At 45.0% G+C, this 227,097-nt stretch carries 250 protein-coding genes, 7 tRNA genes, 2 rRNA genes and 1 other RNA gene (2 of these 260 running past the window's edge); 76 read left to right on the forward strand and 184 right to left on the reverse strand.

Going from position 1 to position 227,097, the window contains the following annotated elements; translation table 11 throughout:
- The 6 genes from HYY55_01495 to HYY55_01520 form a co-directional block, all read right to left on the reverse strand.
- Positions 1 to 24 carry the 5' portion of an FAD-dependent oxidoreductase gene (locus tag HYY55_01495; protein QQG46500.1) on the reverse strand. 1,152 nt of this gene lie to the left of the window's left edge, so the window shows 24 of its 1,176 coding nt (coding positions 1–24); its start codon is at positions 22 to 24; the stop codon falls past the left edge of the window.
- A 15-nt stretch (positions 25 to 39) separates the two neighbouring features.
- Entirely contained in the window at positions 40 to 195 is a 156-nt protein-coding gene (locus HYY55_01500) for a hypothetical protein (protein QQG46501.1), read from the reverse strand.
- Between the two features lie 91 nt (positions 196 to 286).
- The gene (locus tag HYY55_01505; protein QQG46502.1) at positions 287 to 460 is read right to left on the reverse strand and encodes a hypothetical protein; all 174 of its coding nucleotides are present in this window, start codon (positions 458 to 460) and stop codon (positions 287 to 289) included.
- 209 nt (positions 461 to 669) lie between these two features.
- Complete coding sequence (locus HYY55_01510) at positions 670 to 1,383, reverse strand: methylmalonyl Co-A mutase-associated GTPase MeaB (GenBank protein ID QQG46503.1); 714 nt, start codon at positions 1,381 to 1,383, stop codon at positions 670 to 672.
- Positions 1,373 to 3,403, reverse strand: coding sequence for a cobalamin-dependent protein (locus HYY55_01515; GenBank protein ID QQG46504.1), 2,031 nt, complete (start codon positions 3,401 to 3,403; stop codon positions 1,373 to 1,375). Before HYY55_01515 ends, HYY55_01510 begins: the two co-directional genes overlap by 11 nt.
- Before the next feature lie 59 nt (positions 3,404 to 3,462).
- Positions 3,463 to 4,458, reverse strand: coding sequence for a hypothetical protein (locus tag HYY55_01520; protein ID QQG46505.1), 996 nt, complete (start codon positions 4,456 to 4,458; stop codon positions 3,463 to 3,465).
- Between the two features lie 179 nt (positions 4,459 to 4,637).
- Here HYY55_01520 and HYY55_01525 point away from each other — a divergent pair, with 179 nt between their 5' ends.
- On the forward strand, positions 4,638 to 4,802 hold the full coding sequence (locus HYY55_01525; GenBank protein ID QQG46506.1) for a hypothetical protein: 165 nt from the start codon (positions 4,638 to 4,640) through the stop codon (positions 4,800 to 4,802).
- 573 nt (positions 4,803 to 5,375) lie between these two features.
- On the opposite strand, the gene HYY55_01530 is transcribed toward HYY55_01525, so the two are convergent.
- The gene (locus tag HYY55_01530; GenBank protein ID QQG46507.1) at positions 5,376 to 6,074 is read right to left on the reverse strand and encodes a PIG-L family deacetylase; all 699 of its coding nucleotides are present in this window, start codon (positions 6,072 to 6,074) and stop codon (positions 5,376 to 5,378) included.
- A gap of 127 nt (positions 6,075 to 6,201) precedes the next feature.
- On the reverse strand, positions 6,202 to 6,339 hold the full coding sequence (locus HYY55_01535; protein QQG46508.1) for a hypothetical protein: 138 nt from the start codon (positions 6,337 to 6,339) through the stop codon (positions 6,202 to 6,204).
- A 162-nt stretch (positions 6,340 to 6,501) separates the two neighbouring features.
- Between HYY55_01535 and HYY55_01540 the strand changes: the two genes are divergently transcribed.
- Both HYY55_01540 and HYY55_01545 read left to right on the forward strand, forming a co-directional pair.
- Positions 6,502 to 7,275: a hypothetical protein gene (locus HYY55_01540; GenBank protein ID QQG46509.1), complete on the forward strand. Its 774-nt coding sequence runs from the start codon at positions 6,502 to 6,504 to the stop codon at positions 7,273 to 7,275.
- A 144-nt stretch (positions 7,276 to 7,419) separates the two neighbouring features.
- Complete coding sequence (locus tag HYY55_01545; protein QQG46510.1) at positions 7,420 to 7,740, forward strand: hypothetical protein; 321 nt, start codon at positions 7,420 to 7,422, stop codon at positions 7,738 to 7,740.
- Positions 7,741 to 7,807: 67 nt separating this feature from the next.
- On the opposite strand, the gene HYY55_01550 is transcribed toward HYY55_01545, so the two are convergent.
- On the reverse strand, positions 7,808 to 8,266 hold the full coding sequence (locus tag HYY55_01550) for an 8-oxo-dGTP diphosphatase (GenBank protein ID QQG46511.1): 459 nt from the start codon (positions 8,264 to 8,266) through the stop codon (positions 7,808 to 7,810).
- Between the two features lie 11 nt (positions 8,267 to 8,277).
- Positions 8,278 to 8,769 carry a TrmH family RNA methyltransferase gene (locus HYY55_01555; protein ID QQG46512.1) on the reverse strand — a complete coding sequence of 164 codons (492 nt, stop codon included), beginning with the start codon at positions 8,767 to 8,769 and terminating at the stop codon, positions 8,278 to 8,280.
- A 69-nt stretch (positions 8,770 to 8,838) separates the two neighbouring features.
- Here HYY55_01555 and HYY55_01560 point away from each other — a divergent pair, with 69 nt between their 5' ends.
- Together HYY55_01560 and HYY55_01565 are read left to right on the forward strand one after the other, a co-directional pair.
- Complete coding sequence (locus tag HYY55_01560) at positions 8,839 to 9,459, forward strand: hypothetical protein (GenBank protein QQG46513.1); 621 nt, start codon at positions 8,839 to 8,841, stop codon at positions 9,457 to 9,459.
- 55 nt (positions 9,460 to 9,514) lie between these two features.
- Positions 9,515 to 9,742: a hypothetical protein gene (locus HYY55_01565; protein QQG46514.1), complete on the forward strand. Its 228-nt coding sequence runs from the start codon at positions 9,515 to 9,517 to the stop codon at positions 9,740 to 9,742.
- Positions 9,743 to 9,790: 48 nt separating this feature from the next.
- On the opposite strand, the gene HYY55_01570 is transcribed toward HYY55_01565, so the two are convergent.
- The 24 genes from HYY55_01570 to HYY55_01685 all read right to left on the reverse strand — a co-directional run bounded on the left by HYY55_01570 (position 9,791) and on the right by HYY55_01685 (position 25,639).
- Positions 9,791 to 10,159 carry a DoxX family membrane protein gene (locus HYY55_01570; protein QQG46515.1) on the reverse strand — a complete coding sequence of 123 codons (369 nt, stop codon included), beginning with the start codon at positions 10,157 to 10,159 and terminating at the stop codon, positions 9,791 to 9,793.
- Positions 10,156 to 11,298 carry a tRNA guanosine(34) transglycosylase Tgt gene (gene tgt, locus HYY55_01575; protein ID QQG46516.1) on the reverse strand — a complete coding sequence of 381 codons (1,143 nt, stop codon included), beginning with the start codon at positions 11,296 to 11,298 and terminating at the stop codon, positions 10,156 to 10,158. The genes HYY55_01570 and tgt overlap by 4 nt, the downstream gene beginning before the upstream one ends.
- 161 nt (positions 11,299 to 11,459) lie before the next feature.
- A complete protein-coding gene (locus HYY55_01580; GenBank protein QQG46517.1) occupies positions 11,460 to 11,876 on the reverse strand; it encodes a hypothetical protein in 417 nt (138 codons plus the stop codon).
- A 190-nt stretch (positions 11,877 to 12,066) separates the two neighbouring features.
- Entirely contained in the window at positions 12,067 to 12,561 is a 495-nt protein-coding gene (locus tag HYY55_01585; protein QQG46518.1) for a hypothetical protein, read from the reverse strand.
- Between the two features lie 223 nt (positions 12,562 to 12,784).
- On the reverse strand, positions 12,785 to 13,069 hold the full coding sequence (locus HYY55_01590; GenBank protein ID QQG46519.1) for a DoxX family protein: 285 nt from the start codon (positions 13,067 to 13,069) through the stop codon (positions 12,785 to 12,787).
- Positions 13,066 to 13,296, reverse strand: a complete 231-nt coding sequence (locus HYY55_01595; GenBank protein QQG46520.1) for a hypothetical protein — start codon at positions 13,294 to 13,296, stop codon at positions 13,066 to 13,068. Before HYY55_01595 ends, HYY55_01590 begins: the two co-directional genes overlap by 4 nt.
- Positions 13,281 to 14,042, reverse strand: coding sequence for a glucose 1-dehydrogenase (locus HYY55_01600; GenBank protein ID QQG46521.1), 762 nt, complete (start codon positions 14,040 to 14,042; stop codon positions 13,281 to 13,283). The genes HYY55_01595 and HYY55_01600 overlap by 16 nt, the downstream gene beginning before the upstream one ends.
- A 9-nt stretch (positions 14,043 to 14,051) precedes the next feature.
- On the reverse strand, positions 14,052 to 14,258 hold the full coding sequence (locus HYY55_01605) for a hypothetical protein (protein ID QQG46522.1): 207 nt from the start codon (positions 14,256 to 14,258) through the stop codon (positions 14,052 to 14,054).
- Positions 14,259 to 14,300: 42 nt separating this feature from the next.
- Positions 14,301 to 16,370 (reverse strand): heavy metal translocating P-type ATPase, encoded by a 2,070-nt coding sequence (locus HYY55_01610; GenBank protein QQG46642.1) that lies wholly within the window; start codon positions 16,368 to 16,370, stop codon positions 14,301 to 14,303.
- 257 nt (positions 16,371 to 16,627) lie between these two features.
- Positions 16,628 to 16,888 (reverse strand): thioredoxin family protein, encoded by a 261-nt coding sequence (locus HYY55_01615; GenBank protein QQG46523.1) that lies wholly within the window; start codon positions 16,886 to 16,888, stop codon positions 16,628 to 16,630.
- 22 nt (positions 16,889 to 16,910) lie between these two features.
- Complete coding sequence (locus HYY55_01620; protein ID QQG46524.1) at positions 16,911 to 17,099, reverse strand: hypothetical protein; 189 nt, start codon at positions 17,097 to 17,099, stop codon at positions 16,911 to 16,913.
- Positions 17,096 to 18,070 carry a cytochrome C biogenesis protein gene (locus HYY55_01625; protein ID QQG46525.1) on the reverse strand — a complete coding sequence of 325 codons (975 nt, stop codon included), beginning with the start codon at positions 18,068 to 18,070 and terminating at the stop codon, positions 17,096 to 17,098. Before HYY55_01625 ends, HYY55_01620 begins: the two co-directional genes overlap by 4 nt.
- Positions 18,071 to 18,102: 32 nt before the next feature.
- Entirely contained in the window at positions 18,103 to 18,897 is a 795-nt protein-coding gene (locus HYY55_01630) for a hypothetical protein (GenBank protein ID QQG46526.1), read from the reverse strand.
- A gap of 9 nt (positions 18,898 to 18,906) precedes the next feature.
- Positions 18,907 to 19,272, reverse strand: a complete 366-nt coding sequence (locus HYY55_01635) for a hypothetical protein (protein ID QQG46527.1) — start codon at positions 19,270 to 19,272, stop codon at positions 18,907 to 18,909.
- A gap of 24 nt (positions 19,273 to 19,296) precedes the next feature.
- Entirely contained in the window at positions 19,297 to 19,767 is a 471-nt protein-coding gene (locus tag HYY55_01640; GenBank protein QQG46528.1) for a hypothetical protein, read from the reverse strand.
- A gap of 2 nt (positions 19,768 to 19,769) precedes the next feature.
- A complete protein-coding gene (locus HYY55_01645) occupies positions 19,770 to 20,552 on the reverse strand; it encodes a hypothetical protein (protein ID QQG46529.1) in 783 nt (260 codons plus the stop codon).
- 5 nt (positions 20,553 to 20,557) lie between these two features.
- On the reverse strand, positions 20,558 to 21,046 hold the full coding sequence (locus tag HYY55_01650) for a DUF1573 domain-containing protein (GenBank protein QQG46530.1): 489 nt from the start codon (positions 21,044 to 21,046) through the stop codon (positions 20,558 to 20,560).
- A gap of 88 nt (positions 21,047 to 21,134) precedes the next feature.
- Positions 21,135 to 21,599 carry a hypothetical protein gene (locus HYY55_01655; protein QQG46531.1) on the reverse strand — a complete coding sequence of 155 codons (465 nt, stop codon included), beginning with the start codon at positions 21,597 to 21,599 and terminating at the stop codon, positions 21,135 to 21,137.
- A 31-nt stretch (positions 21,600 to 21,630) separates the two neighbouring features.
- On the reverse strand, positions 21,631 to 21,996 hold the full coding sequence (locus HYY55_01660; protein QQG46532.1) for a hypothetical protein: 366 nt from the start codon (positions 21,994 to 21,996) through the stop codon (positions 21,631 to 21,633).
- Positions 21,997 to 22,232: 236 nt separating this feature from the next.
- Positions 22,233 to 22,760 carry a CRISPR-associated endonuclease Cas2 gene (gene cas2 / locus HYY55_01665; protein QQG46533.1) on the reverse strand — a complete coding sequence of 176 codons (528 nt, stop codon included), beginning with the start codon at positions 22,758 to 22,760 and terminating at the stop codon, positions 22,233 to 22,235.
- 77 nt (positions 22,761 to 22,837) lie between these two features.
- A complete protein-coding gene (locus tag HYY55_01670; protein QQG46534.1) occupies positions 22,838 to 23,980 on the reverse strand; it encodes a replication-associated recombination protein A in 1,143 nt (380 codons plus the stop codon).
- Between the two features lie 51 nt (positions 23,981 to 24,031).
- Positions 24,032 to 24,610, reverse strand: a complete 579-nt coding sequence (locus HYY55_01675) for a hypothetical protein (GenBank protein QQG46535.1) — start codon at positions 24,608 to 24,610, stop codon at positions 24,032 to 24,034.
- Positions 24,611 to 24,664: 54 nt separating this feature from the next.
- On the reverse strand, positions 24,665 to 24,886 hold the full coding sequence (locus tag HYY55_01680) for a DUF167 domain-containing protein (protein QQG46536.1): 222 nt from the start codon (positions 24,884 to 24,886) through the stop codon (positions 24,665 to 24,667).
- A gap of 51 nt (positions 24,887 to 24,937) precedes the next feature.
- Positions 24,938 to 25,639 carry a PD-(D/E)XK nuclease family protein gene (locus tag HYY55_01685; protein QQG46537.1) on the reverse strand — a complete coding sequence of 234 codons (702 nt, stop codon included), beginning with the start codon at positions 25,637 to 25,639 and terminating at the stop codon, positions 24,938 to 24,940.
- A gap of 507 nt (positions 25,640 to 26,146) precedes the next feature.
- On the opposite strand from HYY55_01685, the gene HYY55_01690 reads away from it, so the two are divergent.
- The 15 genes from HYY55_01690 to HYY55_01760 all read left to right on the forward strand — a co-directional run bounded on the left by HYY55_01690 (position 26,147) and on the right by HYY55_01760 (position 39,965).
- On the forward strand, positions 26,147 to 26,464 hold the full coding sequence (locus HYY55_01690) for an HNH endonuclease (protein ID QQG46538.1): 318 nt from the start codon (positions 26,147 to 26,149) through the stop codon (positions 26,462 to 26,464).
- Positions 26,465 to 27,014: 550 nt separating this feature from the next.
- Positions 27,015 to 29,948 (forward strand): DEAD/DEAH box helicase, encoded by a 2,934-nt coding sequence (locus tag HYY55_01695; protein ID QQG46539.1) that lies wholly within the window; start codon positions 27,015 to 27,017, stop codon positions 29,946 to 29,948.
- A gap of 1 nt (position 29,949) precedes the next feature.
- Entirely contained in the window at positions 29,950 to 30,924 is a 975-nt protein-coding gene (locus tag HYY55_01700; protein QQG46540.1) for an N-6 DNA methylase, read from the forward strand.
- Entirely contained in the window at positions 30,921 to 31,748 is an 828-nt protein-coding gene (locus tag HYY55_01705; GenBank protein QQG46541.1) for a hypothetical protein, read from the forward strand. Before HYY55_01700 ends, HYY55_01705 begins: the two co-directional genes overlap by 4 nt.
- Before the next feature lie 5 nt (positions 31,749 to 31,753).
- On the forward strand, positions 31,754 to 33,547 hold the full coding sequence (locus tag HYY55_01710) for an SAM-dependent DNA methyltransferase (protein QQG46542.1): 1,794 nt from the start codon (positions 31,754 to 31,756) through the stop codon (positions 33,545 to 33,547).
- Between the two features lie 4 nt (positions 33,548 to 33,551).
- Positions 33,552 to 33,833 (forward strand): hypothetical protein, encoded by a 282-nt coding sequence (locus tag HYY55_01715; GenBank protein ID QQG46543.1) that lies wholly within the window; start codon positions 33,552 to 33,554, stop codon positions 33,831 to 33,833.
- A gap of 363 nt (positions 33,834 to 34,196) precedes the next feature.
- Positions 34,197 to 34,469, forward strand: a complete 273-nt coding sequence (locus tag HYY55_01720; protein QQG46544.1) for a hypothetical protein — start codon at positions 34,197 to 34,199, stop codon at positions 34,467 to 34,469.
- A gap of 182 nt (positions 34,470 to 34,651) precedes the next feature.
- Positions 34,652 to 35,335 carry a CHAP domain-containing protein gene (locus HYY55_01725; protein QQG46545.1) on the forward strand — a complete coding sequence of 228 codons (684 nt, stop codon included), beginning with the start codon at positions 34,652 to 34,654 and terminating at the stop codon, positions 35,333 to 35,335.
- Positions 35,332 to 35,829 carry a hypothetical protein gene (locus HYY55_01730; GenBank protein QQG46546.1) on the forward strand — a complete coding sequence of 166 codons (498 nt, stop codon included), beginning with the start codon at positions 35,332 to 35,334 and terminating at the stop codon, positions 35,827 to 35,829. Before HYY55_01725 ends, HYY55_01730 begins: the two co-directional genes overlap by 4 nt.
- Positions 35,830 to 35,861: 32 nt before the next feature.
- Positions 35,862 to 36,686, forward strand: a complete 825-nt coding sequence (locus tag HYY55_01735; protein ID QQG46547.1) for a hypothetical protein — start codon at positions 35,862 to 35,864, stop codon at positions 36,684 to 36,686.
- A complete protein-coding gene (locus HYY55_01740) occupies positions 36,683 to 37,024 on the forward strand; it encodes an HTH domain-containing protein (GenBank protein QQG46548.1) in 342 nt (113 codons plus the stop codon). The genes HYY55_01735 and HYY55_01740 overlap by 4 nt, the downstream gene beginning before the upstream one ends.
- A 44-nt stretch (positions 37,025 to 37,068) precedes the next feature.
- On the forward strand, positions 37,069 to 37,356 hold the full coding sequence (locus HYY55_01745) for a winged helix-turn-helix transcriptional regulator (protein ID QQG46549.1): 288 nt from the start codon (positions 37,069 to 37,071) through the stop codon (positions 37,354 to 37,356).
- 59 nt (positions 37,357 to 37,415) lie between these two features.
- Entirely contained in the window at positions 37,416 to 37,925 is a 510-nt protein-coding gene (locus tag HYY55_01750; protein ID QQG46550.1) for a tryptophan-rich sensory protein, read from the forward strand.
- Positions 37,926 to 37,932: 7 nt separating this feature from the next.
- Positions 37,933 to 38,397 carry a hypothetical protein gene (locus HYY55_01755; GenBank protein ID QQG46551.1) on the forward strand — a complete coding sequence of 155 codons (465 nt, stop codon included), beginning with the start codon at positions 37,933 to 37,935 and terminating at the stop codon, positions 38,395 to 38,397.
- Between the two features lie 230 nt (positions 38,398 to 38,627).
- Positions 38,628 to 39,965: a peptidoglycan-binding protein gene (locus tag HYY55_01760; GenBank protein ID QQG46552.1), complete on the forward strand. Its 1,338-nt coding sequence runs from the start codon at positions 38,628 to 38,630 to the stop codon at positions 39,963 to 39,965.
- Here the strand turns inward: HYY55_01760 and HYY55_01765 are convergent.
- The gene (locus HYY55_01765; protein QQG46553.1) at positions 39,940 to 40,197 is read right to left on the reverse strand and encodes a hypothetical protein; all 258 of its coding nucleotides are present in this window, start codon (positions 40,195 to 40,197) and stop codon (positions 39,940 to 39,942) included. The genes HYY55_01760 and HYY55_01765 overlap by 26 nt on opposite strands.
- 47 nt (positions 40,198 to 40,244) lie before the next feature.
- Between HYY55_01765 and HYY55_01770 the strand changes: the two genes are divergently transcribed.
- The 8 genes from HYY55_01770 to typA all read left to right on the forward strand — a co-directional run bounded on the left by HYY55_01770 (position 40,245) and on the right by typA (position 48,048).
- Positions 40,245 to 40,913, forward strand: a complete 669-nt coding sequence (locus HYY55_01770) for a Type 1 glutamine amidotransferase-like domain-containing protein (GenBank protein ID QQG46554.1) — start codon at positions 40,245 to 40,247, stop codon at positions 40,911 to 40,913.
- A 12-nt stretch (positions 40,914 to 40,925) separates the two neighbouring features.
- A complete protein-coding gene (locus HYY55_01775; GenBank protein QQG46555.1) occupies positions 40,926 to 41,387 on the forward strand; it encodes an XRE family transcriptional regulator in 462 nt (153 codons plus the stop codon).
- Between the two features lie 145 nt (positions 41,388 to 41,532).
- Positions 41,533 to 42,315, forward strand: coding sequence for a hypothetical protein (locus tag HYY55_01780; protein QQG46556.1), 783 nt, complete (start codon positions 41,533 to 41,535; stop codon positions 42,313 to 42,315).
- Positions 42,316 to 42,334: 19 nt separating this feature from the next.
- A complete protein-coding gene (locus tag HYY55_01785; protein ID QQG46557.1) occupies positions 42,335 to 42,937 on the forward strand; it encodes a hypothetical protein in 603 nt (200 codons plus the stop codon).
- Positions 42,938 to 42,998: 61 nt separating this feature from the next.
- Positions 42,999 to 45,215 carry a hypothetical protein gene (locus HYY55_01790; protein QQG46558.1) on the forward strand — a complete coding sequence of 739 codons (2,217 nt, stop codon included), beginning with the start codon at positions 42,999 to 43,001 and terminating at the stop codon, positions 45,213 to 45,215.
- Positions 45,216 to 45,245: 30 nt separating this feature from the next.
- A complete protein-coding gene (locus tag HYY55_01795) occupies positions 45,246 to 45,437 on the forward strand; it encodes a hypothetical protein (GenBank protein QQG46559.1) in 192 nt (63 codons plus the stop codon).
- Positions 45,438 to 45,443: 6 nt separating this feature from the next.
- On the forward strand, positions 45,444 to 46,160 hold the full coding sequence (locus tag HYY55_01800; protein QQG46560.1) for a hypothetical protein: 717 nt from the start codon (positions 45,444 to 45,446) through the stop codon (positions 46,158 to 46,160).
- Between the two features lie 97 nt (positions 46,161 to 46,257).
- Positions 46,258 to 48,048, forward strand: a complete 1,791-nt coding sequence (typA, locus tag HYY55_01805; GenBank protein ID QQG46561.1) for a translational GTPase TypA — start codon at positions 46,258 to 46,260, stop codon at positions 48,046 to 48,048.
- Positions 48,049 to 48,113: 65 nt separating this feature from the next.
- Here typA and HYY55_01810 read toward each other — a convergent pair whose 3' ends face one another.
- Positions 48,114 to 48,482, reverse strand: coding sequence for a hypothetical protein (locus HYY55_01810; GenBank protein ID QQG46562.1), 369 nt, complete (start codon positions 48,480 to 48,482; stop codon positions 48,114 to 48,116).
- 110 nt (positions 48,483 to 48,592) lie between these two features.
- Here HYY55_01810 and HYY55_01815 point away from each other — a divergent pair, with 110 nt between their 5' ends.
- The 4 genes from HYY55_01815 to HYY55_01830 all read left to right on the forward strand — a co-directional run bounded on the left by HYY55_01815 (position 48,593) and on the right by HYY55_01830 (position 51,013).
- Positions 48,593 to 48,970, forward strand: coding sequence for a hypothetical protein (locus tag HYY55_01815; GenBank protein ID QQG46563.1), 378 nt, complete (start codon positions 48,593 to 48,595; stop codon positions 48,968 to 48,970).
- Between the two features lie 2 nt (positions 48,971 to 48,972).
- A complete protein-coding gene (locus tag HYY55_01820; protein QQG46564.1) occupies positions 48,973 to 49,875 on the forward strand; it encodes a hypothetical protein in 903 nt (300 codons plus the stop codon).
- 137 nt (positions 49,876 to 50,012) lie between these two features.
- Complete coding sequence (locus HYY55_01825) at positions 50,013 to 50,213, forward strand: cold shock domain-containing protein (protein QQG46565.1); 201 nt, start codon at positions 50,013 to 50,015, stop codon at positions 50,211 to 50,213.
- 68 nt (positions 50,214 to 50,281) lie between these two features.
- Positions 50,282 to 51,013 (forward strand): polyprenol monophosphomannose synthase, encoded by a 732-nt coding sequence (locus HYY55_01830; protein QQG46566.1) that lies wholly within the window; start codon positions 50,282 to 50,284, stop codon positions 51,011 to 51,013.
- 31 nt (positions 51,014 to 51,044) lie between these two features.
- Here the strand turns inward: HYY55_01830 and HYY55_01835 are convergent, their stop codons facing one another.
- A complete protein-coding gene (locus tag HYY55_01835; protein ID QQG46567.1) occupies positions 51,045 to 52,475 on the reverse strand; it encodes a DUF2079 domain-containing protein in 1,431 nt (476 codons plus the stop codon).
- Between the two features lie 29 nt (positions 52,476 to 52,504).
- Here HYY55_01835 and HYY55_01840 point away from each other — a divergent pair, with 29 nt between their 5' ends.
- Entirely contained in the window at positions 52,505 to 54,136 is a 1,632-nt protein-coding gene (locus HYY55_01840; protein ID QQG46568.1) for a glycosyltransferase family 39 protein, read from the forward strand.
- On the opposite strand, the gene HYY55_01845 is transcribed toward HYY55_01840, so the two are convergent.
- A complete protein-coding gene (locus tag HYY55_01845) occupies positions 54,133 to 55,305 on the reverse strand; it encodes a sigma-70 family RNA polymerase sigma factor (protein QQG46569.1) in 1,173 nt (390 codons plus the stop codon). The two genes, HYY55_01840 and HYY55_01845, sit on opposite strands and share 4 nt — an antisense overlap.
- Before the next feature lie 66 nt (positions 55,306 to 55,371).
- A complete protein-coding gene (locus HYY55_01850) occupies positions 55,372 to 57,105 on the reverse strand; it encodes a DNA primase (protein QQG46570.1) in 1,734 nt (577 codons plus the stop codon).
- Between the two features lie 154 nt (positions 57,106 to 57,259).
- Between HYY55_01850 and HYY55_01855 the strand changes: the two genes are divergently transcribed.
- Both HYY55_01855 and HYY55_01860 read left to right on the forward strand, forming a co-directional pair.
- Positions 57,260 to 58,369, forward strand: coding sequence for a hypothetical protein (locus HYY55_01855; protein ID QQG46571.1), 1,110 nt, complete (start codon positions 57,260 to 57,262; stop codon positions 58,367 to 58,369).
- A 5-nt stretch (positions 58,370 to 58,374) separates the two neighbouring features.
- Positions 58,375 to 59,382 (forward strand): hypothetical protein, encoded by a 1,008-nt coding sequence (locus tag HYY55_01860; GenBank protein ID QQG46572.1) that lies wholly within the window; start codon positions 58,375 to 58,377, stop codon positions 59,380 to 59,382.
- 51 nt (positions 59,383 to 59,433) lie between these two features.
- On the opposite strand, the gene HYY55_01865 is transcribed toward HYY55_01860, so the two are convergent.
- From HYY55_01865 to HYY55_01935, 15 genes are all read right to left on the reverse strand, one after another.
- Positions 59,434 to 59,904: a hypothetical protein gene (locus tag HYY55_01865; GenBank protein QQG46573.1), complete on the reverse strand. Its 471-nt coding sequence runs from the start codon at positions 59,902 to 59,904 to the stop codon at positions 59,434 to 59,436.
- Positions 59,905 to 59,906: 2 nt separating this feature from the next.
- A complete protein-coding gene (locus HYY55_01870; GenBank protein ID QQG46574.1) occupies positions 59,907 to 60,383 on the reverse strand; it encodes a hypothetical protein in 477 nt (158 codons plus the stop codon).
- 78 nt (positions 60,384 to 60,461) lie between these two features.
- Positions 60,462 to 61,388, reverse strand: coding sequence for an aspartate carbamoyltransferase (gene pyrB, locus HYY55_01875; protein ID QQG46575.1), 927 nt, complete (start codon positions 61,386 to 61,388; stop codon positions 60,462 to 60,464).
- 123 nt (positions 61,389 to 61,511) lie between these two features.
- A complete protein-coding gene (locus tag HYY55_01880; protein QQG46576.1) occupies positions 61,512 to 61,931 on the reverse strand; it encodes a hypothetical protein in 420 nt (139 codons plus the stop codon).
- A 144-nt stretch (positions 61,932 to 62,075) separates the two neighbouring features.
- The gene (locus HYY55_01885; protein QQG46577.1) at positions 62,076 to 62,600 is read right to left on the reverse strand and encodes a class IV adenylate cyclase; all 525 of its coding nucleotides are present in this window, start codon (positions 62,598 to 62,600) and stop codon (positions 62,076 to 62,078) included.
- A gap of 152 nt (positions 62,601 to 62,752) precedes the next feature.
- A complete protein-coding gene (locus HYY55_01890; GenBank protein QQG46578.1) occupies positions 62,753 to 63,493 on the reverse strand; it encodes a hypothetical protein in 741 nt (246 codons plus the stop codon).
- Positions 63,490 to 64,233, reverse strand: a complete 744-nt coding sequence (locus tag HYY55_01895; protein QQG46579.1) for a hypothetical protein — start codon at positions 64,231 to 64,233, stop codon at positions 63,490 to 63,492. The genes HYY55_01890 and HYY55_01895 overlap by 4 nt, the downstream gene beginning before the upstream one ends.
- A 128-nt stretch (positions 64,234 to 64,361) precedes the next feature.
- Entirely contained in the window at positions 64,362 to 64,613 is a 252-nt protein-coding gene (locus HYY55_01900) for a GIY-YIG nuclease family protein (protein QQG46580.1), read from the reverse strand.
- 81 nt (positions 64,614 to 64,694) lie between these two features.
- Positions 64,695 to 64,782 (reverse strand) — tRNA-Ser (locus HYY55_01905).
- A 10-nt stretch (positions 64,783 to 64,792) separates the two neighbouring features.
- Positions 64,793 to 65,158, reverse strand: a complete 366-nt coding sequence (locus HYY55_01910; protein QQG46581.1) for a hypothetical protein — start codon at positions 65,156 to 65,158, stop codon at positions 64,793 to 64,795.
- Entirely contained in the window at positions 65,155 to 66,057 is a 903-nt protein-coding gene (locus HYY55_01915) for a M48 family metallopeptidase (GenBank protein QQG46582.1), read from the reverse strand. The genes HYY55_01910 and HYY55_01915 overlap by 4 nt, the downstream gene beginning before the upstream one ends.
- Positions 66,058 to 66,188: 131 nt before the next feature.
- A complete protein-coding gene (locus HYY55_01920) occupies positions 66,189 to 66,701 on the reverse strand; it encodes a hypothetical protein (protein ID QQG46583.1) in 513 nt (170 codons plus the stop codon).
- 237 nt (positions 66,702 to 66,938) lie between these two features.
- Positions 66,939 to 67,655 carry a hypothetical protein gene (locus HYY55_01925; GenBank protein QQG46584.1) on the reverse strand — a complete coding sequence of 239 codons (717 nt, stop codon included), beginning with the start codon at positions 67,653 to 67,655 and terminating at the stop codon, positions 66,939 to 66,941.
- 189 nt (positions 67,656 to 67,844) lie between these two features.
- A complete protein-coding gene (locus HYY55_01930; protein QQG46585.1) occupies positions 67,845 to 68,471 on the reverse strand; it encodes a bifunctional (p)ppGpp synthetase/guanosine-3',5'-bis(diphosphate) 3'-pyrophosphohydrolase in 627 nt (208 codons plus the stop codon).
- 31 nt (positions 68,472 to 68,502) lie between these two features.
- Positions 68,503 to 68,901: a hypothetical protein gene (locus HYY55_01935; GenBank protein QQG46586.1), complete on the reverse strand. Its 399-nt coding sequence runs from the start codon at positions 68,899 to 68,901 to the stop codon at positions 68,503 to 68,505.
- A gap of 386 nt (positions 68,902 to 69,287) precedes the next feature.
- Between HYY55_01935 and HYY55_01940 the strand changes: the two genes are divergently transcribed.
- Entirely contained in the window at positions 69,288 to 70,028 is a 741-nt protein-coding gene (locus HYY55_01940; protein ID QQG46587.1) for a hypothetical protein, read from the forward strand.
- Between the two features lie 161 nt (positions 70,029 to 70,189).
- Here the strand turns inward: HYY55_01940 and HYY55_01945 are convergent, their stop codons facing one another.
- The 5 genes from HYY55_01945 to HYY55_01965 all read right to left on the reverse strand — a co-directional run bounded on the left by HYY55_01945 (position 70,190) and on the right by HYY55_01965 (position 76,399).
- The gene (locus tag HYY55_01945; protein QQG46588.1) at positions 70,190 to 70,747 is read right to left on the reverse strand and encodes a LemA family protein; all 558 of its coding nucleotides are present in this window, start codon (positions 70,745 to 70,747) and stop codon (positions 70,190 to 70,192) included.
- 40 nt (positions 70,748 to 70,787) lie between these two features.
- Positions 70,788 to 72,425, reverse strand: coding sequence for a chaperonin GroEL (gene groL / locus HYY55_01950; GenBank protein QQG46589.1), 1,638 nt, complete (start codon positions 72,423 to 72,425; stop codon positions 70,788 to 70,790).
- 116 nt (positions 72,426 to 72,541) lie between these two features.
- On the reverse strand, positions 72,542 to 72,844 hold the full coding sequence (locus tag HYY55_01955) for a co-chaperone GroES (GenBank protein ID QQG46590.1): 303 nt from the start codon (positions 72,842 to 72,844) through the stop codon (positions 72,542 to 72,544).
- Between the two features lie 111 nt (positions 72,845 to 72,955).
- Positions 72,956 to 75,820 (reverse strand): excinuclease ABC subunit UvrA, encoded by a 2,865-nt coding sequence (gene uvrA, locus HYY55_01960; protein ID QQG46643.1) that lies wholly within the window; start codon positions 75,818 to 75,820, stop codon positions 72,956 to 72,958.
- A 96-nt stretch (positions 75,821 to 75,916) separates the two neighbouring features.
- On the reverse strand, positions 75,917 to 76,399 hold the full coding sequence (locus HYY55_01965; GenBank protein QQG46591.1) for a hypothetical protein: 483 nt from the start codon (positions 76,397 to 76,399) through the stop codon (positions 75,917 to 75,919).
- Positions 76,400 to 76,468: 69 nt separating this feature from the next.
- On the opposite strand from HYY55_01965, the gene HYY55_01970 reads away from it, so the two are divergent.
- A complete protein-coding gene (locus HYY55_01970; protein QQG46592.1) occupies positions 76,469 to 77,773 on the forward strand; it encodes a GIY-YIG nuclease family protein in 1,305 nt (434 codons plus the stop codon).
- A 228-nt stretch (positions 77,774 to 78,001) separates the two neighbouring features.
- Here HYY55_01970 and HYY55_01975 read toward each other — a convergent pair whose 3' ends face one another.
- Together HYY55_01975 and HYY55_01980 are read right to left on the reverse strand one after the other, a co-directional pair.
- Positions 78,002 to 78,244 (reverse strand): type II toxin-antitoxin system HicA family toxin, encoded by a 243-nt coding sequence (locus HYY55_01975; protein QQG46593.1) that lies wholly within the window; start codon positions 78,242 to 78,244, stop codon positions 78,002 to 78,004.
- Positions 78,237 to 78,464 (reverse strand): type II toxin-antitoxin system HicB family antitoxin, encoded by a 228-nt coding sequence (locus HYY55_01980; GenBank protein ID QQG46594.1) that lies wholly within the window; start codon positions 78,462 to 78,464, stop codon positions 78,237 to 78,239. The genes HYY55_01975 and HYY55_01980 overlap by 8 nt, the downstream gene beginning before the upstream one ends.
- Before the next feature lie 155 nt (positions 78,465 to 78,619).
- Here HYY55_01980 and secG point away from each other — a divergent pair, with 155 nt between their 5' ends.
- The 6 genes from secG to HYY55_02010 all read left to right on the forward strand — a co-directional run bounded on the left by secG (position 78,620) and on the right by HYY55_02010 (position 83,723).
- Positions 78,620 to 78,841 (forward strand): preprotein translocase subunit SecG, encoded by a 222-nt coding sequence (gene secG, locus HYY55_01985; protein QQG46595.1) that lies wholly within the window; start codon positions 78,620 to 78,622, stop codon positions 78,839 to 78,841.
- A gap of 15 nt (positions 78,842 to 78,856) precedes the next feature.
- Positions 78,857 to 80,614: a hypothetical protein gene (locus HYY55_01990; GenBank protein ID QQG46596.1), complete on the forward strand. Its 1,758-nt coding sequence runs from the start codon at positions 78,857 to 78,859 to the stop codon at positions 80,612 to 80,614.
- A 23-nt stretch (positions 80,615 to 80,637) separates the two neighbouring features.
- Positions 80,638 to 80,721, forward strand: a tRNA-Leu gene (locus HYY55_01995).
- Positions 80,722 to 80,798: 77 nt separating this feature from the next.
- Entirely contained in the window at positions 80,799 to 82,586 is a 1,788-nt protein-coding gene (locus HYY55_02000; protein QQG46597.1) for a ribonuclease J, read from the forward strand.
- Between the two features lie 87 nt (positions 82,587 to 82,673).
- Positions 82,674 to 83,012: a hypothetical protein gene (locus HYY55_02005; GenBank protein ID QQG46598.1), complete on the forward strand. Its 339-nt coding sequence runs from the start codon at positions 82,674 to 82,676 to the stop codon at positions 83,010 to 83,012.
- Between the two features lie 243 nt (positions 83,013 to 83,255).
- Positions 83,256 to 83,723: a hypothetical protein gene (locus HYY55_02010; protein ID QQG46599.1), complete on the forward strand. Its 468-nt coding sequence runs from the start codon at positions 83,256 to 83,258 to the stop codon at positions 83,721 to 83,723.
- Between the two features lie 55 nt (positions 83,724 to 83,778).
- Here HYY55_02010 and rpoC read toward each other — a convergent pair whose 3' ends face one another.
- From rpoC to HYY55_02080, 14 genes are all read right to left on the reverse strand, one after another.
- Positions 83,779 to 87,435, reverse strand: a complete 3,657-nt coding sequence (gene rpoC / locus HYY55_02015; protein QQG46600.1) for a DNA-directed RNA polymerase subunit beta' — start codon at positions 87,433 to 87,435, stop codon at positions 83,779 to 83,781.
- An 18-nt stretch (positions 87,436 to 87,453) separates the two neighbouring features.
- Positions 87,454 to 90,675: a DNA-directed RNA polymerase subunit beta gene (locus HYY55_02020; protein ID QQG46601.1), complete on the reverse strand. Its 3,222-nt coding sequence runs from the start codon at positions 90,673 to 90,675 to the stop codon at positions 87,454 to 87,456.
- Between the two features lie 173 nt (positions 90,676 to 90,848).
- Entirely contained in the window at positions 90,849 to 91,958 is a 1,110-nt protein-coding gene (gene rodA, locus HYY55_02025) for a rod shape-determining protein RodA (GenBank protein QQG46644.1), read from the reverse strand.
- A gap of 70 nt (positions 91,959 to 92,028) precedes the next feature.
- Entirely contained in the window at positions 92,029 to 94,104 is a 2,076-nt protein-coding gene (locus HYY55_02030) for an NAD(+) synthase (protein QQG46602.1), read from the reverse strand.
- 11 nt (positions 94,105 to 94,115) lie between these two features.
- Positions 94,116 to 95,078 (reverse strand): ribose-phosphate pyrophosphokinase, encoded by a 963-nt coding sequence (locus HYY55_02035; GenBank protein QQG46603.1) that lies wholly within the window; start codon positions 95,076 to 95,078, stop codon positions 94,116 to 94,118.
- A 117-nt stretch (positions 95,079 to 95,195) separates the two neighbouring features.
- Positions 95,196 to 96,437 carry a nicotinate phosphoribosyltransferase gene (gene pncB, locus HYY55_02040; protein ID QQG46604.1) on the reverse strand — a complete coding sequence of 414 codons (1,242 nt, stop codon included), beginning with the start codon at positions 96,435 to 96,437 and terminating at the stop codon, positions 95,196 to 95,198.
- Positions 96,438 to 96,452: 15 nt separating this feature from the next.
- Positions 96,453 to 97,826: an NAD(+)/NADH kinase gene (locus HYY55_02045; protein QQG46605.1), complete on the reverse strand. Its 1,374-nt coding sequence runs from the start codon at positions 97,824 to 97,826 to the stop codon at positions 96,453 to 96,455.
- 297 nt (positions 97,827 to 98,123) lie between these two features.
- Entirely contained in the window at positions 98,124 to 99,860 is a 1,737-nt protein-coding gene (locus tag HYY55_02050) for a hypothetical protein (GenBank protein QQG46606.1), read from the reverse strand.
- The gene (locus tag HYY55_02055; GenBank protein ID QQG46607.1) at positions 99,845 to 100,735 is read right to left on the reverse strand and encodes a protein phosphatase 2C domain-containing protein; all 891 of its coding nucleotides are present in this window, start codon (positions 100,733 to 100,735) and stop codon (positions 99,845 to 99,847) included. The genes HYY55_02050 and HYY55_02055 overlap by 16 nt, the downstream gene beginning before the upstream one ends.
- Before the next feature lie 74 nt (positions 100,736 to 100,809).
- Complete coding sequence (locus HYY55_02060; GenBank protein QQG46608.1) at positions 100,810 to 101,559, reverse strand: VWA domain-containing protein; 750 nt, start codon at positions 101,557 to 101,559, stop codon at positions 100,810 to 100,812.
- Positions 101,560 to 101,580: 21 nt separating this feature from the next.
- Entirely contained in the window at positions 101,581 to 102,399 is an 819-nt protein-coding gene (locus HYY55_02065; protein ID QQG46609.1) for an isochorismatase family protein, read from the reverse strand.
- Positions 102,400 to 102,620: 221 nt separating this feature from the next.
- Entirely contained in the window at positions 102,621 to 103,292 is a 672-nt protein-coding gene (locus HYY55_02070; GenBank protein QQG46610.1) for an NUDIX hydrolase, read from the reverse strand.
- A gap of 118 nt (positions 103,293 to 103,410) precedes the next feature.
- Entirely contained in the window at positions 103,411 to 104,178 is a 768-nt protein-coding gene (locus tag HYY55_02075; GenBank protein QQG46611.1) for a hypothetical protein, read from the reverse strand.
- Between the two features lie 85 nt (positions 104,179 to 104,263).
- A complete protein-coding gene (locus HYY55_02080) occupies positions 104,264 to 104,464 on the reverse strand; it encodes a hypothetical protein (protein QQG46612.1) in 201 nt (66 codons plus the stop codon).
- 113 nt (positions 104,465 to 104,577) lie between these two features.
- Here HYY55_02080 and HYY55_02085 point away from each other — a divergent pair, with 113 nt between their 5' ends.
- Entirely contained in the window at positions 104,578 to 104,739 is a 162-nt protein-coding gene (locus tag HYY55_02085) for a hypothetical protein (GenBank protein ID QQG46613.1), read from the forward strand.
- Between the two features lie 438 nt (positions 104,740 to 105,177).
- On the opposite strand, the gene HYY55_02090 is transcribed toward HYY55_02085, so the two are convergent.
- Positions 105,178 to 105,564, reverse strand: a complete 387-nt coding sequence (locus HYY55_02090) for a hypothetical protein (protein ID QQG46614.1) — start codon at positions 105,562 to 105,564, stop codon at positions 105,178 to 105,180.
- A 154-nt stretch (positions 105,565 to 105,718) separates the two neighbouring features.
- Complete coding sequence (locus tag HYY55_02095; GenBank protein ID QQG46615.1) at positions 105,719 to 106,129, reverse strand: hypothetical protein; 411 nt, start codon at positions 106,127 to 106,129, stop codon at positions 105,719 to 105,721.
- A gap of 366 nt (positions 106,130 to 106,495) precedes the next feature.
- Between HYY55_02095 and HYY55_02100 the strand changes: the two genes are divergently transcribed.
- Positions 106,496 to 107,020, forward strand: coding sequence for a hypothetical protein (locus tag HYY55_02100; protein QQG46616.1), 525 nt, complete (start codon positions 106,496 to 106,498; stop codon positions 107,018 to 107,020).
- A gap of 262 nt (positions 107,021 to 107,282) precedes the next feature.
- Here the strand turns inward: HYY55_02100 and rrf are convergent.
- From rrf to HYY55_02220, 24 genes are all read right to left on the reverse strand, one after another.
- Positions 107,283 to 107,388: ribosomal RNA gene (gene rrf / locus HYY55_02105) — 5S ribosomal RNA — on the reverse strand.
- A gap of 59 nt (positions 107,389 to 107,447) precedes the next feature.
- Positions 107,448 to 111,517 (reverse strand): 23S ribosomal RNA (locus HYY55_02110).
- Between the two features lie 451 nt (positions 111,518 to 111,968).
- Positions 111,969 to 112,655 carry a hypothetical protein gene (locus HYY55_02115; protein ID QQG46617.1) on the reverse strand — a complete coding sequence of 229 codons (687 nt, stop codon included), beginning with the start codon at positions 112,653 to 112,655 and terminating at the stop codon, positions 111,969 to 111,971.
- A gap of 522 nt (positions 112,656 to 113,177) precedes the next feature.
- Positions 113,178 to 113,420 carry a PxxKW family cysteine-rich protein gene (locus HYY55_02120; GenBank protein QQG46618.1) on the reverse strand — a complete coding sequence of 81 codons (243 nt, stop codon included), beginning with the start codon at positions 113,418 to 113,420 and terminating at the stop codon, positions 113,178 to 113,180.
- Positions 113,421 to 113,472: 52 nt separating this feature from the next.
- Entirely contained in the window at positions 113,473 to 114,027 is a 555-nt protein-coding gene (locus HYY55_02125) for a hypothetical protein (GenBank protein ID QQG46619.1), read from the reverse strand.
- A gap of 434 nt (positions 114,028 to 114,461) precedes the next feature.
- Positions 114,462 to 114,533: transfer RNA gene (locus HYY55_02130), tRNA-Val, on the reverse strand.
- Positions 114,534 to 114,565: 32 nt separating this feature from the next.
- Positions 114,566 to 115,177, reverse strand: a complete 612-nt coding sequence (locus HYY55_02135) for a hypothetical protein (protein ID QQG46620.1) — start codon at positions 115,175 to 115,177, stop codon at positions 114,566 to 114,568.
- 86 nt (positions 115,178 to 115,263) lie between these two features.
- Positions 115,264 to 115,689 (reverse strand): 50S ribosomal protein L7/L12, encoded by a 426-nt coding sequence (gene rplL, locus HYY55_02140; protein ID QQG46621.1) that lies wholly within the window; start codon positions 115,687 to 115,689, stop codon positions 115,264 to 115,266.
- 1 nt (position 115,690) lies between these two features.
- Positions 115,691 to 116,209 carry a 50S ribosomal protein L10 gene (locus HYY55_02145; GenBank protein ID QQG46622.1) on the reverse strand — a complete coding sequence of 173 codons (519 nt, stop codon included), beginning with the start codon at positions 116,207 to 116,209 and terminating at the stop codon, positions 115,691 to 115,693.
- Between the two features lie 162 nt (positions 116,210 to 116,371).
- Positions 116,372 to 116,674 (reverse strand): YfhL family 4Fe-4S dicluster ferredoxin, encoded by a 303-nt coding sequence (locus tag HYY55_02150; GenBank protein ID QQG46623.1) that lies wholly within the window; start codon positions 116,672 to 116,674, stop codon positions 116,372 to 116,374.
- A gap of 102 nt (positions 116,675 to 116,776) precedes the next feature.
- Positions 116,777 to 117,706, reverse strand: coding sequence for an aminotransferase class IV (locus tag HYY55_02155; protein QQG46624.1), 930 nt, complete (start codon positions 117,704 to 117,706; stop codon positions 116,777 to 116,779).
- 105 nt (positions 117,707 to 117,811) lie between these two features.
- Complete coding sequence (gene nth / locus HYY55_02160) at positions 117,812 to 118,444, reverse strand: endonuclease III (GenBank protein ID QQG46625.1); 633 nt, start codon at positions 118,442 to 118,444, stop codon at positions 117,812 to 117,814.
- A gap of 61 nt (positions 118,445 to 118,505) precedes the next feature.
- Positions 118,506 to 119,795, reverse strand: coding sequence for a hypothetical protein (locus tag HYY55_02165; GenBank protein QQG46626.1), 1,290 nt, complete (start codon positions 119,793 to 119,795; stop codon positions 118,506 to 118,508).
- A gap of 67 nt (positions 119,796 to 119,862) precedes the next feature.
- Positions 119,863 to 123,639: a lamin tail domain-containing protein gene (locus tag HYY55_02170; GenBank protein ID QQG46627.1), complete on the reverse strand. Its 3,777-nt coding sequence runs from the start codon at positions 123,637 to 123,639 to the stop codon at positions 119,863 to 119,865.
- The gene (locus HYY55_02175; GenBank protein ID QQG46628.1) at positions 123,618 to 124,124 is read right to left on the reverse strand and encodes a hypothetical protein; all 507 of its coding nucleotides are present in this window, start codon (positions 124,122 to 124,124) and stop codon (positions 123,618 to 123,620) included. Before HYY55_02175 ends, HYY55_02170 begins: the two co-directional genes overlap by 22 nt.
- A 2-nt stretch (positions 124,125 to 124,126) precedes the next feature.
- Positions 124,127 to 124,837: a transposase gene (locus HYY55_02180; protein ID QQG46629.1), complete on the reverse strand. Its 711-nt coding sequence runs from the start codon at positions 124,835 to 124,837 to the stop codon at positions 124,127 to 124,129.
- A 112-nt stretch (positions 124,838 to 124,949) separates the two neighbouring features.
- Complete coding sequence (locus HYY55_02185) at positions 124,950 to 125,609, reverse strand: tetratricopeptide repeat protein (GenBank protein QQG46630.1); 660 nt, start codon at positions 125,607 to 125,609, stop codon at positions 124,950 to 124,952.
- Between the two features lie 154 nt (positions 125,610 to 125,763).
- Positions 125,764 to 129,444: a peptidoglycan-binding protein gene (locus HYY55_02190; GenBank protein ID QQG46631.1), complete on the reverse strand. Its 3,681-nt coding sequence runs from the start codon at positions 129,442 to 129,444 to the stop codon at positions 125,764 to 125,766.
- A 540-nt stretch (positions 129,445 to 129,984) separates the two neighbouring features.
- Positions 129,985 to 130,698 carry a hypothetical protein gene (locus tag HYY55_02195; GenBank protein ID QQG46632.1) on the reverse strand — a complete coding sequence of 238 codons (714 nt, stop codon included), beginning with the start codon at positions 130,696 to 130,698 and terminating at the stop codon, positions 129,985 to 129,987.
- 139 nt (positions 130,699 to 130,837) lie between these two features.
- Positions 130,838 to 131,743, reverse strand: coding sequence for a prohibitin family protein (locus HYY55_02200; GenBank protein QQG46633.1), 906 nt, complete (start codon positions 131,741 to 131,743; stop codon positions 130,838 to 130,840).
- A gap of 144 nt (positions 131,744 to 131,887) precedes the next feature.
- The gene (msrB, locus tag HYY55_02205) at positions 131,888 to 132,328 is read right to left on the reverse strand and encodes a peptide-methionine (R)-S-oxide reductase MsrB (GenBank protein ID QQG46634.1); all 441 of its coding nucleotides are present in this window, start codon (positions 132,326 to 132,328) and stop codon (positions 131,888 to 131,890) included.
- Positions 132,329 to 132,394: 66 nt separating this feature from the next.
- Complete coding sequence (gene msrA / locus HYY55_02210; protein ID QQG45780.1) at positions 132,395 to 132,952, reverse strand: peptide-methionine (S)-S-oxide reductase MsrA; 558 nt, start codon at positions 132,950 to 132,952, stop codon at positions 132,395 to 132,397.
- An 8-nt stretch (positions 132,953 to 132,960) separates the two neighbouring features.
- Positions 132,961 to 133,449 (reverse strand): hypothetical protein, encoded by a 489-nt coding sequence (locus HYY55_02215; GenBank protein QQG45781.1) that lies wholly within the window; start codon positions 133,447 to 133,449, stop codon positions 132,961 to 132,963.
- Between the two features lie 28 nt (positions 133,450 to 133,477).
- Positions 133,478 to 134,038: a VTT domain-containing protein gene (locus HYY55_02220; GenBank protein QQG45782.1), complete on the reverse strand. Its 561-nt coding sequence runs from the start codon at positions 134,036 to 134,038 to the stop codon at positions 133,478 to 133,480.
- A gap of 361 nt (positions 134,039 to 134,399) precedes the next feature.
- Between HYY55_02220 and HYY55_02225 the strand changes: the two genes are divergently transcribed.
- A tRNA-Gln gene (locus tag HYY55_02225) sits at positions 134,400 to 134,470 on the forward strand.
- A gap of 182 nt (positions 134,471 to 134,652) precedes the next feature.
- Positions 134,653 to 134,871, forward strand: coding sequence for a DUF378 domain-containing protein (locus HYY55_02230; protein QQG45783.1), 219 nt, complete (start codon positions 134,653 to 134,655; stop codon positions 134,869 to 134,871).
- 103 nt (positions 134,872 to 134,974) lie between these two features.
- Here HYY55_02230 and HYY55_02235 read toward each other — a convergent pair whose 3' ends face one another.
- The 7 genes from HYY55_02235 to HYY55_02265 all read right to left on the reverse strand — a co-directional run bounded on the left by HYY55_02235 (position 134,975) and on the right by HYY55_02265 (position 140,388).
- Positions 134,975 to 135,844 carry an ABC transporter permease gene (locus tag HYY55_02235; GenBank protein ID QQG45784.1) on the reverse strand — a complete coding sequence of 290 codons (870 nt, stop codon included), beginning with the start codon at positions 135,842 to 135,844 and terminating at the stop codon, positions 134,975 to 134,977.
- Between the two features lie 74 nt (positions 135,845 to 135,918).
- Positions 135,919 to 136,599 carry a cell division ATP-binding protein FtsE gene (ftsE, locus tag HYY55_02240; GenBank protein QQG45785.1) on the reverse strand — a complete coding sequence of 227 codons (681 nt, stop codon included), beginning with the start codon at positions 136,597 to 136,599 and terminating at the stop codon, positions 135,919 to 135,921.
- 40 nt (positions 136,600 to 136,639) lie between these two features.
- Positions 136,640 to 137,512: a PCRF domain-containing protein gene (locus HYY55_02245; GenBank protein QQG45786.1), complete on the reverse strand. Its 873-nt coding sequence runs from the start codon at positions 137,510 to 137,512 to the stop codon at positions 136,640 to 136,642.
- Positions 137,513 to 137,619: 107 nt separating this feature from the next.
- Positions 137,620 to 138,414, reverse strand: coding sequence for a succinylglutamate desuccinylase/aspartoacylase family protein (locus HYY55_02250; GenBank protein QQG45787.1), 795 nt, complete (start codon positions 138,412 to 138,414; stop codon positions 137,620 to 137,622).
- 73 nt (positions 138,415 to 138,487) lie between these two features.
- A complete protein-coding gene (locus tag HYY55_02255; protein QQG45788.1) occupies positions 138,488 to 139,225 on the reverse strand; it encodes a hypothetical protein in 738 nt (245 codons plus the stop codon).
- 376 nt (positions 139,226 to 139,601) lie between these two features.
- Positions 139,602 to 139,677, reverse strand: a tRNA-Thr gene (locus HYY55_02260).
- A gap of 78 nt (positions 139,678 to 139,755) precedes the next feature.
- The gene (locus HYY55_02265; protein QQG45789.1) at positions 139,756 to 140,388 is read right to left on the reverse strand and encodes a leucine-rich repeat domain-containing protein; all 633 of its coding nucleotides are present in this window, start codon (positions 140,386 to 140,388) and stop codon (positions 139,756 to 139,758) included.
- Between the two features lie 75 nt (positions 140,389 to 140,463).
- Here HYY55_02265 and HYY55_02270 point away from each other — a divergent pair, with 75 nt between their 5' ends.
- Positions 140,464 to 140,892, forward strand: a complete 429-nt coding sequence (locus HYY55_02270) for a hypothetical protein (GenBank protein ID QQG45790.1) — start codon at positions 140,464 to 140,466, stop codon at positions 140,890 to 140,892.
- A 73-nt stretch (positions 140,893 to 140,965) separates the two neighbouring features.
- Here the strand turns inward: HYY55_02270 and HYY55_02275 are convergent, their stop codons facing one another.
- From HYY55_02275 to HYY55_02290, 4 genes are all read right to left on the reverse strand, one after another.
- On the reverse strand, positions 140,966 to 141,814 hold the full coding sequence (locus HYY55_02275) for a hypothetical protein (protein QQG45791.1): 849 nt from the start codon (positions 141,812 to 141,814) through the stop codon (positions 140,966 to 140,968).
- Entirely contained in the window at positions 141,811 to 142,263 is a 453-nt protein-coding gene (locus HYY55_02280) for a hypothetical protein (protein QQG45792.1), read from the reverse strand. The genes HYY55_02275 and HYY55_02280 overlap by 4 nt, the downstream gene beginning before the upstream one ends.
- A 187-nt stretch (positions 142,264 to 142,450) precedes the next feature.
- Entirely contained in the window at positions 142,451 to 142,816 is a 366-nt protein-coding gene (locus HYY55_02285) for a hypothetical protein (GenBank protein QQG45793.1), read from the reverse strand.
- Positions 142,817 to 143,197: 381 nt separating this feature from the next.
- A complete protein-coding gene (locus tag HYY55_02290; protein ID QQG45794.1) occupies positions 143,198 to 143,623 on the reverse strand; it encodes a hypothetical protein in 426 nt (141 codons plus the stop codon).
- Between the two features lie 286 nt (positions 143,624 to 143,909).
- Here HYY55_02290 and HYY55_02295 point away from each other — a divergent pair, with 286 nt between their 5' ends.
- Positions 143,910 to 144,275 carry a hypothetical protein gene (locus HYY55_02295; GenBank protein QQG45795.1) on the forward strand — a complete coding sequence of 122 codons (366 nt, stop codon included), beginning with the start codon at positions 143,910 to 143,912 and terminating at the stop codon, positions 144,273 to 144,275.
- A gap of 430 nt (positions 144,276 to 144,705) precedes the next feature.
- On the forward strand, positions 144,706 to 145,050 hold the full coding sequence (locus HYY55_02300) for a hypothetical protein (protein QQG45796.1): 345 nt from the start codon (positions 144,706 to 144,708) through the stop codon (positions 145,048 to 145,050).
- 222 nt (positions 145,051 to 145,272) lie between these two features.
- Here the strand turns inward: HYY55_02300 and HYY55_02305 are convergent.
- The 5 genes from HYY55_02305 to HYY55_02325 all read right to left on the reverse strand — a co-directional run bounded on the left by HYY55_02305 (position 145,273) and on the right by HYY55_02325 (position 149,114).
- Positions 145,273 to 145,343 (reverse strand) — tRNA-Gly (locus HYY55_02305).
- A gap of 4 nt (positions 145,344 to 145,347) precedes the next feature.
- Entirely contained in the window at positions 145,348 to 145,884 is a 537-nt protein-coding gene (locus HYY55_02310) for a hypothetical protein (protein ID QQG45797.1), read from the reverse strand.
- On the reverse strand, positions 145,881 to 146,306 hold the full coding sequence (locus HYY55_02315) for a hypothetical protein (GenBank protein ID QQG45798.1): 426 nt from the start codon (positions 146,304 to 146,306) through the stop codon (positions 145,881 to 145,883). The genes HYY55_02310 and HYY55_02315 overlap by 4 nt, the downstream gene beginning before the upstream one ends.
- A 147-nt stretch (positions 146,307 to 146,453) precedes the next feature.
- Positions 146,454 to 148,238: an elongation factor 4 gene (gene lepA, locus HYY55_02320; protein ID QQG45799.1), complete on the reverse strand. Its 1,785-nt coding sequence runs from the start codon at positions 148,236 to 148,238 to the stop codon at positions 146,454 to 146,456.
- Between the two features lie 291 nt (positions 148,239 to 148,529).
- Entirely contained in the window at positions 148,530 to 149,114 is a 585-nt protein-coding gene (locus HYY55_02325) for a hypothetical protein (protein ID QQG45800.1), read from the reverse strand.
- Between the two features lie 237 nt (positions 149,115 to 149,351).
- Here HYY55_02325 and cas2 (HYY55_02330) point away from each other — a divergent pair, with 237 nt between their 5' ends.
- Positions 149,352 to 149,879 carry a CRISPR-associated endonuclease Cas2 gene (gene cas2 / locus HYY55_02330; GenBank protein ID QQG45801.1) on the forward strand — a complete coding sequence of 176 codons (528 nt, stop codon included), beginning with the start codon at positions 149,352 to 149,354 and terminating at the stop codon, positions 149,877 to 149,879.
- A gap of 48 nt (positions 149,880 to 149,927) precedes the next feature.
- On the opposite strand, the gene HYY55_02335 is transcribed toward cas2 (HYY55_02330), so the two are convergent.
- Positions 149,928 to 151,613, reverse strand: a complete 1,686-nt coding sequence (locus HYY55_02335; GenBank protein QQG45802.1) for a hypothetical protein — start codon at positions 151,611 to 151,613, stop codon at positions 149,928 to 149,930.
- 8 nt (positions 151,614 to 151,621) lie between these two features.
- Complete coding sequence (locus tag HYY55_02340) at positions 151,622 to 153,994, reverse strand: tetratricopeptide repeat protein (GenBank protein ID QQG45803.1); 2,373 nt, start codon at positions 153,992 to 153,994, stop codon at positions 151,622 to 151,624.
- A gap of 9 nt (positions 153,995 to 154,003) precedes the next feature.
- Between HYY55_02340 and HYY55_02345 the strand changes: the two genes are divergently transcribed.
- Complete coding sequence (locus tag HYY55_02345; GenBank protein QQG46645.1) at positions 154,004 to 154,216, forward strand: MerR family DNA-binding transcriptional regulator; 213 nt, start codon at positions 154,004 to 154,006, stop codon at positions 154,214 to 154,216.
- A 69-nt stretch (positions 154,217 to 154,285) separates the two neighbouring features.
- Here HYY55_02345 and rnpB read toward each other — a convergent pair.
- From rnpB to HYY55_02425, 16 genes are all read right to left on the reverse strand, one after another.
- Positions 154,286 to 154,747: RNase P RNA component class A (gene rnpB, locus HYY55_02350), an RNA gene on the reverse strand.
- Positions 154,748 to 154,945: 198 nt separating this feature from the next.
- Complete coding sequence (locus tag HYY55_02355; protein ID QQG45804.1) at positions 154,946 to 156,250, reverse strand: insulinase family protein; 1,305 nt, start codon at positions 156,248 to 156,250, stop codon at positions 154,946 to 154,948.
- A gap of 72 nt (positions 156,251 to 156,322) precedes the next feature.
- Positions 156,323 to 157,318, reverse strand: a complete 996-nt coding sequence (locus HYY55_02360) for a putative transporter (GenBank protein QQG46646.1) — start codon at positions 157,316 to 157,318, stop codon at positions 156,323 to 156,325.
- A gap of 102 nt (positions 157,319 to 157,420) precedes the next feature.
- Entirely contained in the window at positions 157,421 to 158,251 is an 831-nt protein-coding gene (locus HYY55_02365) for a hypothetical protein (protein ID QQG45805.1), read from the reverse strand.
- 114 nt (positions 158,252 to 158,365) lie between these two features.
- A complete protein-coding gene (locus tag HYY55_02370; protein QQG45806.1) occupies positions 158,366 to 160,699 on the reverse strand; it encodes a ribonucleoside-triphosphate reductase in 2,334 nt (777 codons plus the stop codon).
- Between the two features lie 105 nt (positions 160,700 to 160,804).
- Positions 160,805 to 161,908: a cell division protein FtsZ gene (gene ftsZ / locus HYY55_02375; GenBank protein QQG45807.1), complete on the reverse strand. Its 1,104-nt coding sequence runs from the start codon at positions 161,906 to 161,908 to the stop codon at positions 160,805 to 160,807.
- A gap of 114 nt (positions 161,909 to 162,022) precedes the next feature.
- Positions 162,023 to 163,189, reverse strand: coding sequence for a cell division protein FtsA (ftsA, locus tag HYY55_02380; protein ID QQG45808.1), 1,167 nt, complete (start codon positions 163,187 to 163,189; stop codon positions 162,023 to 162,025).
- Positions 163,168 to 163,560, reverse strand: coding sequence for an rRNA maturation RNase YbeY (gene ybeY, locus HYY55_02385; GenBank protein QQG45809.1), 393 nt, complete (start codon positions 163,558 to 163,560; stop codon positions 163,168 to 163,170). The genes ftsA and ybeY overlap by 22 nt, the downstream gene beginning before the upstream one ends.
- 4 nt (positions 163,561 to 163,564) lie before the next feature.
- Complete coding sequence (locus HYY55_02390; GenBank protein QQG45810.1) at positions 163,565 to 164,014, reverse strand: GatB/YqeY domain-containing protein; 450 nt, start codon at positions 164,012 to 164,014, stop codon at positions 163,565 to 163,567.
- On the reverse strand, positions 164,007 to 164,240 hold the full coding sequence (gene rpsU, locus HYY55_02395) for a 30S ribosomal protein S21 (GenBank protein QQG45811.1): 234 nt from the start codon (positions 164,238 to 164,240) through the stop codon (positions 164,007 to 164,009). The genes HYY55_02390 and rpsU overlap by 8 nt, the downstream gene beginning before the upstream one ends.
- A gap of 49 nt (positions 164,241 to 164,289) precedes the next feature.
- A complete protein-coding gene (locus tag HYY55_02400) occupies positions 164,290 to 164,625 on the reverse strand; it encodes an HIT domain-containing protein (GenBank protein ID QQG45812.1) in 336 nt (111 codons plus the stop codon).
- A 4-nt stretch (positions 164,626 to 164,629) separates the two neighbouring features.
- Positions 164,630 to 166,003, reverse strand: a complete 1,374-nt coding sequence (gene hisS, locus HYY55_02405; protein ID QQG45813.1) for a histidine--tRNA ligase — start codon at positions 166,001 to 166,003, stop codon at positions 164,630 to 164,632.
- Positions 166,004 to 166,036: 33 nt separating this feature from the next.
- Positions 166,037 to 166,501, reverse strand: coding sequence for a signal peptidase I (lepB, locus tag HYY55_02410; GenBank protein ID QQG45814.1), 465 nt, complete (start codon positions 166,499 to 166,501; stop codon positions 166,037 to 166,039).
- 78 nt (positions 166,502 to 166,579) lie between these two features.
- A complete protein-coding gene (locus HYY55_02415) occupies positions 166,580 to 167,071 on the reverse strand; it encodes a hypothetical protein (protein ID QQG45815.1) in 492 nt (163 codons plus the stop codon).
- A gap of 175 nt (positions 167,072 to 167,246) precedes the next feature.
- The gene (locus HYY55_02420; GenBank protein QQG45816.1) at positions 167,247 to 167,912 is read right to left on the reverse strand and encodes a transposase; all 666 of its coding nucleotides are present in this window, start codon (positions 167,910 to 167,912) and stop codon (positions 167,247 to 167,249) included.
- A gap of 120 nt (positions 167,913 to 168,032) precedes the next feature.
- Complete coding sequence (locus HYY55_02425) at positions 168,033 to 170,714, reverse strand: M1 family metallopeptidase (GenBank protein QQG45817.1); 2,682 nt, start codon at positions 170,712 to 170,714, stop codon at positions 168,033 to 168,035.
- 50 nt (positions 170,715 to 170,764) lie between these two features.
- On the opposite strand from HYY55_02425, the gene HYY55_02430 reads away from it, so the two are divergent.
- Positions 170,765 to 171,334: an aminoacyl-tRNA hydrolase gene (locus HYY55_02430; GenBank protein ID QQG45818.1), complete on the forward strand. Its 570-nt coding sequence runs from the start codon at positions 170,765 to 170,767 to the stop codon at positions 171,332 to 171,334.
- 38 nt (positions 171,335 to 171,372) lie between these two features.
- Here HYY55_02430 and HYY55_02435 read toward each other — a convergent pair whose 3' ends face one another.
- The 3 genes from HYY55_02435 to HYY55_02445 form a co-directional block, all read right to left on the reverse strand.
- On the reverse strand, positions 171,373 to 171,567 hold the full coding sequence (locus HYY55_02435) for a hypothetical protein (GenBank protein QQG45819.1): 195 nt from the start codon (positions 171,565 to 171,567) through the stop codon (positions 171,373 to 171,375).
- Between the two features lie 183 nt (positions 171,568 to 171,750).
- Positions 171,751 to 172,242, reverse strand: a complete 492-nt coding sequence (gene cas2 / locus HYY55_02440; GenBank protein ID QQG46647.1) for a CRISPR-associated endonuclease Cas2 — start codon at positions 172,240 to 172,242, stop codon at positions 171,751 to 171,753.
- A gap of 200 nt (positions 172,243 to 172,442) precedes the next feature.
- Complete coding sequence (locus tag HYY55_02445) at positions 172,443 to 172,643, reverse strand: hypothetical protein (GenBank protein QQG45820.1); 201 nt, start codon at positions 172,641 to 172,643, stop codon at positions 172,443 to 172,445.
- 67 nt (positions 172,644 to 172,710) lie between these two features.
- Here HYY55_02445 and HYY55_02450 point away from each other — a divergent pair, with 67 nt between their 5' ends.
- From HYY55_02450 to HYY55_02460, 3 genes are read left to right on the forward strand one after another with little or no spacing between them, the layout of a single operon-like run.
- Positions 172,711 to 174,657, forward strand: coding sequence for a DEAD/DEAH box helicase (locus HYY55_02450; GenBank protein QQG45821.1), 1,947 nt, complete (start codon positions 172,711 to 172,713; stop codon positions 174,655 to 174,657).
- A gap of 28 nt (positions 174,658 to 174,685) precedes the next feature.
- Complete coding sequence (locus tag HYY55_02455) at positions 174,686 to 175,288, forward strand: hypothetical protein (protein QQG45822.1); 603 nt, start codon at positions 174,686 to 174,688, stop codon at positions 175,286 to 175,288.
- 28 nt (positions 175,289 to 175,316) lie between these two features.
- A complete protein-coding gene (locus HYY55_02460) occupies positions 175,317 to 177,197 on the forward strand; it encodes a hypothetical protein (protein QQG45823.1) in 1,881 nt (626 codons plus the stop codon).
- On the opposite strand, the gene HYY55_02465 is transcribed toward HYY55_02460, so the two are convergent.
- Positions 177,194 to 178,267 (reverse strand): S1 RNA-binding domain-containing protein, encoded by a 1,074-nt coding sequence (locus HYY55_02465; GenBank protein QQG46648.1) that lies wholly within the window; start codon positions 178,265 to 178,267, stop codon positions 177,194 to 177,196. The genes HYY55_02460 and HYY55_02465 overlap by 4 nt on opposite strands.
- A gap of 126 nt (positions 178,268 to 178,393) precedes the next feature.
- Here HYY55_02465 and HYY55_02470 point away from each other — a divergent pair, with 126 nt between their 5' ends.
- The 9 genes from HYY55_02470 (at position 178,394) to HYY55_02510 (ending at position 185,227) form a co-directional block, all read left to right on the forward strand.
- Positions 178,394 to 179,029, forward strand: coding sequence for an MBL fold metallo-hydrolase (locus HYY55_02470; protein ID QQG45824.1), 636 nt, complete (start codon positions 178,394 to 178,396; stop codon positions 179,027 to 179,029).
- A 20-nt stretch (positions 179,030 to 179,049) separates the two neighbouring features.
- Positions 179,050 to 179,283 carry a hypothetical protein gene (locus HYY55_02475; protein QQG45825.1) on the forward strand — a complete coding sequence of 78 codons (234 nt, stop codon included), beginning with the start codon at positions 179,050 to 179,052 and terminating at the stop codon, positions 179,281 to 179,283.
- A 9-nt stretch (positions 179,284 to 179,292) separates the two neighbouring features.
- A complete protein-coding gene (gene gyrA, locus HYY55_02480) occupies positions 179,293 to 181,734 on the forward strand; it encodes a DNA gyrase subunit A (protein QQG45826.1) in 2,442 nt (813 codons plus the stop codon).
- Positions 181,725 to 182,252, forward strand: coding sequence for a class I SAM-dependent methyltransferase (locus HYY55_02485; GenBank protein QQG45827.1), 528 nt, complete (start codon positions 181,725 to 181,727; stop codon positions 182,250 to 182,252). The genes gyrA and HYY55_02485 overlap by 10 nt, the downstream gene beginning before the upstream one ends.
- Positions 182,253 to 182,347: 95 nt before the next feature.
- Entirely contained in the window at positions 182,348 to 183,634 is a 1,287-nt protein-coding gene (locus HYY55_02490; GenBank protein ID QQG45828.1) for an extracellular solute-binding protein, read from the forward strand.
- A 7-nt stretch (positions 183,635 to 183,641) separates the two neighbouring features.
- On the forward strand, positions 183,642 to 184,109 hold the full coding sequence (locus HYY55_02495) for a hypothetical protein (GenBank protein ID QQG45829.1): 468 nt from the start codon (positions 183,642 to 183,644) through the stop codon (positions 184,107 to 184,109).
- 35 nt (positions 184,110 to 184,144) lie between these two features.
- Entirely contained in the window at positions 184,145 to 184,513 is a 369-nt protein-coding gene (locus tag HYY55_02500; GenBank protein ID QQG45830.1) for a TrbC/VirB2 family protein, read from the forward strand.
- Between the two features lie 99 nt (positions 184,514 to 184,612).
- A complete protein-coding gene (locus HYY55_02505) occupies positions 184,613 to 184,969 on the forward strand; it encodes a hypothetical protein (GenBank protein ID QQG45831.1) in 357 nt (118 codons plus the stop codon).
- Between the two features lie 9 nt (positions 184,970 to 184,978).
- A complete protein-coding gene (locus HYY55_02510; GenBank protein QQG45832.1) occupies positions 184,979 to 185,227 on the forward strand; it encodes a hypothetical protein in 249 nt (82 codons plus the stop codon).
- Between the two features lie 53 nt (positions 185,228 to 185,280).
- Here the strand turns inward: HYY55_02510 and HYY55_02515 are convergent, their stop codons facing one another.
- The 33 genes from HYY55_02515 to tuf form a co-directional block, all read right to left on the reverse strand.
- Positions 185,281 to 185,724, reverse strand: coding sequence for a ribonuclease HI family protein (locus HYY55_02515; GenBank protein ID QQG45833.1), 444 nt, complete (start codon positions 185,722 to 185,724; stop codon positions 185,281 to 185,283).
- Positions 185,724 to 187,427 (reverse strand): single-stranded-DNA-specific exonuclease RecJ, encoded by a 1,704-nt coding sequence (gene recJ / locus HYY55_02520; GenBank protein ID QQG45834.1) that lies wholly within the window; start codon positions 187,425 to 187,427, stop codon positions 185,724 to 185,726. Before recJ ends, HYY55_02515 begins: the two co-directional genes overlap by 1 nt.
- A 28-nt stretch (positions 187,428 to 187,455) precedes the next feature.
- On the reverse strand, positions 187,456 to 188,532 hold the full coding sequence (locus HYY55_02525) for a phosphoglycerate kinase (GenBank protein QQG45835.1): 1,077 nt from the start codon (positions 188,530 to 188,532) through the stop codon (positions 187,456 to 187,458).
- Complete coding sequence (locus HYY55_02530; GenBank protein ID QQG45836.1) at positions 188,525 to 189,244, reverse strand: triose-phosphate isomerase; 720 nt, start codon at positions 189,242 to 189,244, stop codon at positions 188,525 to 188,527. The genes HYY55_02525 and HYY55_02530 overlap by 8 nt, the downstream gene beginning before the upstream one ends.
- 87 nt (positions 189,245 to 189,331) lie before the next feature.
- Positions 189,332 to 189,811, reverse strand: coding sequence for a small multi-drug export protein (locus HYY55_02535; GenBank protein QQG45837.1), 480 nt, complete (start codon positions 189,809 to 189,811; stop codon positions 189,332 to 189,334).
- A gap of 8 nt (positions 189,812 to 189,819) precedes the next feature.
- Positions 189,820 to 190,902, reverse strand: a complete 1,083-nt coding sequence (locus HYY55_02540; protein ID QQG45838.1) for an HIT domain-containing protein — start codon at positions 190,900 to 190,902, stop codon at positions 189,820 to 189,822.
- Positions 190,899 to 191,636 carry a glycosyltransferase family 2 protein gene (locus HYY55_02545; GenBank protein QQG45839.1) on the reverse strand — a complete coding sequence of 246 codons (738 nt, stop codon included), beginning with the start codon at positions 191,634 to 191,636 and terminating at the stop codon, positions 190,899 to 190,901. Before HYY55_02545 ends, HYY55_02540 begins: the two co-directional genes overlap by 4 nt.
- A gap of 12 nt (positions 191,637 to 191,648) precedes the next feature.
- Complete coding sequence (gene ruvX / locus HYY55_02550) at positions 191,649 to 192,050, reverse strand: Holliday junction resolvase RuvX (protein QQG45840.1); 402 nt, start codon at positions 192,048 to 192,050, stop codon at positions 191,649 to 191,651.
- Between the two features lie 143 nt (positions 192,051 to 192,193).
- Positions 192,194 to 192,763: a hypothetical protein gene (locus HYY55_02555; protein ID QQG45841.1), complete on the reverse strand. Its 570-nt coding sequence runs from the start codon at positions 192,761 to 192,763 to the stop codon at positions 192,194 to 192,196.
- Between the two features lie 163 nt (positions 192,764 to 192,926).
- Positions 192,927 to 193,694, reverse strand: a complete 768-nt coding sequence (gene map, locus HYY55_02560; protein QQG45842.1) for a type I methionyl aminopeptidase — start codon at positions 193,692 to 193,694, stop codon at positions 192,927 to 192,929.
- On the reverse strand, positions 193,691 to 194,302 hold the full coding sequence (locus tag HYY55_02565) for a nucleoside monophosphate kinase (protein ID QQG45843.1): 612 nt from the start codon (positions 194,300 to 194,302) through the stop codon (positions 193,691 to 193,693). Before HYY55_02565 ends, map begins: the two co-directional genes overlap by 4 nt.
- Before the next feature lie 71 nt (positions 194,303 to 194,373).
- Complete coding sequence (gene secY / locus HYY55_02570; protein QQG45844.1) at positions 194,374 to 195,639, reverse strand: preprotein translocase subunit SecY; 1,266 nt, start codon at positions 195,637 to 195,639, stop codon at positions 194,374 to 194,376.
- 3 nt (positions 195,640 to 195,642) lie between these two features.
- Positions 195,643 to 196,083: an uL15 family ribosomal protein gene (locus tag HYY55_02575; GenBank protein ID QQG45845.1), complete on the reverse strand. Its 441-nt coding sequence runs from the start codon at positions 196,081 to 196,083 to the stop codon at positions 195,643 to 195,645.
- Positions 196,084 to 196,087: 4 nt separating this feature from the next.
- A complete protein-coding gene (locus HYY55_02580; GenBank protein QQG46649.1) occupies positions 196,088 to 196,558 on the reverse strand; it encodes a 30S ribosomal protein S5 in 471 nt (156 codons plus the stop codon).
- Positions 196,559 to 196,562: 4 nt separating this feature from the next.
- Positions 196,563 to 196,913: a 50S ribosomal protein L18 gene (locus HYY55_02585; GenBank protein QQG45846.1), complete on the reverse strand. Its 351-nt coding sequence runs from the start codon at positions 196,911 to 196,913 to the stop codon at positions 196,563 to 196,565.
- Positions 196,914 to 196,938: 25 nt separating this feature from the next.
- Positions 196,939 to 197,481, reverse strand: a complete 543-nt coding sequence (gene rplF, locus HYY55_02590) for a 50S ribosomal protein L6 (GenBank protein ID QQG45847.1) — start codon at positions 197,479 to 197,481, stop codon at positions 196,939 to 196,941.
- Positions 197,482 to 197,530: 49 nt separating this feature from the next.
- Positions 197,531 to 197,926 (reverse strand): 30S ribosomal protein S8, encoded by a 396-nt coding sequence (gene rpsH, locus HYY55_02595; protein ID QQG45848.1) that lies wholly within the window; start codon positions 197,924 to 197,926, stop codon positions 197,531 to 197,533.
- Positions 197,920 to 198,105 (reverse strand): type Z 30S ribosomal protein S14, encoded by a 186-nt coding sequence (locus tag HYY55_02600; GenBank protein QQG45849.1) that lies wholly within the window; start codon positions 198,103 to 198,105, stop codon positions 197,920 to 197,922. Before HYY55_02600 ends, rpsH begins: the two co-directional genes overlap by 7 nt.
- Before the next feature lie 46 nt (positions 198,106 to 198,151).
- A complete protein-coding gene (gene rplE / locus HYY55_02605) occupies positions 198,152 to 198,685 on the reverse strand; it encodes a 50S ribosomal protein L5 (GenBank protein ID QQG45850.1) in 534 nt (177 codons plus the stop codon).
- Complete coding sequence (locus HYY55_02610) at positions 198,682 to 198,996, reverse strand: 50S ribosomal protein L24 (GenBank protein QQG45851.1); 315 nt, start codon at positions 198,994 to 198,996, stop codon at positions 198,682 to 198,684. The genes rplE and HYY55_02610 overlap by 4 nt, the downstream gene beginning before the upstream one ends.
- A gap of 25 nt (positions 198,997 to 199,021) precedes the next feature.
- A complete protein-coding gene (gene rplN / locus HYY55_02615) occupies positions 199,022 to 199,387 on the reverse strand; it encodes a 50S ribosomal protein L14 (GenBank protein ID QQG45852.1) in 366 nt (121 codons plus the stop codon).
- Between the two features lies 1 nt (position 199,388).
- Positions 199,389 to 199,628, reverse strand: a complete 240-nt coding sequence (gene rpsQ / locus HYY55_02620; protein QQG45853.1) for a 30S ribosomal protein S17 — start codon at positions 199,626 to 199,628, stop codon at positions 199,389 to 199,391.
- Positions 199,625 to 199,825, reverse strand: a complete 201-nt coding sequence (rpmC, locus tag HYY55_02625; GenBank protein QQG45854.1) for a 50S ribosomal protein L29 — start codon at positions 199,823 to 199,825, stop codon at positions 199,625 to 199,627. Before rpmC ends, rpsQ begins: the two co-directional genes overlap by 4 nt.
- A complete protein-coding gene (gene rplP, locus HYY55_02630; GenBank protein ID QQG45855.1) occupies positions 199,822 to 200,232 on the reverse strand; it encodes a 50S ribosomal protein L16 in 411 nt (136 codons plus the stop codon). Before rplP ends, rpmC begins: the two co-directional genes overlap by 4 nt.
- Positions 200,233 to 200,434: 202 nt before the next feature.
- Positions 200,435 to 201,091, reverse strand: coding sequence for a 30S ribosomal protein S3 (gene rpsC / locus HYY55_02635; protein QQG45856.1), 657 nt, complete (start codon positions 201,089 to 201,091; stop codon positions 200,435 to 200,437).
- Positions 201,092 to 201,118: 27 nt separating this feature from the next.
- Positions 201,119 to 201,451 (reverse strand): 50S ribosomal protein L22, encoded by a 333-nt coding sequence (rplV, locus tag HYY55_02640; protein QQG45857.1) that lies wholly within the window; start codon positions 201,449 to 201,451, stop codon positions 201,119 to 201,121.
- Between the two features lie 2 nt (positions 201,452 to 201,453).
- Entirely contained in the window at positions 201,454 to 201,771 is a 318-nt protein-coding gene (rpsS, locus tag HYY55_02645) for a 30S ribosomal protein S19 (protein QQG45858.1), read from the reverse strand.
- Position 201,772: 1 nt separating this feature from the next.
- Complete coding sequence (gene rplB, locus HYY55_02650) at positions 201,773 to 202,600, reverse strand: 50S ribosomal protein L2 (GenBank protein QQG45859.1); 828 nt, start codon at positions 202,598 to 202,600, stop codon at positions 201,773 to 201,775.
- Entirely contained in the window at positions 202,600 to 203,007 is a 408-nt protein-coding gene (gene rplW, locus HYY55_02655) for a 50S ribosomal protein L23 (protein QQG45860.1), read from the reverse strand. The genes rplB and rplW overlap by 1 nt, the downstream gene beginning before the upstream one ends.
- A 5-nt stretch (positions 203,008 to 203,012) precedes the next feature.
- The gene (rplD, locus tag HYY55_02660) at positions 203,013 to 203,654 is read right to left on the reverse strand and encodes a 50S ribosomal protein L4 (GenBank protein QQG45861.1); all 642 of its coding nucleotides are present in this window, start codon (positions 203,652 to 203,654) and stop codon (positions 203,013 to 203,015) included.
- A 3-nt stretch (positions 203,655 to 203,657) separates the two neighbouring features.
- Positions 203,658 to 204,353: a 50S ribosomal protein L3 gene (gene rplC / locus HYY55_02665; protein QQG45862.1), complete on the reverse strand. Its 696-nt coding sequence runs from the start codon at positions 204,351 to 204,353 to the stop codon at positions 203,658 to 203,660.
- A gap of 79 nt (positions 204,354 to 204,432) precedes the next feature.
- Complete coding sequence (gene rpsJ / locus HYY55_02670; GenBank protein ID QQG46650.1) at positions 204,433 to 204,780, reverse strand: 30S ribosomal protein S10; 348 nt, start codon at positions 204,778 to 204,780, stop codon at positions 204,433 to 204,435.
- Positions 204,781 to 204,802: 22 nt separating this feature from the next.
- Positions 204,803 to 205,996: an elongation factor Tu gene (gene tuf / locus HYY55_02675; protein ID QQG45863.1), complete on the reverse strand. Its 1,194-nt coding sequence runs from the start codon at positions 205,994 to 205,996 to the stop codon at positions 204,803 to 204,805.
- Positions 205,997 to 206,363: 367 nt separating this feature from the next.
- On the opposite strand from tuf, the gene trpS reads away from it, so the two are divergent.
- A complete protein-coding gene (gene trpS / locus HYY55_02680; protein QQG45864.1) occupies positions 206,364 to 207,359 on the forward strand; it encodes a tryptophan--tRNA ligase in 996 nt (331 codons plus the stop codon).
- A 197-nt stretch (positions 207,360 to 207,556) separates the two neighbouring features.
- On the opposite strand, the gene HYY55_02685 is transcribed toward trpS, so the two are convergent.
- Positions 207,557 to 207,994 carry a hypothetical protein gene (locus HYY55_02685; GenBank protein QQG45865.1) on the reverse strand — a complete coding sequence of 146 codons (438 nt, stop codon included), beginning with the start codon at positions 207,992 to 207,994 and terminating at the stop codon, positions 207,557 to 207,559.
- Positions 207,995 to 208,088: 94 nt separating this feature from the next.
- Positions 208,089 to 209,426 carry a phosphomannomutase/phosphoglucomutase gene (locus tag HYY55_02690; GenBank protein QQG45866.1) on the reverse strand — a complete coding sequence of 446 codons (1,338 nt, stop codon included), beginning with the start codon at positions 209,424 to 209,426 and terminating at the stop codon, positions 208,089 to 208,091.
- 22 nt (positions 209,427 to 209,448) lie between these two features.
- Between HYY55_02690 and HYY55_02695 the strand changes: the two genes are divergently transcribed.
- The 4 genes from HYY55_02695 (at position 209,449) to HYY55_02710 (ending at position 211,657) form a co-directional block, all read left to right on the forward strand.
- Complete coding sequence (locus HYY55_02695; GenBank protein ID QQG45867.1) at positions 209,449 to 210,462, forward strand: YchF family ATPase; 1,014 nt, start codon at positions 209,449 to 209,451, stop codon at positions 210,460 to 210,462.
- Positions 210,463 to 210,502: 40 nt separating this feature from the next.
- A complete protein-coding gene (locus tag HYY55_02700) occupies positions 210,503 to 210,913 on the forward strand; it encodes a 30S ribosomal protein S6 (GenBank protein ID QQG45868.1) in 411 nt (136 codons plus the stop codon).
- A gap of 20 nt (positions 210,914 to 210,933) precedes the next feature.
- A complete protein-coding gene (locus tag HYY55_02705; protein ID QQG45869.1) occupies positions 210,934 to 211,368 on the forward strand; it encodes a single-stranded DNA-binding protein in 435 nt (144 codons plus the stop codon).
- 79 nt (positions 211,369 to 211,447) lie between these two features.
- Positions 211,448 to 211,657 carry a 30S ribosomal protein S18 gene (locus HYY55_02710; protein QQG45870.1) on the forward strand — a complete coding sequence of 70 codons (210 nt, stop codon included), beginning with the start codon at positions 211,448 to 211,450 and terminating at the stop codon, positions 211,655 to 211,657.
- A gap of 5 nt (positions 211,658 to 211,662) precedes the next feature.
- Here HYY55_02710 and recA read toward each other — a convergent pair whose 3' ends face one another.
- From recA to HYY55_02730, 4 genes are read right to left on the reverse strand one after another with little or no spacing between them, the layout of a single operon-like run.
- Complete coding sequence (recA, locus tag HYY55_02715; protein ID QQG45871.1) at positions 211,663 to 212,670, reverse strand: recombinase RecA; 1,008 nt, start codon at positions 212,668 to 212,670, stop codon at positions 211,663 to 211,665.
- 21 nt (positions 212,671 to 212,691) lie between these two features.
- Positions 212,692 to 213,036 (reverse strand): hypothetical protein, encoded by a 345-nt coding sequence (locus tag HYY55_02720; protein QQG45872.1) that lies wholly within the window; start codon positions 213,034 to 213,036, stop codon positions 212,692 to 212,694.
- Between the two features lie 5 nt (positions 213,037 to 213,041).
- Positions 213,042 to 215,282 carry a DNA translocase FtsK gene (locus HYY55_02725; protein QQG45873.1) on the reverse strand — a complete coding sequence of 747 codons (2,241 nt, stop codon included), beginning with the start codon at positions 215,280 to 215,282 and terminating at the stop codon, positions 213,042 to 213,044.
- A gap of 57 nt (positions 215,283 to 215,339) precedes the next feature.
- Entirely contained in the window at positions 215,340 to 216,656 is a 1,317-nt protein-coding gene (locus HYY55_02730; GenBank protein QQG45874.1) for a hypothetical protein, read from the reverse strand.
- 259 nt (positions 216,657 to 216,915) lie between these two features.
- Between HYY55_02730 and HYY55_02735 the strand changes: the two genes are divergently transcribed.
- From HYY55_02735 to HYY55_02745, 3 genes are read left to right on the forward strand one after another with little or no spacing between them, the layout of a single operon-like run.
- Positions 216,916 to 217,743 carry a hypothetical protein gene (locus tag HYY55_02735; protein QQG45875.1) on the forward strand — a complete coding sequence of 276 codons (828 nt, stop codon included), beginning with the start codon at positions 216,916 to 216,918 and terminating at the stop codon, positions 217,741 to 217,743.
- On the forward strand, positions 217,736 to 218,392 hold the full coding sequence (locus tag HYY55_02740) for a hypothetical protein (protein QQG45876.1): 657 nt from the start codon (positions 217,736 to 217,738) through the stop codon (positions 218,390 to 218,392). The genes HYY55_02735 and HYY55_02740 overlap by 8 nt, the downstream gene beginning before the upstream one ends.
- Before the next feature lie 10 nt (positions 218,393 to 218,402).
- Complete coding sequence (locus HYY55_02745; protein QQG45877.1) at positions 218,403 to 219,125, forward strand: hypothetical protein; 723 nt, start codon at positions 218,403 to 218,405, stop codon at positions 219,123 to 219,125.
- A 100-nt stretch (positions 219,126 to 219,225) separates the two neighbouring features.
- Here the strand turns inward: HYY55_02745 and HYY55_02750 are convergent, their stop codons facing one another.
- The 6 genes from HYY55_02750 to HYY55_02775 form a co-directional block, all read right to left on the reverse strand.
- Positions 219,226 to 220,062: a trypsin-like peptidase domain-containing protein gene (locus tag HYY55_02750; protein ID QQG45878.1), complete on the reverse strand. Its 837-nt coding sequence runs from the start codon at positions 220,060 to 220,062 to the stop codon at positions 219,226 to 219,228.
- Positions 220,063 to 220,424: 362 nt separating this feature from the next.
- Entirely contained in the window at positions 220,425 to 222,527 is a 2,103-nt protein-coding gene (gene fusA, locus HYY55_02755; protein QQG45879.1) for an elongation factor G, read from the reverse strand.
- Between the two features lie 228 nt (positions 222,528 to 222,755).
- Positions 222,756 to 223,565 (reverse strand): hypothetical protein, encoded by an 810-nt coding sequence (locus tag HYY55_02760; GenBank protein ID QQG45880.1) that lies wholly within the window; start codon positions 223,563 to 223,565, stop codon positions 222,756 to 222,758.
- Positions 223,566 to 223,697: 132 nt separating this feature from the next.
- Positions 223,698 to 224,165 carry a 30S ribosomal protein S7 gene (gene rpsG, locus HYY55_02765; protein ID QQG45881.1) on the reverse strand — a complete coding sequence of 156 codons (468 nt, stop codon included), beginning with the start codon at positions 224,163 to 224,165 and terminating at the stop codon, positions 223,698 to 223,700.
- Positions 224,166 to 224,214: 49 nt separating this feature from the next.
- On the reverse strand, positions 224,215 to 224,628 hold the full coding sequence (rpsL, locus tag HYY55_02770) for a 30S ribosomal protein S12 (GenBank protein QQG45882.1): 414 nt from the start codon (positions 224,626 to 224,628) through the stop codon (positions 224,215 to 224,217).
- A 43-nt stretch (positions 224,629 to 224,671) separates the two neighbouring features.
- Positions 224,672 to 225,379 (reverse strand): site-2 protease family protein, encoded by a 708-nt coding sequence (locus HYY55_02775; protein ID QQG45883.1) that lies wholly within the window; start codon positions 225,377 to 225,379, stop codon positions 224,672 to 224,674.
- 75 nt (positions 225,380 to 225,454) lie between these two features.
- Between HYY55_02775 and HYY55_02780 the strand changes: the two genes are divergently transcribed.
- From HYY55_02780 to HYY55_02790, 3 genes are all read left to right on the forward strand, one after another.
- Positions 225,455 to 225,658 carry a hypothetical protein gene (locus HYY55_02780; GenBank protein ID QQG45884.1) on the forward strand — a complete coding sequence of 68 codons (204 nt, stop codon included), beginning with the start codon at positions 225,455 to 225,457 and terminating at the stop codon, positions 225,656 to 225,658.
- A gap of 55 nt (positions 225,659 to 225,713) precedes the next feature.
- Positions 225,714 to 225,787: transfer RNA gene (locus HYY55_02785), tRNA-Pro, on the forward strand.
- A 128-nt stretch (positions 225,788 to 225,915) separates the two neighbouring features.
- Positions 225,916 to 227,097, forward strand: the 5' portion of a protein-coding gene (locus HYY55_02790) for a Glu/Leu/Phe/Val dehydrogenase (protein ID QQG45885.1). 96 nt of this gene lie beyond the right edge of the window; the window shows 1,182 of its 1,278 coding nt (coding positions 1–1,182); the start codon lies at positions 225,916 to 225,918; its stop codon lies off the right edge, out of view.

The raw sequence follows: 227,097 nt of genomic DNA on the forward strand, positions 1-227,097 counted from the left end.
ATAATCAAAGACGAGTTCGGCCATACGGCGCCATCAATCTTATTTGTATCCCCGGGATAGTTCGGCAAGAAAATCTTTCATTTTTAATTTGCCGTACGGGCCTCCGCGGCGACTTTTGCCGCTTACAAACCCGCCTCTTTGGCGCCGCAAATGGGCTTGTTCTTCGGGGGTATATTCGGGTAATTTTTCGTTCATATCGTTATTATATTAAATTATACAAAAAAGGCAGAAAAAGCAAAATCCCTCCGAGAAACTTCGGGGGGATTTTGTTATTCACTCCTTTGATTTACATCGCCTGTCCTGCCGACTTTCCTCCGGCCATCGCTGACCAAAAAGCAAGAATCGCAATGACGATACCGGTTACCACCATTAATGAACGGTGGGCGGAAGGCGTAAGACCCAAGAAGGGCATCAAAATGACCCAGAGTCCCAAAACGCCGTTAATCCAATTTTGCCACATAATTCAGGTAAAAAATTTAATTTAAAATTAATAAAAGGTTGAAACGACCTTATGTTATTATTTTATCATGGCCGCGGAATATAAAAACGGGGGTTATCCACAACCCCCATTTTGGGTCCGGCCGCCATTTAACACATTTAAAAAGCTTAATTTTATATTAATAAAGTAAAATCCTCTTTGCCGGCCGGCAAAGAGGACAAATAAATCGTCTAAGATGTTCGGAACAAAAAATCACGGTGCTTATAGATACCGTCGCGGACAACGGCTTCAACGCCCTCGCCCGTCAAAGCGTTAGCCCCAAAGACCAACTGCGTCCATCCTTTAATTTCGCGCAGCAATCCGTTAAGCATCGCGGAAAACCTTTTTTCTTCGTCTGCTTTGCCTCTTAAATTCAAAACCATGATGTGAGCGTGTTCGTGTATGCCGGATTTCATAAGGTTGACGATATCGGCCCTGATATCCGGTAAAAAGATGAAAGTATCCGCCGCGTCTTTAATTCCCAAATCCATTTGTCCGGCGCCGGGACTTTCGACTAAAACGATTTCAGCAAAATGAGAAGCGACGTTCACCAAATTCAACAAATGCGGAACGCTTGAATCTTTTGAGCCCCTGGAACTCAGGGAACGAATGAAAACTCCCTCATCCAAATAGTGAGCGCGCATTCTTATTCTGTCGCCAAGAAACGCTCCGCCGCTTTCCGGGTCGCTCGGGTCAATCGCAAGCACCACAACGGATTTATTATCGCTCCTTAATGCTTTTATAATTTGGTTAGTCAAAGTGCTTTTTCCGGCAGCGGCCGCGCCGGTTACGCCGACTACGTGCGCCGGGCCGCGCGATTGAAATTCCGGCGGAAAATTTCTGCCGTCGGCAGCGCAACTTAAAAGACGCGTCAGTCGCTTGGGGTCAGCCACGTTAACGCTCATTTGCTTTCTCCTCTCCTTCCTTTAAAAATTCGGCGATATTTTTATAGAGATCGGGTCCGGCCGTAAAAAAACGCTCAACCCCCGATTTCTTCAATAGGTCCGCTTCGGTTCGGCGAATAATTCCCCCGCCGATAACTTTGGCTCTTTCATGTCCGACAATCCGCAAATTTTGAATAAGGTCTTCAAAAAGTACGACCGGCGAACCTATATGAGTGGATACCGCGACAACATCAACGTTTTCCTGCAAAGCCACCCTTGCCAAATTCAAAGTTGAAAGATGTAGTCCGGGATAAATAACTTCCGCGCCCAGATTTTTTAAAAACGGAGCAATAAGATAGATCGGCCTGTCATGACCATCAAGTCCTCCCTTGGCCAATAAAACCCTCAACGGTTTTTTCAAACGATAAATTCTGACGAGATCGGCTGAATTTTTGTCCGGCTCTGCCGGCACGTAAAGTCCTTTATCCTCATACGCGCCCCAAACCTGTTTCATGGCTGAAACAATTTCACCAAGAGTCGCTCCGCTTGTCGCCGCGCGAATTAAAAACGGCATTATGTTTTCTTCGGTTTCGGCAACACGGCGAATATCGTCCAGGGCGGAGCGCGCTTCTGAAATTTTGCTGAATGCCGATCTTTCGCGCTTAAAAGCCGCGAGACTTTCAAGCTGTCTTTCTTCAAAACCCCGCCTGGTTTCAAGCTCGCGGGCAACGCTTTCCGGCTCATCCAATTCTTCTTGCAGGCAATATTTTGTGACTCCGACAATCTGCATCGCGCCCGAACGCAAACCCCGATCATATTCTCGCGCTGATTCCTGCACAACCCTTTGAGGGTATCCGGCTTTGACCGCCTCAATCATTCCGCCGATTTGCTCTATTCTCTGAATTTCGGCAAGAGCTTCTTCAAAAATTCTTTGAGTACTTTCCTCTATAAAATACGAGCCGCCCAGGGCGTCGACAACGGCGCAAATTCCGGTTTCTTCCTGCAAAATCTGCTGAGTGCGGGCCGCGACTCTGGCTGCTCCTTCGGTCGGCGTGCACATCACCTCGTCATACGAATTAGTGTGCATACTTTGGGCTCCGCCTAAAGCTCCGGCCAGAGCCTGAATGGCAACGCGCACGATGTTATTCAGCGACTCCTCTCGGGTCAAAGTGCAGCCGGCAGTCTGAACATGCATCCGGCACCACTCGGAACGGTAATTTTTAGCGCCAAACCAATGCCGCATAATATGCGCCCATAATTTGCGCGCCGCGCGCAGTTTCGCTATTTCTTCCAGAAAGTCATTATGGATATCAAAAAAGAAAGAAAGCCGGGGCGCGAAATCATCAATTTTCAAACCGCGTTTTACGGCCTCGCGCGCGTAGGCAACGCCGTCGGCCAAAGTAAAAGCCAGTTCCTGAACCGCCGTGGCTCCGGCTTCTCGGATATGGTAACCGCTGATTGATATGGGATTCCATCTCGGCATATATTTGGCCGCGAACTCAATCGTATCCGTAACCAATCTCATGCTCGGTCCTTCAGGAAAAATCCATTCCCGCTGAGCTATAAATTCTTTCAATATGTCGTTTTGGATCGTCCCGCCTAATTTTTCAACGGCGATTCCTCTTTTTTGAGCCATAGCGATATACATAGCCCAGATTATTGCCGCGGGCCCGCTGATAGTCATTGAAACCGTAAGCTGGTCTATGGCAATGCCGTTAAAAAGCTCTTCCATATCGCGGATAGTGTCTACAGCGACGCCATCCCAGCCCACTTCTCCCCGGCAGATCGGGTCATCCGAATCAAATCCCATAAGCGTAGGCAGGTCAAACGGCGTTGAAAGTCCGGTAGTCCCGGCGCCTAAAAGCATTTTCCAGCGGGCATTAGTATCAAAAGCCAAGCCGTGTCCGGCAAATTGCCTGATGGTCCACTTTTTATCTCGGTACATTCCGGGATGAATCCCTCGGGTATATGGAAATTCTCCAGCCGGCGCCGGCTCATGAAGAGCCGCGAAACCTTCAGCCAGTTCGTCCGCTAATCGCACCGTAATTCCTCCCAGTCCTTATCAAAGTTTCCGCGTTTAATATAACAAATAATCGCTTTTTAAGCTATAAGTTTTTTAAACTCCTCCACCATCGGCACTTGTTCGGGGTCCGCGCCGTAGTAAAGCGCCAAATGATAGGCGGTCCACTCCGCCAGAAGTATGGAAGAAAAAATTTTATGCCAGATATTCGCGGGTAAGACGTTTGGGACGGCCGTCCCAATCGTATGACAAACGAATCCCCTCTTTTTCAAAAGTTTTTGGGTTATATCCATTCTTCTCGCGATTCGCGGATCGTCTTCGGGGTCGCGTAAAAATATAAAAGAGAAATTCCGCGAAAGTTCTTTTGCCTCTCCCACCGAGTCAAAACCGGTCATCTCGTTATGATTGAGTTCTGGAAAAACATTGTAAAAAGCAGGAATCTTTCCGGTCTCGTTAAATATGGCTTTCCAGTTGAGCGCGAGCGCGCTATTTTTTTCTGACGCGTAAATCACCGGAATTTTCCCTTCAAGTTTTTTAGCAAGCTCTTTTCCGACATTTTCCGAACCGGAATCAAAATTAACCGCAAGTTTTTTAACCTCCGCGATTTCTTCATCCTCGCCCATCAATTTCAAAAGAGCCAAAACGGAAAATCCGACGGCCATTCGCGGCTGAATCCCCGTATCCGGAATTCTTACAAAGGCGACGCCTTTGCTTCGGGCTTCTTCAAGCAGTTTTCCGCCGATTGAAATCGCGGCCAAATTTAATTTTTTCTCAAACGCCTCGCCAAACGAGTCCAGCGCTTCCTCCGTGTTTCCGGAATAAGAATTGATAATAACAAGCCGTTCGTTCAAGTCGCTTTTTTTGGGCTTATCCTGAGCGTAGTCGAAGGGCAATCCGTAGTTTGAATGGATGACTAAATCCAAATCGGAGCGCGCCGCCTTAATCAAGTCCGCCGCCAAATGCGACCCGCCCATTCCGCAGACAACAAATTTATTTTTAGGCCGGAGGTTTTCCGCATTTTCAATAACCGGCTCAAACCCCAGCTGCTTCGGAAAATCTTTTATAACTTTGTCCATTGGCATATAGAAATTATATCAATACCTCAACGCTTTATCCATCATCCCCTTGGCGCTTTTACCTTTTGCTCTTGCAATTACTAAAAGGGTGTGCTATAATCATATCGTAGTTCGTTAACTGGGTAGAGATGCCCCAAAACCGCCCGAGAGGGCTTCCCAGAGATGGGGAGGAGGACAAAATGAAAGACATCGGAAAAGCTATCGCCACCATTGCAATTTGGGGCGGGACAGCAGGTCTTTCGTATCTTTTCCTTGGATTCGGTATTTTATCGGGACTTGGCGCTTTCTTGATGGTGCTGGGAGCTATTCTGCTCACAGCCGCGCTATGGAAACTGAAGATCTAATCTCTTTCTTGCATAGGCCTAGCTCACATGAGCGGGCCTTTTTCTTACCCCTGTGTCATGTGACATCTCTACACTTTAAATACTGTCACGCACGGATTTTCTTTATTTTAAGCCATTTTTCATCTGTTAATACTTCGAATTGGTCATTTTATAGAAAATGTCATGGGGAACTTATGCTTGATTATTCGCCCTTTCTGCGGTACTCTCAATAAAGAACTTGGTTGGGAGGAAAAACACGGAAATGTTTATACAAACAGCTGGCTGGATAGGAACAACTCTGATTGTTCTTGCTTATTTTCTTGTTTCTCGCCAATATGTAACCGGAAAAAGCAAGATTTATCAACTTATGAATCTGTTCGGCGCTATCGGCGTTGGCATCAATGTCTTTCACCAAGAAGCCTGGCCCGCTCTAGCTCTACAGATTACTTGGGCTATCATAGCCATTATATCGCTCATTCGACCCAAGTAGCTCGGTTCATTGAAATCGGGCTTTTTTCTTTGTTTTATCTCCCGTGACACTTCTTATATTTCTTCCCCTGTTTGATTTGCCGCGCGGATATCCAAATCTTAATCTCAAAAAGTCAGCCGGCGGAATGGCTCGGCATATTTTGTCCCGCTCTTTTTACCGTTTAGGCGCGCCCGTTCTACAACTCCTTTTTCAAGCAGACGCATATCATGAAACTGGCTCTTATGCGCCCGCAGGGCTTTTAATTTCAGTCCGATGGTTTTAGAAATGTCCATAAATTTATTCGGATTTTCAGGATTCCAAAACCAGGCCTCGTTTATTTGATGGGGTTTAAACTTCTTGGCCAATTCCGGAAAATAATATTTTGAACCGGCCGCGGGGTAAATGGCGTCAAAAACGGCTTCAGCCGACGTCCGATGGTCGCGATGCGAGCCGTAAAAACTAATAAAAGATTTATTGGCCGGGTCCGGAGAAACAATTATATCCGGCCCGACCATTCTGATAACTTTGACTATTTTTTTACGCAGGGCTTTGGTATTTTCAACCTCTCCGTCAAGTTCATCCAGAAACAAAACTTTTTTAACTCCGACTATTTTGGCCGCGTTCATCTGTTCTTTGCGGCGCGTATTTTTCATTGCTCCGGCATTCAGGCCGGCTTTGTGCGCCCCTTTTGAGCCGTCAGTTATGACGCAATAAAAAATTTCATTGCCGTTTTTGGCAAGCTCCGCGGCGCTTCCGCTAAAACCAAAATCCGCGTCGTCGGGGTGCGGAGAAAATACCAGAAATTTTCTGACTTTCTTTGCCATAAAAAATAAAAAGTATTTTTACAATTTAACATATTATTCAAAAGATTAAAATGGTTGATATGCCCTTATTTTTTATGTTTTAGGCAGGCGCATATGGCGGTTTTTTAGCTCCGCGGTATTTGATTTTTCAAACCGGCCGTTCTTTGCCCCAGCGGGCAAAGTCGGCCTGCGCTCTCGGCGCAAAATCGGCCTCAATGCCTGCGCGGCATAAAAAAGAGGCCGAACCGTGCTTTTGCGCCTCCGAGAGCTTTGAAAAACCAAACACCGCTTCGCTTTTGTAAAAACCGCCAAATGTGCTTGCCCATTACCTTAAAGTATTGACAAAATATAATAATAGGAGTATAATAGGAGTTAAATAAATAGGCAGTTCTTAAGACAAACCAAGCGCCCACGGGGCGAAAGAGGAGGGAGTAAAATGAGTTTCCGGATGAAGGTGGTGCTGTCTTTGGCCTTGACAATGTTCGGTCTCACTGCCGTAACCCCGGCCTTCGGGGACGTGCTCACCTGCGGCAAGGACGTGATCGTGAACAGCGATTCAACCTACGCGCGGTTTGCGGGTCTTGACCCTGACTGCTACGGCAGGGGCGTGGAGCCAGCCGTGGTCGTCTCGAGTAAGGAACGGCGCGAGGCCGCCGAGGCGAGGATACGCATCTTGGAATCCGAGCTCAAGAAAGCGGTGGAGCCGGCCGTGGTCATCCCGGAGAGCAGCAGGAAACGGCACGAGGCCGCCGAGGCGAGGATACGCATCTTGGAATCCGAGTCCAAGAAGGCAATGGATGAACTCAAAAAGCTGGCAGCCCTACGGGCAAAACCGGCAATCAAACCGCCGGTGGTGAAAACCACCCTGACAGCGAAAAAAGCAACTACCGTCGCCGGCAAAAAGAAGTCCGGCCCCCCCACGCCATCCTGGGTATGGATTATGATTGGCGTGGTGCTCATCGCGATCCTGGCGTCATTACTCGCCAAAGTCGCAGAGAACTTTCCAAGCCGGCTTATCATGAAAGGTGGGCGCCGAGCCGCCGCACCGGCCGGCCCAACCGCGCCGCCCAACCCAGAGGCGCCACCCGCCCCCGAAAACGCAACCCCGCCTGACACTCCCGCGCCTGCCGAAGAGCAGTCCGTCGATGAAAAACCGCCGACGGAACCAGACGAACCCTCAACGCCGTCAACTACGTCGGGCGTCAGCACTTCCAGACGCTAAACCCGCCTGGACGGAAACAAAGGGGCTCCCCCACCAGGGAGCCCCGTTTTTTATTAGATTTCTTTTTTCATATTTACTTTTTACGTAATTCATACTATCCTGGGGACAGAAGAACACGGTTCATTTGCCGGGAGGAAATATCAGATGGTCACATTGCCGGACGGCGTTACGTTTATTTTCGAACGAAACAGTAAATTAAAATATGTTAAAACTACCGAATACACCTCTGATCGCCTGCTGATTTTTTCCCGACTGATTAAAAAAACGACGGGGGAAATTTTAAATTCAATCGCTGATAAATTCAACGATGATATTTCGGAAGAACTTATCAATCGCCATCTTGATGAACTGGACCCGCCGCTGCCAAACCCGGAAGATGTTGAAATCCGGGGTCCGGTTACGGATATTGAAATTCGAGCGCAATTTACAAGGTCACAGGAGCGCCTGATAGAACCATCAGAATAACAAACACCCCGCCCCTCATTTGCGAGGGGATTTTTTATTTTTTAAAAATGTTTCTTCCTCTTCTTTTTTACGCCTCCCTTATTTCGTGGCTGATAATCGTGTCATTATCCTTGAAGAAAAAATCGGCATTGAAGTTTTTGCCGGCCAGAAACAGGGGAAACCAGTGGCGGTCGTCGGGCCACATCTTGTCAAACGGAATTTCATCTTTGGCGTACCATTCGGGCTTCATTTCTTCCCCTTCCGTCGGCTCGCCTTTAAATTTTGTCGCGGAAAAAAGATGCACTTCCAGCGTTTCGGGATTACCCTGAAATTCAAAATTGATTACTCCCCTCTTTTTTAAATCTTCCGGCACAACACTAATTTCCTCTTTTATCTCGCGCATTGCCGCCTGTTCAATGGTTTCTCCTTCAACCGGCTTTCCGCCAAAACCGTTCCAGCGGCCCTCTCCAAAACCGCGTTTTTTTAAACCCAAAAGCACATGAGTATCGTTATGAATAAGGCAGAGGGTTAAAATTTTTTTAGTCATATATGAAAATTTTAGCGTATCAGCTGAAAAATGGCTATACCAAAGGCAACGCTGACATTAAGCGATTCCTTTTTGCCCCTCTGGGGAATTTCCAAAATTTTATCCGATTGTCTCAAAATACTTTCCGGCAGACCTTTTGTTTCTTCGCCCAAAATAAGTGCGTATTTAAACTTTTTAACAGATTTGAACTTAAAGATATTAACCGACTTTTTATGCTGTTCAAGCGCGAGTATTTTATAGCCCTCTTTTTTTAATTTTTTAATCAAGGCGGCCGCGGACTTGTAATGTTCATACGACACGGAGTATTCCGCGCCGAGCGCGACTTTCGCCAGTTTCTGATTTATTCTGCCGTATTTATCGCGGGGCCCGGGCGTAATTCCGCATAAATAAATTTTCTCAACGCCGGCGGCGTCGGCCGTCCTGAAAATTGAGCCGACATTATGCGAACTACGGATGTTATTTAAAATCGCGACCATAAAAAGATAGTGTATCAATTTTAACATAAAAACTTTACAAATTTTCCGCAGATAGTTAATCTTAGGCAGGATTTAGCTTCTTTGACCGGAGGAGAAATGCTTAAAAACGCCCTGTGGCGCGGCTTTATTATTCTCGGGTTTTTACTGGTTGCCTCAATAACCTTAAAACTGATTTCTTCAACCTTTCTAGAGCCGCTATTCGTCAATCCCATAGAACGCGCATTGCTTAATTCGGCATTAGCGGATTTTTTGGACCAATTCTGGCTCAAGATGTTATCGTTTATTTTGGGCATAACGGGTTTTATTGCGGTTGTGACCATAGTGGGCTTGCTATCCATAGGCAATTTTGTTTCTCGTCTCTTCAGCCGCTTTCCACGTCTGGCAAAAATACCACTGTTAAAAAAATTGGCCGATATCTGGTTTATGAAAATTTTTGAATGGAAAACGGGACTCCACGCCCGCTATGTCATTGAAATGGAAGATCGGCTTTTTTATAGCGGCGGCAAGATAATCGGAATTGTGACTAATGAATTTACTAAAGAAGACGGCCGCGTCTTTTGCAATGTTTTCTTGCCAACCGCGATAAGCATCTGGACCGGAAATTTGCTCAAAGACGTCCCTAAAGACGAGTTCCGTATTTTGGATGGAGCGACTTTAAGCGAATGCACTATTTTATTCGGTTCCTTCGGCGCCAATGATCCCCTTCATCGTCATTGACAAAAATCAAGTCGGCTGATATGATATCCTTGGAATAAATGAGGAGGAGAAAAAAATGATGGTGCTGGATGAACAGTTTTTACGTTGCGGAAATGAAGGTTGCGGTGAAATACTTAAACGCTTGCCCAGTCCATATTTTGAGTTAGGAGTTTGCTATTACGGATGTCCGAGATGCAATCTTGTTTTTAAAGCAAAGATTGAAAATAACGCTATTAGCGCGCTTGAAAAAGACGAAAGAACTTACGAAAAATATATGCTGGAACATCCCAAAAATTGGGAATGATAAGTAAAAATCTCATCAAAACCGCTTCTGCAAAAGTCAGAGCGGTTTTTATGTCGAAAAGTAATTTTTTCGGCGAGACCAAAAATCCAACGCAAGAGCTAAAGCGCCTGCCAGAAGTCCTATGTCGCGAACGGTTATGGCGTTAATTCCCGAAACCAATAAAACCAGCGCCAAATGAAGAACGGCTAAAAGCGAGGCCGTGAATGTCCAAAAATTAATCAGCAGGAAAAAACCCACCGCCAAATCAAAAATACCCGCGCCAATCATCGTTTTTTCCGGAGTAGTAAAAAGAAAATTCACGGCCCACGGCTTTATAAACCCGCTCCAGGCCGCGGGATTTTGCAAAATCAAAACGCCTATCCAGACAAAAGTAATGCCCAATCCTATTCGTAAAATATGCGCCGAGGCGGTTTTCATAATTTTCCCTCCTTTATTTTCCGGCGTATGTTCTCCACGAATTTATTAAAACAAAAAAGATTATGCATCGTCAATAAGCGTAAGGGCGTTATCTCCCGCGCGCGCAGCAAGTGTGAAATATAATTTCGCCTGTAATTTTTGCAGACAAAACAGGAGCAATGCTCGTCAATCGGTTTTTTATCTTTCAAAAAGCGGCTTTGGCTGAGATTGACCGGTCCGGAATTCGTAAAGGCAACTCCCGTTCGCGCGTAATGCGTGGGCACGGTGCAATCAAATGTGTCTATGCCGCTTTTAATTATAAGTTCGATGTCTTCAAGTTTGCCTATACCCAATAAATGCCTTGGCTTTTTTTCATCAAGAAGCGGGAGCGTCCACGAAATTATGTCTTTGGTTGTTTTCTTGCTTACGCCCAAATCTCCTCCGATGCCGTATCCGTCAAAACCCAGCGAATTTATAAATTTCGCGCTTTCCTGTCTCAAGTCCTTAAAATCAGAGCCCTGCGTTATGCCGAATAGCGATTGTTTTTTATTTTTTTTTGATTCCAAACATATTTTCGCCCATTTGTGGGTGCGTGCCAGAGATTTTTTAATATAGTCCTTTGACGACAGGGGGGCGGTACATTCGTCAAAAGCAAAAATAATATCGGCGCCGAGGGCCTCCTGTATTTTTATTGATTCTCTCGGACCTAAAAAAAGCGGGCGGCCGTCCACGGGCGAACGGAAATGGACGCCGTCGTCGGTAATTTTTACCGATTTCGGCTGGGAGTGTTCTGAAATCATAATTTCTTTGCCGGATTGTCCGCTTATTTTCTTTCCCACGCCCAAGTCATGTCCAAAACCCAAACTAAAAACCTGAAATCCGCCGGAATCGGTCATGAGCGCGCCGGGCCAATTCATAAATTGATGCAAGCCGCCGGCCGATTCAATTATTTTTTCGCCGGGCTTCAAATGCAGATGAAAAGTGTTGGCAATCAAAAGCCGGCAGCCGGCGGCCGCGGCTTCTTCCGAAGTCAAAGTTTTTACAACCGCCTGCGTCGCCACCGATACAAGGGCCGGTGTCTCAACTTCGCCGCGCTCGGTATGCAAAATCCCCAGCCGCGCCCGGCTCCTTTTTGATTTTTTAAGTATTTCAAAACGCATTTTTATTATTTTAAGACACGCCTACATTTCAACTGGTATTTTAAGATAAATGTTTTAAATAAGGTGATGTTTTAAATAGAATGATGTTTTAAATAGGATATATTCACCTAAGTTTAAACTACGATATATCGTAGTTGAAATAAATGCATCTGTTTTTTAACTTATTCTTTATTCATCATGTCATAAAACCATTTCCATCGGCCGCGTCCTCTCGGCGGAAGACCGGCGCTCAGTAAAATTTCCAAATCGTCAATAAATCCTCTTTTTTTCTTGGCATCAACAATAATTGCCTTTATGTTGTCAAAATCCCCGCCCCTCATCCCCTTCCACAAACGGCCTACGGTAGAAGGACTGACCTTCAGCGTTTTTTCCACTACCGTAAAAGGGTATTTGTTAAAAAGCATCAGGATAACAGCTAAGCGTTTGGCCAGCATTATCCGTTCCGTGGACGACAAAAGGTCACCAAAGAAAAGCCGGCCAAAATTCTTATCTTTTAAGCTGGCCATAACGGCGTAAAAACGATCATTCATTTTTAAAAATGCTTTCTTTTTTAATTTTCTCTTCGAAATATGCGGCATATATTTATTTGTGTTTTGATATTAACATCCATACTGCCAATGCTATTAACGGTTATATTAGCTTATAAAAACCAAGCTTTCAACTACGATATATCGTAGTTGAAAATAGGTTGAAAATGGATTGTGAGCACTAGTAAAAGGCCTTAAATAAAAAAACGCCTCGAGAAAAACTCGAGGCGAAAATCAAAACTCAATTGCCGTCGGATCCTCTGCCATACGGAATTTCCGACCTCTTCTCTTCCCACTTTTCGTCAGACAAAAGATAATCTTTATAGCTTGGTCTGGTCGAGAGACCGGCCCTTTTGGCGATTCCGTGCATTTCCCAAAAACAGTGTTTACGTGCCGCGGCATTTTTCTTACATATATTCAAATTTTCCACAGCACCCCAACTCGGGGCAGGATCATCCGCCACTATCTTAGACCATCTGGCTTCGTTTTCAAATGCCGCATTAAGAAAATCGGCTTCTCGTTTCAAAGCACGGTCAACAGCACCTCGAACAATTTTTCTCCAACCATCCGCGCATCCGCAATGTCTCGGTGTAAACGGATTTATGCCAAAAGTTCTTTGGAAATCAAACAGATTTATTTCATCTTCCCACATCAGCCATCTCGGTTTGCCATGAAATAAACCCAAACAGAACCCGAATGCTACTATGATAAAGGCCAAAACAAGCAGCGCCCCCATCCACCTTTCCTCCTTTTTTCAAGGCGCTCTTCGCCTTGGGAGACGCTCTTCGCCTCCGAGGAGAACCGAACCCCGCCCAACGAAAGCCTATCTTTCGCGGCGGGCCAAAACGCTTTTTCAAATCCTTCGTGAGAATATCAAAAAACAGGCGCTTCGTCAAGCCCTTTATGTTTTAAAAAATAATTTCCATTCTCTCTAAAACCTACGATCGTAAGATTTAAATTTACCCCCACCAGCGGTGAAGTCCGGGGAAATTTTTGCAAATAGGCAGATTCGCGCACCAGTTTTCCAAACCCCAGTAGCGTCCGGCGCGGACTGTCGCGAAATAAACCAGAACCAAAGCGTAAATTATATGGTCATCAATAATATATGAATTCTGGCCGATATAAGGAAAGGTCAAAACCGGAAAGTAGTAAAGAAGCATCAGCAAGGCGCCGAAAATCGAGGAAAACCTGACTCCGATACCCAAAATTAACGACGCGCCAAGCAAAGTCAGCCCCCCATTCATTTATAAAATTGATTGTCGGCAGGATATTCGGCTGTAAAAACCATTGATAAAACGCCGGAAAAGTTTTTGCCGAACCCAAATACCCCGCCGCCGACCAAGCCGGATTTAAAATCTTGGTAATTCCTGCGTAAAACATCACCCAGCCCATTGAAACCCGCAGGATAAATAACGCAAATTTTTGGCCGCCGTTCATATTTAAAAATATTTTTAATTAAGCCGCCAACCATCCGCCGTCGACATATAAAGTTGAGCCAGTTATATAACCGGCCTCATCGGAAGCCAAAAATACCACTGCCGCCGACACTTCTTCGGGCCTGCCCATTCTTTTTAACGGCACCCTTGAAAGCATCGCGTCCATTTCTTCTTTGGAGGTGTTTGCGGCATCAACCATTGGCGTATCAATAACACCAGGAGCAATAGCATTGACATTTATGCCGAGAGGCGCCAGTTCTATTGCCATCGTTTCGGTCATACCGATTATCCCGCCTTTAGAAGCCGTATAATGGGCGCCGTATGAAAAACCTATCCCGACCCCGCCAGAAGCAATTGAAGCAATATTGATTATTCGACCCCATTTATTTTTAGCCATTTCTTTGGCCGCGCGCTGAGCACAAAGAAATTCTCCTTTCAAATTTATTGCCAGTGTCCTATCCCATTCTTTCTCAGTCATTTCAAGCGCGGATTTGGGCAAAAATACGCCGGCATTATTTACCAAAATATCCAATCGGCCGTAAAATTTAATTACTTCGTCAAAAACTTTATTAACCTCATCGGCATTTGATACGTCCATCCTCAAACAAACCGCCTCTCCTCCCCTTGCTTTAATCTCTTCAACCACCGGCAAACATTCTCCGGCATCAATATCGGTTACGATAACTTTCGCGCCCTGTTCGGCCAAAGCCAAAGCATGCGTCCGGCCCATACCGCGCCTGGCGCCCGTAACTAACGCGATTTTATTTTTAAGACCAAACATTAAATCGGATTATTTTTTATCAATATGCTGCCAAAGCCAAACTATTACCAAGACGCCGACAATCAGAAAAATGGTTGAGTAGGCGAACATAAAAAATCCTCCCCACCCGTAACCCATCATGCTCCACGGCATCATATTCCAGCCGGAAACATCCGCGCCGTTGGCCAAAACGGCAAAAGGCGACAAAGCCGCAAGGGCTAAAATTATTTTTTTCATAAAATAAACATATTTCAACTAATAATGCCCGACTTTTTTATTTTATATCTTTTTTCGGCGCATTAAAATAGCGTTTATCGCGACTATCACCGTGGATAGCGACATTAGGATTGCGGCCGCCGCCGGCTGTAACAATACGCCCTTAAACGCCAAAACTCCCGCAGCCAGCGGAATTGCCGCAACATTATAGCCCGCCGCCCAAAAAAGATTTTGAATCATCTTATTATATGTGAGGCGCGAAAGTTTAATTATCTTTACGATATCCCTTGGGTCGTTTCGGACAAGAATTATGCCCGCGGATTCAATGGCCACATTCGTTCCCGCGCCTATGGCTATGCCCAAATCTGCTTGCGTTAAGGCCGGCGCATCGTTAATTCCGTCCCCCACCATCGCAACCTTCATCCCTTTTTCCTGCAAAATTTTTACTTTTTCCGATTTTTCGCCCGGCAAGACCCTCGCGAAATATTCATCTATTCCCAATTCGTTTGCCACCCACTTTGCGACATTATCCGAATCACCGGTAATCATAGCGACCCTAACGCCTTCTTCCTTAAGCGCGCGCAATGCTTCTCTTGATTCCTCACGAATTAAATCGGATAAAGCCAGAGCGCCCAAAATAGAACCGCGGTCAAGCGCGTAAATTATAGTTTTGCCTTTTTTGTTTTCTATCTCTATTTCGCCTCGCAATTTATCAGTTAAAGGAGACTTTACTCCTTCCAAAATCGCTTGTCCGCCGACTAAAATTTCTTTGCCGTCTATTTGGCCGCTAACCCCCTTGCCGGCAATGCGCTTGAAATTTTTTATCTCAAAGAGCGATAGGTGTTTTTCCGCCGCCGCCCTTACAATGGCTTTGGATATAAAATGCTCCGAATGAGCATCAACCGAAGCCGCCAAACGCAAAAGTTCATTTTCATTCTCCGCGCCGACATTCCAAATGTCAGTCAGTCCGTATTCTCCTTTGGTCAATGTTCCGGTTTTATCAAAAAGCACCACATCAATTTTTCGGGCCAGCTCAAGCGCGAGACGCTGTTTAATCAAAAATCCCCGGCGCGCGGCCATAGTCGTTGATATTGAAGCCACAAGAGGAACCGCCAAACCCAAAGCGTGCGGACAAGCAATGACCAAAACCGCAACCAGCCGCTCAACGGCAAAACCAAAACCGGCTTTAGCAACAAGCCAGAAAATAAAGGCCGAGGCACCGAAAGCAATCGCGATAATGGTCAGGAAATAAGCCGCGCGGTCGGAAAGAATCTGCAGTCGGGATTTTGACGCCTGGGCTTCGCGCACCAAACGCATGATTCCGGCCAAAAAAGTATGTTCTCCAACCTTAGTTACTTTAATTTTCAAAGCGCCGTCGCCGTTTATGGTGCCGGCGATGACTTCTGACGATGCGGATTTTTTTACCGGGGCCGATTCTCCGGTAATCATTGATTCGTTGGCTTCCGATTCTCCTTCAACAACAACTCCGTCCGTGGGAATTCTTCCGCCCGGACGCACAAAAACAATATCTCCTTCCTTTATTTCTTCTAGACGGACTTTTTTGGGCTCGCCGTTTTTAATCACCTCGGCTTCGTCGGGTATAAGTTTTGAGAGTTCTTTAAGCGCTCCTTGCGCGCCCGAAACCGCTCTCATTTCTATCCAATGGCCCAAAAGCATAACCGTAATCAGCGAGGAAAGCTCCCAGAAAAGGCCTTCTTCGGGGCGTCCGACCAAAACGACATAAATACTATAAATGTAAGCAGCGCCTATGGCGACGGCTATCAAGGTCATCATTCCCGGCAGACGCGCTTTTAATTCCCTCGCGGCGCTCGCCAAAAAAATCCACCCGCCGTAAAAAAATATGATTGAGCCCAAAACAGCAGGAATATAAGAAGAGCCGTAAAATGCGGGCGCCCGCCACTCAAAAAGCTGATTTAAAATATCGGAATAAATCACAACCGGAATAGAGAGAATCAAACTCACCCAAAATTTTTTCAAAAACGCCTCGGTTGAATGCCCGGCGTGCTTATCATGCTCTTTATGGTCAGTATGCTTTTTATGACTCGTGGTAATTAAATTCATTCCGCATTCATGGCAAATTCCCGGCGATTCTTCCAAAATCTCCGGATGCATGGGGCAGGTGTAAAAACTCCCGCCTTTTTCGGCAGAATCAGAATCATTTTTATGTTCCTGATGACAATAATTATGATGGTTCATACCTTACTCTTTAAAGAAAAAATAAATGACTATCCATACAGTCAAAGTATAAGACTCCAAATAAGCCGGGCATACCGCACAGTCGAATTAGGTTACGCGCCTTTCCAGCCGGACAAAAATTTATTTTTATTTAGTTCCATATGTTTTTGTTAAGTTATTAATTTTTCCGACCTTTATTTTTGTTTTAACTCGTCAAACTTTTTCTTCAACTGTTCTTCGGTCGCGCCACCAAAAGCGAAGAACTCGTCATTTACAAGAATCCCGGGGCTTGAAAGGATATTATACTTTTTAACCATTTCTTGACCTTCGGGCGTGGTCATATCAATTTCTTCAATGGTAAGTTCGGGGTAGTCAGCTCTCATATTTTCCAAAGTTACCTTAACCGCGGCGCAATGCTGACAGCCCGGAGGACGAATAAGAGTTACCTTTAACATAAATTTATAATTTCTAATTATTCTAATTTCTAGTCACGACCTTTTTAATTCTTTTTGAAATCATAATTACCAAAGCAATAATTATAATTGCGATAATTGGCCCCCACCAATCCGCTTCGGCCAGATTCGTTATTTCCTCTTCCCCTTCATGGGCAAATATTTTAACCAAAGGCAGAAGCAACAATATGCTTATTGAAAAAAGTTTCTTCATAAATTTTGATTAGCGGCGTCGGTTTTACGCAAGTGAACCGCGTCCCACAAAATAATCGCGCCAATAATGCCCGCGAATACAACCCACGGGACAATTCCGCCAATTCCCTGCGGAAGATTCAGAGACGATTCAATAATCGCCGATTCCGCTATTTTTGGAAACGCAACCTCCAAAAATCTGTTCCATCCCTGATGGATAATTGAATCCTCAAACCAGGCCATTCCAAAAAATCCATAATTAAATATAAACGCGCCTAACGCCACCAGGGCCCATGCGACCCATCGTTTTACTTTTTCCTGATAAAAACTTAATTTGTTCATTGCGTTAATTCCCAATACCGCAAGCACAACAAGGAATAAAAGCGGCACAATTCTTCCAAGTCCGTGAAGCGCGCCCAACGACGCGCCGACCGTCGGAATACCGAGAGTCGCGACATAACCAAAGAGAATATAGAAAGCGGGATTCGGACATCCCACGCCGGCATTGCCGAGAAAGAATCCCAAAAAGAAACTGCGGATATAATCATTTTTGCCCTGTAAAGATCGCGGGAGAATTGTTTGTTTGAAAGGCAGTTTGAATTTAATCAGATTAAGTTCGGAAACGCCGAATACCAGCGCCGCGATTCCGCCCAAAAGCAACATCCATGTTATAACTTTATACAAAGCGACAAAACCCCCGAGCCAGCCAAGAGCCATTCCGTAAAGAGTAAAAGTAAGGGTTAATCCCAAACCGAAAAGAAAGGCCATAGTAAGTCCTTTGCCGATTTTACGCGAAAGCGCTAACGGCACGATGATAAATACCAGCGGAAAGGTGCATGGCAAAAAAATCATTGAGATGCCGGCAAGAAAAGCAAGAGAATATCCCGGAATAAATTCCGGCGATGTCCATAAGCTAAAGAGTCCCACCAAAATTATTGAAAGCAGAATAAAAGCCGCGGCTGTTAGCCAGATTTTAATTATATTTACACCCATAAATTTATCTTATTGTCCCTACTTATATTATATCAGATGGCGCAACCGCCGGATTGCGGCTGGGAATCTACGGCGCAAGGAGAACCGGCATCCTGATTTAATTCGGGAAACCACATTGCGTTAACCTTTGCGGCAAAATCGTACATTTCTTTTTCACCCACTCCTTGTGAGGCCATCAATTCCAAAAGCCCGAGCATGGCCATACCGTGATTGCAGTCGGGGAAATAGGTTGAATTACTGCAGCAAGGCCGATAAACATTTTTGCTGACGCGTTCAACTAATTCCTGCTGTTCCTCGTTCAAAATCACGAATGGGTGCCTGGCATAATGCTCCATTGCGTGTCCTTTTGCCAGCGTCCACCCTCCGGTTGATGCGAATCGGGAAGCCTTGATCAAGACCTCTTCGGCCGAAGCGGGACTTTTGCCGTCATAAGTCGTCATCGGGCCATAAATTAAAATATCGTTTCTGTTGCCAAGACCCAAAGCCCATAAAAGATTTAGGATAACGCCCGAGTTTTCAGGAGTAATTTTAAGATCGCCGTTATTTTCGCCGTAAAGAAGCTGGCGCGTTTTTTCATCCAAACCGCCGCGACCCGCGTAAAGCGATTCAAATTTTTCGGCGTCAATCACGCCCACGCTTATCATTTTTACACCTAAATCGCCCCATTTAACCGGCAAGACCGTTCCTTCCGAGAACCCTGGCGCAACCGCGGCAAGATTTTTATTTTTTTCAGCAGCCGGTTTTTGAGTATAAATCCATGCGCCTCCAAGAATAAGCGCTGAAACTACTATGGCAACCGGCAAATTAAAACTGTTTTTTATGTCCATAAATTATTTTTATTTTTTATTCTCTAATAAGCACCCGCTTGCCTCTGATAATTTTTCAAGACCCGTCTCACCTTCAAATCTGCGGCCGTCGGAAAGAATCCATGTCGGATAGCCGTTAATTTTTTCAGCTAAGCATTTGTCCGTTTCTTCGGTACACTCCACATAATTCACGAGGCGAAATGAACCGGCGAAGGCCTTTTTCTCGTTTTGGCAATGCGGACACCAGTAGGCGCCGTACATAACGACGCCTCTATCCGTAAGGCATTGCGCGAAATCGTCATATTTTCCCTCAACCGATTCTTTCGGCCAAAAAATAAATACAAATACTGCTGCTAAAATTACGGCTAATAAAATAATCCAAATAATTTTTTTCATACTATAGTTCGACTACGCTCACTATTAACAGCAATTTTTTAACTCGTCTTCCAATTTTTCGGCTTTGGCCGAATGTTTTTTGAGATTCTCGCTTCCGCTATTTTTTCTGACAAAAAAGACGTAAACGAGCATCGTGAAAAAAACAATTTCAATGACAAATGTCGGCCAGCTCAAAGCGCCTATGGCGATGTGCGCCAAATAAAATCCGGCGACGATAACGGCAAACCTGAACCAGAAAGATTTTTCGCCTCGCCAGTTGAATTTTTTTTCCGCCTGATACGCAATGCCCGCAACCGTCCCGCCCATCAGAAGCGTTATTACCGGCAAATATAAATCTACCGGCGCAAAGTCGGCCAAAACCGCGAGCGTCATCAAAATCCACGCCCCCGAAACGCCGGCGCAAAGAGCGCAAACAGAAAAAGGCAAAAATTTATTCGCGACCTTGACGCCCAAAGTTATTGCCACAAATAAAATCAAAGCAATGATTATATCCATAATTAAAGAAGAAATATTAAAGCGCCCAAAACGACCATGGCTATTCCGCCCCAAAGCCGCATATTTTTTCGTTCTTCGGCCTGCCAAGCCCGAACTTTTTTAAGCAATTTCTCCTCGCTCGCGATTAAAAGAATTATCGCGAGCGGCAAAACAAATATCAGATTGTACATCAGAAGATACCCAAAACCTCTCAAATAAGTCGCGCTGTCGTGCAAAAGCCCCAAAACCATGAGATACGGACCGCCGGTGCAGGGAAACTCGCAAAGCCCGACTAAGACCCCCAAGAAAAACGCCGTCGGCATAGAGGCCTTCTCCATAAGTTGCGCCATTTTGTGATGAGCCGCGTGCGGAACTCGAAGTTTTATGGGAAATGTCGGGAAAAATTCATTGATGACGTTAATCGCGCCAAAGGCAATGAGAAGCGACGCTCCAACTTTAGCCATAAAATGCGGGGTGTTGAATAAATGCAGGGCTTGCAAAATCCCAAGGCCGATTAAAACATAAATTACGAACACACCCAGAATGTAGAAACCGCCTATGCGCAAAATCCCCGATCGCATTTGCCCCAGACCAAAAAGAAAAGCGACGGTCAGTAAAAGAATTGAGAAAGCGCAGGGATTGATTGAATCAATCAAAGCCGCGATGCCGACCAAAGGCAGAATCCAGCGGCCGCCATCGGACCAATTCCACAAAATTTCCGTTCCCGCGCCACCAAATCTGAAAAAAATGACCACGGCCGCAAGTAAAACCGCGAAAACAACCAAAAAAACGAATCTGGAATTCATAGTCCTTACGGGGTTACCGTTGCTTTAATCATAAATTCGGCAACCGGACCCGAATCATCCTCAATTATGACTTCCCTTTCAATGTAACCGATACCGGTCGGGCCGTGCGCCGCCGGATCAAATTCAACCAGAATTTCGGCTTCCTCGTTTGGTGCCAATGTTTGACCAGCTCTCGGCACAAACCCATGCCCGGGCATGCCGTAAGGCCCGTATTTCTTTCCACCTTGAATTAAAGTGGCTTCGGTACACATGCAGGAAGTGTAGATTTTTTCCATCTTAAGCGGATCGGTTCCCGAGTTGGTAATCTTGAATTTGTGATTTACCTTGCCTTTTGCCATTGAAATTGAGCCGAAATCATAGAGTTCCTCATCAAGTTTCAGAAATCCGGCCGAGGCCGAAAGCGAGGCACTTTTTTGCGGCTGTATGTATTTTAGTCCCCATAATCCCCCGACAACCAAAATTGCTACAGTTAAAGTTAAAATAATTTTTCGCATATTTTAAGCAATAAAAAATAAAAACCCCTTATAGAGGTTTTGCGCCGCGATATAAATATGCCCGACCGGCAAATTTAAAATCGCGGTTTCAGTTAAAAGACGGGCTGTTTTCGTGTAGCGAAAGCCAGCGTAAATATTTTTCAGGAAAACGAACCGCGGCCGCGAACCAACGGCTCAAAACCGAAAAAGAAAAATCTTTGTTAACGTAAATATCCGCGGCCGAAGCTGTCAGATAAATAGCAACCGTAAACAAAACGGCAAGTACGGCAAAATTAAAAGCCGCGGAAAAAACGGCTAAAGAAAAACTCTTAAAGGCGTTGGAGTAAAAAGAAACTGCCCCGCTTATGCCTGGAGGACAGGCCGAACGGTTGACCGCGGCAGCTAAACATCCGCCGCGCATTTCGGCATTATGACCCATGGCCAAAAACCCAAAAATCGCGATTGCGATGAAACCAAAAAGTATGAAATTAACCAAAAACTTGTTCACTATTGCATTATAGTCCTCGTCCAAATCAAGGTCAACAAACCCCTCAACTTCGTTCAGGGCAAACAAAAAACGCGCTGTCGGGCGCGTTGTTTCAACCTTAATCAGTGCCGAGATTCACAATCATCTTACGTTCAAGGGTTTCACCGGCTATTATTTGAATCCCGCCTGTGTGTCTTAAGTTGTTAAAATTTACGTAGGGCTTGCCGTTGTATTCTACAAAAATACTATACTCCGCCGCTTCAAGCTCTATACTAAATTCTCCGTTTTCATCCGTATCTACCACAACGACTGGCTCTTGAGATCCGAGATACAGATCGCCGGGCGGCCATCCGTCTTTTCCATATTTATAGTCAAGAATTTCTTTGCAAGACGCTTCCCATGCGCCAATACATTCTTTGCAGAAAATTGGCGGGCTGTAAATAAAAATCCTTGTTTTAAATGGCACAACTTTTCCTCTAGGCATTGGTGGCATAAAATCGCCCGTCCGTTTAAAAGCCTGGCCTTTCAGCAGCCCCCTCATTCCTAAAACCTCCTCTCAAAAAACACCCGACCCCATCTTTGCATATTCAGTAAAAAATCGCAACCTAACCAATTTTTAATTGGCTTTTAATCAAATCAAAAACCGGCCAAACAATCACAAGTCACACAATTCAGACGGCCGTCCGAATTATATGACTTACTATATTTGCCATATTTGTGTTACACAACTTCTTCTATAAGAAACAATTTAATATATGGGATAACGCGGTAGGATCGTATAATTTCTTCAGTTTCTTTGTAAACATCGTAGGGGCACACCCACGCACTTTGCTGGAGTTTTTGATAACCCAGATTTATCAACGCCTCTCTCAATAATCCCCTCGTCCGCCTTTGCTTCTCCGGAATATCAAAAATGATCATTACCCATCTCCCGTCTTTTCGTCTTTTCTTTTGCTTTGATTTCCACCTTGCCAAAAGCACCCTTTTGGCGCCTTTGGGCGTAAGAATAATCCCCCTTGTGCCCTCAAGAGCTTTCACCTTTATATATCCTCTTTCTCCTAAATTCTTAATAAACTGACTGAATTTGGTTCTGGCTTTCAATATTTGATACTCGCGTCTCAAGCGATGCTCTTCGGGGTAAACAACTTGATGCATCGTGTGCGGTGCTAAGACATCATATGCTTTATCCATTTTCTCAATAAATAGATAGAGTTTCCATAAAAACGCATCGGTAATTGGTAATTTCACGATGTTTTAATTATACATCAATTTAAAACACAAGGTAATATGATTCAGACGGCCGTCTGAATTATATGACTTGGGTTTTATTTATCTTCAAAATATTTTCTGCCTTTAAGCTTATCGGGCATCAAATCCTCGCTGGTGTATTTCTCATAACCTTTGCCGTAGTTTAAATTCTTCATCAATTTTGTGGACGCGTTTCGGATTTTAAGCGGAATCGGGAGGTTACCGTGATCTTTTGCGTCTTTCATCGCCGACATCAATCCGTCGTAAGCCCTGCGGTCTTTTTTGCACTGCGCCAAATACGCGACTCCATGAGCCAGATTTATCGCGCATTCGGGAAGTCCTATTGTTTCAACCGCGCGAAAGACCTCGTTAGCGACAACAAGCGCTGTCGGCTGGGCTAAACCAATATCTTCGGATGCAAAAATAACCATTCTGCGAGCGATAAATTTCGGGTCTTCGCCCGCGTCCACCATTCGCGCCAAATAATATAAAGCCGCATCCGGCTGGCTCGCGCGCATGCTTTTTATAAACGCGCTGATGGTATTATAATGTTCCTCGCCTTTTTTATCGTATCGTAAATGTTTTGATTGCAACGCGGATTTCAAATTTTCTAAATTAACTTTGCCATACAAATTATCCGTTGTTTCAAGCAAATTAAGAGCTTGGCGGGCGTCGCCGTTGGCCATGGCAATAAGCCAATTTTGCGCGTCTTTTGGCATATTCATTTTAGTTCTGCGTATAATCCGCGTCATTTCGGCATTGTTTAATTCATTCATTACAAAAACACGGCAACGGGATAAAAGCGCGGGGATGACTTCAAAACTGGGATTTTCAGTGGTTGCGCCGATTAAAGTTAAACGCCCCGACTCAACAAAAGGCAATAAAAAATCCTGCTGGGCTTTATTGAAACGATGAATCTCGTCTAAAAATAAAATTTTACTTTTCTCGCCCAACTTGCCCTGATTGGTTCCAAGAATTTCTTTTATGTCTTCTTTTCCGGCCGAAACCGCCGAAAGTTCGTGAAGTTCGGCGTCAAGATTTCTTGCGTAAATCCGCGCGAGTGTTGTTTTGCCCACCCCCGGCGGGCCCCAAAAAATAAATGAAAAAAGGTGTCGTTTGCGAACGGCCTCATAAATCGGCTTTCCCTTGCCAGCCAAATGCCCCTGCCCCACGAATTCCCTTAAATTTTTTGGCCTGATTTTTGCCGCTAGCGGTTCCATAACGACTTAATTCTAATAAAAAAACCGCCTCGCGTGAAGCGGGACGGCTGGCTATTCGTGGTTTTTTGAAAACCATTTGGCAAATTTCGTAGCGGCGTTACTATCTCTTTTTTTGCGCCACAAGGCGCGCTCCCCATCGTTCATTTCGGCAATAGTTTTTGTATAACCCTCCGGAACAAAAATCTGCCACAAACCCGACCACGCCTCTTTCGTCAACTCGCCTTTTGGCTTATTCGAAACAGAGCCCAAAATTGTGTCTTCAAAAAATTTTACATTCTCGCCGTCATCGGTATAAGCAAGACACTCGCGAAATTCGCATTTGCGCGTCCTTTTTTTGACAAGCACCATAATCCCCTCCGGCCCAAGCGTCATAAAAGCGAATCTGACAAACGTCCCCGGAAAGTTCGGCCAAGCGTGGAGATAAAAACCAGAATCCTGCACAATCACGGGCTTTTTTATCAATTTATATGCCGCCAAAACTTTCTGTCTGGCAATTTCTTTTAGGTCCATCAATTGCGGCTCCGGCAATTCTCTATCTATGTGCTCAATTTCAATCCCATACGGCTCAAAAACGGTCTTAAATGAAGCGACTTTACCGGGATTCGTGGTTACCAGACAAATTTTAGACATACGCCTTCTCCGCAAATATAACCAAATCCTAAATTAGGTTATCAGAAAATACACTTATTGCAATATTTCAAAAATTTTGGAGGGGCGGCGGGCTCCTTTTATCATACGAACGCGCGATGCGGGGATTTTTAAATGTTCGGCAAGAGCGCGGATAACCGCGCGGTTGGCCTCGCCCCGTTCGGCTTTTGCTTTTACGCAAATCTCAAAATGATTTTCTGATTTACGCGAAATCCCCTCTTTTTTCGCGCCGGCAAAAACTTTTACTTTAATTAACATAATTATTCATATCTCACCGGAGGCATTTTTAAGAAATTTAAAAACTCAAGTTTATTTTATTCTTATTTTTTTCTCGTTTCGTCCGGCGTAATAATCGCACTTTTTGCACTCCAAATCGTCTCCCGGGTAAGGTTTTTCAAGAAAATCAACCATTTCTTTGAGTTTCTTTTCAAAATTTTTGGCGTCAATTTTCACTTCGTCCACATGACTCGCGAATTTCACTTCTGTTGACGGGTCGTTTTTGTCTTTGACGAAATAGTGCAGCAAAAAGGCGCGGTCTGACGGCTTATATCCGTTTTTCAAAAACATATAGCCATAGGCGGCAAGTTGGTCGCGGTAATATTTCTGCTTGTCTTCAGCCGGCGCGTTGCCGGATGATTTGTAATCGGCCGGAATAAAGCGGCCGTCCGATTCCACAAAAACATCGTCAATTTTTCCGACAAGTTCGTAACCCGAATTTTCATTTACCACTTTAAGCGCGCTGGAATTGGTCCGCCACTCGTTGAGAAGTTCCAGATCGTCAAAAGTCCTTATGCCCATTTTCTCAAGCTCCTTGGATTCCGGCGGAAATTTTTTGTCGGCGCGGTATTTGTCGTATCTGGTCTTTAAAATGCTGTCCATCGCCGTATTTAAAGCCAACGGCAGCATCGGCGGTTTTCTATGATGATTCTCAAGCCAAAAACAGGCCTTGCATTCCGTATAAGAATAAAGCCCGCTCGGGCTCAACTTCCATAATCCATTTTTTGTTTTCATGATTTTGGTTTTTTGTTCTTTTTTAAGTGTTTAAAAATCTCAATTTGACGAAGGCGCCTTTCGGCTTCTTTTTTTGTGTTATATCTTCCAAAAACTCTGCCTGTTTTTTCCGACGTCACCACATACTGTCCCTTGACTTTTTTAATCACGTACCTATAATAACACCGGACGTTGTTAAGCATAAGGGGGATGCCGTGAAAATTCTACGCGCTCTTCTTAAGGCGCTAAATCCTCTCATCTGGCTTATTAATCTGTTTATGTACTTTGCGCATCTTGAGGGTCAGAGATCTTGTAAAGAATATCATCCTTATGATTTTTTCTGGGATCTAAAATATTTTTAAGGCCGAACCGCCCAACCCTCTTGGGCGGTTTCAATTGTTGCAAAGCATTTAATTATTCATATAATGTATAGAGAAGTTCCCTTTAAATTCATTCCGCAGTAGCTCAATGGTAGAGCAGCTCCCTGTGAATAAAATAGTTCGTTTTTTGTGGTATACTTAAATGTGTATGCCAAAAGAAAAACGAACATACGCCGACCGCCGAGAGTATTTAAAAATGGCAGTGACCAAAAGACGACGAAGATTAAAAACACTGCTTGTAGAATATAAAGGCGGGAAATGCACGGTCTGCAGTTATAATAAAACCCCGTGGGCAATGGATCTTCATCATGTTGATGAATCCAAGAAATCATTTGATATGTCCTCACGCGGACTTACCCGCTCATGGGAACGTCTTAAAAAAGAGGCAGATAAGTGTGTGTTGCTTTGTGCAAATTGTCACAGAGAAATACACGCCGGCGTAACGCAGCTTCCTAAAGTAATTTAGGTTGAAAAATCTCGGGATAACGGTGAAGCCCTAAATCTTTTGCATTAGATTGGGTAATACCGTGGGAACCTTTGCTTGTTCGGGGTTTACTCCGAGCGAAGTCGAGGAGCGCCGTAGAGACTAGATACCGAGATCCCGCCATTCATTTGAAATATTATTTAATGGAGGGGGGGAAAGATATAGTCCAACCCTAAAAGTAATTTTAGGACCGTTGTAAGGAGTTGGTTGTAGGTTCGAATCCTACCTGCGGAGCCAATAAACTAGATACGAACTCATTTTTTGAAGATTAGACCTCTATCAGAGGTCGTATCCAGCGCGGTTGACAATCGCTTGACAATTGAATATAGATTGCTTGGGTTTTGTGCCGCAAAACGCCCCGCCCCCGCCTCCGGCATATGCCGGAGGCGGGGGGTTTTAGGTTGAAATCAGGCCAAAAATGTGGGAAAGTAAGGGGGATATGAAGAATCTCATGGAAAAATTGAAAAAGGTGCTTATCAAAGAGATGTTTACACATTCGGTGTTCCGCTTGATGATTTAATCAAGTAGAAATATGTCGGTTTTTCTTAAAAAATATTTGGCTGAAAAAGTAGCTCTTCAAAAAATGGCCGGCTCTTTGAACCGCCTATCTTCTGTCTTGGCAAAATCAACGATTGACCTCAACCCGTATCAAATTCATGCGGCTCTTTACGCATTTAACAGTCCGCTTTCTCGTGGCGCAATTTTGGCCGATGAAGTCGGCTTGGGTAAGACGATTGAAGCCGGCATTATCATATCCCAACTTTGGGCCGAAGGGAAGAGAAAGATATTAATTCTTGCCCCGGCCTCGTTAAGAAAACAGTGGCAAGATGAGTTGCTTTCAAAATTTGGAATTGAATCAGAAGTTTGGGACGGCCCCTCTTTTAGGGCGCAAACAGACATGGGAGAAAAGACACCCCTAACTTACAGTGGCGTTTTTATAATTTCTTACCATTTTGCTTACAGCCACCTTGAATTGATAAGGAAGCAAGGTTGGGCTGTTGTTGTAATAGATGAAGCCCATCGTTTTAGGCGTGTGTTCAAGGGAAGAGATGCCTCAAAAATGGCATACGACATTCGGGAAATAATAAAAGATAAACCAAAGGTTTTGCTGACGGCAACACCCCTGCAAAACAGCCTTGAGGAATTATACGGGATAGCAAGTTTTATAGACGACAAGCTTCTCGGATCATCCTATAGTTTCAAAACGAAGTTCATACAGCCGATAAAGGACCAGTCGGGGTTAGCTAAATTGAGATTGGAGGAATTGAGGGCATTGATACGCGGGGAAGAAGGCGACGACCCGTCGTCAATCTCCGGAGTAATTACACGGACTTTGAGAAAACAAGTTTTGGAGTATGTGCAATTTACCGACAGGACATCAATGACTTTTGACTTTACTCCCACCGAGGAAGAAGTTGAATTGTACGAGAAAGTTTCCGCATACCTCCAGCGTCCTAATGTGGCGGCCATTACCGCGACGCAGAGAAATTTGATGATTCTCGTTTACAGAAAATTATTGGCCAGTTCGTCGTTCGCCATAGCCGACACCCTGAAGAAGTTAAGTGAGAATCTAAAAAACGAATTGAAGTTGCGAAATAAAGAAGCAGTGGCCGAGGAGTTGAATCCGGAGTCAACGGCAGATGAGGGCCTTTTGGAAGAATTTGAAGAATCAGAATTGGAGGGAGTAGAACAAGGTCAGAAGAAAGAAAAGCAACGCGTTGACGATACTTTTAGCGATGACGACATAAAAAAGGAAATAGAGGAGTTGGAAGGATATTATTCATTGGCAGTCAAAATTAAAGAAAACACAAAGGGTAAAGCGTTGATTAACGCCTTGTCGCAACTTTTCAAACAGGCCAGAGAAAAGAAGTGGCCTGAAAAAGCTGTGGTGTTCACAGAGTCAACGCGCACTCAGGACTATCTTTTAAAACTTCTCAAAGAAGCCGGAATTTCTTTTACGGAATTCAACGGGTCAAATAACTCGCCCGAAGCACGAGAGGCATTCAATCGTTGGAAAAAGGAGTTTCCAGAAGCGGCATCTGTTGGTTCAGCATCTGCCAACACGCGCCAAGCTCTTATTCATGACTTCAGAACAAATACACAAGTCTTGCTTACCACAGAAGCGGGGGCGGAAGGATTAAACCTCCAGTTTGCAAATATTGTCATCAATTATGATTTGCCGTGGAATCCTCAAAGAGTGGAACAGAGAATCGGCCGTTGCCACCGCTACGGCCAAAAGCACCAAGTGGTAGTTGCGAATTTTCTTAATACAAAAAATTACGCCGATAAGCGAGTACTGGAATTGTTGAGCGAGAAACTAAATTTATTTAACGGACTTTTTGGAAGTTCCGATGAGATTCTTGGCGCTTTGGAATCCGGTCTTGATTTTGAAAAGAAGATACTTGAAATTTATCAAAACAGCAGAAGCCCTGAAGAATACGACAAAGCGTTTACAGAACTACAGGAAAGCTTGAAAGATGTTATCTCAAAAACAACCTTGCAATATAGAAACTTGTTATTGGAAAGCGCGGATCAAGCTGTTGCCGCATTATTCAAAAAAACGGAAGCGGAAACTAAAAAAGCGATTTCAGATTTTGACAGGGATTTGCTTTTTCTCTGCAAGCTCACGCTGGAAGAAAAGATAAAACCAACCGAGGATGAGGCGATTTTTGTGATAGATGGTTATAAATTTCCGATTGCTTTTCGAGAGCTTCGCGATGATGAAGAAGGTAAAATTTCCCGCGCGCACAAAGACCATCCAGTCATCAGTAAAATTATTGAAGATAATTTGAAACTGCAAACTAAGCCGATACCTTCTTTGATTTTTGAGCTTTCAAAACACGGCGGTAAAATATCCCAGTTGAGCGACGCTAAAGTAAAAGAAGGATTTATATTTCTTTGGAAGTTAAAGATAGCCGGAGTCGAGACGGAAGAAATTTTAGTGCCGCTCGTTTTTCTCGAAAAAACAGAAGGCGAATTCAGCGCATTGGATGTGGCAATTGCCAATGAATTCATTGATGTGGAAAGTGTTGATTCTGAAAAAACACTTGAGAGTTCGCCTATTAAAAAAGAGTTTTTGCTTCAAACTTGGGAAAAATGGAAAAAGCCAGTTGTAGAAAGGTATCAGAAAAGAAATGAGCGTCTTTTTGACAGGGAGACGAACAGGATAAACCGATATTACGACGACTACGCGCTTCGTGTTGAAGATAGGATGAAAAAGTCGGAAAATGAACAAAAGGATGTAAATCGTAGGAGAGATAATTCCTCCGACTTGGAAGAAAGGCGGAAGTTGCTCAAGCGAATTCAAGACATCAATATTGCTTTGGACAAGCTAAGAATCCAGCAGTTGAAGTTGAGACAAGAAGGTGCGAAATTGCGAGAAAAAGAACTGGACAATCTTTGGAAAACTCTGGAGCCGAAAATTTCCGAAGAAATGATTGCGATAACGCATTTCACCATTCAATAATATGTCAACGGAAATTAAACAAAAAAAACAGGACTTGGGAATTTTTTACACCGACCAGAGAATCGTGAGTTTTATATATGATATTCTTTCTGTCTGGAAAGCAAAAGAGGACGAGGATTTAAAGCGTTGGGAGAGTCGAAAACCTCATGCTCACTATCCGTCAGTTATTGATCCGGCTTGCGGCGAGGGAATCTTCTTAAAGAAAGCAGTGGAGTCCGGTTTTACCGGATACAATCCTACACATAAAGTGCCATATATTTTCGGTATTGATATAGATGAATCGGTTGTTGATAAATGGGAATCTGTTGAGCTTCTAAATTTTTTCCACGAAGACAGAAGGGCAATGAAAAATCACTTTTATGGCCAAAACGGATTGCTTAATCTGCCGAATAGAAAATTGCCTTACAAAAAAATGGAAGACGGACTTGTACAATTTGATGCGGTTGTTGGTAATCCGCCGTATGGAGGCATCGGTCTTAAAGAAGAAGAAATGAGGGGCAAATTGGCGGCATCCCTTTTGGAGTACGAGATATGGAAATACGCTTTTGATATACAAATAAGCAAGCAGGGAAATATGTTTGGATCCATGGCCTCTCAAAAGGACATTGTAAATAGATTGAGAAATATGCCCATCGAAATTTTATTTCTAGAGAGATTTATACAACTTGCAAAGCCGGGCGGTTGGATAGCTATCATTATTCCAGACGGCATTTTAACCAATTCAAATTCTCACTATGTACGCGAATTTGTTAGCGAGAAAGCAAGAGTGGAAGCAATTGTTTCTTTGCCGCGAGACGCTTTCAAAAATGTTGGCACAACAGCCAAAACCAGCATTTTATTTTTACAAAAATATAAAGACCAAGGGAAAGAGCGAGATTTAAACTATCCGGTTTTTCTCGCTTCAGTCGAATCTCTTGAAGAAAAATATTTTAAAATTATAAAAGATGCTTACCAAAAGCATTATACAAAAATATGAGCAAGAAAAATTTAGTTCAAATAACAACAGATGAAAAAGGTCGGGAAATCGTAATGGTACGAGTGGATAAAACCCTGAAAGAAATGATGGAAGAAAAACCATCAAGTAGATGGAATGCTGCTTACTGGCATCCAACCTATGTTAAAAATTCAGAAGAAATAGCAGCAAGTAATTTTTCTGTAATTAAAATAGGCGACGCGGAAGAAAGATTGACTTATGGCGCAATCGTTACTGGCGGGAAAAATTATGAGGGGAAGGGAGTATTTTTAGTCAATCAGGGAGATATCCAATTTACCGGATTAGATAATACGAATTTGAAAGAAGTTAAAAAAGCTTCTCCTTGGAATATTGAACGCGCAAAGGTTAAACTTAATTCTTTGATTTTAGCTCGATCTGGAGTTGGAGGAGTTGGTAAAAATCGAATTACTATTATAACCAAGCCAATGAATGCGGTGGTAGATAGTTTTGTTGATGTTTTAGACCTAGACGATAAAAAAATTAATCCTGTTTATGTACTTGTCTTTTGGAAAACTATGTTTGGGAAATTACAAATTGAAAGAATAATAAATGGCGTTGGAACTGTAAATATTAGTTTTGATGAAATTAGAGAAATGAAAATACTTGATATTTCGGAAGGTGTTCAAGGCAATATTGAATCCGAATATAAAAAAATATCTGTCTTTCACGACAAGGCAATGGAAGCAAAGAAAAAGGGCAAGGATGTGGAATACAAAGCTAACATGGAAACCGCCGAGAGAATGCTGAAAGATTTAATCGCTAAAACCGAAGCCGTTATTCGCGGCGAGAAAAAAGATGTAATTTAATTTTTATGCCAGAACAAAGGTCGGAAAATTCTTATATCGTAAACGACATCTTACCGTTTCTGGCAAGCAATTTTGGCTACCCGATTCATGACGCGGAGCGAGTAAAAATAAACGATGTTCCGATTTTTCGGCCAAGCGGCGGCAGAAGTGGGTCCACAATTGATATTGTCTACTATCATAACGGGGAGCCAGTTCTTCTCATTGAAGCAAAAACTAAACATAAAACTCATGAGTCCGCATTGATAGAAGCAAAGAATTATCTAAAAAACTTTCCCATAGACAAACCGGAGTTTGCTCCGTCTGGCTTGCCCCCAAAAATTTTGGCAACAACAGTCGGTAAAAACATTAAATTTTACAAATGGAGCATAGATTATTCAAAACCAATTCCGGATTTTATAACCGAAGAAATTGAGGTTTTATCATTTGAGAAGTTGCTTTCCTACTACGGATTAATTAAAGAATATAAGGCGCGCATTTTAGAGCCCAAAAACTTTGCCACGGATTTTTTTGACGAACTAATTTCTATTTTCAAATTTCATAAAAAAGAGAAAAAAATAACAAAGGATGTTGTCAAAGAAGTTGTTTATCAAATTCACAATTATTTGCTGAATCCAAAAAAATACACCGGCGATTATCCTTACACCGAATTGGACTTACAAGGACAAAAAGCCGTTCGCGATCTGTTTAAGCGATTTGATTTTGTCGCTTCGCTTGGCCCGGAAATAGCCAAAGAATTTCGCAAGTCGATTTTGAGATCTTTTCAAGGCGAAGAATTCAATCAGTACCTTACCGAAAAATGCGTTATAGATTTTGTTTTCGGTCTGATTGGCAAATTGAACAAACACACGAAAGTTTTGGATTTCGAGTGTGGTAGTGGAGGATTTTTGGCGACGGCAGTCAATCAGAACAATTTGGATTTGGAAAATGTGATGGGGATTGATATTGAGGACTTGCCTTATATCATCGCCAAAACTTACTTTGCTCTGTACTTCGGAAAAACCGGTGAGGGGTTGAATCTTGTCCCAATAAAGAAAGATAACGGCTTGTTTTATCACGGCAAGAATTGGGATTTAGTTGTGGGCAATCCCGCCGGAAGCAGTAAATACGAACATGGCGATGAAGATAAAATTTTTGAGAATCTAAATAGTGATTTAAATAACGACGACAAAAAAGATAAAATTTCGGAGTACAATTTGTCAATTCAGCAAGCGATTCAATCCGCTCGCGTTGGCGGCAAGATTTGTTTGATACTGCCTGAAGGAGTGTTTTCAAATTCTCAAGACGAGTTTTTAAGAAAATATATCGCCAAATATTGCAATATATTGGCAATCGTGAGCTTGCCACCGGGGTCGTTCAGAAGAGGAACAACAGTAAGCCAGTTAAGGAGAGGCGCACAATCTGCTTCAATGAAAATGTCTATTGTGTACGCGGAAAAAACCAGAGAGGTCAGGAAAAAAGAAGGATTGGAAGTTGATTTGAGGCATTTGGACTACCCGATATTTTTAGCGCACATTGATAAGGTTGATTCCGGATCAGGCGAAATCAGTGAATGGCTGGAGGAAAGATTAAACGTTGTGTTGGAGCAATGGAAAGAGTGGCAGAATAAAGCTGAATTGAATGATATTGAAAAAATAACCACAAAGCTTGATAAAGAAGAAAAGATAAAAGAAAATCAAAAAACTTTGTTTAGCAAGGTCGAGCTCGACAAGACAAACATAGAAAAAAGTAAAAAGATAAAACCAAAAGAGGGTAAGTCAGAAACAAAGATAAGCAAAAACTTGGAAGATTTATTAAGTTAAAAATATGAAAAAAGATAATAAAACAATAGGTATTACAATTCGTTTTTTCACCAACGATCTGCCGGGTCGTGTAGGAACCAAAAAGGAACACACACCATTTTGGACTTGTGGCAACGTTCATCTCGAGGCGAACAAAACAAAAGGAATAAAACCTCAAGATGAAATGTTCAATTACTTTGAAGATATTCCCCGCGCAATTAAGGTGGTTTTAAGCAAAAGTAAATTGGTAGCCGTTGAAGATGTTGCGTATAGCATGAGAGCAGAGAAAAGAAGAAAAACAAGTTGATCAGCTCGTCTATGGTTCGATAAACTCACCACAGGTAAACTCTACACCCTCACCCCGGAGGAAATTAAGGTTGTGGAAAATTGATTTGCATTTTCAAAAATTTATGTCCTAACTTTAAAACCAAGTTGATTTTTTAAATAAAATATGCTAGACTTAAACTAAAGTAGATAAAAAATTGAGAGATTAATAAATCGGGGGTTCGCTAAACATTTTTTGTGACGCAACCTCATTCATCCCTCCGATTCACGGAAAGATGCTCGTCCGAAAACGGCGGCATCTCAAGAAAAACGGACGGGATAGGTCCGTTTTTTTGTTTGCTGAGTCGAAAAACAGTAATTATTAATTCATTGCTTGTCAAAATATATGATAACTTTAGAGCTTGTTTTCGCAGTTATAACAACCGTCCTTACTCTAGCCAATATTTTTCAGTGGTTTGATCACAGATCAAAAAATAAAGCACTGCAAAGCTTTCTGGAAGCTATTCACGACATCTCTAAAAGGTTAGAGGGGGTAAGTGATGGACCAACAATTAAACAAAAATCTCAAGATATTTGTTCGGTAGTAAACGCCGCAATAGTAACGGTTGGTGGATATAAAAAGCCGTTTTTTAACCGCATTAAAAAGGGTGGGGCTTAAAAATCCTGAAAACCACATGAGTCTTGATCTGCTTAGATAAGCGGAGATGGCGCTTTGCTAATTCAGGGACCCGACACCAAACGGCTAAATCGGTGATTTAGCCGTTTGGTTTGCCCTTGATTTTTCCCAAAATTTTTTGTAGGCTTGGAATATCTTTATGGATATCTTTATCTTCTTAAAAAGTGAAAAAAGATCAAAAAATATATATAAAAGAGAACGATGTTAACTTTCGGAAGCCATCCGGTGAACCAGATGGCGTGGAAAAAATGAAAGCGGGACAGAATCTCGTTTTTGTGGATGGGCCGTGGTTTAGGGCAACAAAAGATGGAAAGATTGGTTGGGTCTATGCTGACTATATATCTGAAACGAATCCGAACCCCGCACAGCAGCCACAGCAATTGATTTCTTTTGTGGAGGGATGGCCAAACTTATACAACAGCCCTGTTACTGTTGCCGTTCGCGAAATTATTAATAATGAGTTTGGGCTTGAAGCGGAGAAAATCCCGTTAAATTGTACCGAATACGTCCAGTATTGCATCAAGACAAAACTGGGCATTGTTATCGAGTGGCCATCTGACCGCCCGCGTCATGGCGGAAAATGGGCAGATATTTTTAGACGAAATAATTTGTACAAGGTTATAAATGAACCAGTTTCAAATTGTGCTGCTTGTTTTACTGATGTCCGCAAGAAAGACGGAACTTTAACAAAGGAAGGTCACGTTGCATTTGTTGAAGAAATATTTCCTGATGGCTCAATAAAAATTTCAGAGGCAAATTGGCCCAACAGCGGTATTTATAGTGAGCGTATTTTAAGCAAAGCGGATTGGCAAAATAAATATAGGTGCCGTTTTATTGATTTTTTATGACAATACCGGGTCAACAAAAAGTACGAAAAATTATTCGTGGGGACGAACAAAATAGGATTACTATTGCGGTGGTATTTTTGGCCACCTATCTAACTATTATTTTTGGGCTGTCTGATAAAATCAGGGTATCTATAAATGATATAAACGGGATGAGCATCTTGAATGACTTGGTTTTTGCAATTTTTATAGTTTTCGGCGTCTTAATTTCATCTCTGTTTTTCTTATATCTAGTTTTCACGGCACTAAGTTTAGATTTTAATAAACAAAAAGAGGTTATTTTTGAGCAAGAGGTGAGTGAGAAAAAATTAGTTAAAGTAAGAGAAAAACTTTTTAATGCTGGAGTGCGATCTGTTTTCATTTCATTTACGTTCCCGGTTTATTATCTCTTCGTTTTGTTTAGGAAAGGTTACGGAGTATGGACCTCCGTATTGCTGTGGGGCTTCAGTCTAGCCTTAATATATATTTTGTTATTTTTAGTTTTTAAAGACGATTAACTGGCCAACAAAAAAATTAGGAAAATAAATTTATGAACGAATTTGAATATATTAAACAGCATCTGCTCAATAGATTAGAAATTGATCGCGGATACTCTCATGGTGGGGCCCAGCGTATTTTAAGAGAACAACTAAATGAATGGGAAAAAAGAAAAAATGGCATTAAAGATTTATATGGCTTGTATAGACAATTTCTTATAAGCGCGCAAAATCGGCAGGGCATGCCTAACATTATAGGGGGAGAAAAAGGGGTTGATGAAATTTTAGAAAAAGTCATTAAGACACGACGACTTGATAAAATTGTGGAAAACTTTAAATCACCGGAAATTCTCTTTGAGAAAATTAAAAAGGTGAGTATAACAAAAAAACATACACTGAAAAGCTCTAAAAATACATGGATTGGTTTTTGTAAATCTGTTATATCCAGCGCGGAGTTTTTAAAGCAGTTTAAAGATTTAAACGATTTTAGAAAGTTTGCGGATTCTTTGTATAAAGTGAGGGGAGCGCGTATGGCTCTGCCTCTTATCATAAGTGCGGAAGTTAGCGGGATTGGGTTGGCATTGGCTTGTGATATTTTAAAAGAAAGCGGATACCCAGATTATGTTAAACCCGATATTTGGATTAAGCGCTTTGCAAAAGCTTTTGAAATTACAAAGTCAAACAGCGACTACAGAATAGCGGAGGATCTCGTGGCTTATAGTAAATCTATTAACGAACTGCCGTATGTGGTTGATAAGGCGTTCTGGTTAACTGGTAGCGGAGATTTTTATCTTAGTGGAGATAAAATCGAAAGAGTTAAAAAAGAAGATATAGAAAGTTTTGTTGAAAAATATAAAAAAGAGAAATTAACCCCATGACCTCAATTTTAATTTCCATAATTATTTTTCTTGCCGTGGCAGTTTTGGTGCTGGCTGTTTTTGCGCGTAAAGAAGCGGAAAAACACGGCACGAATACGAAAGATGAATTTGTCGGTATCTGCGCCTCGGCAATTGAGACGGCTTCGGAAAAAGAATCTCGCAAGCAAAAGGCGCTGGCTATGTTTGAGCGGAAAAAAGAACTCTCCAACGCCGAAATCCGCAAGACGCTCGGCGTATCTAGCCGCACGGCCGTGCGCTATTTAGATGAATTGGAAGCGGAGGGCAAAATAGAGCAAGTCGGCAAAATCGGCCACGCCGTCACCTACCGTCTAAAATAAAACAACATTCCAACATTCTGCAGAATGTTGGAATGTTGTGGCGGATGTGTTATGTTGTAAATATGGTAAAGACTTCAAGACAACTGGAAAGATATTTTAAGGGCGCGGCCAACCATCGGCGAATTGATATCTTGTTTACGGTTGAAAAAAATGACGGGATTACGGTTGAAGAGATTGCGGATGCTCTGGAGGCAAATTTCAAGACCATCTCCCAGCACACACGCTCGCTGGTCCATGCCGGTCTGTTGAATAAACAATACCGCGGCCGTCGGGTAGCGCACTCACTTTCTCCCTATGGCAAATTTTTCCTTAAGTTCATGAAAACATTCTAACATTCTGCAGAATGTTAGAATGTTATGAATGCGCCAGACGAGTGGCGTATTGAAAAAAAATGAAAATCGGTAATATTTTAAAACTCACTATTGCGATTGCGGTGTCGGAATTGGCCGGTGTGATCGGCTCGTTTTTTACTGTTTCTTCAATTCCAAATTGGTATGCCGGGCTGGTGAAGCCGGCGCTCAATCCTCCTGCTTGGGTATTTGGACCCGCGTGGACTATGCTTTACGCGTTGATGGGCATTTCGCTTTTTTTGATCTGGAAGATCAACCCTTCCGAAGCTCGCGTCGGCGAGCGTAGGAGGGCCGTCACATTATTTTTCATCCAGCTTTTCTTAAACGCAATCTGGTCAATTATTTTCTTTGGCCTGCATGGTTCAACATGGCTCACCATAAACAATCTCGGCTGGGCATTGGTTGATATCATTCTTCTCTGGCTCGCGATCGTCTGGACAATGGTTGTATTCTACAAAATTTCTCGCCCGGCGGCATATCTCCTCGTGCCGTATCTTCTCTGGGTAAGTTTCGCGATGTATTTAAACTACGCGATCTGGGCATTAAATTGAAAAAATTATGACCACATACAGACACACTCAAATTGGTTACCTGATGCTCTCTATTACGCTCGTCGTGCTGGTGTTTTTCGCGTGGCTTCAGATCACGGCCAGAGCTGAACCTCCTTCGTATGACTCCGGCACCAATTTTGCCATTACCGCCATAATGGCACTCATTCTGTTTATCCTTGCATCGTTTTCAACGCTTACCGTCTTCATTGACGAACAATTTTTGAAAATCTGTTTTGGCTGGGGCATTTTCCGCAAAAAGTTTCCGTTAACCGATATCGCCACTATCGGGAAAGTAAAAAATCATTGGTATTACGGCTGGGGCATACGGCTATGGTTCTGGCCGTATATGTGGATTTTTAATGTTTCCGGCATTGACGCGATTGAAATTCGAATTAAGAACGGAAAAATCTATCGTATCGGCACGGACGAGCCGGAAAAACTTGAGGCCGCGATCAAGCAAGCAATAAGTTAAGCAAATCGTCCTAAGGGTTCAAGTTTCGTTTTACGGCTCGTCAGTATCGCAATTGGCGCAAAGGGCTCTTACCCTCGGCACAAATCACCGCGGGGACAATTACGGGGCAGTCAGCTCGTTTAAAGTAGATTAATACGTTTAACAAGTTATAAAAATTGGGCGATAATGGGGATGTGAAGCATAAATCCTCGATTCTACCAATAGTGGCGGTATTATTCTTTTTTGAGATAATGCTTGTCAATGCGCAAGCAGATTTTATATTCTCAAAAACACTTCGGAAGGGAAATTCTGGAGCAGATGTCCATAAATTACAGGAAGCCCTTGCCGCAATGCCCGATATTTACCCCGAAAAGCTTGTTACGGGATACTTTGGTGTTCTAACAAGGCAAGCAGTGCGAAGATTTCAGAAAAAATACGGAATTGTTTCTTCGGGCGATGAAAGCACTACGGGATACGGATTGGTCGGGCCCAAAACAAGAAAAAAGCTGAATGAATTTATGGGAGGGCCGCAAGCCGGAATATCACAAGCGACAACGACTCCTTCCGGTTCCGAACTAAAAATAAATTCCGCGTTATGTCCGGATAACATTTGGGATGAAGCAGAACAAAAAGATTTGAACCTGTGCCCGGAAGACAATCCGATAAATAATCCGAAATCCGCAGTCGCGAAAATTGCGCCGCAGGCATCTTCATCTCCGTCTGCGTCGACTACGACACCTCCGCAAATTACACAACCGCTCCCCCCGCCTGTTTCGACGACAACGCCGCCGTTTAAATGGACAAAAGATTCGGGAATTAGAATTTCTGGAGGACAAGTTCCGTATGTTTACAAACTCAAAGATGGCAGATACCGCATGTATTATTGCGGCACGAATGGCAGTATTATGTCGGCTATTTCTTCAGACGGACTTAATTTTCAGACAGAATCAGGAGCGCGCTTGTCGCCAATCTATGGCGATTTTGAGGCCGTCATTTGCGACCCAACGCTTGTAGAACTGTCAGATGGCCGATTTCGTCTTTACTACAAAGGCGCTAATACCGGCGGTGTGCCGGCAATACATAAAGTATTTTCGGCCATTTCGTCTGACGGGTTAAATTTTGAACGGGAGGGATTGGTTATAGACTCGGAGAAAACTGACGACCAGAGTTGGGCAAGCGTACCCGAGGCGATTAAATTATCCGATGGTCGCGTTCGACTTTATTATGTATCAAGGGCTTGCGGCCGCGGCTGTATAGTTTCCGCCATATCAAGTGACGGCCTAAATTTTACAAAAGAGGAAACGAAAATTTACGATTATGTTGATCCGTCGGTAACACAACTTTCAGACGGCAGGTTTTTTCTTGTTACTGCGAATTTTACTTCGCAGGGCGGAACCGAACTTTATAGTTTTATTTCGAGTGACGGTATTCATTTTGACAATGCGAATCCGCAATCGGTAATCGTTGAATCGGTGGCAGATCCGGCAATTGTGAGGGTGGACGACAAAACTTATAGAATTTATTACTGGAAGATACCAGACAGCTCTCCCGTCATCTATAGCATTACCGGAACAATCGCAGGACAGTAGTCAAACTAATTTTCTCTACACTCGGCAGCAACTGATTCATTTGCGCTAAGATAACAGTGGGATATTCGTATTTTTCCGCCCAGTCAAACTCCCACCCCGTTAGATGCGAGCTATCTAACGGGGTGAAAAAGTCATCAAGCGGGGGGAGCAAAAACAAAAGCAGACGGCCATGTGTCGTCTGCTTTTGTTTTTGCTCCCCCCAATCCCCTCCTGCTGAGCCGTCTTTGCTCAAAAAGTTTTGGCGGCTACATCTTTAAATAAACCCAAAAAATTGGTAAAATGATAACAACCGCTATGAAATTACTCCTTACTTCAAACGGGTTTTCAAATCAAGCAATCGCTGACACACTCTTTGAATTGGTCGGCAAGAAGCCGGAAGATACGAGTTTAGTTTTCATCCCCACCGCCTCAAATGTTGAGGCGGAACATAAAGATTGGTTTATTGACGACCTTATCAATATTAAAAAACAAAACTTCAAATCGGTCGCCATAACTGACATTTCGGCTGTGCCGGAAAATATCTGGCGCCCGCAACTGGAAGAAGCGGATGTTTTGTTTTTTGAAGGCGGCAACACTTATCACCTCATGCGCTGGATAAATGAGTCGGGGCTTATAAAACTTTTGCCGGAAATGCTGAAGTCAAAAGTATATGTTGGCTTGAGCGCGGGAAGCATGGTAACCGGCCCCGATCTAGACCTCCGCCTTTTCAAAGCGATTTATGGTGAAGAGGCGGAAAAAGATTCGGTGGCTGGACTTGGTCTTGTAGATTTTTATTTTTTACCGCATCTCAATAACCCTCACTTCTCCGCGCGGATTGAAGCTAATCTCAAAGAAGTGATGAAAGAAATTAAGAGAAAGACCTATGTACTTGACGATTACTCCGCGCTAAAGGTAGTTGACGGAAAAGTGGAACATGTCGGTGGCGGGAAATATCTGGAATTTAATTAAATTGGAATAATTATGAATACCGAAATTCTCGCAATATTTCTAAACGAAGCGAACAAAGCGACTTATGCCAACAAAAACACCCCCAAAGTCGCGCCCACTCGCCTGAAGTCAGAGGACTACCATTTTGAAAAAGATGGCTTGATTTACCACGATACATATTTTGGTGGACGCGACTTTATCGGTGAGGAAATCGTATACGAAAACGAAAAACCAGTATGGGGCGCAAATTATTTCGGCTTTGTCCTTGATAAGAAAGTGAGCGAGAAAGATGTTTACGATTTCCTCCGAAAAGCACTGATGCAAGAATACAACGATATTATTCCGGTTCGAGGACCAGCAAAATTTTCTGATGGTGAGTGGACTTATCAATTTACAGCAAATGGTGGCTTAGAAAACTTTGCTGGTCAAGAAGAAATTTTGCTAAACGCAAAAATTGTGTATCGTTGTTTGATACACGGAGGATTCATCAGATAGCCGCCGGATTTTTTCTTCCCCGCCGCGCTTGCGGGCGGGGCTTCCTCGCCGCCGCAGGCGGCGAAATGCGTTCGAACTATCTTAAGAATACAGAACCAAAACATGAAGTTAGAATTTTTTGCGAGAACGAGATAAAATAGAACCAATGAACGAGAAAGCCATGCCTGCCGGCAGGCAGGGATTCGCGCCGCTTATAATTATTGTCATCGCGACTTTAGTTATCGGCGCCGGAGTCGTCTGGTTTTTAAGATTCCGGAGTGAAGGGGGGTTATCTTCCCGAGCAGCCGTCCCTCAATTTATCCAAGCCGATTTTATTGACTTATCAAAAATATCCGCCATATCAAAATTTCGTTCGGGAAGCGGACATGACTTTTCACGAGGATCGGGAGAAACCTGCCGCAGTATGAAGCATTATTTTAATGTTCAAAGGCCGGAATCAGCGGAAGAATTAATTAACAAAAACAGGGGCATCCCGCCAAAACCTGACGGCAAAACAGATATCCCTATTTACAGTCCGGTTGACGGAAAGATTATCAGCATTGAATCTGACCAATTTGGTGAACAATTTTATATTCGGCCAGATTCTCATCCCAACTTCACCGTTCGGCTATTCCATATTTATCCGCTCTCGGATATTAAAAAAGGCATTAAAGTTAAAGCCGGACAGAAAATTGGCGTCATTGGACAATATCAAAACACCGACATCGCGATTACAAAGGGCTGGACCAATTACTTTTCCTACTTTGAGGTTATGCCCGATGATATTTTTGCGAAATACCAGGCCTTGGGAATTAAAAATCGCGACGAATTAATTATTTCAAAAGCAGACCGCGACGCCAATCCATTACAATGCAACGGGGAATGGTTTACCAAGAATTATGACAGCGATCCAAATTCCGGAAACTTTGTTTATTTAACCAGACATTGATAAAATAGCTTAAGCTATGATGCCTATTTCTAAATCGGGCCTCCTCGTTTCTCTGGCTTCCGGAATTTTTATTGGCGGCGCTTTGTTTGATGTGTTGCCGGAGACAATAAAAAACCTCGGAATATCCACAGCCGTCTTTTGGCTGCTTGTCGGCTATATTGGCTGGTGGATTATTAAGCTCGTTTTACAAAAATTAAAAAAGGCCTCTCTGCCGTATCTCACCGCCGCCGCGTTGTGGCTTCATTCCGTTTTGGAAGGAATGGTTACCGGACTTGCTTTTGGGGTTTCTCAATTATTCGGGTTTGTCATACTTATCGCGATGACTCTGCATATTCTTCCGGAATTTTTTTTGTCTATGATACTTATGAAAGGAGCCGGCTCAACCACAAAATGGTCGCTCGCGACCACCTTTGCCGGGTTTGGATTGCTTTACGCAAGTTTTGGAATAACTTATTGGCTGATACCTGACTTCGGGACGATACTGCCGATTGCTCTCGCGCTGTCGGGCGGGGCTTTCTTGTTTGTTGGATTGGCCAGTTTCTGGAAAAGAAAGTCGCTTGCGAACTTTGTATCGCTTCTTGTTGGTATCGGTGTTATCTTTCTGCAAAGCGTAGCAGATTGAATTTTTCGCTTTGGGGATAACCGAATTTACGTTCTTTCTCGGGAAAATGATAAAATAAAATATGCAAAATAAAAAATGGTTGGCCGCGAGAGCGGCGGTGTTTTATTTGACCTTAGCCCTGATTCTTCCGGCCGGAGCGTGGGCCGCCGAGGAAACGGCCGAAGAAGTGCCCGAAACCGTTCAGGCGGCAATTGAAGAAGCGGCGGAGAAATCTTTAGAAGAGGAGCGGAAACCCGAGGAAGTAAAACTGGATACGGAAATCAAAGCGGAAGATCTGGGGGTAGAAAAGGCTAGGGTTTTGCCGGGCAGTTTTTTCTACGGGTTCAAGAATTTTTTCCGCGGGACGCAGGAGGTCTTGACTCTGAACTCGGTGAAAAAAGCCGAACTTCGGCTGCAACACGCCAATGAAAAAATTATTGAAATCCAGCAGCTCGCGGAGGAACAAGGGGCTGAAAAAGCGTCGGAAATTTCGGCAGGAGTCATCAGGGGAATTAACCGGAACTTTGAAAGAATCGCGAATCAGGGTGATAAATTAAAAAAGGCCAAAGCCAAAGACGGCCAAAGAGTGGAAAAACTCCTTGATAAAATCGCCGACAATTCATTAAAACAGCAGATTGTCCTGCAAAACTTGCAAGGACAGGTTCCGGAAAAGGCCTTTGCCCAAATTGAGGAAGCCAGGCAACGGAATTTAGAAATGTTTGGCCAAGTGATGACCAAAGTGGCCGAAAATCCTCAAGAGCTGGCCCAACGTTTGCCGCGAATCATTGAAAACAGGGAGGGCAGCGATTTTAAGGAGTTAAAGGCCGTGGAGATTTTAAGAGAATTGGAAGACAAGGCGCCGGAAGAGACTAAGGAGGCCTTAAGATTAGCCCAAAACGCGCTCGCCCAGAGATTTGAGCAAAGATTCGCCGCCCTGCCCGAAAAAACCAGAACGGAAAAACTCAATAATTATGTTGAGTTCTTGCCGGGCAACGCCGTCCGACAGTTTGAAACCCTTGAGACAATGAAACAGAATTTCCAGTCGCCGAAAACAATGCAAGAAATGGAAATCGCCAAAGACGGAGCCCTCCGCAAATTTGAAAATCAGTTCTCGCGGTTTGATGGCGATGAGGCCCGCCAGGCGTTTATGCAGCCCTGGAGGGAAGGCAGTCCCGAGGCCTTAAGAACGATGACGGAAATGGAAATGAGAATGGAACCCCCAAAGGATGACCCTAGCGCTCCGCCCGTGCCAGTTTTCCAGAATTTCCAGCAGTTTCACCAGGAAGCCCAAAACAATTTCCGGGAACGTTTTGACGACAATCCAGAGGCCCTGCGACAAAATCCGGTTTTTCAAAGAATGGCGGAAAATCCAGATATTGTTGATTTGAAATTAACGCAGGACTTGAGTCGGGCTTTCCAGCCCGGCCAAGAGGCGCCCGGGCCTATCGAGCCAGAGGGAGCCGCGCCGCCGCCTCAACCAAGAACATTTGATTTTATGAAAGAGGTCCGGAATCAAGCGACGGAAAAATTCATTGAAAACACGGAAAATAATGACCAAACCAACAGATTTATCTTTGGACCTCCTGTTCCCGGCGGTTTGAAAGTTCTGGAAGAAATCAGAGGACGGGCTCCTTTTCAGGCGCAAGCAGGATTAAACCGAGCCATTGAAGCCCAAACCCAAACAGTGGAAAGACACGCGGAGCGCGTTGAAATGATTGAACAAAAAGAAAGGGAGAGAAAGTTCCAAAAGATAGAGGAGATAAACCGTCAGATATTTATGCCGCCATCCGAGTCCCCCGGAGGCGAAGGCCAGGTAACAGGACAGCCACAACCGACAGGACAACCAAGAGAAGAAATTATGAAAATATTCAGGCCAGAAATGCGTCAGGAAATAGAGGGATTCAGAAAGAGAATACCGGAGGGACAGCAGCCAATTTTCAGACCCGAAAAAAGCAGTCAAGAACAAGGGGGTGTCCCCGGCGGACCACCGCCAAGACCAAATGTTCCTTTGACGCCGGAAAGAGCCAAAATGTTTGAAGGAAGACAGCCGACGCCTCAACCAATCGGCGAACCGCAATTCCGGGAACAGCCCGGCAATATGAAGCCAATTTTGCCCGCGCCAACGCCAACGCCAGCTCCGATTCAGGAAAGGGCTTTGCCTCTGCCGGTCGGTCCGGCTCCAGTGCCGGCCCCCGCCCCCACTCCAACGTCTGCTCCAACGCCAACCATAATGCCAGCTCCAACGCCCGCACCAGCTCCAGCGCCCGTTTCAGAACCAGGCCTTAATAATTCTTTCTAAATTTTTAATGAGTGTTAAAATGTAAATACTATGAATATAAAAACTTTTTATTCAACAGTCGGAATTATCTTTGCGCTTATTTTTATTTTACACTCGGCTAGAATTATCTTTGGCTGGAGCGCCGTTATCGGCGGATTAGAAATTCCCATGTGGGTAAGCTGGATTGCCGTTTTTGTGGCAGGATTCCTTATCTATCAAGGAAATAAATTCAGAAAACAATAGACAGAAGTGTCAAAAAGCGTAGTCAGAGTTTATCTTTTGCTTTTTATCGCCGCTATCGCGGTCTGGCTCTATAATTCCAATCTTGATTTTTATTACGGCCGGGGCGGAAACTTTCCTTCCTTTTTGGAGAACTGGCCGGTCTCTTCCCGCCTTTTACTGCTCAATTTAACATCAAACATTTTTTATGCGTTTATCGCGCTGGGACTTCTCATTGAGTTTTTTAATCCAAAAATAGAAATCAAGCGGCAAAGAAACAAGTTTTTGGCGGGGCTTGGCATTTTGCTAGTGGCCAACGCTTTGATGGTTGGCTGGAATAACACCCTTTTTTCCGGGAATCTTTATTATCTAATTGATACGGTAATTTACGGATTGGGATTCGGGCTTATGTTTTTATTTATGTCGCCGCAAAAAACATTGGGCTTGAGCGTCGTTTTGTGGGCCCGCCTTATTGAGGTGGGCGGATTTTTTATCGGTTATTTTTTCATGCCCGCCGTCTTGAGCATGTGGCCGGAGGGCTACACTCTCGGTCATTTTGCGCGCGGACCGGCTTTTATGTTTACCAACTACTTTTTTTGGACGGATTACATTACGGCCGTCGGAAGTTTAATTGGGGTCATAATTTTGTTAAAAAAATTTAATTTTTCAAAATTTTGGATGTCCTCTTTTTTTATCGGCGCGATTATTGTGGGATACAACATCGCCCGCGCGCTCATTAAAGCGTAGAGGTTCAAAATAATCCGCCGTCGGGCGAGAGGTATTTTTTTTCGCCCATAAATATGGAAGTAAGAAACACCCCGCAGTCGCGGGGCAAGTAGCAAATATGGAAATACGCAATATCGCTATTATCGCTCATGTAGACCACGGCAAAACCACTTTGACCGATGCTTTGATGCGTCAGTCCGGGGTTGCCGAAGAAGGGGTCTCAATGGATTCAAACGCCCTTGAACTTGAGCGCGGAATTACGATTTATTCAAAAAACGCGGCGATTTTTTACAAAGATACAAAAATAAATATCGTAGACACTCCCGGGCACGCCGATTTCGGCTCCGAGGTTGAACGGGTTTTACACTCAATTGATTCGGTCCTTTTGGTGGTTGACGCGCAAGAGGGGCCGATGCCCCAGACCCGTTTTGTTCTAAAAAAGTCGCTTGAGCTGGGATTGAAACCGATTGTGGTTATAAATAAAATTGATAAGCCCGCGGCCGACCCGAAACGCACCGAAGAACAAACGCTTGAGCTTTTTTTGGAGCTTGGCGCGAACGACGAACAAGCCGATTTTCCGGTGATTTATGCCATAGGCCGCGAAGGTATAGCCAAATTAAAACTTGAAGACGAATCCAAGGATTTGACTCCCCTGCTTGACGCCATTCTCAAACATATTCCGCCGACATCAAGTTCCACGATTGACCTGCCGCTTAGATTGCAGCCATTTAATCTTGCCTATGATAATTTTTTGGGGCGGCTTGCGGTATCGCGGGTTTACGAGGGCTCGGTAAGCGCGGGCCAAAATGTGTTTGTCAAAAAACCCGAGAGCGAGGCCCGCGCGGGAAAAATAACGCGTATATTCACTTTCCGAGGATTGAAACGGATTGAAACCGAACGCGCTGAAGCCGGAGACATCGTGATGATAGCCGGAATTCCGGATATTGATATCGGCGAAACCGTGGCTTCAAACTCCGATACTCCTCCCCTACCCGCAATCGCGGTGGATGAGCCGACGATTGTTTTGAATTTTTTGATTAATAATTCGCCTTTTGCCGGACGCGAAGGAAAATTCGTAACCTCGCGCCAGCTTCGCGAACGGCTCAAACGAGAACTGGAAGTGAATGTCGGCCTGCGCGTTGATTTTAATTCGTCAGAAAATTTTACGGTGTCCGGCCGGGGCGAACTGCACATCGCGATTCTGCTTGAAAATATGCGCCGAGAGGGCTATGAAGTGCAGGTGTCCCAGCCGCAAGTCATATTCCATCAGGAAGAAAACGGCGAGCGAAGCGAGCCGTTTGAAGAAGTGATTATTGACACTCCATCACAGCATCAGGGCACTATTATTGAACGCCTTGGCAAACGCAGATTCGTGATGAAAGACATAAAAACGCGCGGCAATTCGGTTCGCATAATCTTTGAAGGGCCGACGCGCGGAATTTTGGGGTACCGCAGTCAATTCGTGATTGACACCAAAGGCGAAGGAATTATTTCTTCAAGAGTTATCGGATTCAAACCTTACGCCGGCGAAATTAAAAAGCGCTCTACGGGCTCAATGATCTCTATGGCTGACGGAAAAGCATTGGGATATTCGCTTTGGAACCTGCAAGACCGAGGCGTGCTTTATATCGGCCCGAGCGCCGAAGTTTATGAAGGCATGGTTATCGGCAATACATCCAAAGGCGAAGAGATGAGCGTGAATCCGACCAAAGGAAAACAGCTTACCAACGTGCGCGCGTCGGGATCGGATGAAGCCATCGCGCTTACTCCTCCTTATGAACTTACGATTGAGCGCGGACTTGAAGTGATAGCCGTAGACGAATATCTGGAAATAACACCCAAAAGCGTCCGCCTGCGAAAACAGCATCTCACCAAAATTGACCGCTCCAGAGCGCGAAATAAAATATAGCCAAAAGGATATAGAATAACCGCGACGGGAACAAAAACAAAAAGGGCGAATAGCCCTTTCTTTTTTTATCTGGTTAAAAATTCATTGAGCGCTTTTTCGTTTTCGGCGAAGTCCATATAACGGCGTTCTTTTCCTTCTTCAGAAAAACCTTGCTTAATCGCCAGACGATTGCACAAATCCTGCAATACAGAAAAAATGATTGAACGCAGAACTTTTGAGCCAATCCAGTATTGGCCGTTCATGCGGAGGGCGCCCATTATTTTCAAACTGTCGGGAGAATTCATAGCATTGGAAAAATCAACAAATCCGCGCTCTTCTTGATACAGTTTAAAAAATTTTCTCAACAGCTCTCTATGTTTCTTGCCAAGTTTTCTAAGATTTAATCTTTCGCCTTCTAAGGTTATGTAGTAAAACCCGGCCTGTCCTCTGCTCATTTATCCCCTCCTCAAATTGCTAAAGCCAAAACAACACTATCATTGACAACCATAAAAATCAAATCTCAAGAGGTTTATCAAATTATTATATGATATATAATATGCTTATTATGGAAAATAAGAAAAAAATTGAATGGATTTTGCGTATCGGGGTTGCCGGCGAGTTTGCCGGACACGGTTTATTGGCAATAGGCGGAAAAGCAGACTGGGTAGGCTGGATCGGCCAAATGATAAAGGTCAGCGAGCCGACTGCGACAGCGCTCCTGCTCTGGGCAGGCATTTCGGACCTGATTGTGGCAACAATTATTTTGATAAAACCGATTCGTCCGGTTATTTTGTGGGCGGCTTTCTGGGGTTTTTGGACCGCTCTTGTGCGCCCTTTGGTTGGCGTGGGATGGCTGGATTTCATAGAGCGATTCGCGAACTGGGCCGCACCGTTGGCTTTATATTACTTATACCGCCTGCCGGGCAAAACAAATAATAAATAATATTGTTGAGAAAACTTATACTAACAGCCGCGATTTTGATGCCGTTATTCGCGCTGGCCTCTGCCCTGACCAACGCCGGCTTCCTGCAAGGCGGCATTTGGTATTCCAAAGACCCGTTTTTTGCCGGAGAAACCGTCAGGATTTATGCCGCGCTTTTTAATAGCGGTCCGGATGACATTTCCGGAACCGTTGAATTTTTTGACAATCAAAAATCAATAGGCGTTTCTGATTTTTTTGTGGAACGCGGAGGAAAATTCACCCAAGTATGGAACGATTGGAAAGCTGCCGAAGGCCAACATTCCATAGAAGCGAAAATAATAAAAGCGTCTCTCTTACGGGTGGGAAAGCCGCCCATAGCAGTTGAACTGGCAAAACAAAAAACTCAAAGTAGTTCGCTTTCAATACAAAAAGACACCGACGGCGACCTGATAGGAAACGACAGCGACCCCGATGATGATAATGACGGCATTCCGGACATTGAAGAAATAAAAAACGGCACGGATCCATTGATCTCAAATCCGCGAGCGCAAAAAAAGGAAAACGTCATTCCGGATAACGAAGAACCAGAAAAAAATATCACGGATGAATTGATTTCTTTGCTGCCGCGAGATTCGGAACCGCAAATATCGGCGGCCAGGAACGCGGTAAAGGAGGTATTGGCGCCGACCGTGGAATTTTTGGAAGAAAAAAAGAATGAAGTCAGAAAACGGCTGCAAGCCTTAGCCCAAAATCCGCAAGCCGATTCAAAAGAAAAAATAATAGATTATTCTTACCTCTCCGCGCTGACGGCCGCGTCTTTTATTTTTAAAAACGAAGTCGTCTTATATATCGTGGCGGCCTTTGCGGCCTATCTTGTCTTAAAAATGATATTTCGCAGGATTTTCAGAAGATTCCACAGGCCCTAAAGACCTCCTTGACATTGTATCTGGCCTATGATAAGATGGACTTAATCAAATCAGGGCTGTAAGAGAAACGGGGGTCGGGTTTTGTTCTACAGCAAGCTGTTTTTGAGGAATTATTTAATTTATTCCTTTCACAATAAATGAACGAGGGAACAATTGCTCGACTGACTGACCGAGGCTTCGGGTTCATCGCTCGCGCGGGTGAAGAAAAAGATCTTTTCTTCCACTCAAACGAGCTTCAGAACGTAAAGTTCGATGAGCTCAAAGAGGGGGACAAAGTCACTTTTGAGATTGCTGAAGGTCCTAAAGGCCTTAGCGCTGTAAAAGTTAACCGAGTGTAACTAAAACAAAAATCCGTCTCGCGTCCGCGGGACGGGTTTTTGTTTTGGTGTATAATATAATTGATCATATGGCCTCAATATTTGTCGTAACGCCGACCTATAACGAAAGGGATAATCTGGAAAAGCTCGTCAAAAAAATAATCGGCGCCGGAATCGCGAGCCTCAAAATAATCGTGGTTGATGACAATTCTCCGGACGGCACCGGAGAACTGGCCGAGAAGCTGGCCAAAATTTATCCGCTAAAAGTCCTGCACCGCGCGAACAAATCCGGCCTCGGCACCGCCTATGTCCACGCTTTTAAAAAAATACTAAGCGGCGAATTTAACGATGGGGGCCTGCCCGATTATATCGTGCAAATTGACGCCGATTTATCGCACGACCCCGAGGTAATTATGCGAATGCTTGCCAAAATGCCGGAATGCGACGTGGTTTTGGGATCGCGCTACATCCCGGGCGGAGAAATAAAAAATTGGGGCTTTCTGCGCCGGCTGATCAGCCGCTTCGGCAATATATACGCGCGTTTAATCCTTGCCCTCCCCCATCAAGACCTGACCGGAGGATTTAAATGCTGGAAAAAAGAGGCTCTGGCGGCCATAGACTGGAATTCCCTTTCTTCAATCGGCTACAATTTTCAGATTGAGACCACTTATCGCGCTTACAAAAAGGGATTTAAGATTTGTGAAATCCCGATAATTTTTACCGAGCGCAAAACCGGCGTTTCAAAATTCAATCCCAAAATAATCCTTGAAAGTTTCTGGAAAGTGCTGGTTTTGAGGTTTAAAAATAGAAAAAATAAATAAATTCATACGTACATCTTTTTTGTACGATTTTTTATTTCCTCCCGAATATAATATATCTTTCACGAATAACTTGAATATTGTACTCGCCGGAAAGCGCGTAAGAATCGGCATAAGACTGCAAGGCCTCGGGATTGTAAAAACCGAATAAATCCCCGCCGTCTATGATAACCGCATCCGGACGGAAAGGCTTACCGTCGACCCAAAAAGGTTCGCTGCCAAGCATATAAACACGCTCGCGCTTTGCCAGATGCGGCAAAATATTGGCATGGGCGGAAACTGATATCTCCCCGGGAATATTTTTAACGATTTGCCGCAGAGTCTGGCGGCGTTCATTTGATTTAAAAATTTCTGTCGGAAAATAAAAGGGACTGACGGGAGAACGAAATAAAAATCCGGCAAGTATGACGGCGGCAAACAGCCATTTTACCCAAATTATTTTTTCAGGCCAAATTTTTAATAAGGACTTAAGGCCGTAAACCGAGGATATAAAAATTCCGGCGATGAGCATTGAGTCATATTGATAAAATCCTGAAAATTGGCTGGAAAAATTGGTCAAAAGATTTTCCAGAAGCCCCGGAACTAAAAGTAAAAGGGAAAGCGGGCGGATAAACGGCAAAAATAAAACCGGAAAAAAAATCCAAAATAAATAAGTGAGTTTCGGCGCGGTAAAAGCCGTTTTGAAAAAAAGCGGCGGATGCGTAAATAAATTTCGCGCAATCTCCGAAAAACTTCCGCCAAGCGCGGCATATCGGTCAAGACGCAACAACCCCCCTCCGAAAACCGGCATAATCAATTTAACTGAAATTATAAAATAGCCCAGCGCCGCGGCCGCGACCCACAAACCATTTTTTCTTTCGTCCCTTTGTCGCCAATGTAAAACGGCCAAAAATAAACCGCTAAACGCGACTGCTAAAATGGCGTCTTCCTGGGTGACAGATGCCAAAACCATAAATACCCAAAACCAGAGCCATTTTTTTTCGTTAAAAAAATAAAAAGCCGCAAGCAGCGCCGGAATCAAAAAAGCTATCGGATGAAAATCAAAAAAATTTACCCAGTGAAGCGCGGGATATAAAAGGTACCCGAAGGCGATAATTAAAGCCGAACCCCTGCGCTCCAGAACTTTTTTGGCAAACAGATAGAGCGGCAGCGCGCCAAGGGCAAGCGCCAATGTCTGAATAATCAGCAGGTAATAAGCGCTGGGGAAAACCAAAAAACCCGGAAGCAAAACAAAAATAATCGGACTCATGTGAACCCCCAGATGGTTCGACACTTCTTCAATACTGTTTTGCATTATTCTGCCTTGAGCCGTGTTCCAGAAGGTCTGAAAAAAAATTCCCATATCCCAGGCCTGCGTTTGAAAATCGTAGTGGCGCGCGACGGAAACAGAGCCGACAACCGCGATATAAACGAAAATCGCGGCTAAAACCGCAAAAAACGCCTTTCGCTCGCTTAAAATTTTCATATATAAAGAATATAATATAATAATCCTTTATGAAAACCAGAAATTGGCTAATTTTGATACTTATACTTGCCGCGGTTTTACGTTTTTGGGGGCTCTCCCGAGGCGACACCGTAAACGATGAGGTCTTTTATGGATTTCGGGCCGTCGGCCTTATGGATTTTGACGAGGCAGCCGAACAAACAACGCCTCTTGAATGGCTTGATCCGAACATCCCCTCATGGACCAAACTCTCCTTCCACGACCATCCGCCGCTGGTATTCTGGGTCCAGCATTTCTCCATTTTGCTTTTCGGAGAAAATAATTTTGCTCTGCGCTTTCCGTCAGCCGTACTGGGCATTTTATCGGTTTATCTTTTGTATTTAATCGGCCGGCGGCTTTACTCGGCGCGCGCCGGCTTGGTGGCCGCGGCCTTAATGGCCGTAACGCTCAACTCGGTTTATATTTCGCGGACAGGACTGCAGGAAGCATTCGTGATATTTTTCCTGCTTTTGGCGTCTTATTTTTTTCTGCGCTCGCTTGATGAAGAAAATTATCTAATCTGGCTTGGCGCCGCGCTCGGACTCGGATTTTTGACAAAATATAACGTTTTTGTGCTTGTTCCGATTTTTACAACCTATTTGCTATTTTTCAGGCGCGATTATTTTTTGAATAAAAAATTGTGGCTCGGCGGGGCGCTGGCCGCGATTATTTTCAGCCCGGTGATAATTTACAATATTAAACTTTACCAAACGGTCGGGCATTTTGACTTTCAATTTTCTTATATTTTCGGCCAAAATCCAGAGGTCTGGAAAATCGCTCCGGGCAAAGAAATCGGGGGCCTTACGGACCGACTTAAGAACTTCGTTTTGCGCTTTATCGCAAGCAATTCGTGGCTGTTTCTCGGGATTTTCGCGGCGGCGGCATCTGCGGCACTTGTAGGTGCGATAAAGAAACGAAAAGAGTTTTTAAAAGAAAATTCCTTTCTTCTTCTTGCCTCCGCTTACTTGCTTTTGTTACTAGCCGCAATCGGCCCCTCATACCGCTTTTTAACCATGCTTACGCCGTTTATGGCCCTTGGCACCGGAGTTTTTCTGAATTACATTTATAAAAGCAAAATTTTTCTTCTCGCTCTCGGTGTATTTCTTGCGTTTGAAATTTTTTATTCTTTCAACAACCAAATCACCTACTACCCCATCGGGCCCCAGCTGTGGCTTTCTTCAAAAGTCCGCTATGAAAATTACAACTGGGGTTATAACGCGCTCGGAGATTTTTTTAAAAAAGAACTCAAAGAAAAAATGCCGGCTATAAGATTTGACGCGCGCTATAAATTTATTGAAAAAGCGCAGGATAAATCTTTAGAGCTTGCTCAAAAAAACGGCTTTGAACCGTTCCCGGCTATGATTATAACCTACGGCAATTTTGACCGCGGAGCGAAACTCTGGGTTTTAGACCGGCTGCATATTTATCACGGCTGGCCGGTGATTGATCTGGATACCTATTTTAAGTATTTATCCGAAAACGGCCCTGACTATTACGAGCGAGTTGGTTTTAAGCATTACTATTTCGTGTTGGCTGCTAATATCGTTCCCTCTTACGAATTCCAAAAAATAGTCGGGGATACCAAATCCTTGAGCGTTTTAAATCCTCGGGGTGATGAGACGTTTAGGATCTATAAATTTTAACTGTAACCGTCAAGTTTATGCGCTTTTGAATGCTGGCGGATTCTTTCAAGGGCTTTGGCCTCAATCTGGCGGATGCGTTCGCGAGTAACGCCGAATTCTTTGCCTACTTCCTCCAGAGTGTGGGTTATGGCGTCTTCCAGACCGAAACGCATTTTTAAAATCTTCTGCTCTCTGGGCGTAAGATCAACTATTATATCGCGAAGCTGGTCTTTTAAAAGTTTTCGCGCGGTTTCTTGATCGGGAGAAAGAATAGTATCGTCCATTATAAACTCACCCAGCGTTGAATCCTCTTCGTCCTCGCCCACTGGAGCGTCAATTGAAATCGTATCCTGCGAAATCTTCTGAATATGATGAATTTTTTCAACCTCAAGACCCATTTCATCGGCAATTTCTTCAGCCAGCGGGTCGCGCCCCAAATCCTGCGTTAATCTGCGCACGGCCTGCTGATATTTTGAAATGGTTTCAACCATATGCACCGGAATACGAATGGTGCGCGCCTGGTCTGCCAGCGCCCTGGTAATAGCCTGCCGAATCCACCAGGTGGCGTAAGTCGAAAACTTGAATCCGCGCCTCCAGTCAAATTTTTCCACAGCGCGGAATAAACCGATATTCCCTTCCTGAATCAGATCCAGAAGAGTGAGATTCGGGGAGCGTCCGGCGTAACGCTTGGCGATTGACACCACCAAACGCAGGTTGGCTAAAGCCAGACGATTCTTGGCGTCTTCGTCTCCTTTTTCTATTTTTCTGGCCAGTTCCTTTTCGTCCTCAGCGCTAAGTAACGGTATTTTCCCTATTTCACGAAGATACATCTGCACCGAATCCGTACCCGTAAGCTCCAGCGCCTCGCGCAGCTTAACCTGGCGCGTCTTTTTTTCCTCAACTTCCAGCAGGTCTTTGCCTTCAACCACATCAATACCGGCCTCCTGCAAACGGTTATAAAGATCTTCAAGAAAAAGAATGTTGCGTTCAATATGGTGAAACTTGGACAGTATTTCACCATAGGTTACAAATCCTCGGATTCTTCCGCGCTTAATGAGTTCAGCGACTTTTTCCTCGCTAAACTCCTTTTTAGCCGAGAATCTGCCTGCCGCGGATAACTTGGGCTTTTTTGCAGACTTGGCCCCGGGCCTTTTTTTGGCCCTGGATTTTGATTTGATCTTTTTAGGCATGTAAATATCTATCTTACATTAAATTGCCGGACATTTCAACTTAAAAACTATTTAATTTTAACGGCGCTAAAGGGAGTTAAGTTCGGCTGAAACGGCCTTGAATTCGTTAAATTTTTTCTCAAGTTCTTCTTTACCTCCGGAATCCTCCAGCTCTCTGACCGATTCCCCGAGCTTGATCAGCCGGTTTTTCAAATGTTCTTTTTGAAGTTCTTTGGCTAAATTTTTAAACTGGTCCGACAGATTATCTTCTAGAGAGTAAATCACTTCGGCTTCAAGCGCCAATTTTTTGACGTAGTGATCTTCGGCCGCGCTACCTTGCGCGCTTGATTCAAAAATATGCCGGCGTTCCGGAGAAAACCAATCAGCCCGACAATCACCAAAAACCGTTGACAAATCATTTCTTCGCCATGCGGCCAGACCTATTAGCCTTTCCTCTAAAAGGCTTTTGCGGCTTCGCGTTTGCGGGCGAATTTCATAAGCCGCATCTTTTGAATCAGGCTTTGCTTTTATTCTTTTGAGCTCCTGCCAAACATTTTCTTCGCGCATTTTAAGGGCGCTTGCGACTTCGCCGACCCAATGGGCCTTATCTATTTCGCTCGGCATAGCGGAAATATACGGCAATACGGATCGCCCCGCTTCTTTTTTAAAGGCAAGGACATCTTTATGCTTTGAAGCCAAGGTTTTCAGCAGAAACGCGACAATCGGCTCGGCTTTTTCCAAAACAACCGGCCAGCTTTCGGGGTTTTCTTTTATTAAATCAGCCGGATCTTTTACTTCCGGTATCAAAACTATTTTTACGTCAAATCCGCAGGTCAAAGCCAGGTCAAGGCTTTTTTTCGTGGCCTCAAAGCCGGCGTTATCCATATCAAAAGACATAATTAAGGTATCGCAAAGCCGTTTAATGCTTATTAGATGCTGCATGGTTAAAGCCGTTCCGGAAACAGCCACGGCGTTAACGACGCCGGCTTGATGCGACATAATCAGGTCCATTTGCCCTTCAAGAATTATTGCCGCGTTTTTTTTGCGGATTTCGGATTTCGCCCGATCAAAACCGTAAAGCACTCTGGATTTGTCGTAAAGGGTCGTTTGGGGGGTGTTGATATATTTTGCCGGTTCAATGTCCGCGCCGCCCGGACGCAGATCTTTCTCAAAAATTCTGCCGGAAAAACCCACAATGCGCCCCGCGCCGTCAAAAAGCGGAAACATTACGCGGGCGCGAAATCGATCGTAAAATCTGCCGGTAGCCGGCTGTTGGTCGCCGGCTGCCGCGATAGCTAATCCCGCTTTTTCTATTTCATCTTGTTTAAAACCGGCTTGTTTAAGGTGGGAAATGGTAGCGTCCCAAGAATCGGGAGCGTAGCCCAAACGAAACGATTTGGCGGTTTGCCCCGTCATGCCGCGCTCTTTTAAATACGCGCCGACATCTTTTCTTTCATATAAATTTTTTTCATAAAATGAGGCGGCTGTTTCCAGCAAATCCAGAAGGCGCGTGCGTTCGCTTCTCAATTTGGGGTCCTGGCGTTCAAGCTCCACTCCGGTTTTTTCAGCAAGAATCCGCAGAGCTTCGGGGAATTCAACTCCCTCAATATTCATTACGAATCTGAAAATGTCTCCTCCGGCGTTGCATCCGAAGCAGTGCCACATTTGGCGCGCGGGAGAAACATAGAAAGACGGCGTGCGCTCGGAGTGAAACGGGCAGACGGCCTTAAAGTTGACGCCGGCTTTTTCCAGCTTGATATAGGAACCGACAAGTTCGGCAACATCCATTTTTTCTTTTATTCTCTCTACGGGCGAAGGCATAAAGTTATCTAAAATCTAGCAGATTTTTGACTTTCGGGCAATGTAAAGAGCCGCAAGCTCAAAAAAATCCTCATGAAATCGGCCTTGCCTTGGGCCTAAAAAACTGCTAGTTTTTTGACAGACCCGTTACTTAACAGCAAAGGGACAAACAGTGATGAAACCAAAAATCAGATTTAATGAAAAACGAGCGCTTGATATTTTTCGTATTCTGGCCGACTTGTGGAAAAAACGCGCGGGAATTTTCCAGGGAGTTCTTCTTCCGCAAGAAAAATGGCTCCTGCCGAGCTCCACTGATTCTCGCGATTATGCTAATTGGCTTTTTTTTGCTTCCATGCCGATGCGCGGCGGAATCATGTCCGAATTGCCGTTCAAATTATGGTGGACTCTGCAAAGAAAAACGCCCGAACTTTTTCGTCCGGAAATAATTTCAAAGGATTTCTCGCCGAAAACAATACTTGAGGTCGTGCGCCTGACGCTTTTGGAGATTCTTGAAGAAAACGGGGCGCCTTTGCCGGCAAACGGCGATGATTTTGGGTTCAAACTGGATGAATTATCCCGCTGGTGGCACCAAAACGCAAAAACGCTCAATCAATGTTGGGGAAACAGTGTGTTAAACATTTTTAACGGCGCGCGCGAATTTGAGGGAGCTTTCGCCAAAATATCCCCGAACGGAAAATCGCCGGATGGTTTTCGCGGAGTGCGAAGAAAAATCTTTTCTCTTTTCGTAATCTGGCTCCAGGAAAGAAATCTCATTCCGATTTTTCCCGCGCCCATCCCAGTGGATTTTCACGCCATAAGAGTGCTGTGGGCAACAGAAATTCTGGATTTAAGCGGCATCGCCAAACCATTTGAACCGAAAACGGAAGGGCAAAAAAAGCTCGCAGTCATTGCCGGTTTGCCGACGATAAGAGTTTCTGAAAAATTTACGGACGCGATTGCGATATGGTCGCAAAAATTCCTGCAAAAACACGGAATTTCACACCTCAATATCAATCCCGCGCTCTGGGTTTTAAGCCGCGACTTTTGCAAATGGCAAATCCAAAATAAAATTCGCGGAGGCGGAACACTATTTTTTTCCGCCGAAACGCTGGAAAAAAATCCGGAACTCTGGCCGACCAAACATAACAACCCGTGCAAACTGTGTCCGATTGAGAAGTTTTGCACCGGGGTTGTTCCCAACCACCCATATTCAAGGCAGGGATTGCTTGCGCGAGGAAGACGAGCCAAACATCCTCAACTGGAACTAATCCTGGAAGGGAGGTGAAATAATTGTCCGGATATTCGGCGCCGGACTTAGTAAAAAGAGATGTTGCTTCAATACTTAGATGGGCGGAAGTGACTATAGAAATTACTCCTGCCGGCGTTGAAGAACATGTTAATCCGGATCCCGGCCTTAGAGTTATCGGCGTGATAGGCCAAGGAGCCAGTGGCCACAAAAATCTCTGCGGTCAAAAGTTTGAAAAAGCCGTCCTTATGGAAATCGGCATAAGCCGAGGACGCCCCTACGGCGCGACTGTAACGCCAATTGATTCTTTTGACCCTGAAATGCCCAAAACACTTGCCAGACGACGAGGCGAATATTTTTCCATCACCGAAGAACAATATATTCAAGCAGCGCCATACCTCTGGGAACATATCCAGCGCATTGCCGATGAACGAATCAGTAGATGGAAACGCGGCCCAAAATATCCAATTAAATTGCCGACTCAACGCACTTTTATGCACGCGCTCACCCATAAAATCAGACAATACTTATTTCTCTGGCGTCCCCAACCCAAAGGAGCGCGATTCAGTGTTTCCAAACACGATACATATTTAATTCAAGATATTTTCTTCGCCGAGCTTTCGTGCAATCCGCAATTTAGGCGCGCGGTAACGGGACTTGCTAAATTCATCCATCAAGTTTTCAGCCGCTTGCGCTACGGCGCCAGCGATAAAAACCTGTACGCGCTGGTCGAAAATATCAAAGAGCGCGGAATTCCGACTCGTATTATTTACGAAGCGCGCAGTTTCGCGTTGAATAACCTGCGCATAATTCCGGGTTATGATGCGGAGGAAGCAATTCCTCTCTGGAAAATATTTTTTGAAAAACTCGGCCTGCCCGACTTAGAGATTTGCCCGGAACGGGCTCTTGCCGACGGCGCGCTTCCCGGCGCGCATGAACGCCTCGGTAATGTCCGGCTTCGTGTAAGCACCGGAATAGATGCAAATAAAAATTATGTAGTTTTTGAGGTCTATTCATCCGCCAAACTTAATACGGGTGTCAATAAAACATAACCGCGACCGGCAAAATCCGCCGGCCGCTTTTAATTTATTTTTTAATTTTAATCAGAGCTTTGGCCTCAACGCCTTTTCAAGAGGCGGATAGAGTTCCGGATCAATGGTCCTGTCAAAACAATAGTATCCCGATGGGTGGTCCCACGCGCCCGAAAGATAGCCGAAAGGCGTGATACTGTAATAACCATTTGATTCAGCACTTCCTTCCAAAGAAAAATCGGCGCATAAAGAAAATGTTAGCGCCTCCGAGTCGCTTACCGCGTATTCGTACGGTAAATCTGTTTCCGGGTCCCGGGGCGCGAACCATCCCGAAACATCATCGGTAAGATTATCTAAGGACTCGGGCAGGCGTTCACGCGACTGCCAAAAATTAACTATCTGCGATTGTACATTTTGCAAATCCGAAACGCGGCGGTCGTCAAATCGCCTCATTCTTTCGGTCTTGGGAGAGCCGACGACGAAAAAACCGGCGATAATTGAAACCGCTACAACCAATATCACCGCCCAAACAAACCATTTCATAATCAGGTTTTATGCTTATAAATATCGTAAAAATAGTAGCCGAAAACGACGCCGGCCGTAAAGAATATCGTGAGCGCCTTCCACACGAATCTGGCGGTCAAGTCCCCTCCCAAAAAATTGTAAACAAGGGTGGCCAAATCGCCTATTATAATGACCGCGGCGGCAAAAAGCGTAAAGTAAATGAGCCAGCGGCGGATTCTTAAATTCCTTTTTGCCGGGTCTTTTTTATAATTTTTCTCCAAAAACCACGAGGTTAAAATATAAACCGGAAACACGACGATAAGCGATGAAATCGCCCAGCGAATTGAGCTATGGACCGAGCGCAAATAATAACTGCTTTTCTCCAAAATGTCGGGGAAAATGATATTTATGTATTGGAAAATCAAAGTTACGAAACTGCCGGCGGTTATGTACAAAGCAATAATCGCGAGAAGATGCAGAAAAAAATCTTTAGGCGAGGTCTTAGGTTTATTTTCCATATTTTTATTATATCACGACGGCTAAAAAATATAGCCGCGTTATTAACACCTAAATTCAACAATAAAAATAAAGGGCCCCTATAAGGGGCCGCCGAAAATCATCTTTAAAAGCGCCATACGCGTGTATAATCCGTTTTCAACCTGCCGGAAATAAGCCGCGCGGGAGTCTGTGTCAACTTCTTCGGCAATTTCATCAACCCTTGGCAAAGGATGCATAATAATGGCTTTGGATTTCATTCTTCGTAAAACTTTACCGTCCACAATTCCAAAATTCCGCACTCGTTCGTGTATATCCGGATGTAAATTTTCTTTCTGAATCCTGGTAACCATAAGGACATCAATTTTAGAAAGAATGTTTTCCGAAAAATCTTTCCAATCTGCCTCCAAAAATCTGACACTATTTATTTTAAGTATATTTTTGTATTCCTGCGGAAGAGCCAGCTCCGGAGGCGAAACCAAAAAAACCTCTGCTTTTTCAAAAATCGGAAGAAGATAAACCCAGGAAGGAATTACTCTGCCATAACGAAGGTCGCGCACAAACGCGATTTTAAGGCCGCGAACCTCGCCCATTTCCTTTGTAACAGTATAAATATCAAGAAGAGCCTGTGTCGGATGTTCTATGCCGCCGCCGGCGCTAATGAACGGAACCGGCAAATCGCGAATTGTGTTTTCCGCGGCCTCAATCCCTGGATGGCGCATAACAATGATATCCCCGAAATTTGAAATCACGCGCAAAGTGTCCTTGAAACTTTCGCCCTTTGCCATTGAAGATTTTTCTTCAACAAACTCGTTAACTTTGCCGCCGAGCATCAGCATCGCGGCTCTGAAAGAGCCCAGAGTGCGGGTGGATGGTTGACTGCCGAAAGCAACCATAACCTTGCCTCGCATAATCTGCGGAAGATTATTTCTGTTCTCACTGAATTCTTTTACTTCTTCAAAAATCCTTCCGAGGGTTTCTTTTGAAAATTGGCTTGCGCTTATAATATGCGTTCTTGGCCAATCCATCCGCCAATCCTCCTATTTTGGGCTCTCCTTTCTTTCCGGAGTAATTTTATCAAAAAGCGCCCGTTTGTCAAAGAAAAGAGGTGAGCATGCTCGCCTCTGATTATGTCCCCGGATACCCATAAACTATTCGGCTTTCTTGGTGCTAGGAACGAAATAGGTGCCGACTTGCGCCCGCGATTCCGGCGACTCGCCTGGTTCGATTGGCCTCATAAGTTCCGACAGGTTGACAACTGGCCGAATCTTGCCGAGATAAACCTCACGGTAAATCCTGGCATGGAAAACAGGTTCTTCGCCTTCGGCGCGCTTCACGCTAAGGTTCTTGAGTGGCGTCCCGTAGCCACCATGGGCGACGAAATCGTCCACCGGAAGTGTACGGTAGCCACGCTTGGCATATTCGGCTTCCAGCTTCTCCCACTTGGCAAGCATGCTATCAAAACCGATGCACTCGCCCATGTAGATGTAGCTCACCGCATGACCGAAAATCCGACCAGCTTCAGCGTAGCGCTTCTCGACCCGCTTATCAGTCATGAATCTTTCGAACATTGTTGGCCTCCTTTTTTTGAAGAGCTTTTACTAAAATTCCTATGATGAATCTAGCACAAACCCAGGGAAATTACAATAACGAAAACAGAAACCATTTCGAGTTTCTGTTTCAAAAAGTTAACATGAAAAAATTTCTTTTCGTGCTCATTTTTCTGTTTTTTCGAGTAGCAAATCGCTATAAGAAACTGAAATAAGATCGGATTCGGAAATTTCAAATGATTTTAGATATTCATTACACTGTTGGAGCAGTTTTTCTTTTCCGATATCCCCACTGTCATCAATTGCTTCAATCTCCATAAATGTGCCGAGGTCTTGAACCGTATCAATATGAAATTTCACATTATCAATAAAATAAATTTCCCTTTTCTTGTCTACAACCGTCAATACACCATTAGAATTAACCAATATAGATTTAAGTGAGCTTTCTGGGAATGTTTTGAAAAGGATGATGTCTGATTGTTTGGGACCTTCTTTATTCTCTCGTTCATAATAGATCAAGAAGTTTTCTATCTTTCCCTCACGTAGTTTCAGCCTGCCATGATTAACTTTGAAATAAGTATCGACTTGATGGTCAGTTCCCTTAAAATCAGCATTGTGAGATTTCAAGAATTTTCGAATTTCTTCGTGGTTATTGCACTTTGCTTTTATCTCGATATTTATATGCTTCATATGCATGTGGGTCTATTCGATAATTAGTTTTCTGGCGGCGTGGGTCGGTCTAGAACCAACCGATATGAGATATCTTAAGGCTTTTTCGCGCTCTTTTCCAGTGGGCGTTTTGATGGGGGTCGGTCAAGGGTTGTTTGTTTGAGACGTATTTTCTAAAAAGAGTAGAATTGTTCTGTTTTTTGATTACAAGTCCCATCTTCATTCATATAAGAACTCTTTTCATCATAATAACTAGAAAGCCTTTTGACTATCTCATTAAATCTGTATGATCCTTTTTCGAGCAATGCGTTTCTTAATTGAGATTCTTCTAAGTATGGGAAGGGATGAATTTGAACAAACTCTCCATCGAAGCTCCTTAATAATATCAAATTGTAGCTTGTCTTAATCTCTGGATTACCGCGTACTATGTATCTTATTTTTATTCCTATTGGAAATCCTTCTAGTGTTTTACTTACTTCTAAGCCAAATTGATTTAAAACAATACACTCTAAATAGCCAACAAGATCCCCTTCTATGAGGTTGCCAAATTTTTCATGAAAACCACCTAGAGACAAAAAAAATACTTTTTCAATAATATCTTCTTTCATCGATAGATTGTTCTTGGTAAGAGCAACTAGTGGTGTTGCTGTTGATGACGGAAGAATCCAATCTATTGTTACAGGAGAAAAATCATCGCCGGAATCTATGCTTATTGTTCCGCTATTTTGATCATAAATATATTTGAATAACGGACTTGTTCTTTGTCTTATATCTTCGTTGCGTAAAGACGCGCTGAAAGAAATTCCCAAATAAAAAATAGCGATAGCAATAATGATATTGGTTAAGATGATAACCCATTGCTCCTTCATTTGTTTTTTAAAACTTGACCAAATTGCTATTAAAAAATTTTTCATGGTTTAAATTTTCTTAATGGTGCCCGGCTTCTCGAATGGACGCTTGATCGTACGAGTGACTTAAATTTATCAATAAACTCCTGTTTAAACATAATATGGTTAACCCCGTCCTCTTTTTTCTCCTCTATATAATTTGGAAGGGGCTGGGGCTTATGAATACCGGGTTCGTCTGTGGCAGCTGTAATTCGTAGTCCGGGCAACGGCCTAATTCTCTGAGCAACTGCCGCTCCTACCTCCCGTCCTCCCTTTTTAAATCGCAAATGTATTGTCCATATACTTATAAATGGATTTTCGGTCTTCAGATATTCTCTCAAAAGCGAAATCCACTCCTCGCTTTTTTCGTGGTTTACGAACACCAGCAAGCTAAACTTAACAGGTTTGGTACCATATTGACTCTGCTTCTTTTTCACAACCTCTGTAAATTCATCGAACGATTTGAAATGTGGATATACTCCGGTCAATTCTACGGGCTCCATGCGTAATTTTTCAGGAGTTTCGCCAAATGAAAAAAAATCAAAGTCTGGATAAGCTCTTTCTGCTTGGTCATACTGTGCAAGCCACCAATCTTTCCCGGTATATTTTTTCATCGCCAGTACAAAAAAATAGGCCGCAAATCCTTCCCGGGCTTTCTTTACCTCTTCTTCTGAACTGCTAAAGAATTTTTCTGGGCCGACTTTCTTTAAGATTTTTTCTACTCGTTCAAAAAGAGTATGTGGATGTGCAAAAAATATTCCTTGCATATATTTCTACTTAAAACCTTTACTTGAGCGCCCGGTCTCTCCCGCCTTCACTAAAGCTGCCTCCTTCGCCGAAGTGGCTACGAAGGCCGAGTCGGCGGGCAAGCGAACGGGCGCTCAATCCTATGTAATTACAAAAAATAATTCTTTAGCATTTTATTGATTGTTCTTCGTCCCCAGCCGCTCTTTAAATATTCTTCGCGCGATTTGGCATCTTTCATGTTTACAAACGCTTCGTAGTATATAAGCTCGTAGGGGCGAAATGGTCTCGTGGCCTGACTCTTGCCACTATTATGTTCAGTAAGCCTCTTTTCAATGTCGGTAGTATATCCAATATATAAACTTTGATTTTTCTTGCTCTGTAGAATGTAAACGTAATACATATTTTATGGATGGCGTCGCGTAATAAATCAAAGATTTACACGCGACAGCCACGTAAAAATTTTCGCAGAAAATTTTGTACGTGGCGGAGGCGGTGAGATTCGAACTCACGATGGGTTGCCCCATACCTGCTCTCCAAGCAGGCGCACTAGGCCGCTATGCGACGCCTCCTTTTTACATTTTATCTATTATTTTCTTGCCCTTCGCCCTCTTCGTTTTGAGATCTAATTTTCTCAATTTGTTTTCGGAGATTCTCCTTGTTCATCTCATTCCCGAGATATTCGGCAAACGGACTTCTCTGCGGGTCCTTCGCCGCTTCCTTGGCGTACGCAAAAAATTCGTAGGTCGTAAGCGTGCCTTCTTGAAATCTCCGCCACATTTCCACATCTTTTTGCGTTAATTTCTCGGGATCAAACGCATTATCTATAAAGTTGGCGGTATTCAATTCTCTCGATTCTTCTTTCCTCTGGACCTCGCGTGCGTGTTCTTTCAGCTGCGCCAATTCCTCCTCTGGTGAAAACTGTTCTTCTAATTTTTCAAAACTCATATGTTTATTCCTCTTAATCTGGCAACTCTCTCTTCCGTCGGGGGGTGGGTCATAAATAATTTCGCAACCACATTATGCTTTTTACCATGCGGGTCGGAAATCCACAAATGGGCCGTGGCGTTATTAGCTGAACGCATCGGACGGGAATAGGCCGAAATTTTTTCAAGAGCTTTCGCGAGCCCCTCCGGATAGCGCGTAAGCATGGCGCCCGAAGCGTCTGCCAAAAACTCACGCTTACGGGAAATAGCAAGCTGAATCAGCATAGCTGAAAGCGGCGCCAAAATGGAAAAAATAATTCCTATCAAAATCATCGCCGTGCCTCCTCCGCCGCGCCTGTCCTGATCTCCAAACATGCCCCTAAACCAAAGCGAGCGCATGAAAAAATCAGAAAGAAGAGCCACGAAACCCACAAGAACCACGACAACGGTTGATAAAAGCATATCGCGATTGCCGATATGCGAAAGTTCGTGCGAGATAACTCCTTCCAGCTCCGTGCGGTCAAGCCGTTCCAAAAGCCCCGTAGTTACGGCCACAACGGCATGCTTTGGATCGCGCCCCGTGGCAAAAGCATTGGGGGAAGGGTCGCGCACTAAATAAATTTTGGGGGTCGGAAGACCCGCGGTAATCGCCAGATTTTCAACGACATTGTAGAGTTCGGGCGCCTTGCTTTTTTCAACAGGTTCGGCCCGGCTCATTTTGAGTACCAGTTTGTCGGAATACCAGTAGGCCAGAACATTCATCACGATGCTGAACACTACAGCAACAATCAAAATGACATTACTTCCATATACCTGCGAGAAAATCCATCCGACGCCAATTACAAAAACCAAAAATCCGGCAAACAAAATCCAGGTTTTGCGGATATTTGATTCGCGGTGTTTATATAAATTAACGGCCATACACTGATTTTACAAAATTTGCTGCAAAATAAAAGGGCAGACCTTCATCTGTCCTTCTCGTTTTGTTTTGTTCTTGCTTTGATTTTTTAAGCGGGGTTAATCTGGCAACAGGCTAGCGAGATTTTCCGCCTCTAAACTTTTCTTTTATGATCCGTTGCTTCAGTTAGCTTGAAAAACCACGGAACCACGATACCCTCGTCAATAAAATGCAATATAAATCCGGCAAGCAGTGCGTTGGGCCAAAAACTTACAAATCCCAAAGACGGAAAAAGCAATGTCCACAACATCAACGCCCCGGCGTTCAAAAAGGGAGCTAGGGCCAAATAAAAGTTTTTTGTCAGTTGACGAGAAACATTGTGAGTTAGACCTTTATTCCTAAGTATCCCAACAATATAGCCACCGAGAATCTCCAACAAGAAAACCCCTATAACAACGGCGCTAATCAAGACGATAAGCAGCGCTTGGAGAAAGTTTACAGCAGAATTGATATCGGGAAAAAGAGGGAATATAAACTTTACGACAATAGCATCCAAAAGGACGACGCTGAAAAACGCAGGAAGGTAGTATTTTCTCGAGCCGGGCATGACAAATAGAACTGCCCAAAAAAAAATGACAGCGACCATAAAAACCACAACAAGAATCATAGTTATCCCTCCGATTTATCAATGAAACCCATGTAAAGAATACCAAAAACCGGCGCAAAAGAAAAGAGGGAGTCGAGGAAAGGGTTTTGGTAAACCTAAAATATAACAAACCTTGACGGCCGTTAAGGTTTGTTAAGCAAGAAAAAAGGATCTGCTTCATTTTTCAAATCTTTGTATATTTGTTAAGCAAAAAATGGATAAAAAAAGCCGCGTCTGACGCGGCTCTCGTGCAAAAATTTATCTAAAAATTTCGGCAATGCTTTTTTCGCAAAGTAAACCTCCGAGCTGAAGCTCTTTTTCATATTCGTCTATCGTCGCAACCGCTCTATCTATTTTATCGGAGTTCAGCGGTTCAACCTCAACAAAAACTTCCAGCCTTTCCGGCGGTGAAATGCGCGCGGTTCTGTAAACCACTACTTCCACCAAATTTCCCGCGGGACTTTTCGTAATCCATATGTTTCCGCTTTGCTGAACAGTAAAAATTTTGCACGAATCGGCAAGCGCGGCGATAACCGCCAAAAACGCCCCTATTTTTTCCGGATCTTCGTATTTTACGCTCAAATTCAATTCCCCTCTCACCATATTAGACCCTTTGTTTAATTGAAACTTTACCGTGAGCTGCGGAGAACGGTTAGCGCCGACTCTATAACGAAATATAAACTCGTCGCCGCCTCGTTCCATAATGTAGTACTGATCAACGCCAACAAAAGGAGTAAATCTTTCAACAGTAATTCCGCAATGTTTTAAGCGCTCTCCAAATCGTGTAATAAAATCGGTAATAACCAAATCCGTATTTTCACCGTTGGGAGTAAGCCAATACTTACGTTCAATCTCCATCATTTTCCTCGGTAATTTTGAAAGATCAAAAATCTCATCTGCGCTGCCTTGAGCGCCGATAACTAAATCAAGAAGAGCCGAGGCCTCAGAAAGACCGATTTTGCCTTTTTCAGACACCAGCACTCTCCTCTTTAAGAGAAGCTGAAACCCAGATAAATTTATCACACAAAGTTTGGCAAATCAATGATTTATGCTTTAGATGAAAACCCGCGCAAAAGAAAAGAGACTTTTAACAAATCATAATGTATAACAAAAGCCGACGGCCGTTAGTTGGTGTTTACCTCAAGCGGAATAAAAAAAGTCGCGTTAAGCGCGACTCTCGTGCAAATTAAATTCCGAAGCCAAACGCTCTACTTCATTTTTCAAATCTTTGCAGATGGGATGATTTCCTCCTATAGCTTCAGATGCAAGCGGAAGTAAGTATTCGCGTGTTTCAATGACATATTTTACCTTTCTTTCAACTGGCCATATCCCAAAAGTTCGCAAATTATCCAAGCGGTCGCAGCATTTAATAACCGGGACAACCACATTTGGATGGATTTTTATATCTTCAAAATATTTCGCGGGATCTTTTTTAATTTTTCTGACTGAGCCGTCGTATTCATAAAAGGTTGTCTCTGTTTTTGAAAGAGCGCAAATCGCTTCTTCGACCCCTGCTCCAAATAATTGACGAACAACGACCAACGGAATAAAGCTGTCCTCAAGAGCGTCGTGTAAAAGGGCGATAATTACGGAGTCAGCATCGTAACACCCATGATCCATAGTAAGAAGGGCGACCCGTCTGCAATGCTCAAAATATCTTTCGCCTCCGTCTCTTTTTTGCGTTCTGTGCACTTCCTTTGCCAACCAATACGCATGCGCCACGCGCAAAACATCTTCCGGATCGCCATTAAGCTGACGAACAACTCTTCGAAAAAATTCCGTCCGGCTCATTTGGTTCTCCAAAAGTTAGGAAACTCTAAGGTCATTTTACTTCCAAGAAGCCGCTATCCACAAGGGTTTTGACTTCTTTTTTCTTTAAACATTTTTTACATATGCCGCCAGGGGGGTTCTCTCTATTTTCCGCATTATCTAGAGCTAAAAATCGCTTGAATCTGTTTTCTAGTTCTTCCACTGTTAAGGATGTCCACGCCCAACCAAGTTTTTCTCGCCACCTGTCCGAAGGCCATTTCTCAGAGGGCCGTTTCTTCAACAACCGGCCGCCGAAAACCTTTTCATCTCTGGGAATAATTCTAAAAATCCAACCACTTCCCCAGAATCGATGATAATCGCCTTCTTTTTCGATCTCTACGTTTTGGGTGTGAATTATTTCACCAATTTTACACAAAACACATCTATAGGCAACCTTCTCTTTTATTTTCATGACCCCTCCTTTTACCAGAAATCTGGCATTGGAGAGTCTGGATCCGTATACATCATTTCGATATTTCCGGACCGAAGTTTGAAAAAACGAACTACACTAGCCGCACCGCACCTATAAAATTTATTAAGAATTTTTTGCTCCGCCTCTGTTTCGGCTGTCAATATGATTGTTTCGTTCTCGCTGTCAGCCGGTTTTCCTCGAAACCCAACTTTCATGGTTGTGTCTCCTTTTCAAAGAACTTCGTCTGCGATACGGCCTATCCGTATAGCAATTTAAAAATAACACCATATTAAAGACTGTACTTAAACTTCCGACAAATCCGGCCGAGCTGTTGATTTTTAAGTACATTTTTGCTAAGATAGTGTTGACGAAAATTTTCGTCAGTTATGGCAAAACGCATTTTAGAGGGATTAAACATAGATGAAAAAACCGAGCAGGTGTATCGAGCCTTGCTTTCTTTGGCCGACGCTCGGGCAGGAACAATTGCCAAAAAAACCGGCATAAAACGAACTAGCGTCTATTACACACTTGAAACGCTAAAACAAATGGGGCTGGTAAGCTCGTATAATGAGCGCGGAACCGAACGATTTTATGCCGAGCATCCGAGGAAACTAAAAGATTATTTTGATTCCAGAATCATTTTAGCCGAACGGCTTATTGAAACGCTTGCTAAAGACATTAAGCCGCCCGTTGACACAGGAAATGTCCGCCTCTTTGAAGGAAAAGGAGGGGTGGAGAGCATTATTGACGAAATTCTTGCAACCAAAGACAAAACCGTTCTTTCCGTGGGTTCAGCAGATAAATTTCTGACCGAGTTTGGGCATATGGGGTACGGGGCAAGGAGAAAAAAACTTGGAATATTTTCAAAAGCGCTTCGCTTTGAGACAGATAAAAAACACCACCAATTTGACCCATCAGGACGCCATCAAAGCAAGTTAAGCAATATTCGCTATCTTCCGCCGAATTTTGACTTTCCGGGCATGCTGCATATTTTTGACAATCGTATAGCGGTCATAACTTATGAGCGCGGAGGATTGGGTTTTGTCGTCACAAGCCAAGAACTTTCCCAAATGATGCACTCTTTTTTTGAAAATTTGTGGGCTACTGCAAAAGGGGGGCGGGAATGATAAACAATAAAAAAACGAAATTACCACATTGATGCTATCGCTACAACATGGTTAATTTGATTTTTTACAAAAACCCGCGCAAAGAAAAGAAGCGGGGAAAAGTATAACAAAAGCCGACGGCCGTTAGTTAGTGTTTACTTAAAACCAATTAAAATAAAAAGTTAAAACTTTACGCTCACCGCTTCGCGTTCTTGAGCCGAATCAACTTCAAAAAATTTTTCCTCGCCGAATCCGAAAATTGAAGCTATAAGATTTGAGGGAAAAGAATTAATCTTGGTATTCAGGTCGCGAACGGTCGTGTTGAAAAACCTGCGCGAGGCCTGAATTTTGTTCTCGGTATCGGCTAGCTCGCGCTGAAGGTCCAAAAAGTTGGCATTGGCTTTCAAATCAGGATAATTTTCGGCAACCGCGAAAAGTGTTTTTAAAGTGTTGGAAAGCGCGTTTTCCGCGCCTTCGCGTTCAATCGGAGTGCCTCCTGCCAAAGCAACTCGCGCTCTTGCTTCAGTCACGCCGGTCAAAACTTTTTCTTCATAGCGCATATAGCCCTTTACGGTTTCCACTAAATTGGGAATAAGATTAAATCTGCGTTTCAACTGGACATCAATATCCGAAAGCGCCTCTTGGGCCCGAAAACGCAAAGTGATAAAACGGTTATAAGCGTAAATAACCCACAAAACTATCAGAACAAATATGGCTATAATCCAATATAAAATCGTCATATGGCTTATGATAGCAAATTTATCAAGTCAAAACCAAAATTTACATCTCCATTCCGGAAGGAGGCATATGAGAGGCCTCTTTCTTTTCCGGTTTTTCGGCCACAACGGCTTCGGTGGTCAAAAACATAGCCGAAGCGGACGCGGCATTTTGCAAAGTTGAGCGGGTTACTTTGGTGGGATCCACTATGCCCATTTCAATCATATCCTCATACGCTCCAGTAGCGGCATTATACCCCTTAGCTCCCCTGAACTTGCGCACGGTTTCAACCACGACAGAGCCGGAAACGCCCGCGTTTTCCGCAATATGCCATAGGGGCTGCGTGATGGCTTTTTTAACTATCTGATAGCCGAGACGCTCATCATGGTCAGCGTCGGTTTTTTCCGTTTCGGAAATATTTTTTTCAAGCGCGGCTGACGCCCGAACAAAAGCCACTCCGCCTCCGGGAACAATCCCCTCTTCAATCGCAGCTTTGGTGGCCGAAACCGCGTCTTCAATACGATGCTGTTTTTCTTTTTGTTCCACTTCGGTTGCGGCTCCCACGCGAATCACCGCGACTCCGCCGGAAAGTTTGGCCAGGCGCTCTTCCAATTTTTCGCGGTCAAATTCGGAATCGGTTTCGCTTATGAGTTTGCGGATTTGAGATATTCTTTTTTCAATATCCGCTTTTTTGCCCTTGCCGCCGACGATGGTTGTATTTTCCTTAGCCGAAATAACTTTACGGGCAGAACCAAGCATCGCTAAATCCGTATTTTCAAGTTTCATTCCGGCCTCTTCAGAAATTACTTTAGCTCCGGTAACCAAAGCGATATCCTCCAACATTTCTTTTCTGCGATCTCCGTAGCCCGGGCCTTTAATAGCCAATGAATTAAAAATACCCCGAAGTTTATTTACCACAAGAGTTGCCAGCGCTTCGCCATCAACTTCTTCGGCAATAATAATAAGTTCCTTTTTGCCGGTCTGGGCCAGTTTTTCCAAAAGAGGCAAGATGTCCGAAATCGCCGAAATTTTTCGGTCGGTAATAAGAATTCTGGGGTCTTCATAAACCGCTTCCATCCTTTCGGAATTGGTAATCATATAGGGAGAAATGTATCCCTTATCAAATTGCAGGCCTTCAACAATTTCGTGCGAGATGCCGAAGGTCTGCGAGGCCTCAACCGTGACTACGCCGTCTTTCCCGACTTTATGGATAACATCGGCTATTTTTTCGCCGATGGCTTCGTCTTTTGCCGAAATGGTCGCGACTTGCGCTATCTCTTCTTTTCTGGAAATGGGGATGGATATTTTTTTCAGTTCCGAAACGACATCCGCGACCGCTTTTTCTATACCCGCTCTTAAACCTATGGGATTTGCGCCCGCGGCCACATTTTTAAGACCCTCGGTAATGATGGCTTGGGCAAGAATCGTGGCGGTAGTAGTGCCGTCGCCCGCGACATCGTTAGTTTTAGTGGCGACTTCTTTTATAATCTCGGCTCCGAGATTTTCAACTTTATCTTCCAGCTCAATTTCTTTGGCTATGGTTACGCCGTCATTAGTGATTGTCGGAGAGCCGAATCCCTTATCTAAAACGACATTGCGTCCTTTCGGACCCAAAGTAACCTTAACCGCGTTAGCCAGCGCGTCCACTCCGCGTTTGAGCGCCTCGCGCGCTTTTTCATTAAATAATATTTGTTTTGCCATATTTGCTTAAATTTTAGAGTGATAAAGTAAAAAAGTTTAAAAGTTTAATTTTTCGCAAAGTTTGTGTCGGGGTAGCCATATATTTGCTTAAATTTTAGGCGGAAGCCATATTTACATTATTCAATAATCGCCAAAACGTCTTCTTCTTTGGCAATAAGATATTCGCGCCCATCAACTTTTATTTCATTTGGGCCGTATTTTGAAAATAAAACCCTCTGGCCTTTTTTAAGACCGACCGGAATCAATTTTCCGTCTTCATCTCTTCGGCCGTCGCCAACCGCCACCACCCGACCCTGTTCGGGACGTTCTTTTTCGGCGGTGTCGGGAATGATGATTCCTAATTTGCTTTTGCCTTCAAGTTCTCCTTTGCTCAAGGGCTCCAGAAGAACCCTGTCGCCTAATGGTTTAATTTTGACCATATTTGCTTAAATTTCTAATTTCTAATTTCCATTTTAGCACTCTTGACCAAAGAGTGCTAATTGATTTATATCCCCTATTGTAGGCAAAACAAAACTATTGTCAAGAGAGGTTTAAAGCCATTTGCCGGTATAGGATTTCTTATTCTTTTTCAGGTCTTCGGGAGTCCCTTCGCCGATAATTTCTCCTCCCATTCCGCCTCCCTCCGGCCCCAAATCAATAATCCAATCGGCGTTTTTTAAAACATCGGGGTTATGCTCAATTACTAAAACAGTATTGCCTTTATCAACCAAAGCCGCCAAGACCTTCAAAAGTTTCCGCACATCTTCAAAATGCAAACCCGTGGTTGGTTCGTCCAAAATATAAAGTGTCTTTCCGGTTGATTTTCTGGAAAGTTCCGTCGCCAATTTGACTCTCTGCGCCTCTCCTCCGGAAAGATTGGTGGCCGGCTGACCCAATTTCATATAAGAAAGTCCGACATCGTCTAGTGTTTCCAATTTTGATTTTATTTGCGGAATATTTTTGAAAAAGATCAGAGCTTCTTCAATGCTCATTGCCAGAACCTCGGCTATGTTTTTTTCATTGTAACGGATTGATAGCGCCTCCTGATTGTATCTGGTGCCCTTGCATTCTTCGCACTCCACGTAGATATCCGGCAAAAAATGCATTTCAATTTTTTTAACGCCCTGTCCCTCGCATTCTTCGCATCGGCCGCCTTTCACGTTAAAACTGAACCGCCCCGATTTGTAGCCCCTGGAGCGAGCTTCTCTGGTCTGGGCAAAAATTTCCCGTATAAATGAAAAGACGCCGGTGTAAGTCGCGGGATTAGACCTGGGAGTGCGGCCTATCGGCGACTGGTCAACCGTAATGACTTTATCTATGTTATGGACGCCCTCTATGGTTTTATGTTTGCCCGGAGCCGCGCGCGAACCGTAAAAATGCTGCGACAAAGCTCTGGCTAAAATATCATTGACTAAAGTTGATTTTCCGGAACCCGAGACCCCTGAAACGCAAACCAAAGCGCCTAAAGGAATTTCAACATCAATATTTTTGAGGTTGTGTTCCGAAGCCCCGCGAATTTTGAGTTTTTTTAATTTTGAAAATTGTGAATTGGCAATTGAAAATTTGCGATCAAGTATCTCCACCCTTTTGCGCCCGGCAATATAGTCCCCGGTCAACGTCTTTGCTTTTTTAAGCCGGTCATAAGTTCCTTCAAAAATAACTTCTCCCCCGTGGCTGCCGGCCCCGGGCCCCAAATCAATAATCCAATCGGCGTTTTGCATGGTATGACGGTCGTGCTCAACCACCAAAACCGTGTTGCCCATATCTCGGAGATTTTTAAGCGTGGCAACCAAGCGGCTGTGGTCGCGCGGATGCAGGCCGACCGACGGCTCGTCAAGCACATAAACCACCCCCGAAAGCCCCGAGCCGATTTGAGTGGCAAGCCGCACGCGCTGCGCCTCTCCTCCCGAAAGAGTGACCGAAGACCGGTCAAGCGTTATGTATTCCAGCCCGACATCAATTAAAAAATTAAAGCGTCTTAGTATCTCTTTAAATAACGGCGCGAAAGCATTCTTTTGGCTTTTGGGTAATTCTTTTTGCGATTGCTGTTTGATGAAATCAATTGTTTCGGAAACCGGTAAAGCCGACAATTCGGATAAATTCTTTCCGCCGACTAAAACCGAAAGGGCTTCCGGCTTGAGACGCGCGCCGGAACAAGCCGGGCAAATTTCCAGGCGCATATAGCGCTCGATTTCCGCGCGAGTCCATTCGGAATCGGTTTCTTTCCAACGCCGTTCCAGATTGGGTATAACCCCCTCAAATCCTTTTTCTTCAGCACTTTCTTTTTCTCCGTGCAAAATTAAATCAATAACTTTTTTGGGCAAATTTTTAATCGGCTCGTTTAAAGAAAAATTGTGGCGCGATGCCAAATCTTCAAGCATCCACCAATACCACGATTGGCGTCCGACGCGATGGGAAGCGCGAGACCACGGCTGAATGGCTCCTTCGGCCAAAGTTAAATTTTTATTGGGCAAGACCAAATCGGAATCAACCTCAAGCTTGGTGCCGAGGCCCGTGCAGGCGGGACAGGCGCCGTAAGGACTGTTAAAAGAAAAAAGCCGCGGCTCTATGGGCGGCAGAGAAACCCCGCAATCGGGGCAAGAAAATGTCTCGGAAAATAAAATTTCCTTAAAATTTTTATCGCTTGTTTTGGCGCCGCCGTATTCCTCGGCCGGAGCCACGCCCACAAGGCCCCTTCCCAAATTAAGCGCTATTTCCAAAGAATCGTGCAGACGGCTCCTGTCCAGATCGCCGGCTATTATTAAGCGGTCCACGACAACTTCTATGGAATGTTTCTTTTTCGGGTCAATATCTAAATCCAGCGCTTCTTCGGTCCTCATCACTCCGCCGTCAAAACGGACGCGCAAAAATCCCTTTTTTTGTATTTCGGAAAATATTTTTTTGTGCTCGCCTTTTCTGCCCCTGACCACCGGCGCCAAAATGAGAACGGCTATACCCTTAGGCAAAGACATAATCTTGCGGATGATTTCGTCGGCCGTCTGCTTTTTAACGGCTTTTTGGCAATTGGGGCATCTGGGCTCTCCCAATCGCGCGAAAAGCAAACGAAAATAATCGTAAATTTCGGTTATGGTGCCGACGGTTGAGCGGGGATTTCTGGTTACGGAGCGCTGGTCAATAGCAATGGCGGGACTAAGTCCTTCAATGGCTTCCACATCCGGTTTTTCGCGAAGACCCAAAAATTGGCGGGCATAGCTTGAAAGGGATTCCACGAACCTGCGTTCGGCTTCGGCATAAACGGTATCAAACGCCAGCGACGATTTGCCGGAACCGGAAAGACCGGTGATTACCACCAGTTTGTTTTTAGGTATTTCAAGCGATATATTTTTTAAATTATGGACTTTCGCGCCCTTGATGCGGATAAAGTCAACGAGGCCTTTTTTGTCTTGAGAGCTCATTTTAAAAAATGGACAATTATCCATTATATAGCCGCGTCAAGGATAAGTCAATGTAAAAGCCCCCGCCTCCTCACTGAGGGGGCGGGGACTTTATTTCTACGCCTTAAACCCAAGAACTGGCAGGCCTGATTTAATCATCTTCCAGATATCGCCTGCGCGAGAGAACCCCAGAACGGCTGACGCGCCGAAAATGGTGAAGTGCAGCTGTTCGGGTATCTTTTTCACTTCACCCCACCAAAGAAACTTGAAACCGGTGGCAGTGAAATAATCATGAATCACGAACAGCCAAAAAACATAAAGAAGAACCATCCAAAACTCACCCTTGAACCGGTCAATGTGAGCGCCATCCTCCTTTTTATTGGTCTTATTGATGCTCTTGGCGCCGAGACAAAACACCAAAAACATCAGATAAGCTAGGGTCGCTTCGGTGGTCAGCGCTCTGCCTGCCTGTACCAAACCCAGAGCATCGGCCAACAAAATCTTAATCCAGACAATTGTGGCAAAACCTCCCAGCCACCACAAAAAACAACCCACGTTCAAGCAAAAATGCCTTCGAATCGCGACTTTAAGCTCTTTCATCACATTTCTCCTTAGAGATGTGGGATTCATTGACTTGTCAAAACTTCAATTCAGCTATATAATACCATAATGGTAAATAAAAATCAAGTAGCTAATGCCCCCCTCACTCCCGGAGTATATTTCTTCAAAAATGGCGCGGGAAAAACCATATATATAGGAAAGGCGCAAAATTTAAGAATGCGCCTGATGTCATATTTCAGACACGATGATTTTGACAGCCGAAAACAAGCTATGCTCAAAGAGGCCTCAAAAATTTCCTGGCGCGAATTGAATTCGGATATTGAGGCCTTGATACAGGAGGCCGCGCTCATCAAAAAATATCGCCCGAAATACAATGTTTTAATGCGCGACGATAAACAATATTTTTATGTCGCGTTTTCGCGCGAAAAATTCCCAAAAATTTATATAACCCACCAACCCCACCTTACTCGACATCCGATGTCGGGTAAGGTGGGGCCGTTTACTGACGGATGGGCGATAAAGACCGTTTTGAAAAACTTGCGCCGCGCCTTCCCCTACTGCCAATGCGCGATTATGGGCGGACTAAAACATTCCCGTCCCTGCCAGCAAGCCGCGATCGGCCGCTGCCTCGGGATTTGCTGCCTGAAGGAAAATAAATGGCCCGAATTTTATCCGAACGCGAAGGCGCGCGCTGAAAAATATAAAGAAAATATAAAAATAATCAAAAAAATTCTTTCCGGAAATTATTCATCGGTTATTAAAAAAACGGTTCAGGATATGGAAGTCGCGTCCGCAGAAAAAAGATATGAAACCGCGGCCGAATTAAGAGACGCGATTAAAGCGCTTGAAAATATTTTCTCACACCGGCCGTTTTTATCCCGGGACGAAGAATCGTGGCGGGAAAAAGGTTTGAATTATTTAAAAACAACTCTCGGATTAAAGGGTGCCGAAAGAATTGAATTTTTTGATATTTCAAACCTGCAGGGCAAACTAGCCGTCGGTTCAATGGTTGTTTTTACCGGAGGCATGCCGGATAAAAAAGAATATAAAAAATTTAAAATTAAAACGCGAAGCGAACCGAATGACGTAGCCATGCTCAAAGAGGCGCTGATACGCCGTTTTAAACACGCGGACTGGCCGAAACCGGATTTGATTATAGTTGATGGAGGAAAAGCCCAGCTCAACACCGCTATATCTGCTCTCATCCCAAGTGGTCTAAGTCGGACTTGGACCATTGCGGCTTTGGCCAAGCGCGAAGAGGAACTATATTTGCCGAACGGACGCATTATTAAACTGAAAGACGGCCCGGAACCGCTTCTGCACCTCTTAACCTCTATGCGCGACGAAGCCCACAGATTTGCAATTTCTTATCATCGGAAATTGCGCGCAAAGCAAGCAATAACTCGATTATAAGAAATTTAGAGAGGGGTCGGGAGAGAGCATTCTCTCCCGTGTAGGAAAACAGTCCGTAATTACGAGACGCCAGAAACCGAGGGTTTCTGGGGAGCAAAGCGACGTCACCTACCACAAAAAACTCCGCTCTGCCGCCTTGGCCTAAACTTAGTTTAGGCCACGATGCAAAAAACTTTTATTTTAGGGTCTTTTTCTACTATGTTTTAGGCGGGCATATTTGGCGGTTTTTTATTCAGCATAAAATTCCTTTCTTAAATCGTTTTCGGAAATATATCTTAGCGCCTGATTATAAATTGCTTTTATGGTCCCGCGATCCAATTCTTTGTGGTTTGGAATGGTCATCGTCTGTTTTAAATCGCCAACGCGTCTTTTAAGTTTTATATGACTGCCTCTTTGGTTATCAACAGAAAAACCAAAGCTATTAAAAATTCTGATAACATCTTCGCCAGAAAGAATTTTTAATTTAGGCATTGACTTTGGCGGTCAGTTCAAAATTTGCCAAAACTGATGGTTCCGGGGCTAAATCAAAATCGGCCAGATTTTCGCCTTCTAACTGAAGCTCAACCGCCTCCTGGATGTTTTTAGTTAAGTCATCGAGGGTTTTTCCTTGAGTTACAATCGGCAAATCAATGCCCTGTGCTATATACTGATTGTCGCCCTTATAAATATGAAACTGAATAATTTTTTTCATTGGTTTTATTGTACTAAATTTTAAGAAATTAGTCAAAATCTGTTTTTAACCTCCCTTCGCGACGAGGCGCACCGCTTTGCCATCACCTACCACAAAAAACTCCGCTTAAGCGCGATTACTTGACAATATGGACTCTTTGCCCTATACTTAAATAAATGGCGTTTATTAAAACTCTTTTGCCTTACGCCCAAATAGTTGTGGCTTTGCTCCTAGTTGGCGCTATACTTTTACAACAACGGGGAGTGGGCCTTGGTTCTGCTTTTGGCGGAGAGGGAAACATTTACCGCACAAAACGCGGATTCGAAAAAGTAATTTTCACAAGCACCGTCATTTTGGGAGCCATTTTTCTAATTCTTGCGATTTTGGGTCTATTCTAAATTCCACAAACATTTGTGTCCGTAAAAGAAAAAATAATATCTATTTTTCGCAAAAGCCGCGTTTTAAATCCGCCATCGGCTCCAGAGCTTAAACCGGCGCTTAAGAGCATGGCGACCAAAGAAAAAGTCGCCCTCCTAATCCTGTTTCTGCTGCTTTTTATCGGCATCCTCGGCACATGGGTAAACCTGCAAAAAAGATTCGCCATGGCCATTCCAGTGGAGGGTGGAATGCTGCGCGAAGGCGTAATCGGAACTCCATATCTGGTAAATCCAATACTGGCCTCAACCGATGCTGACCGCGATCTTACGACATTGATATACGCCGGACTTATGAAATCTGACGGCCTGGGCGGACTTGAAAAAGAATTGGCTGACGACTATTTAGTTTCCGAAGACGGCTTATCATATACTTTCACACTGAAAGATAATCTAATCTGGCACGATGAAAAACCTTTAACCTCGGACGATGTGGCTTTTACCGTAAACGCGGCTAAAAACCCGGCGGTAAAAAGCCCGGTAAGGGCTAATTGGGAAGGAGTGGAAATAGAAATTATTGACCCAAAAACCCTGCGTTTTTTGCTCAAAAAACCATACGCGCCGTTTCTTGAAAACACCACTATAGGAATCATACCCAAACACCTATGGAAAAATGCATCGCCCGAACAGCTAAGTCTTTCCGAGTTCAACCGCCAGCCAATAGGCGCGGGCCCCTATGAAATAAATAGCGTCAAACGAAATTCCTCGGGAATAATAACCGCCTACGGCCTAAAATCGTTCAAGGCCTACGCTCTAGGTAAACCATTGATTCCAAAAATAGAAATGCTGTTTTATAATTCCGAGCCAGAAATGCTCGCTTCTTATGAAATCGGCGGCTTAGATTCTTTGGGGTCGCTATCGGCCGTAAACGCGTCAAAAATAAGAGGTTCCGAATCAAGCTTAAAAACCCTGATATTACCCAGAATCTTCGGCATATTTTTTAACCAGAATAAATCCGAAGCGACGCGCGACCAAAAAGTAAGACTGGCTCTGGATATGGCGACCGATAAAGAAAATCTGGTTAAAAACGTATTAAATGGTTTCGGTGTCGCGCTCAGCGGCCCGCTCCCTCCCGGAATTATAGATATAGATGAAGAACGCGAAACATCATTTGACCCTGAGGGCGCCAAAAATATCCTTGATGAAAACGGCTGGAAACTGAACGAGGAAAGTGGCATAAGAGAGAAAAACGCCAAGGGGAAAACAACCATTGAATTGTCAGTAGACATTTCAACCGCCAATACTCCGGAGCTGGTCAAAACAGCCGAACTTGTCAAAAATATGTGGCGGGAAATCGGAGTAAAAATGGAAGTGCGCCTTTTTGAAATCGGAGATTTGAACCAGAGCGTCATCAGGCCGCGCGATTACCAGGGATTGCTTTTCGGGCAAGTGGTCGGCAGAGACCCCGATCCTTTCGCTTTTTGGCATTCATCCCAAAGAAACGACCCGGGCCTGAACATTGCGCTTTATGCCAACAAAACCGTGGATAATATTCTTGAAACGGCCCGAATAACGAACGACGCTGACGGCAGAAAAAATAAGTACGCGGATTTTGAAAAAGAGGTGGCCAAAGACGCGCCGGCAACCTTTCTTTATTCGCCGTATTATCTCTACGTCGTCCCCAAGAATTTAAAAGGTTTTGATACCGGAATGATAACGGTTCCGGCAGAAAGATTCGCCAACGTGAATAAATGGCATCTTTACACCGCTATGGTATGGAAAATATTAGTGAATTAAAATCTTAAATCTCCAAAATTTACGCCCCCGTGGTGGAACTGGCAGACACGCAGCGTTCAGGACGCTGTTCCCGCAAGGGAGTAGAGGTTCAAATCCTCTCGGGGGCACTAAATTCTGGCAGATAAAAATTTCATAAAAACAATTAATAAAATCATAAAAAATTAAAAAATAATAAAAACAACCAATGATAAGAGAAAATAGGGAAAGAAGGCCGGTTTCCGCGAAAAGAGGAGGACACCGAAAAACAAGATCGAATTTTGTTTATCAAAATGGAAACGGCCAGCAAAAAAAATTCATACCGCCGGCCAAACCAGGCGTATTAAGAATAATCGCTCTGGGAGGATTTGCGGAAGTCGGACGCAATATGATGTTTTTTGAATATGGCGGCGATATTTTAATAATAGATATGGGACTTCAGTTTCCGGACGAAAATATGCACGGCGTTGACTACATCATCCCCAACATTTCATATCTGGAAAATAAAAAGGACAGAATAAGAGGCGTAATAATCACGCACGGACATTACGACCATATAGGCGCCGTACCGCAGCTGATGAGCAAACTTGGTAATCCCACGATTTATACCACACGACTAACGGCAGCCATAATCCAAAAACGCCAGGAAGACTACCCTTATTCGCCGAAGCTGGACATTGAATATATTAATGAAAAAACCGAAACAAAACTCGGCGTGTTTACGATTCGTTATTTTCCGGTAACCCACAATATTCCCGAGGGCGTCGGACTTGAAATAGAAACGCCTGTCGGAATAATCGCGCACCCGGGGGAATTTAAATTCTTCTATGACCGAAAATTAGAACCTTTGGGACTTGAACCGTTTAGACAGCTCGGCAAAAAAAATGTCCGGCTTTTGATGCTGGACAGCACCAAATCGGAAGAACCCGGACGTTCAGTGCCCGAATGGCAGGTTGAAGAAAACATAGAAGAATTGCTGAAAAAAGCAGGCGGCCGCGTGATTGTTTCAACTTTTGCCTCGCTCCTGGACCGCCTCACCCAAATAGTCCACATTGCCGATAAGCTCGGACGAAAAGTGGCCGTAACCGGAAGAAGCATGCAGACCAACCTTGCCATAGCCCAAGAACTCGGCCTTATTAAATTAAAAAGAAAAACCATAATCCCGATAAAAGAAATAGACGACCATCCTGACGATAAAATTGTCATCATCACCACCGGCGCTCAAGGAGAAGAAAACGCCGGGTTAACCCGTATGGCCTCCGGCTCTCACCGCGAAGTCAGGATTAAGCCGACCGATACGGTAATATTTTCTTCGTCCATCGTCCCCGGAAACGAAATGTACGTCCAGACGCTTCGCGATAATCTGGCCCGACAAGGAGCCATAGTTTATCATTATAAGATTTTCGGCATTCACTCGGGAGGACACGCCACCAGAATAGAACTAAAAGAAACAATGGAGATTGTTAAACCGCAATGTTTCCTGCCGATACACGGGTTCTTTTATATGAGGGCGGTCAATGCCAAGCTGGCGGAAGAAGCCGGAATTAACCCGAAAAATGTAGTGGTTCCGGACAACGGCCAGATTCTGGAACTGACCAAAGATTCCATTAAACTGCTGGACGAAAAAGTGCCGACTAATTACGTTATGGTGGACGGCCTGGGCGTTGGCGACGTTAAAGAGGTGGTTTTGCGCGACCGCCAGATGCTCGCGGCCGACGGCATATTCGTAATCATTGCCGTAGTTGACGCCCAATCGGGAAAAGTCCGCGGGTCGCCGGATATAATTTCCCGCGGGTTCGTATATCTTCGCGAATCAAAAGATCTTCTGCATCAAACCAGACTGATAACCAAAAAAATAGTTGAAAATGCCGCCCAAAATATGCACCCCATAAATTGGGCCTGGGTAAAAGATAACCTTCGAGACGATGTCGGCAAATTCCTTTTCCAAAAAACTCATCGGCGGCCGATGGTGTTACCCGTGGTGATTGAAGTATAAAAATCTTGACAATTTAATTTGTCTATACCATACTATTACCGGATGAAACGGGGCCGTTGTTATTAACCCATTCGGAGGGACAAAGCCATGGAGTCTATGCTGAATTTTTTCAGCTTCCCCGAAATGTCTGTTTGGCTGCCGCCATTAAAAGCGACGGGTGTAACGATATTGATATTTCTTTTTTTCTACGTTATCTCTAAAATTTTAGACGACGGCAATCTGAACAAGTTGGTAAAAAATGAAATAATCATAGGCAACCTTCATTCTCGTTTGGAAGTTTTATCGGCCTTAACGACCGAAAAAAACGCGCTATTGGAAACGCTAATCAAAAACAGGCCGAAGGCCCTGCCAACCAAAGAGGCATCAAGATTTGCAAGAGTGCAACAAGAGGCACGGGAAGTTATTCTGAGCCTTAGAAAACACTAAAAAAACGGCCCGATGTAATCCGGCCTCAGCGCCCCAAAAGCGCTGAGGCAATTTTTTTATTTTATCATTTCTGCACGATCGTTTTTTTTTGATGAAATAGATTTTTAACCTGCGGGGCTTATAATTTTTGGCTAATCAACACTCTTGACAAATCATGTGTATTTGCTATAATGAGGAAAGTAAAAAATAGGTAAGGAAACGGCTCTTTTAACCAACGCGCCATGAGCGCGGAAAGGAAAAAAAATGAACGGGTTGTGGCGGGTATACAGTACGGTGATCTTTGTTTTTCAAGCGATCGTCGGCGGCGTCACTTTTTACTTGACGGGGGGTTGTTATATCGGGATTGCCCTAGCAGTCACCACGGCCGCCACGTGCATCTTATGGTTCATCACGTACTACCTCAGGTTCTTAATCGCAAGCTTTGCTGTGTCCGTCGCGGCCGCAACGACCCTTGCGGCCGCGTTCGCTTTCTTCCCCCCACCCTCCGGCCCATCAACCGGAATTGCTGTGTTTCTTGCCTCAATTGCCGCGATCAACGCTATATCCGCCGCGTTCTACGCGAAAAGAACATGCACATACAAAGAATGCGGGGAAGTTAAGGAGAGCTTTTTAGCGCGTCTCCTTATCCTTTTGCCCTTGGGCGTGGGAACGTTTTTCGGTTTAGCGATTTACCTTTACGGGAAGTTTCGCCGACAGCATATCGCGGTCTGACGGCCGCGTAAATCCGCAGGGAGTCCGAAAGGACCCCTGCTTTTTTTATGTAATTTTAATTTTTAGTCGCGCTTTTCGCCTCTTCTTCTTCCGATTCCGCAGGAGCATAAATCTCGCCGAAGTCCTTTCTGAAGCCGGTTCCGGCGGGAATGATGCGGCCGATTATGACATTCTCTTTCAAGCCCCTTAATTTATCTTCTTTGCCTTCAAGGGCCGCGGAAATCAGAACACGGGTCGTTTCTTGGAACGAGGCCGCGGCCAAAAAGCTGGACGACGCCAAAGCCGAGCGCGTAATGCCTAAAGGATGCAATTCCGTCTTAGCCGGCTTGGCGCCTTTAGATAATTTTTTATTCATTTCGATGATTTCGGCGTTTTCAACCACTTCACCCACGGAAAAATCAGTATCGCCGGGGTCAACCACCCTTACCCGAGAAAACATTTGTTTAACTATCAATTCAATATGCTTAAAATTGGTGGAACTGCCTTGCGAAGCGTAAATATACGAAATGCCGGAAATAATATAATTCTGCGTCTCCTCTGCCCCGGCCAGATTAAATAACTCATGCAAATCAACCGCGCCATCAGAAAGTCTGGACCCCCGTTTTACCAAAGACGCTTTTGCCACCAGGATAGACCGGCCGAAAGGCACCCTGTATTCTTTTACCTCCTCTTTCTTGGCTTTTTTGGCCTGCTGGTCTATCAAAATCTTTATAATTTTATCCCGCTCGTTTTCCGTAATTTCCAAAACCGTGCCGTCATATTCGGAAAGTATTGCCGGACTTGCCGGAGAACGCATCTCAAACAATTCCTCAACTCTGGGCAGTCCGAGAGTTATGTCTCCGCCGGTGGCCACGCCTCCTGTATGAAAAGTGCGCATAGTCAGCTGCGTTCCCGGCTCTCCAATGGCTTGAGCCGCGACCACTCCGACCGCTTCTCCGAGCCTGACCACTTCATTGGTTCCAAGATCGTAACCGTAGCATTGCTGGCATATGCCGCGAAGAGTTTTACAAGCCAGGGGGCTGCGCAAATAAACTTCGTCAATTTCTGAGCGCTCCATCAAATCGGCATCATCAAAATTCAAAAGACGTCCTTTCTTGAAAAGAGTTTTTCCGTGTTTATCTTTAGCGTCATGCGCCAAAACTCTGCCGAAAACCCGGTTGGCAAATCCGCGGCCGTAATCATCTGAATCCTTGCGACTTACCCTCAAACCGGAAGCGTCCTTGCAATCTTCTTCCCGAACAATCATGTCCTGGGCCACGTCAACCAGACGACGAGTAAGGTGCCCGGCTACCGAGGTCTTCAAAGCCGTATCGGCCGTGCCTTTTCTGGCTCCGTGAGTGGCGATAAAGTATTCCAAAACGCCGAGACCTTCTTTGTAATTGGAAATTATCGGGAGCTCTATAATGCGTCCGGCGGGGTTCCTTACAAGACCCTTCATGCCGGCCATCTGAGAAACCTGCGCCCAGGTTCCTCGGGCCGCCGAAGAAACCATGGTGAAAACCGAACCCAAATTATCCAGTGTTTTAGGCACAAGCTCGTTAACTTGCTGCATAACACCGTTCCAAATCTCAACTACTTTTTTATATCTGTCTTCTTCGGTCAAAAGGCCGTCAGAATATTGTTCCTCGACTTTAGTTTCTTCAAGCCGCGCTCCGTCAATAATGCCCTTTTTCTCTTCAGGAATTTTCAAATCGTCCATTCCCCAAGACACGCCCGAAATCGTGGCATATTTAAAACCAAAGTCTTTTATTTTATCCAGAATCGCGGGTAATGCTTCTCTGCCATAATGGGCTATCAACATGCCGACAATGCGGCCCAAATCCTTTTTACTTACCTCGCTATTTATGAAAGAAAAATCTCCGGGCAAGGCGCTGTTAAAAAGAAGACGTCCTACCGAAGTTTCAAAGAAAAATTCTCCCTCATTTACAACATCCCTATATTTTGGCGTATCAGTAACGCTAACTTTAATTTTGGCTCTTAAATCCACTGCTCCAAATTCATATGAAAGTATGGCCTCATTGGGGCTTGAAAACACCCCGGCTTCGCCTTTAGCTCCGGGCAAAATTCTGGTCAGCCAATAAATTCCCAAAACCATGTCCTGGGTCGGGTTGACTATCGGCTCGCCGCTTCCGGGTTTGGTTAAATTCCGAATAGACCACATCAAGTCTTCGGCTTCTTTTTGAGCTTGGTCAGTTAAAGGAACGTGAACCGCCATTTGGTCGCCGTCAAAATCGGCATTATAAGCCTGACAGACCAGAGGGTGGACCTGAATGGCATTTCCCTCAATCAATACCGGCTGGAACGCCTGAATACCCAGACGGTGCAAAGTCGGCGCGCGGTTCAGTAAAACTAATTTCTTTTTAATAACTTCTTCAAGGGCGGCCCAGACATCGGGCGTCGGCTCGTCTATCATTTTATTGGCTCCCCTGATATTGTGCGCGAATCCCTGAATTATGAGTTTGGAAATCACAAGCGGCCTGAAAAGCTCAAGCGCCATATGTTTCGGCAAACCGCATTGATGCAATTTCAATTCCGGACCGACAACGATAACCGACCGCCCCGAATAATCCACGCGCTTGCCCAAAAGATTCTGACGGAACCTGCCTTGCTTGCCTCTCAAAGCATCAGCCAAAGATTTCAACGCCCTCTTTTGCGCTTGGGCCGTTACTGCCGAGTGTCCGCGCCTAATGCTGTTGTCAAAAAGAGCGTCAACCGCCTCCTGCAGCATTCTTTTTTCATTGCGGACAATAACTTCCGGAGCCGAAAGTTCAAGTAATTTTTTAAGGCGGTTATTCCTGTTTATAACTCGGCGGTATAAATCGTTTACGTCCGAAGTCGCGTGCCTTCCGCCGTCAAGCGGCACCATGGGACGAAGCGCCGGAGGTGTTACGGGAATTACGGTCAAAAACATCCATTCGGGCCGAATGCCCGCGCGTATAAAACCTTTTATCAAAGCCAACCGTTTTAATATCTTTCTTTTTTCCTGCAATTCGCTTTCTTCAAATCTTGCCTCCAGATCGTCCCGCGTTTTTTTCAGGTCCATATCTTTGGCCAAACGATGCAAAGCTTCAGCGCCTATGCCGGCCTCAAAAATATCCCCGTATTTCAGGCTCAAACGATGATACTCAACTTCAGAAATAATCTGCTGGGGCTTCATATTTTCCAATTCGGCCTTTGTTCTTGAATACGCGTCTTTGAGCCTGTTCGTTTCGTCTTTTTTGGAAACGGCTTTAGATTTTTGTTTGTATTCTTTTTCAAGCTCGTTTAATTTCTGGGCTCTGGCTTCCTCATCCACTTTTATGATTATGTAGCTTGCGAAATAAATAACTTTTTCAAGATCGGGCAGAGTTAAATCAAAAAGAAGCCCGATTCTTGAAGGAACCCCGCGCAAAAACCAAATGTGCGCCACCGGTCCGGCCAAACCTATATGCCCCATTCTTTCGCGCCTGACTATGGATCTGGTCACTTCAACTCCGCACTTATCACAAACTATGCCCTTGTAGCGAACCCGCCGGTATTTTCCGCAATAACATTCATAATCTTTTTCCGGCCCGAAAATACGCTCGTCAAAAAGACCGTCCTTCTCGGCGCGTTGAGTCCGGTAATTAATCGTTTCGGGCTTCGTCACTTCGCCCCTGGACCATTCCAGCATGCGCTCGGGTGAAGCCACCTTTAAAATTATAGATTGAAAATCAGTTGCTTTTGTTTCCATTGGTTTTTATTTATTTTTTTAAGCCTCTTCGGAAGAAACCGAGTTTAAAACCTCGCCCTCCCGAACGGCCTTTCGGGTTCTGGCGGCGATTGATTCTTTCAAACCGATTAAATCTATGTCCAAGGCCAAACCTCTCAACTCGTTTAAAAGCACGTGGAAAGACGCCGGCACGTTAGGAGTTTTAAAGGGTTCGCCTCGAACCATCGCGTCATAAGCCGCCGAGCGTCCCAGGACGTCATCGGATTTTATGGTCAGCATCTCCTGCAAAACATGCGCCGCGCCGTAACCCTCCAGGGCCCAGACTTCCATTTCGCCGAAACGCTGTCCGCCTCCCTGCGCCTTGCCGCCCAAAGGCTGTTGAGTGATTAAAGAATACGGGCCGATTGAACGCATATGTATTTTATCCTCAACCATGTGATTGAGTTTAAGCATATAGATTTGGCCGACAGTCACCGGCTGGTCAAAGGATTCGCCGGTTCTCCCGTCAAAAAGTTTAACTTTACCGGATGCCGGAATACCGGCTTTTTTAAGCTCCTCCCTGATTTCTTCCTCCGTGGCTCCGCGAAAAGCCGGGGTAATCGCCTGATAGCCCAATTTTTCAGCAGCCCACCCAAGATGCGTTTCCATAATCTGGCCGACGTTCATGCGTCCCGCAACTCCAAGCGGGTTCAAAATGATGTCCACAGACGTGCCGTCCTCCAAAAGAGGCATATCCTCAACCGGAAGTATTTTTGAAATAACCCCTTTATTTCCGTGGCGTCCGGCAAGTTTATCGCCGACTGAAATTTTTCTGACCTCAGCCACTTCAATCTGAATTTGTTTTATTATGCCTGTTTCAAGCGGATCTCCTTTTTCGCGCGAAAATATTTTCACTCCTACCACCCGACCTTTGCGGCCGTGAGGCATGCGAAGCGATGTGTCTTTAACTTCTCTGGCTTTCTCTCCGAAAATAGCGCGCAAAAGCCTTTCTTCCGGAGTAAGATCGGCCTCTCCTTTTGGCGTAATCTTGCCGACCAAAATGTCTCCGGCCGTAATTTCAGCGCCTATACGCACAATGCCTTCTTCGTCTAAATCTTTTAATTTATCTTCGCCGACATTCGGAATATCGTAGGTTGTTATTTCCGGACCAAGTTTGGTGTCTCTGACCGCCGCGCTGAAATCCATAATATGGACCGACGTAAAAATATCTCTTTGAACCAATTTCTCCGAAATAATCACCGCGTCTTCAAAATTAGCTCCGCCCCATGAAAGAAAAGCGACCAGAACGTTTTGGCCCAAAGCCAATTGTCCCGAATCAGAAGAAGAAACGTCGGATAAGATGTCTCCTTTTTTAACTTTATCGCCGACGTTAACAAGCGGCCTTTGGGTGATGGTTGTAAAATCGTTGGAACGAAGATAATTTATGAGTTTATATGTTTTTTCTTTTTTGCCGGATTTAACCACAATTGTTGAAGCGTCTGATTTTTTGACCGCGCCGTCGTCGGTGGCAATAACCAAACGCCCCGAGTCCCGGGCGGCCACCCCCTCAACGCCGGTGGCAACAAGCGGAAATTGCGGCTGAACGCAAGGCACGGCTTGCCTCTGCATGTTGGAACCCATCATGGCGCGGTTAGCGTCATCATGGTCCAGAAAAGGAATAAGACTGGTTGAAATACTAAAGGCCTGAGTCGGCGAAACATCAAGAAAATCCACGGTCTCGCGCTTTATAATAGTGGGATAACCCTTCACCCTTGCTTCAACATCTTCATCCAAAATAACCCCCTGATCGTCATACCTGACCGAAGATGAGGCAATATTAAATTTAACTTCATCAAAAGCGTTTAAATAAATTATTTCTTTGGTTATCACTCCTTTTTTAACCTTGGCGTAAGGAGTTTCAAGTATGCCTAAACTATTAATACGGGTAAAACTTGAAAGATGCACTACCAGGCCGATGTTCGGACCTTCCGGAGTCTGAATCGGACAAATTCTGCCGTAATGCGACGGGTGAACGTCGCGTACTTCAAAACCAGCGCGTTCTTTAGTCAAACCTCCCGGACCCATGGCCGTAAGCCGGCGCAAATGTTCAAGTTCGGTCAAAATATTTTCCTGACGCATATACTGCGAAAGCTGGGAAGTTGTAAAGAATTCCTTAACAGCGGCCATAAACGGGCGGGCGTTAATCAGCTGTGCCGGAGTCAAAGTATTGATATCCAAAGTGGACATGCGATCCTGGATTGTGCGCTTCATACGCATTATTCCGATTCGTAATTTATTCTGAAGCATCTCTCCGACTCCGCGCAAACGCCTGTTGCCTAAATGATCTATGTCATCGGGAAGAGCGGAAGGGTCATTATTCATCTTTATGATTTGGGACACTACATCCACTATGTCGGCCAAAGACAAAATCCTTGATTCAGCGCGGCTCTTTTCGGATATGCCCAGGCGCGCGCTCATTTTATGCCGGCCTACGGCCGAAAGGTCATAGCGGTCGGAAGAAAACAAACCCTCTAAAAGCCCACGGGCCGTATCAACCGTGGCTAATTCGCCGGGCCTTAATCGTTTGTATATTTCAACATAAGCCTCATCGGTGTCGTGAGTTGAATCTTTTTCAAGGGTGCGCAAAATATATGATTCGCCGCCGTTATCAACCGCGCTGAATTCTTTTTTAATCCCTTCGTCGTCGGCAAGGCCAAGCATGCGCAAAAGCGCGGTAATCGCTATTTTTCTTTTGCGGTCTATTCTGACGTATATGGCGCCGTCCGGTTCGGTGGCGATCTCAAGCCAGGCGCCGCGGGATGGAATGATTTTAGCGCCGAAAAGCTTTCGACCGCCGTGAGCATCGGCAGTGAAATATAAACCGAAAGAACGGGCTAAAAGAGATACGACAACGCGCTCCACTCCGTTGACGACAAAAGTGCCCCTGGGCGTCATCAACGGCATATCGGTTAAAAATATTTCCTGTTCTTTTATCTCTTTAGTGCGTTTATTGGTCAGGCGCGCCCGAAAACGCAGAGGCGCCTCATATGACAAATTATGAGTTTTGGCGTGGTATTCGTCGCATTTTGGCTCATCAAAATAAAAGCCGGTGAAATCCAAACTTAGTTCTTTTCCGGTATAATCTTCTACTGGCGAAAATTCATCAAAAAGTTCTTTGAGACCGTGGTCTAAAAACCATTGGAAGGAATCTAACTGGGGGGAGGCCAGCGGAGGAAAATCAACCAACGGCGGCTTATAGGAAGAAAAATATTTTTTCTCCATAAAAATATGAAAAAATTAAATTAAATAAAATAAAGACAACAACCCCTTCTTATCCCTATTTAAGAGGGTTTTTTATTGTTTTTTGTTTAATTACTAGGGCAATTCAGCACCTAATAGTCTATTATACTCCTCCTAAAATTCATGTCAAGTCCTTTTTGACCTGTGGATAACCATTACCTTTCCCCAGCCGAAAAGGGAGAATTGATTTTTAGAGACATCAGAATGCCGAGTCCCAGAAAAAATACAAGCAGCGACGACCCTCCGTAACTGACAAACGGCAGAGGCAAACCGGTTATCGGCAAAAAACCGATATTCATACCAACATGAATAAGAAATTGAGCGACCAAAAGCGCCCCCAATCCCACGGCATAGAGCCGGCCAAAATTATCGTTTAAAAGAGAGCCCGTTCTTGCCACTCGCCACACCACCAAAGCGAAAAAAATAAATAAAAACGTTACTCCCAAAAACCCCCATTCTTCGGCATAGGCGGCAAAAATAAAATCGGTCTGATGCTCGGGCAAAAATTCCAAACGCGATTGGCTCCCGAAACCTATGCCGCGTCCGTATAAGCCGCCGGAACCTATGGCGATTTTGGCTTGAATAGTGTGATAGCCCGCGCCAAGCGGATCCAGATAAGGATTAAAAAATGAATAAATGCGGGAGCGCTGATAAGGTTCAAGAAAAGAAAACCAAAGCAAAGACGCCAACAAAATCGCGGCCAGAACCAAAATAAAAAAATGCTTTTTTGAAATGCCGGATGCCATTATCATGGCGAACCACAAAGCGCTTATTACTATTGCCGAACCCAGATCGGGCTGTAAAAAAACCAGCGCTGCCGGCAAAAAAGCGTATAATCCCGAAACTATTATGTGCTTAAAATTCGCGATCTCAATATGCCTGCGGGAAAAGTACTTGGCTAAAATCAAAATCAGGATAATTTTAACCAATTCCGAGGGCTCAAAAGAAAAGGCGCCGAACTTAAGCCAGCTGACCGCTCCTTTGGTTTCCTGTCCAAATATCAAAAGGGCCGCAAGCATTAAATTAACGGCGAAATAAATAAGAATCAGGGGCAAAGCGAAACGCAGCCATCTTAAATCCGCGAAGCTTATCCCGAAAAACAAAATCAGTCCCAGTCCTATCCAAATGAGCTGACGCCAAAAAAAATAATCGCCAGCTCCCTGCGGAGAAAAATCAAAGGACTTCATTGAAATCAGCCCCGCGGCCAAAAGCGGCATAATGGATAAAAAAAGAACCCAGTCCAATTTTTTGAAGTTCGCCGGCATCAACACCAACAGTATAACACCGACTAAACGGATATAAAAAATGCCCCGACGCAAAGTCGGGGCCTCGAAATCAACCAGAGATAGTGTCGGGAACTTTATCCAAGTCATCAAGCCACGGTTCGGCCGAAGCATCGGACGGCATCCGCCAATCCCCGCGAGGAGAAATGGCAATTGAACCGACCTTTGGACCGTCAGGCAGGCAAGAACGCTTAAACTGATTTCTGAAAAAACTTGAGAAGAAAACTTTGAGCCACTTCTTTATCTCGCCCACCGAGTATTTCTCTCCAAAAGCGCACAAAGCCATTCGCGCTATTTTAGACGGCCTGAATCCGAAACGTACGAAATAATATCCGGTAAAGTCGTGAAGTTCGTAGGGGCCGATAATGCTTTCGGTTTTCTGCGTAATCTTGCCTTTGTCCGGAGGCAGAAGCTCGGGTGAAATCGGAGTTTCCAAAACATCCAAAATGGATTCCCTGAAGCCGGATTCTTCCGCGAAAATCGTATCGGCCGCCCATCTCAAAAGATATGAAATCAGCGTCTTCGGAACTCCGGCATTTATGCCGTAATGGCTGGCGTGGTCCCCGAACATCGTGCAGTAGCCGATGAAAAGCTCGGAAAGATCGCCGGTGCCAAGCACAAATCCGCCCTCTTTGACCGAAACTGAAAATAAAATGTGTTTGCGCGCCCAGGCCTGAATGTTTTCAAGCGTTGATTTTTTCCTGCGCGTATCCGCGTCACTTCGTCCGTCACGCACCGCGGATCCGACTTCGGAAACGAAACTTTCAGCGTCTTCAATACCGATACTCTTGAAGGACAGCGCGACAAGTTCTTTTATCGGTATTTCACGGAAAGTCGCGCCTGCCGCGTTTATCATTTTGCAGGCGTTCCGGTAAGTCCGGTCAATCGTGCCGAAACCCGGCATGGTCAACGCGATAATATTGCTTCTAGGCAAACCTGACAGATCAATGGCGCGGATCGCGATATTTAAGGCGTGCGTCGAATCCTGCCCGCCCGATACGCCAATCACAATTTTTCTGCGGTCCGGCGGCAAAACTTCAAGACGCTTCATCAAACTTGTTGCCTGAATATTGAATATCTCACGGCAACGCTCGTCTCTTTTTTGCGGATTTCCGGGAACGAACGGATGCGGATCTATTTCGCGTTCAAAATCAATATTCTCCGAATTACCCATGGAATCGCTGAACTCAACAAGACGAAACTCCCTGGCATTATCAAAACCGTTTTGCCTGAAAGAACCCTGGCGCATGCGATCCGAGATAAGAGAATCCAAATCAACATCGGCGATTATATGAGTTGAAATGCCGCTGAACCTTCCTGATTTTCTGAGCAACGCTCCCCTTTCGGCAATGTAACCGTCGCCGTCCCAGCCCAAATCGGTTGTTGACTCGCCAAAACCGGCCGCGGCATAAAGCTGAACCGCGAGATTCCGGGCCGACGAACCGACAACCAAACTTTCACGATATTCGGACTTGCCGACGGTTATGTTGGAAGCCGAAAGATTGGCCAGAACCGTAGCTCCGGCAAGCGCCGCCATGCTTGACGGCGGCACGGGCACCCAGATGTCTTCGCAAATTTCGGTATGCAGAACAAAGTCCGGACGCTTAGCGGATTTAATCAGAATGTCCGAACCGAACGGAACTTTTTGGCCCAGCACGCTTATGATTTTACTTCTGGCTTCGCGGGCCGGAGCAAAATGGCGCAATTCATAAAACTCGCGGTATTCGGGCGGATATGATTTTGGCGTAACTGCCAGAATTTTTCCGCGCAAAAAAGTCACGGCGGCGTTAAAAAGCATTTCGTCAACCGTAAGCGGCAAACCGACCGTAACCATCATTTTCCAATCCCGCGTCAAAATAATAAGTTCTTTAAGCGCCGCAAGCGATGAACGGATAAGAGCGTCCGAAAGAAAAAGGTCTCCGCAGCTGTAACCGGTAATTCCAAGTTCGGGACAGACCGCGTAAGCCGCGCCTCTTTCATATACTTTTTTCAGCTCTTCAAAATGGCCACAAGCGTTCTTTGACGGATTTGCCAAGTACACTCTCGGAATAACCACGGCCACGCGAAGAAATCCGTGGTTTTCGACTGCCAGGAAATCTTTAATTTTCCTTTTTTCCATCTCATCCATGATTTTCTCCATCATGAACCGAGAATCTCTAGAATGGCTTTAGCGAACACGCCCGAAACGTCAGCAACGACAATTCTCCGATCGGATAAGCTGGAGCCGAGATTTTGGCTCATTGGATGCGAATTGGTGGTCAGGATCACCCCCGGAAACGACGTAACAATTTTATGGAAGGCCTCGCCGTCGTTTATGGCCAAATGGCTGATAACGGCGTTAACGTCGGACGCGCCGTGATTCAAATACGCGGCTGCGGCATTTATCAAACTGCCTCCGCTTCTTAGCATGTCGTCATAAATTATCACGCGCTTGCCCTTAACATCACCTATGACTTCCGCGACCCTTGTGGTCTCGCCATAACGATCTTTATCAATCATGGCCATGCCGGCCCCGAATTTTCTGGCGAATGTTTTAACCCATTCTGGACGGCCGAGATCGGCCGAAGCGAAAATTGTTTCTTGGGGGTTGGCGCACCAATTAAGTTTTTCCATCTCGTCTAAAAGAACTTCTTCGGCATACAATTCAAAACGCAGGCAATCGCCTTCAAAATAGTGCACAAAACCGGAAACATGAAGGTCCATCATCAGAAAAACATTACGCTTATCGCCGCCGGTTATAGCCGACAGCTGTTTTGCGACGGTTTTCGCCGTAACAACTTCGCCCGGCTTTACGGCTCTTTCCATCGTCGAGTAGCCCATAAACGGAATCGCGTAAATGACGCGCTTTACGCCGTATTCGGCTAAAGCGCATCCGATCCGATAAACTTCAAGCAAGTTGGCGTCTGTGCTGGTGCTTGCGACAAAAATGACATCACGGCCCATGAGTCCCGAGCGGCTATCGGTGGAAATTCGGTAATATCTCTCGCCCCCTCCGAAAGTTTTCCTTTCTATTTCAGAGAGTTTTGGAATGCCTATTTTTCCGGCAATCAATCTGGCAAAATATTCGGAATCCCGCGTAGAAAAAATCAGGGGCTCTGGCATTGCCGTCCTCCTTACTGGTTGAGTTTACAAAGAACTTCCTTCTTAGAGCCGCCTACCCCTTGTAAGAAGCTCTATGAAAGAGCGGTGGCCGGCCCGAAAGCGGGCCACCGCGAGAAATTAATATTTACACTCTTCAAAGGTCGTGTAGACGTAGCCGAAAATTTTCTTGAATCTTTCAACGTCTTTCGGCCTTCCAATGGCTTTTGCGATGTTGTCGCTCAACTTTACAAGCCCTTGGCCACTGGCTTCAACTGTTTTCACCACCAGAGAAAGGGCTTTAAAACCGAGGTCGTTGGTCAAATTTGTGCCCCAGCCGAAAGTCGTTTTAATCCTGCCATTAAATTCTTTATATAATTCAATAATCGTATCAACATCCAAACCATCGCTAAAAACTATCATCTTTGTTTTCGGATCAACACCCATTTTCTCGTAAAAAGCAATTGCTTTTCTTCCGAACAAAAACGGATCTCCGGAGTCCTGGCGCAAACCTTTCCAACTCCGCGCCTGTTCAGCAGTCATATCTCCAAAAAAGAAATCTGTCCCGTAAGTATCGGTAAGCGCGATGGAAAGGCCGAAACCATATTCGTCCCACCAATCCCATAAAACCTTGCTATGAGAAGCGCGAATCGTTTCATCGCTTTCGCCCATAATGCCGGACATCACCATATACATTTCGTGAGCCGAAGTGCCCATCGGCAAAAGTCCGTGCTTCATGGCCAAATACGTGTTTGATGTGCCAAGCATCTGACGCGGAATTTCTTCAGCCAAAACGCCAACGACGTAATCCTGCCAATCGCGACTAAAACGCCTGCGCGTACCAAAATCGCAAAAAGTTATATTGGGGCACTCGCAAAGTTTACCTATTTTTCCATCCAAACGCTTTCGGCCTTCGGCAAAAACCAAATCCCGCCCGAAACGGCTTTCCATGGAAAGAAGCGACCGATAATAAAGTTCGTTCACTATCGCAAGCGCTATTGTTTCCCAGTAAATAGCGCTTGACCACTTGCCGGAAAATTCCAGCAAAAACTGGCCGTCTCTTACCTCCAAATCGTAATCCGGCAATTCCAGTCCCGACAAAAATTCAAGATAATCTTCTTTAAACATTCGCTCGCCATATTCGTTGGTGCCTCGAAGATAATGGATTTCCGTTTTATTGAATTTCAGTTCGCGCGCGTAATCCAGCTCGCGGCGCAAATCGCTTTCCGGAACGAAATGCGCGATCTGGATAGCTGTTGTTCTGTTCGTCAAAGCGTAACGAACCGGCACATCCGGATAACGACGATAGACCACTTGTCCCATCGTAAATTTGTAAAAATCAGTGTCCAAAAGAGACCGGATTATTGGTTCGCGCTCGAGCATTCCGTTTTCCTCCTTTCATCCGGGGAATTGGCTGGACATGATTTTTTCGGCTCGGTCTGGCGGAGTCGCCAGTTCGGCTGCGGCAATCCGGCTTCGTCGGATTTTCATTTCAATTACCGGGCCCTGGTCCGCGCCGTCAACGAAACCGTTAAGCGGTCTTTTGACCGGATCAAGCGTCCTCCAAGTAACGGTTGAATCAAGCGTAATCTGCGTCGCTTTCCAGTTGGGACGCGCCACATTGGAGCCGACCAAAGTCAAAACGGGCGCGTGAACCGGAACCGCCAAAGCGCCCATCGCTTTGGCGTAAGCAGTGGAGCCGGCGGGAGTGGCCGCCAAAATTCCGTCAGCCACAAGCAAAGGGATGCGCCGGACTCCGTCTATTTCCAATTCAATCCAAGCGGTTTGCCCCGCCCCCCTTTCAACCCAGACATCATTAAACGCCAACGCCCGTTTCGTCATTCCCCCCGCATCCGTAATTTCAACATAAAGCAAAGGCATCTGATCCAAATCAACGCTTAAACTGCCGCTCAAAAGTTCACGAACGGCCGGACTTTCAGGGTCATTCATCAAAAATCCATGAGTGCCTTTGTTAATCCCGAAAAACGGAAGTCTTTCCCGCCAATGGCTTCGGATGGCATGCAGCATAAACCCGTCGCCTCCGATAACCGTAATCAAATTCGGATGGCTTGAATCTCTTAAACCCGAAACCCGAACAAATTCTTCGGCTTTCGGGTTGCGGCCGTCAAAAAGAACTTTCGGACGAACCTCGCTTAAGACCAGCTGGGATCGCCCCGAAATTCGCGCTCCGCGGTAAAGACCGTGACGAAGAATATAATCATTGATTTTACGGTCAACCAATCCTTCAACGGACTCGCGTCTGAAAACTTTTTCCCGGGTTTCTGAAGAGCTTCCGGTAAATGCTTCGTAAAAAACCCTGCTTCTCGGCGGAAGGTCGCGATCAGCCATTTCAATACCTTGTCTGTAAACAACCGCGAAATTAAGCTCGCGCCAAATTTCTTCCCCCCGTTCCCATTCGCGCTGAATAAAAGACCGGCCCTCGTTTCCGCCCTTAATCAAATCGGCGCCGACAATGTGCCAGATTTCTCCGCCGCCGCGAAACATTGCGTCAAGATTATGCGTGCGGGTAAACGTGCCCATTTCCAGATCAAAAAGTTCAACTCTTACGTTGGGTAAACCGCTAAAAGCCATATCAACCATAGTCGCGCGATGCACAGGATCAATATCATTGACGGTCGGCTTATCCGGCCTAGGCCCGCAGGGAATGATAATCACTTCATCAAACTCGCGCGCCACCATCTCAACAATAAGCCGGTGGGCAACGCGCGGAGGGTTAAAGCTCCCGCCGTAGATCGCGATTTTTTTAGTCATGCCGTTCCTCCCTTTCAGGGTGTTATTTTTTTTAAAAGAACGCTTGCCTCAATTCGCCTCTCGGCTCAATTAAGGCAAGAGAATCGCAGCCAAATTTGCTTGTCCCGCCATTGGCGGGGTCAGCTAAAATTCTCTTACTTGTCCCATCTCGCCCCGCCGTCGGCGGGGTAAAGGCGGGAAAAATTCTTTTAAAGAATAACATAAAGTCAAGAAAAGATCAAGTTTTCCCCACCTTTTTGGCTTAAAGCCAAAAAGGTGGGGATTTAAAATTTAATTCAAAGAACAACTTCATAAAAACTACTTCATGCGAGCTGACCAAATTTCACCTTCATATATATAGAGAACTCTGTCCCCGATATTGGTCAAAGCCATTTCCGTTGAAATCTGGCCGTCTTGAACGCGACTTACATTTCCGGTCGCGGGAACAAACACATCCAGCTCGCCATCTCTGACTATCGCCGCGCAAACGCCTTTGGGCAAAATAGCGATGTTAATATCCGGGTCGTCGGTCTGTCCATGCCAAACCCGGTAGCTTGCGTAAGTTTTGTCAAATGACAATTCAATTTTTTGATACTGTCCGTTTTTATCAACCGCTACGATGGATATAAATCTGGGCCCTGCTTTCGCCGATATTGGACATAGGCCGTCTAATTCCCGTACTCGTACTTGAGCGCAAGCGTTATCGCCGAAAGGAGCAATGATGAAACTTGCCCCCATCGCGTTTTGTATTCCCGCGCCGTCAAACCAGGTTATGGAATTTACCGTTGCTCCCCAGGTATTCCCGGCGGACATCACCGGCTTCAAGGCGCCTCTCACGACAAGTTCGCAGAGCCCGTCTTCTATCACGGCAAAAATCCTATTTTCATAACGGAGTATTTCTCGCACATTCAGATGAATTGAAAGTTCGGTTTCCTCAAAGTTAGCGGCGCTAATGAATGAGAATAACGGCTTAAATCCGTCATAATCGGCCTTAAGCCACCCTCTGCCTGCGTCAACTACTTCGCATTTCTTTGATTTTACCAGGCCAATCTCGCGCCTCGTATTAAGATCAATCAAACGACCAGATTCAAGCAGAACAACTCCGCAAGGAAAAACACGGATTGCTTTATCACTTTTATCGGAAAAAATTTTGTCGCAGATGAGCAAACCGCTGCCGGATATAACCGCGTGTTTGACTTGGACAGCTGGCGCCGTCATCAAACTCTTGTCGAAAGGCGAAGGAGGGATCGACCTTTGACCGTTTTGGAAAGTCGCCACATACCAGTCAAGGAGCTTTCCAGGAATCACGGAGAAATCGCGCACCGCGCGATTCAGACGCACGCCCGGAGAAAACACCGAAGCGTTGGCTTTCATCCGCCTCTCCAAATCACCCCGCTCAAAACCGTCAAGCGTACCTTTGTAAGGGTGTATGCCGGTATAAATCTGAAAGCTTACAACCCCCCAGGAAAACCAATCAGTCAGTTTGTTAAAATCCTTTGAATGCCAATCCCTGATGGAGGGCATAATCGCGCGCGCCGGCCATCTAGCAATCTGCCATGAATCAACATCAATAATTCTTGGTTCGGGGCCGCTATTCCGGGCAAGCACAGCTTTCCAATTTAACTCATTCGGGTCCACAAGAATCGCCCCAAAACTATGAGCAAAAGAAATCGTCTCCCTCATTCTGTCCGTTAAAATAGAGGCGTCTTTATCCGTAAAACCCTGACGCGCGCGAAAGTCATTGGTAAATAGACGCATAAAAGGTTCGCCTTCAACAAAATCCATATAGAATCCCGCCACCTTACCCCTTTCGTCAAAAACTAATCCTTTCGGCGCGACGATATATTCATGCTTTATACCGGAAAGAAGTTTTATTTTCTCCGCCATATCATCGCGCGACATCTTTGTTGAATCCAAATACAGCTTCACGGCAGTACCATGCGCTCTGTAAATTGAGCCTTCGCCGCCAGTGGCAACATGATCGCCTGAAGGGTGAATCGTAAGTTCGCCCCGACCATCAAGTTTTACTTTGATGTTTTTCAGGAATCTAGCCATGTTTGCGCCTGCCGGTCGGAATTTTCTGCCCTGATAACGGCGTACGCAATGTCGTCTATCGGCCCCCGGCCTCTTTTTCTGGCATCTTTAATGCCGCGAATCATGCGCCTCTTTGCGAACTCTCCCGCTAAATTTTTAAACGCCAGAAATTCAATAACAGCATTCTTCCAATCCATGCCGTCAATCTGCGCGATACCGTCAGAAAATAAAGCTGTAAGAGCGTTATTTTCCACATCCGAGGCATCCAAAAAAATCGTTATTCCGCGCATGCCCTCGCTCAACGTGAAATTTTTCACGCCGCCGAAAGTGAAATTGCCCTGATCCCAAATATAAATTTCTTCAGTCAATCGGATGGAATTCAGGTCTCCGCGGTGCGCGGCAACAAAACCGCCCAGGCCCCTTTCGGCATACGCGGGATAAAACGGAATATTATCGCTCCATTCAAACTTAGACATAAAGACACGCCCGGCGCGATTTTTAATCGCCAGAACTCCGTCGCCCTGTAAATTTACATAGCCCCCGTTTGCGGCAAGGCAGGCGTGCAAACAAGTGGCAAGCATATCTTTTTCTTCCAGACCAAGCATACTGCGCGCGCCGGATATTACGGCTTTTTGCCACAGATTTACCTTTTCTACCGCCCGCTCATCAAACGGCTCTCTGTCAAAAGTCAAATGCCTTTTAATGGCTTCGGCTGTTGAAAGCGCTATAACTCTGGCTCCAACATCAGTTTGCCCGCCGGTTGAACAGCCGTCAGACACTATGGCAAACGCTGCTTCACCGCAAACTCCGGAAAGAGAATAATCCTGACACGGTTTACCTCCGATAAAATGGGCTTGCCCCATGCTGAAATAATGATCGGTATAAAACCCAGTCATGGGCGTGTCCTCCTTTTAGAAAAACGGGGCGGTCCGAAGGACTTCGGGCCGCCCCTCAGTTTTTGGGGTCAAAATTATATGGTCGGAGAAATATTCTGGCTCGGGCCTCCGGTGCCAAGAGCTTGGCTCTGACTTGATATTGAGCTTGAAACAAACTCCGCAAGCTTAGCGAGTTTACCTTTGGTCGCTTCTCCGGCATTAATGAAGTGAGTCATTCCGGCTTCGTCCTTGAATCTGGCAAGAAGACCGGCATACTCATCCGCGTTAATGCCGACGAGCACGCTGATGATCGATTCCAGAATTTCTCCGGAAACCGCTTTTCTGACTTCTTCCTTAACCATTTTCATAGTGGCGACAGAATCGTTGTCTCCTCCATCGGTGATGATGAACATGATGCCGTTTACTCCGAACTCATCATCTGAAAGTTGTTTACCGTAAACATTCATGGCGCCAAGGGAAGAAAACGCGGCATCATTAAGCGGAGTGCATCCGCCGGGACGAATCTCCGGGTAATCGGCGGGGTTGATCTCGGATAAAAGCTTAAAGCCATGAACCTCGTTTACGCCGTTCGGATATTTCGTAGAGAAATAAACCACGCGAAGTAAAAGATTGTCTGATCGGGGGGATTTCTTGCAGGCCTCTACCGCCGTTTCAAGCATTTTGCGTAAATCATTCTGAAAGCCGTCCACGGACCCGGTTTCATCAACCGCGATGGTCACAAGCGTGTATTCAGTAGCACCCAACCTCTCAATGCGGGCTCCCTTGAAAGAAAATCCGCTTTTGCCGATTTTATGAATGATTGTTTCGTCGTTTGGTCTAGGCATTTTACTCTCCCCTCCGGCCGATCAGGCCAAAAATTTCTTGGAAGTAGTCAAAACCATTCCGCGTTTTTCCATTTCCTTCAGCCATACCTCTGTAATCGCCGGAAAATCGGGCCCATTGCCGACTTTTGGCACAGGGCTTGAACAATCGGTCAGAATATGGAACTTTCTGGCGTATTCTTCACCGAGATTTTCGGCAATCTGAGTCACGGTGGACTTCACGCAGTGAGAAAATGCCTCGCCGGCGATAGCCACGACGTCAACTTCAGCAAGAATGTCCAGAAGCGCAGTGTTAAGTCCGGTTGCGGGATCGGAAGGATCCGGCACTTCGGCCATCAAGGCGCCGTAATGCTCGGTAAACGGATTGGTGCCTTTCACCACATAGTCCACATTTGCGTGGAATCTGCGCGACCAATCGGCCAGAGCAACCGCAAGCTCTTTCTGAACATTGTGTCCGGGAGTTCCGATCTCGCAGTGCTCGGGCCAAACCATCAAAGAATATTTACCTTGATTTTTTTCAAGGGTCTCGGCGTAATCAATCATGCGTTTTCGCAAAGAAGGACTGAAGGGCGTCCAAATACCATTTCTGATATCGTCCGACTTAATAATGGTATAGTGCGCGGGATGTTCACCCCTGGAATTCACCCAGAATCCGGGATGGCCCACATCAATGACACCGTGAGAATCCAGAGTAACGTGAATATCTTCAAGCTTATGGCCGATACGGCGGATCATTTCAGCAAGGCGATTCATATCTGCGTTTGCGCCCGGAACCGGCAAGGAAGAATCGGGGTCATCCATAAAATCTTTCTGCGGATCAATGATTAAGAGATGCACGCGCATGTCTTTACTCCTTTTTTACCCCGCGTCTTTTGCGGGGCTTATTTAGGCGCAAAATTGCGCCATTTTCGAAGAACTTACGCATAAGGCAACGTGCCCTACGCGTCAGCTTCCCCAAGAAGCTGATGCTGTTAATCGTTCAGGGCCGATTAGCGGCATCAAATTCCTGGATTCTCTGCAATGTTATTGTATTTTATACACTAATACATGGCAAAAAAAATTATTTAAAGGATCTCAATCACATGGTAGCGGTTTTTAATAAACTTGTAAAGCGCGGCCGGACGGTGTGCTCCCCTTCTTTTGGCAGATACGGGCTTTACCAAACCGATAGACAACGCCTTTTTGCGGAAATTTCGCTTATCAAGTTTTTTGGCCAGAATAATTTCGTAGACTTTCTGGAGATCGCTTAGTGTGAATTCTCGCGGCAAAAGTCCATAGATTATATTGGTGTAACCTATTTTTGATCTTAGGCGCTCCAAAGCAAAACCGATTATTTTTTTATGGTCGTAAGCGAGTTTAGGAAGGGTTTTAACGCCAAACCATTTTATATCGCCGTACTCTTTGCTTGTTTTGGGCTCGATTCCGATTCTTGGTATCAGCGCGAAATACGCGGTTGAAACTACCCGGCCAAAAGGGTCGCGATTAACCTCTCCAAAAGTGTAAAGCTGTTCTAAATAAACGTTTTTCAGTCCCGCTTTTACGGAAAGCTGGCGTTTGGCCGCCTGATCAAGCGACTCGTCGGCTTTTATTAATCCTCCGGGAGCCGCCCAAAAACCCACATAAGGCCTTTTTTTCATCTCAATTAAAAGAACTTTCAGCTCTTCCGAATCAATGCTGAAAATAATGACATCAACGGCCACTGCTGCGAATTTGTATTTTTGGCTGGATTTATTCATAACCTTGCTCCTTTACTTAGTGTAGTATAAACACATTCTAATCCCGAATCAAAAACCCGTCAAGGGGGTTTAATGTGTTGATAACATTATAAATTATTTATGCTTTTATGTCAAATATCTACGGCCTTTCGGCCGGGTTATAGCGCCTTACGAGTATTTCAATATTTTTGGGCTCCTCGGTGATTGCCGTTTTGGGCCAGGAGAAAAAAACGGCTCTTTCGGCACTACCCCCTATTTCATCAACATTGGTAAGACTCGCGCCGATTGCTTTTCCTACATCATCATATAAAATCGCGGAAATCTGAATATTCTTTATCGCGAAAATATCGTTATTGCGTAAAACCGCGCTTAGTCGGGGCTGCGGCAAAAGCGAGAAATCACGGGAAACCGTAATAATGTTTGTCGGAGAATATTCGGCAAAGCGCCACTTGACCGGGTCAATTTCAACCAAAGCCCTCACCGGAATACGCTCTCCCGTTGCGAATGTGGGGTCTAATATTAAAAATTTTTCGTTCGGATTTATAAAAGTGGAGCCCTCTTTAAGGCCAATGACGATATTTTGTCCATCATAAATTTTCATGCGGTAAGTAAATTTGTCGGAGGCGGCCGAATTGTGGGTATTTTCAATGAGTGTGGCGACTTCGTAAAAACCGCCCGCTAATTTAAAAAGGCGGGTCCATAAAACTACGGGCTGGGTGAGATTTTCAAGACACGGCTTGCAGGGGCCGCCGCAATCCGCTTTTTCTTCTCCTTGATTTTTTTTATTGTCAAAACAAGTCGCTTCGGGTGTTACTTGAAAAGCAATATAAATGATTATTGCCAAAGGAATAATAATCAAAACGCCAAGATAAAAAAGCTGTTTTTTAAACCGCCAAGCTAATGCCATATATATTGAATATAAATGAAAAAGGCGGCCTCGGCAAAATTTGCCAAGACCGCCTATGATTCCCGAGCCTCATTTGCGCGGAGGCCTACGTTCGCACCTTCTGAAAAAACTCCGCCGCGCGACAGACGCGATACCCCGGAAAAATCTCGATTTCAATCATCTGGCGGCCTGGCAGAAGATTTTGGACTCCAAGAACCAGAAACTTTTGTCCGCGGACGATCCCCTCCTCGATGTTGTCGCTGACAACAATGACAAGATCATGCTTTTGAAATTCCGATTTTGTCATTTTTTACATCCTCCTGCTCACGGGTTTAAAGAACTTGCTTTCTCCGAAACCCTGCGCTTCGGAGCTCCACCCAACGCGCCATTACTTCTGACAAGAGCTAAGCTCTTGCCAAAATGATGCGCTCGGTGGAAAGGGAATCCGGATTGGACGGATTCCCGAACTCGCTCTCGGTTTTTTTGTTTTTTTACGTCAGAACATCACGCTCTCCTTTCTTTGTCCGGCTCATGAAGAGCCGCTGGATGGTTCGCGATGGTCCGCGTCAGAACTTTTTTTAGCGCCGTAAGAAAAACGATACGTAAAAGTATACGCAGGCGGCAAAGGAGCTGAACGAGATCCCCGCCAAAACGGCAAAGAGCATTTTGTGCTCAGTGGGAACAAGGTAAATTGCCGACAACACTCCTGCCAAAGACAGAATGGCCAGAAAAACTATCGAGACGGCTAAGGCACAACCCCAAAATCCCATCTTTATATTCCTGATGCCCCCGGGGGATATATCCCTGTAAGATGACATGATTTTCATTTTTGTCATACCTCCTTTTTTTGTGGATTTTACATCTGCTCCAAGAACAGCGAAGCTCCAAGGGCGCTTTAGAAAGGTACTTAATACTACTATCTAATAGTAGCACCTTATAAATAAAAAGTCAAGTTAATCGGGAAGGATTCTTCCTCTGTTTCTAAAATCGGATAATCCGGCCCAGCCGGATTATGCCGCATTATGCCGCGGCCTTGCGCCATCTTTTTTCCATTTCATTCGCCGCAGCCTGTTCGGCAACAGAACGCAGGAAAAAAGATTTAGCCCTTAAACGCATTACGATCGCCTCATCTGATTCTTTTTTTGCTGCTTCCCATATATCAAGACTTCTGCTTTCTATTTCTTCCACATCTTCAGCGTCCACGTCATCTGACAACTCATTTACAATTTGCAACATTACCGTAGCAGATATCGGAACCTCTATGCCCAAAACAAGATTATGAGCCGCCTCGGCTTTTTCCGTAAAAGACAAATCTTCTTTAGACATAATTTCTTTAAATACCGACAATAATTCTTCGTCTTTATTCTCCTCTGCTTCTTCTATATGAGTTAGGGATATTTTTTCCATATTAAAATTAAATTAACGCCGTCAAATTATATAATTCCATAGTAATGCCTCTCGGATAAAACACAACCGCGCCGCGTAAAAATAGCGTAAAATAAGAAAATGAAAAAGCCGCCGCGTTGCCGCGACGGCTCCTCTCCTTTTTGGAGAGTCGTTTCTACTGCGCGCCCTCCACCATCCTGATGACCTCGTAGATGGCATTATTGAGAGCCGCCACTTCATCGTTGATGGCGCCCGCGGCCGCGCTTACGGAAACCCGGCCCCTATGCTTCAGGATGATCCATCCCGAAGCATAGTAGTTAAAGAGCTTATTCTCCATCGGACCCCTTGAAAGAAGAGTTGTCCTTCTTTCAAAAGAGATGTCTCCGGAGGTGACGCCCAGTTTCGCAAGCTTCTTGTAAAAATCGCGGAGGGCCCACGCATCCACATACTCCCCGTACGCCGTGATAGACAATCTCTCAAATATGACAGCTGTCACGGGGAGATTTTTGTCCAAGGCCACGGTCTCTCCGAAGGTCTTGGTCGCGACCGAGGCCAAAAAGGAGAACACCAATCCGATGAGAAACATCACCAAAAACGCCTTCTTCATCTTTCTTCCTCCTGAGTCAAGATTCTGCTTGGGTTCTTGGCCTTCAAAAACCCCTCATTTTCCAACTCTAATTATACTCCTATTTTAGTATTTTGTCAATAGCAGCCAAGCGCAAATTTTACCCTTAAAACTGCCCGTAGAACCGCCCAAGACACTCTGTATCGGCGGCTGCCTATCCCGCACTAAAATTGAATCCTGTGAGCTGGCGATTAGCTGCTTTCCCCCCAAAGGGGTATCACCCCGACACCAGACGTTTCGCGTCGGTGCGGGGCACAGTCGGCACTACGATGTTTCGCCACACCACACTTCTTACGATCGTAAGAAGTGTGGTAGAATGGTTTTATAATGAAAATCCCTGTGACCGACAAATTTTTATGGAAAATATATGACCTTATAGAAACGACCGAAGATGTTGTCGATTTTGTCGGACCAAGAACTATGTCCGAAGCCGTTTACCCTGATACAAGACGACTAAGACTCGAGTACCAAAAAGAAAAAGCCAGAAGAAGCTTTGCGGAATTTATTCGCTATCTTGGAGAAAAAGGATATATAAACATAAAAGCTCTTGAGGCGACAAGGGGATTTATTTTAACCCCAAAAGGAATCACAAAAGCTATTCGCGCAAAAAGAAAATTTCAAAAAAGGCGCAGAAGAAAAGATGGGCTTTGGATTATGGTTGTTTTTGATATTTCGGAAAAAAACAGGTTGGCAAGAGACGGTTTTCGCGTCAACCTGGCAGATTTAGGCTACACACAATTTCAAAAAAGCGTTTGGGTATGTCCTTATGACACATACAAAGAAACAGAAGAAGCAATAAGATTTTATAAAATTACTTCTTGCGTAAAAATGTTTTTGATAAAAGAAATCTAATCTTTCACCACGTTTTCTACGATCGTGAAAAGTGTGGTGAGTTACTAAAAATCTAATCATATTTTTTGTTAGTTTTATAGTAAAAATTAGTTTTATAGTAAAAAGCTGTCCACTGAGGACAGCCTGAAAACAACTAAATCCACGGAAAATATAACTACGGCAGCAGTTTAAGCCTTTCTTCAGTCTATGGTAAGACTGGTCTTTAAATCGCGCGTGTAAATCCCGCCATACGACGGGACAGGCTGGCAGCTTAAGTTCTTCAAGTTGGCGACTGCCTACTCTCCCCTTGCGAGTACCATCGGCACTACGACGTTTTACGACCTTGTTCGGAATGGAAAAGGGTAGTTCCATCGCGTCAAGTCACCAACTTGGAAAACTCAAACTTTAGCCACTTTTTAGGTCAAATAAATCTATAAGTATCAAAACATCGGGACAGAACTTGGCCATTTAGTACTCCTCGGCTGAACGCGTTGCCGCGCTTACACCTAGAGCCTATATACGTGCTAATCTCGCACGGGCCTCAACGATTCCTAATCTTGGAGTCGGCTTCGCGCTTAGATGCTTTCAGCGCTTATCCGTTCCGAACATAGCTACCCAGCGGTGCTCCTGGCGGAACAGCTGGTAGACCAGAGGTTCGTTCGTTCCGGTCCTCTCGTACTAGGAACGACTCTCCTCAAGAATCAACGCCTGCAGTAGATAGGAGACCAACCTGTCTCACGCAATACTCAACTATTACTAATTGTTTGGACTATACCATCACCCCGCAACTGCGGGGGACCGACGTGTTATCCGCCAATTTGGCGAATCTGGCTCAACCGAGCCAAGTCTCTACGGGGTCAGTACACGCTTAATTCTTTTTTTTGAGTAATTTAACTCTCTATATCTATCAACAAGTTTCAGTAGTCGTGAAAAATCGCTATCATTTTTCACGTCTTTTTTAACTCGCAAAATGTCCAGCATTAATTCCAACTGCTCTTTTTTAAGTCTTACATATGGCCTAACGCTGGCAAGAAAATCTTTTATATCATCAACCTTGTTTATGGTATATTCGATTATTCCATCTTTGCGATTCCTTACTATACCGTAATTTATCAGAGAATATACTCGTTCAAAATTTTTACGATCTTTTGCTGACTGAAAAAATACAACGTATGGCGCGATTTGGAATCCGTAACGATAAGTTGGATTCGGTTTCGCGCGCACGTAAACACTTCCATCGCCATCTAAAAATCCGGCGATGTAAGCTTTTTCGGTCGTTGAAAGATGTTTAAGCATATACGACTTCCCTCGGTATTATCCTAGCATACGACAGGTTGTTATTCAATGTGTATAACTAGGACTTCACCGATATGAGTCGGTTTTTCGATCCCGCTCGCGCGGGAAAGCCGCCGTGTGTTCTCAATGTTTTAAGGTTCTCTTTGACGGTTTGAACCCAGCTCGCGTATCTTTTTAATCGGCGAACAGCCGAACCCTTGGCAGCTTCTTCACCGCCAGGATAAGATGAGCCGACATCGAGGTGCCGAACACCGCCGTCGCTGTGGACGCTCGGGCGGTACTAGCCTGTTATCCCCGGAGTAGCTTTTATCCGTTGAGCTTTCGCGGCATCTAATGCCAACGATCGGATCACTACGCTCTGCTTTCGCACCTGCTCGGCATGTCCGCCTCGCAGTCAAGCCGGCTTATGGCGTTGCCCTATCGCTCCGATTTCCATCCGGAGCTAGCCGACCTTAATAGACCCCTCCATTACTCTTTAGGAGGGAAGTGCCCCACTTAAACTGCCCGCCAGATACTGTTCCCCGCGGTTTTTGCCCTCAAGGTTAGAATATAAGCGACTGAAGATGGGTATTTCACTGGCGGCTCCGTGTCATCCGAAAACAACACTTCAAAGCCTCCCCACTATGCTACGCATCAGAAGCTTAAACCCAATATCAAGCTACAGTAAAGCTTCCGGGGTCTTTTCGTCTAACTGCAGGTAGCCGGCATCTTTACCGGCATTGTATTTTCACCGGGCTCCTCTCCGAGACAGTCCCCCAGTCGTTGCGCCTTTCGTGCACGTCTGAACTTACCAGACAAGGAATTACGCTACTTTAACACGATTATAGTTATCGCGGACATTGACGAGGGCTTCGGTCGGTCAGCCAGACTAGTTAACTAGTAAACTAGCAAACTAGCAAGACCGCCAACGTTAACCTTCTCGCATTGGTCAGGCGTCACCCCCTATACATCCTCTTACGAGTTCGCAGGGAGCTGTGTTTTTGGTAAACAGTCGCCAGGGGTACTTTTGTTGCAGCCCCGCTCTTGCCCCGCAATTGCGGGGTGAACGGGGCAACTCTTATTGCTAACTTACGAGTGCTTTTTTGCCGAGTTCCTTGGAGAGGAATCACCCGTTCGCCTTGCTCTACTCGAGCCACCCACCTGTGTCGGTTTACGGTACGGTCCCCGCGCTTATGATTTTAGAAGTTTTTCTAGGAAGGCTCTTAAAGAAAATCCCTCCCGCCGTAGCGGAAAGTTCTTCTGCGGTATGAACTTTGCCTTGCGGCCGCTCTCCGGATTTTCCTGGAGAACAGCTCTTGCCACAGAAACGCAAATCCAATAATGCGCTCTCTTTTATTTCCTCCGTCACTCCGTCAAAAAGCGAGGGGGCGCCGGAATATTAACCGGCTGTCCATCAGCTGCGGCTTTCGCCATTGCCTTAGGACCGGCTAACCCTTGGTTGATCACCATTGCCAAGGAAACCTTGGGTTTTCGGCGGGCCCGGATCTCACGGGCCTTGTGGTTACTTGTGCCAACATTCTCACTTCTCTACACTCCAGTCCGGCTCACGCCATAACCTTCACAGCATAGAGAATGCTCTCCTACCTCGCCAACGCAAAGCATTGGCGACCCAATCTTCGGTACTTTGCTTAGCCCCGATTATCTTCGGCGCGAAATCTCTTAACGAGTGAGCTGTTACGCACTCTTTAAAGGATGGCTGCTTCTAAGCCAACCTCCTCGCTATCTGAGAAACCTCACCACCTTACTTGCACTTAGCAAAGATTTAGGGACCTTAGATGTGGGTTAGGGCTGTTTCCCTTTTGACCAGTGGAGCTTAGCCCCCACGGTCTAACTGCCTCAATACGCTTCTGGTATTCGGAGTTTGGTAGGTGAGACGAGGTTTCCCCCTGTTCGCACCTTCCAGTAGCTCTACCCCCAGAAGTAATTTAAGACGCTAGCCCAAAAGCTATTTCGGAGAGAACCAGCTATTACCGAGTTCGATTAGCTTTTCACTCCTTGCCACAACTCATCCGATGACGTTGAACGATCAACCAGTTCGGGCCTCCCTCCATCTTTCGACGGAGTTCACCCTGGTCATGGCAAGCTCACCCGGCTTCGGGTCTAATTCGTACTACCTGCAAACTAGCTTATAGCTGTTAGCTGTCAGCTGATAGAAGTTGCCCCCTAAAAACTGTAAGCTAAAAGCTAAAAGCTGAAATGCAACGCGCTATTAACACTTGGTTTCCCTTTGATTGCGTCCCGTAGGACTTAGTCAAGCGATACGAATTAACTCGTTGGCTCATTCTTCAATAGGCACACCGTCACCCTCACACCTACTTTGGCATCGTTGCATCGTGTTTTCGTTATTCTTGTCACATATCCACTACAGCCAACGAAACATTCATTCCGCTGACTTACGTTTGTGATGCAACAAAAACACAATGCCAAAGTAGGTGTGGGGGCTCCGATTCCTTGTAAGCATATGGTTTCAGGTACTATTTCACCGCCCTCAACGGGCTGCTTTTCACCTTTCCCTCACGGTACTAGTTCACTATCGGTCTTGAAACGTATTTAGCCTTGGGAGTTAGTTCTCCCGGATTCCCCCGACCCATTCATGCGTCGAGGTACTCAAGTAATCCTTCGACTTCGCTCAGGATATAACACCCTGAGTTTAATCGAAGGGTAACGATTCAGAGAGCATAAGACCGTTTTTGAATACGGGGCTATTACCCACTATGGCCCGGCTTTCCAGCCGATTTTCCTAACGAAGTCTTAATTTTATTAACTCTCCTTGGGATTGCTCCCAAACGAACCGTACTTACAACCCCTAACTAGTTGACTAGTAAACTAGTTCACTAGTTAAGTTTGGGCTGTTCCCTTTTCGCTCGCCGCTACTAGGGGAATTTGCACATCTCGCTTGCGCTCGATGTAATGACTAATTCCTAATTTCTAATTCCTAAAATAATTAGAAATTAGACATTAGATAATTAGAAATTGCATATCGAACGTAAGTGAGATATGTGTTGTTTTCTTTTCCTCCAGGTACTGAAATGTTTTACTTCCCTGGGTGCACTCTCCGATTAAAATCGGAGTAATTTGGTTTTGCCAAATTGGGTTTCCCCATTCGGACATCCCCGGTTCAAAGGTTGCTCGCCACCTCCCCGAGGCTTATCGCAGGCACGCCACGTCCTTCATCGTCGTTTCAAACCAAGGCATCCACCATACGCCCTTATGTTCTGTCCCGGTGTTTTGATATTTATCCCGCCATTCTTTGTACCACTTACAAAGAAAACGGGATTTTTAGACTTATTTTCCCTCACACCTACTTTGGCATCGTTATGTCATGTTTTCGTTATTCTTGTCACGTATCCGCGACAGCCAACGAAACATTCATTCCGCCGACTGATACTTGTGATGCAACAAAAACACAATGCCAAAGTAGGTGTGAGGGTGACCCTTTCATAAATTGTCAAAGTTCTTGCGCACAAACGTAAAACCGCCTCTTGAAGGCGGGTTCTGCAAATACGGCAAAATTTGACGCTACATTCCCCCTCCGCCTTCTTTTTGTGGATATATTAACTGGTTTAACATTTGTATTTCCATTATATACCCCGCAAAAAGCGTGTCAAGTGGTTCACGAACAAAAGAAAATCCCCGCGACCGCGGGGATTTTCTTTCCACTAAACAATATACTCTAGTTGTTGGAAATATCCGAGCGAAGACGCTCTATAAACCTTGCGGCGGCTTCCTTTCCTCCGAGACCGAAAGCCAAACCAACAGCCAAGGCCAAAGCGGCGATAAATCCGGTAAAGAATGTCTGAACAAAAACTCCGGCGATGCCCAATTGATAGAGCGCCGCTAGAATGGCAAAAATCCAGATAGCCCACTTTGCAACTCCGCCCAAAAATCCAGCGGAAGGCAGATGAGCCGCTTTTGCCGAACCGGCGACAAATTTTCTGACCACATCCGCGATAACGGCCGCCACAACCAAAATAATCGCGGCAACTATCACATTCGGCAAATAGACCAAAACAATTTGAGCCAAGAATACATTAACTTCTCTCAAACCCAGAACATCAACGGCGGCAACCAAGAATACCAGTATGAAAAACCACTTCACGAGCACGCCAACGAATTTTCCGGAATCAAGCCTGAACCCAGCTCTGGAAAGCGGGTCTTCAACTCCCAGGCCCTGAAGAGCGCGATCAATTTTCAACGCTCGGAAAATCTGGATAACGACGCCTTCAAGAGCGGCGGCTATCACCCAGCCTATGATGAAAATGACAAGCGCTATAACTAATTGCGGCACAAAAGCCACAACTCCCACCCATAATTGCTGGAATGACGACAAAAGAACATCACCCCAAGTCTGTAACAACATAAAGTTTAATTATTTATATTTAAGGTTAAACCTTAATTTAGCTTATAAAACAGCTTTAAAACCGAAGAATTTCGACCTTTTTCGGTTTTAAAGCGAAAATTCTACTTTGAAACCCTTATTTTTTCGGGTACGCGTATATTATACCATATTTTAAGGCGATTTTCTCCTGTCTTAATAAAGTGTGGATAACTTGTGAACCTCAATTTACACAAGTCTGACTTGTGTCAAATAAAAAACCCGTCGTTCCGCTGGCTAGCGAAACGACGGGGCAATTTTCACTTCCCTTTGTGCTTCTTTTTTTTTATTCCAGCAACTGTCACTCCCCGTTTTGGAGAGGAGGTTGCTTGCTTCGCCTTCCTCTTCAGCGCGCGCCTGTGCCGCGCGCGCTCGCTGCCTTTGCCCCTCTTGATTGGTGGGCAACTGCCAGCGGCATGACGATCTCCTCCTCCGCCGACGAAATGCCCACAGAGGGCACACCTCTTTTTCATGCGGCTTTTCTCCTTTCCGTGACGAACCACGCGCCTACTTCTTTCCAGCAGCGCGCTTTGAGGCCTTAATGGGGTTCACCTTCCGCCCCACTTGCTTTGCAGCAGCCCGCTCTCTTGCCTGTGCCAACAAACCGCTATGCATCGGACAAGAACCCAAAGCCCACAGCGCGCCGGGGTCGGAGTAGCGTTTGCAGAAACCGCCCTCCTGCTCCCCGCAACCTTCGCACTCGGCGACCACCGGCTTCGGTGTCGCCGCGAACACCTGGTTCAGACTCATTGCCCTTCCTCCTTTTAGTTTGATTGTGATTTTTGGACCGCCCGGATAACCTCTATTTCTTTTTTCCCGGCCGGTCGCGCCGACGGTCTTCGGCTTGCTGCTTCCGGATTTTGCGCTTTGCAGCCGGGGACATCTTATCGAAGTCCGACGGCAATGTAAAAGCGCCGTGAGCCCGCATTGCCCCTGCAACTGCCGGATTCACTGGCCGTTGACGCGAAATTATCCGTCCGTCGATAACTCGCAAATCTCTGTCGGTTAACCTGTCGTCAACCTTAGAAAGGACCCTGCCTCCCAACTTTTCGTTGAGACGAAGAATCCCTTTGGTCTTGTTGCCCGATCGGGTACCATTCGCCGCATTCAGCTCCTGAGTGAGCCTCATACGCAGAATGGATGGAAAAGAATCCCATTCTCGAGCAACGAGCTCAACCGCGGCGTGATGCGACATCGAATTGACGATAATCGCGACCACATTTTTTAACTCTTTCCCCGCGTTCCAACCTTCAAAAACTACACCGCACGAATCACTCCCTGAAAAATCCTCCTCCTTTTTTCGCCACAACGAGAGGGGGATGTTTTTGTCAATCAGCCAAAGTGTCAAAAGCTTCATATTTCCTCCCTTCGGTTGGTTTGATGTTGCGGCAGAATCCTTATCCAAAGAAGATCCCGTTGATATGTCAATATTGCAAAATACTCCTACATTATATAGTATAACTATAGAAAAGTCAACCCCCACACCTATCGAGCTTTAAGGCTTTGGGAATTGTCCTTCAAACTTTTTATTATATAAACATAACTCATGAAATTAATTAAAAGCTCGATAGGTCGTGGGGGTCAAGTGCGCGATGCTGGGATCGAACCAGTCGCGACTCGCTCACCTCAAAGGATTCGCTCGCGCTCCCTAGAAACCCTCGGTTTCTAGCGCCCCGCAGTTGCGGGGCTGTTTTCCTACACGCAAGGACGCTTACGCTTCCTCCCGACCCCACCTCAAAGGTTCGATTCCTGCCTCAAAAGAAATAACGGCAAAAGCCGTTATTTCAAAATTGGGCGGTGCAGGAATCGAACCTGCGCTCTCTGCAATGTGAATGCAGCGTTTTACCATTAAACCAACCGCCCAAAAACTAGCCGACACTAAGTGTCGGCTAGTTTTAAACATTCAACTTATCAAGGAGTTTCTCGTGCGGATGGTCAAAAATCTCGCGCAAAAAATGGTCGTACATGCCCATCCGATATTTAAACTCGTCCGCTGAAAAAAGGGCGTATTTGAGTTCTTTGCCGATAACCGATTCAATCGAACTCAAAATACTCTCAAGCTTGGCGCGGCTTATTGAATCCCCTATCACCAAAACATCCAGGCGCGACGAATCATTGTCCAGAAATATCCCCGAGAGCACCACCAATTTTAGTTTTGAGCCGAGCGCCTTAAATTTTTTAAGCAAGACATCTTTGCCTATCGGAGCGGAATTGAGAATCAAGCCGCGAAGCTGATGCAGGAGCGCGAAATCCTGGTCCAAAATCCAGCCCCTTACTTTTTTATGCTTGGGTTTTTTATTTTTGAATTCAATTTCTATTTCTTTCGTTGACGGCTTGATGAAACCGATTTTTCTCAAAAGGCCGATTTCATAATTTGCTTTTCGTATATTAAGTTTAGTTCTCCGGCTTATGTCGCGCGACTCAAGTACCTCTTCGGCGTTCATTAAAAACAAACGCATTATTTTAACTAACGCCTGCGAGGAGAACAGTTCGGCTAAAATATCCATAATTTTACGCGATGCAAATCTACTAATGCATACTAATTATACCAATAGATTCGTATAATTAGAATCAATTCGTATATTGGTATCGATTATTTAAGTTCAACCTTTGCGCCGGCCTCCTCAAATTTCTTTTTGAGCTCTTCGGCTTCTTCTTTCTTTATATTTTCCTTAACCACTTTCGGGGCCGCGTCAACCAAGTCCTTGGCCTCTTTCAGGCCCAAACCAAGCGCTTCGCGCACGACTTTAATCACCTGAATTTTCTGCGCGCCCGCATCTTTTAATTCTACCGTAAATGAGGTTTTTTCAGCGGCTGCGGCTTCGGCTCCCGCGACTGCTCCGGAAGCTGCGGCCGGCGCCATAACGGCGGCTGACACTCCGAATTTATCTTCCAGGACTTTAACCAATTCGGCTAAATCCATAACGCTCATTGTTTCAATACTCGCAACCAAGTTCTTGAATTTTTCCGGCACTTCAACATTTTTATTTTCTTCTCCTAAATTTGGTGCTAATGACATATTATTTTTTATTTGCTAATTGATTAATAATTCCGACCAAATTTCTAATTGGACCGCCAGCACCTCCAACCAAGCCGCGAAGCGGATAACCGATAAGATATACGGTTTGCGCTATAAGCGCTTCCCGTGACGGAAGAGTTGCCAACCGTTCAATAAAATCGGCCAAAACATATTTCCCGCCAAAAATTCCGCCTAAAATCTTTAATCCTTTATGGCTTTTGGAAAAATTCCTGACTATTTTGGCAACCTCGGGCGACTCCTCATAAATAAAGGCAACCGCCGCTTCGCCATCCAAAGCCGGCAGTTCTCCGGCATAGCCAAAAGCTCCCAAAACCCGTTTCAGCAGGGTTTTTTTAGCGACTTTCAAGTCCGCTCCGGCGCCCAGAAATTCTTTTCGCAAACGCGTCATATCGCTTGCCGCCAAATCATGAAAATTAAGAAAAACGGCCATTTTTGATTTCTCGGCTTTTTGATGCAAATCCTTTATTATTTCTTCTTTTTTTGCTCTGGTGATGGCCATCTGACACAAATAAATACGGCTAATAATAAAGCCGCAAAATCGCCTCAATAGGTCTTATGGTATGCCTGCCTATTTTCTACGGCTTATATAATAAGTATAACGCAAAAGAAAACGGCGTCAAGTATTCAAAAGGCCCTCTGCATGAGAGGGCTGAAATTGGGCTTATTGCTTCCGGAATCGGGAAAGTGCCGGAGGAATGGGGTCAGGAGGAATATCTGTGCCGTGCGGAAAGGCTCTCGCGCGGGCCAAAAGAACTTCCTCGGTTTCCTCGTTATTCGGATCGGCCACGCAACAATCAACCGGACAAACCACCGCGCACTGCTCTTCGTCGTGAAAACCCACGCATTCGGTGCAAAGATTCGGGTCAATCACATAAACATCTTCGCCCTCGCTGATGGCCTCATTGGGACATTCCGGCTCGCAGACTCCGCAGTTGATGCATTCGTTGGTAATCATTGTAGCCATTCTTCGTCTCCTAAAAAAAGAGGGTCCTCTTATAAGCATAACAAAATATAACAATATGTATAGACAAAAAAATCCCGTCGCTTTGAGCAACGGGAAAAAATATTAGCTACGTCTTGCGTAATAATCCTCGCGATATTTATTAAACATCTGCTGCAGTTTCAGGGTCAAGGGTCCCACCGGAATTTCAAGGTCGTCTATTTTTTCAATGGGGATAATCCCGGTCGTGGAAGTCATGAGTGCGCCGTCCAACTTATCCATATACTGCTTAAGATAATAAACGGATATTGGCTCTCTTTTGGCCCAAAAGGCCGTTGGAGAGTTTTTTTCCACAATTTCCAGAACCACTTTCAGAGTAATGCCGTCCAAGACCTGGGGCCGGCCCGAATCGCCAGAAAGCGGCGGCGCAATCACCACTCCATTCTTAAACACAAAACAAACATTAGAACCGGTTGTCTCAAGTATTTCCCCGTCCGGACCTAAATACAAAATATCATGATAAGGAACTTTTCCTTCCGAATCCGGCTGTGATACTAAAAATCGTTCTCTCGCGCCGAAAAAATAATCCGGCCTTTTTACTTCAGCCAACTGCCTTTCAAATTTTCGCGTCGCCAGACGCGCGAAACCTTCTTTTCTTTTCAGGCGGAAAACACGGGCATATAGCAGTGGTGAGCCAACCGGATTCCAGCCGTCTAAAGTTTTACCGGCTGTGCAGTGCAGATGTATAATTGATTCTTCAAAGCCGTTTTTTTCAAGCAGTTCGCCGAGCCGCGCTTCCAGATCTACGCTTGCGATAACTTCAATTTTTGAAAGGTCTATAATTGCTTCTTTTGCGGAGCATTGAAGGCGTTGAAAATGGTCTAGCCAGTGAAAAATATTTCGTCCTCTGGCCTCCACAACCTCCAAAACCGCCCAGCCGCGAAGAGAACCAAGATCATTAAAAGGCACGCCCACATATGATCTACGCAAACCTTCGGTATCATGAATAACTCTTCCGATGAGTACGAATCTCCCTGCTGCCGGCCCTTTTTCCATTTTTCCTCCTTAAATGAAGGTGGAAAATCGCTCTAGAGAAAAGTTAATATAGATTTGTGCCGGCGTCAATCCGGCTTGCCCCGTTCTAGCGGGGCTTGCCCCGTTCTAGCGGGGCGCTCCAGGGCAAATGTCTTTCAAAATCGCTCCCGCTTTTTGGCGATTCGCTTTATTTTTCATTGCTCTATTGTATTCAATAATCATATAGGTCAAATTAAACCAATCTTTTTTCGGGAATAATTTCATCAAATCCTGCTCAATTTTTACGGGGTCATAATGGCTTGATAGTCCGCAGTAATTGGCGAATTGGCGCACATGCGTATCAACCGCAATGCCTTCAACAATTCCGTAGGCGTTGCCCAAAACAATGTTTGCGGTCTTTCGCCCAACGCCCGGAAGTTTGACCATCTCGGCCATGCTCTTTGGAAGTTTTCCGCCGTATTTTTCATCAATAATTTTTGTAGCGCCCATTATGCTCTTGGCTTTGGCTCTATAAAATCCGGTTGATTTTATTTCTTGTTCAAACCGCGCGCGATTGGCGCAGGCGAAATCGCGAGCGGTTTTATATTTTTTGAAAAGTTTTTCCGTTACCTCGTTAACTTTTTTATCCGTGCATTGCGCCGAAAGTATTACCGCGACCAAAAGCTGGATATGGTTGCCATAATTAAGCCGGATTTTGGCGCCGGGGTAAAATTTTTTAAGCCGACGCAAAATTTCCGCGGCCTTTTTCTTTTTATTCATATGTATATTTATATTTTAAACAAAAAAGCGACCGGAAAAAATAGGTCGCTATTTTCAAAAATTAAGATAGGATGGCTCGTTCAATGTGACGCGGCGGACGAGCTCTCCACACTTCCCTTTTTGCAATCTCAAGCGCGATGGAGCGCGGATCGCGGACGGTCCGCTTCGCTTCTTCAAGAACAAAACGGGTATTATGCCCGACAACCCGCTTGGCATAATCCAAACCCTCTTCAGGAGTGCCGCCGGCATATTCCACATAGGACGCGCCCGAGGCGCCGGCATTGACAACAAAACCGGGTACGATAATTTTTCCTCTTTCCCAAAGCGCCCGCTCAGCCGATTCCGTAACTCCAAGATTCGCCCCCTGTAAAATTACCCGAGCGCGAATTTTTCCTACATTATCCTCATGAATCTGGCGCGGTTCGCTTGAGGCCAGCGCTAGTATGTCAACATCGGCAAAAAGTTCTTCGCCGGGATTCAAACGACCGGTCGCAAACGAATATCCGCGAAGATCGCTGTTACGCGAAATGAGATCAAGAGTTCCGACTGGTTCAAAACCTCCGGCAATGAAATGGCACTGAATTACTCCTCCGAATCTTGGGTCGGCAATAATAGTTACTGTCGGCCGCTCGCCGACGCGAAACTCCTTAAGCCCCTTCATAAATCCCTGACCGACTGCGCCAAAACCTTGAATAGCCATAGTCGTTTTTGAAGAATGAAATTCAACGCCCGCGTATTCACACATCGCGATCAGCGCTTCAATAGAAGCAACGCCGGTAATTCCCATTTCATCATAAGGAATTCCGCCGAGATCCCGCGGCTTGCCGGTAGATACGCGCCTATCACCTAATTCATCTACCACCTCTCGCGCCGCCCATTCGCCAAGACCCACATCGAGTCCAAAAATGTATTTACCCGGTGTATCGCCTATTTTAATAAGGTCGGCCTCAAAAAGCGCTCGTGCCCATCCGCGAAGCACTGCTTTGGCAATTAGTGTCACCTGCCGAGGATGGCCGGACTCAAAATCAATTCCGCCTTTTATGCCTCCCCATGGGTCATATTCCGGTTTCTCGCCGATCGGCACGCAAAGAACCTGTTTCCAGGTCATGACCCGTCCTTTACCAAGAGTAATTGCGAGGTCGCATCCACGATACATAGCCGTTCCGCCCTTGCCGGTGCCGGTAGGACTGCGCCAAGTGTTATCAACGACAAGCCAGCCGATTTTTTCTTGTTTGGCTGATTTACGAGGATCGAAAACTTCGTGCACGGCTTCCGGTCCAAATTCGTCAGCGGGAAAATCAAGAACCGGTCTTAATTTTCGCACTTTGTAATGCGGGATTTGAAGCACCACTGCCTCCTTTCTTTCATATAAAAAACAACCTCGCTTATCCTAATTGAGCGGCGTAAAAAAGTAAAGATTATAGCGGATTGGGGTCGGTTGAGGGCGAACCGCAGTTGCATCCTGACATATCAATTGAGTAGCCGCTTGAAGCCGCGATATCTTTTTCATTTCCGGAAAAAGTCATGTTTTCCAGTGTCCCGTCGGCGCCGACGACTCTTAATCCCGCGGCGACACCCGTGACTTTCTGGGTGTGGTTACGTATCGTTGTATTTTTAACGGAAAACAAATTGGCGGTCGGCGCGAAACGAATTCCGTTTTGGAAATTATTTTCCGTAACGGCCGTATCAATTTTAGCCGCGTCGGCCGCGATCCAAAGACCGGCCTTATTATCCGTGTTAATACCGGTCGTCTTTCCGCCGGCGTAGCGTAAAGTAAAACCCTTCATATCCAAAATACCGCCGTCTTCAATCACGATTCCATACCAATCGCCCGCCAGCGGAATATTTACAGCATTGTCGGTATTGCCGCCCGCGCTGTCGTCATAAAGCGAAGTAAAAATAAGATCGGACGCGCTTGAATTGTTGGAGAATATTTTCCCGCCGTTTTTGATTGTTAACTTTCCGGCAGCATTATTAAAATCGGCATGACCCTTCACGACAATCTGCGGCTCAAAAGCCAGGGTTGTGCTGGCAAGCACATTAACTTCATTTTTAATCAGATACGCAAGTGAATTGGATTTAAGAGTCGTCGTTCCGACCGCGCTTGAAGTTATGTCGCCCGTAAGAACTACGGCGTTAAACGCGTTTCCGGAGCCGCTATTTGCGCTGAATGAGGCGACTGCGCCCGAACTTTCAACGGCCGAAACAGAATTATTGTTAAAAGTATTTGAAGAAATGATTGCTTGCGGCGCGGATGAAATGTAAATCCCATAACGATTATTTTCAAAAGTATTTCCGTTGATGGTCGGCGAGCCGCCCGCAACTCTTAAGCCCGCCGCTCCCGGACTAAGACCGGAATCGGAATTTGTGCTGTTTCTAAAAATAGAATTATTTGAAACGGAGCTTACCGAATTCTGCTGCAGCCAAAGCCCGTGGCCGTTTGAATATTCAACGGTAACGGCGTCAAAAGTCGCGTTCGTATTATCAACTGCGACCATCGCTTTATAAGTGGAATTTGAAAACCATCTGCCGCCATAGCGAATAATGGCGTTGGCAAATGAGGAATTCTGGCTGGTTGATTGAATTAAAATCTGCTGCCAGCTGCCCGCTACGGGACAGACAGCGGTTGAGGAAGCGTTTGACGGATCGCATATTCCATCACCGTTCATGTCTCCGCCGTAATCATCGTCTTCAAAGGCGGTAAAAACAATGGGACTGGCCGCCGTGCCATCGGCGATAATTTTTCCTGAAATTATAAGCGAGGGTTCGCTCAGCGTAACGAATTTTATCACTACTCCCGGCTCAATTGTTAGAGTTGAGCCCGCCGCGACAGTTATGTCATCACGGCCGATAAGATACGGGGAATTTTGTTTGGTAAGAGTTTTGTCGGAAGAAATTGTTGTCTGAACGCTTACCAAAAAACTGACGCTGTTTTTTGATTTTGGCGTGCCTTTTATTTGCTGACCCGAAGCATCAACGCCGTTTAAAATAAATTCGCCGATAGCGGTAGCCCAATTTACAGCACTTGTACCCGCGGTTTTGGAATCAACGCGCTCCATTGTTTTTTTGGCAGTATTATCGCCCGCGCACCAGTTGGAACAATTCGCGACCTCGTCAACAGTTGAGGTCGCGCCGCTTATAACGCGCTCAAGAAACAGGCGCTCGCCGCCGTTATTCAGCGCCCAACTTGCGCCGTCATTGCCGTATGGCGTCTGATCTGCGGCGACATCGCTTACGGTCAAATCGTCTTTCCGCTCCAAAAGATAATATCCGCCCGCGGAAACCGTGCCGGTTAAAGTTATTGACGGAGTGTTATCCTCGGCTCTTAAAATCCACAAGCCGGCAAAATCAATGTTTTGCGCCGAATTGTTCTTCAATTCAAGCCATTCGTCTTCGGTTGATGACGCCGTGCCCATCCAGGCGATTTCGTTTATGACTACCGGAAGGGAGGCGGTTTCTATGGTTTTTGATATTTCTATTTGATTGCCTGCCGCGTCGGCGGCCTTAACCGTGAAAGTGTATGCCGTGAAATCGTTTAAAAGTTCCGATGTTTCAACGCTTGAAGTCGCGCCGAATGTTTTTGGAAAACCGACGCAAGACGCGCCGTTTGTTTCGCAGTTTAATTCATAACTTGCGAGGTCTTCGGCCGTTGACGACCATTGCAGGGTTGCCGCAGTTGAAGTTGAAAGGCACCCTGACGAAAACGAGCTTGCGCATTCTATTATTGAAAAATTTAAGTCGGGTGAGGTTGTATCGGCTGGCTCTTCCGGCTCCGGTTCCGGTGAAGCCAAGTTGGACGAACCTCCTCCGCCAATGGCGCCCCCTCCCGAAGGAAGCGCGACCAAACCGTATTGGTCACGGATGCCATTATTTTCCGCCGCTTTTTTCTTGCCGCCATTCTCTTCGCCCCCTTCAACCTCTTCGGTTTCAACATCAACCACTTCAATCCCCCCCACCTCAACCCCCTCTTCATTTTCAGCCACTTCTACACCCTCGTTTCTTTCTGCCTCCTCTCTCTTTTCGTCCCTTTCAACCTCTTCGACCCCTTCACCTAAAATCTGCGTAGCAACAACCGCTTTCTGTCCGCTTGGAAGTCGAACTTCCAAATCGTTTTCTAAATCTGCCGACGTTACGCTTGAACCGTAAAATGTGGCGGCAAAACTAAAAATTTTATTTTTTGTATTATCAAAAATTTTCTGCGCCCAAGTTTTATTTTTGTTGTATAAAACTTTTGTTTCTTTTTCTTTCTCAATTTCGTCAAAAAATAGTTTTATGACGCCCGCCCCGTGCAAAACAGCTTGTTTGGAAAGACGAGACCAGTAATCTCCAAGTAGTTCGCTTGTATTATCAACAAAAACTAAATAATTATCTGGGTTTGTTGGATCTTGAAAAACTTTTGCCAGACGAAACTCATCGACTTTTTCATCTAGCCCATACATAAAAAGAATGGTTTCCCCACCAATAATTTCTACCCCAATTCTAATAGGTTTGGGCAAATCGTAATTTTCTATAGAATCTCTACTAAAAAAATTATTATTTGAATATTTGGCTAAATTATTAAAATATTCATCCAGATTTGTAAAAATAATCGGTCTTTGACCTTTTAACTTTGAAACTATGTCTATATTTTGTATATCAAATTGTTTTGTCCAATGTTCATACGGACTTCCCAAATCCAAAACAGGCGGATGCGGGTCATTACGAGTGTGGTCGGGAACGCTCGCATCCTGTATCAAATGCAAAATATGGCCTAGTGTTTTTAATCCTCTCTCTTTATCACCCCAAGCGTATTCATAAATCGCGCGCTCCCAAGAATAATCAGAGTCAGCAGAATACAGCTCTTTTACTTCACCAAGGCCGACTGAAGCAAAACCCGCCTGGTCAAAAGTGGCTTTGGCCCAGTCCTTTGAGCTTAACTGCCCCCAAAGCCCCCTTTCATAAACCGGGTCGTAAAAATGACGCAGCCAGCGAGGCGCAGCGTCTTCATCAATACTGCCCCGCTTTACTAATTCTTTTTCCGCATCAGTAAATGACAATTCCGTAAAGTTCAGATTAAAAAAATTAATGGTTTCCTGGGTTAAAGCCGGGTGCGTTGTTTGGTCGCTATAAGCCAAAACAAAAAACGGCCACAACAAAAGAATTGTGACCGCGGTTGAAAAAATCGTGGCTCTTTTTACATATCTATAATTTTCCATACACTATTCTCATTTTTACTAAAACTTATCGTTTGTGTATAAACACCTGATGGCACACTGAACTCTTTTCCTCCAACATTTACACTACCTCCCCCGCTTTCTATTTCATAATTAAAAATTGCTGAGTTGCTATCCAAACTTTTGATTTTAGATTCTCCAATTAGTTTCACAAAATCCGTAAGACCATTTTTCTCTTTAGTAACTTGAAGCTTCTGTAACCACTCCCCCTGTTTCTCCACCACAAAATATTTGCTCGCCAATTCTATATCGCCGGCTTTCAGGGCATCAATAAATAATTGAAGGGTCTCTTCTGGGGTTTGTCCGCCATAAGTATCGTTGGCATATTGTTTTTCAAGATCCGCGTAGTAACGCAGGGCTTTCTGTTCGGGACTAAAATAATAGTTCAAAAAATAAAGCACTGCCAATACCAAAACAACAATCAAAACAAACCCCCCAATAAACTTCAAAGACGTCTTATTTATCATATTTAATTCCCCTCCAAGTCCAAGTCCGAACTCGGTTCGGATTCCGAACCGAGTTCGGACTTGGGCCGGTTTATCCATTCACTTATAAATTTCCAATAATCCTCAACGCTGTTATCAAAATACTCCATCACCATACTTTTATCAATAAGTGACGCAAATTTTGTTCCTTGTTCAAGGTAATCAGGCAGACTAGACCACTTGTACTCCTTTAAAAACTTTTCCGCCCCCACTTTATCCTCAACATATCCCCTCTCTTTCCACATCGGGTCAAATAATTCTAAAGGATTCAGATGAATATATCGGCTTACATGCGTAAAATGTTTGTCTCCGCCTATATGCACCGCCTTAAATTTGCCGCTAAAGAGCGGCCCCGAGCGTTTATATTTAGTATTAAAGTACAAAGCGTGGCTTACCTGAAGACGGTGCAGAAAAGCGCTTATGCCTCCTTCTTTCAGTTCTTTCACCAAGAGATGAAAATGATTTGGCATAAAACACCAGCTTAATATCTCAACCATTGGTTCCTTGTCGGAATCCGTCAGAGTCGGAACCGAGTTCTGCATTTGACGCGCTGGCTTGCCGGAGGCATCGTTCAAATAGAATAAAATAGTTGCAAATCTACGTCTATCAAAGTCATCTTCAAATATAGTGCGCTTTTCCACGCCTCTGGTAAAAATGTGGTATATTTCCCCCTCTACAAAATCAATATCACGCATTGCCCTAAACTCTAACACACTGTCAGAACTCGGTTCTGACAAAACTGTGGATAAGTTGTGAATATGTCCATCCGAACCGAGTTCGGACTGAACTCGGTTCGGATCGAATAAACTATTGGAGCGAATCTAGAAACAATTGGATGTCGCCGGTGGGGTCGGCGCCGGCGGAAATGCCTTGTTCTAAAACTTCCCTAGCCCTACTTATATCCCCCATTACTTCCCTATAAAATCCGGCCATTTGATAATAAACAAAGCCGTTCTTGGGCTCGGCTTGAATAGCTTTTGAGAAACTTTCCTCCGCCTTCTGATTATTATGAATGTAATAAGCGTAGAGATCGGCCGAATTTAAAAAAGATGTGGCTATGTTGGGACGAATAATGCCCGCAAAACTCCACGCTTCAATCGCTCCTTCATAGTCGCCCGCGGACTTTCTCAAAATACCCAATTGAAGCCAACCCTGCAGATAGTTATAATTACCCTTCAGCATTAAAGAAACCTCCTGTATGTCTAAAATCAGTTGTTGGCGTCTTTCCTTCGAAATACCAACCACAACCTTAATAGGCCTCTCTAAATCAGGGATATTCTTGTCAATTACGGCAGATTCCGAACCGAGTTCGGCAGCTGCAGAACTCGGTTCGGACTCGGGTTCTGGTTCGAATAGCGGCGGAGGCAAGGGTAACGGAACTTTCTGGTCGCGCCAGATGAAATATCCGGCCACTGCGACAATAACAAGTAAAAATAAAGGCAAAAGCGGTTTAAATTTTAAGTTCATAAGGAATATTTTAGCATTTGGAAAATTTTGTGCAACCCCCCCTCCTCAAAATCCGAACTCGGTTCGGCACGAACCGAGTTCGGAATCGGAAATAGAAAAACCCCCCGCAACTGCGGGGGGTTTTTCGTAGCCTTAGCTAATCCACAAGGATTGATTAGTTGGGGCTTGTGAAGTACTCGGTGGTCATATTCGTTCCCGGCAGGCCAGGAAGGGCATAACCGTTCGTCCAGTCAAGATCATAGATGCTCGCGGACGTTGATGTTGAGCGAGGCGACCAGACCAAGTCATTATGCGTACTTTCCTTAGCTGTCGTAGAGGCGGTGAACATATTACCAGCAGTTTCTGACGCTAAATCAGAACCGGTAAACGCAGACGGGTACGCGGCATCGCCGTCAAGCTGGGCGCTAATTGTTTCAACGCCTGTAGCCGATTCAACATTAGCCACGGTCGCTCTGAAATCAAAGTATCTGGTAATGCCTGAAGGAACAACATAAGTGGTTGTGGCATTGCAAGTAACCGTGCCTTTGTCAGGGTAAACTTCAATAACTAATGGGCTGTCATTGGCGCTCGGTGTCTGAGCCGTTTCAGTAATCGCATTTCGTCCATTGACACAGTTTCCGTAGTTCACTAAACCATCGGTTGTGAAAGAGGAATCAACGGTTGATAGACCGCTGTCGGTGTAGGCATACAGGCCGTATGTTGAAGTTGTTGCCGTAACAGAGGATGAACCGATTGTGAAGGTCCACTTGTAGAACGCAACATCTCCGCCGGTTGCGGTAACGCTGAAACGATACAGAGTTTTGCCTGACTGGGTTCCGACTGTCAAAGAGTTGTTCGGAACGGCAAGTTTAACAAATGTCGGGTAGGCCTTGTTAATACGGATGCCGGTAGAAGAAGTGTCGTTGGCGGAAGGCGTAATGTTGCTTCCGGACGCCACACCAACTCCGTAGTTTCCGTTGGTTCCCTCATTGTTGCCGTCATAATCAACTTTCAAGAATTCACCTGAAGCAGTGATTGGCCCGCTATTTGTTAGCGCGGAAATGTCTCCTTTTATGATCAGCACTTTAGAGCTGTCTTTAGGAATAACAAAACCGGTAAGCGCGCTGGATGTCGCGTAGTCAGATGAAGGAAATACCGCTTCACCCACTTGCGTTGAGCCATCCCACAAAGTCACCTTTCGTTCAACAAGGCTGGTCGGAGAGTTTGAGGCTCCGCCGGTAAGCTGAAGCGCTACTTGTTTGAGCTCAATGTTTTCGTCTGAGGCGCTAAAGCGAATCTGTGAAAGAATCACTCCGGTTGAGCCGGCATTTACAAGCTTATATCCCGGGCTTCCGGCATCCAATGCGACAGAAAGGGAACCTCCGGTAGCAATAGTCATTCTTTGTCCATCAGAATCAGTGAAGGTCTCATCCACGGTTTGTCCGCTGGTAAGTCCTGTGGCGCCGGTAAAGGTTTCGCCATTATTAAGACCCCAAGCATAAATGGCGCCGCTTGCGGCAGAACCGGAAACATCACATTTTAAGACGAGCGTTTTTGAAGTTCCTTTGGCAAGAGTAAGTCCTGAACCGTCAAAAGTGAAGCTGGTTGAAGAACCCTCCGTAGTCGGATTCTTAATGTTTGCCGAGTTAACAACCGTAGAGCCGTCGTACATCTTACAATTGGTAAGGTCGGTTACCGCGCCGGTCGAAACCATATCATAGACAACCGGCAAACTGGTGATACGAATGTCTTCACCAGAAGCAGTTACATCAAGAATGTAGTTGGCAAAGACAAATTGCGAAGCTCCCTGAATTACGGTTTGCGCGATTGGAATGCTTGAAACCGAAACCGTCAACGCTCCGGATTTGACTGTCATCAAGCTGAAAGTCAAAGGCGAGGACGGACTCGGAGTAATGGTGTTGCCGGTAACCTGTCCGGTAACAGTGCCCCAAGCCGAAGGAGTGGTGGATGCCTGAAATGTATCATCGTTTTCCAGGTCAGTTCCAATCTTGCCTTTCAAAATGTATGAGTGGACTCCGACTGGGAAAGTAACGGTGTCAGAGAATTGAATTTCACCTGTTGCGGTACCCGCGGCACCTGAAGCATTGCCTTCCGTGGCAACTCCATCAACTGGTCCGGCAATAACCGCTCCATTTTCGTCATACAAGGAAACACTGGTGATGTCGTCCGCGTCTTCTCCGGACGCCTCGTTTTCAAGGTGAACGTTGAAGTGCATTGCCGCAACAGAAATTGGCTCGCCTCTCACATCAACCGTGAAAGCGCCCAACGGCTGGTTTGCCAAGTTAATGGCAACGTTCTGGGCAGGCGCCAAAACAGAGTTGGTGGAAACAGTCATACTTCCCGTTGAAATCGTAACCTGGGCGGCGTCATAGTACGGGTCGTCCGCGTTGTTAAAGTCCGCGCCGTCAGTTGCGGCGGCCGCGGAATCAAGCGGAGGAGTTAATCCGTATCCATAGAGCGCGCCGACAAACGCGACATCAGTTCGTTTCTGAATATCAAAGTCAATATTTCGGTTTGAACCGCCTGAAATATCGCCTTTAATTGATATTTCTTTGAAGAATCCTTTAGGCATCAAAAGCCCCTTCCCGCTGTTTTCAGTAAATACAGTGGTGTAATACTTTCCGTCGGCGCTCACTGTCGGGTCATAAACGCTTCCATTGGCATGAACCTTGACATTTGCCAAGTCATCCTTGGAAGCCGAGCCCGACTGGTACCACCTGATGTATTTAATGTAAACATCTTCGGCAGAACCGGCGGTGAATTTAACTGACGAGAAAGTATAACCCGTTGTCCCAACTTCTTTGGTCTGGGATGAACCCGGGTCTAATGAACCGCGAGCAGGACCAGGAACCGTTCCAATGGTTAATGTTTCGTTAACCGTGTGGCCCGCGCCGGTAATCGGGAATGTGCCGTTAACAGCGGCGTTCGCGGCAACAGCGCTTATCGAAAGATACGCAATCTGTCCGCCGTATCCGCCACCCGATGTTTGAGCGTTTCCGCCGACAACCATCGTTTTGGTTTGACCGGCTTTAACAACAAAGTCCTCGGTCAAAGTTGCCTGATGAACGGAATTCAATGTTTTTACAAGACCAACCTGCGTTCCCTGATCATCCATCAAGATGAGTCCAGCAAACGCGGCGTCCTGTGCAAGACCGGTTCTTTCAATCGTGAGTGAATCCACCGTTACATCTCCGTCAGAAGACGCGGTGAAATTAACAACCGTGAATGGAACGCGCGTGGAGTTAACCGGAAACAAACTTGCTACCGGCTGTGTGCCGGCAGTAACCGTCAATCCGCTTCCAGCCGGAACAACGACCGGAGTGGTTGGGGTTGTTGGAGTTGTCGGCGTAGTCGGAGTTGTTACAACCGTTCCGGCAACCGCGTTATATTTGGCTCGCGAAATTGAACCAAAATATCCGACAGCCGGAGACACTCCGTTAGCTGCCTGCCAAGCGGCAACCGCCGACTGTGTTACAGAACCAAAGTATCCGGTTGCGCCACCCGAAAATGTGAAGTGGCCGGTACCGGTCAGATAGTTCTGCAAGCAAGTTACATCATCGCCTTTAGAACCCACTGTCAGGTCGTTGGCGAAACTGCAAGCTCCGGCAGAAACTGTGCCGCTTGTAGCTTGACCGCGCAATGACAAGTTAACGTTATTGACCGTGGTTTGGTCAGCTCCAAACGACTGCAACAGCGAAATAATTGACTGGATCTGAGCCTCGGTTAAAGCCGCGCTCGCGACCGGAACCAAAGCGGAACCCGCCAATAAAATCGCAGTTGACACAGAAACAATGGCCGAAGCCACTTTTTTGTGTTTTGCAATTAATTTACTCATAAATAAATTTTCATTAATTGATTCTTCTTCATCCCGCGCTAGCGAGATTTCAAAAAATCTTCAGAGAGTAAATACTTAACCTCGACAAAGTTAAGATTCTCTCTTTTTAAATAATCCAAACTGGTAAACTTTCGGTAAATGAGGCCTATCCTTATCAACGTAACCCCGCCAAATGGCGTACGGAATACATTTAATCGACCGGACCAAACCTCAACTTTAAAGCAATTTAATTTTTCTTTCTCAGATCATCAATCATTTCAGTCGCGTTATTAAATTATCAAAGTTCTCTATGCGGTCTCTCAAACGAATACGTCAAATCGAGCCATTGTCTGGCTTTGAAATACGCTCTGCACCTCAAACAACCTTGCATCCATTTCTGATAATCTGCATTAACTCTTATTATAATTCCCCATTTCAAGCCTGGCAAAATAGCCATATGTGGATAACTTTGGAAGGCAAAATTGGGGTTTCTTTAGGCTACTAAAAAGCCCCCTTCAAGTCAATAAGGGGACAAAAAATAAGTATAATATATGTATTGTGTCAACCCGCTAATTTATATCGGCGCCATCTTTTTTCGCCTTCTTTTAGCAAAAGACCTTCGCCGGCCATTCCAACCAAATCCCGCTGTAAAGTTTTCTCGCCTATCCGCCCCCTAAACACGCCTGCCAGCTCCCCTACGCTAACCCAATCTTTCTCTTTTATAAAAGAGATTATTTCCTCTCGTCTTTCACCATTACCCTCCTTCACCTCATTATTCTCATTATTCCCATTATCCTTTTTATTTTCGGTTATTTCAGTTATTTTATGGTTTTCAAGAGTTAAGCTTTGATTATCTTGTTCTTGTTGTCCATTAGATATTTGTCCAATAGATTTATGTCCGATATGCCCAACAGCCGACGGCTCTGGCAAAATATCATATCTTTTCTCAATTAGATGGTCAGATAGACTTTTGTATTCTCTTTTTAACACCTGAAAATTGGCATCTGATATAAAAGACCCTGAAGCCGCAAGCTCAAAAACCCTGACCGATTGATTTATTTTTTCAGTTACCCGGTCAATCTGCCGCACCCTGTCATTGGGAGGAGCGGTTTTTACTTTTAAAAGCGATTCAAAAATTTCCAAACCCTCGCGGCGCAAAAGCCATTTTAAGGGCTCCGAATCCGAAAAAAGATCGGTCACCCGATAAAGCGCCTCGGTCAATTTTTGCGAGCGTTCGTAAATTTGTTCCAGGTGACCATTTTTTTCGCCAGACATTGTTTATAATTCTAAACGCCCCAAAATTTTTTGCAAATCCAAAACGTGCAGAACCGAGTTCTGCGTCAGAACTCGGTTCTGCACGAAGAAAAATAGCGGACTCAATTGAGTCCGCCACTAAAAATGTGTTTTTTGCTTTCTACTTTTTGGGGGTTAAAACCTTCGGGTCAAGAATAAAACTCTGGCCCGGCGGAATCATGATTAAACTGACCTTATCGCTCAAGCGCTGGATCATCTGCCACTGTATCAGCGCCGGAGTCAAAGAGGCAGCCAGCTTGGCATTGGCTTCGGCCTGCTTGGTTGCGCGCTCTAGAGTCGCCTGCCCTTCGCCCTTGGCTTTTTCAATAACCTGTAGAGCTACGAATCTGCTGGCTTTGACCTTTTGTTCTTCCTCAAGAGCTTTTTGCGTGGCAATCTGTTTGGCCTCAATGGACTCCTTGAATGCTTTACGGAAATCAATGTTATCCAGCAGCAAGTCAACCACTTCGATAGAATAGGGCGAGAGTTCTCTTTCAAGGCGTTCGCGGACTGTCTTCCTGATTTTTTCGCGGTTTGGGGCGATGTCCACGCTATTGTATTTTACCGTTTCGTCCTTAAAATTTTGTGCAACACGAGGCCTTACAAGAACATCGAAATAATCCGGACCAACGGTCCTATACAACTGCTGAATGGTCTGAGGCGACACACGAATATTCAATGTGGCATCAACGAAAACATCCTGCGTTTCCCGGCTAAAGGAATCCAGCTTCTTAAGTTGGTGGCTTCTGACGCGAACATTAGCCTTCAACACGCTTTTCCATGGTGCCACAAACTTCGGACCCTCTGAAATCTGTCCCGTGATAGCGCCAAACTCCGAAATCACGCCAACCTCCCCGGCCGGTATCTGATAAAAAGATGAGACAAAGGTAATGATGCCCGCCAGAGCAAAAACGACATAACGCACAAGCCTTGGAAGGATACGCAAGTCTTCTGGGAAAAATTTTTGTGCGAAAGCAAAAGCAACAAAAACCAGTCCCAAAAGAACAATCACCACTATCCAACCCATTCTTTTCTTCCTCCAAAAAAATAAAGGTGCTACCTTCGCCAAAAGCCCCGAGCTTTCGGCAACCAAAACCCAAAAGCATTATACACACCCCGAAAAAGTTGTCAAGTGTGATTACTATTTATTTGCTCTCCAAAACCCCCACACCTACTTTTCAATACTTCGTTTGCGCTTCGCGCTTTGAAAAGTAGGCGTGGGGGCAAATCTTAGACAAATTGAATTTATGCAATGGCGTTTGCCGGTGGTTTCTTTCGGCCCGTCATCAAAAACATGGCCTAAATGCGACTTGCATCTGGCGCAGACGACTTCGACTCGCTCCATCCCTCCGGAATCGTCTTTTTTAAACTCCACCGCGCCGGGAAGCGCTTGGTCAAAACTCGGCCAGCCACCGCCAATGCGGGGCAAGCCGGTTCCGGAATCAAACTTGGCATCGGACGAAAAAAGCGGATTTCCGCACGCCGCGCACTTGAAAGTCCCCTCTCTTTTTTCATGTAAAAGTTTTCCGGAAAACGGCGCCTCCGTCCCCTTTTCGCGCATTACATTATATTGTTCTGGGGTTAGTTTGTTTTTTATTTCATTCTCATCCATATTATTTTTTAAAATCTACTAATTTCTATCATTAACATTCATCAACGGCCGTTGATGAATGTTAACTTAATTTCTGGTTTTAGTTTTTAGTAATTCGGTGAATTTTTCTTTTACTTTTTCTAATTTCGGATTTATCACTGTCTGGCAATATGACGCTGATTTGTTTTTAGCGTAGTAATCTTTGTGGTAATCTTCGGCCGGATAAAATTTATCTAAAGGTTTTATTTCGGTTACAACCGGCGCGCCCTCCGCGGATGACTCGTTAATTTTTTTAATGAATTCTTCGGCTTCTGTTTTTTGAGCATTGATCGTATAAAAAATCGCCGAACGATACTGCGTGCCGACATCCGCCCCCTGCCGGTTTAGCGTCGTTGGGTTGTGAGCCGAGAAAAAAACGATTAAAAGTTTTTCAAATGATATTTGCGCCGAGTCATATTCTATTTTTATTACTTCTGCGTAGCCCGTTTTACCCGAACATACCTCCTCATAAGTCGGATTGGGCCTAAAACCGCCGGCATATCCGGGCTGGACCGATATAACGCCTTTTAACATTTTGAAAATCGCTTCGGTGCACCAAAAGCACCCCCCGCCGAAAACAATTGTCTCTTTTTTGCCTTCCGTCATGTTTTAAGTTATACCAATTTTACCAAAAAAACTATTGTGGCAATAATAACAATTTGTAAACTTATTCCTGTAACGGGCATATCTCTTAACTTTTTGTAAGGAGAATGAATCCACTCGTGGAAGCGCTGCAAATAAATAATGGGACCTTTGCGTATGCGAACGTAGACAAACTGGAGCGCGTCCGGCGTAATTCCGCCCAAGACGCCAGCTAAAACAGCCGCAAACGCATTCGGCGAATAAAATAAAACAAGCGACAAGATTATGCCGAGTGCCGCGTCGCTTCCTATTCTTAAAATATCGCCAAAAAAATCGCGGTCAAATAAAAAACGAGAGCCGATATGGGGGTCTATGGAGCCGGATTTAATCTCATATTCCCAATGCGGAATGGCATCCAGAATAAAATGGGCTATAAAACCGGCAAAAAAACCGGAGATGGGACGCGACGGATTTAAACTGGCCACAGCCGCGCCAGCGATGGCATGAGTGGTTAATACCATAAAAATATATTAAGTCGAACTTGATACATTACAGGATTTCAAACAAATTTATAACCCCGGTTGAATAAAGCGCGTTAAATGCGAAATTTCCAGTCAAAATAACGGGCCAGATTCTTTTGAATTTATAATTCAAAAAACCAAGCGGCATCACAAGAATTTCATTTGGCAGAGGAACAATAGAAGAAAACAAAAAAAGCAAAATCATCGGCGCCCATTTGTGGCGCTCACCCACCCGCTCAAGCGCGACAATCGCCTTTCTCTTGTCGTCAATTATTTCACGTCCCAGACGCCCGACAATATAAGTAAAAGAATCGGCTAGGGTTACGCCGACGGTAATCAAAATTATTGTTATCCAAAAATTAAGACCGGCTCCAATAAACAAGGGCAAAAACGCCACGGCCGGCACGGGAACAGCGAGATTAAATCCGCTTAAAACCGCGACCGCGAAAATCCCGAAATATCCGTAATCGGCGACAAGTTCTCTGACCATGCCGTTTTCACGCGCGATTTGGGCAAGATAAAAAACCGCGATAATTATCAAAATTAGCGCTCCGCCTCTTACAAAAATTTTTGTTGCTATTTTTATCATTATAGTATAACATTAAAAATGGATTCTGTTTTTTGGCCTAAAATAAGGGTTTTTTAAGTACACTTGACAAAATACAGGAATAAGAATATAATAAAGATTGACACTTTGTAGAAAGGAGGGGCCCCAATGCACTGGCCGTAACGAGCACTAATACTGCCACCCTGTCAGTACGCCGCAGGGTTGGCAGGATTTTCCGAGGCGCCCCAGGGACGGCGCCGGAGGCCCGCCCCACATACCGCCAAACCAAGCCGGCCAACGGAGGCGATCATCATGCACCCTCCCTAGTAAGAATAGCCCTCTCCGCCGCAGGAGAGGGCTATTTTAATTGAAAAAGAATAATTTTAATCTATAATTTTATTATTGCGGGATCGTCTAATGGTAGGACACATGCCTCTGGAGCATGGTATCTAGGTTCGAGTCCTAGTCCCGCAGCAGAATTGAACGCAACGAACTCTGAATTTTGAGACGAGGGGTTGAAAAAAATCGCAAATCGCCGAAGAATGATTTTTTAAGAAGGTGTGAATAAGTTTTTGGCGCAATAGCCGCCAAAAAGTTAAAATAAAAGTGAGTAATTGACGCAAAGGTCGAGCAGTAATGTTAATAAAATTTCATAAATGAAAATTTTACATAAAATTGCTTTTTTGCTTTTGGTTGTGGGAGGCCTCAACTGGGCGGCATTGGCGCTTTTTAACTGGGAAATCGGCTCGCTTTTCGGCGGACAAACTGCCGCGGTTTCAAAGTTCATCTATGTGCTTGTCGGCCTTTCAGCGCTTTACGAAATATTCGGACACAATAAAAACTGCAAATCCTGTTCGACTTATCCGACAGCGTAACTCTCGCTTCCGTAAAAATCTAAAACCCCCGATACCATTCGGGGGTTTTAGTTGAAAATGATAGTGGCATTTTTTAAATGCCGAGATTTAACCTCTGGAAACATTAGACTTTCAAATACCGCCTGGTTGCAATCGAGCTTGAAATTACGCCGAGAACCACGCCAATTACCAGAAGAATCAGAAAAATCATAAAAAAGTTTGAAAGATAATATCCGAAAATATTCGGCCCCCCGAAAAATCTTTCCGTAGCCGGACCAAGCCATAAAGTTATCGGATAAAAAATCGCTATGGTAATTACGGCCGAAATTACGCCGTAAAGAACTCCCTCAATCATAAAAGGCGAACGCACGTGGCGGCGGGTCGCGCCGACCAAACGCTTAACCGAAATTTCATCACGCGATGTATAAATCGCGAGACGTATGGTATTGAAGACAACAAGCATCGCGATTAAAGAAAACACGACTGTGGCGCCGAAACCGGTAGCGCGAGCCGCGGCCAAAAATCCGGAAAGCCGCTCAATAACCACCTGATTCTGAAAATAATTTATTTTATCTATCAGCGACGAATAAGCGCTTGAATCCAAAAATCGCGCGATAACTTCATATTGGTCGGGGTCTTTCGCGCGGATATTCAAACTCGCCTGCAATGGATTTTCGCCAAGCTCGTCAAGCGACTGGGTTATCAAGGCGTTAGCGGCATGGCGGGTTCTGAATTTATCAAGCGCCTCTTCTTCCGAAACGTAGGAAACGGATTTTACCTGCGCCAATTGAGATAGCGCCGATTTGGCGTTTAAAATTTCTTCTTCGGTTGAATCCTTTTTGAAATAAACGCCGATATCAACCTGCTCCTCTATGCGCGAAAGGGCCGAGGTCAGAAGAACATTGGAAAAAATAAGCGAGCCTATCATAAAAAGAGCCAGCACCATAACCAAAATGGCCGCGAGCGAAACCCAGCCGTTTCGCCAAAAATTCACCGTCCCCTCCTTTATCACCCTTCTTAGCTGGACTTTCATTTTTATATTTTAACTTTTATTTTTTTAATTTTAAATCAAATGACGTAGCGGCCCTTTTTATCGTCGCGAACCACCCGTCCTTTTTCCAGAGTTATAACCCTCTTCTCAAGCGAATTTACGATATCGTAGTTGTGGGAGGCAAGAATAACCGTTGTCCCCAAATTGTTTATTTTTTTCAAAAGTTCGATGATTTCGCGCGTGTTCATGGGGTCAAGATTTCCGGTGGGCTCATCGGCCAAAACCACATCCGGCCGATTGACAATGGCGCGGGCGATTGCCACGCGCTGTTTTTCTCCTCCTGAAAGTTCATGCGGAAAATGCAGAGACCTGTGTGTCAATCCCACCAATTCCAAAACCTGCGGCACGTCACTAGCAATATCTTCATCGGAAGCATCCGCGGCTTCCATGGCAAAAGCAATATTTTCGTAGGCGGTTTTGGTCGGCAAAAGCCGAAAATCCTGAAAAATGGAGCCGATCCGGCGGCGAATTTGCGGTAATTCGTCCCTGGTTGCTTCATGCACATTTATTGATTCAAAAAAAACTTTTCCCGAAGTCGGTTTGTCCTCGGCCAAAAGCATTTTTAAAAGAGTAGTTTTGCCAGCTCCCGAATGCCCGACAATTGAAACAAACTCTTTCGGCTCAACGGTAAAACTGACATCCTCCAAGGCCGCGGATGTCGGCGAATAAATTTTTGAAACTTTATCGAAATAAATCATGCCAATTTAATATTTTGCAAAATTTATGCGGGGTTAAAAACTACAAATTTAACTCGGCATCAATAAATTCGTCTAATTCTCCCGAGAGCACCGCTTCAACATTGGAGGTCTCAACATTTGTCCGATGGTCTTTTACCATTTTATAGGGATGAAAAACGTACGAACGGATCTGATGTCCCCATTCGGCAGTGCCCTTTCCGGAAACAGGACGCAACTCTTCAATTTTCTCTTTTTCCTGGGAAATTTTCAACTGATAAAGCCGCGACCTCAAAAGTTCCGTTGCCCGTTCGCGATTTTGGACCTGCGAGCGCTCTGTATCCACATGAACGCTGATGCCAGTGGGTTTATGAGTCAGACGCACCGCGGTTTCGCGCTTATTTACATTTTGTCCTCCAGGACCCGAAGAACGGGCAAAGCCGGTTTCAATATCTTCGGGCTTTATTTCAACGTCTTCGGGCAAAACCATTTTCGGCATCACTTCAACTAAAGCGAAAGAGGTGTGGCGCAGTTTTTTGGCCGAAAAAGGCGAAACGCGAACAAGTCTGTGCACGCCCGACTCGCCCTTAAGACTGCCGTAAGCCGATTTGCCTCCAACTTCAAAAGTAATATTCTTATACCCGCCCGATTCATTTTTATGTTCATGAAGAACGGAGAAGCTCCAGCTCTTTTTGCCGACAAAGCGAGCATACATTTCAAAAAGGATTCGCGCCCAATCTTCGGCGTCATCGCCTCCGGCTCCGGAATAAATTGATATTACGGCATCGCCCTTATCGTATTTGTTTCCAGATTTGGATTTTTCCTTAAGCTGATTAAGCTCTTTTAGGATTTTTTGCGCTTTTTCTTTGTTTTGCCAAAAATCCAGCTCAAGCATTTGCTTTTCAAGCCGCTTAATTTCTTTGGAAAATTCGCTCATCTGCCTATTTTAACGTAAAAACCTCTGTTTTTCAATAAAAACGGGGAAATTAATCTTGGAGTATCTTTACGACTTCGCTCGAACTTACTTTATCAAAAATTCGTGAATTAAGGAAGTCGCCCCGCCGCCGCTCGCCTCAAACTGCTTGGCGAAGATTTAGAATATTTTTTGCCCCTAAATCCAAAAATGGTTTTGTAGTTCTTTTCTCCAAAAAGTATCGGATAAAAATTTTCTTCCGCTATAAGCTCATGTTTACCATTCGTGGCAAATACTTCGCCTTTATGTATAATCTTGTAATTTTTGATTTTCTTTAATAATTTGTATCCTTTTGGTTTGGCAACTTCAGAAACAACATCAAAATACTTTGCGACCGTTTTGCTTTTGGGTAGTTTAATATCAACGAGGCCAATGTAACAAAATAATTTTTTAATATCCGTTACGATCTTTTTAAGCGCGATTGAATTATTGTCTTTCCCATATTCAAAAGCGAGGCCAATTTTCGCTTGGGAAATTAAAGCGGTATCTCTTGTTGCGTTCATAATCAGCACGTACTTGGGTCGCATTGCTTCGATGCATTTTCTTGTATTTATATCGAGCTTCGTAACGATAACGGCATCTTTTAATTCGCTTTTTGTGGAATGGATGTCAATTACAATATCCGCTGATTTTACAATTGGCGAAATCTTGTAAGCGAGCTTCTCCTCGTGATTGCCCTCTTTTTTGCCGGGAAACGATCGGTTTAAATCTTGATCAATAAATCTTTTTCGTAATTCAAAAGCTCTCCTATTGGCAACCTGTGCAACAAGAGTGTCTTTATCAATATTCAATTTTTTTATTTCTCTCACGACTTTTAACCCGATTCTTTCGTCGCCGTGAGTTAAAATGTTAAGTATAATTTTCATGTTTATATTTTAGCGTTTATGACTACTTGTTAAAAATAGGGGTTGTCGTTGCCGACAACCCCTATCTGTCGACTTAGATCTCGCATACGCCGCGACAAGCATCAATGTATCCGATAATCTCCGTGATACTTGGCGTTGCGCCGAACATCCGAAACTCGACCGTACCCGTGGACGGTTTGAACCGGATGAGATCCCAAACGTTCTTTTCTCCTCCTTTTGAAGTGATGTAGATCATCATCCCCGAAAAGTCGGAGAACACAGGAGGAACGCCATCAGTTTCCGCCATAGTCCGGTACGCGTTGATTCTCTTGGAGCCGGAGTGGTCGCCAAGAAAAATGAGGCGATCAACGATGTCTTTCCGGCAGAGATTGAGGATTTGTACCGCTTCCTCACCGCTTACCGAAATATGGACATGGACAGCGGCTACCACTGATGCGGCTACACGTCTTTCGTGCGGAATTGATACCCAGATTTTCTGGTGGCGTTTGTCAAACAGATTGACCTCGAATGCGACAACCCGCTCTTCCTCTGCGAACTCTGAATGGTCGAATGCCAGATCGAGTTCGGAAGCTGCTTTGAGCAGCACTTCGTCGTTGGCGACGAGTGCCTCCCTTACCTCTGCCATGTCACGACACGGCGGCGTCCTGTCCTCGATCTGTCCAGCAAAGAGTTCGAAACCGAACTGCTTCTCTGGCATTCCTCGTTCACGGGCGATCTGATATACGCGTGGAAGCAATTCACCGATCGCGGGAACGATTTTGCCTTGAGCGTTTACAATAAAGCGCTCTCGCTCAACACCGAAAGTTCTCATGGCTTACCTCCTTTTATTTTGAAAGAACTGCCCAGCACGACATTCGTGCTGGTGGCTACGCATTTTTTGATAAAATATCCAGCCATCAACACAAACTAAAAACTCCTCTCGCTAAGTCCGAGAGGAGTTTTGATGGCTGGGTTTAGGAGGATATATTAGGCCAAAGCAAAACTAGGACTTTGCGAGTAAGTCTGCAAAGCCCACCACCAATTCAATGAAATTATGTTTCGGTTGAGTTTCATAGGTATATTGAGATGATAGCAAATCCTAGTTTTGATATCAACAATTTCGCCAAGCAGTTTGAGGCGAGCGGCGACGGGGCGACTTCCTTAATTCACGAATTTTTGATAAAGTAGGTTCGAGCGAAGTCAAATCTTGGAGCCGGAGGGGAGATTCGAACTCCCGACCTTTGCTTTACGAAAGCACTGCTCTGCCAACTGAGCTACTCCGGCACAATTTTGGCGAGTACAACTGTTTCAACCAATTAATAGTTTAAAGATTTTACGAAAAAAATAAAGAGGACGCAAAAACTAAAAAAATATCTCCGCGTTCGGGAGCAGTGCACGGATTCTCTGCTGTTCATCGGAATTAAATTTGTTGCCCTCCAGAAACAAAAGCGAGAGATTCTTCAGCCGCGCGATCTCATCAGGGATAGCTGTAAGTTCATTAGAACTCATGTAGAGCGCGGACAATCCTCCAAGCGATAATATGGCTCTGGGAAATTTTTGAAAAAGATTCGCGTTTAGCGACAGCACCGAAAGATTTGAAAGTTTCCCGATGTCCGGCGGGATACGGCTGAATTTATTATTATCAAGCGCGAGCACTAAAAGATTCTCCATTTTAAAAATGTCCGGAGGAATTTCGGAAAGATTGCTGTTATTTAAATAAAGCTCCCGCAGATTTTGGAAACGGCCGATATGCTCAGGCGCGGCTTCAGCCGCCGAACCGCGCAAATCAAGCACGCAGACTTTTTCGGGATTCTTAAGCGCGACTTTAAGGTCTGTATAAATATCAACATCCGCGCATGGCTCGACCGGCGGCGCTATAACGGTTTCAGCCTTTTTACGGGCCGGCAAGATGCTTAATAAAAACAAAAGGCCCGCCAAAGCGATAATTAAGATTATTCCGTATTTTGCCTCAATTTTCGGCCTCAAAACATCCATATATAATATAGTATAACAAATTCTGTTAATAAGTTCTTTTGCGGATAACGAATCTCTGCGCTATTATAAAAAATAATGAAGCGGTTTGCGCAAACATTTCTGGCAGTTATTCTTGCCTCGGGCCTATACTTCGCCGTCCAATACGTCATTGCCGCCTGGCAGGAGCCGGCCTGCGCGCCTCCGGGGTGCAACGTATCCATCGCGCTGGTGCCTTCGGGCGCGATTATGATGTTCACGGAATCATGTCCGTCGGAATGGACTCGTTTTAACGCCCTTGACGGACGATTTGCTCGAGGCTCGGACACATACGGCGCGACAGGAGGCGCAAGCACGCACACTCATCTTGTTCAGGGAGGAGTTGGAACTTTTATCGCGCAAAACGCAAGCCCCCAAGGCGGAGCCAATTCAGTTGCGGGAGATCACGGTCACGATTTCAGCACCATATCCAATTCTTCAAGCAACATACCCCCATATCTTGACATTATTTTTTGCAAGAAAAACTAAACCGAATTCAATCTTTTCAATCTTAGAATTAAACGCTTCTTAATGTCGCGTTTATTATTGAATTAACAAAATTTTAAAACTCTATAAATCCGGGCGGCTGTTGCACTGGAGGTTCGGATGGCGCGGGAGGTGAAATCGGGCCTGATGGCTCGGACGGAGCAGGAGGTTCAGACGGCAAGCCGTTTCCTTGCTGGCCCTGCCCGGGCGCGGAAGGCGCGGATTGCTGGCCCTGTCCTTGAGACTGTCCCGCAGGCGCGCCAAGACCCCCGCATTCAGCCGAAACATTCGTGGCGTATAGATTCGGACCGCTCATGCTTGTGGTAACCGACTGATTATTGTCAGTTACGCTCCACGATGTATTGCCGTTCGGAGAACGAAGGGCGGAAGTCGTGATGTATTTATTCGTTTCGCAGGCGATCGTAAACGATCCGCTTTCGCTCGCCGACCAGGATTTCTTCTCGGTTGTTGAAGTATCATGCCACACTTGCGTTGAGGTTTCGCGCCATTCCCTTGTTGACGTATCGCGCCACACGCGATTTTCCTGACACCGAAATTCAGTGGCATAAATGACATCGTGCAGGGAAGGCATTTGATTCCAATATGATGAACAGTCGGAAAAGCTCTCTTCATGGCAATTAACACTGCCGCCGCTCTCGCTAGTCGCTCCGCCTACTTGTTCCGGCACGCAAACCACTCCTATAGCGCCGGCAATCTCCCAACGACCGCTTTGCTGTTCTTCCCAATAGCCACTTGTAATGGTCTCCCAATAGCCGGACTGCGTATCTTCATTCCGGCTTCCTGACGCCGTAATCGTGTAAGAAACGCTCTCGTTTGACGCGGCAAAAGCGACGCCGAAAACGAAGAACGCCGCAAATCCGGACAAAAATATATTTTTAAAAACTCGGCTCAACATTTTAATCACTGTGTGAAAAGCGGAAGAATATCTATGGCGCCTGCCGTGATAACACGTGAATTCCGATACGCCTCTGCCGCCTTAACCATAATAGGATCGCCGACATGCGCGTCTGAAAAAACCGCGGGGCTCGCAATCAATTTCTGCCCCCCTCGCCCGTCGGATTCGCCGCTGAATTCAAGTTTCGCGAATTGCGTGCCCGCCGTAATCTGAATGGTCGCGTCCCGACGGATAATCACCTCTTTCTTCAAGAGCAGGTCGCTGTCAAATCCGGAAACAAAATAAAGTTTGCCTCCGGCATCAATGGATGTAACAATCGCCTGAAAATGGAACGGCGTATCCGAGTCAATGACCGCCGATGTTTCTCCGGCTTGCCTGGACCCGGCCTGCCAGAAATAGACAACAGCGACAACCAAAACGATAAAAATGATTAAAATTACAGCGTTTTTTGAGGGCATAAAATATAAAAATTAAGCTGTTATATTAATATGATAGCAAATTGCGCCTCTGTAGATATTCTGCGCTGTGGATAAACGCCGACTACCCTTTGCAAAAGTTCACTATACTAACAATGTTCAAAAATAACTAAAAAAGAAGGCCACCCCGTTGCCGAGGTGGCGTCTTAAATTTTCTGATGTTATTAGATCAAGGGTGTTCTTGCGCTACCTCGATTTTTTCTGCTTCCAAAAGGGCATTCAGGATTCTTGATAATATGCTTAGTGCTTCAGAGGAATCCATCCCCTCTTTCCAATCAGTACCCCCTTGGTTCGCCATTCCGGAACCGTTTCGCTCTTCATCAATAAGCTTAACGCCACCGGCAAGCGAATTACCGACCCAGAAAGGATCTGTGTAATAAATGGAGTAATCGACACATTGCACTGCCTCGTTCTCGGAATCACTCACACATATAGTAATTCCTTTTAATTTATCCCCGTGCGCTTCTTTGATTGGCGCCAAATCAAAACTAACGAAATACCTGCCGCCTTTAATTATTCGGACTATTTTTGACATTCGAGTCCTCCTTTTTCAAAAAACTTTTGGCTAACAAAACGCCTATTCTCTAACAGAGAGGTTAGCACGCAATATAAATTCTGTCAAGGTTTTCGTTATGGTTCAGTGGCAAAGAAGATTTTTATTATTATTCAGCAACAAAAAGTTCCATTTCCCTGTACCCGCCTTCGCATCCTCCTTCGTCAGAGACTTCGGATGGACGCAGTAAAGCTACGGAGGGCAAAGAAAAAGTCTCATAAAGTGCACTTTAGGAGAACAGGCTTGCCCCGTACCAAGCTTTGCTCTGGTACTGGGGTCAAAACCTTTTTGAAGTTGGTTGTTGAATAAAAAAAGCGCTGGAATTCGCGTCCAGCGCAGTATCTTTACACTTAGTGAAAATTACTAGCGGCACTTTGATCTGTCGAACTTTATTTCTACCTCCTCTGTGAAATCATACACCGAAACAGAATGCGTAATAATCATATTTTCGTGTTGTTCAACCTTGTTTTCGGCCGTGTTTGGCCTTTCAATCACGAATATGCCTTTCCCGACAAGCATGGAACAACCGATAACAAACACAGAACCAAAAGTCCCTGTTGGCCTTATGTCTGGATGAGGGTTGGCAAGCCACACATTTACATCACCTTGATTCGGATTGTAAACCCAGGTGTTAGTGTAAACATGCACTGTCGCTTTCCCTATATTGTCGTTGATTTCAAACGACGCACGATAGCGATACCCCAACGACTTGTCACTGTTGCCATAGGCAGTAACCGATACCAGTAAAAAACACGCAATAAGCAATGAACAGGCGGCGTTTTTGAGCATCTTCTTCTCCTATGGGAGGACCTTTCTTACAAAAAACTTTGAAATGCGGCGCCTCTTTCTAAAGTACCACCGACACATAAAAAAACAACCCACCGGAGTTTTCTTGTTAGAACCTCTGTTTTGGCGGATTTGAATTCTGTGGACTGCCGTCTAATTCGCTTCAGAAATATTGTTAGACGCTGATAGAGAGTAGCGAGTCGTTATCTTGACTATAAATTCTAAATGATTATTATTAACAGTAGAATAAGCAATATTTAAATAGCACAGGATACGAGGAGGAATGTGCATGAGAAAGGTTGTGAAGAAAACGACACTTTGGCGATGTTCAGTATGTGGCGCTGAATACAGAAAGAAATCCGATGCTCAAAAATGTGAGGGTATGCCAGTTGAAGAGCAGAAGTTTAGGGTCAGTGATCAAGTAACCAACTCAATGGAGCCGCGTGTATGCTCGTCAGGTGGCGAATACCGATTCAATGGGAGAATCAGTAAAGTTTTTGGACCGCAGCCGCCAGATGAAGAATATTGGAATAAGTGGCTGGGCGGATTGCCCAAAACGCATGTTTTCTATTACGAAGTCACTTACAAATGTCCCAAGTGTGGGCAAAAGAAAGATGCTACGTACTTTGGGCCAGAACTAGAAAAAGTAAAATAAATATTTAAAAGTGCTATTGCTCACACCTTGTGGGCTTTTTTGTTAGAACCTCCAAGGTTTCTGAAATAGAAATGGCGATTGATGTGTGATGGCGCCTCTCCTACGCATCCTCCTTCGTCAGAGACTTCGGACGGACACAGTAAAGCTACGGTAGGGCAAAGAAAAAGTCTTAAAAAGTGCACTTTTATAGACGACCCGCCTTCGCCAAGGCTACGGCGGGCAAGTGTTACTGCGTCCTTCGAAGCTTTAGCGAAGAAGGAGAACCTCTCTCAAGGCGCTACCTGATCTTTTGGATAACGGTTTACTGCGCCCTAGAAACGCTCTAAAACGCTGATAGAAAGCGAAATTTTCATCAGCCTATTGTTTTTTTGCTTATAGGAAGTATATTGAAACATAGACAGTTCAAACCCCTCGACAGGAGACACTGGGTATGAAAAATCTTCTTGGTAGTGCTGTTATTCTCATTGTTGGATTAGCAATCGGGCTTATACTGCCCAAATATCTTGGAGGAGAAAAAAATACAATATTGATATATGCTCTGCAAAACAAGAAAGATCCTTCAAAAGTAGTGGTGTCTATACAGATCTTGGAAAATAGTGAGGCGTGGCTAGCCTACAGATTTTCGCTGGAGAACAAAGGCAAAGATGCGATTCTGGCAGGATTCTCTGACGAAGAATGGAGCAGCCTTGCTTTAGAAAGCCAGAGGCCCAAACATTTCAACGCCAGCGCAGATTTTGAAAACAGCTTCCGCCTCCGTTACGTTGAACCTGAATAATATTTTGCGAGCTGAACACTATAGATGAGGTCCAACAGGGACCTCTTTTGTTAGAACCTCTATTGAACTATCACAATATCCTTTCTTTTTCAGAAGAAATTATCGTCGGCGTAAAAAGCGATTCTCTTTCCCTATACAGGGAATGTAACGATGTTAGAACCTCCAAGATTTTTGAAATTTAAATAACTTTAGCGCGGCTAAAACGTCAAAAGTCCAATAGTGTGCGGGTAGGGGGAATCGAACCCCCTTCTCAACCTTGGGAAGGTCGCATCATGCCATTAGACCATACCCGCGAAATTATTTTTTAACCAGCACGCCATCTGTCCACTCATACGGCAAAGAATAAATTTTGACATCGGCCTTGACCAGCGCGCCGTTTAACCACTCGTTAAAATCTCCGCCCTCTTCTCGCAGAACTTCCGACAAAATGTCCTGGCGCGCCTGCGGCAAAAGAGCAAACTCTTTGAACTCATCAACACTCCAACCATAAAGACTCCGGGAGGCATTTTCAAGGCTGTCGGCAGCTTTTTGCCAGGCCGCCTCAACTCTTTTTTTAGCTTCTTTACGGTCAATTCCTCGCGTTTCAAGCTCGGATTCAATCAATTCATTCATAATCAGCGATATAATTATGCCTCGTTTCGCCGTTTCTTCATCAATCGGTTCCAGGGTCGCTCTCCGATAATATTCAAGGCCCGAAAGCCGGTCGTAATATTTTCCGGCCCAAACGGAACTGCCGTTTACATTAATCAGCGGGTAAACGCGAAGATTCGCTGTAAAAAAAGATAAAAGCGCCAGCGCGACCAAGGCCGCCAAAATATAAAAAACGTATTTCATCGATTAAAATTGAAAAGACCGGTAAAAAAGCCGCCGATTTCAGACAAAAAAGACGAAAATTTTCCGGGTTCGTTGTCCGCGCCCTTTTGCCGGCGGTCAATTATAGTCATCAATTCCTCGCCGGGTTTTGCTAAACCGAATTGCCGGCGCAATTCCTTTTCAAGACCGTAAGAACTGGATAAATAATCCAGTCTTTTTTCCAAATCGGCCGATTTAATCGCGATATCCGCGCGCTCTTCCCTGACCCCAATATAAGCCGTCCGGGCGTCTCTTGCCCCGATATACGCTTTTATCGCGGCCTGCCCCAAAAAAATAAGCATCAAAAACATAACGGCCAAAACCGGACGGGAATAAATCAATTTTTGGTTCGGATTTCGCCTTTTAAAACCGGCCATTAAATTTATTATATCATTTTTTGGCATTGCCGAATTGACGGCCGGGGTTTATGATAACGGCATGTTTCTAAGCCCTAAAAATAAGAAAAGATACGGCGCCATCTGGACTGCCATCAGCGTTTTAGCCATTATCGCGATGATAATTTTTCTTATCATCCCGCTGATAAGCGTTTTCTAGTTCCGTCGTATCATTTTTATAAAAACCTCATGGGGAATCTGAACGCGCCCGAATTCTTTGAGGCGTTTTTTTCCCTTTTTTTGCTTGGACCAAAGCTTCATCTTGCGTGTTCTGTCGCCGCCGTAAAGATATCCGGTAACATCTTTTTTAAGCGCGGGCAAAGTTCTTGAAGCTATAATCCTGCCTAGAGATTGTGCCTGAAGTTTCATCGCAAAAAGCTCTCTGGGTAAAATTGAATAAAGTTTTTCAACCGCGTCTTTGGATTCGCGCTCAATACGAGACCTGGAAACCACCCGGCTGAAAGCCGGAACTATACTGCCATGCACCAAAATATCAAGGCGCGCCACATCAGCTTCACGTAAATCGCCGGGCTTGTAGGAAAAAGAGGCGTAACCGGACGTGGAACTTTTTAATTCATCAAAAAAATCGCGCATCAGCTCGCGGAGGGGCATTTCGGCTTGAATCAAAATACGGTTTTCGCCGAAAATATCAGTGCTTAAAACGGATCCCTCGCGGCTTTGAATAAGCTTAAGACTGGGGCTTAAATATTCTGAAGGAACTATAAGCCGACAATCGGCCCACCTTTCTTTAACCGATAAAATATCGTGGTCGTTCGGGAATTCGGATGGCGCGAAAATAAATTTTGTTTCGCCATTTTTCATACTTATTTCGTAGGCCACGGTGGGAGACGCGGCAACGACTTTCATTCCGAATTCGCGCTCCAATCTTTCAAGAACTATCTCCAAATGCAGCATGCCCAAAAAACCCAAACGCATCCCGCGGCCCAAAACACTTGAAGATTCTTCTTCGTACGAAAAAGAGGTGTCGCTTAAATGCAGGCGTAAAATTGCTTTTTTAAAATCGCTGAAATCATCTTCTTTCAACGGATAAACGCTTGTCCAAACTACCGACTGGGGTTCGTGATAGCCGCCCAGGGCCGGAGCCGGATTCAAGACAGACGTAAGCGTATCTCCCACTCTAACCTCGGACGGATTTTTTATATTGGTCGCGATGTATCCTATTTCTCCGGCTTGCAATTCGGCGGCCTGAGATCGGTTTGGCTTAAATACGCCTATTTCTTGTATCGTGAACTTAATTCCTGACCGCACCAACTTTACCTCGTCGCCTTTTTTGAAAATGCCGTCAAAAACTCGGATGTAGGCGATGACTCCTTGATGAGCCGAGTAATCAAAATCAAATATCAAAGCGCGGCGCGGCGATTCAACGTTCCCTGAAGGCGCAGGAACGCGCTCAACGACTTCTTTTAAAAGTTCCTCAACGCCTTCGCCCGTTTTTCCGGATACTTTAAGAATTTCTTCAGTCCCGACGTTTAAAATCTTTTGTATTTCTTCTTCAGTTTTTTCTACCCTTGCGCCCGCTAGGTCAATCTTGTTGACCACAGGAACTATTTTCAGCTTCAATTCGCGAGCCATATCCAAAACAGAAATCGTCTGGGCTTCAACTCCTTGAGTGCCGTCAACCAAAAGAATCGCCCCTTCCACCGCGGCCAGAGCCCGTGAAACTTCGTAAGCAAAATCAACGTGTCCTGGCGTGTCTATTAAATTCAGTTGGTAGTTGATAGTTGATAGTTGATAGTTCATCCGGACCGGCTGCATTTTTATGGTTATGCCTCGTTCGCGCTCCAATTCCATTGAATCCAAAAATTGCTCGCGCATTTTTCTTTTTTCTATTGTGCCGGTCAATTCCAAAAACCGGTCAGCCAGCGTTGACTTGCCATGGTCAATGTGAGCGATGATGACGAAATTTCGGATATTTTGCATACCCAGTACAATTACACCGATTTATAATTTCGCAATCTCATGCCAAACCACCTTCGACCCCTTGTGGTTTTTAAATATCTTTCTCTTTGTTGAGCGTCCTCTTTGTTTAAACATGCTTCATAATATATTAACTTCAATGGCCTGTAATTATCGCCATCTTTATCGCTATGCGGAACATAAGTGTAGAAGAACACAATCGGTGTAATTGTACTGGGCATAAATAAATATTCTAACTTATTTCAAGATAAATAAAAATACGGCGACCCCACGGCCGTCGCATATTTTTATCGTTTAGTTGCCGATAAGAACCTTTCCTGAAACGGCGTTCTGGTATGTATAAAAAACCTCGCGAAGCGCCGATTCATAACCAGCTTTTACTTGAAACCCTACGACGAGAAAAAATTTTCCCGATTCAAAATCCCGAATCAATTCTTCTTTGTTTGTGAAGTGGGAGAAAAACTCTTTGTATATATCAAGTTCCTGGACAAGAGTTTTTTTGGGTATTTTTTTATCTCTTGGATGTCCCCAGATTGTCTCAAGGCACTGCCTTGGTTCCCAGAGGGCGAAGCCCGTTCCTTTGTCCACCGACATTCCTTTGGATTCATAAAAGAACTTTTCGGCAGGCGTAAGGCTTGTCATCTCAAGTCGTCCTGAAAAGGGAGTTCTGCGGTAGGTTTGAAATCCCGGACATTGCGGAAAATCTGGAAAACCGGCAATCTCAATTTTCAAGAAGGGTCTACCCTCCTTGATAAACACGGTTACTTTATCGCCATCCCAATAGTGATAAAGGCCGATGATGCTCGCACCCACGTTACTGGCAACGCTCAACTCAACAAACAAAAGGGCCGCTGCAAACAGCAGAAGCATTTTTTTCATTCGCTTCACCTCCTTCTTAAGCGGAGAAGGCGCCTTCCTTGGACGCGGCTCCACATAGAGCCGGCCCGCAGAAGCGAGCTGAAAAGAACTACGACCGTATTATAATCGCCCGCACCAAAATGTCAAACCAAACCTCGCCCAAACACGGAACACCAAATATAAAACAGAGCGTATAATCTAATACAGGCGATCGCTTTTATTAGATTATTGGTGTAAAATCATATATAATTAAACATTATGCGGCTACCTATTACGGACGAATTTTTGTGGAAATTGTATGATTTTACTGAAGAGCTTGATAAAACATATGACTTTTTCGCCCCGCGCACACCATACGAAATAGTCTATCCTGAAATACATCGCTTAAAACGCGAGTATCAAAGATCAAGCGCGCGAACAGGTTTCAGTCAATTTGTACAAAATCTGCAAAACAGAGGATATATTCAAGTAAAGGCGCTCAAAGGAACAAGGGGCGTTATTCTCACGCCGAAAGGCGCCGAAAGAGCATTGAGAATAAAGTTAAAATTCGTAAAAAAGAAAAAGCGAAAAGATAATAAATGGATTATGATTATTTTCGATATACCAGAAAAACAAAGACGCGCAAGAGAATTGTTCAGAAACGCGCTGATAAATCTTGGGTATCAAAAACTACAAAAAAGCGTTTGGGTGTGCCCTTACGACGTGCACAAAGAAACAGAAGAAGCGATACGGGCATACCGCTCCATTCCTTACGTCAAACTTTTTATTATAGAAGAGATAATCTAATACGGGCGATCGCTTTTATTAGATTATTAATATTTTCGGCCCAATCCCCTATCCCTCAATCGCGCTTCGGGGTTCTGGCGCGACGGCTTCGCTTTTCCAAAATTTATGGCCAAGAGCTTCGGTTATGTCGCGGATTTCGCGATTCCCTGAAAACCAAAGAAATGCTCCGGCCGAAATAAGACCGGAGAGCGCCGCTGATATCCCGTGGAAAAAAACGCCCAAAAAAGTTTGGAGATCAAAAAATCCGCCGGTTATTCGCAAAACGCTGTAAGAAACCGCTCCTAAAATCAGAGCCGAAACCGCGTTTTGCAAAGACGAACGTAAAAGCGTTCCGTCAAGGGTCTTGAAAAAGCGGTTAAAACCAAACCACAGCAAAACGGCATTAATAACACTGCCTATGCTGAATGAAAGTACAAGCAAAAGGACCGAGGTCTGATTTAGGTCCTCAACGCGCAAAATATGTTTACCCAAAAAAAGCAGAGCCGTATTTGATTTGAAAAGATATAAAGTGCCCGCGGCCATGGCAACGGTTACCAAACCCGAAATAGCGTTCACGATAAGAGGAAAAGCGGTGCGTCCGGCAGCGTAAAACGCCCGCACCAAAAGCAAAACTATGCCCTGCGCCAATATGGATACGCTGAATAATCCCAAAGCGGCCGCGGTCAGCCGCGTGTCAGACCAGCTGAAAACTCCGGCGCCCAGAATTACGCGGACAATGTGCGCGCGTAAAACTATAAACAAAACCACAAACGGAAGCGACCAAAAAATAATATGGCGCAGGGAAGAAACAACGCCCGAAACAAATTCTTCTTTTTTGCCGTCAACAAAAAAACGGGCCATGGTCGGAAAAGTGGCGACACTATAAGACAGCCCCACAACGCTCAAGGGAATGCTGAATAAATTATAGGCCAGCTGAAAAACAGCAATGGAACCCGCGCCTATGGCCGACGCCATGGCCGTAAAAACAATCAAAACCAACTGATTAAAACCGAGTCCGGCCGAACGCGGCATGGAAAGTTTAAGAACATCCAAAGCATCTCGGCTGAAAATTTTAAAAGTCAGGCCCGGAAAAAGTCCAAGCGAAACCAAACTCGGCACCTGTATTAAAAAATGGAGCAAGGCGCCCAGCACAACGCCCCAAGCTAGTCCCGAAAGACCCATTGCCGGATAAAAAAACAAAATGCCGGCTATGATACCGACATTATAGAGAATAGGACTTAAGGCGTAAATAAAAAAACGGCTATGCGCTTGAAGGACATTAGAAACAAGAGTTGAGAAACCCAAGAGCAAAGGAGATAAAAGAAGTACGCGGCTTAAATTGATAAGTTGGTCAAAACTCGCCACAGAAAATCCCGGGGCGATAAAAGCTGAAATGTAGGGCATTAAAAAAAACGAGACCGAAATCAGCAGGGCCGCAACCAGAAAAAAAAGACCGGATACCCGCGAAATAAATTTTTTAACCTCGCCCGATCCGCGGCTTTCTTTCTGCACAAAAATCGGGAGAATCGCGGCACTAGTTGAAAATATGAGCAGAACTGAATATAAAAAATCAGGAACGCGAAAAGCGGCAAAATAAATATCAAGAGTTGCTCCGGCGCCGAAAGAGCCGGCGAGCAATCTGTCACGATAAAGCGCCAAAAATTTGGCGGCCACGCTTGATAAACCAATAAGCAAAGCGGCCTGATAAACGCCGGCCACCTCTCGGTTCAAAGACGATAAAAATTTTCTGACCATTGAACGGCCTATTCCCTGACTGGCGGCTCTTGGCGGGCTTCGGGCCTAGGCGCCGGCGGGGATATTCCGGACAAGGCGCTTTTTCCATTGCGCAAATTTCTTAATATCTGATCCACTTCTGCGTTTTGAGGATTTAAACTTTTTATCAATTCAAATTGTTCAATGGCCGCGGGCTTCATTCCCAGACGGTCGTAAATCAAGCCCAAAAAATATCTGGCGTTTGAGTAGTTTGAATTCAGAGCAACCGCTCTTTCAAAAACAACGCGAGCGTTATCCAGGCGGTTTGAACGATAGTAAAGCAAACCGAGCTGAAACAGCGCTCCAATATCGTTCGGGCTCAAAACGGCCGCCGCTTCAGCGCGCAGAATAGCGTTAGAAGTATTGCCCTGCGCGTCTTCTATTTGAGCTAAAAGAAAATGCGCGGGAGTATAGTTGCTTTTAAGTTTCAAAGAATCTTCAAGCAAGCCCTTGGCCTGATCAAGCTGATTCAAGGCCAGTGCCACCCTGGCCTGAACCAATAAAGGTTCGGGACTTGTGGAATTTCTTGCCGCGGCTTCTTTGTAAGCGCTCATGGCAAATTCCGAAGCCCCAGCAACCTGAAAAGGAATCACCGCTTCATAAACGCGCCCCATAGCCATCCAATTAAGATTTTCCGCTGGATTAAGATTGACCGCGGTTTGCGCGTTTTGTATGGCCCGGCTTAAAAAACTCTGAAATCCGCCTCTTATATCGTCAGCGGAAAGGTCGCCTCTATTGAGCAATAAAGCCATGTCCTGCAAATCTAATTCGGCCGCCGCTCTAAAATAAGAATCGCGCTGGTCCAAAGAAATCGCCAAACCCAGAGCTCCGCGCGCTCCAGCCGCATCACCAACCGCGCTTAATTGACCGGCTCTCCCAAAAAAGTAAGCCGAGGCGTATTTTTGTCCGAAAATGTAAAAACTGGAAAAAGAAACTATTAAAAGAAATATGATGGCCAGAGCCGATATGAATCCGATTCCTGAACTTTGGAAAAGAGCGATGTTATACTCTTTAGCCAGGCGGCGCTCGGAAATAAGCGCCATAAACATGCCCAAAAACAAAAACAGAAAAAGGGTTAAGGTGAATCCGACGTTGTAAACGAACAAATAAACAAAAATCATCAGGGAACCGCAAAGAACCAAAACAAAAATAGGGTCAAGTTTTGTCTGCCCGGAGCCGGCAAGGGCCTTTAAACTAAAATAAAAAAACGAAAGTGCGACTAACAAAAAAGCGGCAAAGCCCAAAATGCCGACCGAGGCCAAAAGAGACGGCACAAACGCGACTCCGCTTGAAAAACGGGTCGCCCAAAAAATACTTTCATTGACGGCAAGCGGTTTGAAGCGCAGCCAATCGTATACGAAAGTCGCCGGACCCGAACCAAGGAAAGGAGTTTCTTCAAGCGTCTTTTGCACAACCGTCCAGGAAGCCGGGAAAGACGGCCTAACTTCAAGATCGCCCAATCCTAAATAAGAAATAATTGACGAAGAAATTGCCGGAACCTGGATAAATAAAAGCACTACGATTAAAGCCAAAAGCGTTGCGCTAAAAATATTTATTCTACGCGGCTTCAAAGATAAAAGGTAGGCCATTATTACCAGCAAAAAAGAAAAAGTTACCCACCAAATAATACGATTGTTGACCATCACGATAACGACGAGCGAAATTAAAGACAGCCCCATAAAAACGGCGCGAAGCCTGCGTTCGGTCAAAACCTCAAAAAGAAAAAGCGCAAGCACTCCCACCACGCTGAAAAATATCCCGAGTTCGGTCCAGGAACCAAAGAGATTTGAAGATGCTGATGAAAAATTAATTCCCAAAAAAGAACTGAAACCAAAAACAACCCGCAAAAGCTGAAAGATAAAAATAAGAAGAGCGGATGAAAACAGGGCCGAGAACCAAAAAAATACTTCTTTCGGAGTGCGCAGATAAAAATAAGCGACAAATCCGGCAATCACAAACATCAAAACGGCAAAGAAACTTGAGGCGTCGTCATTTAATTCGTAGAAAGAAACATGCGGGCTTAATGAAAAAACACCGGACATAAACCAAACCGCCGCCATAAAAATAAGCGTCAAAGCCAAATAATTTTTTGGCAGCGTAACCGTTCCGGTATTAATCCGACCGACAAGCCAGCATAGAAAAGCGACAATTATCAAAAGATAAGATAAGGCCACTTTGTTCGTGCCCAGGGGATTTGAAGTAAGAGGCAAAACCCAAAACGGAACAAGAAAGCCGAGCAAGTAAACCGACCAGCGCCCCGCTCTGTCCCATAAAGAAAAAGAGAGTGGTTTTTCAGCTAAATTTTCAGCCATATTCAAAATAGTATCATAAGCCAATTTGACTGGCAAAACAACCTTATGCACAATAAAGTAATGGGACGATATATGACAATCAAAGAGGCAGCTAAATATCTGGGAGTCTCCCCGCTGACCTTGCGCAATTGGGATAAAAAGGGGCAACTGGTGGCCATAAGGCACCCGGTCAACAATTATCGCCTGTATACTTTTTCGGACATAGAAAAATTTCTAAAAAGCTTTGAGGGCAGAAGGCCCAGAAAATTGAAAGTCCGACTCATAGAGGATTAATCCTTTGGCAAGCCATTAACCCTTCGACAAGCTCAGGGTAAAGAAAACACCCCGCAGCTGCGGGGTGTTTTCGGCTGCGCGTCCGTAAGCCGAATTCTGTTTTAGATGGTCATTTATCTGTTCCATAAATTACTTTATGGAATCAAGCGGCACCTCCGCCTATGAGGCGGATACGGCCTTGCACCAAACGGGGTTTGCCATCAGCAATAAATTACTTTATTGCGAACTGCGATAGCCATAGAGCCCAAAATGGACATAAAGACACTCGCAGACTTTTCACCTTTGGTTCGGAAGAACCACCCTGAGCACAGTCGAAGGGTTGCCCTTCAATGCGTTCGCCTTCGGCGAACTTATTCAGGGTTAGTTTGCTTCGCAAACTAGTATCGTCTCTGTGGCACTTTCCCTAGCCCGGCATTACTGCCGGGCCGATGGATGTTATCCATCGCTTACACATTAAAAATGAATTTCAATGTAGTGTTCGGACTTTCCTCGGGACACAAGACTGTGCCCCGCGACCATTCAACGCGCAACTTATTTATATATAGCATAATTAAATTCAAAAGTCAAATAAAACAAAAAATTGGGTAATGCGTTGAGTAATGCACCGACTTAACATATCCTAACGGCCGTTAGGATATGTTAAGCGGATTTTAAAACAAAAAACTCGCCCGTCTTAAACTAAATAAACAAAAAACTTGGACACTCCGTGTCCAAGTTAATATAAACGTTTTAATTCAAAAAAAGAGCAATCTCTTTTTCTAATGATTCTGGTCCGGTTAAGGCAACCGTCAGCTGGCCGAGTGAAAGGAGACTATAAGCCACGCCAAGAACATCATCCTTTGTCACCCCGGCAACTTGCCTTTCCTCCTCTTCGCGATTCACCATCCGGCCGTATCTCAAAACATTTGAGCCGTTTTTGGCCGCAAAACCGCCGGCCGACTCCATCTTCATATCCGCGGCATTTAGCAAAAACTTGGAATCAACAAGCTCCTGGTCGCTGACCGGCTCGCGGGCCATTTTTTCAACTTCAACCATAATAACCTTGAAGGCCTCCACCGGCTTGGTGGTCATTGTCATTATGTTAAAAACACCGGCATCGCGAAATTCATCCGTGCTTGAACGCACACGATAAGCAAGCGCGCGCTTTTCCCTGACTTCCGAAAAAAGACGCGAGGACATTTTTCCGCCAAGAATATCCGCCAAAATTCTTGCCGCATGCCTATATGGGCTATGATATCCGCCGATTCTGAAACCGGCGGCAATCGTGGTCTGATCAAATCTGCCAACTCTTTCTATATATCTTGTCTTGCTTTGGTACGGCAGAAAACAGCGCGACATGAGGCCGGAGCCAACTTGCCAACTTTGGCCGAAATTACCAAGGGCCTTTTCGGCAGCGCTAAGTGCCTCGTCAAAAGTTATCCCTCCGGCAATTGAAATTACAATGTTTTCCGGCAAGTACCACTTTTTTATAAGAGCGCGCATGTCCTCGGGGCCGATACGACGAATAGTATTTTCGGAACCAATAATGCCCATCTGAAGGTTGAACATCGCCTCGGGCAAAAGAACCACCGGCGCACAAGCGGCATTATTTTCTTCATACATTCGCTTCTCTTCCAAAATTACCTGCCGTTCTTTTTCCCATTCTTCGTGAGCAAGTAAGCTATAATGCAAAGAATCGGCATAAACCCTCAGAACTTCTTGAAAACGCACGGCCGGAGCTAAAAACCAATAACCCGTTCTCTCCACGCCGGTAAAAGCGTTAATCGTCGCTCCGTTGCCTTCCATTTCGCGGGCAATGTCCATAGCATTTCTTGAAGGAGTCCCTTTAAATATCATATGTTCAAGAGCGTGCGAAACGCCGACCACTTCATCGTCTTCGTCTCTGGAACCAACGCCGACCAAAAAGTAAAAAGCGACAACTTCCGATGCCGGCCTATTTTCAACTACAACTCTTATGCCATTTGAAAGCTGGCCGACTCTGTGATTACCGATAAAACCAATACCACCGTTTACAACATCCCCACCCTCGGACATTTCCGCCTCCTTTTTTGGAAAAGAAAAACCGCGCTTATCATAGCGCGGCGTGGTTTATAAAGTCAATTTTATTTAAACCCCCGCAGAATTTTCTTCAACGACTTGATACTTATCCAAGTTCGCCTCAAATTCGTGCAAGCGCCTCCAAATACTGCGCAATCTTGTGATTCTTGTCCAATTGTCAATAAACACGGCTAAACTTGAACGCACTTCTCCAAAAGCTCCGGATATTTGGATAACGATTCCTAGAGACGCGATTCCAGCCATTAAACTTGAGCCCATAATAATAAAAGGCAAAATAACCATCATCTGATTATACATACTAAGCCACAAGTCGACGTAGCCGTAATGCAAATACAAACGGAAATAATTAACTTTAATTCCCGTAAATAAACCCGCCAGCGTTAACATGTTTGAATGGTTAGTTTTATCGTCTTCGGCCAAAACCAATTCTTTTCTAAACGCGGCCTCAACCACCTGATTGTTATACTCGAGTTTCGGCAGAAAGTAAGCGACTCCCCAAGTAATTGCCATTCCGCCAATACTTACTGCCAGCGCCACCCAAAACAGCGAGCCCGGGATATCGGTTAAAATCCAAAACTTCACTTCATTGCTTAAACCCCACAAAATCGGAGAAAATACCACCACCGTCATAACGGCATTCATCGCTTTGAGCCCCAGGGATTCTAAAATATCCGCAAAGAGAGCCGGATCTTCTTGCATACGCTGGCTTTCGCCTTCAATTTTAACCGGCACGTTTTTCCATCGCGGAAGATAATCAAAAGTTATGGCCGTGCGCCACCTAAAAACATAGTGGCGGGCTATAAAATTCATAATCGTTGATAAAAGAATCCAGCACACGGCAAGCCACGCGAATCGTCCGAGACCCCCGTAAAAATCTTGGAGCGCATAGCTTTTCGGAGCCTGCATTATGTTATAAAAATCTCTTTGCCACCGATTAAATAACACTGAAAGATAAACAAGCGAAGAAGAGAGAAGTATCAACAAGAAGCCCGCGCCGTAGGCCCACAAAGCCCATTTCTTTGACCAGAAAAAAGATTTTATCACCAGCCGTCCTCCTGATGTATCTTTAGTTTCAAATGACGAATTCTTGCGCAACTGTAGCACAAAAAATTGAATTAGCAAAAGCGCGGTTTAAGCCGCGCTTTTTTATTTCCCCGAAAGCAAAGACCCGATTAAAAAACAGTTTTTCCCGCAGTTTTCGGTTCGACGAACAATAATAGAGCGCAAAAAACCTTTTTCATCTACAATCAGAGAGCCGCTGACATAGGGCATTTCTGAATCCGGTTTGTACGCCTCCATCCGGTCGGAAAGAATGCCCGGCTCTTCCTTGAGCCATTTCATAAACAATTGTCTATCCTGAAAACGAATATTTCCCGTGGAATCGTAAAGGCCGGAAATTGCTCCATATTTAGCGCACAATTTCACATTTTTCACAAGCCGGCACAAAGTCCCTCGGTCTTGAAAGGTCAGCTGACCTCTGACGAATTTCATTTTAATGGCGGCCCCTCTAACCGACGAATAGACTGCCCTGTCTTCAAAAAAATCTTGCGATCTTACAAAGCCAACAATAAACAATTCACCGATTTCCGTTTCTTGGCTTCCGATTTTAAATGCCGAAGCCGTGGGGTAATTTTTCGGAAGAGGAATATACGCGAGATCTCTTTCCAGAAGAATCTCAACAGAGTCTTTCGGAATGCTTAAAAAATATTTTCCGATATAGACGCCGACGGTTCTGGAAATATGAATCAGGGCATGAGCCGGAGTAACAACGGTCGGCCGGCCATCTTTGACGATAAGGCCGCCTACCTGAGCCCACACCTGCCGCGCTCCCGTCGCCGGATTATAATTTTCAAGCGACACGATAGCGATATTATCAGGAATAATTTCATTATCTCCTTCTACGGATTTGAACGCCAAAAAAAACAGCGTAACAAAAAGCAGGAAAACAGTAACTCCCAGAAACTTAAGTTTCTTCATGGTGCCTCCCCGACGGCACTGCGGAAAAATTATTAATGTTCGGACCTGCTTAAATTATACTTCGTAAAACGCCAATAAACTTGTGCATAAGTTTTTCGGCGGATTCAATGCCTATTATAGTTCCTGAATTTCGCACACACCCGAAACGCAGGCAAGCTCTTTCGCTCCCTCAGTGGTATCGTCTTTTTCGTATAACACAATTTGAGAAAAGTCTATGGCCGGAAAATTCTTTTTCATTTCCTCATACCGCTCTTTGGTAATAGTTTCATAGGGTGCCAGCTGGTAGACCGTGTCTTCTCTCGGCAAAAAAGAAAGGCCGCCTAAAATATCCCATTCTTTATAAAGCCAATGCGCGACATCAAGCCATTCGTCATCTCCCACCGAGATTGTCACCGATGGATTATGCTCAGTAAAATTTTGTTTAACAATTTTCCAGTGTTCCAGCTGGTCAATGGCTGAAAGATTATCGCGAAAAATCGCTCCTTTCGGCGCTTTGACCGGAAACTCAATGACATAAGTATTAGCCAAACCCATGGCTTGCCCCACCTCCGGCTTATAAGGCGCTTTCTGGTCTTTTAACATTTGAAACAGGCTGTCGGTGGCGGAAATTCTGACTCTACGGATGTAATATTCCGAATGCCGAGGATGCATCCCGCTTGACGCATCTACTGTCTGCGAGAGATTGCCGGATGGCTTAACGCAGGTTATCGCCGCCGAGGGCGCAACGCCGAAACGGGCGGCATATTCTTTGTTAATCCGAACAGTCTCTTCACGTAATTTTTTTAAGACCCCCGGATTCCTTGCCGCCGGCGAATCCCATTGGCCGGTAATAGAAACGCCTAAAAGCCGTTCTTCATTGCAGTTTCTTTTCCAGTCCTTGGACAGATACGGAAAATCGGTCAGCGTTGACTGGTAAGTTCCCAGAATCGTCGCCAAACGAACTTTTCGCAAAAGCGTTTCCTCTGTGTCTTCGGCCCGGGCAACCACTTCGGATAGATTGCAGAAAGATTTTGAGCGCAGCAAAATTTCGCCGCACGGATTTGTGCCCATGGTAGAAACATCTTCCTTAACAATCTTCCAGCGGCGTGCCGGAAGCTGGTTTTTTAATCCGCCTCTGTTAAAAATTCCCCGCTCACCGGAGCCGGATTTGGCTAACGCCAGCCATTCTTCCAAAAATTGAGTGGCGGTTGGCTTTTCATTATAAACCGCCGAATTATTGGCCAGCATTCTCTGCGGTTCTTTTATGTAAAATTGGCCTTTTTTGGCATCGCGCATTTCAATATCATCAAGGTCGGAAAGAGAAATCAAAGCCGAGCGCCGAACGCCTCCTGAGACAACAATATCGCCTATTTTGCAGATGATATCGTGAACATCAAGATTTGAAAGACGTTTTCCCTGACGCGCCAAAATTTTCCTGCGCGAAAAATCCATAAGATCGCGAAGCGGTCCGGGGCCCGAAGATTTTCCTCCCATTGTTTTTAAGCGCGCGCCCTCGGGACGCAATTTAGAAAAATCAAAATCAATGTCTTTGCCCGAAAACCAGGTCTTAAGTCCGAGGGTTAAAGCGTTACACCAGCCCTCCTTTGAATCCTCGACAATGTGCGCCGGCAATTTTTCTCCGGTTTGTTTTTTAATCTGCGGAAGCTGCTGGGCGGTCTGCGACTCAACTGAAAAACCAACTCCCGCGCCGCACATTGAAACGTACATCATCTCGGCAAAATCTTCTAATTTCGTCGGCGCGATAAAAGAACAATTATAAGCGGCGACATTGGTGGCTCTGGCCGCTTTGCCGGCAAACTGCAAAAGACGCATTGAAGGCATTGCTTCGGCATTTAAAATCCCCGCGCGAAGTTCCTGATATTCCTCGTCCCGCAAATCATCGCCCAGATTTTCTTTCATAAAATTCATATAGCGATCTACTGTTTCTATCCAAGTCTCTCTGCGATTTTCTTCTTCAATCCAGCGCGAGTATGTGCGGTAATAAACAAACTCGGCTAGGGGATTTCTAAAATATTTTTTTGACTCGCGGACAAGTTTTTTGAGCTCCGTGGGGACTTTTCTGCGGGCCTGGCGGATTTCAGATCTTTTTTGGCGGTAAAGAATATAGGCCTTGGCCGTCTTGGGAAAATCCATCAAGATGAGCTGCTGCTCTACGATATCCTGAATGTCTTCAATGCCCGGCGTTCCGCCATTAACGAATTTTTTGCGCAGTTCTCTAATCACGGAGTCGGCCACGCGAATAGGATCATTTTTCAAATCGCCTTCGCCGTTTCTTTCTTTGACCGCCTCCATTGCCAAAGAAATTGCCCGCACAATCCTGGATGTGTCAAAAGGCACAATACGACCGTCGCGTTTGCGGACCTCTTTTAAAACCGAACCCGCCGGCTCTTTTCCGGCGGATAAAAATTTTTTTGCGGCCTCTTCTTTTTTTGCTGAAACAACCGTCATTGCCATATTAATTCAATTATACTCCGCCACGGACAAAACCGTCATCTGTGGAAAAAGGTTAATAAAACCCGAGTCTAATTCGGGAAAAATGAGCTCAAATTGTATTTAGCCGCGTTTTGAACGCCTTAAGAATGCCGGCACTGCCTCCCAGTCACTTTCATCAGCTGCTTCTTTTTTCGCTTTAACTTCGGTGCCGTTTTCCGCGCCCTCTTTTTTGTCCTTATCGTTTTGAAATAGTTTTTGAATTCTGCCGTCAGACGGGAAACCGGAAGCGATAACCGTTATTTTAAATTCTCCCCTTTTCAGACGGTCATCATGAAAAGCTCCGAAAATGACTTTGGCTTCTTTGTCTATGGCCCCAGTTATCACCCGCGCCGCTTCTTGAATCTCCCACATAGTCATATCTTCTCCGCCGGATACGGCAAAAAGAACACCTTTGGCGCCGTCAATGGACATGTCCAAAAGCGGCGAACTAATAGCTAGACGGGCGGCTTCTTCGGCCCTCTTATCTCCCGCGCCCTTACCTATGCCCATAAGAGCCGAACCCGAATTGGACATAATGGCTTTTACATCTGAAAAATCCACGTTTATTATTCCAGGCATGGTAATCAAGTCCGATATACCCTGCACGGCTTGGCGTAAAACCTCGTCGCACATGGCAAAAGCCGACAGAAAAGAAGTATTCTTATCCACCACCGCAAGCAAACGATCGTTTGGAATAACAATCATAGCGTCAACATTATTTCTTAATTTGACCAGACCCTCTTCGGCTATCTGAATTCTTTTCAAGCCCTCAAAAACAAAAGGCTTGGTAACAACGGCAATGGTCAATATGCCCGCCCCTTTTGCCGCGGAAGCAATTACAGGCGCGGCTCCGCTGCCGGTCCCGCCGCCGAAACCGCAAGTGACAAAAACCATATCGGCTCCTTTAAGCGATTCTTCAATTTCAGCTTTATTTTCTTCGGCTGCCTGCCTGCCTAGATCCGGGTCCATTCCGGCGCCAAGTCCTCGAGTTACGGTGCGTCCGATATGCAGTTTCTTGGACATCAAACTATGATGCAAATCCTGGGCGTCGGTATTGACGCCGATAAAATCCACCCCCCTCACTTTTGAACGGATCATGTGGTCAACGGCATTAAGCCCGGAGCCGCCGACTCCGATGACTTTAACGCGCGCGAATGTTTCCACGTCTGGTTTTACTTGCGGCATAAAAATTAGTTTATAACTTTTAGCTTATATCTGTTACCTTTTATGGGCAAGTTGACCATGCCGCCCTTTGTGTGGCGTAAATACGAATACGCCGCGCGGCTGGCGTATTCGTATTTACGGCAAAAGGGATTTAAGCCAGCGAAACGCCGCGTTTTTGGTTTTTGCGGTGAGGTTCGAGCCAAATCCCGGACGCCCCTGGCTGGCATCATAAGCCATAATACAAAGCCCGACTGCCACTGACCAAGGCCCGATGTCCAATCCGTCCGGCATTCTAGTTTCTTCAAAATCGCCCATCCGAACCGGAAGCTCCAGATAATCTTTCACGAAATCGGGAAGGTCGGGCAGTCTTGCTCCGCCTCCGGTCAAAACAACGCCCGCGGGCAAAAGTTTGACGCGGTCTATTTTCTTTAAATGTTTATTGGTCAATTCAAAAATATCCGAAAGTCTTGCCGAAATAATATCGGCAGCCTGTTTTTTTGACGATGCCGAGGACGCCGAGAAATTTTTTTTCATATTCTCGGCTTCATCAATGGTTGTTTTAAAACCAATAGCCAAGTCGCTTGTAATGTTTGCCGAACCGTACGGCAAAACTTCAAGCGAAATGGGCAGACCTTCTTCAAAAACAGCAAGCGACGAAGTGCCCGCGCCTATATCAATCAGCATTGCGCCCACCTCTTTATGGCGTTTCGGCAAGACCGCGCGGGCGGCGGCAATCGGAGAAGCAATAACATCTTCGGCCATAAACCCGGAAAGCTCGGCGACCCTAACCACGTTTTTGATGTCTCGGCTCAAAGCAGTAATGAATATAGCTTCGCATTCAAGTTTTGAACCGACCATTCCGGTTGGATCAGGAGTTTTGAATTGCCCGTCAACCGTAAAAGACAAAGCAAAACTATGCAGAACTTCGCGATTCGTCAAAGGCTCTATGTTTGATTGGCATTGCTCAAGGGCCCGAGCGGCGTCAAATTCCGAAATTTCATGATTGGCCCTGGATACCATAATCAGCCCCTTGGAGCGCACGTAAGCAAGATCCGTGCCGCCAACAGACAAAACCCCGGAGCGCAAACGTAAACCCGATTTCTTTTCGGCCATTACGACTGATGCCTTGAGACTTTTTGACGTTTCTTCAATATCTATGATTTTTCCTCTTCTGATGCCGGAAGAAGGACTGGAACCGACACCAAGAATTTTCAAGCCCTCGCCGCGTTTATCCCAGCCGGCGACAACGCTTTGGACGCCGGAACTCCCGATATCTATTCCTAGGACAAAATTTTTAGCCATTTTTGCTCTGCTTGATTCATAATTTTTAATTGTTTCGGAGTGTCATGTTTAAACCCTTTTAAGTGCAGAAGGGCGTGAATATACACTAAAAGAACGTGCGATCTTTGGGTTCGCGCCGACTTTTTAGCCTCGCGGCGAACAAACGGCAAATCAATAAAAATCTCTCCGGAATTTTTACCCAACGCGAAGGCCAAAACATTTGTCGGCCCGTTCTTACGGCGGTATCTGCGGTTAATCCGCGTCATCTCTTTGTCGCCGGTAAAAACCAGGCTCAAATCGTAACGCGAAAACAATATTTTATTTTTAATTTTCTGCCAGGGAAGCTCCGGAAGAGTCTTTACGGTCAAATTTTTAACTGCGAACGCCGTCATCGCCCTAACCAAGCTTTTCTTTCACAGCTTCGGCTACCCGATCGCCTGAAGCTTTGCCCTTTAAAACCGCCATAGCCGCTTTCATTACTTTTCCGAAATCACCGGCTCCTTTTGCTCCGGTCTCGCGAACGCTGTCCACAACAATTCTTTTCAAATCCTCGTCTGAAATCTCTTGCGGAAGATAAGCCGATATCATCTCTCCCTCTTTTTCTTCTTTTGAAGCCATTTCCTGGCGACCGCCTTTCAAAAATTCCCTAACGGCATCCTTGCGTTTTTTCAATTCCTTGGAAAGAACGTCTATAATCTCTTCATCCGAAAGTCCGACCTCTTTTTTTAAAACCTCTATCTCCTTATTGGCTATGGCGGACAAAATCATCCGCAGAACCGAAACTTTCAGAGTTTCGCCCGCCTTCATCGCGATTTTCAATTCGTCTTCAAGCCTTTTTTTAAGCATTTTGACGCCCCACTTTTATTTTACCGAGTTTTTGCAATTTTTCTATTTCTTTCCTGCGCTTAATGCGCGCCAGGGCGTTTTTGCGCTTTTTAAAATCGGACGACTTGCGCTCGTGAAAACGAACTTTGCGCACGCGGCCCAAAATCCCGGCCTGTTGAACCTTTTTGGTAAAGCGCCTCAAAGCGCTGGTCGTGGTTTCATTTTCATTTCTTTTTATTTCAGCCATAAAATTAAGCGTAAAGCGAAATACTAAAAATGTAAAATAGTTGTTTCTTCTATTTGTCCGTATTTTTTGCCCAGCCGCCCAAAAGATGCAAGTGAAGATGGTCAACGATTTGTCCTCCGTCGCGCCCGACATTAAAAACCAACTTATAACCCTTAAGCCCGACGCGTTCCGCCTGCATTTTGGCAATAAAAATCAGCTCTGAAATTATTTCTTTATGATTGTCCTTCAAATGTCCTATGGACTCAATATGCTCCTTGGGCACCGCCAAATAATGTACGGGTGCTGACGGCTTTATGTCTTTGAAAACAATAATACCCTCATTTTCAAAAATAATTTCGGCAGGGATTTCTTTTTTAGCTATCTTGCAAAAAATACAGCCATCCATGCTTTTAATTTCTGATTTTCGACTTCTTTTTCAGATAATCAACAACTTTTTCCTGGAGCACGGTTTCTTGGGCTCCGGAAATCATGTCGCGCACAATAGCCGTTCCGTCAAGGGCTTCTTTCTGGCCGATTATCAGAGCCGTAGCGGAACCGGCCTTATCCGCCAGTTGCAGCTGCTGACGCAAATTATCTTTGGAAAAAGACTGGGTAAGGCTGAACTTGGCTTTGCGCAAAGATTCAAAAATGGCTAAAGTCTTTTTCTTAGCCTGCGGCCCAATTTGAATCAAAGATACGTCTGGTTTTTTTTCTTTCACCGGATTCAACCCCCGAATTGCCAGCTCCTCGGCCAAACGGTCAACCCCCAAGGCTCCGCCAACGCCAAAAAGTTTCTTTTGCCCCAAATTTTCAGCCAGATAATCATAACGGCCTCCGGCAGCCAAGGCTACCGGCGCAGGAGCGGTCGGCTTTTTATCAGCCGGGTTTTCTGCTCCTTCGGGTTCTTTAGATTCCCCGGATTCTTTCTTCTTTTCCGGCGATGCCTCCAAAAAAATTTCAAAAACAGTTCTTGAATAATAATCCAGACCCCTTACTAAATGGGGGTCAAGAAAATAAGGAACGTTCAATTCGTCCAAAAGTTCCAAAACGCTTTTGAAATGGGCCCGGCAGGACTGACAGCTGAAATCTATGGTTTTGGGCGCATCAGCCTTAACCTCAACGCACGAAGGTTCTTTGCAATCCAGAAGCCGCAACGGATTGGTCTTAAGTCTCTGGCGGCAATTTTTGCAAAGCGAATTTATTTTTCGGCGATAATAAGCCAGAAGTTCTTTGCGAAAATCCGCCCGGCATTCCTTGTCGCCCAAAGTATTTATATGAACAATAAAATTTTTGAGGCCCATTTCCTGAAAAATTAGCGCGAAAGCGCGGATAACCAAAGCGTCGGAAAAACTTGATTCATCTCCCAGAACCTCCAAATCAAACTGTTCAAACTCGCGAAAACGGCCGCGCTGCGGATTTTCGTGCCTAAAAAAAGAGCCGAACGTGTAAAACATAACCGGCTGGGTCCATGATTGCATGCCGTGTTCAAAATAAACGCGAACCGCGGGCACAGTCCACTCGGGACGCAAAACCAAATTATCTCCGCCGCGAGTTTTAAAAGAATACATTTGTTTTTCAACTATGTCCGAAGTTTCTCCCAGGGTCGGCGAAAAAATCTCCGCATGTTCTATGTGGGGCGTACGAATGGGCTTAAAGCCGTAGGCCTCGGCTATTTCTCCGGCTTTGGATTCAATAGCTCTCAAAACCAAGACATCGTGAGGCATTATGTCTCTTGTTCCCTTGGGCGTTTTTAGAAATTCTTTTTTGGAAATTTTCTTGGGCATATTACAAATTAACCTAATTATTCTAATAGAAATTTAATTTTCTTGTCCCGGCATATAAGCAAACGCTGTCGGAGGCCATAATCTTAATAAAGCCCTGCCGGTTATGTTCTTCCTCGGAAGCGGCCCCCAACTGCGCGAATCCAAGCTGAAAAAATTATTGTCGCCCATCACGAAATATTCATCGTCTCCCATCCGCCATTCTTTGCCGTCAATGACCAATTCCTCACCGGGAAGACCGACTATCCTTTTTATGAAAAACTTTGACGGGTCCAAGGGATAGCGAAAAACTATAACATCGTCTTTTTGGGGCTCGCGGATAAGATTATAAGTCAGTTCGTCAATAATCAAATAGTCGCCCGATGAAAATGTCGGCGCCATTGATTCGCCCGAGACGATAAAGGGCTGGGCGATAAAAAACCGAATAGGCATCACAATCGCTAAAACAATAATGCCGAATTTGGCTATTTCCCAAACCCCGGACCAAAATTTAGATTGCATTTAATAAAAATAGCATAAAATTTGGCAAAAGAAAAGGCCCCTTAAGTGGGGCCCCCAATGACTCAGGAAACGAATATTTCAGATTTCAGGAGGAACGGGAAGATGTATGCCATTTACCCTACCAATATAGACTAGCGAGGTGTCATATTTATGAAAAACCTCGGGACGTATCCGAAATATTTCTTTTCTATTATAAAGCAATTTTTCGTGTGCTTTCCGGGAAATGATTTCAATGCGTTTTTCCTCGTCCTTAATCATTGCCGCGAGTTTCAGATAAAAAAATACTTCGGCAAACCACATAAAACACATTGTCTGTCCGCTTGGAACGATCTGGAACTTCTGATCGTCGTCAGTTTCTTCGGGATTATATATGGCTGAGACAAAAACTTTTCCTTCCCACGCAAATGTAATGGCGTATCTATTCTTATCATCATCAAACACTATCTGAGCAGTAATGTTAATTTCCGCTGTTAAGTTATTCACCAACTGGTTAACACATTGAATTATGCGGTCATCTATCGGATGTTTCTCGTGATTTCCGGAATACCTTACTACGGCTCTTTTTTCCATTACAGCCCTCCTGCCGCTCGGTTTTTAGCCTACGGCTCGAAGTATGAAAGAACTTCGTCCCGCCGTAACGGGACAAGGCGGACCATTCCGCCGAAAGTATATTAGCACGCAATGCTAAGGTCTGCAACAACATGCGAACGAAGCACATACGACGTACGGACGTTCAACGTCCGTATTAGGGTTCTAAATAATCCTTTTGTTCGCCCAATAATTCTTGGTCTCTTTCGCTCCATTTCAGCATTGAATCAATTAGCTCTTCTGGATTTAAAAATTCTTCTAAAGCATGCCTAGAAATTATTAGATCGTCCTTTTTTCCGACAATACCCAACAAACTGGACCACGGATATCTAAGTAATGCCGCTTTTGCACTTAAAACGCGTTTTATTCTTCCCCCTCGCCATTGGGGATGGGTATAATCTAACGCATTAAGATGAATATAATTTACAAGGTGCTGAAAATAACGATCGGAATCAACGCGTATTACTTTAGCTCTTCCTTGAAACAAAACGCCCTTTCTTTTATTACGAAGATTAAAATACTTAACGTACCCGCCGAATATTTTTCTGACAAACTCGGTTGCGCCTTCGGGAGTTCTGCAACGAAAAAGAATGTGCGCGTGGTTATTCATTAGAATATAAGCCAAAACCTCAACCAATTTTTCCTTTTCCGGACGTTGAACGTCCGTATTGTTATTAAAATTTCTAAGCTCCGCCGGCTCCCAAGAGTTAAAGATGCGCATCCCCAGCAAAAATCTTTGAAAATAAGAGTTGCCAGGAAATATAATTCTCCCGTCAACCCCCTTTTGACAAACATGATAAATCTCTTCTTCCACAAAAATCATATATTTTATATAGTACACGGACGTTCAACGTCCGTAAACATCTGTAAAATCAAAGGGGGGGGCGACAAAATTTGCGACCAATCATAAAACCCGCCCAAAGGGCGGGTTTAAAAAACTATTTCAAATTATTCCAAAAAAGAACTTCTTGATATTCGCGGCGTCTCTTGAAAGCCACCGAGCATTCATCCGTATGTGCTCAAGCGACTGTTCAATGGTGCGTTTGGCCGACGGCACGGGATGAGAAGCAAAAAATTCTTCTATTTCACGGGCCTTGCCTTCGGAAACAAAGTCGTTGATAAGGCCGCCGATTATGCTTTGAAACATAAAAATTCCGCCGTCCGAATAGCGCCTACTTAACTCCGCAAAATTATTCTTCAGAAATTCCCACGCCCGATCGCGAGCGTACGCGTTTGCGCCGACGCTTCCGCTGATGAAAAAGACGTCTTGAGGCCTCACTTCATCCGAGAGCATAAATTCAAGGACTGATTCAATCAGAGCTTGGGACCTGAATTTTCCAAGCGCTCTTAAAATTCTGGTCTTTTCTTCCGAAAGGCCTGTCGCGCGGTAAAGGTCAAGCAGGGCATGGTATTCCGCGTCGCTTCCATGGTCGGCCACAATCGCGTATACCGCTTCCTTCAAGTCGGGACTGATAAAACCGGATTTGAATTGCCTATACGCCTCAAAAACAGTCGCGGGGTCTTTAGCTAAATTTGCAAAACCCCTTAAAATACGGGAGCGCAGAAGTTTATCGGTGTGGGTTTCGTTATCTTTCTGTTTCCATCCGACATGCTCACTGATATCTTTCATCAATAGCCGCGAAAAATCGACCAACCCTCCTGAAAAATCAGTACTACAGAGCAAATTATCAAGCGAAGCCAAAATGCTTAAAATTTCCTGCCAGACGGCGTAATTTCTTTCTCCCCTGTAATACGGAAGCAACGAAAGAAGTTCCTCGGCTGAGACGCGTCCGGAGCGCGCGTTATAAAAAAGGTCGCTCAAAACTCCGAAACGATCTATTGGCGGAAGGTCGCCATTTGATAAAGGGACGCGCAATTTATGCAGAAACTCGGGCTCGTAATGAACGCGGCAAAAAGCCATTTGACCGGTGTTGATTTTCAACCATGTGTTGCCGGCGCTGAAAAGCGACTGATAGTCGGCTTCACTGCTCGGCATAGTTACGCGCAGTTCTCCCAAACCGCCGAGCTCAATGCCGAGCGGAATGGTCCAACGTTTTCCCCTCTCTTCGGAATCCAGAGTTTCGCCGCTTGAAAGAAACCTTTCTTGCCCCAAAGACACAAAGCCGCCGTCAATCCTCCTGACAGAAACCGAGGGATAACCCGCTTGTTTTGTCCAGCCGTCCATAAAAGATTTCACCGATTTGCCTGAAACTTCTTCAAAAACTTCGTAAAGTTCATCGGTTGAAGCATTTTTATAAGCAAAACGAATCAAGTAGGCCTTAAGACACTTTCTGAAAACCTCTTCGCCAAGATATTCAACCAGCATTCTTATGACGCAAGCGCCTTTTGAATAACTTATGGCGTCAAATATCTCATTTATTTCAGCGGGGTCGTTAACTTCAACTTCAATCGGGTGAGTGCTTTTCAGGCCGTCTTTGGAAAGAGCGTTCGCGTATTCCCCGGCGACGAATTGCGTCTGAATGTCCCATTCTGGAAACAAATAATCGGTGCATTTCGGCTCAAGAAAGCTCGCGAACCCCTCGTTAAGCCACAAATCGTTCCACCATTTCATTGTCACAAGGTCTCCAAACCACATGTGCGTGTTTTCGTGAATGACGACTTCGGCTACGCGCTGTTTGGCTGAAGCAGCGGAATTTTCCGGGTCGTAAAGAAGCGTAGTTTCTCTGTAAGTCACAAGCCCCCAGTTCTCCATGGCTCCCGAGGCAAAATCGGGAACAGCAACCAAATCAAGTTTTGGCAAGGGATACGGCACGCCAAGATATTCTTCAAAAAATTCAATGCTCTTTTTGCAAGTATCAAGCGCGAACCGGCCCTGCTCAACTTTTCCGGGCGTCGTCCAGACCCTGATGGGTTTCCCGGGAATAACTATTTTTGATTTTTGACCATTACCGCAACATTCGCCCTCGCAACTTTCGGCCTCTAGTTCAAGATCTTTGGTCCTGGTTTCGATTGATTCAAATTCTCCAACCGCAAAAGCCAGAGCGTAAGTTGACATCGGCGGAGTTTTTTCAAACTGGATAACTTTAAAGGGCCAAAAATCGGGGCATCTCTGAACCGGCATATTGGACAAAACCTGCAGATGGCGCGGCACAATAAAAGCAATTCTGAAAGTCGCTTTTATCGCCGGCTCGTCCCAGCACGGGAAAGCCCTGCGGGCATCGGTTGCTTCAAATTGAGTACAAGCCATCCATCTTTTTTCACCGTTCACTTCATAACTTGAACGATAAAAACCGCGCATTTTGTCGTTCAAAACTCCGCTAAAATTGATGGTGAGCGCGTATCTGCCTTTTTGGAAAACCCTATCAAATTTTAAAGTAACGGTCTCTGCCTCCTTATTAAATTCCGTACCCTGCAATCTGGGGATGAATCTGTCGCGAGCAATGACTTTCACGTTATATATTGAAAGGTCTACGGCGTGCAGGACGATTTCCGAGGTTTCTTCCAAAACTTCAATCTCTATCAACTCACTGCCATCAAAAGTGAATTTTTTAAGATTGGGAGTAAATGTCAAGTAATACTCATCGGGTCTTACATTTTTAGGAAGACGAACGCCGGGTCTTACAGCTGACGCTTCCGGACACACGATCCTGCCTCCTTTTTTCAAGGACCGAAAACTAATTTAGAGTTTAATGCCGCTATGTTATATTTACAAGTATGAAAATAATAGTCGGGCTCGGAAATCCGGGGAGCGATTATTCCGAAACGCGCCACAACGCCGGACGGCTCGCTTTGGAATACTTTGCCAAGAAAAATGATTTTCCGGATTGGAAGGAATCAAACAAATATTTTTCTCTTATTTCGGAAGGGGAAATCGGCAAAAAGCCGGTTTTATTGTTATTGCCAGAGACCTTTATGAATAACTCGGGCAAGGCGATCGCGCATCTAAAAGCTAAAAGCTATAAGCTAAAAGCTGAATTGATCGTCCTTCACGACGATATTGATTTGCCGTTGGGAAAAATCAAAATTTCATTCGGTCGGGGTTCGGGCGGGCATAAAGGAGTTGAATCAGTAATCCGCGCGTTAAAAACAAAAGATTTTTGGCGGATTCGTATTGGCGTCTCGCCGAAAAACAAGCTGCCGCATAAAAAAATTCCGGACTTTCTGACCTCGCCTATGCGCAAACCGGATTTTGAAACACTCAAAAAGTCATTCAAAAAAATTTCCGAAGCGTTGGAAACCATGCTTTCGAAATCCCCAGAAAAAGCGATGAATTTATTTAATTAAAAAGAAAAGGCGCAGCTCTTTGGCCGCGCTTTTTTATTTTACTCTCTGTTTCTCCAGCAGTCGCCCAATAAGCCGACCACCAGCATCAAAATCCCCAAGAAACCAAAAATTCCTGCTAAACTGCTGACTACTACCAAAGGAATATTAGGCGGGAAATCAAACTTAATAATAAATATCGTCAGGCCAAGAAGCGCGCAACCGATAAAAACGGCTATTTTATCCGGTTGATTCACGATAGTTATCCCCCTCCCATGATGGTTTTCCCCCTCTTGATTTAACACTGCTCTGGCTTGAATTATGCCGATTTTAATCTAAAATGCAATAGTTGGCAGAAAAACCAACCAAATACCAAAACCTATTTTGCCCACATCGCTACGATCGTAGTGATGTAGGCAAAACAAAAAGTGTATTAAAAATTAGGATAAGTCAAAATGCAATTTAAGGTCGGCGTCCATTGACATTTTTTCTACGGTCAAAACTCTAACATGCTGCTGAACCTCAAAAAATTCGGCCAAAAAATTTATCTCATTCGAGCACTCGTACGGAAAAACCCACGTACTTTTTTGCAACTCATAAAATCCTAATTTTTTGAGTTTTTTTCGCAAAGCATCGCGCGCCGTTCTTTTTTTCTCCGGTATGTCAAAAACAACAATGCGCCATTTTTTGTCCCAACGCACCGGTTTGGCCATCTCGATCTGGTCCGGATTATAGCGCATGGCGAACCTCTTTCCCCTCTCATTAATAACAATTGACACGGTGCCGTCATCCTCGTCTTTAAAATTAACCAAGCGGTCATACTTAAATTCTCTTAACACCCTTCTTAAGGTGCGGCGGTCAACATCGCGCCATTCTTTAGACAAGTTCTTTATGATATGCCAGTTGGTTCGTGGCGAGCGCGAAAGCCCCATGGATATTCCGGCCACCAACAACAAAAGTATTTTTTGTTTAGTCGGACTATAATAATATTTAGCCATAATATTTAGTCACATCACAATTGTACCACATTGATACGATCGGAGCAGTGTGGGCAAAATAAGTTAAGAATAAGTTAGGTAAGTTACAAGTAAGTTATAAGAAAAACGGCTTGCGAGGAGCCGTTTTTGCTTTATTATGCCGCACTATCTTTTTTCTTTTTATCCTCGTCATCATTTCCTTGATCATTGTTTTTTTGTTGATCAAGAAAAGACCCAAAAATAAGCGCGCAGATGCCTGTTCCGACCACAACCCAAAGAACGGTTGACAAAGACAAATTAAACATCACGGACAATACCACAAACGTTACTAACCAAGAACCCAATCCTGTCACCACCACTCAACTCTCCTTTTATTCAAAAACTCTCCTTGCATCATACATTCTTTCATATAAAATGCAATAGTTGGCAGAAAAACCAACCAAACAACTTAATACACTTTTGATCGCAGGGCTTGCCCCATATTTTTTGGAAAAGCCCGTTTTGTGGTGGGAAGAAAATGAGGAGGAAATAATAAAAAAGCGCGGTCTAAGTCCGACTTGGACCAGAAACACGGTTTTGGTGGAAACGGGACAAAAAATAAAGCAGAGCGAATTTTTACGCCGAATTTCGGAGTTGGGATATGAAAGGGTTTTTGAAACGATACTCCCCGGGACTTACAAAACGCTTGGCTCAACGATTGTTATCTTTCCAATCAATAAAAAAATCCCTTGGGGCGTGGAATTCTCGGGCAATATCGTAGAGGCGATTGAAAAACACGAAACAATCGCGAAAGGCGGTCTGACACTAAAGCCGCAAAAAAATAAAGAATTGAGTATTGCTTCTGGCGATTATGTCGTCCATATAGACCACGGAATCGGAATTTTCCAGGGCCTGGAAGAAAAAAACGGCGAAAATTATTTTAAAATTGAGTACGCTTCTCCCGCGCACGGAGCCGACCCCGACGCGCTTTTCGTCCCGATTTCGGAAAAAAAACGCCTTGAGCCGTATTACGGCCTTGAGCGTCCGCGGTTAAACAGGTTGGGCAGCCAATTCTGGACCAGAACCAAAAAGAAGTCGCGCGAAGAAATAATCGCCTTCGCCCAAGAACTCATAAAAATTTATAAAAATCGCGTCATTCAAAAACGTCCGCCCTACCTGCCTGACTCGTTTGAAAAAATTGTCTGGGATTCATTCAGGCACGAACTTACTCCGAGCCAGGAAAACGCCCTTGAAGAAATTTTAAGCAATATGGCTAGTCCCGAACCTATGGATAGAATCTTAACGGGAGATGTCGGCTTTGGGAAAACCGAACTGGCGCTGCGCGCCGCGCTTCGCGCGGCACTAAACAGCAGACAAACGGCGATCCTCGCGCCAACCACCGTGCTTGCCGACCAGCATCTTTCGGTCTTCAAAGAACGTCTTAAAAATCTGCCGATAAAAATCGGGGGCTTAACCCGCTTATCACCCGAAAAAGAAAATAAAAAAACGCTGGAAAATCTGGCCGAAGGCGAAACGGATATCGTTATCGGCACGCATCGCTTGTTTTCAAAAGACGTTAAATTCAAAAATCTGGGATTGGTGATAATAGACGAAGAACAACGCTTTGGGGTAAGACACAAAGAACATTTCAAAAAACTTCATCCGGCAACCGATATCCTTTCGCTTTCAGCAACTCCCATCCCGCGCACACTCACTTTCTTTTTGGCCGGAGTACGGCCGGCAAGCCAAATCAAAGAGGCGCCACGCGGTCGCAAAGCGCCTCTCACCAAAGTTTTACCTTTTTCCAAAAAATTTGTAAAGGAAGCTCTGAAAGCCGAGTTAAAACGCGGGGGACAGGTTTATTATGTCGCCAACCGCATCAAAAACATTCCCAAAATTGTTGAAATGCTGGAAAAACTTATTCCGAAATCCAAAATCGGCTCAATTCACGCGAGATTGTCCGAAAAAAATATAATTGAAACGATGCGCGATTTTCGCGAGAAAAAAATAGAGATTCTTGTTTCAACCACCATTATTGAAAATGGCCTGGATATTTCTTCGGTAAACACTTTAATTGTTGAAAACGCGGCGCTTCTCGGACTTTCGCAAGCGCATCAGTTAAGAGGCAGAATCGGGCGAGGCGATACGCAAGCAATCGCTTATTTCTTGTATAATCCAAAAAACCTCATGCCTAAGGCCGAAAAGCGCCTGAACAATCTTCTTAACTTTCAGGAGCTTGGCTCCGGGCTTGAACTCGCAAAACGCGATTTGGAAATCAGGGGCGCGGGCAACATTTTGGGCCGCGAACAATCGGGTATAGCCAACCGCATCGGCTGGAATTTATATTTTCAGTTTATGAACGAAGCGACTGAAAATCTTTCTCTATTTTAGAAGCCGAAAAAAAATATATAATAAAAATATGCTGATGAAATTATTCGGCTCATTTACACTATTAATCTTTTTTATAATTTTTGGGCCGGTTAACGCGCAAGCGGCGGGATTTGGTATATCGAAATACGGAGAAGCCGGCTATGGCTACGGCACAACTACCGGAGAGACTTCTACCGTCCGGATGACCAGTACATCAGGAACGGCCGGCGCCACGACTTCGGTTATGGCCACCACTTCTGAAATGACCCTTGCCACAACTTCTGAAATGGCCACTGCCACAACTTCTGAAATAACCCTTGCCACAACTTCTGAAATGGCCACTGCCACAACTTCGGTTATGGCCACCACTTCTGAAATAAGCTCGCCCTCAATTAAACCCGCGGCCGCCCCAGCGCGCATAAAAGATAAAAAAATTTCACCTAAAAACAAAACAACTTCGGCGCCGGAGCCGACAATAGCTTTAATTTCTACGGAAGAAGAATATAGCACCTCAACAAAAGCCGTTCTGAAATCTCAAATGCCTATTAAAACATTGGTAGTCGGCATAATCACCAATAGTCTGAAAATAGCGCGGCGCGTGATAAAATATAAACTGTGGCAAGCCGGTCAATTTTTATTTTCAATATTTTAATTATTCGCTTAGTTGATTAAAATAAAATATGCCTTATCTGGTTTCAATAATTAAAAGAATAAAAAATAATCCCGCGCCGGCCTTATCAATTTTAATTGTTTTAGCTCTTCTGATTTTAGGGAACCAGCGCCGGCGGCCGCCCGACCGTCCGCGCTTGCCCGCGGTCATAAAAGACGGGGGGTACGGCCAATTTCTTTTTGCGGCCGCCAGATTACCCGTGGCGGGAGGCGATGAAAATAATTGGGGCGAAATTCTAAATGAATTTTTGCGAGTCAGCCACGAAGAAAACGGCGAGTTAAAACCGAGCGGTCTGGGAGATATAACCGGTCTTGGCATAGTAAACGTCAAGGAGTTTGGCGCCAAAGGCGATGGCACTACCGACGACACTTCGGCGATTCAAGCCGCGATTAATTACCGAGGCAGTGACGGCGGAATGGTTTATCTTCCGCCCGGGGTCTACCGCGTTACGAGTTCTCTGATATTTTTCAATAACAATCATATGAAATTCGCGGGCGCCGGCAAGAATCTGACGAATATATTGTGGGATGGCGGAGCGGCCGGCCCGGTGCTTGATGTCGGAAGCGTCCGAGACAGTTTTTTTGAGGGCTTCAGAATAGCCGTCCAGAGCGTTAATCTGAATCTGGCAATAAAAATACATAATGCTTCGGGCGCGACCGTATCCACAAATAATGTTTTCAGGGATATTTACATACACCCCACGGCTTGGGCTATAGGCGGGGGGTCTATCACCGACGGCGTCAAAATCGGAGACGGCACGGACGCCAACAATGATTTTCATAAGTTCATAAGAGTAAGTATGGGCGATATTCTTCGCGACGGATTTGTCATAGAAAACTCGTCACAAGCAAAACACATACTCTTTGAAGATTCTCATGTGGGCTCCTCAAGATACGGCCTGCGGCAAGACGGAGGAGGAAGTTTCAAATGGGTCCGCGGCGGCATGCGCGGCCAGACCACGGCTAATTTCCACCTCGGTCAGCCGACGGATGTCATTATGATAGACGGCATTGATGTTGAGCGTTCCGCGTCTTTTATGGACAGTTCCGGCGCCGCGTCAGATTGGGCGACCATAGTGCAGAATGTGCGCTGGGATTCTCCATCGGAGGCAAACGCGTCGGGTAAAGTTATAGAGTTTAATTTTTCCGGCCCTCTGGTGCTGATAGGAAACAGGTTTCAAAGCGGGACAACGGACCTGATTGTAACCGGCAACACATCAACCTCGCTTGTCGCTATCGGTAATTACGTTAAAAATACGGCCACGACCAAATTTTGGTCCGGGTCGTGGAAAAGCATTGTTGCTCTCGGCAATCTGGTGGGCACTCCGTATACTTATCAAAACGCGGACGCGTCTTTCGGCGCGAATCTTTCCGTGTCCGAGGGTTCTAATTTTATCGTGCCCTCGGGCAAAATAGGAATCGGGACTTCAAACCCCCAAACCCCGCTGCATATAGTTTCTAATGCCGGAACTAAACTGGCCCTGGATCATCCCACTGCCGATTCAGGACAGGAAATATCATTTAGAGTCAACGGGGTGGATCGGGGGCTCATACAATGGTTCAACGGCGCTTTTCGTCTGCATCCAGACATAACCGTGCTTGATCCGACAAGTCCTCCGTTTGTGGTCAACTCCTCCGGCAATGTCGGCATAGGCATCACCAGTCCAACCAGCAAACTGCATGTTGTGGGCAAAGCAACCATAACCGGCGGGATTGACCCTCCCTATGTATCATTTTCAGATGAAACGCGAGAAAGCATAATAAAACGCGCCGAAAACATTGAAGAGCACGAAAAAGTAATGATGTTCTGGAACAGCCAGACCAAAAGTATGGAGGTCTATAATATTCAGGAAGACACTTTTTATTCTGTCAGCGGTGAAAAATTGGACTAGGCGGACTTTACTTCTTTTTCCACGTCGCCCAAGTACACCAAAGTCATCTTGCGCTCGTCGGGTTCAAACAGGGTTATTTGAAACGGGTAGGTTTTGCCCAATTCTATTTTCTCGCGCATAGTATTCTCGGTTCCAAATTCCGAAATATGAACCAACCCGGCCAAACCTTCTTCTACCGCGACCAGAGCGCCGTAACGGTTCAGCCGTATGACCACACCCTGCACGATGTCGCCTTTTTTATATTTTTCTTTAGCCCTCACCCATGGGTCCGGTTCCAGAGCTTTAATGGAAAGTGAAATTTTTCCGTTTTCAATAGCGATTATCTTGGCTTTTATTTTGTCGCCTATGTTAAAAAGTGTCCTCGGGTCTTCAACCAAAGACCACGAAAGTTCGGAGATATGAGCCAAACCTTCCAATCCCTCTTCTATTTTTAGAAAAATGCCGAAGTCGACCACGCCCGTAATTTCGCCGTCAACGATATCGCCAACCTTATATTTAGATAAAACTTCCTTCAGCTCCTCTGTCTGAGTTTCTTTTTCCGAAAAAATAAGCTTGTCTTCTTCTTGGTCCGCGGTAATTATTGTTACCGTCAAACTTTGGCCGATCATTTTTTGGAGCTCGCCTAAAATTTTTTCTTTATCGCCTCCCTCAACTCTCGGATAATGGATTGACCTTAATTGCGAGGCCGGCAAAAAACCCTGAATCCCTTCCCATTCCATAACTAGCCCGCCTTTATTGGCTTCTTTTATTACCAATTCCAAAGGTATCTTTTTTTCAGCCAAATCCCTGGCTTCGCGCCAGACTATCTCACGGCCGGCTTCTTTCAGCGAAAGTTCAACGTATCCGTCTTCATTTTCCGGTTCAACCACTTTCGCGGTTATGCGATCGCCCATTCTGATGTTTGAAACCATGTCGCGCGCGGCCATCAATTCGCGGCCATACACGATGCCGGTGCCGACCGAACCCAAATCCACGTACAGAGCCGATTTTTTGCGGGCAATCACCATTCCATCTATAAAATCCCCAACCTTAAGCACAGGGAAACTAACCGCCTTAAAAAGATATTCCATAGGACTTAATTCGGCCTTTTGGGGCTCTATCAGCTGTTCGGCACTATTATTATTACTGCCATCTAAATCCATAACAAAGATTATACAGTCTAGACCTTACCCCGTCAATCATCTATAATACGAGGTATGGTTATCACCTACTACGGCCTGTCGTGCTTTAAAATAAGTTCGGGAGAATTTGTTTTGGTTTTTGACCCTCCGTCAAAAAAATCCTCTTTTAAATCTCCGCGCTTCAGGGCTGACGCGGTATTAATAAGCCATGACCACGCCGACCATAACGGCTACGAAATGATCTCGGACAAAGAAAACGGCAATCCGCTCAAAATAGACGGCCCCGGGGAATACGAAATCAAAGGCATGGACATTACGGGCGTGCCTTCATTTCACGACCCTTCTTCCGGCAAAAAACTCGGCCGAAACACGATATACGCCGCGAAAATTGAGGATATAAAAATATGCCATTTGGGAGACTTCGGAGAGAAAGAACTCAGGAACGAAACTTTGGAATCCATAGGAACGGTGGATATATTATTTTTGCCGATAGGCGGAAAAACAGTTATTGACCCGGAAAATGCCGTAAAAATAGCAAATCTTCTGGAACCGAAAATAATCATACCGATGCATTATGAAAAAAAAGAACTGTCTGATTTCCTGAAAGAGTCGGGAGTTGAAACGCTGAAACCCGAAGAAAAACTTACTTTAAAGAAAAAAGATTTGCCGGAGGGTAAGGCGGAAGTAAAGATTTTAAAACCGGCTATTTAGAATAATTAGAAATTTAGTAAATGAGTTTTTTAGACCAAATAGAAAAATTACAAAAAAGACCGGCGAGATCGCGGGAGCGCATACTGGTATCAAGCGTCATCATTATTATGATTCTGATTGTCGCGGTCTGGATACAGACGACTCGCCAAAATTTTATGAATTCGCCCGTAAAAAGCGCCGAAAACCCGATAAAAACCCTCTGGAACGCCGCCAGTGAAGGATTTAAAAGCGCTATGGATCAATTGGAATTTTAATCTTTTCAAATGCCGGAACACAATCAAAATAAAATTGAGCCCAGAGACATCGTGCGTGAAATGCGCGAGTCGTACTTAGATTACGCGATGTCGGTTATTGTTTCGCGCGCCTTGCCCGACGTTCGCGACGGGCTCAAACCCGTTCATCGCCGGATTTTATACACCATGCACGAGATGGGGCTCACTTCCGGCGCCAAATTCAGAAAGTCGGCGGCCATAACCGGAGATGTCATGGGTAAATATCATCCGCACGGTGATGCGGCAATTTACGACACGCTGGTGCGCATGGCTCAACCGTGGGCAATGCGCTATCCCCTGATTAACGGTCAAGGTAATTTCGGGAACATTGATGGCGATTCTGCCGCGGCAATGAGGTATACCGAAGCCAGAATGAGCTCAATCTCGTCTGAAATGCTTAAAGATATTGAAAAAGAAACTGTTGATTTTCAGCCAACTTATGACGGTACAAGGCAAGAGCCAAAACTTCTCCCCTCGGCTATTCCGCAATTATTACTGAATGGCTCTTTGGGCATCGCGGTCGGAATGGCCACCAATATCCCGCCGCACAATTTAAACGAAGTCGTAAGCGCTACTCGACATCTGATAGACCACCCCAAAGCCACAACCGAGGATTTGGTGAAATTCGTGCAAGGCCCAGATTTTCCGACCGGCGGCCTTATTTTTAATAAAGACGAAATCCATCAGGCCTACGCCACGGGACGCGGCGGTGTTATCAACCGAGGCGAAGCTGAAATTGTTGAAAAAAAGCAGGGACAGTTTCAAATTATAGTCAGTTCTATCCCTTATCAAGTAAATAAATCCGAACTGATAATAAAGATCGCGGAACTTGTGCGCGAGAAAAAGATAGAAGGCATCCGCGACGTCAGAGACGAATCGGACAAAGAAGGTCTGCGCGTGGTTATTGACCTTAAACAAGACGCTTTCGCCCAAAAAATTCTGAACAACCTATACAAACACACCGATCTTGAACGAACATATCACTTTAACATGCTGGCGCTGGTGGACGGCATTCAGCCGCAGATATTATCGCTTAAAGGATTTCTTGAAAAATTCATAGAGCATAGGCAAATTATTGTTGAAAGACGAACGCGCTTTGAACTTAAAAAAACAGAAGACCGCGTCCACATATTAGAGGGCCTGTCGCGCGCCCTTGACCATATAGACGCGATAATTAAAACCATAAAATCTTCAGCTGATCGTGAAACGGCAAAAAAGAACCTTGTTAAAAAATTCTCTTTTTCGGAGCGGCAGGCCGACGCCATACTGGAAATGCGCCTCTCGGCGCTTGCTAATCTTGAGCGCCAAAAAATCACGGACGAATTAAAAGAAAAACAGAAACTCATCCGCGATCTTAAAGCTTTGCTGAAAAACCCGGCGCTTATTCTTGAGGTAATCAAAAAAGAGCTTGAGGACATAAAAAATAAATACGGCGACGAACGCAAAACCAAAGTCATTTTAAGCGCGGCCAAATCGTTCAAAGCCGAAGACCTGATACCTGAATCCGAACAGGTAATGGTTCTGACTAAGGGCGGCTATGTCAAAAGGGTCAATCCCGAAGAATATCGCCTGCAAAAACGGGGCGGCAAAGGCTTAATAGGCGCGGAGATTAAAGAAGAGGATGTGGTCAGCGTTTTTCTTTCGGCCAACACGCACGACGACCTTCTATTTTTCTCGTCTTTGGGCAAAGTATATCAAACAAAAATGTATGATGTTCCCGAAGGAAAGCGAACGTCAAAAGGCAAATCCGTGCTGAACATCCTGCCGCTTACGCAAACCGAGGAAATCACATCGGTCTTGGCGCTTCCCAAAACCAAAAAAGGAGAAAAAATATTTTTGGTTATGATTACGGCGCTTGGTATAATAAAAAAGGTGGAGCCGCATAATTTTGAGGGGGTCAGGCGTTCCGGCATAATAGCCATTCGCCTTCAAAAAGGAGATTCGCTGAGATGGGTAAGGCTGGCCGGAACCAAAGACCACGTTATTCTTGCCACCAAACTCGGCAAAGCCATTAGATTTAAAGAATCGGACGCAAGGCCGATGGGCAGGAATGCCGCGGGCGTGAAAGCCATGAGAATCGGCAAAAAAGACGAATTGATAGGAGCTGACGTCATATCGGCTCAGGAAAAAAACGCTCACCTCTTAGTAATGAGCTCCGAGGGATTCGGCAAAAGGACAAATGTGAAAAATTACAGACTGCAGAAACGCGGGGGCTCCGGCGTAAAAACCGCGAAAATAACTTCAAAGACCGGACCATTAATGTCGGCTAAGGTTATTTATCCCGAACTGGAAGAATTAATCGCCATTTCCCAAAAAGGCCAGGTCATCAAAACCGAGCTTAAGAGCATCCCCGAACTTGGCCGCGATACCCAGGGAGTGCGAATAATGAGACTGGATAATAAAGACGCCATCGCTTCGCTCACATGTTTGTAAATCCGGAACAAACAATAAAATCAATGGGAATAAAATACGGCATGCAGGTGGCCGATTTCGGAAGTGGAACCGGTTTTTATACCGTCCCCCTGGCCCGGGCAGTCGGGCCTTCAGGAAAAGTTTACGCTTTGGATGCGCAGCCGGAAATGCTGGAGCTTACGCGCTCAAAGGCCCGCGAATCGCGTCTGCTGAATATAGCGGCAATGCGGGTTGACCTTGAGAGTCCCAGGGGGTCCAAACTTGCCGAAAACACGATGGATTTTGTACTCATATCCAATATCCTTTTTCAAGCCGAAGACAAGCCGGCACTTTTAAAAGAAGCTTTCCGAATTTTAAAAAATGGGGGCGAGGTCGCGGTGATTGAATGGAGTTCATTCGGCAGCGCAGCAGGGCCCCGGACAGAAAAAATAGTACCGCGGGAAGCCGCGGAAAAACTCCTGGATGATTCCGGTTTCAAACGAATTAAAGAATTTAACGCGGGAGACAATCATTACGGTTTGCTGTACGGCAAACCATAATAACTAATTTCTAATTGACCTAATTAATCTAAAAACTCTACGATTAAAACACAAAACATAGGAACCAAAATACAAATAATCAGAAATTTTACGAAATGAATACTTTGCAAATCATCATAATCATTTTCTCAATCATCATCGCGGTGGCGGCTTTGCTGATTTTTTCCGGCATCTTACCGGGTTTCGGACCAAACGCCCCGGGGCAAACCGGAGAAATTTCTTTTTGGGGAACACTGCCTTCCGAAAATTTGTCGCCGGTTTTGAATGATTTCAGCCAGCGTTTCAAAAATATAAAAGTGGATTATCGCGAAATAGACCCCAAAATTTATATTGAAGAACTGATAAGCGCTTTGGCTTCTGGTCTTGGTCCGGATGTTTTTCTCCTGCCTCAAGACCAGATAATAAAACAAAAAGATTTGGTGTTCGCGCTTGATTCAACAACTTATCCTTTGCGCGTTTTTCGCGACAACTTCGCGGACCTTGCCAATCTTTACGCGCGCCCGGAAGGCATTGTCGGCTTGCCTTTCTACATAGACCCCCTGGTCCTCTATTGGAATCGCGACCTTTTTAGAAACGCGGGACTGGTGCTTCCGCCGCGGTTCTGGGATGAATTTTCAGAATCAGCCAAAAATTTGACAATTCGCGACGGACAGAAAATAACGCAGTCAGGCGCGGCTATGGGCGAATTTTCAAACATTTCGCAGGCAAAAGACATTCTGGCGTTATTGATACTGCAGACGGGCAATAAAATAACAAATCCCGAAACTCTTCGCTCTGTTTTTGCCGAACGCGCCGCAGAAGCCTTGAGTCCGGCCGAAACCGCTCTTTTATTTTTTGTGAGTTTTTCGGACCCGATTAAAGAAACTTATAGCTGGAACAAGGCTCAGGGCGAAGCAATTGAAGCCTTCGGAGGAGGGCGGCTGGCTATGTATATCGGATACGCTTCCGAAATTGAACAAATCCTGGCTTTAAATCCGCACCTTGATTTTGACGCAAGCGAAGTTCCGCAGATAAGGGGCGGAAAACTAAGCGCCTCATACGGCCGAAGCTCGGCTTTGGCCATAAGCCGACAAAGCGCAAACAAAACAACGGCTTTTACTTTTATTTATGAATTAACCGGTCTTAATGCCCAAAATTTGCTGGCTAAAAATTCATTTTTAGCGCCCGCGTTAAGAAGCGCTCTGGCCGAAAAACAGGAAAATCCGATACTTGATGTTTTTTATAAATCGGCCGTAAAATCGCTCGGCTGGCTGGATCCGGACCCGGTCCAAACTAAAAATATATGGCGGGAAATGACTTCGTCTGTCGTTTCGGGCATCAAAAGAATAAATCAAGCGGTAACGGAAGCCCAAAGAAAATTTGAAACTTTAATGCCCAGATAAAACTAAAATGAAACTTTTTAACTTTTCAACTCTTAAACCTTTTAACTCTTTAACCTTTAAACTTTTTAACCTTTTAACCTTTATCTCTTTGGGCTTTATTGTTGCCGTCTTTTTGCCGTCTTTCGCTTTAGCTCAACAGCCGCTTGTCCCTTGCGGCGGCCCGGGACAGCCCTGTACTTTCTGCCATTTAATGGAGCTTGCGAATAGAGTCGTCAAGTTTGGCTTCAACTTCCTTATCCTGCCGTTGGCTGCCCTAGGAATACTGGCTTCCGGCCTAACCTTGCTTACTGCCGGCGGGTCCCAAACCCAGCTGGAAAAGGGCAAGTCAATGCTCAAAGCCATCATCATCGGCTTCTTTATTGCCGTTTCGGCTTGGGTTATAATAAATACTATACTCGGAACATTAGTACAAGAAGGGCAGTTCTTTAATCCGTTAACGGAACCATTTCCGGCATGCGTTACCCCGAGGAACTAGAAGCATTACAAGGAGGCGCTTTTCGTTAAAATTTCATGCAAAAACTTATTCACAAAATATTAAAAGGCATTTTGCTCAAATTGGGCGTTTTTTCTATAATAATAGAGGTGGCTTTGACAAAATCGGTTTTTGCCCAAACCCTTGAAAATCCGTTGGGCGAGACAAAAACTTTCGGCGAAGTCATTGAAAACTTGGCTCGGGCCGTCGCCTATGTTGGGGTGCCGATGGCCGGCATTTTCATAATCTATTCCGGATTTTTGTTCGTGACCGCTCGCGGTTCGGAAGACCAGCTGAAAAAAGCCAAAACAACTTTTTATTGGACAATCATCGGAACTATCCTGATTGTGGGCGCCTGGGCAATTGCTTCTGCTCTTAATGAATTCGCGACAGGTTTACAAGGATAACTTTTAACGGCTAGCCATCGATTAAACATCGGGGGTTAGCGGTTGAAAATTATAAATCAAATAAAGGTCGTTAAATTTTAAAACTTTATAAGACAAATTATGGAAAAAATCAAAAAAATTATGATTGGCGTCGGCAGCGCGGGAATATTAGGCCTGCCCACGCTGGTCTTTGCCGTAACAACATTTGATGCTTTTCTCACAAACATTAAAACCCAGATTAACAGAATTATACCAATAATCACAGCAATTGCCGCTTTAGTTTTCTTATGGGGGGTCGTAACTTATATAATGTCCGCCGGAGACGAAGAAAAAAGAAAAGAAGCGAGACAATTCATAATCTGGGGTCTTGTTGGATTTGCCATCATTGTTGGTATTTGGGGGCTGATTAATATAGCTGTAAACGCCCTTGGAATAGAAACTGGTGGAACTATTACGCCTCCAAGTGTCAGATTCTAATAAAAATCGGTGACTTCCAATAATTTCCTGCAAAAACTAGCCGATCAGATAATAAACCCGCTAATTGTCATTTTCATCGGAATCGCTTTAATTGTTTTTATCTGGGGCATTGTGGAATTCATCGCCAAAGCCGGAAGCGAGGATGCCAAAACCACCGGTAAGAAACACATGCTTTGGGGGATTATCGGAATGGCGATAATGATAGGCGTAGCGGGTATAATCAATATCCTTTCAAGTCTGTTTGAAAGCGGCCAGTAAATAAATAAACGGTGAAACAAACCAAAAAACCCGACACATCGGGTTTTTTGGTTTTAAAATATTTTTCCTTGTTCTTTTTTGTCTAGTTCAATATTTACCAATCGGTCGGCTTCGCGGTTTTTTTCGCGAGGCACCGCGAAAAAAGAAATTTCTTCAAAATCCTGCTTTAAATTCCAAATTTTAATAAAAAGCGGAAAAAGACGCTCTTCTTCAATTTTATATCTGGCGTTTAGCTGGTTGTACACCAATTCAGAATCCAGATATATCTCAACTTCAGAGTTTTTAATCTTTTCCTTGCCAAAAATCTGTTTAGCTTTTTTCATAGCGAAAATAACCGCCTCGTATTCGGCTTCGTTATTCGTTCGCGTCCCTAAAAATTCGCTATATTTTTTGTCCTTGCCTCCTCCGCGGATAACGACACCCAAAGCGGAGGGCCCCGGATTGCCCCTGGATCCTCCGTCAGCGTTTATGGTAATTTTTAATTCGTTTTTTCGCATTAAATAATTTTAAAATCCTCTATCTTTAAACGCAATTCCTCGCGGCCTTTATATTTTGATAAATCCAGAGACCCGGCAAGGTCAATTTTGTCACCCGCCTTTATTTCCGGAAGAGAGCGTGCAGAAAAAAAACCGATGGCGTTTATGATTTCGTTCTTGGAATTCTTGAAAGAGATTTCGAGATGCGTCCCGCCGTTGCCGAAAGTCCTTGCGCTAAAAATATCAAGATTTTTGAATAAAAAATTCGGCCTTGGATTTTCCTGCCCAAAGGGTTCAAACTTTGAAATAATAGCGGAAGTTTCCGCGCTGACATCACTCATCGCAAGCTCACTCTCCAGAATCAAATCCGCATACGCATTTTTATCTTTGGGCATACTCGCAAACGCTTTTTTAATTTTATTATTAAAATCGCGGGCGTATTCTTTTTTTAAAGTAAAGCCGGCGGCCATAGGGTGCCCGCCAAAATCAAGGTACATCTCAATGCCCGCTTCGATCAAAAGATCTCTGACATTTACGTCGCCAGCCGAACGCGCAGAGCCTTTGATGGAGACTGCGTCGCCCTTGCCCCATAAAATGACGGTACTAGAAAGGTTTTTTGATATTCTGCTCGCGGCCGCTCCCAAAACACCCGTCTGCCAGTCATTATTTCCCGCAACGATTATTTCTGCGCAGTCGCCGCGTAAAAACATCTCCTCAACTTCTTTGGCTATACGCTCGGTGGCTGCTTTTCTTTCCACGGTAAGTTCTTCAAGGCGTCTCACAAGCCACTCGGCCTCTTCATAAGAGTTGGTCAAAATAAGATCCCCGGCCAAGGTGGCATGATCCAGCCGACCAGCGACATTGATGCGCGGCGCTAAATAAAAAGACACGTCTTCTGAATTGATGCCCGATAGATCAACCCCCGCTTTTTCCGCCAAAATTTTAAGACCCACTCTTCTTGTCTTTTTCAAAACTTCAAGGCCCCAGTAAACCAAAACCCTGTTCTCTCCCAGAAGCGGCACCATATCGGCAATTGTGCCCAGGGCCGCCAGGTCCAGAAGCCATTTTTCCCAGCCCTCAACAAGCCCGAATCTATTTTTTTGCAAAATAGCCGAAACCGTTTTAAAAGCAAGGCCGGACGCGCAAAAATCATGGAACGGATACTTTTCCCCTTTTTGACACAAGTCGACGATCACGTAGGCCGGGGGTAAGTCATCCGGAACAATATGATGGTCAAGCACAACTACATTCACCCCGCCTTCTTCAAGTTTTTTTATTTCTTTATTTTCGGAAATGCCGTTATCAATGGTTATAACTAAACTTGCCCTTTTTTCAAAAATATATTTAACGGCATCATCATTTAAGCCGTGCCCGTACTTAAAAAGGTCGGGTATAAAAATCTCTGCATTTTCGAGCCCTGCCGCTCTGAAAAAATCCGCTAAAATCGCGGATGAACATACGCCATCGGCGTCATAATCCCCGTAAATTATTATTTTTTCTTTTTTTGATACGGCTTCAATAATCCTGTTCGTTGCTTTATCCATTCCTTTTATGTCAAGCGGATTTCCGAGACTGCCATAATCGGGATTCAAAAATTTTTCAATATCTTCTTTTGTTTCAAGGCCGCGATTATAAGCCAGCTGTAAAGTTAAATCGCCGTACTCTTTTAAATCTTCCGCCCAATCTTTAGGATATTTTACCTTTTTGTCCCACCTTTTTTGCATCTGTATAGTATAGCACGGCGAAACAAACCTATTTCTTCAACGCTTCAATCCCCGGCAAAGTTCCTCTCACCAAAAAATCGAGCATAGCTCCGCCAGCCGTGGATATAAAGTGAAAACCTTTGCCCAAACGTCGGGACTGCAAAAAAGCGGCGGTGTCTCCTCCTCCGGCGATTACTTTTGCTTTTGTCATGCGCAAGGCCTTGATTAAACTCAACGTTCCCGAAACATACCCCCCCTCAACAAAACCGAGAGGGCCGTTCCATAAAATAAAACGGCTTTTTGAAGCTAGCTCGGCTATTTCTTTCATACTTTTCGGCCCAAGGTCATAAATAATATCTTCTTTTTTAAGTTGTAAGGTATCGATGACGATTTTTCTGTTTTTGCGCCTTACTGTCACATCGCGCGGCAATAAGATTTTTGATGTTTTTAATCCCCTTCCTTTGCTGTCAATAAAAGAGCGCGCAAGCGAGCCGCCGACTATTATATAATCCGCTTTTTTAAAAAATTTTTTGATCAAAGGAATTTTGGTCGCAAGCTTGTTTCCACCGACTACAAGCATAAAGGGATTAGACGGATTAAACGCCAGCGAAAGATTTTTAATTTCCTCTTTAAAAAGCGGGCCGGCATATGACGGCAGATATTTAGGCAAACCGACAATTGAAGCGTGCCTGCGATGTGAAACAGAGAAAGCTTCGTTTATGTAGATATCCGCGAGCGAGGCCAGATTCTTGGCAAAAACCGGGCTGTTTTTTTTCTCTCCGGCATTCCAACGCAGATTTTCAAGCATTAAAATCTGTCCCGGCTTTAAACTATTAACCTCTTTTGATGTTTTGTGGCCAACAAGCCCACTAGAAAAACGCGCATTTCTAATTTTCCTTTTTATCTTATCAAAAACCGTTTTCATGCTCGGGTGCACGCCCCCCTTTTCCAGATGGCTTATTAATATAATCCTGGCTTTTTTGCGGATTAAAAATTTTATTGTCGGCAGAGTGTTCGCCCAACGAAGGTCATCGCCAACTTCCCTTTTGGACGGCATATTAAAGTCAACCCTCAAAAGAACTTTTTTGCCGGATAAATTTCCCGGGATCGATTTTAAATTAAACATTGATTGATTTCACGATGTCTATAAACTCTTTAGACAAAAGGCTGGCTCCGCCGACCAAAAGACCGCCCACACCTCTCGCGCGCAAAAATGCTTCGGCATTTTTGCGGTCAACAGAACCGCCGTATAAAATCGGCGTCTCATAAGCCGCTTTTTTGCCTAAAATATCAAAAATATTTCTGCGGATGTAAGTTGCCATTTCAAAAATATCGTCCGGTTCGGCCGCGTTTCCCGTGCCGATGGCCCAAAGCGGTTCGTAAGCGATAATTAAATTCTTGGCAAAGCGTTGGGAAACGCCCTCAAGGTCCGAGCGCAATTCATCTTTTACGAAATTCAGAACAGTTTTTAATCCGGCCGAAAGCGCCGCCTTCACCTTTCTGTTTATCATCTCGTCGGTTTCGCCCAAAAACTCGCGTCTTTCGGAATGTCCGACTATAACATAACTCACTCCGACATTTTTAAGCATTTTGGGAGAGATTTCGCCGGTATAAGCTCCCTCATCTTTCCAAAAAACATCCTGCGCCGCCAAATCCAGGCCGCCTATCTTTTGAAGGGCGGGCAGAAAAACAAAAGGAGGCGCTACAACCACTTTTGACTTTCGACTTTTTTTTACTCCCAAAACAATTTTCTTAAATAAACTGGCGGCTTGTTCTGAATTCTGCGGATTCATTTTCCAATTGGCAATTATTATTTTTTTTGTGTTATATTTTTTCATATATTAGGATTCATTTTCTCCCGATTTTGTTCAAATTTTTAATTTGAATACAAAATCGAGGACCCCGTTAATTTAAAATAAAAGATTTTAGATTTTATTAAAAATTGTTAAACCAAAAAGAGAAGCCCCTAATACCAGCGCGGCCGCGGTCAAAACGCCCAAAAAAATAATGAACGATGCCTTGGGCCACGGAACGCCGAAAATAAAAGAGGCCACGACTCCGCTCCACGCTCCGGTTAAAGGCAAAGGAATGGCCACGAAAATAAAAAGAGCGAGGGGCGTCCAACGCCAGTAATGAAAATGGTCGGCGTGTCTGGCCCTAGTATACTCAAAAATCCAGGACAAAAATCTGTTCACGAAATAAAAACGGCGCATTAAGAATTCGGAAAAATAATTAAGAAAAAAGATAAGCGGGATAATCGGCAATAAATTTCCCAGAACGCTCAAGAAAAAGGCCTTTAGGGGGCTCATCCCGAATAAAAGAATGCCGAGCGGTATCGCTCCCCTTACTTCGGATATGGGAGCGGCCCCGGAAAGTAAAACGATTAATTCTTGCTGGTAGGGCATAATGCGGTTCAGGAATTCTTTAAGTCCCGGGCCGCTTCTTCGGGAGAAACGGCCACCACCTCAACACCCGTCCCCAACTCAAGGCCGGCCCATATAGAAGTTTTGGGCAGTATTTCAATATGCCAATGATAATAACTTCTGCCGTCTTTGGCCGGAGCGGTGTGTATAAAAAAATTGTAGTCGGGATCGTTCATGGCTTTTTTTATTTTTTTAAGGGAGGCAATCATGGCATCGGCCAGCGCCATTCTCTCCTTCGCTTTCAAATCCTCAAAATTTCCGGCGTGCCTCTTTGGAAAAATCCTGGTCTCATAAGATACGCGCGAGGCGAACGGCGCCAAAACCGTAAAATAATTATTTTCGTAAATCACGCGCGTTCGTTTTTTGCGTTCCCACTCAAGCATGGCGCAATGAACGCATTTTTTATGGCGCTCAAAATAAATTCTGGAACCCTCCAAGCTCTTCGCGACATCCGGCGGTATAATGGGCAAAGCAATGAGTTGAGAGTGGGGATGAAAAATAGTGGCGCCCGCTCCCGGCCCCTGATTATGAAATATCAAAATATATTCAATGCATTCCTCGCGGGCTAGAGTCCGCCAGCGTTCCTGATAAGCGTAAATTAAAATCTCGACTTCTTTGGAAGTCATTTCCGATATTCTTCGGAGGTGGTCGCGGGTAATTATAACCTCGTGAAATCCTACCCCTTTCATTTTCGCGTACGGACCGTCGGACGTTATCGTCGGACAAATTTTATGCTGTTCAAGAGCCGGATATTTATTTTGTATAATCTGAACCCACCAGTTATCAAATGAGCTTTCGGCTTTTAGTCCCGACTCAGTCGAGGATCCTCGATGGCTTTGCCATCGGGACTTATAGCTTTTAGTCGGGTGAGGCAGCCACAATAAAGGAGGGGGCGTGCCTCTTTTCTGCGGGTCGTCAAACGGACAATTTTTTTTTGACGAACTAAGACGCCTTCTTTTTGACGCTTTGGTTTGAGGCCTTTTGGCGCGCTTGGCGGCTACCAATATCCAGTCGCCGGAAACCAAATCCCGCCTGAATTCCGAGCCGTCAATATTTTCTATTTTTCCCGTCATAATATATACCTGTTTCTCCAAAAATTAAAACGGATTTTTAAAGTATCGCGCAAGACCTGCAGATATCCTGAAAGTTTAACATGGCTCCTGGGATCGTTAATCCAATAAGCCGGGATAATGCCGATTTTGTAGCCAAGCGCTTTAGCCAAAGCCAGTGTCTCAATATCAAATCCCCAGCCCGGTACGCGCTGCTGGGAAAAAATCTTTTCGGCAGCAAAGTCACGGAAGGCCTTAAAACCGCATTGGGTATCCCACACTCCGCGAATTGCCACCCATTGAATAAATAAATTTCCCAAGGTGCCCATCAAACGTTTATACCATACTTGCGCCACCGCTTGCCTCGCGCCAGGGGCGTCTTTGGAATCGCGCGAACATATCACCACTTCATAACCCTGGTCAAAAAACGGGCGCATCTTATCAAAATGGCTTATGTCCGTGGAGTTATCGGCGTCGGTAAAAAGCCGTATCCGCCCCTTGGCCGCGAGCATCCCCACTTTAACCCCCTCTCCCTTGCCCTTGTTTTTCTGACTGATTATTTTTAGATTCGTTATCTCCGGAATTTTTTGCCTGACGATTTCGGCGGTTTTATCGGGAGAAGCGGCATCAGAAACGATTATTTCGGATTTAAACGGCTGACGCGCGAGATAAGCTCCGATAATATCAATCGTTTTGCCGATTCTCTTTTCTTCATTATAAGCCGGAATTATAACTGATAGGTAAACATCCTCATTCATATCTCCATTCTATCACAAATCCTTATCTCGCCGCCTGTCTAAAAATGTCTGTAAAATCAGGGCGGCGGATGAAGCGTCAATCTTATGCTCCGGCGCGGATCCTTCGGTTCTAATTTGAGCCGAACTATAAACTTCGTTTTCAAAATGAATCGGCACGCTAAAAACTTCTTTTAATTTTTCCGCGAATTTGCGGACATCGCCCGAAAGCGGAGTTTCTTCGCCATTGAGTCCCACGGGCAAACCAATGACGATTTCGGAAACATTTTCTTTCAAAATAAAATCGCGAATTGAATCGCGCGCGTAATCCCAGACATTCGGCTGAACGGTCTTAGGAAAAGCGATTTTTTGACTTTCGTCCGAAAGAGCAAAACCGATTTTTTTAGTGCCATAGTCAATTCCCAAAATCCTAGCCATTTACCTATTTTATAAGAATTTAAAATATTATCCATTCAAAATGATAACTCAATAACAAAAAGTATATCGCCTTATCAAAAAAGTTGGCCTGCCACGCAACTGCGCGGCAGGCCAAGAACCAAGGGGTCGAAGCCCCACAAGCCCTACTTTCCGGAAACAACCCGAGAGCAGGTAAACCACCCACCCGGGCTCCCAACCGAGAGGGCCTCGACGCGCCAGCAGCCGTCGACATCGTACCGATTCGCGCCCACGACACAGAGTTTTCCACCATACCCTCGGATGTAGGCGAAATGCCAGCCTCTACGACCCTTAAGGCACTTCAGGAAGTGAAACAGACAAATCTCGTTCTTGTCTCCGAGCTCCTTTAGAATCGGCCCGTCCACCGATGCCTTCTTGAGCTCGTGGACATTGAGCTCTGCCCGGGGAATGCCCTCCTCAACCTTGCCCCTGAACAGGCGGTCAAAGCTGGACTCGGCGTAGGCATCTGCCTCTTCGAGGGCCCGGTCGTCAACCACGAACCTGTCGTCGGCGCCCTCCACTGCGACCGACTCCACGAACTTGAGGAGGTCGGATTCGTGTGGAATGAGACCGCGAAGGAATTCCTGAAGACCAACCGGGTCATCAATCCACCTCTGCCTGTCGGCTCTCCCCATACTCGGAAGGTTTTCTGCGATTCGAGCAATGAGCTTGGCAACCTGCTTCTCTACATTCATGGCGGTTTTTCCTCCTTGGGGTTTTCGCCATTTTTGTTTTGTTAGAGGGCCATCCCAATGACAGCCATAGCCAGAAAACACCGAAGAATCGGGACCTTTTGGCTATAGCCGCCAAATTGCAAGTAGCAATATAAAAGAGCTGTTATTTTTTAAGCATAGCAAATTATTTATCATTTGTCAACACCTCACAGCCGCCGCGCTTTACCAAAACCGTATGCTCAAAATGAGCCGCGCGAGAGCCATCTAAAGTGCGGTAAGTCCAGCCGTTTTTATCCGTAATAATTTTGGCTTCCCCTTCCGCAATCATTGGCTCAATGGCCAGCACCATTCCGTCTTTTAATTTTTCGCCGGCGCCGGCTTTACCCCAATTAGGAATATGCGGCGGTTCGTGAACCGCCCTGCCCACTCCGTGCCCCACCAATTCCCTAAAAACATTAAAGCCGTTTTTTTTAACGAAGAATTCAACCGCGTGGCCGATATCTCCGATGGCTATACCCGCTTTGCATTTTTTAATCGCGGCATCAAGAGCTTGCCGGCAAACTGATATCAGACGATTTGAACGGCCGTCCGGATCGTATGACCCGCATAAAACCGTTCTGGCGCCGTCAGTAAAAAATCCTTTGTAATTTACGCCCAAATCCAAAGTTACGACATCGCCCTCACGCAAAATTTTTTTACCCGGAATGCCGTGCACCACCTCATCATTTATTGAAACGCAAATTGAAGAGGGATACGGCCGTTCTCCGCCTTCGCCATAACCCTTAAACGATGGAACGGCTCCGGCTTTTATAATTTCACTCTCGGCAATAGCATCAAGTTTCAAGGTTTCAATGCCGGGCACAATTTCTCGCGCGACACGCGCCAAAACGCGGGCAAGTATTTGCCCGCTTATCCTTAACATTTCTATTTCTTTTTTTGATTTTGCGATCATTTATTTTCAAACCCCAGCGCCTTCAAAATGTTTTGATGGATTTTTTGCGGATCGCGGGAGTTGCCATCGATCTCAATAAGACGATTCAAACTTTTGGTGCGATAATATTCTACTGCCGGACCAACATGAACTTCAAAAAAATCCAGCCGATTATTTATTACTTCATCAGTATCATCCGCGCGGCCCCGTTCTTTTAGCCGACGAAAGGCCTCGTCTCGCTCCACCTTCAAAAAAATAGGATAATAAGGGCTGATACCCAAAAAATCCACAAGATCATCCATAACCCGAGCTTCTATTTCGGTCCTTGGAGAGCTAGAAAAAAGCAGATGTTCCTTGCCGGTAAAATGTTCAATAATCTCGTGTGTCCAGGACCAAATTGCCAAGAAATCCGGAGCTTTGGCGCCGACGCGCATTACCTTTTCATCGGTGAGTTTTGAAAGATACAGTCCCCGCTTTATCATATTTCGCAGAACCTCTCCTGTATAAACATAAAGCACCGAACCCAAACCATGTTTTTTCTCTAAAAATTCCTTCAAAAGAACAACCTGTGTATCTTTTCCCGAGCCGGACAATCCCATAAAAACCGCGACAACTATTCGTGATTTCATTGTGCCTCTTTCAAAATCTAATCCCATTTAAATTCAAGATAACACTTGCCGCGTTTAAACGCAACCCAATATCACTCGTAACTTCTCATAACAATCTGCGCCTCAACTTGTTTAATGGTTTCAAGAACAACAGAAACCACAATCAAAAGAGCGGTGCCGCCGATAGTCAGCGTCACGAGGCCGGTAATAGCGCGCATGGCGAGCGGCAAAACCGCGATCGCGCCCAAAAACAAAGCGCCTATTAAAGTAATGCGGTTTAAAATCTTGTATAAAAATTCCGAGGTCGGGCGTCCGGGTCTTATTCCGGGCACGAACGCTCCCGATTTCTGGAGGTTGCCGGATATGGCGTCCGGGTCAAAAGTTACGGCCGTGTAAAAATAAGTGAAAAGAAAAACCAAAAGAAAATAAAGGCCGGCGTAAACCCACGGATTATTCAAAAAATTTAAAAGCGCGGAACTTATTACTCTAAGAGTATTATTATCAATACTGGACATAAAATTAACTATCATCTGAGGAAAAAGGAGGATAGATAGGGCAAAAATTATCGGTATGACTCCGGCCTGATTCACCCTTAAAGGCAGGTAGGTGGATATTCCGCCGTACATCTTGGAACCGCGGATACGGCGGGCATAAGATATCGGCACCGGCCTCTGGCCTTCGGTTATGATTACCACAGCGGCAATAATTAAAACCGCGGCAACCACGAATCCAAAAATAACGGGCAGTTGATAAATATCGGAGGCAAAAATAGTCCGGCTCAAAGACTGCGGCACACCGGATATGATACCCGCGAAAATAAGAATAGAAACCCCGTTTCCAAAACCGTATTCCGATATGAGCTCCCCCAACCACATCAAAAGAACGGACCCCGCAGTCACAATTATTATATTTGTTACTTCACCAAAAAGAGAAAGCTCGCCTAAAACGCCTTGTCGGGATAAAAGTGTTAAAAGCCCGAAACCCTGCAAAGCAGCCAAAGGGGCGGCGGCCAGACGCGAATATTGATTAAATTTCTTTCGGCCGGCCTCGCCTTCTTCCTGATACATCTCTTTAAATCGGGGAATCATCATTGTTAAAAGCTGCATTATAATTGAAGCAGTAATATAGGGACCGACTCCGAGCATCATTACCGAAAGATTATCCATAGCTCCGCCCGAAAAAATATTCAGCAAGCCGAAAAATTGATTACCGCCGAAAAACGCCGCAAGCCTTTCGTGATCCACGCCCGGAATTGGAATGGCGGCCCCCAGCCTGAAAACGATAAGAATCGCCAAAACAAAAAGTATTTTTTTCCTTAAATCCGGGTCGGTAAAAATTAATTTTATTTTTTGCCACATAAATTATGCGTTTTGAACTATACTTCCTCCGGCTTTTTCTATTTTTTCTTTAGCTCCCCTGGATATCTGGCATTCCGCAACCAATAGGTTTTTCGTCAATTCCCCGGAACCAAGAAGTTTTACCTCGGGGACTCGGCCGCTTATTTTTTTAACCAAGCCCTTTTTAACCAGTTCCTGGGGGGTCACTTTGCTTCCGGGCTGAAAATGTTTTTCCAAATCTAAAGTATTAACAATGACAGTATGCCTCGGCCTGGTTTTTACGCGATACCCGCGAAGTTTAGGTATCTTTTTCAAGACATCGCGTATTTCCGGTCTGATTCTGTGACCGGCCCTTGCCTTCTGGCCCTTTATGCCGCGTCCGGAATACGTGCCGCGTTTGCCTCCGCGGCCTATTCTTTTTTTATTCTTAAAACGGGTTTTTGGTTTTAAATGATGAAGCTGCATATTTTTATTTAAGTTTTTTAAGCGCTTCCATCGCCGCGCGGGCGTTGGAAATCTTATTTTTTGTACGTGATAAAATCTTGGCCGAGGCGTTTTTTACGCCAGCGAGATCCAAAATCGCGCGCACCGAACTGCCGGCTACCAAACCATGTCCCTCAAGAGCCGGCCTAATTATGACTTCAGAGCTCGCGAACTTGCCGTAAACATCATGGGAAATTGACATATTTTTATTCAAAGAAATCCTAATGGTCCTTTTCCCGGCTTGTTTAACGGCTTTTTGTATGGCCGTAGACGTATCTGAGCCCTTGGCCGTTCCTATTCCGACCTCCCCAAATTTATTGCCGACAACCATTGTCGCCCTGAAACTGAAACGCCGGCCGCCGGCCACAACTCTGGCAACGCGACGCAAATCAATCAGCTTCTGTTCAAACTCAGAATCACTTTTTTCGCGTCTTTTTGAAAAATTTTTTGACCGCATAAAATTAAAATTCCAGCCCGCCCTCCCTGGCACCATCAGCCAAAGATTTAAGCCGACCATGATAATTATAACCCCCTCGGTCAAAAACTACTTTTTTAACCTTGGCTTCTTTGGCGCGCTGGGCAAGCAGTTTGCCTAAAGCGCGGGCGCGGATGCTTTTGTTCTGTTTTTTGGCATCTTTTGCCGCCGGGTCGGAAATGCCTACGATGGTCCTGCCTTTTTCATCATCTATCACCTGAGCATAAATATGTTTATTGGAACGGAAAACCGAAAGTCGCGGACGCTTCGCGGTTCCGCTAACTTTTATACGAATCATTTTGTGGCTGCGTATTCTTTTTTCTTTCTTGTTTTTCATTCGAATAATTAAAATAATCTTAAAACTAAGCCGAGGCGGCCACCTTTTTGCCGGCCTTTCGCCTTATTATTTCTCCGGAATAACGTATGCCCTTGCCTTTGTAGGGCTCGGGTTTTTTGTGGCTTCTTATGGTCGCGGCTAGATTGCCGACGGTTTCTTTGTCCGGACCAGAAACAATAATCGTATTTTTTTCCACCGAAAAGGAAACTCCCTTAGGCGGAGAAACTGTTATCGGGTGCGAAAAACCCAGGTTCAGGACCAAGTCGTTGCCTCTGACTTCGGCTCTAAAGCCCACGCCCTCCAATTCCAGTTTTTTTTCAAATCCTTTGGTCACACCATCAATCATATTGTTCAAATGTCTGACAAATGTCCCCAAGAAAGCCGAAATATCTTTAGTGTTTAATTTGGGTTTAATATAAACTTCGCCCGCCGAAACGTCAAAGTCAAGAAACGCCGGAACTTTTCGGTTTAGCTCCCCCTTCGGCCCTTTAACTTTTAATTCGCCCCCGCTAAATTCAACGGAGACGCCTTGAGGAATTATTATCGGTTTTTTGGCTAAACGGCTCATATTGCGAATTAAAAATTAAAATCCAAAAAATAAAGGTCTTTATTCAGATTTACCATGCTTCGCCGAGAATTTCTCCGCCCACCTTTAATTTTCTAGCTTGCTTATCATCTATTATCCCGAACGGTGTTGAAATTATGTACAGGCCTGTCCCGCCTTTAACCGGCTTCAACTCGCGCCAACCTTTATAAATTCTTCGCGACGGTTTTGAAACGCGTTTTATTTCCGTAATTTTGCCCGAGCCGGATTCGTCATAAAATAGCGGCAACTCAATTGCGCGGCGGTTCTTTTTGCCTTTCCGCGCGGCTTCACCGGCTAAACCACGTTTTTCCAGAAGTTTAGCTATTTCCATTTTTATTTTGGAATACGGAACCGCAACCACGGATTTTTTCGCCCGTCCGGCATTATTTATACGACTGAACATGTCGCCGATTGGATCTCCTACCATGATGATTTTCTTATTCCGGGTATTTCTCCTTCGTTGGCTAACTCTCTGAAACAAATTCGGCAAAGGTCAAAATCGCGCATGTAACCCCGCTTCCGGCCGCACCGAAAACAACGGCGCACTAAGCGCGATTTAAATTTGGGTGTTTTTTGGGATCTGGCGACAACCGATGTTTTGGCCATATTTCAAACTAAAAACTTAAAGCGTAATTCGTTTTGCATTTTACGCTTATTTCTTAAACGGTACTCCAATCGCCTTAAACAGCGCCTCTGCCTCATCTCTCGTCTTGGCGTTCGTCACTAAGGTCACCTCCAATCCGAACGGCGCCTTGACATCTTCGCCGGCTATCTCCGGAAATACAATATGCTCTTTAAAGCCGATAGTCAAGTTTCCGGAAGAATCTATGGACTTCAAATCAATGCCCCTGAAATCGCGGATGCGAGGAAGCGCCACATTTATCAGTTTATCCAAAAAATCATACATCCGCGCCCCGCGCAAAGTGCAGGCAAAACCAACCACTACCCCCTGCCTTGTCTTGAAAGCAGCAATAGACTTTTTAGCCCCGCGGGGCGCGCATTTCTGTCCAGAAATAAGCTCAAAATGCCTGATAATAATCTCTTTATCTTTTTCCTCCTTGCGGCCCGTACCGGTATTTATGACAATTTTAATCAGTCTCGGGGCGGCAAGGCTGTTTTTAAATCCGAGCTTTTTTTTCAAAATATCCGCGATATTTTCACCGTATTTTAATTTTAATTCATTCATGGTATTTTTGCTCCGCATTTGCGGCAAACCCTTGTTCGGTGGCCTTTATCATCCAAAACGCTCTTGGTTCTTTGCGGCTTTGAACAAGAAGGACAAATCAGCATAGCGTTTGAAATATGAATGGGGGAAGGAACCTGAACAACTTGGCCCTTTTCCCCCTGACGCTTTGGGCGACGATGGCGTTTCCTGATATTTAAACCCTCAACCACGACCAGATTATCCTTTGGTAAAACTTTAAGCACGCGGCCGGATTTTCCACGGTCTTTACCGCTTAATACTTTGACCAAATCGTTCTTTTTTATTTTTTCCATTTTGCTTAAATTTTAAAGTGTTTCCTTAAATTACTTCCGGAGCCAAAGATATAATCTTGATAAATCCCATCTCTCTCAATTCCCGCGGCATCGGCCCGAAAATTCTGCCGCCCTTAGGCTCTTTGCCGTCTACGATTACCGCGGCGTTATCGTCAAACCTTATGTAAGTTCCGTCTTTTCGGCGATAGGGCTGACGCTGCCGGACTACAACGGCACGCACAACATCTTTTTTCTTTACTTCTTTGCGCGGTTCGGCTTTTTTAACCGAGGCTATAATAATATCGCCGATACGGGCATATCTGCGCCTTGTCCCGCCTAAAACACGGATGCACTGTATAATTTTTGCTCCGGAATTATCGGCAACTCCAATAATTGATCTTGGCTGAATCATGTTAAATTAAAACCCATTTTTTAGTCTTGGAAATCGGGCGCGCCGATTCAATCACCGCCATCTCGCCGATTTTATGCTGGCCGGTTTCATAATGAGCGCTGTATCTTTTAAACCTTTTAAAATATTTCTTGTATTTCGGATGTTTTAAAAGGCGCGTAACTTCAACAATCGCCGTCTTATTCTGCGACAAAGAAATAATTTTGCCTTTAAACCTTTGTTTATGTTTTATTGAGTCGTTCATTTTCGTTTTAATTGATTAATGCGCGTAAGAAGACGGGCGATAATATGTTTTATTTCACGGCCTGATTTAACATTTTTAATCTTGGATTGGGACGCCGAAAAACGAAACTCACGAAGTTCCTCGCGGCTGGAAGCAAGCTCACGCTCAAGGTCCCCGATATTATTGCGGCTAAAAATTTCTTTTGTTTTCATTTTCATCTTTTTACTATTTTGGTTTTAAGTCCCAGTTTGGCTCCGGCTTTGCGCAGAGATTCGTGCGCGTTTTCATCGCTTAGACCGTCCACCTCAAAAATAACTCGCCCGGCCTTAACCATCGCGAAATATCCGACCAAATCGCCCTTTCCGGCTCCCATCCCGACCTCCGGAGGTTTAGCGGTTTTGGGACGATCAGGAAATATTCTGATCCACATTCGTCCTCCTTTCTGAACGTAACGCGATATGGCTTTGCGGCCGGCTTCAATTTGTTGGGCGGTTATATGGCCCCCTTCTTGAGACTTCAAACCAAAAGACCCGAAGGAAACTTCGGTTCCCCGATTGTCAACGCCGCGCTCACTACCGCGCAGACGATGCCATTTTCTATGTTTTACTTTTTTAGGCAACAACATGTCAAATTTATATGAATGTTAGTGAATAATAAATTTGAGCACCCCACACATAATTTACGATGGCCTGCTTCAAAAAATTGTCCGCAAGACAATTTTTTATTTTTATGCTGTTGCTGTGAATTATCATAATTTTTGTTATTTTTACTATTGTAAATTATGTGTGGGGTTCTCGAAAAATATAGTCGCTCACTTCGTTCGCTCCTTATTTTTCGGAAAATACCTCGCCCTTATAAATCCAGACCTTTATGCCGATATCGCCGTAAGGCAGGTGGGCTCTGGTCCGCGCAAAATCAATGTCGGCCCTTATGGTCTGCAAAGGAATCCGGCCGTCCGAAAGCCATTCGCGCCGGCTCATTTCGGCGCCGTCAAGACGTCCGGCTAAAGCAACTTTCACCCCCAAGACCTCTTTGTGGGAAGACACCTTGCTTAAAATCTGCTTGAGCACTCTTCTGAAAGGGAGCCTTTTTTCCAAACTTTCGGCCACCATTCTGGAGACCACCGCCGCGTCCGTTTCCGGACTCTTTATTTCCTCAATCGCCAGCTGCAATTCGCGAGGCCGGTTCAGACCAAACTTCTCAAAAAACTTTTCTATTTCCTTTTTTAAAGAATTCGCGCCGGCTCCGGATCTCCCGATGATAAGGCCGGGCCTTGAAGTGTGGATTATGATTTTCAAAAGCGTGGGCGATCTTTCAATTTCTATTTTTGAAACATACATCTTAATAAGACGATCATTAAGCCACGAACGCAATTTAACGTCGGCTTTTAAAAATTTACGGTAATTGCGCAAATCAAACCAGCGCGATTTCCAATCGCGAACCTGGCCTAATCTGAATGAATATGGGTGAACTCGATGGGTCATAATAAACCAATAATCAATAATCAAATGTTATTTCTCTTTTTCTGCGAGAACGAGTCTTACGCGGCTTGTTTTTTTTCTGATAAGCGACGGAACGCCTCTGGCCCGCGCCATGAAACGTTTGAAAACCGGGCCTTCATCTACGGTCAATTTTGAAATATAAAGATTTTTGGGCAACGAACTTAAATTATTGCGGGCATTGGCCGCGGCCGATTCCAAAAGCTTAGCCATGGGCTTGGCCGCTCCTTTTTTGGAAAATTTCAAAATTGTCCGGACTTCGTCTATATTTTTGCCCCTGATAGCGTCGGCCACCAATCTTAATTTTCTGGGAGCTATTCTAATGTAATTTAATTCGGCTTTCATATCTACGGCGTTTTAGCGGCGGCCTTCACCGATTCGGTTTCTTTCTGTTCCAGTTCTCTTTGCATACGCCCGCCGTGCCTCGTAAATTTTTTAGTCGGAGAAAATTCGCCCAAACGATGTCCGACCATCTCTTCGCTGACGGATACCGATATAAACTCGCGGCCGTTATGAACTCCGAAAACATAGCCGACCATCTCCGGAGAAATTTGGGAATTTCTGGACCAGGTCTTAATAACCTCCCTTGAACCGGCTGGAAGCCGGCTTATCTTTTTCAATAATTTTGGGTCCACATACGGACCTTTTTTCGCGCTTCGCGTCATATTATTTTTTTCTTTTTTGGAGAATCAGCGAGTTGGAATACTTGTGGCGCTTTCGCGTCTTTACTCCTCTCGTGCCCCGGCCCCAAAGATTCTTCGGCCTTCTTGTTCCGCGCAAAGTCCTGCCCTCACCGCCTCCATAAGGATGATCAACCGGATTCATTGCCGACCCCCTCACGGTCGGTCTGATGCCCATATGTCTGGACCTGCCAGCCTTACCGATAGTGATGAAACTTCTTTCCTCATTGGAAACCTGGCCAACGGAGGCCCAGGAATTTTTATTTATCCGCCTTATCTCCCCGGACGGCATCTTAATCTGGCTGTATTTTTCCTCATGGGCTAAAATCTCGGCGCGGCCTGCGGCAGCTCTTACAAGTTTAGCTCCTGATCCTGGCTCAATTTCAACATTATAAACCGATGTTCCCGAAGGAATCAAGCGAAGCGGCAAACGATTCCCGGGTTTAATCGGAGCATGTTCGGAAATAATAACCTCGTCGCCCGCCTTGATTCCAACAGGCAAAAGATGATACCTGTATTCGCCGTCACGATAAAGCACCAGCCCTATGAATCCCGACCGCCCGGGATCATATTCCGCTGATACGACACGAGCCGGAACATCCAACTTGTCGTATTTAAAATCAACTATTCTCTGGAGCCTTTTTGCCCCGCCGCCTCTATGACGAACGGTTATCCGCCCTCGATTATTCCGTCCGGCGGATTTTTTCATACCTTTAGTCAGACTTTTTCGGGGCTGGACCGAATACACAAGCGCTTTATATTCAGCAACTTGCATATGACGGCGCGATGGAGTTGTGGGTTTATAAGATTTCATTATGTGAATTCTATTTTATGACCCCGAGAGAGCCTAACCAAGGCCTTGCGGTATCCGGGACTATGGCCGAATTTCCGGCCGAAACTTCTTAAACGCGGGGGCATATTTATCACGTTCACTTTATCAACTTTTACTTTATATAATTCTTCAACCGCCATTTTTATATCTTTCTTGGAAGCTTCGTAAGCCACGTTAAAGACATAAACGCCTTCTTCTTTCATAATAGAAGATTTTTCAGTTATTTTGGGGCGAAGCAGGGTGGAAGCCGCGTGTTTAGATTCCCCCAGATTTTTACGTTCCTCTTTTTTCTCAACCTCGTCCGGCTCCAAAACAACATCGCGCCTGGAAACAATTTTTTCAAGCCTTTTTCTTTTTTCTTTTTTCTTAAAAAAATCAAGCAGATTCATACTTTTTAAATCTTGACTAAATTTAAAAGGTCTTTTTGACCCAGAATCAGATATTTTACCGCCAGCAAATCAAGAGGATTGATATTTCTGGCTTCCAAAGTTTTGACGCCGTAAATATTGCGAAAAGCCAGGTGGGTATTTCTGTCTTTAGCCGCAACTATGATTTTAGACCCCTTTTTAGCCAAACCTTCAAATCCTTTAATTTTACCCAGGGCTGTCAGAGCTTCTCTGGCTTTTTTGGTTTTGGACTCAAGCAATAAAACCTCATCCATAATCATCATTTCTTGATCAGCCATCTTTTTGGATAAAATCATAAATAAAGCTTTCTTTTTGGCTTTTTTGTTTATTTTCCGGCCGTATTTTTTTTCGTTCGTCGGTCCATGAGTCACCCCTCCGCCGACCCATATCGGAGAACGCGTTGAGCCGTGGCGAGCCCTGCCGGTTCCTTTCTGGCGCCAAGGCTTTTTTCCACCGCCGGAAACATCTCCGCGCCCCCGAGCCTGAGCAAGTCCTTTTCGGCTTTGGGAGCGCATGGATTCTATCACCTGATGAACCAAATCCGCGTTCCATTTCAAAGCAAAAATTTTCTCCGGCAATTCCAGAGTGTCCACTTTTTCGGCTTTTAAGTTGTATACGGAGACTTCCATAAATTAATTTCTTATCTCTACCAACGTCCCGCGTCTTCCGGGAACCGCTCCGGACACCAAAATCAGATTGTTTTCAGAATCCACTTTAAGGATTTTCAGATTGCGCATAGTAACGCGCCGTCCGCCCATCCTTCCGGGCATGCGCATACCCTTTGTAACCCGGCCTCCGGATCGGCCTCCGCCGCCTATTGAACCGGCTTCCCTCTCGGAATGCTTCTGACCATGAGTCCTCGGCCCGCCCGCGAACCCATGGCGCCTAACCACGCCCTGAAAACCCTTACCCTTGGAAATCGCGGAAACCCTTACTTTATCGCCTTCTTTAAAAACTCCTGCGCCAATAACATCTCCGGGTTGAAAATCTTCCGGCTTTTCAACCCTGAACTCCTTTAACCATTTCACATTGGAAATCGAAAATTGCCTGTCCGCCGAAGCTTTACTGTATCCTTCCGTAGCCTTTGGCGGAGGAGCGAAGGCGGAAAAATTGGAAATTTTTTTAAGATGTCCCTTTTGAGGTTTTTTAATGTGTTTGGAATTTTTGAAACCATACCCAATCTGAACGGATTTATATCCGTCCTTTTCGGGGGTTTTCAGCTGAACGATAACCACAGGACCCGCCTCGATCAGAGTCGCCGGCGTCAGATGGCCGTCCTCTGAAAAAACCTGCGTCATTTCCTTTTTTTGTCCTAAAATAAAACTCATGCGCTTGTTTTAATACCCCTAATTAAAAAACTCCGAGGCTCCGGAGTCTTTTAATCGGAAATCCCACGTGGTGATAAGCTTACATCATTTTAACTTCTATGTCCACACCTGCGGGAAGATTAAGATTTGTCAGAGAATCTATGATTTTAGGATTGGTATTCAAAATATCAATCAATCTTTTATGGACGCGCATCTCGAACTGTTCCCGGGAATTTTTATGGACGAAGGTTGAACGATTAACGGTATATTTTCTTATCTCGGTCGGCAAAGGAACAGGACCGACTATCTCGGCTCCGTATCTCAAAGAAGTGTCCACTATCTGTTTTACGCTGGAATCCAGAATCTTATTGTCATAGCCGCGCACGCGTATACGCAATTTCTGGCGTTCTTCTTTTTTGAGAGCCTTTGGCTTCTCGGCTGTCTTTATCTTTGCCACAATTTTAAAGAATTTATTTGATTATTTTAGTCACGACTCCCGCGCCGACTGTTTTGCCGCCTTCGCGAATCGCAAAACGCTGACGCTCTTCAAGGGCCACCGGAGCTATAAGCTTGATGCTCAAATTAACCGTATCTCCCGGCATAACCATTTCCGTTCCTTGGGGCAAAACCGCTTCACCCGTCACATCAGTTGTGCGCATATAAAACTGCGGTTTGTATCCGGCAAAAAACGGGGTGTGTCTGCCTCCTTCTTCTTTGGTCAGAATATAAATCTCGGCTTCAAATTCAGTGTGGGGCGTAATTGAACCGGGCTTAGCCAAAACCTGTCCGCGCTCAACATCTTCTTTTTTAAGGCCGCGCAAAAGTATTCCGGCGTTATCTCCGGCCATGCCCTCGTCTAAAGATTTATTAAACATTTCAATTCCGGTAACGACGGTCTTTTGCGTGTCTTTCAAACCCACGACCTCAATTTCTTCGGCAGTTTTGACTTTTCCGCGCTCAATTCGTCCGGTTACAACCGTGCCTCGGCCTTCAATGGAAAAGATGTCTTCAACCGGCATCAAAAACGGTTTTTCTACGTCGCGCACCGGCTCCGGTATATATTCATCCAGCTGTTTGGTCAATTCAAGCACTTGTTTCGCCCACTCATCATCGGCTGATTTGGCTTCAAGGGCCTTGAGAGCCGACCCGCGAATAATCGGGGTTTTATCGCCCGGATATTCGTATTTATTCAGAAGTTCCCTGACTTCGGCCTCAACCAAATCAACCAAATCTTTATCTTCAGCGGCATCAACTTTATTCAAAAAAACAATAATCGCGGGAACCCCGACTTGGCGCGCAAGAAGTATGTGCTCACGGGTTTGCGGCATAGGACCGTCAACGGCCGAAACCACCAAAACCGCTCCGTCCATTTGTGCAGCGCCCGTAATCATATTTTTGATGTAATCGGCATGTCCAGGAGCATCAATGTGGGCGTAATGCCTTTTCGGAGTTTCGTATTCCGAGTGATGCAAAGCAATGGTAATTCCGCGCTGGCGTTCTTCGGGAGCGTTATCAATATCCTCGACTTTTTCCTCTTTGACCTTGTTGCCGGCCAATTTAAGCACGTGCAAAATGGCCGCGGTCAAAGTGGTTTTGCCGTGGTCAACGTGCCCTATGGTGCCGACATTGACATGCGGCTTGGTCCGTTCAAATTTCTCTGCCATGTTTTTTAAAAATTTTGGAGCCGGGGCGAACAAAATTTTTGTAAAAATATGAGCACCCCTGCTCTAATTTTGCTTAATTTAACTAATAATCATTAATTATTTTCCGACTATCTTCGCCCTCGCGACCTGAGAACCGCGAATAGCGGCAAACTTATGGGGCGAAGCGGGTCGCCATGGATTTCCCCGCGAAATTAGAGCGGAGTAGCCATTCCAAGATATAAATTATAGTTTATTATACGCCTTATTTAAAGTCAAGTATGCCAATTTTCTGGATTTTCACAAAGAAACAGCTATACTTAATATCATTATGGGTAATCCCATTTGCAAATTAAATTTTATTTGTTAACACTCTAAAATTTAAGCAAATATGGCAAAAGAAATTGTTTTGTCCGGAATGAGACCGACGGGAGAATTGCATCTCGGAAATTACTTCGGCGCGTTGCGTCAGTGGGTTAACGCGCAGAATCGGGGATATAAATGTTTTTGGATGGTGGCCGACTTGCACTCCCTGACAACGCTTGAAGACACCAAAAGCGTCCGCAAAAATACTTACGAAATGGCCGCGACATGGATCGCCTCCGGACTTGACCCGAAAAAATCAGTTATCTTTTTGCAATCAGCCGTTCCGGAACACGGCGAACTTGCGTCGATTTTTTCCACGCTCCTTCCGGTTTCGATGCTGGAACTAAACCCGACTTATAAAGAAATGACTGCCGAACATCCGAAATCGGGGTCGTTTGGCATACTTAATTATCCGGTTTTACAGGCCGCCGATATTTTAATTTACAAAGCGACGGCAGTGCCAATAGGCAAAGATCAAAACGCGCATATTGAAATCGCGCGCGAAGTCGCGCGTAGATTTAATCACCGCTTCGGAAAAATTTTTCCGGAGCCGCAAGCGCTTTTCGGGGCATTGCCTAAAATATTTTCGCTCAAATTTCCAGACAAAAAAATGTCCAAATCGCACGGTTCTGATTCATATATTGCCCTTTTGGATTCGCCCGACAAAATCCGAGAAAAAATAAAAAGCGCGGTCACGGACTCCGGCTCTGATATTAAGTATGACGGGGCAAAAAAACCGGCCATATCCAACCTGCTTGCGATTTATGAATTGATTTCGGGTGTATCAATAAAAAAGCTTGAAACAAAATACAAAAAATCAGGATACTCCGAATTTAAAAAAGACCTAGCCGAAGCCGTCATCGCCCATCTTTCGCCGATTCAAAAAAAATACGCTCTGCTTTCGAAAAATCCCAAGGCAATAGATAAAATTTTAAAAGACGGCTCAAAAGCGGCTCGCATTTTCGCCCAAAAAACAATGGAAGAGGTCAAACAAAAAATAGGGCTTCTTGATTTTTATTAGAAATGTCAAAATCCAAAACCCCGCAGTTATGCGGGGCAAGTCGGCCTTTTGGATTTTTTCGTCAAGAGTTAGCGTAAGCTCTCTTTTTGCAGCTATGTTTGTTTTTACCACGATCGTGAGATTTTCTAACATCTCAAAAACGTAAATAAGTAAATAAAAACCGCCTCGACTGCGCCGAGACGGTTTTCAACCGCGAGTTAATCGCTTAATTTTTTAAAAGTCCTTTTGTGCATATCAACCACCGCTTTAATTATTAAACTAATTAGTGCGACAAGAACTGTGATAAGACCCAGAGCAAGACCCGCGATAGGACCCGTGACAAAACCTGCGCCAAAGCCCGCGATAAGACCCAGGGCAAGACCCGCGATAAGACCTAGAACAAGACCCGTGACAAAACCCGCGACAAGGTCTTCGTAATCTGCTCTATATTTTTTTAAAACAGGAAACAACCAGAGATAAACGGATAAAATGAGGTTCAGATAGAGTGGGAACAAAAAGACGTCAAACCAGCGGTTAACTGTTATTGAAAAAGAGCCGATTGCCACTTCGTAGGCGTGAGGAACATTTGCCAAGTAGCTGACAAGACCCCAGCCAACAGCGTAAATCAGAGCACCCCAGAAAAAAACGACCCCCATCAGATAAAACTTCTGTGTTTGGGACATCTTCTATTCTCCCTTGGCATCTAGGCCGGAGAGAAATCAAAAGCCAAACTCCGATGAGTATTGTACATTATAAGATTGACTCTATCAATTCTCTTATTTTCTCCTCCATCAGTTCTTTGCTTTCGGCTTCAACAACTAGACGGACGAGGGGTTCGGTTTTTGAGGCGCGGATGTTGAACCACCATTTTGGATATTCAACCGTCAGACCGTCAAGAAATGACTGCTTACCGCCTGAATATTCTTTTTTTAACCTTTCAATCGCCTCGGCCGGATTTTTGGTTTCAAAGTTTAATTCGCCGGAGTGAAAATACCGCATATAAGGTTTAAGGGTTTCAGAAAATGGCTTATCGGTTTTGGAGGCCAGAGACAAAACATGCGCCGCCATCAAAAGAGCCGAATCGGAATAATAAAAATCACGAAAATAAAAATGTCCCGAGAGTTCTCCTCCAAAACGAGCGTCTTTTAAACGCATTGCCGTCTTAATATTGGCATGGCCCACGGGAACACGCTCAAAACGAGCATTTTTATTTTTGGCGACATCCTCAATAATTTTTGAAACAGAGGCTGTGCCTAAACACAATTCTCCGCTTTGCAAAAAATTATCAAGTAAGAAAGCGTAAACATGGTTTGACTCAACCGTTTCTCCTTTTTCGTTTATAAAAAACACCCTGTCGCCGTCGGCGTCCACCATAAATCCCAGATCCGCTCCGGAATTTTTAACTTTTTCTTCAATCGTTTTTCTTGCTTCGGGTAAAAGCGGGTTTGGCGAGTGGTTTGGAAAATTTCCGTCGGGCTCAAAAAATAATTTTTCGGCTGAAACTCCGATTTCATCCAAAAATTTTTCCAAAACGAGTCCGGCCGAGCCGTTTGACGCGTCAACAACTATTTTTAACGGACGTTCAACGTCCGTATATTTTTTCAGGAAATCCAGATAACCGCGGACAAAATCTTTTTTCGCGATTTTTCCCGCGCCTATTTTCCGAGGCATTTCGGAGCCAGCCAGTATTTCAATTTCGGGCAGGCCGTCTTTTTTATAGACCGGCCATCCGCCCTCGCGCACAAGTTTTAAGCCATTATATTCTTTGGGATTGTGAGATGCGCTAACCATTGCCCCGCCCGCAGCACCCGATGAATTCACGGCGAAATAAAAAAGAGGAGTTGAAACAAGTCCAATATCAATAACATCCCTGCCCCGGTCCAAACCCCCCCGGCTAAAGGCCTCAAATAATTCCGGCGACGAAAGACGCGCGTCGCGGCCAACTACGATATTTCCGAAAATTTTTTTGCGCCCCAGATATTCCGAAAACGCCGCGCCTATTTTATAAGCCGCGCTTTCATCAATTTCATCGGGGTATTTCCCGCGGATATCGTATTCTTTGAAAATTTCCGACTTGATATTACGCATCTTTATATTTTAACATTTCTCTATGGCTTTAACTGTAGGTATCATTGGCCTGCCGAATGTGGGAAAATCGTCCCTTTTTAACGCGCTATTAAAACGCGAGCAAGCGCTCGTGGCCAATTACCCTTTCGCGACAATTGAGCCGAATATAGGCGTGGTCAGCGTCCCCGATGAACGCCTTGATAAACTCGCGCGCTGGTTTAATCAAGAAAACCCGCCGCCGACGATTCCGACCGCCATAACCTTTGTTGATATTGCGGGACTGGTCAAGGGCGCGTCCGCCGGAGAAGGCCTTGGGAATCAATTTTTAAACCACATTAAAAACGCTTCCATAATACTGGAGGTCGTGCGCGACTTTGACGATCCGGAAATTTCCAGAGAACATTCAAAGGACCCCAGCGAGGATGCCGAAACCATTGAGACCGAACTTAGACTAAAAGACCTTGAAACACTAGATAAAAAAATTAGCTCCGTGAAAAAAGACCCGGCCAAAAAAAACGAATCTTCTTTTCTGGCGGCGCTGAAAGAAAAAATTTCTTCCGGCGAGGATTTAAAAATCCCGGAAAAAGATTCCCAAAATGAAAAAATATCCGAACTACTTAGGGAGCTAAGCTTGCTTTCTTTGAAACCAAAAATTTACGCCTTCAACAGCGATTCGTCAAAACTCGCGCAAAAAGACGAACGCCCCAAGACCCATCGCGGAAGGCTAGTCGTATATTTTTCCGCGATTTCAGGCGAAGGGCTTGAAAAGATAATAAAGGCCGGCTATGAAACGCTGGACTTGATTTCTTTTTTAACTGTCGGCGAGAAAGAAGCGCGGGCATGGACAATAAAAAGGGGGACGAAAGCCAGAGAAGCCGCGGGCGTCATTCATTCCGATTTTGAGAAAAACTTCATAAGAGCGCGGATTATAGATTGGAAAAAACTGGTCGCGGTCAAATCTTTGGCCGATGCCGCAAGCCGCGGACTAATTCGCTCCGAAGGCAAAGATTATATAATGCAGGACGGCGACGTGGTTGAATTTCTGGTGGGCAAATAGAACTTGCGTCAGAGCTCAAGGTATGATATTCTTTTATTCAATGGACACGGAAAGCGATCCGAAATTATACGAAATATCCTATCTGGCTAAAGCCGCCGACGAACAAGCGGCTTTAGATGGTGCGGCTTCAATTACCGGAATCATAGAAAAAGAACGCGGCATTATCGCGACACAAAACCGGCCGACAAAGAAAGATTTAAGCTACCCTATAGAAGGCGCGCGGGAAGGATGGTGGGGATGGATAAAATTCATGTCCAGGCCGGAAAGTATAGGAGCTATCAGAGAAAAAGCGAATAACGACCCGAAAATAGAGCGGTTTGCCATTTTTAAAATTAATAAAGCCGAGATAGCCGAAAAATCCAGGACTAAAAGAAGAATTATCCGCCCTCCCGAGGAAAAAACCAACATTGAAGAAATAGATAAAAAACTCGAGGAAATACTCGGAAATTAATATTAATTTTCAATAAAAATATGAACCTAAATAAAATTTTTATAATCGGCAATTTGACCCGCGACCCGGAAACAAGATCACTGCCGTCGGGCCAAAACGTAACTTCGTTCGGCGTGGCCACGAACAGATTCTTCAATAAAGACGGACAAAAACAACAGGATACCCAATTCCATAATGTCGTGGCTTTCGGTCGTCTGGCAGACGTCGCCAAACAATATCTGAACAAGGGATCCCTTATAATGGTTGAGGGCCGGATTCAAAATCGCTCATGGCAGGGGCAAGACGGACAGAAAAAATACCGCACCGAGATAGTGACTGAAAGAATGCAGCTCGGCCCAAGAAATTCCGGCTCTTCGGCAAGCCGCCCGGAAAAAGCGAAAGAAGAAAGCCAGCCGGAAGTGGACACGATTGAATACGGAGAAGAAAATATTAATCCGGACGATATCCCGTTTTAAAATTAAATGTGGATCCGCCTTCGCCAAGGCTTCGGCGGATTCTCATTTTTGCAATTACTCGTTAAATTCGTAAGTAAAAATGGAAAAAAAACAGCAGTGCTATTTTTGCACTTCAAATATGAAATCGGTGGATTATAAAAACACCGAGGTCTTAAAGCGTTTTTTGACTCCGCAGTCAAAAATTTTGGCTCGCCGCAAAACCTTTGTCTGCTCCGCCCACCAACGTAAGCTCGCCCGTGCCATCAAACGCGCGAGACAAATGGCCCTTATGCCGTTTGTTACGCATTAGCGTCTTTAGGCCTTTGCCGCTTCTTTTATTTTTTTGACCAACTCCTGAACGATTTTATGGTTTTCTTTCAAAAAAATCCTGGCGTTATCATATCCGACGCCGAGTTTATCGGCTTCATAAGAAAAAGTGTTGCCTGATTTTTTGATCAGCTCGTATTTAATGCCTAAATTCAAAATATCGCCCTCATAAGAAATGCCTTCTCCGAACATTATGTCAAATTCGGCGACCCTAAACGGAGGCGCCACTTTGTTTTTTACCACTTTGGCCTTAACTCTGTTGCCGATTGATTCTTCGCCTTTTTTAATTTGGGCCATGCGCCTGACGTCAATTCGGACCGAAGCGTAAAATTTGAGCGCCTTGCCGCCCGGGGTCGTTTCCGGGTTGCCGAACATCATGCCGATTTGCATCCTGATTTGATTTATAAAAATAACAATGGTTTTAGTTTTGGCCACAAGCGCCGTAAGTTTGCGAAGCGCTTGAGACATCAATCTTGCCTGCAGGCCGATATGGGCCTGGCCCATTTCTCCCTCAATTTCAGCCTGCGGAGTGAGCGCCGCGACCGAATCAATGACTACCACATCAATGCTTCCGGAACGAACCAGGGATTCAACTATTTCCAAAGCTTGCTCGCCGGTATCGGGCTGAGATATTAAAAGATCATTTATTTTAACACCAATCCGCTTGGCATACTCCGGATCAAGCGCGTGCTCGGCATCCACAAAAGCGCAAAGACCTCCTTTTTTCTGGGCTTGAGCCACGATATTTAAAGCCAAGGTTGTTTTGCCGGAACTTTCCGGGCCGAAAATTTCAATCACCCGGCCTCTCGGGACTCCGCCAACGCCCAAGGCCATATCAAGCGACAGCGAACCCGTAGGAATGACGTCAACGTCAACCCTTCGCGCCTCGCCCAATTTCATAATCGCGCCCTCGCCATATTTTTGCTGAATCCCTTTAATCGCGGCCTCTATATTGGCAGCTTTGTTGCTTTTTTCTTCGCTTGGTTTTTTTGTCATAAATTTTAATAATTATTCTAATTATTCGGGCATTCTCACCATCACCATCCTTTGTTCGAAAAGCTTCCTGCCGAAACGTCCGTCGGCCTTCAGCTCAATGATATTCAAACCGGAAAATAAAATCAATTCCTCTTCAAAATTCCCTTTTTCGTCCGTATAAATCGGGCGTCCGTTCAACTCAAGCCGGGAAATATCCCGACTACGGCCCTTGACTAAAACCCTGGAATTATTAAGCGTTACGCCCTCTTCGGGAAAATCAATTGATACGGTCGGGCCGAGCCAAAATCCCTGAAAATTAAAAACAAAATAAATAAAAAAGGCGGTGAGCAGGAGGCCGAAAATAAAAATCGCGGCAAAACGGCGCATAAAAATTAAAACGAATCAAAAAAATTTTTATCCCCGGCACTAAACTCCTCATTTTCACCTTCAGAAGATGATTCTTCCTTCTTTGCCCCCTTTTTAGTCAAAACATCTCGGGGCTTTGCGCCGTCAGCCGGACCGATAATTCCCCGCGATTCCATAATATCTAAAAGACGCGCCGCCCGCGCATAGCCCACTCTTAACCGGCGCTGCAAATAAGAGGCCGAGGCCTTACCGGCCTGCATCACAACCTCTTCGGCTTGTTTATATAATTCATCATCAACGTCTTCTTCTTCGGATGAATCAAAAATTGAGGAAGTGCTGCTTTCCGGTTCAAGATTCAACCCGCCGAATTCGGCTTGGGCGTATTGAGCTTCAAGATGCTGGGTAACACGGCGCACTTCGGATTCTGAAACAAAAGCGCCCTGCAAACGCTTGGGCTTGGAAGTGTCACCGGATAAATACAGCATATCGCCGTTTCCCAGAAGTTTTTCAGAGCCGGCCATATCAAGAATTGTTCTGGAATCAACTTGCGAAGCCACCTGAAAAGCAATGCGGCTGGTTATATTTGCCTTAATCAAACCGGTTATCACTTCCACCGACGGCCTTTGGGTTGAAACAACCAGATGTATTCCGACGGCTCTGGACATTTGAGCCAAACGAACTATTGAAGCTTCCATTTCTCTGGGATATGCCGCCATCATATCCGCCAACTCATCTATAACTACAATAATATATGGCATTGGATTTTCTCCGGCGTCTTTTAAGGGTTGATAAGATTTTATGTCGCGGACTTTGGCTCCGGCCAAAAGCTCGTATCTTCGTTCCATTTCTTTCACCGCCCACCTCAGGGCCATAATCGCTTTTTTGGAATCCGTAATAACCGGCGTCAAAATATGCGGAATTCCGGAGTAAACGGATAGTTCAACTCTTTTGGGGTCTATCATTAAAAACCTGAGTCTTTCGGGAGGATTGCGGAATAAAAGCGACATCATCATCGCGTGAATCGCAACTGATTTTCCGGAACCGGTCGAACCGGCTACCAAAAGATGCGGCATTTTACAAAGATCGGCAAAAATTGCCCGTCCCGTAACATCGCGCCCAAGGCCCAAAAGAAGCGGAGTCGGAGAGACAGCATATTCTTCTTGAGACAAAATACTGCCCATTCCCACAAGAGCTATGGATTTATTCGGTATCTCAACGCCGACCAAAGACTTGCCGGGAATTGGAGCCTCAATCCTTATGGGATGAGCCGCCAGGGCCAAAGATAAATCATTTTGCAAACCGGTAATGCGTGAAAGTTTTATGCCTTCGGCCGGCCTTAAAGTATATTGAGTGATGGACGGCCCGACATTTATCTCACCCATTTCAACCACGATGCCGAAATTCTGAAGAGTTCTTTTTATTATGTTGGAATTGGCTTTGATGTCGCCCGATGACGGCTTGCCTTTGTCGTTTTCCAAAAGATCCAGCGGCGGAGGTTTAAACTCTCCTCCTACGGCTAAAAAGACCGCGCTATTTTTGTTTTTCTGGGCAAAATTTAGAGGCATCCGTTCCTCATCCGGTTCGGCTTCCGGCTCTTCTTTCGGAACTTCTTCAGTTTTTAGGCCTTCAAGCGCGGCATTATCTTCAAACCGCTGACGAATAACAGTGCCCGGAATTTCTTTTGCCACGGACCAGGCCGAAGACGGAGATTCTTTGACTTCCGAGTCCGCTTCTTCCGGCTCTGTTTCTTCTTTTTTAGCAAACCAGCGCCGCGGTTTTATAGAAACATTAAGCATTAAAAGAAACGATACTCCCACTAAAGCAAACAATATTACCAGAGTAGCCCAAAAATCAAAAAGTTTTAAAAGCGGCAGGGAAAACGCGAAGCCCAGAAAACCCGCGGTTTTTTCGCCAAAAACCGCGTCAAAAATACCTAGAGCCGAAAAAAGCATTAAAACCCCTCCGCCAACGGTAGTGGCCACCAGATGAGCGCGAAGCGAAAAAATAAAAGACAGACCGGCCAGGAAAAAAACCAGCGGGACCAAAAAGAAAGCCCGGCCGAAAAGAAGCTCCAAAAAACCGTAAATGCGTTCTCCGACCAAGCCGGCTTGCCCGTAGGCGGCAAGAACAAAAAGAAGGGAGGAGGCAAAAGAAAAAATAGCCCAAATGGAGTGTTTGGTTTCGCTGTTTAATCTTTCAAATTTAACCTCGTCTTCAGCTTCTTTTTTTTTAGCTCTGCGCCTTAATTTTTTTCTGGCCATTTGCATTTATTATACAGATTTCTCGCAAAAAATAAAAACTCTCGGCTGTGCCGAGAGTTTCATTTATTTACTGTGTTTTAAAACCTCAAGCGCCATATCAAGCGCTTCGTCCTTGAGCGTCAATCGGTCATCTGTTGCCGGAACATGCGGTTCAACTCCTTTGCCGTGAACTCTGTAACCGGAAACTGGAAAAATGTATTCATAAGTCGTTATATAAGCTTCCCCTCCGCTTTCCATCCCCCAATTTGACTGCACAAGCCCTTTGCCAAATGTTTTTTCGCCAACAATCTTCGCAAGACCGTAGTCTTTCAAAACCCCCGCCAAAATTTCAGAAGAGCTCGCCGAATTTCTATTTATCAAAACCGCGATCGGCCCCTCAAATATTACGGGTACGGAATAGTCGGAGTAAAAAGCAATTTCTTTTTTCCCTCTTTTCTCGTGAAAAAGCATGATCCTTCCCGGAGGGACGAGGCGGTCAAGCACGCCATCGACAGCGTTTTCCAAGCCGCCCGGATTATTCCTGACATCAATAACAAGCTTTTTCATTCCCTGTTTTTTCAGCTCAAAAACAATGTCTTCAAATCCTTTTGCCGTATCGGGGGAAAAAGCAGTTATCTGAACATAGCCGATATCATTTGTTTTCATCTCGCCCCAGACGGTTTCACGCGCTACGGTTTTTCGCAAAATTTGTAAAACAACCTCCGTGCTGTCGGGCTTTCTAAACTTAATCCTTACGTTCGTGTTTTCAGAACTTTTTTCAAGATATGTTCCTTTAATAAGGTCCAGCACGTCTTTCGTTTCCATACCCGCGGCTTTTTTCAGCTCGCCCTTTTGGTTTTGCACGGCAACAATTGACCATCCGCGCTTCACGCCCGCCAAATGCGCTCCGCCATTTTTGAAAACCTGCGTTATGTAAATTCCCCGCTCACCCACAATACCATAGCGCTTTATCAAAATCTGCCCTTCCTTTTGTATCAAAGTTTCATATTCCGGGTCAGTCTCGGGAAGTTGCTGTCTTTTTTTCAAATGCGTTTCAAGTTCCTTCAAAAATTCAATCTCGTCTTCGGGATGCGCGGAGAGACCAACTCCTATTCCCACAAACTTCTCTCCTAACCTTTCCAAGGTGGTTTTTCCCTGCGGAGCAAGGCGGAAAAAGCTAAAACGGTCAAGATTGTCGCGAACGATTTTATTCAAGGACTCCTCAAGCCCCTGGATGATGGCTTTTTCCTGCTCTGGAGTTAATTTCTTGTAATATTCTTCTTCAATAATGGTCAGGGCTTCCTGAATCCGTTTGCCCGCGTTCTCAAGTTCACCCGCGTACCCGATAATTGCCGAGAAAACAAAAATTGAAGCAAGTAAAGACGCAAATATTCTTTTCATCACAAATCCTCCTCAATTTCAAAAAACCTGTTTTTAAGATAACACCTGAAACCAAGCCGCGCCTCTTTACAAAAGGAATAAAATGGTTTTTAAAAATTTCAAGAGAAAGCACCCTCCCGAAATTTTGGAAAAATTAGGGTTTTGAGATCACAAAATCCTCCCCGCGAACGGAGGGGTTTTTAATATTTACTTAAAAACGCCCGTGTGTTATTTTCAGCCCAGAGATGGCTTTCCTTGAAAATATAAGCAGGGGGTGGAAATGCTCAAAAGCAATGAATTTCCAAACGGACAAAAGGAGCATCTTACCTATTACAAGGCGCTGTTTGGTTATATCGTCATCGGGACCATTTTTATTTTTCTTGTAAGCGTCGGCATCGCGCAAACACTTCTTGCCTGGAACACCTCGGTATTTGTCAGCACCATGCTAATGTTCGCGGTAATGGTTTTTTATTTCAGAAAAACCTTGAAAAGATCGGGGTTTATGGGTCTCGAAAAAGACGCTTTGGACTTGGTAAGAAAAAAGTTGGCGGAGACGGAAACGGAAAAACTGCCCGATTGCCATGAACTTATTTTTGAAACCGACGCTTTTTTTGAAAGATATTCCGCGACGGAATTTAACGGCACTTCTGTCGTCGACTATTTCAGGGACTTAGGAAAAAGAATCAAGGCGGTCGGCGCGCTTGCGGGCAAACACAAAAAAGAACCCGTGCTCACAGATGAATTAAAATTCTGTTTCTATGCCAATATGGAACGGCTTATCAAACCAACGGTCAATGGCGCTAGAAAACTTCTTCTTTTCGGTTTTCTGGGAACGGTCACGGGAATTCTGTTAATCGGTGTGGGCATGCAATTCGGGGAAAGCGCGCAACAGGCTCAGCTCATAGCGAAAGAACTGATCGGCGGACTTGGGGTGGCGGCAATAACAACCATTTTAGGCCTTGTCGGAAACTTGTTCTTGAGTTCTATTTACGAGCAGCATGAAGACATAAGAGATCGGATTCTCGCGGAACTTGCGCGCCTGACAAGTATCTACGGATTGGATCTGTGCTCGCCTCCCGAACCAGAGGAGGAAATGGCGAATGGATAAATGGAGAATTTTTTCAAGAAGAGAATCCGACCATGCTATCGTCCAGGGAGACCTGACGCTTCTTATAGCCATTATTCCTTTTATGCTTGTGTTTTTGTTTCTAATTCACCTAAACGACGCCTCAAGCAAAGACCAAGACAAAAATCCCTTTGAAGTCACGGTTGAATGGGACGGAAAATCGCCGGTTGATATTGATACCTGGACTTGGTGCACCAACCCCTCGACGGAACTTTGGGAAATTGTCAGTTACCAAAACAGAAAGGGCAAATTTCTTCTTCTGGACCAGGACGACAGAGGTTACAAAGACGAAAGTCCTCTTGACGACAAAAATAAAGAGAAAGTAAAATCGCTAGGTAACCGTCTGCCGGCTGCCCTTTGCGGGGTAAATCTGCATGTCTACGGCACAAACGGCGGAACTCTGCCCATTGAAGTAACTGTGTCTGCAGTCCTTTTCAAGGGGCACGAGACCGGAAAACAAATTGTGCTTTTGGACCAGAAAAAATTTACCCTAAGCAGAGTTGGAGAAGAAATTACGACAACCAGTTTTGAAATTGACACGGAAGGCAAATTAATGGTAGGAAGTAATAAGACGACAATCCAGATGCGTTGCGCCAGTTCTTCTGGTCGCAACTGTACTCCTGCCTGGTGAGGGACGGAAAATGGACGCACCGCTCTTCGGCGTGCTAAAAACTACTTTCAGAATTGTTTTTTATTCAGAGCCATGGTTTGAATGGTTGGTGCCTATTTTGACGACTCTTGTAATGTTGTACTGGCTCTTTATAATTCTGCACCGGACACATGCTTCAAGAAATTTTAAAGTTTCCATGGCGATCTTATCTCTGCCGATCTCTTTCATGCTGTTAAACATACCTAATTTCTATAAATATATGAACGCGGGCGCGCCAGACAAAAACTGCCCGGAAATCAACATCAATCCGTTAACCAAAGAAATTGAACCGATTAAATACGATTATTTAGCACAGCATGTGGTGCCGGGTCCGGTAGAATCGGGATTCGCCGACTTGTTTCTTAAACAGCACGAAATCTTTGGGCAAAGTTTGAACGTCCAAAACTCTCATGTTTGCCGTCTCCCTTACGATGAGCGAACAAGAATGCTCCTGCAAAATTTGCAAGAAGCAAAAAGACTTCAGGGGGAGGCGGCTAAAAGAGCCGGCGTGCCTGTCGAATCGGCCTCGGAATTCGGAAACATTCGGATTACTCTGCCGGGTTCTGCAGAAAGCAGAGCGAAAATGGATTCTGCTTTACGCAAAAAGGGCGACAAAGAACAAAAGGGTGAACGAGATCGTGATGAAAGTTTCGGTCGCGCCGAATTCAAGGCGCCAAAGACAAATCTTGTCCCAAAGACGGAAACGGGCCGGTGAAATATCCGGCCTTTTAATTTGACAGATCGGCTATCTTTATAAAAATAGCCCCGCCATCCGTTATATTCCTATAACGATTAGCGGGACTGGATTCAAAAAATTATTTTGGAGGAATAAAAAATCTTTTTATTTCATCCGAACACTTTGCGCATTTATCCATAATTTCGCGCCCAATCGCGTTAATTTTCAGCATTCCGCCGATGCGGCTAAGGTATCTGCCGAATGGGTCCATAAGCACATACTGCGCCAGACCAACCAACTCAAATTCTCCGTCCTTTATAGCCACAACCGGCCCGCCGCTGTCGCCCGGATATATGCCGTTAGAGATACGCGCGGTATCTTGATTTTCAGATGCGGTCAAAGATGACACAATGCCCTCGCGGACGTTAACGCCGCTTGAAGCCGGATCGCCTACGATATAAATAAAATTCCCCAGGCTCAGTTTATTGCTATTTCCGATGGAATAAGGAAAAAACGGGACTTTTAAAAACGGGGGTATTTCAAAAAGAGCCACTTCAACAATCCCATCCGCGCTCACGTAAAGCGGGTCTAATTTATACTCTCGGCCACCGACCATAATAAAAGTTTCTTCGGATATTTTTTTCGCGGGGATTATGGTCGGGCCGAACGGCGTCATAACCTGCAAAGAAGGCGGGTGCTTCACCACGTGAGTCAGGGTCAGCAACAGCCGCCCCTCATTTATGGCCAACCCCCGTCCGTCCAAGATGCGGATTATTTTTTTGGAAACATTGGGAGGCACATCTTCGGTTTGTTCAAAAACAGTTTTGGTTCTTATTCTGGCAAGGGCCGGAATAATCTTTTCGAGCTTGCTTCCCAAATCAGGAATCAAAGAATTATTATTGTCGTACGGCTCGGCTCGAGCCAGAAAACCGCCCAAAAACACCAAAATAAAGGCCATTAAAAGAATCTTCCTCATCTTCTTCCTCCTTTTTTGTCAACGAACGAAGGAATTTCGTCCGTGATTAGCCTAAAGAAAAACCGAGTTTTTGGCGTGACTAAAATTCCTTGGCTAGGAATAGAGTCGGCGCCGAAAACTCGGTTTGCCCTTTTCTTTTCACCCTTACCTCCAAAATACTCTTCTCATTTTGTTTGTCAAACCCTTATACCGGAAGATCTTCCAAATCGTCAGAAAGCTCAAAATCTTCGTCCAGCAACTCATCAGAAATGATGTCTTCCTTTTTTTCACTATCCTGAAAAGTTTTGTCAGTCATGTTTTTAATAACCAAGATACAATAATCAATAATCAAACAAATTCAAATAACCAATATTATTGGTTATTTACTTTTTACCTTCTTTTATAAGCTCCGCCACATTCATAGGCACAACCTCATAATGTGAAAACTCCATGGTGTAGGTCGCGCGGCCCTCGGTCATTGAACGAAGATTGGTAACATAACCGAACATCTCGGCCAGCGGAACCTTAGCTTCAATAACTTTGTTATTGTAACGCTCTTCCATTTTTTCAATACGACCCCGCTTACTGGACAAATCTCCGGTCACTTCGCCGAGAAAATTTTCCGGCGTTACTACTTCCACTGACATAATCGGCTCAAGTAAAACCGGCTTGGCGCGCCTAACTGCTTCCTGCAAAGCCATTGAGCCCGCGATTTTGAAAGCGGCTTCCGATGAATCCACCTCATGATACGAGCCGTCGTAAAGAGTCGCTTTAGTGTCAATCAAGGGATACCCCGCGACTACGCCCCTATCCATCGCTTCTTTAACGCCTTTTTCAACTGCCGGAATAAATTCCTGCGGGATAGCTCCACCTTTAATGGCGCTGACAAATTCAAATCCCTTGCCCCGTTCAAGCGGTTCAATCCTGATCCAAGTGTGGCCATATTGTCCCCGGCCTCCGGACTGCCTTATATATTTTCCTTCGGCTTCGGCTTTTGCCTGAATTGTTTCTTTATAAGCCACCTGCGGACGGCCGACATCGGCTTCAACTTTGAACTCGCGACGCATCCGGTCAACCAAAACTTCAAGATGCAATTCTCCCATTCCGGAAATTATGGTTTCGAGAGTTTCGGGATCGGCTTTAATCTTAAAAGTCGGATCTTCATCGGCAAGCCTGCGTAAAGCCAGACCCATTTTTTCCTGGTCGGCCTTGGTTTTGGGCTCAATTCTTACCGAAACCACTGGTTCCGGCGCCTCTATTTTTTCAAGAAGAATCGGATGGTCCGGATCGGCAAGCGTGTCGCCGGTATGAGTGTTTTTGAGGCCGATAATGGCGCCTATGCCTCCTGAAAAAATTTCTTTCACTTCTTCTCTGTGATTGGCATGCATTCTTAAAATGCGGCCGATTCTTTCTTTTTCGCCGTTAGAAACATTAAGCACGTATGACCCGGCATTTAATATCCCGGAGTAAACTCTAAAATAAGTAAGCTGCCCGACAAACGGATCGGTCTGAAGCTTAAAAGCAAGGGCCGAAAAAGGCGCATTGTCGCTTGCTTCTCGAGTTATTTTTTGATTGCTTTTGGGGTCCATTCCCTCAACCGGAGGCAAATCAACCGGTGACGGCAAGTAATCAACGACGGCATCCAATAAAATCTGAACGCCTTTATTTTTCAAAGCCGACCCGCTAAGAACCGGCACCAATTTATAATCTATAGTCGCGCGCCTCAAAGCGGCCTTCAATCTGCCAATATCAATTTCCTTGCCCTCAAGATATTCTTCGGTCAAAACATCATCGCTTTCGGCTATCTTCTCCACTGTTTCGGTCCTTCGTTTTTTGACTTCGTCTTTGTATTTTTCCGGGATATCCTCAATCCTGATTGTCTGACCGTGTTCGCCCTCAAAATAATACGCTTTCTGATTTAACACATCCATAACTCCTGCAAAATCCGACTCAAGTCCCATCGGTAAAGTTACGACAACAGCGTTGGGGGTCAAACGTTCGCGAATAGAACGTAAACTTTTTTCAAAAGAAGCTCCCATCCGGTCAAGTTTGTTGATAAAACAAATTCTGGGAACTTTGTATTTATCGGCCTGACGCCAGACTGTTTCGGATTGCGGCTCAACTCCGGCAACGCCGTCAAAAACAACAACTCCGCCGTCCAGCACCCGTAAAGACCTTTCAACCTCAATCGTAAAATCAACGTGCCCCGGAGTATCTATGATATTTATACGGTGTTTTTTTGTTTCATCAAGCAAGGCGTAAGTCGGAGTCCAAAAAGCAGTAGTGGCCGCCGCGGTTATGGTAATACCGCGCTCGCGCTCCTGCTCCATCCAGTCCATAATCGCCTGCCCTTCGTGCACCTCGCCAATTTTATGCGAAATGCCGGTATAAAATAAAATCCGCTCGGTAACCGTAGTCTTGCCGGCGTCAATATGAGCGATTATTCCGATATCTCTTGTCTTTTCAATAGGAAAATCTCTTGGCATAAATCAAATGAAATTTAGTTTAACATACGAATATTGACGTGCGAAAGGGGGTCGGGGAAAACTGTAGTTTTCCCCGTAGAGGAAAACAGCGACCCCGCAGTTGCGGGGGAGCGCTAGAAACCGAGAGGTTTCTAGGGAGGCCTTTGGCCGACGCGTCAATATGAGCGATTATTCCGATATCTCTTGTCTTTTCAATAGGAAAATCTCTTGGCATAAATCAAACGAGTATTAATTTATTTCTTTCTTTTTATCTTCTTTTATTTTCTGGTACGCCCTTTCAAAATCTTCATGGGCTTTACGACGCTCCTTGGAGCCAGGTTCAGAAAGTCGCAAAAGCTGACGCCTCAATCCGTGCCATGCCTGTTCTTTCAAATATTTTTCGCCTTTCTCGGCTAACGCTTTTTCGTCTTCCGGCAATTCTTCCGAAGAAATTCCGCGGGACTTTACTTCTTTATCCGCGCTTGCGTCTGCGCCTTTCGTTTGCTCTTTTTCTTTGGCGCGCCGTCCCATCACCACATCCTTCTCTTCCACAAAAGGGTAAATCTCGGTGGGGTCAATGCCATTATGACGATAATAATCTGCCTCCAATTCATACGCGCGCGCGATAAACGGCGCTATCTCAAACATTTCCTTCTTCGCCCCACCCTCTTCAATCATAAATTTCATAGTTAAGGCAAACCATTGCCGAAAAATCTCCGGCTGTTCAAACGGCGTCTCCTTTTCAGGTTCTGCGGATGCTGTTAAATTTTCAACTTTTTGCTGAAAATCGCGAAATCGGTTGTTAAATTCCTCGTCGTTATCCGATTCTCTCAAGACAGGGTGATTAAGCTCTCCATCAGCGGCGGTAAAACCAACTACAATCATTTCTTGAAAGGTTTTCTCCCTTAAATTCTTTTCAAGTTTCTCATCGCTCCAAAAACGTTCAGCTTCTTTAGGGTCTTCGTGGAGTTTACGTAAATATTCACGTCTCAACGGCGGAATTATGGATTCATCCCACGGAACGGGTTTTTCAAATCGCGGTTCTTGTTCAATTCCCATAAATTAAAATTACCATGCAAAATGACCAAACTTCAAATTTCCCCCGACCCCCGTCTCGGACACCCTCGGTTTCTGACGGTCGCTTCGCTCCCTGCCTTCCGACGCGGGGGAAATTTCTTCGCTCATTTCGTGTTACCACGCGAAATGAGCGAAGGCACGGTTGGCTTCGGCCATCTTGTGGGTGTCCTCTTTTTTCTTAACCGCGGCTCCTTCGTTCTTGGACGCCAGAATCAGTTCTTCAGCCAATTTTTCAGACATTGGTTTTCCTTTTTTGGATTCGGCCGCCTGAATCAACCAGCGCATCGCGAGCGTCAACCTCCTTTCCGGCCTGACTTCGCGCGGCACCTGATAATTCGCGCCTCCAACCCGGCGCGACCTGACCTCAAGCGCGGGCGAGATATTTTTAATTGCTTCATCCAAGACCGTCATCGGTTCTTTTTTGGCTGTTTTTCCGGCTAAATCCAACGCGCTATAAACGATTTTTCGCGCAATATTTTTTTTACCGGAAAGCATAATATGATTAATAAGTTTTGAAACAACAATGGACCCGTAGCGATAATCGGGCTCAATTGATGTTTTTATTTTTACTTTTCTTCTCATAACGCGATACTAATATACGAATTCATGCGAATAACACGAATAATTAAAATTATTGCTTTGGTCTTTTGGCTCCGTATTTGCTTCTTTGCTGTTTTCGTTTATCAACGCCGGCGGTATCAAGAACGCCCCGAACAATATGATAGCGCACGCCGGGCAAATCCTTCACCCTGCCGCCGCGAATCACCACCACCGAGTGTTCCTGCAGATTGTGCCCTTCGCCCGGAATGTAGGCCGTAACCTCCATACCGTTGGTAAGCCGGACCCTGGCCACCTTACGCAAAGCCGAATTGGGCTTTTTAGGCGTAACCGTCGAGACTTTAACGCAGACTCCGCGCTTAAAAGACGACGGATAAAATATCGGCCTGTTTTTCAAGACATTAAAACCGCGCCGCAGGGCAACGGCTTTAGACTTCCTTATTAAAGGCTTGCGGCCCCTTTTTATCAGCTGATTAAAAGTCGGCATAAAAGTAATAAGTACTATAACTTTTTGAGTTTAAATAGTCAAATTAAAACAACCCAACTCCGGTTATCAGACGAAAGGCCCATAAAATAACGGGGAAAATGAAACGAAAGAGGAAAAATATGAAAAAGATGAGAACCATAAACCCCCACCGTTCCATAAAATACTCAAGCTCCGGCCAGTGCCGGCCTATGAGAGCGAAAAGCACCTTTGAGCCGTCAAGCGGAGGAATGGGCACAAGGTTGAAAAAAGCAAGAAGCAGGTTTATAAATATTATCAACAGAAAAATAGCATACACGGATTCTACGAAGTTTGACCCAATCACACCAAGAGATATCTGTCTGGTCAAAAAACCAAAAACAAATTTAACCCACAGCTCTTCCCTAATGCTGGCAGTAAGTGGTAAAAGAAATCCTAATATCCCAAAAATAAACGCAACAAAAATATTTGAAGCCGGCCCCGCAGCACCAACCAAGGCTGGTCCCCAACGTTGGTTACTAAGATTATAAGGATTATACGGAACCGGTCGGGCCCAACCAAAAATAAACGGGGATCTAATTAAAACTAAAATAAGAGGCAAAAGCACGGAGCCGAACGGATCAAGGTGTTTTAACGGATTAAGCGTAAGACGGCCCTCGTTTTTTGCTGTGGGGTCGCCCAAGGAATAAGCGGCATAACCATGGGAAACCTCGTGCACCACGACCGACATTATCAAAACCGTTATTGAAAATATAAAATCTACTGATCCTGACATTGATTTAATCTTTAGTTTATCATAAACTCTTAAGATATGGCGCAAAAGTGCGAACTCTGCGGCAAGGGGTCCAAAATGGGCGGAAAGCGAAACTTGCTTCGCGGAAAATACAATCCCACAAAGACACAAAGAAAAAAACCCAATTTGCAATGGGCGCGCTTGCCCGCCGAAGCTTTACTCGCCCGGCGTAGCCTTGGCGTAGCGGGGGCGAAGGCGGAACTTCCCAATGGCAAAAGGGCTTTAGTTTGCGCGAAGTGTATTAAAAAATTGTATAAATAAAATCCGCCTTGGCGAGACTGCCGCGTGTCTCTAAAACTTTAACGGTAGCGCAAGACGGGACGTAGTATAGTGGTAGTACGTATGCATGGGGTGCATATAGTGGGAGTTCGATTCTCCCCGTCCCGACCAAGTTAAACTTTTTTTAAATCTTTTGCTGGGGACAGAGAGGTTGCCTCGCGGCCTCTTTCATTTGAAAATCAGGAGTGGTATTATCTAGTCGGCAGTATTTTAACTAATGACTAAAGAAAGGGGGCCAAATGCGCAATCTGGAAAACATTCTGGGACGCGTCCGAAAAAGCGCGGAACTGCTTGAACTCGGAGACAAATTAATCGAAATCCTCACCAGTTTTAAATGCATCTGGTCATGCGATCTTCCGGTAAAAATAAGAGGCAAACAGCAGTTAATACCGGCAGTACGAGTTTGGCATCGCTCCCCCCACAACGATAAGCCCACAAAAGGCGGAATCCGCTTTCACCCGAATATCAAGTTAACCGATATGCAGGCGCATGCTATTGAAATGTCGCTTAAAAATTGGCTGATGGAATTGCCCTTTGGCGGCGCAAAAGGCGGAGTGGCAATTGATCCCGGTAGATGCAGTAAATCAGAACTCAAAGCTATAACTGAAAAACTGGTGGATGAATTAGACGAACGCAATATGATCGGGCCGTATCTGGATGTTCCCGCGCCGGATGTCGGAACAAATCCTGAAATTATGAATTGGATTCGCCAGCGCTTTGCCCAAAGACGCCGGACGCGCGAAACAGCCCAATTCGCCGGCGTTGTAACCGGAAAACCGGTAGGCTACGGCCGCGACGGCATCCCAGGCAGAGAACAGGCAACCGGCTATGGATTGATTGAGGTTCTGGAAATAGTCCTTAGATTGAAAAGAATTTCGCCGGATAATATGAAACGAGTAGCTATAATGGGCTTTGGAAATGTCGGAGCGAACGCGGCGCGTTTTCTGGCTCAAAAAGGCTATGAGATAATCGCTCTGGGGGATGTCGATGGCGCGGTGTACAGGCGCGACGGCTTTGACCCAGATGAATTATCGCGTGTAAAGACGCCCCATGAATTAAAAGCCGCGAAAATCACTAATCATGAACTTCTGGAACTTTTTGATATAGATATTTTGCTGCCGGCGGCTTTGGAAAACGTGATTACCGAAGAAAACGCTTTACACGTTAAAGCAAAAATTATTCTTGAAGGCGCCAACGGCCCGACAACGCCGGAAGCGGATGAAATTCTGGAAAGCCGAGAAATTTTGGTCATCCCCGACATACTGGCTAACGCCGGCGGCGTTACGGTTTCATTTTTTGAATGGGCGCGAAATACCGGATACGCCAAAGATCCGCGCGTGCCGTTCAACACCGAATATGATAAGAGCATTCTAACGGCGATGTCAGACATACTGAAAAAAGCGGCGGTGGAAGTTTTTGAA

This window comes from Candidatus Niyogibacteria bacterium (genome assembly GCA_016432485.1).
Classification (GTDB): domain Bacteria; phylum Patescibacteriota; class Minisyncoccia; order HO2-45-28; family HO2-45-28; genus HO2-45-28.

Bases quoted from the DNA above. Each gene is read 5' to 3' on its own strand.
- HYY55_01500 (QQG46501.1), bottom strand. From the start codon at position 195: ATGAACGAAAAATTACCCGAATATACCCCCGAAGAACAAGCCCATTTG.
- HYY55_01505 (QQG46502.1), bottom strand. From the start codon at position 460: ATGTGGCAAAATTGGATTAACGGCGTTTTGGGACTCTGGGTCATTTTG.
- HYY55_01510 (QQG46503.1), bottom strand. From the start codon at position 1,383: ATGAGCGTTAACGTGGCTGACCCCAAGCGACTGACGCGTCTTTTAAGT.
- HYY55_01520 (QQG46505.1), bottom strand. From the start codon at position 4,458: ATGGACAAAGTTATAAAAGATTTTCCGAAGCAGCTGGGGTTTGAGCCG.
- HYY55_01525 (QQG46506.1), top strand. From the start codon at position 4,638: ATGAAAGACATCGGAAAAGCTATCGCCACCATTGCAATTTGGGGCGGG.
- HYY55_01530 (QQG46507.1), bottom strand. From the start codon at position 6,074: ATGGCAAAGAAAGTCAGAAAATTTCTGGTATTTTCTCCGCACCCCGAC.
- HYY55_01540 (QQG46509.1), top strand. From the start codon at position 6,502: ATGAAGGTGGTGCTGTCTTTGGCCTTGACAATGTTCGGTCTCACTGCC.
- HYY55_01545 (QQG46510.1), top strand. From the start codon at position 7,420: ATGGTCACATTGCCGGACGGCGTTACGTTTATTTTCGAACGAAACAGT.
- HYY55_01550 (QQG46511.1), bottom strand. From the start codon at position 8,266: ATGACTAAAAAAATTTTAACCCTCTGCCTTATTCATAACGATACTCAT.
- HYY55_01555 (QQG46512.1), bottom strand. From the start codon at position 8,769: ATGTTAAAATTGATACACTATCTTTTTATGGTCGCGATTTTAAATAAC.
- HYY55_01560 (QQG46513.1), top strand. From the start codon at position 8,839: ATGCTTAAAAACGCCCTGTGGCGCGGCTTTATTATTCTCGGGTTTTTA.
- HYY55_01565 (QQG46514.1), top strand. From the start codon at position 9,515: ATGATGGTGCTGGATGAACAGTTTTTACGTTGCGGAAATGAAGGTTGC.
- HYY55_01570 (QQG46515.1), bottom strand. From the start codon at position 10,159: ATGAAAACCGCCTCGGCGCATATTTTACGAATAGGATTGGGCATTACT.
- tgt (QQG46516.1), bottom strand. From the start codon at position 11,298: ATGCGTTTTGAAATACTTAAAAAATCAAAAAGGAGCCGGGCGCGGCTG.
- HYY55_01580 (QQG46517.1), bottom strand. From the start codon at position 11,876: ATGCCGCATATTTCGAAGAGAAAATTAAAAAAGAAAGCATTTTTAAAA.
- HYY55_01585 (QQG46518.1), bottom strand. From the start codon at position 12,561: ATGGGGGCGCTGCTTGTTTTGGCCTTTATCATAGTAGCATTCGGGTTC.
- HYY55_01590 (QQG46519.1), bottom strand. From the start codon at position 13,069: ATGAATGGGGGGCTGACTTTGCTTGGCGCGTCGTTAATTTTGGGTATC.
- HYY55_01595 (QQG46520.1), bottom strand. From the start codon at position 13,296: ATGGTTGGCGGCTTAATTAAAAATATTTTTAAATATGAACGGCGGCCA.
- HYY55_01600 (QQG46521.1), bottom strand. From the start codon at position 14,042: ATGTTTGGTCTTAAAAATAAAATCGCGTTAGTTACGGGCGCCAGGCGC.
- HYY55_01605 (QQG46522.1), bottom strand. From the start codon at position 14,258: ATGAAAAAAATAATTTTAGCCCTTGCGGCTTTGTCGCCTTTTGCCGTT.
- HYY55_01610 (QQG46642.1), bottom strand. From the start codon at position 16,370: ATGCATCCGGAGATTTTGGAAGAATCGCCGGGAATTTGCCATGAATGC.
- HYY55_01615 (QQG46523.1), bottom strand. From the start codon at position 16,888: ATGTTAAAGGTAACTCTTATTCGTCCTCCGGGCTGTCAGCATTGCGCC.
- HYY55_01620 (QQG46524.1), bottom strand. From the start codon at position 17,099: ATGAAGAAACTTTTTTCAATAAGCATATTGTTGCTTCTGCCTTTGGTT.
- HYY55_01625 (QQG46525.1), bottom strand. From the start codon at position 18,070: ATGGGTGTAAATATAATTAAAATCTGGCTAACAGCCGCGGCTTTTATT.
- HYY55_01630 (QQG46526.1), bottom strand. From the start codon at position 18,897: ATGGACATAAAAAACAGTTTTAATTTGCCGGTTGCCATAGTAGTTTCA.
- HYY55_01635 (QQG46527.1), bottom strand. From the start codon at position 19,272: ATGAAAAAAATTATTTGGATTATTTTATTAGCCGTAATTTTAGCAGCA.
- HYY55_01640 (QQG46528.1), bottom strand. From the start codon at position 19,767: ATGGATATAATCATTGCTTTGATTTTATTTGTGGCAATAACTTTGGGC.
- HYY55_01645 (QQG46529.1), bottom strand. From the start codon at position 20,552: ATGAATTCCAGATTCGTTTTTTTGGTTGTTTTCGCGGTTTTACTTGCG.
- HYY55_01650 (QQG46530.1), bottom strand. From the start codon at position 21,046: ATGCGAAAAATTATTTTAACTTTAACTGTAGCAATTTTGGTTGTCGGG.
- HYY55_01660 (QQG46532.1), bottom strand. From the start codon at position 21,996: ATGCCTAGAGGAAAAGTTGTGCCATTTAAAACAAGGATTTTTATTTAC.
- HYY55_01670 (QQG46534.1), bottom strand. From the start codon at position 23,980: ATGGAACCGCTAGCGGCAAAAATCAGGCCAAAAAATTTAAGGGAATTC.
- HYY55_01675 (QQG46535.1), bottom strand. From the start codon at position 24,610: ATGTCTAAAATTTGTCTGGTAACCACGAATCCCGGTAAAGTCGCTTCA.
- HYY55_01680 (QQG46536.1), bottom strand. From the start codon at position 24,886: ATGTTAATTAAAGTAAAAGTTTTTGCCGGCGCGAAAAAAGAGGGGATT.
- HYY55_01685 (QQG46537.1), bottom strand. From the start codon at position 25,639: ATGAAAACAAAAAATGGATTATGGAAGTTGAGCCCGAGCGGGCTTTAT.
- HYY55_01690 (QQG46538.1), top strand. From the start codon at position 26,147: ATGCCAAAAGAAAAACGAACATACGCCGACCGCCGAGAGTATTTAAAA.
- HYY55_01695 (QQG46539.1), top strand. From the start codon at position 27,015: ATGTCGGTTTTTCTTAAAAAATATTTGGCTGAAAAAGTAGCTCTTCAA.
- HYY55_01700 (QQG46540.1), top strand. From the start codon at position 29,950: ATGTCAACGGAAATTAAACAAAAAAAACAGGACTTGGGAATTTTTTAC.
- HYY55_01705 (QQG46541.1), top strand. From the start codon at position 30,921: ATGAGCAAGAAAAATTTAGTTCAAATAACAACAGATGAAAAAGGTCGG.
- HYY55_01710 (QQG46542.1), top strand. From the start codon at position 31,754: ATGCCAGAACAAAGGTCGGAAAATTCTTATATCGTAAACGACATCTTA.
- HYY55_01715 (QQG46543.1), top strand. From the start codon at position 33,552: ATGAAAAAAGATAATAAAACAATAGGTATTACAATTCGTTTTTTCACC.
- HYY55_01720 (QQG46544.1), top strand. From the start codon at position 34,197: ATGATAACTTTAGAGCTTGTTTTCGCAGTTATAACAACCGTCCTTACT.
- HYY55_01730 (QQG46546.1), top strand. From the start codon at position 35,332: ATGACAATACCGGGTCAACAAAAAGTACGAAAAATTATTCGTGGGGAC.
- HYY55_01735 (QQG46547.1), top strand. From the start codon at position 35,862: ATGAACGAATTTGAATATATTAAACAGCATCTGCTCAATAGATTAGAA.
- HYY55_01740 (QQG46548.1), top strand. From the start codon at position 36,683: ATGACCTCAATTTTAATTTCCATAATTATTTTTCTTGCCGTGGCAGTT.
- HYY55_01745 (QQG46549.1), top strand. From the start codon at position 37,069: ATGTGTTATGTTGTAAATATGGTAAAGACTTCAAGACAACTGGAAAGA.
- HYY55_01750 (QQG46550.1), top strand. From the start codon at position 37,416: ATGAAAATCGGTAATATTTTAAAACTCACTATTGCGATTGCGGTGTCG.
- HYY55_01755 (QQG46551.1), top strand. From the start codon at position 37,933: ATGACCACATACAGACACACTCAAATTGGTTACCTGATGCTCTCTATT.
- HYY55_01760 (QQG46552.1), top strand. From the start codon at position 38,628: ATGCTTGTCAATGCGCAAGCAGATTTTATATTCTCAAAAACACTTCGG.
- HYY55_01770 (QQG46554.1), top strand. From the start codon at position 40,245: ATGATAACAACCGCTATGAAATTACTCCTTACTTCAAACGGGTTTTCA.
- HYY55_01775 (QQG46555.1), top strand. From the start codon at position 40,926: ATGAATACCGAAATTCTCGCAATATTTCTAAACGAAGCGAACAAAGCG.
- HYY55_01780 (QQG46556.1), top strand. From the start codon at position 41,533: ATGAACGAGAAAGCCATGCCTGCCGGCAGGCAGGGATTCGCGCCGCTT.
- HYY55_01785 (QQG46557.1), top strand. From the start codon at position 42,335: ATGCCTATTTCTAAATCGGGCCTCCTCGTTTCTCTGGCTTCCGGAATT.
- HYY55_01790 (QQG46558.1), top strand. From the start codon at position 42,999: ATGCAAAATAAAAAATGGTTGGCCGCGAGAGCGGCGGTGTTTTATTTG.
- HYY55_01795 (QQG46559.1), top strand. From the start codon at position 45,246: ATGAATATAAAAACTTTTTATTCAACAGTCGGAATTATCTTTGCGCTT.
- typA (QQG46561.1), top strand. From the start codon at position 46,258: ATGGAAATACGCAATATCGCTATTATCGCTCATGTAGACCACGGCAAA.
- HYY55_01810 (QQG46562.1), bottom strand. From the start codon at position 48,482: ATGAGCAGAGGACAGGCCGGGTTTTACTACATAACCTTAGAAGGCGAA.
- HYY55_01815 (QQG46563.1), top strand. From the start codon at position 48,593: ATGGAAAATAAGAAAAAAATTGAATGGATTTTGCGTATCGGGGTTGCC.
- HYY55_01825 (QQG46565.1), top strand. From the start codon at position 50,013: ATGAACGAGGGAACAATTGCTCGACTGACTGACCGAGGCTTCGGGTTC.
- HYY55_01830 (QQG46566.1), top strand. From the start codon at position 50,282: ATGGCCTCAATATTTGTCGTAACGCCGACCTATAACGAAAGGGATAAT.
- HYY55_01835 (QQG46567.1), bottom strand. From the start codon at position 52,475: ATGAAAATTTTAAGCGAGCGAAAGGCGTTTTTTGCGGTTTTAGCCGCG.
- HYY55_01840 (QQG46568.1), top strand. From the start codon at position 52,505: ATGAAAACCAGAAATTGGCTAATTTTGATACTTATACTTGCCGCGGTT.
- HYY55_01845 (QQG46569.1), bottom strand. From the start codon at position 55,305: ATGCCTAAAAAGATCAAATCAAAATCCAGGGCCAAAAAAAGGCCCGGG.
- HYY55_01850 (QQG46570.1), bottom strand. From the start codon at position 57,105: ATGCCTTCGCCCGTAGAGAGAATAAAAGAAAAAATGGATGTTGCCGAA.
- HYY55_01855 (QQG46571.1), top strand. From the start codon at position 57,260: ATGAAACCAAAAATCAGATTTAATGAAAAACGAGCGCTTGATATTTTT.
- HYY55_01865 (QQG46573.1), bottom strand. From the start codon at position 59,904: ATGAAATGGTTTGTTTGGGCGGTGATATTGGTTGTAGCGGTTTCAATT.
- HYY55_01870 (QQG46574.1), bottom strand. From the start codon at position 60,383: ATGGAAAATAAACCTAAGACCTCGCCTAAAGATTTTTTTCTGCATCTT.
- pyrB (QQG46575.1), bottom strand. From the start codon at position 61,388: ATGGATTGGCCAAGAACGCATATTATAAGCGCAAGCCAATTTTCAAAA.
- HYY55_01880 (QQG46576.1), bottom strand. From the start codon at position 61,931: ATGTTCGAAAGATTCATGACTGATAAGCGGGTCGAGAAGCGCTACGCT.
- HYY55_01885 (QQG46577.1), bottom strand. From the start codon at position 62,600: ATGAAGCATATAAATATCGAGATAAAAGCAAAGTGCAATAACCACGAA.
- HYY55_01890 (QQG46578.1), bottom strand. From the start codon at position 63,493: ATGAAAAATTTTTTAATAGCAATTTGGTCAAGTTTTAAAAAACAAATG.
- HYY55_01895 (QQG46579.1), bottom strand. From the start codon at position 64,233: ATGCAAGGAATATTTTTTGCACATCCACATACTCTTTTTGAACGAGTA.
- HYY55_01900 (QQG46580.1), bottom strand. From the start codon at position 64,613: ATGTATTACGTTTACATTCTACAGAGCAAGAAAAATCAAAGTTTATAT.
- HYY55_01910 (QQG46581.1), bottom strand. From the start codon at position 65,158: ATGAGTTTTGAAAAATTAGAAGAACAGTTTTCACCAGAGGAGGAATTG.
- HYY55_01915 (QQG46582.1), bottom strand. From the start codon at position 66,057: ATGGCCGTTAATTTATATAAACACCGCGAATCAAATATCCGCAAAACC.
- HYY55_01920 (QQG46583.1), bottom strand. From the start codon at position 66,701: ATGATTCTTGTTGTGGTTTTTATGGTCGCTGTCATTTTTTTTTGGGCA.
- HYY55_01930 (QQG46585.1), bottom strand. From the start codon at position 68,471: ATGAGCCGGACGGAATTTTTTCGAAGAGTTGTTCGTCAGCTTAATGGC.
- HYY55_01935 (QQG46586.1), bottom strand. From the start codon at position 68,901: ATGAAAATAAAAGAGAAGGTTGCCTATAGATGTGTTTTGTGTAAAATT.
- HYY55_01940 (QQG46587.1), top strand. From the start codon at position 69,288: ATGGCAAAACGCATTTTAGAGGGATTAAACATAGATGAAAAAACCGAG.
- HYY55_01945 (QQG46588.1), bottom strand. From the start codon at position 70,747: ATGACGATTTTATATTGGATTATAGCCATATTTGTTCTGATAGTTTTG.
- groL (QQG46589.1), bottom strand. From the start codon at position 72,425: ATGGCAAAACAAATATTATTTAATGAAAAAGCGCGCGAGGCGCTCAAA.
- HYY55_01955 (QQG46590.1), bottom strand. From the start codon at position 72,844: ATGGTCAAAATTAAACCATTAGGCGACAGGGTTCTTCTGGAGCCCTTG.
- uvrA (QQG46643.1), bottom strand. From the start codon at position 75,820: ATGAGCTCTCAAGACAAAAAAGGCCTCGTTGACTTTATCCGCATCAAG.
- HYY55_01965 (QQG46591.1), bottom strand. From the start codon at position 76,399: ATGAAAGAGCTTAAAGTCGCGATTCGAAGGCATTTTTGCTTGAACGTG.
- HYY55_01970 (QQG46592.1), top strand. From the start codon at position 76,469: ATGGTAAATAAAAATCAAGTAGCTAATGCCCCCCTCACTCCCGGAGTA.
- HYY55_01975 (QQG46593.1), bottom strand. From the start codon at position 78,244: ATGCCTAAATTAAAAATTCTTTCTGGCGAAGATGTTATCAGAATTTTT.
- HYY55_01980 (QQG46594.1), bottom strand. From the start codon at position 78,464: ATGAAAAAAATTATTCAGTTTCATATTTATAAGGGCGACAATCAGTAT.
- secG (QQG46595.1), top strand. From the start codon at position 78,620: ATGGCGTTTATTAAAACTCTTTTGCCTTACGCCCAAATAGTTGTGGCT.
- HYY55_02000 (QQG46597.1), top strand. From the start codon at position 80,799: ATGATAAGAGAAAATAGGGAAAGAAGGCCGGTTTCCGCGAAAAGAGGA.
- HYY55_02005 (QQG46598.1), top strand. From the start codon at position 82,674: ATGGAGTCTATGCTGAATTTTTTCAGCTTCCCCGAAATGTCTGTTTGG.
- HYY55_02010 (QQG46599.1), top strand. From the start codon at position 83,256: ATGAACGGGTTGTGGCGGGTATACAGTACGGTGATCTTTGTTTTTCAA.
- rpoC (QQG46600.1), bottom strand. From the start codon at position 87,435: ATGGAAACAAAAGCAACTGATTTTCAATCTATAATTTTAAAGGTGGCT.
- HYY55_02020 (QQG46601.1), bottom strand. From the start codon at position 90,675: ATGGAGAAAAAATATTTTTCTTCCTATAAGCCGCCGTTGGTTGATTTT.
- rodA (QQG46644.1), bottom strand. From the start codon at position 91,958: ATGCCGGCGAACTTCAAAAAATTGGACTGGGTTCTTTTTTTATCCATT.
- HYY55_02030 (QQG46602.1), bottom strand. From the start codon at position 94,104: ATGGATGAGATGGAAAAAAGGAAAATTAAAGATTTCCTGGCAGTCGAA.
- HYY55_02035 (QQG46603.1), bottom strand. From the start codon at position 95,078: ATGCCAGAGCCCCTGATTTTTTCTACGCGGGATTCCGAATATTTTGCC.
- pncB (QQG46604.1), bottom strand. From the start codon at position 96,437: ATGCTCGAGCGCGAACCAATAATCCGGTCTCTTTTGGACACTGATTTT.
- HYY55_02045 (QQG46605.1), bottom strand. From the start codon at position 97,826: ATGACTAAAAAAATCGCGATCTACGGCGGGAGCTTTAACCCTCCGCGC.
- HYY55_02050 (QQG46606.1), bottom strand. From the start codon at position 99,860: ATGGCTAGATTCCTGAAAAACATCAAAGTAAAACTTGATGGTCGGGGC.
- HYY55_02055 (QQG46607.1), bottom strand. From the start codon at position 100,735: ATGACTGGGTTTTATACCGATCATTATTTCAGCATGGGGCAAGCCCAT.
- HYY55_02060 (QQG46608.1), bottom strand. From the start codon at position 101,559: ATGCCTAGACCAAACGACGAAACAATCATTCATAAAATCGGCAAAAGC.
- HYY55_02065 (QQG46609.1), bottom strand. From the start codon at position 102,399: ATGCGCGTGCATCTCTTAATCATTGATCCGCAGAAAGATTTTATGGAT.
- HYY55_02070 (QQG46610.1), bottom strand. From the start codon at position 103,292: ATGAATAAATCCAGCCAAAAATACAAATTCGCAGCAGTGGCCGTTGAT.
- HYY55_02075 (QQG46611.1), bottom strand. From the start codon at position 104,178: ATGGCATTAGCTTGGCGGTTTAAAAAACAGCTTTTTTATCTTGGCGTT.
- HYY55_02080 (QQG46612.1), bottom strand. From the start codon at position 104,464: ATGACAAAATCGGAATTTCAAAAGCATGATCTTGTCATTGTTGTCAGC.
- HYY55_02085 (QQG46613.1), top strand. From the start codon at position 104,578: ATGATGCGCTCGGTGGAAAGGGAATCCGGATTGGACGGATTCCCGAAC.
- HYY55_02090 (QQG46614.1), bottom strand. From the start codon at position 105,564: ATGGAAAAAATATCCCTAACTCATATAGAAGAAGCAGAGGAGAATAAA.
- HYY55_02095 (QQG46615.1), bottom strand. From the start codon at position 106,129: ATGTTTCTCATCGGATTGGTGTTCTCCTTTTTGGCCTCGGTCGCGACC.
- HYY55_02100 (QQG46616.1), top strand. From the start codon at position 106,496: ATGAAAATCCCTGTGACCGACAAATTTTTATGGAAAATATATGACCTT.
- HYY55_02115 (QQG46617.1), bottom strand. From the start codon at position 112,655: ATGTTGTTACAGACTTGGGGTGATGTTCTTTTGTCGTCATTCCAGCAA.
- HYY55_02120 (QQG46618.1), bottom strand. From the start codon at position 113,420: ATGAGTCTGAACCAGGTGTTCGCGGCGACACCGAAGCCGGTGGTCGCC.
- HYY55_02125 (QQG46619.1), bottom strand. From the start codon at position 114,027: ATGAAGCTTTTGACACTTTGGCTGATTGACAAAAACATCCCCCTCTCG.
- HYY55_02135 (QQG46620.1), bottom strand. From the start codon at position 115,177: ATGGATATTTTAGCCGAACTGTTCTCCTCGCAGGCGTTAGTTAAAATA.
- rplL (QQG46621.1), bottom strand. From the start codon at position 115,689: ATGTCATTAGCACCAAATTTAGGAGAAGAAAATAAAAATGTTGAAGTG.
- HYY55_02145 (QQG46622.1), bottom strand. From the start codon at position 116,209: ATGGCCATCACCAGAGCAAAAAAAGAAGAAATAATAAAGGATTTGCAT.
- HYY55_02150 (QQG46623.1), bottom strand. From the start codon at position 116,674: ATGGCTACAATGATTACCAACGAATGCATCAACTGCGGAGTCTGCGAG.
- HYY55_02155 (QQG46624.1), bottom strand. From the start codon at position 117,706: ATGGAAAAAGGGCCGGCAGCAGGGAGATTCGTACTCATCGGAAGAGTT.
- nth (QQG46625.1), bottom strand. From the start codon at position 118,444: ATGAATAAAAAGAAAAAGGCCGCGGAAATTTTGCGTCGGCTTAAAAAA.
- HYY55_02170 (QQG46627.1), bottom strand. From the start codon at position 123,639: ATGGAAAATTATAGATATGTAAAAAGAGCCACGATTTTTTCAACCGCG.
- HYY55_02175 (QQG46628.1), bottom strand. From the start codon at position 124,124: ATGATAAATAAGACGTCTTTGAAGTTTATTGGGGGGTTTGTTTTGATT.
- HYY55_02180 (QQG46629.1), bottom strand. From the start codon at position 124,837: ATGCGTGATATTGATTTTGTAGAGGGGGAAATATACCACATTTTTACC.
- HYY55_02185 (QQG46630.1), bottom strand. From the start codon at position 125,609: ATGAACTTAAAATTTAAACCGCTTTTGCCTTTATTTTTACTTGTTATT.
- HYY55_02190 (QQG46631.1), bottom strand. From the start codon at position 129,444: ATGAGTAAATTAATTGCAAAACACAAAAAAGTGGCTTCGGCCATTGTT.
- HYY55_02195 (QQG46632.1), bottom strand. From the start codon at position 130,698: ATGTCTGGCGAAAAAAATGGTCACCTGGAACAAATTTACGAACGCTCG.
- HYY55_02200 (QQG46633.1), bottom strand. From the start codon at position 131,743: ATGGGTTGGATAGTGGTGATTGTTCTTTTGGGACTGGTTTTTGTTGCT.
- msrB (QQG46634.1), bottom strand. From the start codon at position 132,328: ATGGATGAGAATGAAATAAAAAACAAACTAACCCCAGAACAATATAAT.
- msrA (QQG45780.1), bottom strand. From the start codon at position 132,952: ATGACGGAAGGCAAAAAAGAGACAATTGTTTTCGGCGGGGGGTGCTTT.
- HYY55_02215 (QQG45781.1), bottom strand. From the start codon at position 133,449: ATGGTATTAACCACTCATGCCATCGCTGGCGCGGCTGTGGCCAGTTTA.
- HYY55_02220 (QQG45782.1), bottom strand. From the start codon at position 134,038: ATGATAAAAATAGCAACAAAAATTTTTGTAAGAGGCGGAGCGCTAATT.
- HYY55_02230 (QQG45783.1), top strand. From the start codon at position 134,653: ATGAAAATTTTACATAAAATTGCTTTTTTGCTTTTGGTTGTGGGAGGC.
- ftsE (QQG45785.1), bottom strand. From the start codon at position 136,599: ATGATTTATTTCGATAAAGTTTCAAAAATTTATTCGCCGACATCCGCG.
- HYY55_02245 (QQG45786.1), bottom strand. From the start codon at position 137,512: ATGAGCGAATTTTCCAAAGAAATTAAGCGGCTTGAAAAGCAAATGCTT.
- HYY55_02250 (QQG45787.1), bottom strand. From the start codon at position 138,414: ATGAAAATTATACTTAACATTTTAACTCACGGCGACGAAAGAATCGGG.
- HYY55_02255 (QQG45788.1), bottom strand. From the start codon at position 139,225: ATGAGAACTTTCGGTGTTGAGCGAGAGCGCTTTATTGTAAACGCTCAA.
- HYY55_02265 (QQG45789.1), bottom strand. From the start codon at position 140,388: ATGGATGTTTTGAGGCCGAAAATTGAGGCAAAATACGGAATAATCTTA.
- HYY55_02270 (QQG45790.1), top strand. From the start codon at position 140,464: ATGAAGCGGTTTGCGCAAACATTTCTGGCAGTTATTCTTGCCTCGGGC.
- HYY55_02280 (QQG45792.1), bottom strand. From the start codon at position 142,263: ATGCCCTCAAAAAACGCTGTAATTTTAATCATTTTTATCGTTTTGGTT.
- HYY55_02285 (QQG45793.1), bottom strand. From the start codon at position 142,816: ATGTCAAAAATAGTCCGAATAATTAAAGGCGGCAGGTATTTCGTTAGT.
- HYY55_02290 (QQG45794.1), bottom strand. From the start codon at position 143,623: ATGCTCAAAAACGCCGCCTGTTCATTGCTTATTGCGTGTTTTTTACTG.
- HYY55_02295 (QQG45795.1), top strand. From the start codon at position 143,910: ATGAGAAAGGTTGTGAAGAAAACGACACTTTGGCGATGTTCAGTATGT.
- HYY55_02300 (QQG45796.1), top strand. From the start codon at position 144,706: ATGAAAAATCTTCTTGGTAGTGCTGTTATTCTCATTGTTGGATTAGCA.
- HYY55_02310 (QQG45797.1), bottom strand. From the start codon at position 145,884: ATGAAATACGTTTTTTATATTTTGGCGGCCTTGGTCGCGCTGGCGCTT.
- HYY55_02315 (QQG45798.1), bottom strand. From the start codon at position 146,306: ATGCCAAAAAATGATATAATAAATTTAATGGCCGGTTTTAAAAGGCGA.
- lepA (QQG45799.1), bottom strand. From the start codon at position 148,238: ATGCAAAATATCCGAAATTTCGTCATCATCGCTCACATTGACCATGGC.
- HYY55_02325 (QQG45800.1), bottom strand. From the start codon at position 149,114: ATGAAAAAAATGCTTCTGCTGTTTGCAGCGGCCCTTTTGTTTGTTGAG.
- cas2 (QQG45801.1), top strand. From the start codon at position 149,352: ATGCGGCTACCTATTACGGACGAATTTTTGTGGAAATTGTATGATTTT.
- HYY55_02335 (QQG45802.1), bottom strand. From the start codon at position 151,613: ATGGTCAGAAAATTTTTATCGTCTTTGAACCGAGAGGTGGCCGGCGTT.
- HYY55_02345 (QQG46645.1), top strand. From the start codon at position 154,004: ATGGGACGATATATGACAATCAAAGAGGCAGCTAAATATCTGGGAGTC.
- HYY55_02355 (QQG45804.1), bottom strand. From the start codon at position 156,250: ATGTCCGAGGGTGGGGATGTTGTAAACGGTGGTATTGGTTTTATCGGT.
- HYY55_02365 (QQG45805.1), bottom strand. From the start codon at position 158,251: ATGAAGAAACTTAAGTTTCTGGGAGTTACTGTTTTCCTGCTTTTTGTT.
- HYY55_02370 (QQG45806.1), bottom strand. From the start codon at position 160,699: ATGACGGTTGTTTCAGCAAAAAAAGAAGAGGCCGCAAAAAAATTTTTA.
- ftsZ (QQG45807.1), bottom strand. From the start codon at position 161,908: ATGCCGCAAGTAAAACCAGACGTGGAAACATTCGCGCGCGTTAAAGTC.
- ftsA (QQG45808.1), bottom strand. From the start codon at position 163,189: ATGGCTAAAAATTTTGTCCTAGGAATAGATATCGGGAGTTCCGGCGTC.
- ybeY (QQG45809.1), bottom strand. From the start codon at position 163,560: ATGACGGCGTTCGCAGTTAAAAATTTGACCGTAAAGACTCTTCCGGAG.
- HYY55_02390 (QQG45810.1), bottom strand. From the start codon at position 164,014: ATGCTTAAAAAAAGGCTTGAAGACGAATTGAAAATCGCGATGAAGGCG.
- rpsU (QQG45811.1), bottom strand. From the start codon at position 164,240: ATGGCTGAAATAAAAAGAAATGAAAATGAAACCACGACCAGCGCTTTG.
- HYY55_02400 (QQG45812.1), bottom strand. From the start codon at position 164,625: ATGGATGGCTGTATTTTTTGCAAGATAGCTAAAAAAGAAATCCCTGCC.
- hisS (QQG45813.1), bottom strand. From the start codon at position 166,003: ATGCCCAAGAAAATTTCCAAAAAAGAATTTCTAAAAACGCCCAAGGGA.
- lepB (QQG45814.1), bottom strand. From the start codon at position 166,501: ATGCAATCTAAATTTTGGTCCGGGGTTTGGGAAATAGCCAAATTCGGC.
- HYY55_02415 (QQG45815.1), bottom strand. From the start codon at position 167,071: ATGGAAAAAAGAGCCGTAGTAAGGTATTCCGGAAATCACGAGAAACAT.
- HYY55_02420 (QQG45816.1), bottom strand. From the start codon at position 167,912: ATGATTTTTGTGGAAGAAGAGATTTATCATGTTTGTCAAAAGGGGGTT.
- HYY55_02430 (QQG45818.1), top strand. From the start codon at position 170,765: ATGAAAATAATAGTCGGGCTCGGAAATCCGGGGAGCGATTATTCCGAA.
- cas2 (QQG46647.1), bottom strand. From the start codon at position 172,242: ATGGGGCTTTCGCGCTCGCCACGAACCAACTGGCATATCATAAAGAAC.
- HYY55_02455 (QQG45822.1), top strand. From the start codon at position 174,686: ATGCTGATGAAATTATTCGGCTCATTTACACTATTAATCTTTTTTATA.
- HYY55_02460 (QQG45823.1), top strand. From the start codon at position 175,317: ATGCCTTATCTGGTTTCAATAATTAAAAGAATAAAAAATAATCCCGCG.
- HYY55_02465 (QQG46648.1), bottom strand. From the start codon at position 178,267: ATGGAATATCTTTTTAAGGCGGTTAGTTTCCCTGTGCTTAAGGTTGGG.
- HYY55_02470 (QQG45824.1), top strand. From the start codon at position 178,394: ATGGTTATCACCTACTACGGCCTGTCGTGCTTTAAAATAAGTTCGGGA.
- HYY55_02475 (QQG45825.1), top strand. From the start codon at position 179,050: ATGAGTTTTTTAGACCAAATAGAAAAATTACAAAAAAGACCGGCGAGA.
- gyrA (QQG45826.1), top strand. From the start codon at position 179,293: ATGCCGGAACACAATCAAAATAAAATTGAGCCCAGAGACATCGTGCGT.
- HYY55_02485 (QQG45827.1), top strand. From the start codon at position 181,725: ATGTTTGTAAATCCGGAACAAACAATAAAATCAATGGGAATAAAATAC.
- HYY55_02490 (QQG45828.1), top strand. From the start codon at position 182,348: ATGAATACTTTGCAAATCATCATAATCATTTTCTCAATCATCATCGCG.
- HYY55_02495 (QQG45829.1), top strand. From the start codon at position 183,642: ATGAAACTTTTTAACTTTTCAACTCTTAAACCTTTTAACTCTTTAACC.
- HYY55_02500 (QQG45830.1), top strand. From the start codon at position 184,145: ATGCAAAAACTTATTCACAAAATATTAAAAGGCATTTTGCTCAAATTG.
- HYY55_02505 (QQG45831.1), top strand. From the start codon at position 184,613: ATGGAAAAAATCAAAAAAATTATGATTGGCGTCGGCAGCGCGGGAATA.
- HYY55_02515 (QQG45833.1), bottom strand. From the start codon at position 185,724: ATGCGAAAAAACGAATTAAAAATTACCATAAACGCTGACGGAGGATCC.
- recJ (QQG45834.1), bottom strand. From the start codon at position 187,427: ATGCAAAAAAGGTGGGACAAAAAGGTAAAATATCCTAAAGATTGGGCG.
- HYY55_02525 (QQG45835.1), bottom strand. From the start codon at position 188,532: ATGTTTAATTTAAAATCGATCCCGGGAAATTTATCCGGCAAAAAAGTT.
- HYY55_02530 (QQG45836.1), bottom strand. From the start codon at position 189,244: ATGAAAAAATATAACACAAAAAAAATAATAATTGCCAATTGGAAAATG.
- HYY55_02535 (QQG45837.1), bottom strand. From the start codon at position 189,811: ATGCCCTACCAGCAAGAATTAATCGTTTTACTTTCCGGGGCCGCTCCC.
- HYY55_02540 (QQG45838.1), bottom strand. From the start codon at position 190,902: ATGACGGGAAAAATAGAAAATATTGACGGCTCGGAATTCAGGCGGGAT.
- HYY55_02545 (QQG45839.1), bottom strand. From the start codon at position 191,636: ATGAATGAGGATGTTTACCTATCAGTTATAATTCCGGCTTATAATGAA.
- ruvX (QQG45840.1), bottom strand. From the start codon at position 192,050: ATGGCTAGGATTTTGGGAATTGACTATGGCACTAAAAAAATCGGTTTT.
- HYY55_02555 (QQG45841.1), bottom strand. From the start codon at position 192,763: ATGAATGTAGAGAAGCAGGTTGCCAAGCTCATTGCTCGAATCGCAGAA.
- map (QQG45842.1), bottom strand. From the start codon at position 193,694: ATGATCGCAAAATCAAAAAAAGAAATAGAAATGTTAAGGATAAGCGGG.
- HYY55_02565 (QQG45843.1), bottom strand. From the start codon at position 194,302: ATGAAATCACGAATAGTTGTCGCGGTTTTTATGGGATTGTCCGGCTCG.
- secY (QQG45844.1), bottom strand. From the start codon at position 195,639: ATGTGGCAAAAAATAAAATTAATTTTTACCGACCCGGATTTAAGGAAA.
- HYY55_02575 (QQG45845.1), bottom strand. From the start codon at position 196,083: ATGCAGCTTCATCATTTAAAACCAAAAACCCGTTTTAAGAATAAAAAA.
- HYY55_02580 (QQG46649.1), bottom strand. From the start codon at position 196,558: ATGCGGTCAAAAAATTTTTCAAAAAGACGCGAAAAAAGTGATTCTGAG.
- HYY55_02585 (QQG45846.1), bottom strand. From the start codon at position 196,913: ATGAAAAACAAGAAAGAAAAAAGAATACGCAGCCACAAAATGATTCGT.
- rplF (QQG45847.1), bottom strand. From the start codon at position 197,481: ATGAGCCGTTTAGCCAAAAAACCGATAATAATTCCTCAAGGCGTCTCC.
- rpsH (QQG45848.1), bottom strand. From the start codon at position 197,926: ATGGTAGGAGATCCAATCGGCGACATGTTCAGTCGTATAAATAATGCC.
- HYY55_02600 (QQG45849.1), bottom strand. From the start codon at position 198,105: ATGGCCAAAACATCGGTTGTCGCCAGATCCCAAAAAACACCCAAATTT.
- rplE (QQG45850.1), bottom strand. From the start codon at position 198,685: ATGAATGAATTAAAATTAAAATACGGTGAAAATATCGCGGATATTTTG.
- HYY55_02610 (QQG45851.1), bottom strand. From the start codon at position 198,996: ATGGAAAAAATAAAAAAGAACGATTTGGTCAAAGTATTAAGCGGTAAA.
- rplN (QQG45852.1), bottom strand. From the start codon at position 199,387: ATGATTCAGCCAAGATCAATTATTGGAGTTGCCGATAATTCCGGAGCA.
- rpsQ (QQG45853.1), bottom strand. From the start codon at position 199,628: ATGAACGACTCAATAAAACATAAACAAAGGTTTAAAGGCAAAATTATT.
- rpmC (QQG45854.1), bottom strand. From the start codon at position 199,825: ATGAAAATGAAAACAAAAGAAATTTTTAGCCGCAATAATATCGGGGAC.
- rplP (QQG45855.1), bottom strand. From the start codon at position 200,232: ATGTTGTTGCCTAAAAAAGTAAAACATAGAAAATGGCATCGTCTGCGC.
- rpsC (QQG45856.1), bottom strand. From the start codon at position 201,091: ATGACCCATCGAGTTCACCCATATTCATTCAGATTAGGCCAGGTTCGC.
- rplV (QQG45857.1), bottom strand. From the start codon at position 201,451: ATGAAAGCCGAATTAAATTACATTAGAATAGCTCCCAGAAAATTAAGA.
- rpsS (QQG45858.1), bottom strand. From the start codon at position 201,771: ATGACGCGAAGCGCGAAAAAAGGTCCGTATGTGGACCCAAAATTATTG.
- rplB (QQG45859.1), bottom strand. From the start codon at position 202,600: ATGAAATCTTATAAACCCACAACTCCATCGCGCCGTCATATGCAAGTT.
- rplW (QQG45860.1), bottom strand. From the start codon at position 203,007: ATGAATCTGCTTGATTTTTTTAAGAAAAAAGAAAAAAGAAAAAGGCTT.
- rplD (QQG45861.1), bottom strand. From the start codon at position 203,654: ATGGAAGTCTCCGTATACAACTTAAAAGCCGAAAAAGTGGACACTCTG.
- rplC (QQG45862.1), bottom strand. From the start codon at position 204,353: ATGAGTTTTATTTTAGGACAAAAAAAGGAAATGACGCAGGTTTTTTCA.
- tuf (QQG45863.1), bottom strand. From the start codon at position 205,996: ATGGCAGAGAAATTTGAACGGACCAAGCCGCATGTCAATGTCGGCACC.
- trpS (QQG45864.1), top strand. From the start codon at position 206,364: ATGGCAAAAGAAATTGTTTTGTCCGGAATGAGACCGACGGGAGAATTG.
- HYY55_02685 (QQG45865.1), bottom strand. From the start codon at position 207,994: ATGGGGGTCGTTTTTTTCTGGGGTGCTCTGATTTACGCTGTTGGCTGG.
- HYY55_02690 (QQG45866.1), bottom strand. From the start codon at position 209,426: ATGCGTAATATCAAGTCGGAAATTTTCAAAGAATACGATATCCGCGGG.
- HYY55_02695 (QQG45867.1), top strand. From the start codon at position 209,449: ATGGCTTTAACTGTAGGTATCATTGGCCTGCCGAATGTGGGAAAATCG.
- HYY55_02700 (QQG45868.1), top strand. From the start codon at position 210,503: ATGGACACGGAAAGCGATCCGAAATTATACGAAATATCCTATCTGGCT.
- HYY55_02705 (QQG45869.1), top strand. From the start codon at position 210,934: ATGAACCTAAATAAAATTTTTATAATCGGCAATTTGACCCGCGACCCG.
- HYY55_02710 (QQG45870.1), top strand. From the start codon at position 211,448: ATGGAAAAAAAACAGCAGTGCTATTTTTGCACTTCAAATATGAAATCG.
- recA (QQG45871.1), bottom strand. From the start codon at position 212,670: ATGACAAAAAAACCAAGCGAAGAAAAAAGCAACAAAGCTGCCAATATA.
- HYY55_02720 (QQG45872.1), bottom strand. From the start codon at position 213,036: ATGCGCCGTTTTGCCGCGATTTTTATTTTCGGCCTCCTGCTCACCGCC.
- HYY55_02725 (QQG45873.1), bottom strand. From the start codon at position 215,282: ATGCAAATGGCCAGAAAAAAATTAAGGCGCAGAGCTAAAAAAAAAGAA.
- HYY55_02730 (QQG45874.1), bottom strand. From the start codon at position 216,656: ATGAAAAGAATATTTGCGTCTTTACTTGCTTCAATTTTTGTTTTCTCG.
- HYY55_02735 (QQG45875.1), top strand. From the start codon at position 216,916: ATGCTCAAAAGCAATGAATTTCCAAACGGACAAAAGGAGCATCTTACC.
- HYY55_02740 (QQG45876.1), top strand. From the start codon at position 217,736: ATGGATAAATGGAGAATTTTTTCAAGAAGAGAATCCGACCATGCTATC.
- HYY55_02745 (QQG45877.1), top strand. From the start codon at position 218,403: ATGGACGCACCGCTCTTCGGCGTGCTAAAAACTACTTTCAGAATTGTT.
- HYY55_02750 (QQG45878.1), bottom strand. From the start codon at position 220,062: ATGAGGAAGATTCTTTTAATGGCCTTTATTTTGGTGTTTTTGGGCGGT.
- fusA (QQG45879.1), bottom strand. From the start codon at position 222,527: ATGCCAAGAGATTTTCCTATTGAAAAGACAAGAGATATCGGAATAATC.
- HYY55_02760 (QQG45880.1), bottom strand. From the start codon at position 223,565: ATGGGAATTGAACAAGAACCGCGATTTGAAAAACCCGTTCCGTGGGAT.
- rpsG (QQG45881.1), bottom strand. From the start codon at position 224,165: ATGAGAAGAAAAGTAAAAATAAAAACATCAATTGAGCCCGATTATCGC.
- rpsL (QQG45882.1), bottom strand. From the start codon at position 224,628: ATGCCGACTTTTAATCAGCTGATAAAAAGGGGCCGCAAGCCTTTAATA.
- HYY55_02775 (QQG45883.1), bottom strand. From the start codon at position 225,379: ATGTCAGGATCAGTAGATTTTATATTTTCAATAACGGTTTTGATAATG.
- HYY55_02780 (QQG45884.1), top strand. From the start codon at position 225,455: ATGGGCGGAAAGCGAAACTTGCTTCGCGGAAAATACAATCCCACAAAG.